The organism is Achromobacter sp. MUI-25009338 (assembly GCF_057359325.1).
The window spans coordinates 5,333,648-5,555,932 of the sequence record NZ_CM170627.1 but is presented as its reverse complement, the minus strand read 5'-3'; the positions used below and the strand labels follow the sequence as shown (position 1 = coordinate 5,555,932).

The window sequence follows — 222,285 nt, the reverse complement described above, 5'->3', positions numbered from 1 at the left end:
CGCCAGGAAGGCCACCATGCATTCGAACATCGGCACCTCGACCGCCTGGCCGCCGGCGCCGCGTTCGCGCGCCAGCAGCGCGCTGGTCACGGCGTTGGCCACGTACAGGGCCACCACCTTGTCGGCGACCACCGAATTGACGTAGCAGGGCGCGCCGGCGCCCGCGCCGCCTTGCAGCCAGGCCATGCCCGAGGCCGCCTGGATGGTGTCGTCGATGGCGGCCCGTCCGGCGTACGGGCCGGCTTCCGAATAGCCGTAGCAGGCGCAATACACCAGCTCGGGAAAGCGCGCCGCCAGCGTCGCGTAGTCCAGGCCCAGGCGGCGCATGGCGGGCGCGCGCATGTTGGAGATGAACACGTCGGCCCCGCCGATCAGCGCGTCCAGCTGCGCGCGGCCCTCGGCGGTCTTGACGTCGATCACCGCGCTGCGCTTGTTGCGGTTGAGGTTGAGGTGGGCGTGGCTCATGGCGGCATGGCGCTGCGGCGTGACGTGGCGGAACACGTCGCCTTCGGCGGACTCGATCTTGATCACGTCCGCGCCCATGTCGCCGAGCATCTGGGTGGCCATGGGCCCCATGCCCACGCTGGTCATGTCGATGACGCGTATGCCGTGCAGCGGTCCGGGCATGCTCAGTCCTCCCCCAGCAGGCGGCGCGCCAGGCGCAGGTGCGGCCGGTCGATCATCTTGCCGTCCAGCCGCAGCGTGCCCGCGCCGGGATGCTGCGCGAACGCATCGATCACGGCCCGCGCCCATTGCAGCTGCTGCGCGTCGGGCGTCAGCGCGGCGTTGACGGCGTCGACGTGGCGCGGATGGATCGCCATCTTGCCGACGAAGCCGTCGCGGAAAGCCTCGCGGGACTCGTCGGCCAGCACGTCAGGCGCGTCCAGGTCCACGCAGACCGTGTCGATGGCGCGCACGCCGGCGGCGGCCGCGGCCATCAGACACAGCGAGCGCGCCAGCCGGAACGGTTCGGTATAGCGGCCGGCATCGCGGTTGCGCAGCGCGCCCACGTCGGCGGCCAGGTCTTCCCCGCCCCAGGACAGGCCCCACAGGCGGGCGGTGGCGTCGCGGTAATCGTGCAGCCCGAACAGCGACTGCGCGGTTTCGGTGACGATGGCCAGGATGCGGGTGGCGCCGGCGGCGGCGCCCGCGGCCGCCTCGAACGCGTCCAGGTAGTGCGCAAGCTGGCGCATGTCTTCGCGGCTGCGGCACTTGGGCAGCACGATGCCGCAGGGAGCGGCCGGCATCACGGCCGCCAGGTCGGCCAGCGCCGCGCCGCTGTCCAGCGCGTTGATCCGCACCCACAGGGACTTGCCGGCCGCGCCGCGTTCCAGCATGGCGCGCACCTGGGCGCGGGCTTCGGCTTTCTGGTCCGGCGCGACGGAATCCTCCAGGTCCAGGATCAGCGCGTCGGCCGCGCTGGCGGCGGCATGCTCGAATTTGCGCGCGGAATCGCCGGGCACGAAGAGCAGGGATCGGGTCATGGCGAGCCTCCTAGGGCTGCTTGCGCATCAGGGCCGAGCGCTTGCAGGTGGCGACCACTTCGTCGCGGTGGTTCAGGGCGGTGTGCTCGAACTCGACGATGCCCGCGTCCGGGCGCGAGCGGCTCTCGCGCATGGAGAGCACGCGGGTGCGCACGTGCAGCGTGTCGCCGGCGAAGACCGGCTTGGGGAAATTCACGTCGGTCATGCCGAGGTTGGCCACCGTGGTGCCCAGCGTGGTGTCGTTGACCGTCATGCCGATCAGCAGGCCCAGCGTGAACAGGCTGTTGACCAGCGGCTTGCCGAATTCGGTCTTCGCGGCGAAATGCGCGTCCAGGTGCAGCGGCTGCACATTCATCGTCAGCGAGCTGAACAGCACGTTGTCCATCTCGGTCAGGGTGCGGGTCCAGGCATGATCGAAAGCCTGTCCGACGGAAAACTGTTCGTAATAGAGGCCAGCCATGTTTCTTCCTTCTGGGGGAGAGCGCCGGGCGCCAGCCCGGTTCCGGAGTCGCCGCAACAGAGGGATTCCGTCGGCGTTCTTACTCTTGAACAAAAGTTTATAGTCATGAACGCGTGCCGGCAACGCCCGGGCCTAGGCGTAAACCCGCATGGCGTCGCCGCGGGCCTGGCGGGCGGCCGCGGGAATCCGGGGAAGGAAAGGGGGGAAACCGCGCCCGGGAACCGGGCGCGGGCAGCGGCAGGGGAAAAGCCCTACCGGGCGAGCGGGGCGGGGGTGTCGATGCGCTGGGCCAGCTGGCGGCTGGCGGCCAGCAGGGTCTGGCCGATGGCGTCGGCCTTGGCCGCCGACCGGTCCAGCGGCGCGCCCACGACCAGCGCCAGCACCGTGCCGTACAGCATCAGGGGGGCGGCGACCGACAGCGTGTCGGCCTGGTGTTCCGCCAGGTTCACGTGCCAGCCGCGCTCGGCCTCGGACGCGATCAGGCGCAGCAGCTGCTTGTGGGTCTTGACGGTCTGGCTGGTGTAGCGGTCCAGGCTCAGGCGCGCAGCCAGCGCCTCGCGCTCGGCGGGCGCCATGGCGCCCAGCAGGGCGCGTCCGGAGGCCGAGGCGTGCAGCGGCTTGCGCTGGCCGGCCTTGGCCGTGAACCGCACGATGCGTTCGGGTTCGACGACGTCCAGGTAGACCACGTGATCGCCGGCGCGCTGCGCCAGGATCAGCGTCTCGCCCAGCTCGTCGCGCAGCGCTTCCAGCGTGGGCCGGATGCGCGTGGTCAGCTGGTCATGTTCGGCCACCGTGCTGGCTTCGTTCAGCCAGCGCCGGGTCAGGTAATAGCGCCCCGCGGTCTGGTGCGCATAGCCATCGCCTTCCAGCGTGTCGAGCAGGGCCAGGCAGCTGGATTTGGGTATGCCCAGCCCCGCCGAAATCTGCGACAGGGTGGCGGGCGCCTGGGTGGCGGCGAAGAACTGCAGGATGTCCAGCACCCGCCGGGCGCTTTTTACGTCGTTCGTACTCATGCACGGCAATATATATTCATGAACGGGCACCGGCAACCGCCGCTGCCCGCCGTGCTTCAGTCGGCGTATACCCCCGCCTTGCGGATCACGCCGCCCCACTTGTCGACCTCGCTCTTGAGCCAGGTCTGCAGGCCTTCGGGCGTCTGCTTGGATTCCGGCACGATCTCGGCGCCCAGCTCGGCCATCTTTTGCGTGAAGGCCGGGTCCTTGAGCGCGGCGCGCAGGGCCGCGTTGAACTTGGCGATGGCCTCGGGCGGCGTGCCCTTGGGCGCGTAGACGCCGTGCCACACCTTGACCTCGAAGCCCTTCAGGCCGCTTTCCTGCAAGGTCGGCGCATCGGGCAGCGTCTTGATGCGTTCCAGCGTGGTGACGCCGTACAGCTTCACGCGGTCGGCCTTGATCTGCGGAATGGTCTGCGTGGTCTGGTCGCACAGCACGTCGACCTGGCCGCCCAGCAGCGCGGTCATCGCCGGCGCGGTGCCGGCGTAGGGCACGGTGGTGAACTGCACGCCCAGCGATTCCTGCAGCAGCATGCCGCAAAGCTGCGACACGGCGCCCAGGCCGGCATTGGCCAGGTTGATCTTGTTGCCGTTCTCGCGCGCGTACTTGATGAAGGCCGGCATGCCGTCGGCCGGCAGGTCTTTGCGGCCCAGCAGCGTCATGGGCACGTCGGCCACCTGGCCGACATAGGCGAAGTCGGTCAGCGGATTGAACGACAGCTTGCGGTACAGCGCCGGCGCGGTGGCCATGCCGTTGTGATGGATCAGGAAGGTGTAGCCGTCGGGCGCGGCGCGCGCCACGTGCTGCGAGGCCAGCGTGCCGCCGGCGCCCGTGCGGTTCTCGATGACGATGCTCTGGCCCAGCGTCTTGGCCATGGATGCGCCCAGGCTGCGCGCGACTACGTCGGTGGGTCCGCCCGCGGCGAAGGGCACGACCAGCGAAATCGGATGGTTGGGATAGGCGCCTTGCGCGGCCGCATTGCCGGCCGCCAGGCACGAAAGGGCCAGGACCGGCCAGGCGGCGCGTCGGGCCGCGCGCATGAAAATAGGGGGCATGTCTCGCTCCTCGTGGTTTTATCGGGGGCCCCCAGGGCAAAGCATGACGGGCCATGGCCAGTGTGGCGCACCCGCGCCCGGATGAGAATTCGCGGTTCTGCAAGCCGGGTTTCGGTAGCTGGAAAGGAGGGTTTATACGGAAGGCTGGCTACCTGCGGGCATCGCCGGCCGTTCGCATCGTTCCAGGCCGCTGCAGGGCAGCGCGACCGCCTGCAGCCGATCGTAAAAGTAGCGGTGGAATATCTCCCAGTCCCGGTACTGGCTGGACGCCACCTCATACGCGCACAGGCGGCCCACCAGACCGCAGATCCAGTCCGCGCACTGCAGCGTCTGGAAAAGATGGCTCTCGCCTTGGATCAGCGGCTCGATCAGGGTTCTGCATCGGTGGGCGGCATCTTCGAACATTGCCAGCGTGCAGAGCTCCACGTTCATTTCGCGCCAACTGCCGCCGGCTTGTTGCTCGTCGACCAGGAGCATGAAGGTGGCCTGCCGCGCCGAGAAGAAGCGGTCCGCACGTCGGACAATGCGTAGCAGCTGGTGTTTGAAGCGTTCTGCGGACTGGTGCCGCGAGGTGCTGGCCGTCTTGCGTTCGCCGCTGTAGACCACGTGCCCGCCGATCTGCCGGATATGGTTGAGCAATCGGCCCGTGGCGGTCCGCAGTTGGCTGTATCGCTGCACATTCCTGACGGTATAGCGCAGTGTATTGCGCGGGAGCCGGTTGCTTACCCTTCAGTGCATGGAAATGTCACGCATGGAGCGGCCCGGACCAAAACACGAAAGCCCGCCGCAATTCATTGCGGCGGGCCTCGGAAGGTGGGCACATGACGGGCATATGCGTTGACGGAAATGTAGTCCCCTGCGCGCTCCGGTGCAAGAAGCCGGGCGCCTCGACACCCCTGTATCGGACTGAATCCCGGCAACGAGGGCGAGCGGCCAGATTCGATGGCCCGACGCTAGCCCGCCTGCTTCTTGCCCGGGTCTTCGGCGAGCGACTGCGGCGCGGGGTGGCTTGCGCCCGTTTCGCCGGCCGGTTCGGCGCGCAGCGGCTGGTGCACGCGGCTGGGCGGCACCAGCGAGGTCGGGGCCTCGGGGCTGGTCCACAGCGGAGCGGGGATTTCGGCGAAGACCTGGCGCAGGCGCTCGCCCCAGCTGCCGCGGATCATGCGGAAGTATTCATTGTTCTCGTCGATGCAGGCGAAATGCGTGACCCGCAGCGTATCGGCGCCGTAGACCAGCAGATCCAGCGGCAGGCCGACCGAGATGTTGGAGCGCAGCGTGGAGTCCATGGAGATCAGCGCGCACTTGGCGGCTTCGTCCAGCGAGGTGTCGGGGCGCAGCACCCGGTCCAGGATGGGCTTGCCATACTTGGCCTCGCCGATCTGGAAGTACGGACATTCCTGGCCGGCCTCGATGAAGTTGCCGGCCGAGTACACCTGGAACAGCCGGCAGCGCTCGGCGCCGATTTGGCCGCCGAAGATCAGGCTGACGTTGAAGTCGACATGCTGCTCGTGCAGGGCGGCGGCTTCGTGGCGGTAGACCTCGCGCACCGCCGCGCCGACCACGCAGGCGGCCTCGAACATGTCGGGCGCGCTCCAGAGCGTTTCGCAGCCTTCGGGGCGAGGGCGCGTGAGCGCGTTCAGCACGGCCTGGCTGACCGCCAGGTTGCCGGAAGTCATCAGCGTCATGACGCGATCGCCGGCGCGCTCGAAAACCGTCATCTTGCGAAAGACGCTGATCTGGTCGACGCCCGCATTGGTGCGGGAGTCGGAAAGGAACACCAGGCCGGAATCGAGACGGGCCGCGACGCAATAGGTCATGATCGGAACCGGGAAAAGCCATGCCGCATTCATTGTATTGCGGGGCGTTCCGGCGCGCGTTACGGTTTGCACCGTTTTGGTGCAAACCGCAGGCTGTCGCGGCGGCGTCAGCTCAGGCGGTAGCTGTGCAGCGTGGTGCCGCCGGCGCCGCCTTGCTCCAGCGGCGCGGCGGGCACCCAGCCGTCCTCGGTCAGGACCGCGTCCAGCGGGAAGTCATGCGCGGCCGGCGCGTAGCCGGCGTCCAGCGCGCCGCAGCTCCAGGCGATGCCGATGGCGATGAACGGGTGGCCGCGGTCGCGCAGCGCGGCCAGGCTGCGGTCGTAGTAGCCGCCGCCGTAGCCCAGGCGGTCGCCTTGGGCGGTGTAGCCCAGGGTGGGCACCAGCACCACGTCGGGCAGCAATTCGGCGCCGTGCACCGGTTCCTGGATGCCGTAGGGGCCCGCGCGCAGTTCGGCCTCGGGCGTCCAGGGCAGGAAGGCGAGCGGCGCATTGCGTTCGCGCACCACCGGCAGCGCCACGGCCACGCCGCCGTCGGCCCATTGCTGCAGCAGGGGGCGCAGGTCGGGCTCGTCGGCCATGGGCCAGAACGCGGCCACGGTGGCCGGCGCGGCGCGGCCGGCGCGGACCGCTTCGTCGCGCGCCGCGTTCAGCCAGGTGAACAGCCGCGCGCGCATCAGCAGGGCGCCGCGGCCGCGCTGGTTTTCAGGCAGTTCGGCGCGCATTTTCCGCAATCGCGCGCGTAGCTGGACTGCGGTATTCTCTGGAATATTTTGCGTACTCATGCGGTGGTAGTGACAGGAATGGACAAAGATGGCGGAAGTGGCGGCGGCTTTGGCGGTCGAATGAGGGACGGCGCATGACACAAACTCTCCAAACCGGACGGTATCAGAAATCCGCGCACAAGGCCGCGGGCCCCGTCGCCGGAGCCGGGCTGCGCCGCTGGCTGCCGCTCCTGGCGCTGTTCACCGCGGCCTGTGCGCCGGTGGACGCGCAGCAGCGCAACGCGTCCATCAATGCCCAGCCGCAGGCCGCCGCCCAGGCCGCGCAGCCTGTCATTTCCGTGCCGCCCGCCGTGCTGGCGGGCCTGCCGCCCACCAACGATACGCCCGCGCTGGCCGCCGTGGTGGCCGCGCGCGAGGCCATGCAGCGCAAGCAGTGGTCCATCCTGGGCGCGCTGGTGCCGCAGGCCAAGTCCGACCCGCTGGGCATGTATCCCGAATACTGGCTGCTGCGCTATCAGCTGTGGACGCCGCCGGCCAGCGGCAGGCCCACCGCCGCGCTGCAGCAGTTCGTCAGCAGCAATCCGGATTCCTATCTGGCCGACCGGCTGCGCGGCGACTGGCTGCTTGCGGCCGCGCGCAGCGGCGACTTCGAAACCGTGCGCAAGCTGGCGCCGGTGAAAAACAGCAACGCCCAGATCGAATGCGCCATCCTGGACGCCCAGCACATGACCGGCAAGCGCGTCACCGCCGCGCAGGCCACCAGCGCCTTCGCGCCGGGCTCGGCCTGCTGGGCGCTGTATGACCAACTGGTGGCCGACGGCGTGCTCGGCTGGCAGGAGATCGAGCCGCAGCTGCGCGACGCCATCGAGGCCAACAAGACGACCGATGCGCGCAAGTTCGTGCAATACATCTTCGAGCCCGGCGACCTGAAAGCCTACGATCAGCTCATGAAGGATCCGATGCGGTGGCTGACGCGCCAGGACCGCCTGCCCGTGGGCCGCAACGAAAAAGAGCTGGTGACCATCGCGCTGGCCCGCCTGGCGCGCTCTGATGTCAGCGTGGCCGATTCCTACCTGCGCCGCGAATGGTCCAAGTCCGGGGAGTGGTCCAAGGCGATGGCCAAGTCGAACCTGGCCTGGGTCCGCAGCCAGTACGCGCTGACCGCCGCGCTCAAGCTCGACAGCCGCGCCGACGACTGGTATCGCGAGGCCGGCCATATCCGCATGACGGAATACAACGCCGCCTGGAAGGTGCGCGCGGCCCTGCGCCAGCCCAAGATCGACTGGAAGTGGGTCATCGAATCCATCGACCAGATGCCGCCGGCGCAGCAGGCGGACCCTTCGTGGGTGTACTGGAAGGCGCGCGGCCAGGCCGCGCTGGGCAACAAGGAACAGGCCGCGGCCGCCTACGCCAGCATCGCGGACCGCTTCGACTTCTACGGCCAGCTGGCGGCCGAGGAGCTGGGCCGGCGCATCAACGTGCCGCCGCGTCCGGCGCCCGTGACCGACCAGGAAATCGCCGAGGCCCGCGCCAACCCGGGCCTGCGCCGCGCGGTCCAGCTGTTCCGCCTGGGCTGGCGCGCCGAGGCGGTGCCGGAATGGAATTACAGCCTGCGTGGCATGAGCGACCGCCAGCTGCTGGCCGCCGCCGAACTGGCCCGGGCCGAGAACATCTACGACCGGGTGGTCAACACGTCCGACCGCACCGAGAAGGAATTCGATTTCAGCCAGCGCTTCATCGCGCCCTTCGAGGGCCGCGTCACCGCCAAGGCCAACGCCATCGCGCTGGACCCGGCCTGGGTCTACGGCCTGATCCGCCAGGAATCGCGCTTCATCATGGACGCGCGTTCGCACGTGGGCGCCTCCGGCCTGATGCAGCTGATGCCGGCCACCGCCAAGTGGGTGGCGGGCAAGATCGGCATGAGCGACTTCACGCCCGACAGCGTCAACGATTTCGACACCAACACCGTGCTGGGCACCAACTACCTGAACATGGTGCTGCGCGACCTGGACGGCTCGCAGATGCTGGCCAGCGCCGGCTACAACGCCGGTCCGCGCCGCCCGCACAACTGGCGCTCGACCTTCACCCATCCGGTCGAGGGCGCGATCTTCGCCGAGACCATCCCCTTCACGGAAACGCGCACCTACGTCAAGAACGTGATGTCCAACGCGGTCTATTACGCCGCCATGTTCAGCGGCCAGCCCCAGTCCCTGAAAGAGCGCCTGGGCAGCGTCGTGCCGCTGGGCGCCGAAACCACCGCGCTGCCATGAGCCGCGATCCCGCCATCGCGGGCCTGCGGGTCTATATCGTGGGCGGCGCGGTGCGCGACGCGCTGCTCGGCCTGCCGCCCGGCGACCACGACTGGGTCGTGGTGGGCGCCACGCCGGAAGACATGGCGCGGCGCGGCTTCATACCGGTGGGCGGCGATTTTCCCGTGTTCCTGCATCCGCGCAGCAAAGAGGAATACGCGCTGGCGCGCACCGAGCGCAAATCGGGTCGCGGCTACAAGGGCTTCACCTTCTATACCGGCTCCGACGTCACGCTGGAGGAAGACCTGCGCCGGCGCGACCTGACGGTCAATGCCATTGCCCAGACGCCCGAGGGCGAGCTGGTCGACCCGCTGGGCGGCGTGGCCGACGTGCGCGCCCGCGTGCTGCGCCACGTGGGCGAGGCCTTCGAGGAAGATCCGGTGCGCATCCTGCGCCTGGGCCGCTTTGCCGCGCGCTTCGGCGATTTCACCATCGCGCCCGAGACCCTGGAGCTGTGCCGGCGCATGGTCCAGGCCGGCGAGGCCGACGCGCTGGTGCCCGAACGCGTCTGGAAGGAACTGTCGCGCGGGCTCATGGCGTCCACGCCGTCGCGCATGCTGGGCGTGCTGCGCGATTGCGGCGCGCTGGCCCGGGTGATGCCGGAGCTGCAGGAGGTGGACGTCACGGCCGCCGACGTGGACCGCGCGGCCGGACTGGGCCTGCCGCTGCCCGGCCGCTATGCGCTGCTGTGCCGCCTGACGCCGGAACGCGAGGCGCTGGGCCGCCGGCTGCGCGTGCCCACCGAGTGCAACGACTACGCGCGCCTGCTGCCCGAGGTGCTGGCCGGGCTGGACGCGGCGCAGCAGGCGGCCGACGCCGCCGACGCGCAGCTGGCCTTGATGGAACGCGCCGACGCGCTGCGCAAGCCGCAGCGTTTCGCCGATCTGCTGGAGACGGCGGCGGTGTTGCGTCCGGTGGACCGGCAGGCGTGGCGCGCGCGCGTGGAAGCGGTGCGTGGCGTGGATGCGGGCGCGATCGCGCGGGCCAGCGCCGGCGATCCGGCGCGCATCAAGGAAGGGGTGCGCGCCGCGCGCCTGCAGCAGCTGCGCGCGGGCGCCGCGCCGCTATAGCTTGCCCAGCCGGTCGCCGCGCGCGAAGCCGGCCAGCGGCTGCGCGATGCCGCGCCCCACCGCCAGCACCTTGAACAGTTCGCCCATCTCCGCTTCGGACAGCAGCTTCTGCACGGGCGCGACGGTCTTGGCGTAGTTCTGCACGTCGGCCGGATCGAGCTGCGCGAGCAGCTCCATCAGCCCGGCGTTCATGAGGAAGCGGGCCTGCGAGGTATAGCCCAGGACCTGCAGGCCGGCGGCCTGCGCCGCGTCGGCCATCGCGGTGAAATCGACGTGCGCGGTGATGTCCTGCAGGCCGGGGGCGGTAAAGGGATCGCCGTGCGCGTGATGGCGCAGATGGCACATGAGCGTGCCGCCGGCGCGTTGCGGGTGGTAGTACTCGCCTTGCGGAAAACCGTAGTCCACCAGCAGCGCCGCGCCGCGTTCGAGCCAGCGGCCCATCGCGGCGATCCAGGCTTCGGCCTGCAGATTGATCTCGGAAACGTAGCCCGGCAGCGGCGGCATGCGGTCGGCCACGGCGGCGGCCAGCGCCGGCGGCGCCGGCCGGTCTTCCCAGACGAAGCCCTGCGCATCGTCGACCGCCACGCCGCGTTCCAGCACGGCGGCGCCGTCGTCGCTCCAGCGAAAGAGCGAGACCGGCATCGCGTCCAGCACTTCGTTGGCCAGCACGCAGCCGGCAAAGGCCTCGGGCAGCGCGTCCAGCCACTGCACGCGGTCGCCGAACGGCGCCAGTCTTTCGGCCTGGCGCGCGCGCAGGTCGGCCGACACTTCCAGGATCAGGTAGCGGGTCTGCGCCAGCCCCAGCGCATCCAGCTCGCGCAGCACGCCTTCGGCCAGCGCGCCGGTGCCGGCGCCGAACTCCAGCACGGCGTCGGCGCCGGTCTGGCGCAGCACCTCGGCGGCCTGACGCGCCAGCGTGCGGGCGAACAGCGGCGTCAGCTGTGGGGCCGTGACGAAGTCGCCCGCCGGCGTGGCGGCAGAGGCATCCGCTTCGGCCAGCTTGACGTTGCCTGCCGCGTAATAGCCCAGTCCCGGCGCGTACAGCGCCTGCGCCATCCAGCGGTCGAACGGCAGCCAGCCGCCATGGGCCGCGATGGCATCGCGCAGATGGGCGGCCGCGGCCTCGGAATGTTCGAGGGCGGTGGGCGACAGGGTGGGGAGATTGGCGGGGGCGGAGCGTTGCATGATCGGATGAGGCGGGGGGCAGGCCGCCATTTTAAGAAAACCCCGCGTCCGTTACCGGAGCGCGGGGTTTGCGTGGCTCAGGCCGTCGGATCAGCCGCGGCGGTCGAAGCGCTTGGGGCCGCCGGGGCGCTTGTCGAACGAGGGCTTGCCGCGGAAACCGCCTTCCGGACGGTCGCCGCCGCGGAAGCCGCCTTCGCGTTGCGGGCGGTCGCCGAAGCTGGCGCGGTCGTTGTAGCTGTGGCGTGAATCGCGGTCGCCGCCGCGGAAACCGCCTTCGCGCGGGCCGCGCTCGCTGAACGGACGCGGATCGCGCTGCGGACGGTCGCCGTAGCTGGGACGATCGTTGTAGCCGCGCGCCTCGCGCTCGCCGCCGCGGAAACCGCCCTCGCGCTGGGGACGGTCGCCCCAGGAGCGGTTGCCCTGGTAGCCGCCGTCGCGCTGCGGACGATCGCCGAAGCTGGGGCGGTCGCCGAAGGAACGCGCCGGACGGTCGCCGAACGGACGATTGCCCTGGTAGCCGCCCTCGCGCGGGGCGCTGTCGCGGTGGCCTTGGTAGCCGCCTTCACGCGGCTTGAACTCGCCGCGCGGGCCGCCGAAGGAACGGCCTTCGCGATGGCCCTGGTAGCCGCCGCCGGGACGCTTGCCGAACGGTTTGTCGCCGCGCGGGCCGCCGGTGGACGGACGCGGGGTGCGCTTGGGCTCCAGGCCGGCGATCACTTCGGGCGTGATCGACTGGCCGATGTAGTGCTCGATGCGGCGGACCTTGTGGCGCTCGGAATGCGTGGCCAGCGTGAACGCCAGGCCGTTGCGGCCGGCGCGGCCGGTGCGGCCGATGCGGTGCACGTAGTCCTCGGCCTGCATCGGCAGGTCGAAGTTGACGGCGTGGCTGATGCCCTGCACGTCGATGCCGCGGGCGGCCACGTCGGTGGCCACCAGGATGCGCAGCTGGCCGCGCTGCAGCTGCGACAGGGTGCGGGTGCGCTGGCGCTGGTTCATGTCGCCGTGCAGGGCGGCGGCGGCGAAGCCCTGGTCGGCCAGGTGGTCGGCCAGATCGTCGGCGCCGCGCTTGGTGGAGGTGAAGACGATGGCCTGGTCCAGCGAGGCGTCGCGCAGCACGTGGTCCAGCAACTGCATCTTGTGGCTGGCGTCGTCGGCGTACAGCAGGCTTTGCGTGATGTTGGTGTGCTTTTCCTTGTGGCCGGCGATCTCGATGCGTTGCGGCTCGCGCATCATGCGCGCGGCCAGCTTGGCGACGGTGCCGTCCAGCGTGGCCGAGAACAGCAGCGTCTGGCGGCCTTCGGGCAGGCGGCCGACGATGGTCTCGATGTCTTCGATGAAGCCCATGTCCAGCATGCGGTCGGCTTCGTCCAGCACCAGCGTGTGCACGGTGTTCAGCTTGACGCGGCCCGAGTTCAGGTGGTCGATCAGGCGGCCCGGGGTGGCGACCAGCACGTCCACGCGGCGCGACAGCGCCTTCAGCTGCGCGCCGTAGGGCATGCCGCCGACGACGGTGGCGGTGCGCAGGTCGGCCAGCTTGCGGCCGTAGGTGGCGGTGGCGTCGGTGACCTGCAGGGCCAGCTCGCGGGTCGGGGTCAGCACCAGCACCTGCACGCCTACGCCCTTGTTGGCGGGGTGCTGGGCGATGCGGTGCAGGGCCGGCAGCATGAAGGCGGCGGTCTTGCCGCTGCCCGTCTGCGAGGACACCATCAGGTCATGGCCGGCCAGCGCCTGCGGGATGGCGGCGGCCTGGACGGCGGTGGGGGTGGTGAAGCCAGCTTCTTGGACGGCCGACAACAGGGCGGGAGCGAGACCCAGGTTTTCGAAAGACATTACTTTCCCTTGCCGCAATCAATGCGACGCAATGCTTGGTCGGGCCAGGGGATTAGGCGGCCGGATCCAGGCGACGGTTGATGGAGCATCGTGCCGACCGGATCAACCATGCGCGTGGCGCGTTCTCGTGTACTGACTGGAACGCAGGGCGAAAGGAAAGGGGTCAGGAATCGATGATAGTTCGGCATGGGGCCGGGGCGGTTGCCCGGCGAACTGCGAAAACTTCCGCTAAATCAAGGCGGTAAATGCCGAACTCGTTTTGTGCAGTGCGGCGATCATAACCCGAATTCGCCTTGCAAGGGAATTATTTTTTTGTCCAGCTCCCAATCAATAGGGTTTTTCCCTTGGTTGGCCAGCCATTCGTTGGTTTTCAGAAAATGGCCGCAGCCCAGGAAGGGCACGGGCGGCCTTCTGGCCGACAGCGGCGAGGGGTGGTTGGCCATCAGGACCAGGTGGCCGCTGTCGGCCGGCAGCAGGGCCTGCTTGGCCTGGGCGTGGGCGCCCCACAACATGAAAACCTTGGGGGAGGGATCGCGCGCCACCAGGGCGATCAGCGCGTCGGTCACGGTTTCCCAGCCGCGCCGGGCGTGGGAGGCGGGCTGGCCGTCTTCCACGGTCAGCGCCGTGTTCAGCAGCAGCACGCCCTGTTCGGCCCAGCAGCTCAGGTCGTTGCCGGCCGGCACGCGAGATCCCGGGTACTCCAGCGCGATTTCGTTGAAGATGTTGCGCAGGCTGGGCGGGCGCTTGCAGTCGTCCGGCACCGAGAAGGCCAGGCCCTGGGCCTGGCCGGGGCCGTGGTAGGGGTCCTGGCCCAGGATCACCACGCGCACGTCCGAGGGCGCCAGGCCGTGCAGGGCGCGAAACGGCGTGGCGGGATAGACGGTGGCGCCTTCGGCCAGGCGTTTTTCCACGTGGGCGGTCACCGCGGCCAGCGCGTCGGCCACCGGCCGGTCGGAAAAGGCCGCCAGCCAGGCGGCGGGAAGTTGCGCCGTCTGGGCGGCGAGGGCGGCGGGAATCAGGCGGTTGTCGGTCGGCATGGGCGCGATTTTGGCACAGGGCGCGGCCGCGCCTCAGGCCGGCCAGCCGGCCTGGCGATAGGCCGAGTCCCAGAACATCCATTCCAGCTGGGCCGCGTGCGTGTAGGCCTGGTGCATCGCCGCCAGCGTCTGCGCCGAGGCCGATTCCGCGGCGCGATCCACCGAGGCGATCACGGCCCGCACCAGCGCATGGAATTCGTCGCTCGCGTAGGTGTCGATCCAGGCGGCGTAGGGATTGGGCCGGGCGGCGCGCGCGTGGATCTCGCGGCCGATCTCGGCGTAGATCCAGAAGCACGGCAGCAGGGCGGCCAGCGCCACCGGGTACGGCGCGCTCCAGGCGGTGGCGATCAGGAAGCTGGTGTAGTGGTGGCTGGCCGGCGTCAGCGGCGTGGCTTCGAAGGTGGCGGCGTCGATGCCGTACTGCTTCATGAAACCTTCGTGCAGCGAGCGTTCGGCGACCACCGCGCCGCGGGCGGCTTCGGCGAACTGCACCACGCCGTCGGCGTCGTCGGCCTTGGCGGCGGCGATGGCCAGCGCGCGTCCGAACGCCACCAGATAGTGCGCGTCCTGGATCATGTAGTGCTTGAACGCGCTCTCGTCGAGCTGGCCGCTGGCCAGTTCGCGGTTGAACGGCATGTCGCGCGTTTTTTCGTAAAGCGCGGCGTTGCGCGCCCAGGCGTCGGAGCTGAAAGACATGGGGATTCCTCGAGGCGGGTGGGCAGGCTGCCCGGCCAAAGGAGGCTAGGGTACCAAAGACCGGCGCGCCCCGAGGCGGGCCTCAGGCGTGGCGCTTGCCGTGCCGTCGGGCGTAATCCAGCAGCGCGTCGCGCAGCACCACGGCCTGGTTGTGCTCGGCGTCGTGGGCGCCATAGAGCAAGGTCAGCGGCCGCTTGCCGGCGGCCTGCAGCAGGGCTTCCAGGCGGGCCTGCTGCTCGGGCGCGGCCAGCTCGGCCAGGTATTTGCGGCGGAACTCGTCCCAGCGTTCCTCGACGTGGTTGAACCACTTGCGCAGTTCGGTGGTGGGCGCGAGGTCGCGGGCCCATTCGTCCAGCCCCAGGTCGTCGCGGCGCAGCCCGCGCGGCCACACGCGGTCCACCAGCGCGCGGTAGCTGCCTTGCGGTCCGGTGCCTTCGTAGACGCGTTGCAGGGTGATGGCGGGCGGTTTCATGGCGGCTCCTCGGGGTCGTGGCGGCTGATCCCGTCTACCGTCTACTTTAGCGCCGCCCGCCCGTCGTCATGGCGTTTCGGCGCGGCCGCCGGCGCGCAGCAGCACGAACCCCACGATGGCCGAGGCCAGCGAGCCCGTCAGCACGCCGATCTTGGTGGCGTCCACGGCGGCCGGGTCGGTGAAGGCCAGGGCGCCGATGAACAGGCTCATGGTGAAGCCGATGCCGCACAGCAGCGCGACGCCGTAGAGCTGGGTGTAGGTGGCGTGGCGCGGCAGGGTGGCGAGGCCGCTCTTGATGGCCAGCCAGGCAAAGCCGAACACGCCCAGCTGCTTGCCCAGGAACAGGCCCAGCGCCACGCCCAGCGGCACCGGCTGCGCCAGCGTGGCCAGCCCCAGGCCGGCGAAGGAGACGCCCGCGTTGGCGAAGCCGAACACCGGCACGATGAGCAGGGCCACCGGCTTGTGCAGCGCGTGTTCCAGCGCATGCAGCGGGGAATACTCGCCGGTATCGCCCTGGTTCTGCGGGCGCAGCGGGATGGCCAGGGCCAGCGCCACGCCGGCCAGCGTGGCGTGCACGCCGGATTTCAGGACGAAGTACCACAGCACCGCGCCGATCAGCAGATAAGGCGCCAGGCGCAGCACGCCCATGCGGTTCATGCAGAACAGCACGACCAGCAGGGCGCCCGCCATGCCCAGCGCGAAGGTATTGAGCGTGGACGTATAGAAGAGCGCGATGATGACGATGGCGCCCAGGTCGTCAAGAATGGCCAGCGCGGTCAGGAAGACCTTCAGCGAGGTCGGCACCCGGCTGCCCAGCAGCGCCAGGATGCCCAGCGCGAAGGCGATGTCGGTGGCTGCCGGGATGGCCCAGCCGCGCAGCGTCTCGGGGCTGCCGGCGTTGATCAGCACGTAAATCAGCGCCGGCAGCACCATGCCGCCCACCGCCGCGATGCCCGGCAGCACGATGCGGGCCGCGCCGCGCAACTGGCCGTCCAGCACCTCGCGCTTGATTTCAAGGCCGACCAGCAGGAAGAACACCGCCATCAGGCCGTCGTTGATCCAGTGCAGCACGCTTTCCTTGAGCACGACCGGGCCGGCCTGGAAGCCGAACTTGGTTTCGAGCGCGCCGAAGTAGTACGGCGCGGCCGGACTGTTGGCGACGATCAGCGCGACCAGCGCGGCCAGCATCAGGACATAGCCGCCGAGCGCTTCGGACTGCAGGAAGGCCTGGAAGAGGGAGGGGGATTTGGGGGTGGACGAAGCCGGTCGATTCACTTTTTACGGCCTTGATTACATTTTGATAATATACGCAGCGAGAACCTGAATTTTACCTGAATACATGAACGATGGCGCTCTATTTCGGATATCTTCGCTGATTTTCAGCAAAAAACGGGCGATTCGCATTCAATCTTTATCCCGCGGTCTCGGACCGATTCCCCTGCCGTATCCGAAAATCCTCTACTAGAGTCTGGCCCAGGCGCATGACCGCGCGATAACCATCCGCCGATTCCCGCAATCGGCCTTTCCCGAAATTCCGATCCGCCCCTCGGTCGAGCCGTCCCGGCAACGCCGGCCAGTACATGCCTTTATCTCCTCTTACGGTATTGACCTACACCCCCGCCCGGCCCGGCGCCGCCAGCCGCCTGGTAGATGTCGGCGACGCCCTCGCCGCGCCGGCCGGCCCCATCGCCCACGGCGTTTACCGAACCCACAGGCTCGCGCCCAGCGCGCGCCTGCTGGCCTGGGCCCGTGCCGGGGCGCGTTTCGACCTCTCCCGCACGGGCGCGGCGCGCGTCTGGGCGGACGGCAGCCTGCAGGCCTCCGAGTGCCCGCATGAATGTTGCGCCACGGGTGCGGCCGCGCTGGACCCCGAAGACATCGCCTACCTGGGCGCGTACCTGATGCACCAGGGCCGCCGCTGGAGCGATACGGACGACGCCTCCCCATCATGCTGAACGCCGCCGAAACGCCGCGCCGGCCCGCCGCGGGCCTGCGCATCCTGCATACCGAAGCCGCCACTTCGTTCGGCGGGCAGGAGTTCTGCATCTACAAAGAAATGATCGCCATGCGCGAGCGCGGCCACCATCTCGAGGCGCTGTGCCAGCCCGAGGCGGAACTGGGCCGCCGCCTGCGCATGGCGGGGTTCACGGTGCACCTGATGCCCATGGACGGCCCGCACAATTTCCTGCGGGGCGTGGCGTCGGTGCGGCGCCTGCTGCGGCGCGGGGGCTTCGACGTGGTCAATACGCACAGCCGGCGCGACACCGTGCTGGCCGCGATCGCGGCGCGCCTGGCCGGCACGCCGCTGATCGTGCGCACGCGGCATCTGGCCAAGCCCATCAATTCGCTCTATGCCTACACCTGGCTGGCGCATCGCGTCATCGCGGTCAGCGCCTATGTGCGCAAGCAGCTGCTCGACGGCGGCGCGCGGCCCGCGTCCATCGCCACCATCCATTCGCCGGTGGTGCTGCCGCAGGCGCGCCAGGGCGTCTGCGTCCGGCGCGAACTGGGCTTGGCCGCGGACGACCTGGTCATCGGCTGCGTGGCCGTGATGCGGGCGGACAAGGGCCACGCCGACCTGATCGAGGCCTTCCACCGCATTTCCGGCGCGTTCCCGCAGGCCCGGCTGGTGCTGGCGGGCGACGGCATGCCGCTGTTCGAGCGCCTGCAGGCGCAGGCGGCTTCGCTGGGGCTGGCGCCGCGCGTGCATTTCCTGGGCCGGCGCGACGACATCGGCGACGTGATGGCGGCCTTCGACGTGTTCGCGCTGCCCACACAGCGCGAGGCGCTGGGCACCGTCTTTATCGAGGCCGCGGCCATGGGCGTGCCGGTCATCGGCGGCAACGTGGGCGGGGTGCCGGAAACCATGCAGGCGGACGTGACCGGCCTGCTGGTGCCGCCGCGCGATCCGGCCGCGCTGGCGGCGGCGCTGGAGCGCCTGCTGGCCGACCCCGGGCTGCGCCGGAGCATGGGCCGGGCAGGCAGAGACTGGATACGCGGGCAGGGGTTGTTCTCGGCGGAAACCGCCGCCAGCCAGGTCGAGCAGGCCTACTCGCGCTGGCTGGCCGAACTGGGCGCGCGCTAGTGCGCTAGTGCCAGAGCAGGGCGTTCATCGCCTCGACCAGCCGGTTGCGGTAGCGCGGCAGCAGGGCCTGCAGTTCCGCGCGCCGCGCCTTCCATTCCTCGGATTCCGCGCCCTGCGCCACGCGCGGCGGCGCCCAGATCGCGTCGGGGAAGTGGCGGTCGCCGCGCCAGCGCGGGATCACATGCCAATGCAGGTGCGGCACCATATTGCCCAGCGAGGCCAGGTTGACCTTGTCGGGCGACAGTATCGATTGCTGCGTTTCCTCCACCACGTACACGGCCCGCATCAGCAGGTCGCGTCCATGCGTGGACAGGCTGGTCATTTCGGCCAGGTGGCCGTTCCAGACCACCCGCGTGAAGCCGGGATAATCCGGGTCGGCGACTTCGATGATGCGCAGGTGCGGGCCGCGCCACAGCAGCGCGCCGCCGTCTTCCTGGCACAGCGGACAGTTGGGATCACGTGCGCTCATGTCAGCGTTTTCCGGTATTGAATGAAGCCGGAGCGGTCGGCGATGCGGTCGTACAACTGGATGGCGGTGGCGTTGGTTTCATGGGTCAGCCAGTATACGCGCGCGCAATTGGCCGCGGCCGCCTGCGCGTAGACGTGTTCGATCAGCTTGCGGCCCGCGCCGGCGCCGCGCACGTCCGGGGCCACGTACAGGTCCTGCAGATAACAGTAGTCGCCGGCGGTCCAGGTCGAGCGGTGGAAGATCCAGTGCACCAGTCCGATGGCGCGGCCGCTGTCGTAGGCCAGCGCGGCGTGCATGGGCTGCGCGCCGTCCAGCAGGCGCGCCCAGGTGTTGCGCGTGACGGCGTCGTCGATGTCGACGCGGTAGAAGTCCTGGTAGCCCTTCCACAGCGGCAGCCAGGCGTCGAAGTCGGCGGCGACGATGGGTCGGATCTCTACGGTACTCATGGCGGGCCCCTCCGGCGGGATTTCAGAGCTGGGTTTCCAGGGCTTCGACGATGTGCCGCAGCACCTGCACGCGAGCGTAGCGCTTGTCGTTGGCCGAGACCACATGCCAGGGCGCGCGGGCCACGTCGGTGCGGGCCAGCATTTCGTTGGCCGCGGCCGCGTAGTCCTGCCATTTGTCGCGGTTGCGCCAGTCCTCGGCGGTGATCTTGAAATTCTTGAACGGCGATTTCTCGCGTTCCTTGAATCGTTCCAGCTGCACGTCCGGCGTGATCGCCAGCCAGAACTTCAGCACCAGCGCGCCGCTGGCGGCCAGCTGCCCTTCGAAGTCGTTGATCTCGGCGTAGGCCCGGCGCCATTGGGCCGGCGGGGTCAGTTTCTCGACGCGTTCGACCAGCACGCGGCCGTACCAGGACCGGTCGAAGATGGCGATGCGCCCATGGCGCGGCACCTGGCGCCAGAACCGCCACAGATAGGGGCGGGCCAGCGCTTCGCTGCCTGGCGCGGCGATGGGCGTGATGTCGAACTGGCGGGCGTCCAGCGCATGCGTCACGCGCCGGATGGCGCCGCCCTTGCCGGCGGCGTCCTGCCCCTCGAACACCAGCACCAGCGAACGCTCCTGGAACTTGCGCGAGCGCGCCGCGCGCGCCAGCCGGCCCTGCAGCAATCCGAGTTCGGACTCGTAGTCGCTCTTGTCGAGGCGCGCGTCATAGTCCAGCTGGCCCAGCCGGTCCGCCACGCGCGTCGGCCGCGAGTGGGGCACGAAGCTGGCCGGAATGCGCGGCACGCCGCGCTGGCGCATGGCGGCCAGCACCGCCTCGGCCGTGCGCGCCGTGCGCATCTGCTCGTCGGCGCTGGGGATCACGACCCAGGGCGCATGGCCGCTGTCGGTATGGTTCAGCACCGTCTGCCCGGCGTTGCGGATGCGGTCGTACTTCTTGTAGACCTTGAGGTCGACCGGGCTGACCTGCCACGAGGTCTCGGGGCTGGCCAGCAGGCGCTTGGCGCGCGCCTTCTGGGCCTGGGCCGACAGGTGGAACCAGAGTTTCACGATCTGCACGCCTTCGGCGGCCAGCATCGCCTCGAAGCGCCGGATCGCGACGGCCTGCGCCTCGATGCTGTCCTGGTCGGGCCGCTTGCGCATGGCCTCCAGGATCATCGGCGCGTACCAGGAGCCGAACACGATGCCGGTGCTGCCCTTGGGCGGCAGATCGTTCCAGTAGCGCCACAGCGGCGGACGTTCCAGTTCCTCGCCGACGCGCGGGCCGTAGGCCAGCGTCTTGATGTGGCGCGGGTCCATCCATTCGTTGAGCAGGTTGATGGTGGCGCCCTTGCCGGCGCCGTCGATGCCGGCCACCACCACCAGCAGCGTCTTGTCGGCCTTGGCCAGACGCTGGTATTGCGCATTCAGCAGGGCGACGCGCAGCCGCGCCTCCATCGGCTTGAATGCCTCTTTCGAGAGGCTGGGGTCGGCTTCGGCTTCGGCAAACATGGACGGTCCGTCGGTCGGCATTTCTGCGATCGGCCGATCTTGCGGGATAAGTCCGGGGCACGCAAGCCCGGCGCGCAAGCCCGCGCCGTTCAGAGCGCGTCGACGGGTATCTTCAGGTAGCGCACGCCGTTGTCTTCGGCCGGCGGGAAGTGGCCGGCGCGGATGTTGACCTGGATGGCCGGCAGGATCAGGGTGGGCATGGAAAGCGTGGCGTCGCGCCGCGTGCGCATGGCCACGAACTCGTCCTCGCCGATGCCGTCGCGCACATGGATGTTGGCGCGGCGCTGTTCGGCCACTGTGGTCTGCCAGGCGGCTTCGCGGCCGGCGGGCGGGTAGTCGTGGCACATGTACAGCTTGGTCTCGGCGGGCAGGCTCAGCAGGCGCTGGATGGAGCGGTACAGCTGATGGGCGTCGCCGCCGGGGAAGTCGCAGCGCGCGGTGCCCACGTCGGGCATGAACAGCGTGTCGCCCACGAAGGCGGCGTCGCCGATCAGGTAGGCCATGTCGGCCGGCGTATGCCCCGGTACGTGGATGGCCTGCGCCGTCAGCGCGCCGATGCGGAAGGTCTCGCCGTCGGCGAACAGGTGGCCGAACTGCGAGCCGTCGAGCTGGAACGCCGGCTCCAGGTTGAAGATCTTCTTGAACACGCCCTGTACGGTCCGGATGCTTTGCCCGATGGCGATGACGCCGCCGAGCTGCCGCTGCAGATAGGGCGCGGCCGAAAGATGGTCGGCGTGGGCGTGGGTTTCCAGCAGCCATTCGGTCTTCAGGCCGTGCTGGCGCACGTAGTCGGCCACGCGGTCGGCGCTGCCGGTGCTGGTGCGGCCCGACTTGGGATCGTAGTCGAGCACGGAGTCGATGATGGCGCAGGCGCCGCCCGGGGCCGTTTCATGGACCACGTAGGTGATGGTGGCGGTGACGGGGTCGAAAAAGCCTTGGATATGAGAGGGCATGGACGCTCGCCTGGCAGCGCATTGCTGCGTGCATAAAACAATATATGTTTTTCAATAATATTGTTGAATATTCTATCGGTCAATATAATGATCAACATCCTCCAGGCAGATTGATGCTCATCAAATGAACGAAGTGCTGACCGAATGCGAGGTCGCCGTCCTGCGCGAATCCGCATCCCAGGCCTGCGCGCTGCTCAAGGCGCTGGCCAACGAAGACCGTCTGCTGCTGCTGTGCCAGCTGGTGCAGAACGAACGCAACGTCGGCGAACTCGAGGCGCTGACCGGCATCCGCCAGCCCACGCTGTCGCAGCAGCTGGGCGTGCTGCGCGACGAAGGGCTGGTGGCGACGCGGCGCGTCGGCAAGTATGTGTACTACCAGATGGCCAGCTTCGAGGTCAGCCAGGTCATGAAGACCCTGTCCAGCCTGTATTGCGGGCGCGCCATGGAGTCGCTCAAGTGACGCTGGACTGGCCGGCCTTCACTCCTGTTGCCTCCGCCCTGGGCGGCCTGCTGATCGGCGCGGCCGCGGTGCTGATGATGGGCGGCGCGGGCCGCATCGCCGGCATCAGCGGCATCCTGGGCGGACTGCTGGGGCCCGCGGGCGCGGGCCGGAGCTGGCGGCTGGCCTTTCTGGCGGGCCTGTTCGCCGCGCCCTGGCTGTACCGGCTGGGCGCGGCGCTGCCCGCCATCGCCGTCGAAGCCGGCACGGCCAGGCTGATCGCCGCCGGCCTGCTGGTGGGCCTGGGCACGCGCTATGCGTCGGGCTGCACCAGCGGCCACGGCGTCTGCGGCATATCTCGCGGCTCGCCGCGTTCGCTGGCGGCGACCGCGCTGTTCATGGCGGCGGGCTTCGTCACCGTCTACGCCCTGCGCCACCTGGGAGGCAGCTGACATGGCCGCCTTGTTCGCATTCGCATCGGGCCTGGTGTTCGGCCTGGGACTGATCGTCTCGGGCATGGCCAACCCCGCCAAGGTGCTGGGTTTTCTGGACCTCGCCGGCGCCTGGGACCCGTCGCTGGCCTTCGTGATGGGCGGCGCGGTGCTGGTGACGGCGGCCGGCTTCGCCGTGCTGCGGCGCCGTCGCGCCAGCCTTTCGGGCGAACCGCAGCACTGGCCGACCGCCGCTCGCATCGACAAGCGCCTGGCGCTGGGCAGCCTGGCGTTCGGCGCGGGCTGGGGCCTGGCCGGCTTCTGTCCGGGCCCCGCGCTGGTGGCGGCGTCGGCCGGCGTGCGCGAGGCGCTGGTGTTCGTGGCCGCCATGCTTGCCGGCATGGCGGTATTTGCAATCCTTGAAAGAATCAAAAGCCGGTAGACCGGCATGGAGACAAGCATGCCCATGACGCAAAGCCAACGAGATTTCGACGTGCTTGTGGTGGGCGGGGGCGCGGCAGGCATAGGCGTGACCGCCAGCCTGCTGCGCCGGCGTCCGGACCTGCGCATCGGGGTCATCGAGCCCAGCGACAAGCACTATTACCAGCCCGCCTGGACCCTGGTGGGCGGCGGCGCTTTCGACGTGGCCAAGACCGTGCGCGCGACCCGCGACGTGATGCCGGCGCGCGCCACCTGGCTGCAGGCCGCCGCGGCCGGCTTCGAACCCGAGGCCGACCGCGTGCTGCTGGCCGACGGCCGCGCCGTGACCTACCAGCAGCTCATCGTCTGCCCCGGCCTGCGCCTGGCCTGGGAACAGGTGGACGGCCTGACCGAGACGCTGGGGCGGCAGGGCGTCACGTCCAACTACCGCTACGACCTGGCGCCCTACACCTGGGAACTGGTGCGCGGCCTGAAGGGCGGGCAGGCGCTTTTCACGCAGCCGGCCATGCCCATCAAATGCGCCGGCGCGCCGCAAAAAGCGATGTACCTGGCGTGCGACCACTGGCGGCGCAGCGGCGTGCTGGACCGCATCGAGGTCGAGTTCGACCTGGCCGGCGCCGCGCTTTTCGGCGTGCCGACCTTCGTGCCGCCGCTGATGCGTTACGTAGAAAGCTACGGCATCGCGCTGGCCTTCAATTCGGCGCTGGTGGCCGTGGACGGCGCCGCCCGCAAGGCCTGGTTCGACGTAAAGGGCGAAGACGGCGCGGTGGCGCGCGTGGAGAAGTCTTTCGACATGCTGCACGCCGTGCCGCCGCAGACGCCGCATGCCTTCATGAAGAACAGCCCGCTGGCCGACGCCGCCGGCTGGTGCGAGGTCGACCCGGCCACGCTGCGCCACGTCCGCCACGCCAACGTGTTCGGGCTGGGCGACGGCATCTGCACGACCAACGCCAAGACCGCGGCGGCCGCGCGCAAGCAGATCGTCACGGTCGCCGAAAACCTGCTGGCGCTGCGCGAAGGCCACGCCATGCCGGTGGCCTACGACGGCTACGGCTCCTGCCCGCTGACGGTGGAGCGCGGCCGCGTCGTGCTGGCGGAATTCGGCTACGGCGGCAAGCTGCTGCCGACCTTCCCGCTGGACCCGACCGTGCCGCGCAAGAGCGCCTGGTTCCTCAAGGCCAGGATGCTGCCGTGGATCTACTGGAACGGCATGTTGAAGGGCCGTGAATGGCTCGCCCGGCCGTTCGGCAACTGAGCGCGCGTCCATGATCGCGACAGTCTGGGCGGCCAGCGCGGCGCTGGGCGGCTGCGTGGGCCTGATACTCGGGCTGACCGGCGCGGGCGGGGCCATCATGGCCGTGCCCCTGCTGGTCTTCGGCCTGCATCTGCAACTGGCGCAGGCCGCGCCCATCGCCCTGCTGGCCGTGGGCCTGTCGGCCGCGCTCGGCGCGGTGCTGGGCCTGCGCAAGGGCCAGGTGCGCTACCGGGCGGCGGGCTTCATGGCGCTGACCGGCATCATCGTGTCGCCGCTGGGGCTTTGGGCCGCGAGGCGCCTGCCGAACGCGCCGCTGTCCATTGTTTTCGCAGGCGTGCTGGGCCTGGTGGCGTGGCGCATGTGGCGCCAGGGCGCCGGCGCCGCGGCGGCGGCCGTGCAGGCGACGCGCGTGCCGCCGTGCCAGCTCAACGCCGGCACCGGCCGGCTGCGCTGGACCGCGCCCTGCGCGCGCGCCTTGACCGGCACGGGCGTGATCGCCGGTTTCCTGTCGGGGCTGCTGGGCGTGGGCGGGGGCTTCGTGATCGTGCCGGCGCTGCGCCGCGCGACCGACCTGCCGATGCAGGCCATCGTGGCCACCTCGCTGGGCGTGATCGCGCTGGTGTCGGCCAGCGGCGTAGTGGCCGCGACGGCGGGCGGTCACCTGGACTGGGCGATCGCGGCGCCGTTCACGGCGGCCGCGGTGCTGGGCATGCTGGCCGGGCGCGCGGTCGCCGACCGCTTCGCACCGCGCCGCCTGCAGCAGGGTTTCGCGCTGTTCGCCGCCGTGGTGGCCGCGGCGATGCTGGCCAAGGGCGTGATGGCGCTGGCCGCCTATTCGTAGGTGCGCACGTCGTCGATGACCTTGCCGTCGTTCGGCAGGCTGCCGACGTCCACCCATTGCACGTCGCTGCGCAGCTTGGTGACGTCGCGCACCGATTCCGCGATGCGCTGGCCGAGTTCCTCGCTGCGGTCCTGCGATTCCACCTTGAGCACCATGCGGTCGGACCCGGTGTTGCCGCTGATCACCAGCCGCGCGCGCAGGATTTCCGGATGGCGGCGCGCCACGTCGGCCACCTGCGACGGATGCACGAACATGCCGCGCACCTTGGTGGTCTGGTCGGCGCGGCCCATCCAGCCCTTGATGCGGGTATTGGTGCGCCCGCAGGGCGACAGGCCCGGCATGACGGCCGACAGGTCGCCGGTGCCGAAGCGCACCAGCGGGTAGTCGGGATTGAGCGTGGTGACCACGACCTCGCCGACTTCGCCGTCGGGCACCGGCTCGCCGGTGCCGGGGCGCACGATCTCGACGATGATGTCCTCGCCCAGCACCAGGCCTTCGCGCGCCGGCGTCTCGAAGGCCACCATGCCCAGGTCGGCGCTGCCGTAGGCCTGGTAGCCCTCGATGCCGCGCGCCGCCAGCCAGTCGCGCAGCGACGGCGGGAAGGCCTCGCCCGAGACCAGCGCGCGGCGCAGCGAATCCAGCTTCACGCCGAGTTCGTCGGCCTTCTCCAGGATGATCTTGAGAAAGCTGGGCGTGCCGGTGTAGCCGGTGGGCGCGAGATCCTGGATCGCGCGCACCTGCTGTTCGGTCTGCCCGGTGCCGCCGGGAAACACGCTGCAGCCGACGGCGTGCGCCGCGGTTTCCATCATGGAGCCGGCGGGGGTGAAGTGATAGGAGAAACAGTTGTAGGCCAGCTCGCCGGCGCGGAATCCCGCCGCGTGCAGGGCGCGCGCGAAGCGCCAGTAGTCGGCGCGCGCGCTTTCCGGTTCGTAGATGGGGCCGGGCGAAGCGAACACGCGCAGCGCCTCGCCCCAGCCGATCGCGGAGAAGCCGCCGAAGGCCTTGCGCGGCCCGGCGGGCGCGGCCGCGTCGCCGCGGCTGTGCTGCTGGCGTTCCAGCAGCTCGTGCTTGCGCAGCACCGGCAGGCGCGCCAGCGCGGCGCGCGAGGTGATGGTGGCGGGGTCGACGCCGCGCAATTGCTCGGCGATGGCCGGCGCCCGGGCCATGGCCCGGGCGATCGCGCCGGGCAGGGCGGCCATCAGATCGCGCTCGCGCTGCTCGGGCTGGCGGGTTTCCAGAACATCGAAAAACTCGGACATGGGATCGCACCCTCTCGTGTGCCGTACTGCGGTGTCGTTGCCGGCGGCGGGCCGGGCCGCGCCGGCTTCGCCGCGTCAGGAATCAGGCCAGCCAGCGTTTGCGGCGGCGGTAGAACTTGTTGTCCCGGAAACTCTTGCGCTCGCCGCTGGAGATGCCCAGGTAGAACTCTTTGACGTCCTCGTTCTCGGCCAGGTCGGAGGCGGCGCCGTCCATCATCACGCGGCCGTTTTCGAGGATGTAGCCGTAGTCGGCGTAGCGCAGCGCGATGTTGGTGTTCTGCTCGGCCAGCAGGAAGCTGACGCGCTCGCGCTGGTTCAGGTCGCGCACGATCTCGAAGATCTCCTCCACGATCTGCGGCGCCAGCCCCATGGACGGCTCGTCCAGCAGGATCATGTTGGGATTGGCCATCAGCGCGCGGCCGATGGCGGTCATCTGCTGCTCGCCGCCCGAGGTGTAGCCGGCCTGGCTGGCGCGGCGCTGCTTCAGGCGCGGAAAATACTGGTAGACCCGGTCCAGCGCCGCCGCGGTGTCGCCGCGCCCCATGTTGCGCGTATAGGCGCCGGTCAGCAGGTTCTCTTCGATGGTCAGGTGCGCGAAGCAGTGGCGGCCTTCCATCACCTGGACCACGCCGCGCTTGACCAGCTCGGCCGGAGACAGCTTTTCGATGCGCTGGTCGCGGTACTGGATATAGCCCTTGGTCACGTCGCCGCGCTCGCCCTTGAGCAGGTTCGAGATCGCCCGCAGCGTGGTGGTCTTGCCCGCGCCGTTGGCGCCCAGCAGCGCCACGATCCGGCCTTCCGGCACCTGCAGGGACACGCCCTTGAGCACCAGGATGACGTGGTTGTAGATCACCTCGATGCCGTTGACGTCGAGCAGCACCTTTGGGGCGTCAGCGGCGGCGATATTGGTGGCGTTCATGATCGTTCCTGCTGCGTGGTGAAAGTCGGCCCGCCAGGACCGGCCATCGATTCATACGAAAGTCGAAAGAAAGAGAAAGAACTTCCCCGAAGCACGCCAGACACCGCATGTAGCCGGCGCCCCCAAGCGGGGCCGCGGCAGATCCGGCTTTGCCGGTCTCCAGCGGCGCCCCCCTGGGGGGGAAGCGCCGCCGGCGCTTCGGGGGGGGTCTACTTGCACTCGCGGGGCGTGATGTTCTTTTCCTTGGCGTACTTCGCGGCGCCTTCCTTCACCATCGGGTCCAGGATGGACTTGTCGGACTGGTACCAGTCGGAGACGACCTTGAACTTCGCGCCGTCCCACTGCACGATGCGGGCCCAGTCGTCGCCCATGTGGTTGCCGCAAGAGGTCTTGACCGGGCGCATGATCTTGCCGAAGCCGAGCTTGTCGAGCTTCTCCTGCGTCAGGTCGAGGTTCTCGAAGCCCCAGCGCACCTGTTCCGGCGTGAGCGCCTTGCCCTTGCCGTACTTTTCCTGCGCGGCGCGGATCGCCTCGACCTGCAGCATCGAGATCATCATGCCGCGCGTGTGCGCGATGGTGCCCAGCGTGGTGTTGCCCGACTTGTCCGAGCCCTGGCCCTTGTCGTAGACGTACTTCTTCAGGTCGTCGTAGACCTTGTCGTGGTCGGCGCCGCTGTTGTGGATGGTGATGGCGTTGTAGCCCTTGGCGACGTCGCCGAGGTCCTTCACGTCGCCTTCGGAGCCGGCCCACCAGATCGCGTACATCTTGTCCCGCGGATAGCCGCTGGCCTGGGCTTCGCGGATGGCGGTGGGCGTCATGATGCCGGCGCTCCACAGCAGCACGTAGGCCGGACGCGCCTGGCGGATCTGCAGCCAGGTGGACTTCTGTTCCACGCCGGGGGCGGTCACGGGATAGAGCAGCAGCTCGAAGCCTTCCTTGGCCGCGCGCTTCTGCAGCAGCGGGATCGGCTCCTTGCCGTAGGGCGAATCGTGATAGACCAGGGCGATCTTCTTGCCCTTGAGCTTGGCCATGCCGCCTTCTTTCTTGGCGATGTCCTGGATCATCACGTCGGCCGCGGTCCAGTACGTGCCCAGCAGCGGGAAGTTCCATTCGAACACGCTGCCGTCGACCGACTGCGACAGGCCGTAGCCCATGGTCTCGACCGGCACCTTGTCGACCATGGCCTTGTCGCTGACGGCGAAGGTGATGCCGGTGGACTGGGTATCGAAGCCCGAGGCGCCGGTGCCCTTGCCCTTGAGGCGTTCATAGCACTCCACGCCGCGGTCGGTGGCGTAGGCGGTTTCGCACTCTTCGTACGTGATCTTGACGCCGTTGACGCCGCCGTCGCGTTCGTTGACCAGCTTCAGGTAGTCCAGCTTGCCGTCCGCCCAGGGAATCCCCAGCGGGGCGAAGGATCCGGTGCGATACACCAGCAGCGGAACGAACTGCTCTTCTGCCGCCATCGCCGGCGTGGCCACGGCGCCAACGGCGCCGGCTGCGGCCACCAGGGCTGCCGCCAACTTCAGGTTAAGACGCTTCATCTCCATTTACCTCCTGCGTGGTGTTGGGTCCATGAACCCTGGGACACCGGGGTTGGCCCGGTCTTGAGCCGGGTATTCAGTACAGCAATGTGCTAGTGGGGGAAGGGCCAGATGCGGAGTTTTTCCTTGCCGATGCTCCACAGGCGGGCCAGTCCATGCGGTTCCGCGATCAGGAAGAACACGATCAGCGCGCCGAACACCATGTGCTCGACGTGCGCCGCGGTGTCCACCGACAGCGACAGGCCCAGCATGTGCGGCACGTTGGTCAGCGCCACCGGCACCAGCACGATGAACGCGGCGCCGAAGAAGCTGCCGATGATCGAGCCCAGCCCGCCGATGATGACCATGAACAGCAGCTGGAACGAACGCCCCAGGTCGAAGGCCAGCGGTTCCCACGAACCCAGATGGATGTAGCCCCACAGCGCGCCGGCCACGCCGACGATGAAGGAGCTGACCGCGAACGCCGTGAGCTTGGCGTACATGGGGCGGATGCCGATGACCGAGGCCGCCACGTCCATGTCGCGGATCGCCATCCACTGGCGGCCGATGGCGCCGCGCACCAGGTTCTTGGCCAGCAGGCTGAACACCACCACCAGCGCCAGCACGAAGAGATACCTCTCCAGCGCGCTCTGCACCGGCAGGCCGAAGAAGTGCAGCGGCGGCACCGACACGTTGCCCGACGAGGAGTAGTTGGTGAAGAACGGGATGCGCAGGAACGCCCAGTCCACGAAGAACTGCGCCGCCAGCGTCGCCACCGCCAGGTACAGGCCGCGGATGCGCAGGCTGGGTATGCCGAAGACCACGCCGACGATGGTGGCGAAGAAGCCCCCCAGCAGGATCTGCACGATCAGCGGGATCTCGGGAAAGCGCACGCCGAAGTTCCACGCCGCATAGGCGCCGACGGCCATGAAGGCGCCGGTGCCCAGCGAGATCTGGCCGCAATAGCCCACCAGGATGTTCAGGCCCACGGCGGCCAGCGCCAGGATCAGGAACGGGATCAGGATGGCGCGCAGCAGGTAGTCGCTGGCCAGCGCCGGCACGGCGATGAAGGCCGCCGCCAGCAGCAGCCAGATGAAGATGCGGTCCTGGCGGATCGGGAAGATCTGCTGGTCGCTGCGATAGCTGGTCTTGAATTGGCCGTTTTCGCGATAGAACATGTTTTATTCCTCAGACCCGGTCGATGATCTTCTCGCCGAACAGCCCTTGCGGACGGAACAGCAGGAACACCAGCGCAAGCACATAGGCGAACCAGATTTCGATACCGCCGCCCACGAGCGACCCCAGGTAGACCTCCGACAGTTTTTCTCCGACGCCGATGATCAGGCCGCCCAGGATGGCGCCCGGCACCGAGGTCAGCCCGCCCAGGATCACCACCGGCAGCGCGCGCAGCGCCGCGGTCGAAAGGGTGAACTGCACGCCGAACTTCGAGCCCCAGATCACGCCGGCCACCAGCGCCACCAGGCCCGCCACGCTCCAGACGATGACCCAGATGCGGTTCAGCGGAATGCCGATGGATTGCGCCGCCTGGTGATCGTCGGCCACCGCGCGCAGTGCGCGGCCGGTCGAGGTGTACTGGAAGAACAGCGCCAGCGTCGCCACCAGCAGGGCGGCGATCACGGCCGCGGTCAGGTCTTCCAGGTTGATCAGCAGGCCGCCCTCGAACACGGAGTCCAGGATCAGCAGCGGGTCCTTGGGCATGCCGACGTTGATGGAATACACCGAGCTGCCGAAGGTGATCTGGCCCAGGCCGTCCAGGAAGTAGCTGATGCCCAGCGTGGCCATGAGCAGGGTGGTGGCCTCCTGGTTGACCAGGTGGCGCAGCACGTAGCGTTCGATGGCCACGGCCAGCAGGAACATCACGCCGGCGCTGACGATGAAGGCCAGCACGTTGGCCAGGATCATGTTGTCGAAGCCCAGCCATTGCGGCAGCCACTCCGAGAAACGCGCCATGGACAGCGCGGCCACCAGCACCATCGCGCCCTGCGCGAAGTTGAAGACGCCGGAAGCCTTGAAGATCAGCACGAAGCCCAGGCCGATCAGCGCGTACAGCATGCCGCTCATCAGGCCGCCGAATAAGGTCTCTAGAAAAAATCCCATGTCTGTCCGCCTCAGTGCGACACGCCTAGATAGGCCTTGACCACTTCTTCGTTTGCCCGGACCTCGTCCGGCTTGCCGTCGCCGATCTTCTTGCCGTAGTCCAGCACCACCACGCGGTCGGAGATGTCCATGACCACGCCCATGTCGTGCTCGATCAGCACAATGGTGGTGCCGAATTCGTCGTTCACGTCGAGGATGAAGCGGCTCATGTCCTGCTTTTCTTCGATGTTCATGCCGGCCATGGGCTCGTCCAGCAGCAGCAGGCGCGGCTCCATCGCCAGCGCGCGGCCCAGGTCCACGCGCTTTTGCAGGCCGTAGGGCAGCCGGCCCACCGGGGTCTTGCGGTAAGCCTGGATCTCCAGGAAGTCGATGATGTTCTCGACGAACTCGCGGTGCTGGATTTCCTCGCGCTCGGCGCGGCCCAGGCGGAAGGCCTGCGCCAGCAGCCCGCACTTCATGCGCAGGTTGCGGCCGGTCATGATGTTGTCCAGCACGCTCATGCCCTTGAACAGCGCCAGGTTCTGAAAGGTGCGCGCGATGCCCATTTCGGCGGCGCGGCGCGGATTCATGCGCGAGAAGTGCTCGCCGCGGAAGGCGATGGCGCCTTCCTGCGGCGTATAGACGCCGTTGATGACGTTGAGCATCGAGCTCTTGCCGGCGCCGTTGGGGCCGATGATGGCGCGGATCTCGTGTTCGCGCACGTTGAAGGAAATGTCGGTCAGCGCCTTGACGCCGCCGAACGACAGGGAAATGTTCTGCATGTCCAGCATGACGTCGCCGATACGCTGGTCGCGGTCGTTGTGGCTCATGGTCTACGCGGCTCGGGCGGTGATGGCGGGAAACGTCTTTACCGGGCGGATCTTCAGGTCCGCCGAAATCTTGCCGGTGCGTCCGTCTTCGAATTTCACTTCGGTCTCGATGAACTGCGACTGCTTGCCGCCGTACAGCGCGTCGATCAGCACGCCGTACTTCTGCGCGATGAAGGCGCGGCGCACCTTGCGCGTGCGGGTCAGTTCGTCGTCGTCGGGATCGAGCTCCTTGTGCAGGATCAGGAAGCGGCTGATCTGCGAGGCCGACAGCTTGGGATCGGTGGCGAGATCCGCGTTGACCTGCTCCACGCAGTCGGCGATGAGCTGGTAGACCTCGTCCTTGGAGGCCAGGTCGGTATAGCCCGCGTAGGGCATGCCGCGGCGCTCGGCCCAGTTGCCCACGGCCTCCAGGTCGATGTTGATGAAGGCGCAGACGTCGTCGCGGTTGGCGCCGAAGGCCACGGCCTCCTTGATGTGCTGGAAGAACTTGAGCTTGTTCTCGATGTACTTGGGCGCGAACAGGCTGCCGTCGGCCAGCTTGCCCACGTCCTTGGCGCGGTCGATGATCTTGAGCTGGCCGTCGGTGTCCAGATAGCCGGCGTCGCCGGTATGGAACCAGCCGTCGGCGCTGCGGGCCTCGGCCGTCGCTTCCGGGTTGCGGTAGTACTCCTTGAAGAGGCCGGGGCTCTTGACCAGGATCTCGCCGTTCTCGGCCACGCGGATCTCCACGCCGTCGACCGGCGGGCCGACGGTGTCGTCGCGCACGTGGCCGTCGGGCTGCACGCAGACGAACACCGAGGTCTCGGTGGAACCATACAGCTGCTTCAGGTTGATGCCGATCGAGCGGTAGAACACGAACAGGTCGGGGCCGATGGCCTCGCCCGCCGTGTACGCCACGCGCACTCGGCTCATGCCCAGCGCGTTGCGCAGCGGGCCGTAGATCAGCACATTGCCCAGCGCGTAGCGCAGGCGGTCCCACGCGCCGACGGATTCGCCGTCCAGGATGCGGGTGCCGACGCGGCGCGCCAGCTTCATGCAGCTGGCGAACAGCTTGCGCTTGATGAGGCCGGCGTCTTCCATGCGGATCATCACATGGGTCAGCAGGCCTTCGAGCACGCGCGGCGGCGCGAAGTAATAGGTGGGGCCGATGTCGCGCATGTCGATGGACACGGTGTCGGGCGACTCGGGATGGTTGACGGTGAAGCCGGTGACCAGCAGCTGCGTGTACGAGAACATGTTCTGGCCGATCCAGGCCGGCGGCAGATAGGCCAGCACGTCTTCCTGGTCGGTCAGTTTTTCCAGTTCGGAGACGGCGCGCGCACGGTCGATCAGCGCATGGTGGGTCAACACCACGCCCTTGGGCTTGCCGGTCGTGCCCGAGGTGTAGAACATGGCGGCGGGGTCCTGCGGCTGCACCGCGGCGATGGCGGCGTCCAGAAAGCCGGGGTGCCTGGCCGCGTATTCGTCGCCCAGCGCTTCCAGCTTTTCATACGACATCAGCATGTCGTCGGCGTAGTGGCGCAGGCCGCGCGGATCGTCGAACACCACGCGCCCGAGCGCGGGGCACTGTTCGCGGATCTCCAGCATCTTGTCGACCTGTTCCTGGTCCTCGACCACGGCGACGCTGATCTCGGCGTCCTGCAGCACGTAGACCATTTCCTGGGCCACGGCGTCCTGGTAGAGCGGCACCGGGATCGCGCCCAGCGACTGCGTGGCCATCATGGCCATGTACAGGCGCGGCCGGTTCTCGCCGACCACGGCCACGTGCATGCCGGGCTGGATGCCCAGGGCGGCCAGGCCATTGGCGACGCGCCGTACGTGCTCGGCCACTTCCGACCACGTAACGGTTTGCCAGATCCCCAGATCTTTTTCGCGTATCGCGGGCCGCGACCCGCGCACCTTGGCATGCGTGAACAGCAGCGCCGGAAAAGTATCCGACGCCGCCGGCATCCGGGCGGATGCGGGCGGTGTATGTGCCACGTTGTCTCCTCCGGTTTGGGCGCTACGGGCCGGGGCCGCGCGGGGCGGCGCTGGCGATGGGCGCTTGACCAGTTGGTTTTAGATTTACGGCAGGACTTAAGGTATAAGGTTGGGTTGCTACCAACTGTCACCATCGCGACATTCAAGGACCTTTTAGGGTATTCCCGATGCAGCTAGCCGACTCCCTGCAACTCGCCGCGGCCTGGTTTCGCGTGCTCGACCGCGACCAGCAATCGCGGGTCGAGCGGGACCTGACCGTGCAGCAGGCCGCCGCCGGCTCGATCATAGAGCGCAAAGGGGAACTCGCACAGGCTTGGATCGGCGTGCTGGCGGGGCTGGTCAAGGTGTCGGTGGGCAATGCCGAAGGCAAGGTCGCATCGCTGACCGGCGTGCCGGCCGGCGGCTGGATCGGCGAAGGTTCGCTGCTCAAGCGCGAGATCCGCAAATACGACATCGTCGCGCTGCGCGACTCGGTGGTCGCGCGCCTGCCGGCGGCCACCTTCGACTGGCTGCTCGACACCAGCATTCCCTTCAACCGTTATCTGCTGCATCAGTTGAACGAGCGCGTCGCGCAGTTCATCGGCAAGGCCGAATACGACCGCCTGCTGGACCCGGACGCGCGCGTGGCGCGTTGCCTGGCCGAGCTGTTCAACCCCTTGCTGTATCCCGGCATGGGGATGCGATTGACGATTACGCAGGAAGAGGTCGGCTATCTGGCCCGGGTATCGCGCCAGCGCGCCAACCAGGCTCTGCGCAAGCTGGAAGAAGCCGGCCTGCTGAATGTGGAGTACGGGGCGGTGCGGGTGCTGGACCTGGACGGGCTGAAAGGATATGGGTCGGATCGTGGGGCGGAGGATGGGACGGGCGGCGCCTGATGGGTTGCGCGCGTTCGGCCGCGGGTTTCTTATGTTGAGTGTCTCGCGCTACACCCATCCTACGGACATCGAACGCGCGCAACCCATCTGCCGCCCTCCCTAATGCGATCCCCCCAGATACGCCGCCACCACCGCCGGATCGTGCTTGAGCTTGTCGGCGCTGCCGTGCACCGAAATCCGCCCGTTCTCCAGCACGTAACCATAGTCGGCGACGTTCAGCGCGGCGGCGGCGAATTGCTCCACCAGCAGCATCGTCACGCCCTCGCTCTTGAGCCGCTCGATGATCCTGAATACTTCTTCCACCAGGATCGGCGCCAGCCCCATCGACGGTTCGTCCAGCAGCACCACTTCGGGGTTGAGCATCACGGCGCGGGCCATGGCCAGCATCTGCTGCTCGCCGCCGGACAGCGTGCCGGCGAGCTGGGTGCGGCGTTCCTTCAGGCGCGGGAACAGGTCCATGGCGCGGCCCAGGTCGGCCTGGACGTCGCCTTTGGGGCGGCTGCCGCTCAGGCGCGGAAAGGCGCCCAGCAGCAGGTTGTCGGTCACCGACAGGGTGGGGAACACGCGCCGGCCCTCGGGCGAGTGCGCCAGCCCCAGCCGCGCGATGCGGTGGGACTCCAGCCCGTCGATGCGCCTGCCGCCCAGCGTGACCTCGCCCGCGGCGGGGCGGATCATGCCCGAGAGCGCGCGCATGGTGGTCGTCTTGCCGGCGCCGTTCGAGCCGATCAGCGTCACCACCTTGGCCTTGGGCACCTCCATGCTGATGCCGTGCAGCACCTTCACCTTGCCGTAGCCCGCTTCCAGATTCTTGATCGATAGCATGTTGTCGTCTCCCTGGCGTCAGGCGGGCGCGCCGCCCAGATACGCCTCGATGACCTTGGCGTCGCTTTGCACTTCGTTGGGCAGCCCCTCGGCGATCTTCTGTCCGAAGTCCAGGACCGACACGGTGTCGCAGACCCCCATCACCACGTCCATGTGATGTTCGATGAGGATCAACGTGAGGCCGTGGTCGCGCACCTTGCGGATGATGGCGAGCAGTTCGACGATGTCGGGCGCGGTCAGGCCGGCCGCGGGCTCGTCGAGCAGCAGCAGCTGCGGGTCCAGCGCCAGCGCGCGCGCGATCTCCAGCAGGCGCTGCTTGCCGTAGGGCAGGTTGCGGGCTTCTTCGCCGGCCAGGGACTGCAGGCCGACGAATTCCAGCAGCGCCATGGCGCGCGCGCGGGCGCGCCGTTCCTCGTCCTTCCATCGGGACGTGCGCAGCGCGATGCCGGCCAGTCCGGTGGTAAAGGTGTGGTGCAGGCCGACCAGCACGTTCTCCAGCGCGGTCATTTCGCCGAACAGCTGCACGTTCTGGAAGGTCCGCGCGATGCCCGCCTCGGCGATGTCCGCCGGAGCCAGGCCCACCAGCGACTTGCCGGCGAATTCCACCGCGCCGGCCGTCGGCACGTAGATGCCCGTCAGCACGTTCATCATGGTGCTCTTGCCCGAGCCGTTCGGTCCGATCAGGCCGTGGATGGTGCCGCGCCTGACGGTCAGGTCGACCTGGTTCAGCGCCTTCAGGCCGCCGAACTGCATCAGCACGCCCTTGGCCGCCAGCAGGGTTTCGTTCTTGCCGCGGGCGGCGTCGGGCACGGCGTCCTGGGTCCTGACCAGCTCCGATTCGACCGCCAGCGCGCTGCGGCGTCCCGAGAAGAACAGATTGCGCACGAAACCCACGATGCCGTCCGGCAGGTAATACACGACGAACAGGATCATGGCGCCGAAGATCGTCAGGCGCCAGTCGGTCACGGCATCGAGCCAGTACGCAAAAATCGCCAGCACGATGGTGCCGGCCACCGGCACGGCCACCCGGCGCGGTTCGGCGCGGCCCTTGGAGACGGCCACCGCGCTGCCGATGGCGACCACGATCGCCACGCCCAGCGCGATCAGGCGGAAGGTGGCGATGTCGTCCAGCATCTTGGGCAGCAGCACGATGATGGCGGCGCCCAGCAGCGCGCCCGTGCGGCTCTTGCGCCCGCCCATGATGATGGCCAGCAGGAACAGGATGGTGAGCTCGAAGTTGTAGGTGTTGGGCGAAATGTACTGTTCCGAGTACGAGTACAGCGCGCCCGCCAGCCCGGCGAAGCCGGCGCTGATGACGAAGGCGAACACCTTGTGCCGGTACACCGACACGCCCATGCAGTCCGAGGCGATCGGGCTGTCGCGCAGGGCCTCGAACGAGCGGCCCAGGTGCGATTTCAGGATGCGGTGCACCACGATCAGCGACAGCACCAGCAACGCGGCCACCAGCCAGAAGTACTCGCTCTTGGTCAGGATGTGCCCGGCGATCGACGGTTTCGGGATCTTGATGCCCAGCGGGCCTTCGGTCAGGAAGGTCATCTCGTTGATCAGGATCTGGATGATGGTGCCGAACGCCAGCGTGACCATGGCCAGGTACGGTCCCGTGACCCGCAGCGCGGGCAGCGCCAGCACCGCGCCGAAGGCCGCCGCGATCAGGATGGCCGCCGGAAGCGTGGCCCAGATCGGCAGCTGCAGATGGAAAAACAGCGCGCCGGCCACGTACGAGCCGATGCCGAACAGGCCGGCATGGCCGAGCGAGACCTGGCCGGTATAGCCCACCACGATGTCGAGCCCGAACAGCAGGATCGCGTAGATCATGATGGTTTCGATCAGGTGCAGGTAGTACGTGTTGGTGACGCCCAGAGGCACGGCGGCCAGGCAGGCCACGGCCACGATGGAAAGCAGGAGGTGCAGGGGTTTCATCGTCACACCTTCTTGATCGCGGTCTTGCCGAACAGGCCGGCGGGTTTGAACGTCAGCACGAGCAGAAGCAGCACCAGTCCGGGTACGTCCTTGTACCCCGTCGACAGATAGAAGCCGGTGGTCGTCTCGGCGATGCCCAGGATGAGTCCGCCCACCACCACGCCCATGCCGCTGGACAGGCCGCCGATGATGGCGACCGCGAAGGCCTTCAGGCCCAGCACCGCGCCCATGGTGGCGCCGGTCAGCGTCAGCGGCGCCACCAGCACGCCGGCGAATGCGGCGGTCAGCGAAGACAGCGCGTACGAGAACGTGATGACCATGCCGGTGTTGATGCCCATCAGGCCGGCGGCGTCGCGGTCGTTCGAGGTGGCGACGAAGGCCTTGCCGTAGATGGACTTGCGGTTGAACAGCTCCACCAGCAGCATCATGGCCAGCGCGCCGAACACCACCAGCAGCTCCATCGGCAGGACGTTGGCGCCCAGCACCTGTATCGGCGCTTCCGGCAGGGGCGAAGGGAAACGCAGGTCGTCGCGGCCCCAGATGTTCTCGGCCACGTTCTTGAAGATGATGCCCAGCGCGATGGTGGCCATGATCCAGCCGAACTCGGAGCGGGTCTTGATGGCGGGCCGCACGCCCACGCGTTCGACCAGCGCGCCCTGCGCGAAGCCGAAGATGCAGACGATGGGAATCATCACCCAGTAGTTCACGCCCAGTCCGACCAGCGTGAGGCCGACGAGCGCGCCCAGCATGAGGGCTTCGCCCTGGCCGAAGTTCAGGGTGCCCGAGGTGGCGAAGGTGAGCTGGTATCCGAACGCGATGACGGCATAGATCATGCCCAGCGCGATACCGCTGTAGACAAGCTGTAGAAGAATCATGGTGTCAGTGTGGTGTAGCGGGACGGAACGCGGCTTGCGGGCGGCACGAGGCCCGCGCCCCGGCGGCCGGGGCGCGGATGGCGGCGCGGCCGCCGCGATGCGTTGCTAGTTGGCTTTGACGACGCGGCCGCTCTTGACCTCGCCGATGACCACTTCCTTGGCGGTGATCGCGTCGTGGTTGTCGTGGCTGAACGGCTTGTTGTAGGTCATCACCACGCCTTCGACCGGCGTCTGCAGGTTCTCCAGCGCTTCGCGGACCTTGGGGCCGTCGGTGGAATTGGCCTGCTTGATCGCGGCCGCCAGCAGGAAGATCGAGTCATAGCCCTGGGCCGCCGACACCGGGGAATCGATGCGGTCGTTCTTGGGCTTGAACTTGGCCAGATAGGCGTCGATGAAGGCCTTGCGCTTGGGCGTGTCCGGGTCCTGGATGAAGGTCTGCGGCATGCGCGCGCCTTCCCCGTTGGCGCCCGAGTTATCGATATAGTTGGCCATCGACAGGGTCCAGCTGCCGATCATCGGCACCTTCCAGCCCAGCTTGGTCATGCCGTTGGCGATCTGGGCCAGCTCGGGTCCGATGCCATAGGTCAGCACGGCTTCGGCGCCGGCGGACTTGGCCTTCAGCAGCTGGGCCGTCATGTCGACGTCCTTGATGTTGAACTTCTCCACGGCCACCGGCTTGATGCCCTTGCTGGCCAGCGCCTTCTCCAGGTCTTCGCGGCCGAGCTGGCCGTAGTTGGTGGAATCGGCCAGGATCGCGACCTTCTTGTAGCCGCGGCGGGTGATCGCCTCTTCGACGATCATGGGCGCCTGGATGCTGTCGTGCGCCGCGTTGCGGAACACGTAGTTGTCCGGGTATTCGGGCGCCTGGAACTGATGCGTGATGACGCTGCCGGTGGCCACGTTGTTGAACACCGGGATCTTGGCGTCCTGGTAGAAGCGCTGCGAGGCCAGCGCCACGCCGGTATTGATGTAGCCGACGGTGGCGGTCACCTGTTCCTTGTTGATCAGCTCCTGCGCGATCTGCACGCCGCGTTCGTTCTTGGCTTCGTCGTCGCGTTCCACCGCGACCAGCTGCCGACCCAGCACTCCGCCGTTCTTGTTGATTTCTTCGATGGCCAGGCGCACACCGTCGCGCATGCTCACGCCCATGGATGACGACCCGCCGGTGTAGGGACCGGCGACGCCGATCTTGATGGGGTCGGCGGCGTGGCTGACGGCCGTTGCGGCAAATGCGAGGGTTCCTGCAAGCAGCTTCAAACGAAAATCCATGGATGTCTCCGTTGTAATTGGTAGGACTGCGTGGAAAACCGAATGCCGGCGCGTAGGTGCTGCGGCGCGCTCTATGTTGCAAGGGTGTGACTGTCTGCCCTATCACTTACGCGAATCTGACGCGATGGGGCTTGTGCGCGTAAATACCTACGCGTGGACGAGGACGCCGGAAACGGCGCCGCGCGCGCCTGGCCAGGGCGGCGGCGCCTTAGGCGGAATATCGTTCCGCCTCTTGCTGGAAATTTATTCCTGACTGGTCCGCGCGCCGCGCGGCCATTGCGATACCCGCCGGCATACGTCGTGCAGCCAGTCGGAGAACGCCTGCCGCGCGCGGGTCAGCGGACGCGAGGCTTCGGTGCAGAGGTAGTACTGGGATTCGCCGGGGATCTCGATGTCGAAGACGCGCACCAGCCTGCCTTCGTCCAGCCACTGCGCGGCCAGGGTGCGGCGCGTAAGCGCGATGCCCTGGCCGGCGCGCGCGGCTTCCAGCGTCATGCCCAGATCCACCAGCCACACGCCGCGCGACGGCTCGGGCCAGTCCAGCCCGGCCGCGTCCAGCCAGGGGCGCCAGGGCTCCATCGGACAGCGCAGCAGCTGCGCCCGCGCCAGGTCCGCGGGCTGTCTGAAGGGACCGTGGGCGTCGAGATAGCCGGGCGTGCAGACCGCGAACACCGGGTCGGCGGTGAGTTGGCGCGTGTGCAGCCCCGGATACTTGCTGCTGCCGAAGCGGACCCAGACATCCGCGTTCGGCGGCATGATTTCCAGGTAGGGGATGGAGAGCATGATCTCCAGCTCCACGTCGGGATGCGCGGCGGTGAACTCGGCCAGGCTGGGGATCAGGACCTGGCGCGCGAAGGTCGGCGTGGACACCACGCGCAGCGTTTCGGGCTTGGGCTCGCCGCGCTTGTGCAGCGAGGCGTCCGACAACAGGTCCAGCGCGGTGCGGACCTGTTCCAGGTATTCCTGCCCGGCCGAACTCAGGGTCGCCCCGCGGCGGCTGCGTATGAAGAGCGAGACGTCCAGCAGCGCTTCGAGCATGGCGATGCGCTTGCCGATGGCGCTGGCCGTGACGAAGAGTTCTTCGCTGGCGCGCTCGAAGGAGCCGAGCCGCGCGGCCGCTTCGAACGCCTGGATGGCGGCCAGCGGCGGCAGGCGCACGTCTTTGGAGGAGGGTCCGCGCATGATCGTCTGGCGGGCCGGCGCTGCGCCCGACGCAAGATTGGCAAGGGGCCGATTATAAGGACGGCGCCCTTGCCGGGCTGCGCGTCATACGCCCTTGAGGGCCAGACTCACCGCCAGCGCCGCCATCACCACCGCGATGATGCCGTCCAGCACGCGCCAGGCCGAGGCGCTGGCGAAGAACGGGGCGAACAGGCGCGAGCCGATGCTGAGCACGGCCAGCCACAGCAGGCTGGCGGTGAGCGCGCCGGCGGCGAACGCCATGCGGGCGTCCTCGAAGCCGTGCGCCAGCGAGCCGACCACCACCATGTCCATCCAGAAGTGCGGATTGAGCAGCGAAAAGCCCAGCGCGCCCAGCATGGCGGCGCGGCGCGACGGCACCACGTCGCGGGCGGCGGCCAGCCCGCCGTTGGCGGTCCAGGCGCGGCGCGCCGATTGCAGGGCGTACCAGGACAGGAAGGCGACGCCGAACCACAGCACGGCGGTCGTCAGCCACGGAAACCAGGTGGTCAGGGCCTGCAGCCCGGAGACGCTGGCGAAGATGAAGACGGCGTCGATCAGCGCGCAGATCGCGACCACGCTCAGCAGGTGCGCCCGCATCAGCCCCTGGCGCAGGATGAACGCGCTTTGCGCGCCCACGACGGCGAACAGGCCCAGCCCGGTGGCCGTTCCGCTGGCCCAGGCAGTGAAGAAGAGGGGGGAAGACAACGTGGCGAACATGACGCAAACACCTTATGACTGCTACGCCTGTGGCGGCGCTTGATTTGGCGCCGGCAGCGGCGGGGCGTGCCGGCAATGCGTCATTTTCCCTTGTCGGATAGATGAAATAAAGCTAATTTTCCTTCACTATCTTAAGCAAAGCTAATGCTATGAAACTCGATCACGGCAACCTCAGGGCCCTGGCGGCGGTGGTGCGCGAAGGCAGCTTCGAGCGCGCCGCGCTGTCGCTGAACGTCACCCCGTCGGCGGTGTCGCAGCGGATCAAGGCGCTGGAGGACCGCATGGGCCGCCTGCTGGTGCAGCGCACGGTGCCGGCGGCGGCCACCGCCGACGGCCAGGTGCTGGTGCGGCTGGCCGAGCAGACTGCGCTCCTGGAGCACGACGCGCTCAGCCGGCTGGGCGTGGCCGACGACGACGTGCCCTATGCCAGCATCCCCGTGGCGGTGAACCACGACAGCCTGGAAACCTGGTTCGTCGACGCGGCGGTGCAGTTCTCGGCGCGTACCCGCGCCACGCTGGACATGCAGTCCGAAGACCAGGACCACACCGCCGCCTTGCTGCGCAACGGCTCGGTGCTGGGCGCGGTGACCGCGCTGGCCGAGCCGGTGCAGGGCTGCCGCATCCATGCGCTGGGCAGCATGCGCTACGTCGCGACCTGCACGCCGGCATTCCACAAGCGCTATTTCTCGCAAGGGGTCAACGCGCAGACGCTGGCGCAGGCGCCGGTGCTGGTGTTCAACCGCAAGGACGCCCTGCAGGCCCGCTTCGCCCACAAGATCGCCGATCCGGCGCCGTGGCAGCCGCCGGTCTGGTGGGTGCCGTCGACGCGCGCCTTCGTGCAGGCCACGCTGGGCGGGCTGGGCTGGACCATGAATCCGCTGCCGCTGGTGCAGGAGCACCTTGACGCAGGTCAGCTGATGCTGCTGCGCGGGCGCGCCTGGGAGGATGTGCCGCTGTATTGGCAGCATTGGCGGGTAAACTCCGAAGCCATGGAAGCCCTGACCGATTCGGTTCTGTCAGCCGCCCGCAGCCTGGTCAGGAGGCGTTGACCCGCGGCGTTAACCCTTAGGAGTACTAGTCATGAACATCCGCAAGTTCGCTGTGATCGCCGCCCTGGGCCTGTGCACGGCCGGCACGGCCTGGGCGAAGGACTACAAGGTCGGCCAGATCGAGATCGACGACCTGTGGGTGCGCGCCTCGGCGCCGGGCCAGTCCAACGGCGCGGGCTATATGGACATCGACAACGACGCCAAGACCGAGGACCGCCTGCTGTCGATCACGTCCGACGCCGCCGAACGCGTCGAGCTGCACACGGTGCAAACCGAAAACGGCGTGTCCAAGATGCGCCAGGTCGAAGGCGGCATCGCCCTGCCCGCCGACACCGAGGTCAAACTCAGCCCGGGCGGCTACCACGTCATGTTCATCAAGCTGAAAGCGCCGTTCGCCGAAGGCGCAACCGTGCCCGCCACCCTCAAGTTCGAAAAGGCCGGCGAAGTCGCGGTCCAATTCAAAGTCAAACCCGCCACCCACAACCCCGGCATGAACATGAACCACGGCACGATGAAGCATTAAGGAGCACTAAGGCGCGCGCCGCGCGCCCTCGCCCCACGGGGCAAACCCTCCCCAAGAGCGCGGGGCCGCACGGATCCGGCTCCGCCGGTCCGTAGCGGCGCCCCCCTGGGGGGGAAGCGCCAAAGGCGCTTCGGGGGGGGTCTAGTACAAGCCTTGCTGCCGCATAGCGTCAGCCACCTTCACGAAACCGGCGATGTTCGCGCCGTCCAGGTAGTTGACGTATTCGCGCTCGGTGTGGCCGTGGCGCACGCAGTTTTCATGGATGTCGCGCATGATGGCGTGCAGGCGGGTGTCGACTTCCTCGCGCGTCCAGGACAGGCGGGCCGAGTTCTGGGCCATTTCCAGGCCCGATACCGCCACGCCGCCGGCGTTGCTGGCCTTGCCCGGGGCGTACAGCACGCGGGCCGCGACGAAGGCCTTGGCGGCCTCCAGGGTGGCCGGCATGTTGGCGCCTTCGGCCACGCACAGCACGCCGTTCTTGATCAGCGTCTTGGCGTCGTCCAGCTCCAGCTCGTTCTGGGTGGCGCAGGGCAGGGCCACGTCGACCGGCACGTGCCACGGACGCTTGCCGGCTTCGTATTGCAGGCCGAATTCGCGCGCGTAGGTGTCCAGGCGGCCGCGCAGGTCGTTCTTGATGTGCATCAGCGCGACCAGCTTTTCATGGGTGAAGCCGGCTTCGTCGACCACGGTGCCGTTGGAGTCGGAGACGGTGACCACCTTGGCGCCCAGCGCCATGGCCTTCTCGATGGCGTACTGGGCGACGTTGCCCGAGCCCGACACCGAGACGCGCAGGCCGTCGAACGAACGGCCGACGCGCTTGAGCATTTCTTCGGCGAAATAGACGGTGCCGTAGCCGGTGGCTTCGGGGCGGATCAGGCTGCCGCCGAAGGTCAGGCCCTTGCCGGTGAACACGCTGGCGGTCGAGTTCGACAGCTTTTTCATCATGCCGGCCATGAAGCCGACTTCGCGCGCGCCCACGCCGATATCGCCGGCCGGCACGTCGGTGTCCGGACCCAGGTGGCGGTACAGCTCGATCATCAGGGCCTGGCAGAAACGCATGACTTCGGCGTCGGACTTGCCCTTGGGGTCGAAGTCCGAACCGCCCTTGCCGCCGCCCATGGGCAGCGTGGTCAGCGAGTTCTTCAGGGTCTGTTCGAAAGCCAGGAACTTCAGGATCGACAGGTTCACCGAGGGGTGGAAGCGCATGCCGCCCTTGAACGGGCCGATGGCCGAGTTGTGCTGAATGCGGAAAGCGCGGTTGACCCGGGCCTGGCCGCGGTCATCGGTCCAGCACACGCGGAACTGGATCACGCGTTCCGGCTCCACCAGGCGCTCGAGCAGGGCGTGCTCGGCGTAGTGCGGGTGCTTCTCGATGAAAGGCCACAGACTCAGCATCACCTCCTGGACGGCTTGCATGAATTCAGGTTGTTGCGGGTCGCGCGCGGCAACGCCACGCAGGAAGTCGTCCAGACTCTGCACTTTCAACATGTTCTCCTCGGGGGTGCTTCGAATAGGTGCGGGGTGGCCCCGGATTGGGGCGCGATAGACACGGGTTTGGTGCAAGTTCGCACCCGTATGGTGCGGAATTGTAGGGCTAAATTATTGCCCTGCGCAAAGCCGTGAAATGCTGCATCACATTGATATCAAAGCGATTTTTTGCGACCCAGTAATTGGGGTCGCATAATGTCGAAATGGGCGGCTCACGTCTGGAAAATTCCCTGGTCCGGTGGAATTCCGTTGAATTTCCTGGGGAAAACAATATGTCCCCAAATAATTGCACAGGGAGAAATCGGCGCCGGGCAGGCCGGGCCGCACGCAAATCGGACCATTAGCCATGCCTGGAAGCCTCATCAGGCGGACAGTCCGATTTAATGCGTCCCCATTATTAATTTGAGAAAAGTCACACGCAGGCAACAGTTCAGACCTGCGCGACCGCCAGCGCGCCGCCCAGGGCCATCAGCACGGCCCCCACCACCCGGTCCGCGGTGCGCTGATGGTCCAGCAGCGCGCGGCGCAGTACGGGCGAGGAAACCGACCATGCCACGACGCTGAACCACGCCCAGTGCGCGAACGACATGAACAGTCCGTAGCCGAATTGCCGGGTCAGCGGCGTGCCCGGCGAAACCAGCTGGGTGTAGGTGCTGACCACGAACAGCGTGGTCTTGGGATTGAGGGCGTTGGTCAGAAAGCCGTCGTAAAGCGCCCGCCAGGCCGAGATGGCCGGGCGCGCCGACAGGTCGCGGTCGACCGGCGTGCGGTTGAAAAACGTCTTCCAGCCCATGTAGATCAGATAACAGGCGCCGGCCAGCTTGATGCCCTGCAGCACGGGCCGGGCGTAATGGGCCAGCAGGCTGACGCCGAACATGGTGTAGAACACGTGCACCTGCACGGCCAACGCAATGCCGGCGGCGCAGGTCAGGCCGGTGCGCCGGCCATACAGATAGCTGTAGCGGGTCACCATCGCGAAGTCCGGCCCGGGGCTGATGACGGCAAGAACGGTGATCAGGGCGACGGCTATCAGTTCGGTCATGGAAGGGAAGCGCAAGCAAGAGGGAGCCGGTATTGTCCGGCGCTGGCGCACGCCCGAAAAACGATTTTTAATGCCGGATATACGTCAGAAAAACTCACCGATAGCCATGAAACTCCCGCCGCTCAACGCGCTGCGCGTCTTCGACGCCGCCGCCCGCCACCAGGCCTTCGGCAAGGCCGCAGAAGAGCTGAACGTGACCCACGGCGCGGTCAGCCGGCAGATCCGGCTGCTGGAGGACAGCCTGGGAATGCGCTTGTTCGAGCGGCGCAACCGGGGTGTTTTCCTGACTGATCGAGGCGGGCAGCTGCACGAGCTGACCCGCGCGCTTTTCGAGCAGCTCGCCACGGGCCTGGCCAGGCTGCGCCAGCCGGCGGCGGACGCGCCCCTGGTGCTGTCCTGCGAGCCCACGATCGCCATGATGTGGCTGATTCCGCGCCTGCCGGATTTCCAGCGCCTGCATCCGGCCGTGCAGGTGCACCTGTATGCGGCCGGCGGTCCGCTGGATTTCGCGGCCCAGGGCGTGGACGTGGCGCTGCGGCGCAATGATTTCGAATGGGACGCCGCGCTGCATGCCGAGCGGGTGTGCGAGGAATGGACCGGGCCGGTATGCCGGCCGGGCCTGCTGGGTGCCGCCGGCGAGGGCTGGGACGGCGCGCCGGCGCTGGGCAGCGCGACGCGGCCGCAAGCCTGGCGGCAGTGGTCCCAGGCCGCGGGCGGCAGGCCGCCCAGGCGCGCCGGGCCGGCCTATGAGCATTTCTACCTGAGCCTGCAGGCCGCCGCCGCGGGGCTGGGCGTGGCCATCGGGTCAGCCCTGATGGCCTGCGACGCCGTGCGCGACCGCCGCCTGGAGGCGCCGCGCGGCTTCGTGCGCGACGGCTCCGCCTATTTCCTGCTGTCGCCCCGGCCGTATGCCGAGGATCCGCGGGCGCGGGTCTTCCTGCAATGGCTGCGCCGGGAGGCCGCCGAGTCGCTGCGGCAATCCGGCGCCGGGGCCGGCCATCAGAGCGTGGCGTCGTAGTCGATCGTCAGCGGCGCGTGGTCCGAGAAGCGTTCGTCCTTGTAGATGGCGACGCTGCGGGCGCGGGCCGCGATGCCCGGCGTGGCGATCTGGTAGTCGATGCGCCACCCGACGTTCTTGGCCCAGGCCTGGCCGCGGTTGCTCCACCAGGTGTACTGGTCGGGCCGGTCGTCGATGGTGCGGAACACGTCCACGAAGCCGCGCTTGTCGAACACGTCGGTCAGCCAGGCCCGCTCTTCGGGCAGGAAGCCCGAATTCTTCATGTTGCCCTTCCAGTTCTTCAGGTCGATTTCCTTGTGGGCGATGTTCCAGTCGCCGCAGATGATGAACTCGCGGCCGGTGGTCCGGTGCTCGTGCATCAGGGCGTCGATCCAGGGGCCGAACCGGTCCAGGAACCGGTACTTGGCCTGTTGCCGCTCGTCGCCGCTGGAGCCGGACGGCAGGTAGGCGCTGATGACGGACAGGTTCTTCCAGTCGGCGCGGATGATGCGGCCCTCGGGGTCGAATTCCTCGCATCCCAGGCCGGTGTGCACGCGTTCGGCGGCATTGCGCAGATAGATGCCGACGCCGCTATAGCCTTTCTTCACGGCATGGTGGAAGTGGCCGGTATAGCCGGGCGGGTGGCGCAGGTCTTCGGTCAGGTCGTCGTGGGAAATCTTGATCTCCTGCAGGCACAGCACGTCCGCGGCGTGCTTTTCCATCCAGGGTTGCAGGCCCTTGCGAAAGGCGGACCGGATTCCGTTGAGGTTGATCGAGGTAATGCGCAACAAAGCGAAACTCCTATAGGCGGGGCGCGAGGCCCGGGCAATGCCAGGAATTTAACCGACTCGGCGCTCAGGCCAGGGAAAAGCCCCGACAACGGATAAAATGCCGGGGTTTGCCATCTACCGGATCCCTCGCATGACCGCCGCCCAATCCTCCGCCACCGCTCTCGACTTCGTCCGCTTCGCCTTGAACGAGGGCGTGCTGCGCTTTGGCAGCTTCAAGGTCAAGTCGGGTCGTATCAGTCCGTATTTCTTTAACGCGGGGTTGTTCAACAACGGCGGTTCGGTCGGCAAGCTGGCGCAGTTCTACGCGCAGGCGCTGCTGGATTCGGGCGTGGCCTTCGACATGCTGTTCGGCCCGGCCTACAAGGGCATTCCGCTGGCCACCGCCACCGCCGTCGCGCTGGCCGGCCACCCCGACATGCAGGGCAAGAGCGGCGTGCCCTTCGCCTACAACCGCAAGGAAGCCAAGGACCACGGCGAAGGCGGCACCCTGGTGGGCGCGCCGCTTGCGGGCAAGGTCGTCATCATCGACGACGTGATCACCGCGGGCACTTCGGTGCGCGAGTCGGTGGAAATCATCCGCGCCGCGGGCGCCCAACCGGCGGCCGTGCTGATCGCCATGGACCGCATGGAACGCGCCGGCCCGGACGACGCCCTGTCGGCGCACTCGGCCGTGCAGGACGTGTCCAAGACCTACGGCATCCCGGTGGTGGCCATCGCCTCGCTGGCCGACATCCTGGCGTTGCTGCAGGACGACGCATCGTTTTCCGAACACCGCGACGCGGTGCTGGCCTACCGGACGAAGTACGGGGTGTAGCCGGTGCGCAGGGCGCTGCAACCGATTTCGACGTAATCGGTTGCCGGCGGGATGCCATAGTGAGCAGTGGGCTCCTCGAGCTTGTCGGCTAGCGTCGTCTCGAGGGATACGCCGCAGGTGCCGGCAGCCTGCGCCAGCCGCTTGTCAAAGGTGGCAAGTGGCGCGCCGTGGAACATGGCGAGTTCCAGATAAGTGGCGTCATAAACCGTGATCCGGTGTTCTCTTGCGATCGACACGCTGCTGGCGAGCCAGGCTTGCGTGGGGCGCGACTCGATGATGACCGGCGCGCTTTGCACCAAGTCCGAGAACCTGGCCAGTGCGCTTTCCGTCACCGCCTTGGATCGTTCCACGCGCAACGCCCCGTGAGCGACTTCCAGCGGCCATATCATCGGCACGTACGCGGGATTTTTGTGCAGGAGGCTCAGGATGGTCATGGCTTCCGAACTGAAAGGCTGGGTTGGCAGTTGCAGCCAGCTCAGGGCCACTGAGGCGTCGAGCACGAGTTTCATTCGGGCGCCCCTTTGATGATATGCCACCAGGTCGCTTCGTCCATCTCGATCTTGGGGAAACGCTTGAGTTCTTCAATCGCGTTGTGCGCCTCTTCGGTCAGCAGCGGATTGACTTGGCAGATCTGCGCATGAGCCTGGCCGTTGCGGGTGATGACGACGCGCGCGCCGTCTCGCGCAGCCTGAATCATGTCGTCCAGGCAACTGGCTAGCTCTTCCTGCGGGATGGCGACGTAAGGAATGGCCATGAAGGCGTCTCCGGTCTGGGGCGATCCGGAAATTCTTCGCCAAACAAAAGGCCGCAGCAAGATGCTGCGGCCCTTCGTTTCGTCTGGTACGGGCGCTTGCGCGGCCCGTGATCCATCAGCTGTCCAGCTTCTGCTTGAGCAGTTCGTTGACCTGCTGCGGGTTGGCCTTGCCGCGCGCGGCTTTCATGATCTGGCCGACCAGCGAGTTGAAGGCCTTCTGCTTGCCGGCCCGGTACTCTTCCACGATGGCGGGGTTGGCCGCCAGCACCTCGTCGATCATGGCGCCGATGGCGCCGGTGTCGCTGATCTGCTTCAGGCCGCGGGCCTCGATGATGGCGTCGGGCTGGCCGCCGTGTTCGCCGGCCCACATGGCGCCGAACACCTCGCGGGCCATCTTGTTGGAGATGGTGCCGTCGATGATGCGGCCGATCAGGGCGGCCAGGGCCGGGGCCTGCACGGGCGAGTCGGCGATGTCCTTTTCTTCCTTGTTCAGCGTCGCGGCCACTTCGCCCATGATCCAGTTGGCCGCCAGCTTGGCCTGGCCGGCCGGCAGGGCCTGCGCCACCGCCTCGAAGTAGGCGGCCAGGCCGCGGCTGGCGGTGAGCTGGGCCGCGTCGTAGGCGCTCAGGCCGTAGTCGGACTCGAAGCGGGCGCGCAGCGCGGCCGGCAGTTCGGGCATGGCGGCGCGCACTTCGTCGACCCAGGCGCTGGAGATCACCAGCGGGGGCAGGTCGGGGTCGGGGAAGTAGCGGTAGTCGTGCGCGTCTTCCTTGCTGCGCATGCTGCGCGTCTCGTCGCGGTCGGCGTCGTACAGGCGGGTTTCCTGCACCACCGTGCCGCCGTCCTCGATCAGCTCGATCTGGCGGCGCGCTTCATACGCGATGGCGCGTTCCAGGAAGCGGAACGAGTTGACGTTCTTGATCTCGGTGCGGGTGCCGAATTCCTTCTGGCCCACCGGCCGCACCGACACGTTGGCGTCGCAGCGGAACGAGCCTTCCTGCATGTTGCCGTCGCAGATGCCCAGCCACACGACCAGGCTGTGCAGGGCGCGGGCATAGGCCACGGCCTCGGCGGCCGAGCGCATTTCGGGTTCCGTCACGATTTCCAGCAGCGGCGTGCCGGCGCGGTTCAGGTCGATGCCGCTGCCGGGCGAGCCGTCGGCCAGGCGGAAGTCGTCATGCAGCGATTTGCCGGCGTCTTCTTCCAGGTGCGCGCGGGTCAGGTTGACGGTTTTTTCTTCCTCGCCGACGAAGAAGGACAGCGAACCGCCCACGACCACGGGCAGTTCGTACTGGCTGATCTGGTAGCCCTTGGGCAGGTCGGGGTAGAAGTAGTTCTTGCGCGCGAACACCGAGCGCGGCGCGATGGTGGCGCCCACCGCCAGGCCGAAGCGGATGGCGCGTTCGGCCGCGCCGCGGTTCATGACCGGCAGGCTGCCCGGCAGCGCCAGGTCGACTTCGTTGGCGTGGGTATTGGGCGCGGCGCCGAATTGGGTGCTGCTGCCCGAAAAAATCTTGGAGTCGGTGGAAAGCTGGGTGTGCGTTTCCAGGCCGATGACGATTTCCCAGTTCATATTAGGCGTCCTGCTGAGCGGGCGTTTCTTTGTGCCAGCCGGTGACTTGTTGGTAGCGGTCGGCGATGGCCAGGAGGCGGCCTTCGTCGAAGTAGTTGCCGATGATCTGCAGGCCGACCGGACGGCGCTGGTCCTGCCCCCCGAAGCCGCAGGGCACGGACATGGCGGGCAGGCCGGCCAGGCTGACGCCCAGCGTGTAGACGTCGGCCAGCCAGTCGGCGGTGGGATCGTCGCGGTTGTCGCCGATGTTCTTGGCCACGGTGGGCGTGACCGGGCCCATGATGACGTCGCACTGGCCGGCGAAGGCGCGCTGGAAGTCCTGCGCGATCATGCGGCGCAGGCGCTGGGCCTGCAGGTAGTAGGCGTCGTAGTAGCCGTGGGACAGCACGTAGGTGCCGATCAGGATGCGGCGCTTGACCTCGTCGCCGAAGCCTTCGGCGCGCGAGCGGCTGATCATTTCGTTCAGGTCGCCGTACTGGGCGGCGCGATGGCCGTAGCGCACGCCGTCGTAGCGGGCCAGGTTGCTGGAGGCTTCGGCCGGCGCGATCACGTAGTAGGCGGGGATGGCCAGCTCGGTACGCGGCAGCGACACCGGCACGCGCACGGCGCCGAGTTCTTCGTAGCGGGCCAGCGCGGCCTCGACCGCGGCGGCCACGTCCGGCGCCAGGCCGGCGCCGAAGTATTCCTCGGGCACGCCGATGCGCAGGCCCTTGAGCGGCTGGCTGCCGGCGGCGTCGAAGCGGGCCTGGGCGGCGTCGAAATCGCGCCGCACCCGGCCGGGCTCGTTGGCCGCGCCGTCGCACTGCTGCAGGCTGGTGGCGTCGCGCGGGTCGAAGCCGCTGATGACGTCCAGCAGTTCGAGCAGGTCGCGGGCGCTTTCGGCCAGGGGGCCGGCCTGGTCCAGGCTGGAGCCGAAGGCCACCATGCCGTAGCGCGAGACCGTGCCGTAGGTGGGCTTGATGCCGCTGACGCCGCACAGGGCGGCGGGCTGGCGCACCGAGCCGCCGGTGTCGGTGCCGGTGGCCGCGGCCACCAGGCGGGCCGCCACGGCGGCGGCCGAGCCGCCCGAGGAGCCGCCGGGCACGGCGGCGTGGTCCCAGGGGTTCCTGACCGCGCCGTAGGCGGAGTTCTCGTTGCCCGAGCCCATGGCGAATTCGTCGCAGTTCAGCTTGCCCAGCGACACGGCGCCGGCCTGGGCCAGGCGTTCCACGACGGTGGCGTCGAAGGGGCTGACATAGCCTTCGAGCATCTTGCTGCCGGCGGTGGTGCGCCAGCCGCGGGTGACGAACGCGTCCTTGTGGGCGATGGGGATGCCGGCCAGCGGGCCGGCCGAGCCGGCGGCCAGCGCGGCGTCGGCGGCGCGGGCCTGTGCCAGCGTCAATTCGGCGTCAATATGTAAAAAGCTATTCAGGCCGCTGGCCGCTTCGGCCGCCGCCAGGGCGCTTTGGGCCAGCTCGACGGCGCTGACCTGGCGTTGCGCGAGGGCCTCGCGCAGGCCGGCGATGCCCTTGAATTGGGTGTGCAGTGCGGGTTTCGTCATGTCTCAGTCCAGGACCTTGGGGACCAGGAACAGGCCGTCCTGGGCGTCGGGCGCGTTGGCCAGCAGTTCCTGGCGGCGGGCTTCCGAGCTGGTTTCGGTCACGGCGTCTTCACGCAGGCGCAGCACGATGTCCTCATGGGCGGACAGGGGGTGGGCCAGCGGCTCGACGCCCTGGGTGTCGACCGACTGGAGCCGTTCGATCAGGTGGAGGATGCCGTTGAGCTCGGCTTGCGCGAGGGTGCGCTGGTCGGGAGTCAGTTCGATTCTGGCCAGCCGGGCAATGCGGGCCACATCTGTGTCATTGAGCGCCATGGGGAGTGCAAAATCGATAAGCGAAGGCCGAAGGGCGGGACGGGCCAGTATGCATATGCCGAACCCGTTACAAAGCTTGAATAGCCTGCATTTATGCGCTATTTCCGCGGAAATTATAAGTTATGATTCACGGTTTAATCGTCGCGAAGACAGGCGGACCCGTCCCCATCCGGGCCCTACGCCCCGCGGCATGTACCCAATTCCCCCCCAGAGTTAGCTGAGCTCCCATGTTCGGATTCCTGCGCAGTTATTTTTCCAGCGATATGGCGATCGACCTCGGTACCGCCAATACGCTGATCTACGTCCGCGGCAAGGGCATCGTGCTCGACGAGCCGTCCGTGGTCGCGATCCGTCATGAAGGCGGCCCGCACGGCAAGAAGATCATCCAGGCCGTCGGCCACGAAGCCAAGCAGATGCTCGGCCGCGTTCCCGGCAACATCGAAGCCATCCGGCCCATGAAAGACGGCGTGATCGCCGACTTCACGGTCACCGAGCAGATGCTCAAGCAGTTCATCCGCATGGTGCATCCCCGCAACATGCTGGCTCCCAGCCCCCGGATCATCGTCTGCGTGCCCTGCGGTTCGACCCAGGTCGAGCGCCGCGCCATCCGCGAATCGGCGCTGGGCGCGGGCGCCTCGCACGTGTTCCTGATCGAGGAACCCATGGCCGCGGCCATCGGCGCCGGCCTGGCCGTCTCCGACGCCAGCGGCTCGATGGTGGTCGACATCGGCGGCGGCACCACCGAAGTGGCGGTCATCTCGCTGGGCGGCATGGTCTACAAGGGTTCGGTGCGCGTCGGCGGCGACAAGTTCGACGAGGCCATCGTCAACTACATCCGCCGCAACTACGGCATGCTGATCGGCGAGCCCACCGCCGAACTCATCAAGAAGGAAATCGGCTCGGCCTTCCCCGGCTCCGAAGTCCGCGAAATCGAGGTCAAGGGCCGCAACCTGGCCGAAGGCGTGCCGCGCAGCTTCACGGTCTCGTCCAACGAGATCCTGGAATCGCTGACCGACCCGCTCAACCAGATCGTTTCGGCCGTGAAGATCGCGCTGGAACAGACGCCTCCCGAGCTGGGCGCCGACATCACCGACAAGGGCATCGCCCTGACCGGCGGCGGCGCGCTGCTGCGCGACCTGGACCGCCTGCTGCAGGAAGAAACCGGCCTGCCCGTGGTGGTGGCCGACGATCCGCTCACCTGCGTCGTGCGCGGTTGCGGCGAGGCGCTGGAACATCTTGAAAAGCTGGGCGCCATTTTCATCAACGACTAATTCCGCGCGCCAGCCCGGAGCCCCGCAGGTTCGCGGCTCCGGCCGCTGCCGCAGCGATGGGCGCGGGCGTCCGGGCTGAAATTCATGCAACGACAAGGGACTCCCCCCCTATTCAGGCGCGGCCCTCCTGCGGAGGTGCGGCTGGTCGTCCTGGTCTTGCTTGCCCTGGCCCTGATCGTCATGGATTCGCAGTGGCGCATGCTGGAACCGGCGCGCCGGGCGGTGTCCGTGGCGCTGTATCCCTTCCAGCGCGCCGTCATGGCGCCGCGCGACCTGGTCGAACAGGTCAACGAATGGGTCAACGCGGCCAATCTCATCCGCAGTGAAAACGAAGCCCTGCAGCGCCAGCGCATCGAACTGGCCCAGGTGGCCACGCACGCGGCCCAGCTGGCCGCCGAGAACGCGCAGCTGCGCCGCCTGCTGGGCGTGACCGATACCGTGGCGCAGGCCGCCGTGGTGGTCGAGGTCATGTACGAACCCACCAACGCCTTCACCCAGCGCCTGGTCTTCAACAAGGGCAGCAAGGCCGGCCTGGCGCCGGGCATGCCGGTGATCGACGAAGGCGGCGTGGTCGGCCAGATCGTGCGCGTCACGCCGATGACGGCCGAGGCCGCGCTGGTCACCGACGAGCAGGTCTCCATTCCCGTGCAGCTGCTGCGCAACGGCCTGCGGCTGATCGCCTTCGGCGGCAACTCGCCGGGCAAGATCGAGGTCCGCTACCTGGCGGCCAATGCCGACATCAAGGAAGGCGATACCATAGTCACCAGCGGCGTGGGCGGCCTGTTTCCGGCCGGCCTGCCGGTGGCCAAGGTGACCTCGGTCGAGCGCGATACGGCCTCGGGCTTCGCGCGCGCCGTGGGCGAACCGCTGGCCCATCCCGAACGCTATCGCCACTTCCTGGTGCTGCAGGTGGACGTGGCCCGCGCCGAATCCAACCGTCAGGAGGTCGATTCCGGTGGATCGGACTAATCAATCCGCGGCCCGGCCCCGCCGCCTGGGCACGCCCAGCAACGTCGAGCCCGACCGCCTGTCCGGTCCGGCGCACGGCCTGTTCGTCTGGGGCACGGTGCTGCTGGTGTGGCTGGTGTCGCTGCTGCCGTGGCGGCTGTGGCAGGGCGCGCCCGACGTGCTGCTGCTGATCATCGCCTTCTGGTGCGTGCACGAGCCGCGCCGGGTGGGCCTGTTCACCGCCTTCTTCTTCGGCCTGCTGATGGACGTGCACGACGCCGGCCTGCTGGGCGAGCACGCGCTGTCCTACACGCTGGTGGCCTACGGCGCGGTGGTGCTGCACCGCCGGCTGCAGCGCTTCGACCTGTGGAGCCAGGCGATGCACATGCTGCCGGTGTTCTTCCTGGCGCGCCTGCTGACGCAGATCATCCACGCCTGGCTGGCCGGCAAATGGCCGGGCTGGGACTGGGGCGTCAGCGTGCTGCTGACCGCGGCCCTGTGGCCCCTGGCGGGCTGGGTTCTGCACCTGCCGCAGCGCGGCGCCGACGACGCCGAATCGTCCTCCGCCTGAGGGCGGCGCCGCGTCATGTTCGAATTCAAGAAAACCGGCCAGCAGCAGAAGCAGCGGTTCCGCCTGCGCGCCTGGGTCGGCGGGCTGTTCGCGCTGGCGTGTTTCGGGGTGCTGGTCGGGCGCTTCTGGTATCTGCAGGTGGACCGCTACGAGGGCCTGTCCGAGCGCGCCGACCGCAACCGCATCGCGGTCGTGCCGATTCCGCCGCGCCGCGGTGAAATCCTGGACCGCAACGGCGAAGTGCTGGCGCGCAATTACCGCACCTATACGCTGGAAGTGGTGCCGGCGCAGGCCGGCAACCTGAACGAGCTGTTCGAGCGGCTGACCGAGGTCGTGTACATCAGCCCGGCCGACCAGCGGCGCTTCAAGCGCCGCGCCGCCGAGTCCAGCCGCTACGCCAGCCTGCAGCTGCGCAACAATCTCAACGACACCGAGGCCGCCTGGTTCGCCGCGCATTCCTTCCAGTTCCCGGGCGTGGAACTGCGCGCGCGCTGGGTGCGCGAGTATCCGCAAGGCGTGTCGGCGGCCCATGTGGTGGGCTATATCGGCCGCATCGCCGAGGGCGACATCGAAGAGCTGGACCGCACCGGCCAGATGGGCAATTACCGCGGCACCGACGTCATCGGCAAAAAGGGCATCGAGAAGACCTGGGAAGAACAGCTGCACGGCAAGACCGGGCTGGAAGAGGTCGAGGTGACCGCCGGCGGGCGTCCCATGCGCACGCTGCGCCGCATCGACCCGGTGCCCGGCTCCGACATCATGCTGTCGATCGACCTGGGCCTGCAGAAAGTGGCCGAACAGGCGTTCGAAGGGCAGCGCGGCGCGCTGGTCGCGCTCGATCCCGACACCGGCGAGGTGCTGGCCTTCGTGTCGCAGCCGTCCTTCGATCCCAATCTGTTCGTCGACGGCATCGACGTGGACAACTGGCGCATGCTGAACGAATCGCCGGACCACCCGCTGATCAACCGGCCGCTGTACGGCACCTATCCCATCGGCTCGACCTACAAGCCCTTCGTCGGCCTGGCGGCGCTGGAGCTGGGCAAGCGCCGGGCCACCGACCGCATCTCCGATCCGGGCTACTTCGAGTTCGGCGGCCAGAAGTTCCGCAACGCCGGCGGCGCGGCCTACGGCATGACCGACATGCACCGCGCCATCGTGGTGTCGTCCGACACCTACTTCTATTCGCTGGGCCCCGAGATCGGGGTGAACGCGCTGCACGATTTCACCAAGCAGTTCGGTTTCGGCCAGATCACCGGCATCGACCTGGAAGGCGAGAAGCGCGGCGTGCTGCCCTCGACCGACTGGAAGCGCTCGGCCTACAAGGACAAGGAGCGCCAGCGCTGGTACGCGGGCGAGACGATTTCGGTGGCGGTCGGCCAGGGCTACAACGCCTTCACGCTGCTGCAGCTGGCGCAGGGCACCTCCACGCTGGCCAACAACGGCCTGTACCGCCGTCCGCACCTGGTGCACGCGGTGCGCGATCCGCGCAGCGGCGTGGCCAAGCCGACCGAATCGACGCCCGACTACCGGATTCCCCTGAAGCAGGCCAACGTCGACGTCATCAAGAACGCGATGGCCGACGTGGTGCGCGTGGGCACGGCGCGGCGCGCCTTCGCCAACACGCCTTACCAGGCGGCAGGCAAGACCGGCACCGCGCAGGTGTTCAGCCTGCGCGGCGGCCATTACCGCGCCAGCGCGATCGACGAGCGCCTGCGCGACCACGCCCTGTTCATGGGCTTCGCGCCGCTGGAGCACCCCCGCATCGCGGTGGCGCTGATCGTGGAGAACGCCGGCTGGGGCGCCAGCGTGGCCGCGCCGGTCGCGCGCAAAGTGTTCGATTACTGGCTGGCCAAGGAGCGCCAGGACCAGGTCGCGCAGCCGCGGCCGCAGCCGCAGCCCGCCGATCCCCTGGCTTCGGTCGAAGCCATAGCCTCCGACGTGGTGCGCCAACGATGAAACGCCTGGGTCTCATTCTGCTTCGGGTGTTCACCGCCTTCGACTGGCCGCTGCTGGCGATCCTGCTGATGTTCGCGGCGCTGGGCCTGACCGTCATGCATTCGGCGGTGGGCGGCACCGACTGGCGCTTCGCCGAGCAGTCGCGCAATTTCGTCATCGCGTTTTTCGCGATGTGGACCATGGCCCTGATTCCGCCGAAGTGGCTGATGAAGCTGGCCCTGCCGTTTTATGTGGTGGGGGTGGTGCTGCTATTGGGGGTGGAGTTTTTCGGCGAGACCAGCAAGGGGGCGACCCGCTGGCTGAACCTGGGCGTGACCCGCATCCAGCCGTCGGAAATGATGAAGATCGCGGTGCCGATGATGCTGGCCTGGTATTTCCAGCGCCATGAGGGCGCGGTGCGTATCCGCGACTTCCTGGCCGCGGCGGCGATGCTGGCCGCGCCGTTCGGCCTGATCGTGCTGCAGCCCGACCTGGGCACGGCGCTGCTGGTGTTCGGCGCGGGCTTTTTCGTGATCTATTTCGCGGGCCTGTCGTTCAAGCTGCTGGTGCCGGTGATGCTGGCCGGCATCCTGGCCATCGGCACGCTGGTCTATTACGAGGACCAGCTGTGCGAGCCGGACGTGGACTGGGTGGTGCTGCACGACTACCAGAAGCACCGAGTCTGCACGCTGCTCAATCCCAGTTCCGATCCGCTGGGCAAGGGGTTCCACACGATCCAGTCGATGATCGCGGTGGGCTCGGGCGGGGTGTACGGCAAGGGCTACATGAAGGGCACGCAGACGCATCTGGATTTCATCCCGGAACGGACGACGGACTTCATTTTCGCGGTGTACGCGGAGGAGTTCGGGCTGTACGGGGGGATTGCGCTGCTGGTGCTGTACGGCTTGATGATGGCGCGCGGGTTGACGATCGCGGCGCGGGCGTCGTCTCAGTTCGGGCGGCTGCTGGCGGGGGCGTTGACGATGATGCTGTTCATCTACGTATTCGTGAACGTGGGGATGGTGACGGGGATTCTGCCTGTGGTGGGAGTGCCGTTGCCGTTCATGAGCTATGGGGGGACGGCTTTGTTCACCATGGGGATTGCGTTCGGCATCATGATGAGTATCAGTCGGCATCGGTCGGCTAAGACTTAAGGTTTTTTTGACCTTTGGGGCCTCTTCGTAGGTCGCCCGTTGGCGTGGGCGGCGTGGCTGCTCGCGCCCGCGATTGCGGTCCGAAGCGTTCGCTTCGGACTTCCCCTTCGTCATCTTCGTCACCGCCTTCGGCGGTTCCTTCAGATTCCCTCGGGCGCATCGAGGTTGCTCGCAGTCACGCCGCCCACGCCAACGGGCTGCCGTCGTCTTGGCTTGTCGCGCTGCTAGAGCAGGGTTCAGTGTCGAGTCTTGGTGTGCCCGCCACTTTAGGCCGCCCGGGCGGCCTAAAGTGGCATACGCATTTTGGGCGTTTGCGGCGGGTGCGCTTGCGCGAATGCGCTGGGGAGGGTGCTTGGGGTCCCCCCAAAAGGGCTTGGGGGGGAGTGGTGATGGGTGGCGCAAGCGCCACCCATCCGGCGGTGGGGTTGAATTGACGGTCTGATCTGGGACTGGGGCGTTGCTCAGCCTTCTTGCGGCAGTGCCTCGGGGACGCCCAGGTCCACGGCCAGTTTGGTCAGGCCTTCCCAGATGCGGGTGTCGAATTCCACGGTGTCCGCGTTGATGGCGCGGTTGCGGGCTTCGTATTCGCCGGGATATTGCACCGATTCGACGCCGGGTTGGGGCTTGCAGGCGTGCAGGTAGTCGATGAAGGCGCCGACTTCCAGGGAGCGCCAGTCGGTGTTGAAGTCCACCTGCGGGTCCAGCAGGAGCGCGAACATGTTGTTCGTGGCCACGCCGTTGCGGGGGTGTTCCGGCTGGATCGTGCCGCCGCCGGACAGGACGCCGGCCAGCAGTTCGGCCACCAGGCCCAGGGCGTAGCCCTTGTGGCCGCCGAAGGGCAGCAGGGCGCCGGGCGGGTCGGTGAAGAGTGCGCCGGGGTCGGTGGTGGGGTTGCCCTGGGCGTCGATCAGCGCGCCTTCGGGGGCGGGTTCGCCCTTGGCGGCCAGCACGCGGGCCTTGTTGACGGCGATGGAGCTGGTGGCCATGTCCACGATGAAGGGCGGGCGGCCTCCGGGCAGGGGGCCGGCGAAGCACAGCGGATTGGTGGTCAGGCAGGCCTGCGCGCCGCCGAAGGGGGCCACGGTGGGGGCGCGGTTGATCACGTTGGTGAAGGCCAGCAGGATCAGGCCCTTGGCCGCCACCATTTCACCGAAGTGGCCCATGCGGCCCAGGTGGTGGCTGTGGCGCAGGGTCAGGATGCACTGGCCGTGCTCCTGGGTGCGCTCGATGGCTTTTTCGATGACCACTTTGCCGACGTACTGGCCCAGGCCGTTGTGGCCGTCGTAGGCCAGCATGGCGCCGCGGTCGTTGACCAGTTCGGGGCGGCCGTCGGGGCGGGCCAGGCCCTCGGACAGCACGCGGCGGTAGTTCGTCAGGATGGACAGGCCGTGGCTGGCGTAGCCCACGCGGTCGGATTCGACCAGGTGTTCGGCCACGTCGCGGGCGATGTCCTCGGGCACGCCTTGCGCCATCAGCACGCGGCGGCCGTATTCATAGGCTTGGGCGATGGAGAGCTTTTTCATGATGCGCGCTCCTTACAGCCAGCCCAGCCAGCGCCAGTAGGTCGCGCCCATCAGCATCATCAGCGCGTAGCCGATGATGGTGACCAGGATGCCGACCTTGGCGAACTGCTTGGCGTTGAAGGTTTCCGTGCCCAGGCACACCATGTTCTGCGGCGCGTTGATGGGCAGGATGAAGCCGTAGCTCACCATGAAGCCCAGCAGCATGGTCATGCCCAGGCGGCTGAAGTCGCCCGGCAGCGTGGCCAGCACCGAAATCAGGATGGGCAGCATCGCCGAGGTCAGCGCGGTGGCGCTGGCGAAGCCCAGGTGGATGATGATCAGGAAGGCCGACAGGATGGCGAAGATGGCCAGCGGTCCCAGGTGGTCCAGGCCGGTGTGGGCCACGACCTGGTTGCCCAGCCATTGGCCGGCCTGGGTGGTCAGCAGGGCGGTGCCCAGGCTGATGCCGACGCCGAACACGATCACGGTGCCCCATGGGATGCGCGATTGCACGTCTTTCCAGGTCATCACGCCGAAGCGCGGCAGCAGCAGCAGCACCAGGCCGAAGTAGGTGGTGGAGGTGGTGTCGAAGCGGTGCAGCTTGCCTTCGGTCGACCAGAACAGCAGCAGCAGGATGGACACGGCCATCAGGCGTTTTTGCGCGCCGGTCATGGGGCCGAGTTCGAGCAGCGATTTCTCGACGGCTTCCTTGCCTCCCGCGATGCTGTCGCTTTCCGGCGGCAGCAGCTTGAGCACGATGATGATGAGCACGGCCGACATGATCAGCGACCAGGGGGCGCCGGCGATCAGCCAGTCCGACCAGGCCACGCGCTGGCCCAGCATTTTTTCCATGAAGCCGACGGTCAGCAGGTTCTGCGCGGCGGCGGTCTGGATGCCGACGTTCCAGATGCTGGTGGCCTGGGCCACGATGATCATGATGCCGGCGGCGATGTTGGAGCGCTTGTCCACGCCGAAGGCCGCGATCACGCCCATCATGATGGGCACCACGGCCGCGCTGCGCGCGGTGGCGCTGGGCACGACCAGGCTGAGCACGATGGTCACGGCGATGCAGCCGATCAGGATGCGGCGCGTGCTGGTGCCGACCCGGGACAGGGTCACCAGCGCGATGCGGCGGTCCAGCCCGGTGAAGGTCATCGCCGCGGCGATGAACAGCGCGCCCGTGACCAGCGCGAGCGCCGAGTTGGAAAAGCCGTTGAGCGCCATGCTGATCGCGGCCGAGGTGCCGTACATCACCTGGGGGTCCTTGATCGTCGGAGCCGTTCCCAGCAGGAAAGCCATCAGCGTGGTGATCATGATCGCGCTGGCTTCGTAGGAAACGGCTTCGGTGATCCAGACCACGACGGCGAACGCGAGGATGGCGAGCATCCGGTGGCCCGCGACCGGCAGGTCGGCCGGCAGAGGCAGCATCAGCACGCCTATCAGCGCGATGATGCCGGCGATCAATCCGATGGGGATTTTGGTTTTCTTTGGCGCCTGTGTGGCAGGCGCGGCGGCTTGCGCGGTCATATCCATCTCCGGTTGAGGTCAAACTGACGACATGCCGCCCCGCGAGCTCGGGCCCTGTTCAATTCGGCATGTCGATGCTACAGAATGATCGTGACGGCATTAAGGAAAACCCGTATTGATGGAGATCAATCGAACTACGAATCACGCTTGTGGAAAACTTGCCTCGCGCATTATGCTCATCGGCCCCCGCCGGCGGCAAGGCGTCTACCCCAGCGCCAGGCGCAACTGTTCGTCCAGGTGCAGCGTGGGCGCAACACGCCAGCCGCTCTGCGCATAGCGCAGCCAGCGGCCCAGCACCAGGTGCGTCAGCAGGCTGGCGTGCGCCGACACATTGGCCTGCGGCGGCAGGCCGCCGTCGCTGACCGCGATGCGCAGCGACTGCTTGAGCGAAGCCTCGATGCGGTCGTTGATGTGGTTGATGCGTTCCTGCAGGCGGTTGTCTTCGGTCACCAGGGCGTCGCCCGTAAGCACCCGCGTCATGCCCTTGTTGCGCTCGGAGAAGGTCAGCAGCATGGCGACCGTCTGGTGCGCCTGGGCCAGGCCCTGCGGCTCGGCCGCGGCGATCTGGTTGACCAGCGTGAAGATGCTGGTCTCGATGAATTCGATCAGCCCTTCGAACATCTGGGCCTTGCTGGCGAAGTGCCGGTACAGCGCGGCCTCCGAGACTTCCAGGCGCGCGGCCAGGGCGGCCGTGGTGATGCGGGAGGCGTGCGGCTGCTCCAGCATCTCGGCCAGGGTCTGCAGAATCTGGGTCTTGCGCTCGCCGGGTTTGCTCGCCATGGAAGTGTCTGCTCTCGCGCAGGCTGACGGTGGAGGGGAGGGAGGAGCGCGCCGCTACCGCAGGGGGCGTCGGCGTAACAGCAAATCACTGACGCAGTTTACCCGCAAGTCCACGTAGGCCGGACGCTGCGAGCGGCCGCGGGAGAACGGCGTGCCCGGGTGATACACATGGACGGTGCGCAGGCCGGCGCTGCGTGCGCCGCGCAGGTTGGCCAGGGTGTCCTCCACCAGCACCGCGCGGCGCGCCGGCACGCCTTCGCGCGCCAGCACGTAGCGCAGCAGGGCGGGCGAGGGCTTGGGCCGGAACTCGCCGTGCAGCCGCATGTGCTCGATGGCCCACAGGCTGTCGAACTGGCGCAGGATGCCCAGCCGCGCCAGCACCGCGCGGGCGTAGCGCAGCGGCGCGTTGGTCAGCAGCACCTTGCGCCCCGGCAGCCGGCGCAGCTTGTACGCCAGCGCCTTTTCCGCCCGCACCAGCGGATTGACGTCGAAGTCATGGCTGCGGTGCAGGAACTCGTGCGCGTTCACGCCGTGGTGCCGCACCATGCCGATCATGGTGGCGCCATAGCGTTTCCAGTACAGCGACCGCACCCGGTTGGCGGTATCGACGTCCACGCTCAGCGCCTCGGCCACCGCCATGGTCATGCCATGGTCGATCTTCGGAAAAATCGCGTGCGAAGTATCGTGCAGCGTATTGTCCAGATCGAACAGCCACAGCCGCTCGGACGCATCCGCGCCCGTGCGCCGCGACCGGCGCACCCGCACCCCCGGCCGCAGCAACTGACGATGAACCCGCATCAAACCCTCCGAAAAACGACAGCGCCCCGAATCCGGCGTCAAAAACGCAAGTGCCCCGAATCAGGCAACTCCTCCACGATCCAGGCCGCGCGGATCCGGCTCCGCCGGTCCGCAGCGGCGCCCCCCTGGGGGGGAAGCGCCCCCCGGCGCTTCGGGGGGGGGGAAACTCAATGCGAGCTGATCATCGTGCCCACGCCCTGATCCGTCAGGATCTCCAGCAGCAGGCAGTGCGGCACGCGGCCGTCGACGATGTGCACGGAATTCACGCCGTTCTTGGCGGCGTCCAGCGCCGACGAGATCTTGGGCAGCATGCCACCGGAAATCGTGCCGTCGGCGAACAGTTCGTCGATGGTCTGGGCCGACAGGCTGCGCAGCAGCTTGCCGCCCTTGTCCAGCACGCCCGGGGTGTTGGTCAGCATCAGCAGCTTTTCGGCGCCCAGCACCTCGGCCATCTTGCCGGCGACGACGTCGGCATTGATGTTGTAGGCCGTGCCGTCCTCGCCATAGCCGATGGGCGAGATGACGGGGATGAACTGGTCGTCCTGCAGGGCCTTGACCACGGCCGGCTCGACCGTGGTGATGTCGCCGACGAAGCCGATGTCGATGGGTTCGGACGGGTTGTCCTTGTTGTCCATCAGCTTCTTGCGGGCCTGGATCAGGCCGCCGTCCTTGCCGGTCAGGCCCACGGCCTTGCCGCCGACCTCGTTGATCATCATGACGATGTCCTGCTGGACCTGGCCGCCCAGCACCCATTCCACGACTTCCATGGTCTCGGCGTCGGTGACGCGCATGCCCTGGATGAAGGTGCCCTGCTTGCCGATGCGGCGCAGCGCGTCGTCGATCTGCGGACCGCCGCCGTGGACCACCACCGGGTTCAGGCCCACCAGCTTCAGCAGCACGACGTCGTGCGCGAAGCTGCGCTGCAATCGCTCTTCCGTCATGGCGTTGCCGCCGTACTTGACCACGATGGTCTTGCCGTGGAATCGTCGGATGTACGGCAGCGCTTCGGACAGTACGGCAGCTTTGACGGCAGGAGACGAAACGGCAGCAGGGTCGGGGGTGTCGGTCATGGCAGCTAAGTCGGCAAAATAAATATATGAAAGATTAGAAAAAATGCCTGCACAAAAACGCGTTCGGAACGCGGTAGCGCAAGCATACGACGGATTGTAGTACCCACAGGTTTCTTATGCTTTAAACCCATGTTCATATGCCCGACAAATAACCGCCATTCAGGTAAATTGTGGCGCTCAGGCCCACGGGCTATGTTGGCCGGACAAATTGTCCCCAATTTTTAATTCCTACATAAGAGGCAACACATGCGTTTGAATCTTGTCCGCTCGGCCCTGCTGGCCTCGGCCTTCCTGGTGGCGGCCAACGCGGCCCACGCCGAAAAAGTGGTGGTGGGCGCAACCCAGGTGCCGCACGCCGAGATCCTCGAAGTCGTGAAACCCAGGCTCGCCAAGGAAGGCGTGGAGCTCGACATCAAGGTCTTCAGCGACTACGTGCAGCCCAATCTGCAGCTGGCCGACAAGCAGCTCGACGCCAACTTCTTCCAGCACAAGCCCTACCTGGACTCGTTCAACAAGGACCGCAAGGCCAATCTGGTGCCGGTGGCCCTGGTGCACGTCGAGCCTTTCGGCGGCTACTCCAAGAAGGTCAAGAGCCTGGCCGAACTGAAGGACGGCGCCAGCGTCGCCATCCCGAACGACCCGTCCAACGGCGGGCGCGCGCTGGTGCTGCTGCAAAAGCAGGGCCTGATCAAGCTGAAGGACCCCGCCAACATCCTCGCGACCGCGGCCGACGTGGTCGAAAATCCCAAGAAGCTGAAGTTCCGCGAACTGGAAGCGGCGATGCTGCCGCGCTCGCTGGATGACGTGGACCTGGCGCTGATCAACACCAATTACGCGCTGGAAGCCGGCCTGGTGCCGACCAAGGACGCGCTGTTCATCGAGGGTTCCGATTCGCCCTACGCCAATATCCTGGTGACCCGCGAGGACAACAAGAACGCGCCGGGCATCAAGAAGCTGGTCGACGCCCTGCACACGCCTGAAGTCAAGACGTTCATCCAGGACAAGTACAAGGGCGCGGTGGTGCCGGCCTTCTGAGGCCGCCACCGCGGCGGGCGGGCTCAGCCCGCCAGCGCCTTTTCCACCGTGGCGTGGAATTCGGCGACGTCGTATTCGCCCAGGTAGCGCTTGATGATGTTGCCCTTCTTGTCGATCAGGAAGGCGGTGGGCGTGAGGCGGATGTCGCCGAAGGCGCGGGCGATGTCGCCCTTGGTGTCCAGCGCCACCGGGAACGGCAGCTTGCGCGTCTCGGCGAAATTCAGCACGAAGTTGGGCGGATCGTAGTCCATGGCGACGGCGACCGCCTCATAGCCCTGGTCTGCGTACTGCTTGTAGGCCGCGATGGTCTCGGGCATCTGCTTCACGCAGGTCACGCAGCTGGTGGCCCAGAACTTGACCAGCACGACCTTGCCGCGCAGGTCCTGCATGGAGAAGGTCTTGCCTTCCAGGGTCGTGAAGGTGACGTCGGGCGCGGTCTGGGTGGGCCGCAGCACGAACCAGGCGCCGATGCCGACCGCCACCAGGACGGCGAGCGCTACGATGGCTTTTTTCATTTGATGGGCATGACCTCAACGCCGCCGCCCGTGCCGCCCGCGTTGCCGCTGGGCGCGCCGGAGCCGCTTTCGATGGGCGCTTTGGATTCCGTGGTGGGGTTGGACGAGGAACCGCTGTTCGACAGCCGGATCGCTTCCTCGCGGCTGATCGTTTCAAACAGTTTAACCACCTTGGCCACGCCGCCGACGTCGGCGGCGGCATTGGCTGCGTACTCACCTTCGGTCTGGGTCAGCTTGCCCATCAGGTAGACGACGCTGTGGTCGGTGGTGACGGCGATGGTGCCCGACGGCACGTACTTGGTGTTGAGCAGGGCGGTCTTGACCTTGGAGGTCAGCCAGGTGTCGTTGGAGCGCACGCTGAACGAGGCGATGGGGCCGACCGTCAGCTGGTTGACGACCTGTTTGACGTTTTCCACGCCCTGGGCGATGGCGGTGGCCTGGCTCTTGGCCTCTTCGGAGGGCACGTCACCGGTCAGCAGCAGGTGGCCGCCGTAGGCCATGGCGTTGACGCGGGCGGTTTCGCCCAGCTTCTGCGAGATCTGGCTTTGCGCCTTGAAGGCGATGTTCTGGTCCTCGAGCTGGACGCCGGAGGTCCGGCGGTCGGTCACGACGACCGCCGTGGTGGCGGCGGCGCCGCCCACGATCAGCGGCGCGCAGGCCGTCAGCGACAGGGCGGCGGTGGACAGCGCCGCGGCGAGCATCAGCGGACGGGCAGCGGTACGGACGTCAGAAATCATTCGGTGTCTCCAAGCAGAAGAGCGTCTATGCCGTCGCACAGCGCGTGCAGCAGCAGAATATGGACTTCCTGGATGCGCATCGTGCGATCGCTGGGAACACATAGATGGACGTCCATGGGCGTGATGAGTTCCCCCATGACGCCGCCGCCCTTGCCGGTCAGGGCGAGCACGTGCATTTCACGGGCGCTGGCGGCCTCCATGGCGCGCACCACATTGGGAGAGTTGCCGCTGGTGGAGATCGCCACCAGCACGTCGCCGGCCTGGCCGAAGGCGTTGACCTGGCGCTCGAACACCTCGTCGAAGCCGTAGTCGTTGCCCACCGCGGTCAGGATGGAGGTGTCGGTATTGAGCGCGATGCCGGCCAGGGGCAGGCGCTCGCGCTCGAAGCGGCCCACCAGTTCGGCGATGAAGTGCTGCGCGTCGGCGGCCGAGCCGCCATTGCCGCAAGCCAGAATCTTGCCGTTGTTCGCCAGGGCGCCGAACAGCACGTCCACCGCTATCGCCAGCGGTTCGGCCAGCACGTTCATGCTTTGTTCGTAGGCAGCCATGGCGTCGCGAAAGTGCGACGTCATTCGAGAGGTCATGTCCATGGCCGCGATTATCTCACGGTGCCGTACCGCCGTTCTGTCCAGGCGTAACCGTGGCGGGCGCGGCGTTACGGCCCGGACTCAGTCCAGCGCGAAGGCCGCGCGCAGCCATTCGGCGCGGCCGGCCTCGAAGACCACGGCGTCGAAGCGGGCCGGCGGCAGCCGGCCGTGCCAGTGGCGGCGCGCCAGTTCGGGCAGCCACTGGGCGGCGGCGCGTGCCAGCCGGGCCTGTTTTTCGGCCCCGATGCTGGCCGCGGCGCCGCCGTAGCGGCCGGCCCTGCGCGCGCGGACTTCGACGAACACCAGCGTGTCGCCATCGCGCATGGCCAGGTCGATCTCGCCGGCAGGGGTGCGCAGGTTGCGCGCCAGCAGCGTCAGGCCGCGGGCCAGCAGCAGGCGCAGGGCGGCGGCCTCGTGGCGGTCGCCGCTGCGCTGGGTGGGCGAGCGTTGCGGACAAGGGCGCGGGGCCGGCGTGCTTGGCGCGCGCCGGCGGCGTTTGGCGGCGCGGCGGCGCGCGGCCAGGGCCAGTTCGCAGGCCAGGCGCAAGGTCTCGTCGTTCATGGGAGGCTCCGGGGGCATGGGCGGCTGCGGCTACACTGACATGGTTTTCCGTGTCAGTAGGCAGCAATGAATTCAAATGTCTCACCCGCGTCCGCCGGCGATGCCTGGTCGCGCGTCGCCGAGCGCGTGACCGAGCAGCATTGGCCGGCCGCGACGCTGTACGTCGTGGCCACGCCGATCGGCAATCTGGGCGACCTGGGCCTGCGCGCCTGGCATGCCTTGCAGCGCGCCGACGTGATCGCCGCCGAGGACACGCGCGCCAGCCGCACGCTGCTGGACGCCTGGGGCGTGGCCACGCCGCTCATGGCGGCCCACCGCCACAACGAGGCCGCGGCGGCCCAGGCCATATGCGAGCGGCTGCAGCAGGGCCAGCGCGTGGCCCTGGTGTCCGACGCCGGCGCGCCGGCGGTCAGCGATCCGGGCGCGCGCATCGTGCGCGCCGTGCGCGAGGCCGGCTTCAAGGTGGTGCCGGTGCCGGGGCCCAGCGCCGTGATCGCCGCGCTCATGGGCAGCGGCGTCACCACGGACGAAAACCCGGCCTACGCCTTCGCGGGATTCGCGCCGTCCAAGGCGGCGGCGCGCCAGCGCTGGCTGCGCACCTGGTGCGCCCTGCCGGCGCCGGTGGTGATGTTCGAGTCGCCGCACCGCCTCGCGGCGACGCTGGCCGACCTGCTGGAAGTCTGCGGGCCGCAGCGCCGCCTGACCGTGGCGCGCGAACTGACCAAGCGCTTCGAGGAAATCGCCACCTTCGCGCTGGAAGCGGGCGCGGCCTGGCTGGCCGCCGACGCCCATCGCGAGCAGGGCGAATTCGTGCTGATCGTGCACGCCGACGAAACACAGCCCGAGCAGGACGAGGCCGACCCGCGCACCGACGCGCTGCTCGACGCCCTGCTGGAATCGCTGTCGCTGCGCGACGCCGCCCGCGTCGCGGCCAAGGTCTCGGGCCTGCCGCGCGACGTGCTGTACAACCGGGCGCTGGCCCGCAAGAAATCATCGGAATAAGCCATGACGTACCCGACCGTGGTGTCCAGGCCCGCCGATTCCGGCGAACGGCTCACCTACCGCGACATCCCCACGCCGCTGGGCGACATGCGCCTGGTCGCCAGCGCCAAGGGCCTGCGCGGCGCCTGGTTCACCGACCAGGACCTGCTGCCTTCGGCCGAGGGCTGGCTGTTGACGCATTCCGATCCCATCCTGGAGCAGGCCCGCCGCGAACTGGACGAGTGGTTCGCCAGCCGCCGCCGCGGATTCGAGGTGCCGCTGGACCCCGTGGGCACGGCTTTCCAGCACCAGGTCTGGCAGGCCCTGTGCGATCTGGAGTTCGGCGTGCTGGCCAGCTACGGCGAACTGGCGCGCCGGGTCGGCCGGCCCAAGGGGGCGCAGGCGGTGGGCGGGGCGGTCGGGCGCAACCCGGTCAGCATCATCATTCCGTGCCACCGCGTGATCGGGGCGGATACCTCGCTGACCGGCTTCGGCGGCGGCTTGCCGCGCAAGCAGGCGCTGCTGGCGCACGAGGGCAACCTGTACCGCAGCCGCAATGCGCGCGCGCGCCGCGTCTGCGACGGGCAGGCGGAACTGCCCTGGTAGCGCTGCGGCCGGGTTATTGCGCGGCGATGCTGGGCAGGATGCCGATGCGCTCGGACACCAGCTGCACGGCGTCCAGCGCGCTCTGGCGGTCGGGGTAGGGCCCGATCTTGACCCGATAGAGATTGTTCGACTGTTCCATCAGGGCCGGCGGCGCGCCGGCCGTGCCCAGCTGCGTGTTGATGCGGCTGACCAGCGATTGGGCGTTGGCCGGCTGGCTGAACGCGCCCACCTGCAGATAGACATTGCCCAGGCCCGCGGCCGGCGCCTGGCGCACCGGCGCGGAGCCGGGCGAGGGCGCCGTCAGCGGCTGGGCCGTGAGCGGCGCGGGGGCGGCGGCGATGGGCGAGGGCACCGGCATCGAGCCGGTGGCGGATTCGGGTTCCGGGGCGGCGGCCGGCGCGCCCTGCGAAGCCAGGCGCCGGATCTCGTCGGGCGGGATGGCCTCGACGACCACCTGCCCGCTGCCGGGGCCGACGATGCCCAGCTTGTGCGCGGCGGCGTAGGACAGGTCCATGATGCGGTCGCTATGGAACGGGCCGCGGTCATTGACGCGGACCACGACGGTCTTGCCGTTGACCATGCTGGTCACGCGCGCGTAGCTGGGCAGCGGCAGCGTGGTGTGGGCGGCGGTCATGGCGTACATGTCGTAGGTTTCGCCGATGGACGTGGAATTGCCGTGGAACTTCTTGCCGTACCACGAGGCGATGCCGCGCTTTTTATAGGGCTGGCCGCTGGTGTCCGGCACGTAGCGCTGGCCGAACACCACGTAGGGCCGGTTCGCGCCGCTGGCGTAGGGTTCGATTTTGGGCACCGCGTCGGGGATCTGGTCCAGGTTCGAGGGCGGATTCGCGTCCGGCCCGTCGTCCTTGTAGTAGCCGCCCTTCTTGCGTCCGCCGGTGGAGGAACAGGCGGCCACGGCGAAGGCCAGCAACAGCGTCAGGATCAGGCGCAGCGGTCGGGACAGGGTCATGCGGATTCGTCGGGCAGTTGGGTGCGGTGGCGCACCAGCAGCGGGTCGTGGTCGGCGAAGCGCAGCGCCAGCTGCTCGACCACATAGACCGAACGGTGCTGGCCGCCGGTGCAGCCGATGGCGACGGTGAGGTAGTTGCGGGTGTCCTGCGTGTATTGCGGCAGCCAGCGGTTCAGGAAACCGGCGATGTCGTCGATCATCTGCCCGACCTGGTCGAAGCCTGCCAGCCACGCGGCCACGGGTTCGTCGCGGCCGGTCAGGGGGCGCAGGTTGCGGTCGTAATAGGGATTGGGCAGGCAGCGCACGTCGAACACCAGGTCGGCGTCGCGCGGCACGCCGCGCTTGTAGGCGAAGGATTCGAACGTCAGCACCAGCGGCGCGCGGTCGGCGTGGATCAGGTCGCGGATCCAGACCCGCAGTTGCCCCGGCGTCAGGTCCGAGGTGTCGATGACGTGTTCCTGTTCGCGCAGCGGGGCCAGCAGTTCGCGCTCCAGCGCGATGCAGTCGGTCAGCGAGGGCGCGGTGCCGCCGCGCTGCAGGCGGTCGGTGAGCGGATGGCGGCGGCGGGATTCGGAATAGCGCTGCACCAGCGTGGCGGTGCTGGCGTCCAGGAAGACCACGCGCAGGCTGGTGCCCATGGCGCGCAGCGCGGTGACCACGTCCGGCAGCTCGGCCAGTTCGCCGGGCGAGCGCACGTCGATGGCGACGGCCACGCGCTCCAGGCCCTCGTCGCGGGCGTTGGCGATGAACTCGGTCAGGAACCGCACCGGCAGGTTGTCGACGCAGGTATAGCTGGCATCCTCGAGCATGCGCAGGGCGACGGACTTGCCGGAGCCTGAGATGCCGGTGACTAGGACGACTTTCAACATGGACATGATTGTGGCACGCTTTTCCAGGGCGATGCGGCAAGGCGGCATCTGATATGGCCGTAAACTCGAAATCTGATCTGTACCTTTTTTGCGCCGGTGGCGTAAAGTTGGCCGGCATCAGACAGACTTCATCGACAGATTTCACATACGCGCCCCGCCGTCATGCGCTTCGGGGGGATTGGAATTCGACATAGATGTTAGCCTTCATTTCCTTTCGTAGTGTTTCACTGCCGCGGTTTTGGGCAATTCCGATCCTCGCCGCCGCTTTTGCGGCCACGCCAGCCCAGGCCCAGGAGACCCTGCGCCCGGACACCATGGCGGCGCGCGTGGCGGCCTGTACGGCCTGCCACGGCGAGCAGGGCCGCGCCGGCGCCGACGGCTACTATCCGCGCCTGGCCGGCAAGCCCCAGGACTATCTGTACCACCAGCTGCTGAATTTCCGCGACGACCGGCGCCAGTATCGGCCCATGACGCACCTGCTCACCGGGTTGCCGGACGAATACCTGCGTGAAATGGCGGCGTATTTCGCCGGGCAGCACGTGCCGTATCCGCCGCCGGCCCGCCCCGAAGTGTCCGCCGCCACGCTGGAGGCCGGCCGCAAGCTGGCGCTCGACGGCGACGCGGCGCGCGGGCTGCCCGCCTGCGCGGCCTGTCACGGCGCCGCGCTGGGCGGCGTGCTGCCGGCCATCCCGGGCCTGCTCGGCCTGCCGCGCGACTACATCGGCTCGCAGATCGGCGGCTGGAAGAACGGCCTGCGCCGCGCCGCCGAGCCGGACTGCATGGCCGACGTCGCCGCCAAGCTCACCCCCGCCGACATCGGCGCGCTGGCCGCGTGGCTGTCGTCGCGGCCCGTGGTCGAACCTTATGCTCCCGAGCCCGCGGGCTCGCTGCGCCTGCCGGCCGAATGCGGCAGCCAGGCGCAACGCTAGGGAGCCGCGATGAAACTCATGAAGAAAGTCCTGTGGGTCCTGTTGCTGGCGCTGGTCGTGGCGGCCGGCGGCCTTTACTGGGCGGGCACGCGCGACGACGCCAGCACCGGCCCGGCGGCCGCCGCGCAGGACGCGGCCACGCTGGTCGAGCGCGGCCGCTACCTGGCGCAGGCCGGCAACTGCATGGCCTGCCACACCAGCCGCGGCGGCCAGCCGCTGGCCGGCGGCACGCCCATCCCGACGCCGTTCGGCACGGTGTACGGCCCCAACATCACGCCCGACGAACAGACCGGCATCGGCGCCTGGACGGCCGACGATTTCTGGCAGGCGCTGCACAACGGCAAATCGCGCGACGGCACGCTGCTCTATCCCGCGTTCCCGTACACCGAGTACACGCGCATCACGCGCGCGGACGCCGACGCCTTGTACGCCTACCTGCGCAGCGTGCCGCCGGTCAGCCGCGCGAACCGGCCGCCCGAGCTCGAATTCCCGTACGACCAGCGCGCCCTGCTGGCCGCCTGGCGCGCGCTGTACTTCAAGCCCGGGGTGATGGAGCCCGACGCCGGCCAGTCGCTGCAATGGAACCGCGGCCGCTATCTGGTCGAAGGGCTGGGGCATTGCGCCGCCTGCCATACGCCGCGCAACAGCATGGGCGCGCTGCGTTCGGAGCAGCCGCTGGGCGGCGGCGTGATTCCGGTGCTGGACTGGTACGCGCCGCCGCTCACGAATGACATGCAGACCGGCATGGGGCGCTGGTCGGCCGAGGACATCGCCATGCTGCTCAAGACCGGCGTGTCGCGGCATTCCAGCGTCAGCGGGCCGATGGCCGAAGTGGTGCTGGGCAGCACGCAGCACCTGAGCGACGACGACGCGCTGGCCATCGGCGTCTACCTCAAGTCGCTGCCGGCCGCGCCGGCCGCGGCGCAGCCGCCCAAGGCGCCGGTGTCGCCGGCGGCGATGGAACTGGGCGGCAAGCTCTACCAGCAGCAATGCGTGCAATGCCACCAGGCCGAAGGCCAAGGCAGCGGCACGGCCTGGCCGGCGCTGGCCGGCAATCCCACGGTGACCGCGCCGTCGCCCGTCAACGCGATCCGCATGGTGCTGGACGGCGGCTACGCGCCCGCCACGGCGGCCAACCCGCGGCCCCACGGCATGCCGCCGTTCGGGCAATTGCTGAACGACAGCGATGTCGCCATGCTGGTGTCGTACATCCGCAATAGCTGGGGCAACGAGGCCGGGGGCGTGACGCCGCTGGAGGTCAAGCGGGCGCGCGCGGCGTCTACGCGGAATTAGGGGGTGGCGTTGCCTGATGGGTTTCGCGCGTCCGGCGCTTGATTTCTTATGTCGAATATCTCGCGCTGCACCTGTCCTACGAGTTGCATCGCAGGATGGGTGCAGCGCGAGAATCTTTGGACAAGAACGCCAACATCGAGCGCGCGAAACCCATCACGCTATTTACTGCTCTGCAGAATCGCCATCGCCTGGCGTTCCATGAATTCGCCCAGCGTGTCGATGCCGCGCAGCTTGAGGATGGTGTTGCGCACGGCGGCCTCGACCAGCACGGCCAGATTGCGGCCCGCGGCGACCTGCAGCATCACCTTGCGCACCGGCAGGCCCAGCATGTCCTGGGTGATGTCCTGCAGCGGCAGGCGTTCGAACTTGTCCTGCGCGGTGGCGCGCACCAGGTGCACGATGAGCTTGAGGCGCATCTTGCGGCGCACGGAGGTCTCGCCGAAGATGGTGCGGATGTCCAGCAGGCCCAGGCCGCGTACTTCCAGCAGGTTCTGCAGCAGCTGCGGGCAGTGGCCTTCGATCATGTTGGGCGCGGTGCGCGAGAACTCCACCGCGTCGTCGGCCACCAGGCCGTGGCCGCGCGAGATCAGTTCCAGCGCCAGTTCGCTCTTGCCCAGGCCGGATTCGCCGGTGATCAGCACGCCCAGGCCGAGCACGTCCAGGAACACGCCGTGGACCGTGGTGGTGGGCGCCAGCTTCTTGCCGAGGTAGATGCGCAGCAGGTCGATGAGCTGCGCGGCCGCGACCGGCGTGGACAGCAGCGGCACCTGGTGCTGGTCGCACTGGTCGATCAGGTCCTGCGGCGGGCTCAGGCCGTCGGCCAGCAGGATGGCCGGAACGCCGCCGATCAGCAGCTCGTCCATGTGGTGCATGCGCCGGCGCAGGTCGAAGCGGGTGTAGTACGCCAGCTCTTCCTGGCCGAAGACCTGAATGCGCGACGGGTGGATCAGGTTCAGGTGGCCGACCAGGTCGGCGGCCGACATGCCGTCGTCGGGAATCGCGCGGTCCGCCGCGCCCTGGCCCGAAATCCAGTTAAAGGGGATTTTGTCGGCGTTGTCGTCGACGAGTTCCTGCACCGTGAGCATGGCAGCGTGTCCGCGAGTGGATCAGAGTTGCCCGGTCGTCAGCATCTTGTGGACGACGGCCGGATCGGCTTCGGTGGCCAGGGCCTCGCGCAATGCCTTGTTGGACATGAGCTGGGCCAGTTCGGCCAGGATGTCCAGGTGCTGCTGCGTGGCCGCTTCGGGCACCAGCAGGCAGAGCAGCATCGAGACCGGCTGGCCGTCGGGCGCATCGAAGGCGATGGGCTGGGCCAGCCTGATGAAGGCCGCCAGCGCCTGCTCCAGGCCCTTCACGCGGCCGTGCGGCACCGCCACGCCCTGGCCCAGCGCGGTGGACCCCAGGCGTTCGCGGGCGAACAGGCTGTCGAAGACGAGCGCGCGCGCCAGGCCGTGGTTGTTTTCGAAGAGTAGGCCGGCTTGTTCGAACGCACGTTTCTTGCTCGTGGCGAGCATATCGAGCACGACGTTGCCGGCGGGAAGGATGCGCGACAAATGATTCATCGGATCATTATATGGTTATATGACGCAGTGCAATAATCGGCCTCTGGACGCGTCCCCTGCGAAGGCGCGCCGTGGGACGGCAAGAGCGACAGCATAGACCGTAAGCGCCGGATTGTGGGCATTCTTGCGCCGTGCGCCACGGCGTGGACGGGGAATTCGGGGGGCGGGCGGGAAAACGGGTGCGCCGGGCGGGCCGGTACGGGGAAAAACGCTGGGGGGGGTGAAGCGGGGAGGGGGAAGTTTGCCGATGCCCCGGCTGGACGCGTGGTCTAGCGGGACACCGGGACTCAGGCAGGATTCGAGAATCGCTGTTTCGTTAGCCGCACATGGCGAGCTGTCGTGAGGCGCGTTACTGCTGGGTTGGCGAGAGGTTCGCCGCTTGCCGCTTCACTGACTCGGCCGTGTGGCTTCGTACCTTGTCCTTGTGCTTGATGACCTGACGGTCGACCTTGTCTGCCAGAAGATCTATGGCCGCATAGAGATTTTCATCGGTAGCTTCACAATGAATGTCCTTACCGCTCAGACGCATGGTGATTTCGGCTCTATGCCGCAGGGGCTCTACCGAGAGCATGACCTGGGTATCGATGACGTGATCGAAATGCCGCAGCACTCGCGCCAGTTTGTTCATGACATATTCCCGGATGGCCGGGGTGACGTCGAGGTGACGACCGCAGATGCTCAGGTTCATAGTGTGCTCTCCTTCTAAAAGAGGGAAAAAAATTGCGCAGAAATGCGCGGCTTGTGCGTTAGGCGTTCTCCTTGAATTCAGCGGTTTCGGTTAGTACTAGTGTATAGACTCGGGCCGATAAAACAAGCTGAGCTAGCGCAATAACATGTCATTTTTATGGCTGAGTCCCTAGGATGTACCGGCGGCCCGCCTAGGGTCTTCCCGGACCCGCCGGTTACATGCGGAAGTGTTCGCCCAGATAGACGCGGCGCACCGCGGGATCGCCCACGATTTCCTCGGGATGGCCGTCGGTCAGCACCTTGCCCTCGCTGATGATGTAGGCGCGGTCGCAGATGCCCAGCGTCTCGCGCACGTTGTGGTCGGTGATCAGCACGCCGATGCCGCGCCCCTTCAGGAAGCGCACGATGCGCTGGATCTCGATCACGGCGATGGGGTCGACGCCGGCGAAGGGCTCGTCCAGCAGGATGAAGCGCGGGCTGGTGGCCAGCGCGCGCGCGATCTCGACGCGGCGGCGTTCGCCGCCCGACAGCGAAATGGCCGCATTGCTGCGGATATGGCCGATCTGCAGTTCTTCGAGCAGGGATTCCATCTGCTCGTTGATCTTGGCCGTGGACAGCGCGCGCCCATCCGGCCCCGTTTGAAGCTCGAGCACCGCGCGGATGTTCTGCTCCACCGTCAGGCGGCGGAACACCGAAGCGTCCTGCGGCAGGTACGACAGCCCCATGCGCGCGCGCTTGTGGATGGGCATGGCCGTGATGGCGGCGCCGTCGATCTCGATGCGGCCGGCGTCGGCGGGCACCAGGCCCACGATCATGTAGAAGCTGGTGGTCTTGCCGGCGCCGTTGGGGCCGAGCAGGCCGACGACTTCGCCGCTGACGACGGACAGGGAGACGTCCTGCACCACCGTGCGGCCGTTATAGGTTTTGCGCAAGCCGGTTGCGCGCAGGCTGCCCTGCTTGACGCCCGTCGGGGCGGAGGTCACGGGAGTCTGCACTGTGGGTTGGTTCATCGTGGCTGCGTATGGTGTGGCTGGGAGGCGCTTCAACGCCCTTTCTTGGCGGCCTGCTGCTTGCGGCATTCCGCGATGGCGGCGTCGGACTTGGCGCGCGGCTCGGCGACCGAACGCACCCGCCCGCCGGGGGCCGACGAGTTGGGGCCGCCCTGGGCTTCGTAGGTGCCGGTCTTTTCGTTGTAGCGCACCCGTTCGCCGCGGATGGTGTCGAAGGGTTTGCCACAGACGTAGCGGATCACGACCGCCTGGCCGATCAGGTCGAACGTGCTCTTGGAGCCGTCGTACTCGGCGCGCAGGCCCTTGCCTTCGATGAGCTCGAAGGTCTCGGGGCGCTCCTGGCGGATGGTCACGACCTTGCCCTTGTTGGCGGTGGCCGTGCCGAACTGGTTGCCCTTCGCGTCCTCGTTGACCTCCAGCACGTCCGAGGTCAGCGTCATGAGCCCGCGCGTCAGGCTGACGTTGCCCGTGAAGACGCTTTTCTTCTTCACGTCGTCGTAGTGCAGGGTCTCCGACAGGATCAGCGTGCTGGGCTCTTCGGCCGCAGGCGCCGATTTGGAACCCTGTTCCGCGGCGTGGACCGGCGCCAGCGCCGCGGCCGCCAGCAGGGCGGCGCCGATCAGGCGGGTCGTCGGGGCAAGGAGAATCCGGAGGTCGGTCATGGTTTTTTCTGGTCAGTGTTGTTGGCGGGAACGCCGTTCCGGGGCTGCTGCTTGCCTTCGGAACCGGCGATTTCCACATCGGTCGATGCCGAAACCTGCAGCTGGCGCGTTTTGTTGTTGTAGCGCATGCCCTTGCCGTTCATGCGCGAACGGCCCTTGAGGACCTCCGCCGGCAGGTCGGTATAGACCACGTCCTCGTCGGGCAGGATGATCAGTTGCTGGCTGCGCACGTCCAGCATGTCGTTGTTGGCGTCGGGCTGGCGATGCACGTGCGCGTCGCCGTTCATGACGATGCGCTTGCCGCCTTGCTCCATCACGGCCGTCTTGGAGACGGCCACCGTGATGGGGTTGGTCTCGCGCTGGCCCACCGCGCGCGGCGCGGTGATGTGATAGGAGTCGTCGTCGGGGAAGTGTTCCGCGTACTGGCCTTCGAGCCGGTTGATGGGCCGGCCGCTGGGATCGGTGCGCAGCATGACGAAATCGCGCGACCAGGCGTCCATCTCGTGGGTGACGCGGCGCGGCGGGTCCACCGGGATGGCCCGCTGCGCGTAATCGGCCGCCCACCAGGAGCTGGTGACCAGCACCACCAGCAGGAACAGGGCGATCAGAGAGGGAAAACGTTCTTTCATCGGGTTCGCCGCAAGGGCGTGTCGGTTGTCGCGGCGGTCATTGGATGGCGCCCGGACCCAGCAGGCCCGGCGCCGCCAGGAATGCGCCCAGGCGTCCCTGGGACGCCAGCAGCAGGTCGCAGCATTCGCGCACCGCGCCGTTGCCGCCGGCCTGCGTGGACACCCAGTGGGCGGCCTGGCTGACGTAGCCCGGGGCGTTCGGCACGCTGGCGGCGAAGCCCGCGCGCTGCATGGCCGGCAGGTCGATGATGTCATCGCCCATATAGCCGGTCTGGTTCAGTTGGACACCGCAGCGCTGCGCAAGTTCAGCCAGCGCGCCGCCCTTGTCGCGCACGCCCTGGACCACCTCGGCTATGCCCAGTTCGGCGGCGCGGCGCGCCACGATCGGGCCCGAGCGGCCGGTCATCAGCGCCACCGTCAGCCCGCCTTCCATCAGCAGGCGCAGCCCGTGGCCGTCCAGCGCGTTGAAGCGCTTCTGCAGTTCGCCGCTTTCGCCGTAATAGAGGCTGCCGTCGGTCAGCACGCCGTCCACGTCGAACACCATCAGGCGCACGGTGGCGGCGCGTTCGCGCACGGCGGCGGGGATGCGGGCGAGGACCAGCGCGTCGGCCGGGTGAGTCACGGAAGCAGGAAGAGTCATAGTCATACCACTTTAGCGGCCATCAGATCATGCATGTGCAGGGCGCCGAGCAGGGCGCCGTCGGCATCCAGCACCAGCATGTGGTTGAGCCGTTGTTCGTCCATTTGCTGCGCGGCCTCGACGGCCAGCGCGTCGGGATTGATGCTGCGCGGCGAGCGCGTCATGCCGGATTCCACGGTCAGGCTGCGGATGTCGCCGTGCCGCGCGATCAGGCGGCGCAGGTCGCCGTCGGTGAAGATACCCAGGGGGCGGTGCTGCGCGTCGGTCACGACCGTCATGCCCATGCCTTTGGCGGACATGACCTCGAGCGCCTGCGACACCGGCGTGCCGGCCAGCACGATGGGCAGGGCGTTGCCCTGGCGCATCACGTCGCGCACGTGCGTCAGCAGGCGGCGGCCCAGCGCGCCGCCGGGGTGCGAGCGCGCGAAATCCTGCGGGCCGAAGCCGCGCGCCTCCAGGCAGGCCACGGCCAGCGCGTCGCCCAGGGCCAGCGCGGCGGTGGTGCTGGCCGTGGGCGCGAGGTTCAGCGGACACGCCTCCTGGGCCACGCTGGCGTCCAGGTGCACGTCGGCCAGCTCGGCCAGTTCCGAACGCGGATTGCCCGTGATCGCGACCAGGCGCGCGCCCATGCGGCGGGCCACCGGCAGGATGGTCAGCAATTCCTGGCCGCTGCCCGAATACGAAATCGCGATGATCACGTCGTCGCGGGTGATCATGCCGAGATCGCCGTGCACGGCCTCGGCCGCGTGCAGGAAAAAGGCCGGCGTGCCGGTCGAGGCCAGCGTCGCCGCGATCTTGCGGGCGATATGGCCGGTCTTGCCGATGCCGCTCACCACCACGCGGCCGCGACAGGCCAGCAGCATGGCGACCGCCTGCGCAAAGCTGTCGTCCAGCCGGGCCGACAGGTCCAGCAGCCCCTGGCTTTCGATTTGCAGCGTTCTGCGCGCAGATGCCAGCGCGGTCTCGGACGTAGTGGTGGGATGGTCAGTCATGGGCGGATTTTAATATCAGTATGCGGGTTTGCCCCGAGCAGGGGGGTATGGCATCCTGGCGGCTCTTTTCAACGGCTTCCAAACTCTCCTGCAGGTTCGTCCATGTCCAGCCTTCCCAGCCCCGTTCTAGGCACGCCTTTGTCTCCCCTGGCCACCCGCGTCATGCTGCTCGGGGCGGGCGAGCTGGGCAAAGAGGTCATCATCGCCCTGCAGCGGCTGGGCGTGGAGGTCATCGCGGTGGATCGGTATGCCGACGCCCCGGGCCACCAGGTGGCGCACCGGGCGCATGTGGTCTCGATGACCGACCCGCAGGCCTTGCGCAAAGTCATCGAACAGGAGCGGCCGCACGTTATTGTCCCCGAAATCGAGGCCATTGCCACCAATTTGCTGGTCGACCTGGAAGCGGCCGGCGTGGCCCGGGTGACGCCGACCGCCCGCGCCGCCCAGCTCACCATGAACCGCGAGGGCATCCGCCGCCTGGCGGCCGAAACCCTGGGCCTGCCGACCTCGCCCTACCGCTTCGTCGACACCGAGGCCGAGCTGCGCCAGGCCATCGACGGCGGCATCGGCTATCCCTGCGTCATCAAGCCGGTCATGTCGTCCTCGGGCAAGGGCCAGTCCCTGATCAAGAGCGCCGACGACATCGCCGACGCCTGGCGCTACGCCCAGGAGGGCGGCCGGGTAGGGGGCGGGCGCGCCATCGTCGAAGGCTTCATCCGCTTCGACTACGAAATCACCCTGCTCACCGTGCGCGCCCGCGGCGCCGACGGCCAGATCGAGACCCGCTACTGCGAGCCCATCGGCCACAAGCAGGTCGACGGCGACTACGTGGAAAGCTGGCAGCCGCACCCGATGTCGCCCGCGGCGCTGGAGCGCGCGCGCGAGATCGCGCTGGCCGTCACGTCCAACCTGGGCGGTTTGGGCATCTTCGGGGTGGAACTGTTCGTCGCCGGCGACCAGATCTGGTTCTCGGAAGTCAGCCCGCGCCCGCATGACACCGGTCTGGTCACCCTGATCACCCAGGTCCAGAGCGAGTTCGAACTGCACGCCCGCGCGCTGCTGGGGCTGCCGGTGGACACCAGCCTGCGCCAGCCGGGCGCCAGCAGCGTCATCTACGGCGGCGTCGACGCCGCGGCCGTGTCGTTCCACGGCGTGGCCGAGGCGCTGGCCGAGCCCGGCACCGATATCCGCCTCTTCGGCAAGCCCGAATCCTTCGTCAAGCGCCGCATGGGCGTGGGCCTGGCCGTGGCCGACGACGTCGCGGCCGCGCGCGCCAAGGCCAAGCGGGTGGCCGCCGCCGTGTCGGTCCAGGCCGGCTAGCCGCTTTTTCTTCGGTTTTCACGAGCAGCCCCCGCCCAGGCGGGGGCTGCTTGCGTTCGTCCGCCGTCGATGCCCGTCCCGCTTGCGTGCATCCCCATGCCGCCGGTGTGGTTTGCGCTTTCGCATGGTTTGTTCGATAATTTCAGAAATTTCTGAAAGTGACGTAACTGGATTTTTCCGGTTCGCCGCTTCCGTACCGCTGGCGCAGGATCGATCATGGCTCTCACCCCGCAAAACGAACGCTTCATCCTGCATTTCGGGGAAATGGGCAGCCGCTGGGGCGTGAACCGCACGGTCGGCCAGATCTACGCCCTGCTGTTCCTCTCCCCCAAGCCCCTGAACGCCGACGACATCGCCGACGCGCTGGGCTTTTCGCGCTCCAACGTCAGCCTCGGCCTGAAAGAGCTGCAGTCCTGGCGCCTGGTCAAGCTCATCCACCAGGTGGGCGACCGCCGCGACTACTTCGAAACCCCCAAGGACGTCTGGGAGATCTTCCGCACCCTGATGGAAGAAAAGCGCAAGCGCGAGATCGATCCCACGCTCTCGCTGCTGCGGGACACCCTGCTGGAGCCGCCATCCGGGCCGGATGAGGCTTACGCGCAACAGCGCATGACCGAGATGCTGGAGCTCATCGAGCTCTCCACCGGATGGTTCGACGAGGTCCAGCGCCTGCCTCCCGAAACCCTGCAGAACCTGATGAAACTGGGTTCCAAGGTGCAGAAGGTGCTGGGCTTCGCCGGCAAATTGCGCGGCAAGGAATGAAAGTGATCTGTCCTGAATTTATGGATAACCCCTATGAAGTTGTATCCAACGCCCTTACCATTGGGCGCAGACGGCCTGGGAACCATGCCGGTTGCCGTGGCATCTCTTTGGGAGCGCCCCGATGATTGATCTCGACGTCGTGAACCTGTCGCGATTCCAGTTTGCCGCGACCGTCCTCTACCACTTCCTGTTCGTTCCCCTCACGCTCGGCCTGTCTTTCATCCTGGCCATCATGGAGAGCGTGTACGTCATGACCGGCCGCCCCATCTGGCGAAAGATGACCATGTTCTGGGGCACGCTGTTCGGCATCAACTTCGCGCTGGGCGTGGCCACCGGCGTCGTGATGGAATTCCAGTTCGGCATGAACTGGTCCTACTACAGCCACTACGTGGGCGACATCTTCGGCGCGCCGCTGGCCCTCGAGGGGCTGATGGCCTTCTTCCTCGAAGCCACCTTCGTCGGCCTGTTCTTCTTCGGCTGGAACCGCATGTCCAAGGTCAGCCACCTGGTGGTGACCTGGCTGGTGGCGTTCGGCACCAACTTCTCGGCGCTGTGGATCCTGATCGCCAACGGCTGGATGCAGAACCCGGTGGGCGCGGTCTTCAATCCCGACACCATGCGCATGGAGATGACCGACTTCGCCGCGGTGATCCTCAACCCGGTGGCCCAGGCCAAGTTCGTGCACACGGTCAGCGCGGGCTACGTGGCCGGCGCCATGTTCGTCATGTCGATCAGCGCGTGGTACCTGCTGAAGGGCCGCCACATCGACCTGGCCAAGCGCTCGATGGCGGTCGCGGCCAGCTTCGGCCTGGCCTCGGCGCTGTCGGTCGTGGTGCTGGGCGACGAAAGCGGCTACCTCACCACCGAACACCAGAAGATGAAGATCGCGGCCATCGAGTCCATGTGGCACACCGAGCCGGCGCCCGCGTCCTTCAACCTGGTGGCCTGGCCCAACCAGGAAGAGCGCAAGAACGACTTCGCCATCGAGATCCCGTACGTCATGGGCATCATCGGCACGCGCTCGCTGACCACGCCGCTGCTGGGCATCGACGACCTGATCCTGCGCGCCGAGAACCGCATCCGCGACGGCATCGTGGCGTACGACGCGCTGCAGAAAATCCGCGCCAATCCCAAGGACGTGGACGCGCGCATGGTGTTCGACCGGACCTGGCCCGACCTGGGCTACGCGCTGCTGGTCAAGCGCTACCAGCCCGACATGAGCAAGGTCACCGAGGCCGACATCAAGCAGGCCGCGGTGGACACGGTGCCCACGGTGGCGCCGCTGTTCTGGACCTTCCGCATCATGGTGGCGGTGGGCATGTACCTGATCGTGTTCTTCGCCGTGGCCTTCTGGCTGGCCTCGCGCGGCCGCCTGGACAGCCGCCGCGGCCTGCTCAAGGTGGCGCTGTGGAGCCTGCCGCTGCCCTGGATCGCCATCGAAAGCGGCTGGTTCGTGGCCGAGTACGGACGCCAGCCCTGGGTGATCGAAGGCGTGCTGCCGACCTACTACGCGGCCTCGGGCCTGACCGTCATGGACCTGGTCATCTCCCTGGCGATCTACCTGGTGCTGTACACGGTGCTGGCCATCATCGGCGTCAAGGTGATGCTGCACGCCATCAAGGCCGGACCGAAGTCCGATCAGCCGGCGCCCGACAGCGCCGCCGATCCCGTCCACGCCGCCGTGCGCGCCTGAGGAGAGCATCATGGAAAATCTGATCCCCTTCGACTACGGCACCCTGCGCGTGGTGTGGTGGGTGCTGATGGGCGCGCTGCTCATCGGCTTCGCCGTGATGGACGGCTTCGACCTCGGCGTGGCCGCGCTGCTGCCGGTGGTCGCCAAGACCGACGTGGAGCGCCGGGTGGTGATCAACGTGGTCGGCCCCGTCTGGGAAGGCAACCAGGTGTGGCTCATCACCGCGGGCGGCGCCATCTTCGCCGCGTGGCCGCTGCTGTACGCGGCCTCGTTCTCCGGGTTCTACCTGGCGATGATGCTGGTGCTGATCGCGCTGATCCTGCGGCCCGTGGGCTTCAAGTACCGCAGCAAGATGGAAGACACCCGCTGGCGCAGCCGCTGGGACGCCGTGCTGTGCTTTTCGGGCGTGCTGGCCTCGCTGGTGTTCGGCGTGGCCATGGGCAACATCATCCTGGGCGTGCCGTTCACGTTCGACCCCGTCACGCTGCGGCCCATCTACGAAGGCCACTTCTATCAGCTGTTCATGCCGTTCGCCTTGCTGGCCGGCGTGCTGAGCGTGGTGATGCTGGCCATGCACGGCGCCGTGCTGCTGGCCTGGCGCACCGAGGGCGCGGTGGCCGAGCGCGCCCGCAACTGGGGCCGGCTGTGCGCGTTGCTGACCGCCGCGCTTTTCATCGTCGGCGGCTTCTGGGTGGCCGGCGGCATCGGCGGCCACGTGATCACCAGCGCCATCGACGTGGCGGCCCCTTCCAATCCCATGCAGAAGACCGTGTCGGTGCAGGACGGGGCATGGATGGCCAATTACGCCAAGTGGCCGCTGATGTGGATCGCGCCCGCGCTGGGCGTGGCGGGAGCGGTGCTGGCGGCGCTGCTGCTGAGCGTGCGCGCCAACATGCTGGCGTTCCTGGCCTCGGCTACCTCGATCACCGGCGTGATCCTGACGGCGGGCTTTTCGCTGTTCCCGTTCATCATGCCCTCGTCGACCAGACCGCAGGCCGGGCTTACGGTCTGGGACGGCTCGTCCAGCCACTTGACGCTGTGGATCATGGTCATCGCGGTCGCCGTCTTCCTGCCGATCGTCACCGTCTACACCGCCTGGGTCTACCGCGTCATGCGCGGCAAGGTCACCGAGGAATCGGTCGGCGGCACGCCCAACTCATACTGACTTAGGAGCCTCCACCATGTGGTATTTCTCGTGGATACTCGGCCTGGGCCTGGCGTGCGCGTTCGCCATCCTCAACGCGATGTGGTTCGAACTGCGCGAAGGCCATGCGCATGACCCGCGCGCCGGCCGCGACGACGAGTGAGGGGCGACACCAGCGCCCTCGAGCACGATCCCTCCGCAACGCTGGGCAAACCGCCGCGTGAACAGTCGCGGTGGCTGGCGGCGCTTGCCAGGGCCGCCCGGCTGCCGCTGATACTGGCGGGCGCCGCGCCGCTCGTCGGCGGCATCCTGATGGTGGCGCAGGCCTGGCTGCTGGCCAGCGTGCTGGACGCGGCCATCGTCGGGCAGGCGCCCCGGCACGAACTGATCGGCGGCATTCTCGGCATCGCCGCGCTCATGCTGGTCCGCGCGGCCATCGCCTGGGCGGGCGAGCGCGCCGGCGCCGAGGCCGCGGAACGCATCAAGCTGCACGTGCGGCTGTCGCTGTTCCGGCGCCTGCTGCGCCTCGGGCCGCACTGGAGCCGGGGCCGCGCCGCCGGCGAACTGGCCAGCGCGGTGGTGGACCAGGTCGAGGCGCTCGACGGCTATTTCGCCAAGTACCTGCCGGCCATGGCGGCGGCGGCCATGCTGCCGGTGGCGTTCTCCGTGGTGCTGCTGCCGGTGGACGTGATCGCCGGGCTGCTGCTGCTGGTCACCGCGCCGCTGATTCCGCTTTTCATGGCCCTGGTGGGCTGGGGCGCCCAGGGCGCCAGCCGCCGCCACCTGCGCGCGTTCGCGCGGTTGTCGGGTTTTTTCGCCGACCGCCTGCGCGGCCTGTCGACCCTGAAGCTGTATGGCCGGGCCGAGGCCGAAGCCGCCTCGGTGGCCGCGGCCAGCGACGCCCTGCGCCAACGCACCATGTCGGTATTGCGCATCGCCTTCCTGTCGTCGGCGGTGCTGGAGTTCTTCGCCGCGCTGGGCGTGGCCGGCGTGGCGGTCTATATCGGCCTGACCTATCTGGGCTTTCTGGACGTGCGCTGGACGCCGCTGACCCTGCAGGCGGGCCTGTTCTGTCTGCTGATGGCGCCGGAGGTCTATGCGCCGCTGCGCCAGTTCGCGGCGCACTACCACGACCGCGCCACGGCGCTGGCGGCGGTCACGCAGATCGCCGCCTTGTTCGACGGCCTGCCGCAGGACGACGGAAGCGGCGATCGCGTCGAAACCGGCGTCCACGCCGCGCCCGCATCGCGCGGCGCGGGCGCGGCGGTGGCCGTGGCGGGCCTGGGCGTGCAGGCGCCGGGACGCAGCCGCCCGGTGCTGTCCGGCGCCGCGCTGGCGCTGGCCCCGGGCGAGCACGTGGCGCTGATGGGGCCCAGCGGCATCGGCAAGTCCACGCTGCTGGAGGCGCTTGCGCGCCTGCGCCCGGCCGAAGGGGACATCCGCATCGACGGCCTGCCGCTGGCCGAATGGAGCGAGGCGGCCCTGCGCGAACGCGTGGTGCTGATCGGGCAGAAGCCGCAGCTGCTGGCGGGCTCCATCGCCGACAACATCCGCCTGGGCCGGCCCGACGCCAGCGACGCCGAGCTGCGCGAAGCCGCCAGGCGCGCCTGCGTGCTGGAATTCGCCGAGGCGCTGCCGCAAGGGCTGCAGACGCGGCTGGGCGGGCGCGGCCACGGGCTGTCCGGCGGGCAGGCGCAGCGCGTGGCGCTGGCGCGCCTGTTCCTGCGCGATCCGGGCCTGATCCTGCTCGACGAGCCCACGGCGCACCTGGACGAGGACACGCAGGCGCGCGTGCTGGACGAGATTCTGGCCTTTTCGGCCGGCCGCAGCCTGTTGCTGGCGACGCATGCGCCGGCCGTGGCGGCGCGGCTGGGCCGGACCTTGCGCGTGGCCGACGCGAAAGTGGAAGACGCATGAAGAACCTGTTGCTGCTGCTGCCGCTGTATGCCCGCCGAAAAAGCGGGCTTTTGCTCGCATTATTCTGCGCGCTGGCCACGGTGGCGGCGGGCGTGGGCCTGCTGGGCGTGTCGGGATGGTTCCTGACCGGGGCCGCGCTGGCCGGCGCGGGCGCCGCGTTCAATCTGTTCGCGCCGTCGGCGCTGGTGCGCGCGCTGTCGTTCCTGCGCATCGTGGCGCGCTACGCCGACCGCGTCGTCGGCCATGCCGCCACGCTGCGCCTGCTGGCGGACCTGCGCGCCGTGGTGTTCGCGGCGCTCACGCGGCTGACGCCGCGGCAACTGGCGCGCTACCGCGACGGCGACCTGGTGGCGCGCATGACGGGCGACGTGGACGCGCTGGACACGGTATTCCTGTTCGTGCTGGCGCCGCTGGCCACCGCGCTGCTGGGCGGCGCCATCCTGACCGCGGTGCTGGGGCGCTGGGTGCCCGCCGCCGCGCTGGCGTTCGCGCTGGCGCTGTTGACGGCCTGCGTGCTGGTGCCCCTGTGGCTGTTGCGGGCCGCGCGCCGGCCGGGCGCGGCGGCGCAGGAAAGCGCGGCCGGACTGCGCGCGGCCACGCTGGACGCGGTGGATGGGCATGCCGACATGGTGGCGCTGCACGCGCAGGCGCAGACCACGGATCACTTCGAGCGGCTGTGCCAGGCCAGCGCGGCCGCGCGCGGCGGCCAGGCGCGGGTCGCGGCCCGGGGCCAGTTCTTCCTGCAGTTCGCCGCCGGCGCGGCGGTGCTGGCCTGGCTCTGGTTCGGCCTGGACACGCTGGCCACCGGACGGATCAGCGGTCCGGTGCTGGCCGGCCTGCTGCTGGCGGTCATCGGCATCTTCGAAGTGGCCGGTCCCATCATGCGCGGCGTCTCGCGCATGGGCTCGGCGATGTCGGCGGCGGCGCGCATCCGCGAGGTGACGCAAAGCCAGCCCGACATGCTCGATCCCGATGCGCCGCAGGCCCTGCCCGAGACCGGCGCGCTGGAGCTGGACGGCGTGCGCTTCGCCTATCCCGCCGCGCCCGGGGAGCCGGCGCCGGCGGTGCTGGAAGACGTGAGCCTGCGCGTGGCGCCGGGCGAAAGCGTGGCCATCCTGGGGGCGAGCGGCGCCGGCAAATCGACCCTGCTGCATCTGCTGCTGCGCCTGGAAGATCCGCAGGCCGGGCAGGTGCGTTTCGGCGGCGTGGACGCGCGCGCCTGCGCGCAGGCCGACTGGCACCGCCGCGTCGCCTTGCTGTCGCAGGAGGCGCCGGTGTTCCTGGGCACGCTGCGCACCAATCTGCTCATCGGCGATCCGCAGGCCGACGACGCCGCGCTGTGGCGCGCGCTGGACGCGGCGCGCCTGGGCGATTTCGTGCGCGGCCTGCCCGAGGGGCTGGACACCTGGGCGGGCGAAACCGGTTCGCGGCTGTCGGCAGGCCAGGCGCGCCGCCTGTGCCTGGCGCGCGCGCTGCTGTCGCCGGCCGCGGTCATCGTGCTGGACGAGCCCACCGCCGGCCTGGACGCCGCCGCCGAAACCGCGTTCTTCCAGGACCTGCGAGCCGCGGTGCGCGGGCGCGCCGTGGTGCTCGCCACCCACGCGGCCTTGCCGCCGGGGGCGGTCGACCGAAGCTACCGATTACGCGCCGGCCGCCTGCATGAACATGGTCGGAACGCCATCCTGGCTTAAGCGCGGCCGCGAGGTTATAGTTCGCCTTGCTTCAATTCTTCAGGGCCGTCTTCCATGCAGACCGACTACGCCGAGTACATCCGGCGCACCATCCGCAGCGTTCCAGACTGGCCCCAACCCGGTGTCGTTTTTCGCGATATCACGCCGGTGCTGCAGGATCCGCGCGCATTCCGGGTGCTGATCGATCTCTTCGTCTACCGTTACATGCGCCAGCGCCTGGACCTGGTGGCCGGGATCGACGCGCGCGGGTTCATCGTGGGCAGCGTGCTGGCCTATGAACTGAACCTGGGCTTCGTGCCCGTGCGCAAGAAGGGCAAGCTGCCGTTTCGCACGGTGGCCGAGGAATACTCGCTGGAGTACGGCAACGCGTCCGTCGAAATGCACACGGACGCGGTGCGCACCGGCCAGCGCGTCCTGCTGGTGGACGACCTGATCGCCACCGGCGGCACCATGCTGGCCGCCATCAACCTGCTGCAGCGCCTGGGCGCCAACGTGGTCGAGGCCGCGGCCATCATCGACCTGCCCGGCCTGGGCGGCTCGGCCAAGGTCGCCGCCACCGGCACGCCGCTTTTCACGGTCTGTCAGTACGGGGACGATTGATCACGCATCCAGCAACCGCGGCTGGATGAAGTCCAGGAACGCCTTGGTCTTGGCCGGCAGCATGCGCGAGGGCAGCAGCGCGAACAGCGGCAGCGGCGTCAGGCTCCAGTCGGGCAGCACGCGCACCAGGCTGGATTGCTGGATGGCGCGCTCCATGGCGTCGAACACCAGCAGCGGCGTGATGCCCAGGCCCTGGCTGGCCAGGCGGGCGAGCATGCCGACGTTGTTGGCCGACAGCCGCCCCGACACCTGCACGCGTTCCACCTTGTCGCCCGAATGCAGCATCCAGAAGGATGAGTCCTCGCGCATGGTGGGCCGCAGGCATTCGTGGTGGGCGAGATCGGCGGGCGTGCGCGGTTCGCCGTGGCGGGCCAGGTAGTCGGGCGAGGCGTACAGCTGGTGCGCCATCAGCACGATCTTGCGCGATATCAGGCTGGAGTCCGGCTGCTGGCCGAAGCGCAGCACCAGGTCGAACGGATTGCTGATGGGATCGATCGGCCGCATGCTCAGATCGAAATCGCATTCGATGTCCGGATGCTGTTCGCGGAATTCGCGGATCACGGCGGGCAGGAATAGCTGCGCCAGGCTGGTGGGCAGGGAAATGCGCAGCCGGCCCTTGGGCTGCACCGCCATGTCCAGCAGCTGGTCGTGCGCGATGCGCGCCTCTTCCACGATGTGGCGGCAGCGCTCGAAATAGACGGCGCCGGCTTCGGTCAGGTCGATCTTGCGGGTGCTGCGGTTGAGCAGCCGCATTCCGATGCTGCGTTCCAGTTCGCTGACCCGGCGCGAGAGGGTGGAGGTTGGAATATTCAAGGCTTCGGCCGCGTGGCTGAAGTTCTTGCGCTTGGCGACTTCGACGAACAGGGCGATGTCGTTAAGCTGTATATCCATAGGTCCTCGTCATTCAAAATTCCATTTCTGGCAGATTCATATCATAAATGTAATTATTGTCCCGCCAGCAGGAATGTCTATTCAGCGCGGGATAAAAGTCCGGGGCGCGCATGGCTTAATCCGCCGCCGTTACGTAGCTTGCGCGTGGCTGAATGCCGGACAGGCTTGCGGCACAACGGTTTTTCCAAGTCTTGTGCAAAAATTGATCGGGTTTGGCCGGCGATAGCCAGGAATTATCCCGTTCATGAAAATATGTTCGCCAAATTAAGGGTTTTTACTAGGTCGCAATCGCCAGATACTTCCTCCCAGCAATCAAATTGTCATATCGCGGCGCCAGCCTGGCGCCTGCGGTGTGCAAGGTTTAGGATGGAGTCGTCTCAATGAAAGCCCTAGCTACCGCCCTTATGGTTACCGCCACGCTGGTAGGCATGTCCGCCGCTCACGCCGATGGCAAGACGCGTGAACAAGTCCAACAGGAACTGCAGGCCGCCAAGGCCGCCGGCCAGGTCACGTTCGGTGAACTGGATTACCCGCCTGCCGCCGCCGAGCGCAGCGGCCTGTCGCGCGAGCAGGTCCAACAGGAACTGCAAGCCGCCCAGGCCGCCGGCCAGGTGACCTCGGCCGAGCTGGACTACCCGCCCAAGGCCGCCGTGTCGCAATCGGCCGGCAAGACCCGCGAGCAGGTCCGCCAGGAACTGGCCGAGGCCAAGGCGCGCGGCGAATACACCTTCGGCGAACTGGATTACCCGCCCCAAGGCAAGTAAGCCGCTCGCGCCGCAAGGCCGTCGAGAACCCCTCGCGCATGCAGGCCGAGGGGTTTTTCTTTGGCGTGCGCGTATCGATAGTGTTGCGCGCGCGCATCGGAATTGGACGGCGGCCGCGACAACTGTTGTGGGCCGGCCTGGGCGCGCCAACAATGTCCAGGACGGTCGTTTTCCGAATGCGTGCAATGATTCACATTTGATATCAGTGCGTTAGCGGCGGTTTCCAGAAATCGCCTGACCGGCGGCGCCGGCCATTATTCCAACCATGGAAAGTTGTTCTTCGAAATCCGGGTTACTTCGAATTGGCGCAGGCAGGACACTAGCTTCAGTGCATGCGCCGCGGCCTGCCGCGGCACGCAAATTCCGGCCCGCTTGCGTGGTGGGTTTGCGATTTGCCTTTATCTCGCCATATTGGGGACTTATATGAAGAAGACGTTATTGGCCGCAACGCTGCTGGCCGGCTTTGCCGGCGCAGCGCAGGCCGCCGACTCCGTGACGCTGTACGGCTTGATCGACGCCGGCGTCGGCTACGAAAGAGTGAAGTTCGACGGCCATGCGCAAAGCCGCTTCGGCGGCGTGCAGGGCGTGAGCAGCGGCTCGCGTTTCGGCCTGCGCGGCACGGAAGACCTGGGCGACGGCCTGCGCGCCGTCTTCACGCTGGAAGGCGGCTTCGGCCCGATGAACGGCAACTCGCTGCAGAACGGCCGCCTCTGGGGCCGCCAGGCCACCGTCGGCCTGGACAGCGATAGCTGGGGCCGTCTGGAATTCGGCCGCCAGACCAACCTGGCGTCCAAGTACTTCGGTTCGATCGACCCGTTCTCGATCAGCTACAACACCGCCAACATGGGCACCACGTTCGGCAGCGCCAACACGATGCGCCTGGACAACATGGTGCTGTACCAGACCCCCAGCATGGGCGGCTTCAAGGTTGGCGTGGGCTACTCGTTCAGCGCCGATGACACGGTCACGGACAGCAAGCAGACCGGCTTCGAAAGCGGCAACAACAACCGCGTGCTGACCGCCGGCATCCAGTACGTCAACGGCCCGCTGAACCTGGCCGCCGCGTACGACCGCTTCAACCCGTCCAACGACAGCGCCGGCGGCAAGTCGTCCGCGCGCATCCAGGAATACATCGTCGGCGGTTCGTACGACTTCGAAGTCGTGAAGCTGGCCGCCGCGTTCGGCCAGACCCGCGACGGCTGGTTCGTGGGCCAGAACATGGGCACCACGCCGGACGGCATGGAGAAGCTGGGCACGTTCAAGCTGGCCGATGGCTTTCGCGCCAACTCGTACATGATCGGCGCGACCGTGCCGCTGGGCCGCCACGCCGTGTTCGGCTCGTGGCAGCGCGCGACCCCCAGCAACGACAGGCTGACCGGCGACGACGCGACCTTCAACGTCTACAGCCTGGGCTACACCTACGACCTCTCCAAGCGCACCAACCTGTACGCGTACGCCTCCTACGGCGACAACTACGCGTTCCAGCGCGATGCGACCGACACCGCTGTTGCGGTGGGCGTGCGCCACCGTTTCTGAGCGACAGTACGTCCGGCCGATACCTTGCTGAATGCGCGGCCCGTCTCCGCGGGCCGCCGAGTGACAGCGAACCCCCCTCCCAGGTTGGGGCTGGACGTATCTGGAGCAGGAAAGGGAAGGGCCTCCGCAAGGAGGCCCTCTCGTTTTTTCGCCGCCGCGCCGAGGCGCGCGCCGCCCGCTACAGGAACAGCTTGTAGGCCGGGTTGTCGGTCTCGTTCCAGTGTGGATAGCCGAGTTCGGCCACGAAGCTGCGGAACTGCTTCTTGTCGGCCGGCGGCACCTGGATGCCGATCAGGATGCGGCCGTAGTCGGCGCCCTGGTTGCGGTAATGGAACAGGCTGATGTTCCAGTCCGGATTCATCGCGTTCAGAAAGCGCATCAGCGCGCCCGGGCGTTCCGGGAACTCGAAGCGGTACAGCAGTTCGTTGCGCGCCAGCGCCGAACGTCCGCCCACCATGTGGCGCAGGTGGGTCTTGGCCATTTCGTCATGCGTCAGGTCCAGCGTATCGAATCCGTGGCGGCGGAAGTTGGCCGCGATCTTGTCCGGCTCGGCCGCCGACGACACCTGGATGCCGACGAAGACGTGCGCGCGGTCCGAATCCGAGATGCGGTAGTTGAACTCGGTGACGCTGCGCTCGCCCACCAGTTCGCAGAAGCGGCGGAAGCTGCCGCGTTGCTCGGGCATGGTGACGGCGAAGATGGCTTCGCGCATTTCGCCCACTTCGGCGCGTTCGGACACGAAGCGCAGGCGGTCGAAATTCATGTTGGCCCCGCAGGCGATGGCCACCAGGGTCTTGCCCTTCAGGTTCTGCTCGGCCGCGTATTGCTTGGCGCCGGCCACCGCCATCGCGCCGGCCGGCTCGAGCACGCTGCGCGTGTCCTGGAACACGTCCTTGATGGCCGCGCAGATCGCGTCGGTATTGACCACCACGAAGTCGTCGACGTACTGGCGCGTGAGCTTGAAGGTTTCCGCGCCCACCATCTTCACCGCCGTGCCGTCGGAAAACAGCCCCACGTCGTTCAACTGCACCCGCCGGCCCGCGCGCACGCTGCGCAGCATGGCGTCGGAGTCTTCGGTCTGCACGCCGATGATCTTGATTTCCGGGCGCAGCTGCTTGATATAGGCCGCCACGCCCGCGATCAGGCCGCCGCCGCCGATGGCCACGAAGATGGCGTCGATCGGGCCGGGATGCTGGCGCAGGATCTCCATGCCCACCGTGCCCTGGCCGGCGATGACATCGGGATCGTCGAAGGGATGGACGAAGGTCAGCTTTTCCTTTTTTTCCAGCACCTGCGCGTGCGCGTAGGCGTCGGAGAAGCTCTCGCCGGCCAGCACCACCTCGCCGCCCAGCCGGCGCACCGCGTCGATCTTCACCTGCGGGCTGGTGGTGGGCATGACGATGACGGCCCGGCAGCCCAGCCGGCTGGCCGCCAGCGCCACGCCTTGCGCGTGGTTGCCGGCGGAAGCGGCGATCACGCCGCGGCTGCGCGCCGCCGGGCTCAGGTTGGCCATCTTGTTGTACGCCCCGCGCAGCTTGAAGCTGAACACCGCCTGGGTATCTTCGCGTTTGAGCAGGACCGTGTTCGAAATCCGCTGCGACAGCAGCGGGGCCGCCTCCAGCGGGGATTCGACCGCGACGTCGTAAACCTTGGAAGTCAGGATGCGTTTCAGGTAATCGGTGGACATGGAGCGTGCAGAGTAGGGAAGTGGGGGAGATTATTGCAGACGGCCGGGCGCGGCTACACTCGCCCCACTATGGAAGAAAGTCTGTTGTCCGCCGTTCACTGGATGCTGGGGGTGCTGGCGCTGCCCTCGGTCGGCCTGTCCGCGATCTTCACGGTTTCGCTGGTGTCGGCGACCCTGCTGCCGATGGGCTCCGAGCCGGCCGTGTTCGGCTATATCAAGCTCGCGCCCGACATGTTCTGGCCGGCCGTGCTGGTGGCCACGCTGGGCAACACCATAGGCGGGGCCATCAGCTACGCGATGGGGCTGGGCGCCGAGCGCGCCGTGCAGCGCTGGAAGGAAAAACACCCCCATCCGCACCCCGACGCCACCGAAAGCGGACGCATGCGCGGGCGCTGGAACGAGCGGGCCCACGACTGGATCCACCGCATGGGCCCGCCGGCCCTGCTGCTGTCCTGGCTGCCCGCGGTGGGCGATCCGCTGTGCGCGGTGGCGGGATGGCTGCGGCTGCCCTTCTGGCCCTGCGTGCTCTACATGGCCATCGGCAAGTTCCTGCGCTACCTGGTCATGACGGCCAGCCTGCTGTGGTTTTTCCCGGGGCAGATCTAGCGCCGGCGTCCCGATAAATAGGGGACGCATTATTTCGGATTTTCCGCGGTTCCATGCCCGTTCCTGGGGGTATTCAGGGACAGACATGAACGATGGCATAAAATGTTTTTTTACGGGCCCCTCTTGCAGCCATGAACGCCCCACTCGCTAGCCACATCTTGAACGGGGCGATGCCGCCCGCAGCACCCGCGCGCTTGCGCGAAATCCCCTACAACTACACCTCGTTCTCCGACCGCGAGATCGTCGGCCGGTTGCTGGGCGACGATGCCTGGAGCCTGTTGACCGACCTGCGCGGCGAACGCCGCACCGGACGCTCGGCCCGCATGCTGTACGAGGTGCTGGGCGACATCTGGGTGGTGCGCCGCAATCCCTATCTGCAGGACGACCTGCTCGACAACCCCAAGCGCCGCAAGCAGCTCATCGAAGCCTTGCATCACCGCCTGGCCGAGATCGACCGCCGCCGCGAGCCCGACGTGCCCGCCGAGGCCGGCCACGACCCGCACCGCGACGAGAAGGTCGTCGGCCTGCTGGCGCGGGCCCGTTCGGCCATCGCCGCCTTCGAGGGCGAGTTCGACCAGACCGCCATGATGCGCAAGCAGGCGCAGAAGGCGCTGGGCCGCATCACCGCGCGCGACAACATCAAGTTCGACGGCCTGTCGCGGGTCTCGCACGTCACCGACGCCACCGACTGGCGCGTGGAGTATCCCTTCGTGGTGCTGACGCCGGACTCGGAAGACGAAGTCGCGGCGCTGGTCACGGCCTGTATCGAGCTGGGCCTGACCATCATCCCGCGCGGCGGCGGCACCGGCTATACCGGCGGCGCGATTCCGCTGACCTGGAAGTCGGCCGTCATCAACACCGAGAAATTCGACAAGCTGGGCCAGGTCGAGTCCTGTATCCTGCCCGGGCTCACCGAGCCCGTGGCGGTCATCCATGCCGGGGCCGGCGTGGTGACCAAGCGGGTCTCCGAGGCCGCCGAGGCGGCGGGCTTCGTCTTCGCCGTCGACCCGACCTCGGCCGAGGCCTCGTGCGTGGGCGGCAACATCGCCATGAACGCCGGCGGCAAGAAAGCCGTGTTGTGGGGCACCGCGCTGGACAACCTGGCCTGGTGGCGCATGGTCGATCCCAACGGCAACTGGCTCGAAGTCAGCCGCCTCGACCACAACATGGGCAAGATCCACGACGTGGACGTGGCCCGCTTCGAACTCAAGTGGTTCGACGGCCGCGGCAAGCCGGGCGAGCGCCTGCTCAAGACCGAGACGCTGGAGATCCAGGGCCGCGTGTTCCGCAAGGAAGGCCTGGGCAAGGACGTCACCGACAAGTTCCTGGCCGGCCTGCCGGGCATCCAGAAAGAAGGCTGCGACGGCCTGATCACGTCGGCGCGCTGGGTGCTGCACCGCATGCCGCGCCACACGCGCACGGTCTGCATGGAATTCTTCGGCCAGGCGCGCGACGCGATCCCGTCGATCGTCGAGGTCAAGGGCTACCTGGACGGCGAGGGCCGCGCGCGCGGCGCCATCCTGGCCGGCCTGGAGCACCTGGACGAACGCTACCTGCGCGCCGTGGGCTACGCCACCAAGAGCAAGCGCGGCGTGCTGCCCAAGATGGTCCTGATCGGCGACATCGTCGGCGATGACGAGGACGCGGTGGCCGCGGCGGCCAGCGAGGTCGTGCGCCTGGCCAACACCCGCCACGGCGAGGGCTTCGTGGCCGTCAGCCCCGAAGCGCGCAAGAAGTTCTGGCTGGACCGCTCGCGCACCGCCGCCATCGCGCGCCACACCAACGCCTTCAAGATCAACGAAGACGTGGTGATCCCGCTGCCGCGCATGGGCGAATACACCGATCACATCGAGCGCATCAACATCGAGCTCTCGACCCGCAACAAGCTCAAGCTGCTGGGCGCGCTGGAGGCCTATCTGCGCACGCCGCTGCCGGTGGGCAAGGCCGACGACAGCGAGACCGACATCGCGGACACCCGCGCCGAGGCGCTGGCCGAACGCACCCGCCAGGCGCTGGAGCTGCTGGCCGGCGCGCGCCGCCGCTGGCAGTGGCTGCTGGACAACCTGGACATGCCGCTGGCGCAGGCCTTGCCCGAGCTGCACGGCCTGGGCATGGGCGAACTGCAGGCCACGCTGTCGGACCGCGTGGCGGCCCAGCCCGGCGCGCGCCTGTTCGACGTGGTGCAGGACCGCAGCATCCGCGTGTCCTGGAAGGCCGAAGTGCTGGCCGGGCTGCAGCGCACCTACTCGGGCGCGGCCTACAAGAAGATCGTCGACGAGCTGATCGCCATCCACGGCCGCGTGCTCAAGAGCCGCGTGTTCGTCGCGCTGCACATGCACGCCGGCGACGGCAACGTGCACACCAACATCCCCGTCAACTCGGACGACTACGAGATGCTGCAGGAGGCCCATCAGGCCGTCGAGCGCATCATGCAGATCGCCCGCGACCTGGACGGCGTGATCTCCGGCGAGCACGGCATCGGCCTGACCAAGTACGAATTCCTGACCGACGCCGAACTGGCGCCGTTCCAGGAATACAAGCGCCGCGTGGACCCCAACGGCCACTTCAACGCCGGCAAGCTCATGCCCGGCGCCGACCTGCGCCACGCCTGGACGCCCAGCTTCAACCTGATGGGCCACGAGTCGCTCATCATGCAGCAAAGCGACATCGGCGCGATCTCGGAATCCATCAAGGACTGCCTGCGCTGCGGCAAGTGCAAGCCGGTGTGCGCCACGCACGTGCCGCGCGCCAACCTGCTTTATTCGCCGCGCAACAAGATCCTGGCGACCTCGCTGCTGGTGGAGGCCTTCCTGTACGAAGAGCAGACCCGCCGCGGCGTGAGCCTGAAGCACTGGGAAGAATTCGAGGACGTGGCCGACCACTGCACGGTCTGCCACAAGTGCTACAACCCCTGTCCGGTGGACATCGACTTCGGCGACGTGTCCATGAACATGCGCGCCGTGCTGCGGCGCATGGGCCGCAAGTCCTTCAATCCCGGCACGGCCAGCGCCATGTTCTTCCTGAATGCCAAGGACCCGGCCACCATCAACGCCACCCGCAAGGCGATGGTGGGCGTGGGCTACAAGGTGCAGCGCGCCGCGCACGACCTGCTCTCGGGCCTGGTCAAGAAGCAGACGTCGGCGCCGCCGGCCACGGTCGGCAAGCCGCCGCTGCGCGAGCAGGTGGTGCACTTCGTCAACAAGAAGATGCCGGGCGGGCTGCCCAAGCAGGCCGCGCGCAAGCTGCTGGACATCGAAGACGCCAACTACGTGCCCATCATCCGCGACCCCAAGGCCACCACGGCCGACACGGAAGCGGTGTTCTACTTCCCGGGCTGCGGCTCGGAGCGCCTGTTCTCGCAGGTCGGCCTGGCCACCCAGGCCATGCTGTGGCATGCGGGCGTGCAGACCGTGCTGCCGCCGGGCTACCTGTGCTGCGGCTATCCTCAGCGCGGCAACGGCATGACCGACAAGGCCGAGCAGATCATCACCGATAACCGGGTGCTGTTCCACCGCGTCGCCAACACGCTGAACTACCTGGACATCAAGACCGTGGTGGTCAGCTGCGGCACCTGCTACGACCAGCTGGCCGGCTACGAGTTCGACAAGATCTTCCCCGGCTGCCGCCTGATCGACATCCACGAATACCTGCTGGAAAAAGGCATCAAGCTCGAAGGCGCCAAGGGCGTGCGCTACATGTACCACGACCCCTGCCACACGCCCATGAAGCTGCAGGAGCCGATGAAGACCGTGCGCGCGCTGGTGGGCGAGGGCGCGGTCAAGAGCGACCGCTGCTGCGGCGAATCCGGCACGCTGGCCGTCACCCGGCCGGACATCTCCACGCAGGTGCGCTTCCGCAAGCAGGAGGAACTGCTCAAGGGCGACGCCGCGCTGCGCAGCGACGGTTTCACGGGCGACGTGAAGGTGCTGACCTCGTGCCCGTCGTGCCTGCAGGGCCTGTCGCGCTATCAGGGCGACACCGGCATGGACGCCGACTACATCGTGGTCGAGATGGCGCGCCACATCCTGGGCGAAAGCTGGATGGAGGACTACGTCCGCCGCGCCAACGCGGGCGGCATCGAGCGCGTGCTGGTGTAAGTCGGACACACGCGCCCGGCGGCATTGCGCCGGGCGCGTTCATTGACGTGGCGCAATGCGGCGCGGCCCGGCTTCATATTGAGATTCGTTTTTAAATAAAATCGATTCTCATTATTGAGTCCGGACACCCGTATTGCGCCATGCCCGCTTCTTCCAGAACCACCATCCTCGCCGCCGCCCTGGCGGCCGCGGCCAGCCTGCCTGCCGGCGCCGCCCTGCAGCCCATGTCCGAAGCGCCGCTGGCCGGCGAGGCCGAACTCCAGTGCCGCTTCGGCGAGGACAACAGCACCGAGTGCGTCAGCACCTACCGGTACACCATTCTGACGCCGGCCGGGCGCGACGTGGTCTCGCGCATCGACCGCAGCTATCCGGAGACCGACAGCCTGGAAGTCTTGCGCGCGGAACTGATCCAGCCGGGCGAGCCGCCGGCGCCGCTGGCCGACGAACAGATCGACACCCGCATGGCGCCCAATCCGGACCAGGGCTTTCTGCGGTTCAAGCAGACCTCGCTGGCCTTTCGCAATCTGCGGGTGGGCAGCACCATCGTCTTCACGCTGCGGGAACGTTCCGCCGGCATCGCGCAGGCCACGCAATTCCATTACCGGCTCAATCTGACGCCGGCGCAGGTGCGCCAGGACCGCTTCCGGGCCGAGTTCAGCGCCGGCCGTCCGATGGTCTGGCGCGCCGAGGCCATGGACGACTATCGCATCGAGGCCTCGCCCGACGCCAGGCGCATCACCGTGGCGCTGAAAACCACGCCGTACTACCACGCCTACGTCAATGAATCCGACAACGGCTATCTGCGCCGGCCCCCGCGCCTGGAGATCGGCAGCGCCGCCGGGCTGCAGGATTTTTTCGGCCCGTTCGCCGCGCGCTACAACGAGATCCTGTCGGCGCCGCTGCCGCCGGCCGCCGCCCAGGCCGTCCAGGCGCAGCGCGGCAAGACGCCGCAGCAGGCCGTGGCCGGCCTGATGCGCCACATCCACGAACGCTACCGCTACCTGGCCGACTGGCGCGGCAGCGAACGCGGGTTCATTCCGTTCACGCTGGACGAGATCGAGCGCCGCGGCTACGGCGACTGCAAAGACCTGACCGTGCTGCTGACCGCCATGCTGCGCGCGGCCGGCATCGCGGCCGAGCCCGCCCTGGTGGTGCGCGGCGCGGTGGCCCCGAGCGTGCTGCTGCCGGGCATGGCGGCGCCCAACCACTCGGTCGTGCGGGCCCGCGTGCAGGGCAAGACCTGGTGGCTGGACCCGACCAATCCGGTCTTCGTGCCCGACTTCATCATGCCCGACATCCAGCAGCGTTGGGCCTTCGTCATGGACGCCCAGGGCCGCATGCGGCGCGAGGACATTCCGCTGGAGCGGCCGATGCCCAGCTTCGCCGCCACCCGCCGCGAGCGCTTCCTCCAGGACGGGCAGGCCGAGGTCCGCGCCTCGGTGGATCTGGCCGGCATGGCGGCGGTGCAATTGAGCCTGGGCGACCGGCAAGCGGGCACGACGGCGATGGACCAGGTCCTGTGCCGCAGCTTTGCCCCCGAAAACCGCGATTGCAGCCTGCACCGTCCGGCCAGCGGCTTCGTGATGCCGCCCGTCTATCGCATCGACGCCACGCTGGTGGACCTGCAGGCGCTGGAACGGGCCGGCGCCGGGTACGTGCGCACGCAGTCCGCGCTGGCCGAGGACTGGGAATTCTTCGCGCGCTATCGCCGCACGGGCCAGCTGGCGGACATCTATCTCGGCGCGCCGGAGGTCCTGTCCCATGACGTGACGCTGACCGGCGCCACAATCGATGCGCCGGCGCTGCGCTGCCGCGTGCGTTCGCCCTGGATCGACGTGGACCTGGAAGGCGCGCCGGCCGGGTCGGACTATCGCTACCGCTACCGCAGCCTCAGGAAGGTGGGCTGGTTCAGCCACGCCGACATCACGTCGGAGGCCTTCGGCCAGGCCATCGAACAGGGCAGGAAGTGCGTGGCGTCGCTGCGCATGACGGTCGCGCCGCCGGACCGGTGAGCGCGCCCGCGCCCAAGTAAAAAACGCGGCCGCAAGGGCCGCGTTTTCATTGCCTGCGAAAAGCCGGCTTATTCGAGCTTGATGCCCGCCTTCTTGATCACGTCCGCCCAGGCGCTGCGCTCCTGCTCGGCGTAGGTCTTGAATTCCTGGGCCGACAGCGGCATGGGGATGACGCCCATGTCCAGCATCTTCTGGGACACGGCCGGGCTCTTGAGCGTGGCGTCCAGGTCGGCCGAGAGCTTCTTGACCACGTCGGCCGGCAGGCCGTCCGGGCCCACCAGGCCTTGCCAGGCGTACGCGACGAAATTGGCCACGCCCTGCTCGGCCATGGTCGGCGTGTCGGGCAGCACCGGCAGGCGCTCCGGCGTGGCGGCCGCCAGCACGCGCAGCTTGCCGGCCTTGACGTTGGGCAGGCCGGCGGCCAGGTCGATGAACATCAGGTCCACCTGGCCGCCCAGCAGGTCCTGGATGGCCGGGGCCGCGCCCTTGTAGGGCACGTGCAGCACGTCGGCGCCGGTGCGCTGCTTGAACAGCTCCAGCGCCAGGTGGTGGGGCGAGCCCGCGCCGGCCGACGCCGCCGTCAGCTTGCCCGGTTCCTTCTTGGCGGCCGCCAGCACCTCGTCCACCGTCTTGTACGGGGAATTGACGTTCACCGCCAGCAGCAGCGGGAACTTGGCGATGCCGCCGATATAGGTGAACTTGGCCGGATCGTAGGACAGCTTGGCGTACAGCGACGAGTTGAAGGCCAGGGTGCCGGAGTCGGCGGTGCCGACCACGTAGCCCGACGGTTCGGCCTGGGCGATGGCGGTGGCGCCGATGATGGTGGCGGCGCCCGGGCGGTTCTCGACCACGATGGTCTGGCCCAGCGTCTTTTCCAGGCTGCTGGCGACGGTGCGGGCCACGACGTCGGTGCCGCCGCCGGCCGGGTAGGGCACGATCCAGCGCACGGGCTGGGTGGGCCAGGATTGGGCGCTGGCCGCGCCGGCGGCCAGGGTCAGGGCGGCGAGCGCCAGCAGGCGCTTCATGGGCTTGTGCATGGGGTGTCTCCTTGTGCGGAAGGGCTAAAGCGCGGCGGTCGCAGCCTTGGTCGCCGTCGAATTCACGCCGCTTTTTCTTGCGCCGCCATTATGCCTTGCGCTTGCGCAAACAAACCGGAAAAAAACCCCATGCCCGGCGCGGATCACTGCGGATCGGGGTAGGTCCGGGCGCCGAACACGGCCGTGCCGATGCGCACCTCGGTCGAGCCTTCCTCGATCGCCAGCTCGAAATCCCCGCTCATCCCCATCGACAGCCGGTCCAGGCCGACGCCGGGGATAGGGTCCTGGCGCAAGCGGTCGCGCAGCTCGCGCAGGGCGCGGAAACAGGCCCGCACCTCGGCCGGGTCCGGCGAGTTCACGGCCAGCGTCATCAGCCCCTGCACGCGCAGGGTGGGGAAGTCGGCCGCGATCCGCCGCAGAAAGGCCGGCACGTCGGCCGGCGCCATGCCGTACTTGCTGGGCTCGGAGGACGTCTTGACCTGCACCAGCACGTCCAGGACCCGGCCCTCGTTCTGCAGGCGGCGGTGCAGGGCCTCGGCCAGTTCCACGCGGTCCAGCGACTGGACCTCGGCCGCGTCGCGCGCGGCGTCGCGCGCCTTGTTGGTCTGCAGATGGCCGATCAGCACCCATTGCAGGCCCTCGCCGGCCAGCGCGGCGGCTTTTTGCCGGATCTCCTGCGTCTTGTTTTCGCCGAAGCGCGTCAGCCCCAGCGCCATGGCCTCGCGAATGGCTTCCACGCCGAAAGTCTTGCTGACGGGCAGCAGCGTCACGCTTTCCGGCGGGCGGCCGGCGCGCGCGCAGGCCTCGGCGATGCGTTGCTGGATACGGGCCAGGCGCCCGGCCATGGTGTCTACGGCGGTCATGCAGCTCTCTTGCGGAAACGGAAACGCCTCATAGTGTAGGACCGCGCGCGAGGCTTGCGCCACGGGGCCGGCCGCGCCGTTGACCCTGCGTAATCGGCAGGCTTAGAATTTGCAGATATTTGTTTATATTTCAATCTTTTATGCCCTCCGGCGCCGCTTGCGGCACGGCCCCTCAGCCCTTTCCCCGTCCCTCCGCCATGTCCAGCGCAGCGCCCGAATACGCTTTTGCCCAGCCATTTTGCAACCCGCCGGCCTCGCCGATCCGTTCGCTGATGCCATACGCCATGCGGCCCGGCACCATTTCACTGGCGGGCGGCTATCCGGCCCAGGAACTGTTCGACATCGAGGGTCTTACCATCGCCTCGACCCAGGTCATGGCGCGCCTGGGCGCCTGCCTGCAGTATTCCAACATCGACGGGCAGGCCAGCCTGCGCCATGAACTGGCGCGCCTGTCGGCCGAACGCGGCCTGGTCTGCGACGCCGACACCGAGCTGGCCGTGACCGGCGGCTCGCAGCAGGCGCTGGCGCTGCTGAGCCGCGTCATGCTGCAGCCGGGCGACCACGCCATCATCGAATCGCCCGCCTTCCCCAATTCCGTCCAGGCGCTGCGCTACACCGGCGCCACCGTGCACACCGTGCCGTCCGGGCCCGAAGGCATCGACGTGGACGCGCTGGACGCGCTGGCCGCGCAGGTCAAGCCCAAGATCGTCTGCGTCGTCGCGTCGTTCTCCAATCCCTGCGGCGCCACGCTGACGCGCCAGCGCCGCCTGCGGCTGCTGGAGCTGGCGGTCAAGCACCGCTTCCTGATCGTCGAGGACGATCCCTACAGCGAACTGCGTTTCGCCGGCGAGGCGGTGCCGCCCATCGCGGCCCTGGCCGAAGGCGAGGCGCGCCACTGGGCGGTGTACCTGGCCAGCATGTCCAAGACCATGGCGCCGGCGCTGCGCATCGGCTGGCTGGTCGCGCCGGCCGAGGTCCGCCGCCGCTGCGTCGGCGCCAAGGCCGCCGACGACATGGCTTCCTCGGCCTGGATACAGGAAGTCGTGGCCCAGTACCTGGCCAACGGCCGCTATGCCGAGCACGTGCCGCGCATCCGCGCCGCCTACGGCCAGCGCTGCGACGCCATGGCCGAATCCCTGGCCCGCGAACTGGACGGCCGGATCACGTTCAGCAAGCCCGAGGGCGGCATGTTCTTCTGGGCGCGCCTGACCGGCGAGGTCGACGCCACCCGGCTGCTGCCCTACGCCATCGAACACGAAGTGGTGTACGTGCCGGGCAAGGCGTTCTATGCCGATCCCGCCCAGGCCGACCTGCACGCCATGCGCATGTCGTTCGCCACCATGAACGAAACCCAGATCGCGCAGGGCATGCAGCGGCTGGGCCGCGCGCTTCAGGCCTGCGAGGCCAACGAGCCGGTTTCGATCTCGCTGGCGGCCTGAGGCATACCGAAATAAGCGCCGGTTGTTTGGCGCGCGGGCTTCATGCCTATAAGCTTGTTGATTGCCGGCGGGCGCCGGCCGATGGGTTACGCGCGCTTGATATTCGTGTTCCTGGTCAAGGACGCTCGCGCTGCACCCATCCTACGATGACCGGACCGTAGGATGGGTGCAGCGCGAGCGTGCCCGGGCAAGAACCCCGTCATCGAACGCGCGTAACCCATCTGCCAACGCCAGCCGGCATCGGCGTGCGACAAGGTCAGAACAACAGGAAACAACTCATGAAGATAGCAAAAGGTTTGATGGGCGCGGCGCTCCTGATGGCGGCCGCGCAAGGCGCGCAGGCGGCCACGCTGGACGTGGTGCGCCAGCGCGGCGTGGTGGCTTGCGGCACGACGACCGGCTTCGCCGGGTTTTCCGCGCCCGACGCGCAGGGCAAGTGGCAGGGGCTGGACGTGGACCTGTGCCGCGCCATCGCCGCGGCCGTATTCGGCGACGCCAACAAGATCAAGGTCGTGCCGCTGAACTCGCAGCAGCGCTTCACCGCGCTGCAGTCCGGCGAGGTCGACGTGCTGACCCGCAACACCACCGTGACGCAGCAGCGCGACACCGCGCTGGGCATCATCCACGCCGGCATCAACTTCTACGACGGCCAGGGTTTTCTGGTGCCCAAGTCGCTGGGCGTGAAAAGCGCCAAGGAAATCAACGGCGCCACGGTCTGTCTGCAGACCGGCACCTCGAACGAGAACACGCTGGCCGACTGGGCGCGCGCCAATAACGTGAGCTACAAGCCGGTCGTGATCGAAACCTTCAACGAGGTGGTCAACGCCTTCGCGGCGGGCCGCTGCGACGTCTTCAGCACCGACGCCTCGGGCCTGGCCTCGATCCGCATCTCCAAGCTGCAGAATCCCGACGACTACGTCGTGCTGCCCGAGATCATCTCGAAAGAGCCGCTGGGCCCGTTCGTGCGCCAGGGCGACGATGCCTGGCTGAACGTGGTGCGCTGGTCGCTGTCGGCCATGATCGAGGCCGAGGAATACGGCGTGACGTCCGCGAACGTGGACGAGCAGGCCAAGAGCGCCAACCCCAACATCAAGCGCATCCTCGGCGTGACCCCCGGCAGCGGCGCGAACCTGGGCCTGGACGAGAGGTGGGCATACAACATCATCAAGCAGGTGGGCAACTACGGCGAGAGCTTCGAGCGCAACGTCGGCCAGGGCAGCCCCCTGAAGATCCAGCGCGGCCTGAACGCGCAATGGACGCAGGGCGGGCTGATGTACGCCCTGCCGATACGCTGACGCGGCGCCTTCAGGCGCCGGGATGGCGGTAGAGTTCGGCGATCTTCATGAAGGCGGCGCGCAGTTCGCGCGTGCCGCCCTGGAAGATCATCGGCCGCCCGCGATGCGTGAACACCACCAGGCGCTTGGAGAACACCATGGGCACGAAGCGCGCGTAGCGCACGTCCTCCCAGGCCACTTCGCGGCGTGTGAACCAGGTCTGGCGCAGGCCGCGTTCGTCTATGGTGGTGATCGAGGTCTGCATGTGCCAGGACACGAACAGCAGCCCCAGGAAGCACAGCGCCACCGCCACCATCAGCAGCGTGTCGTAGGGCTGCGAAGGCGCGCGGATGGCGGTGGTCACCACCTGCACGCCCAGCACGGCCAGGATCACCCAGGTCAGGATGCGCACCCAGTCCGGCCATGCCTGCCCCGACAGCGGCAGCGGGCCGATCGCGCGCAGCAGCGCCGCGCGGTCTTCGGGGGCGGGTGCGCCGGTCGAAGCGCTCATGCCGCCCGTTTCGCGGCAATGGCGTTGCCGGCCCGGCTGGAGCCCTTGCGGTTCAGGTGGGCCGACATCCATTGCCCGATATCGACCACGGCGTCGAAGTCCACGCCGGTGTCGATGTCCAGGCCGCGCAGCATGTACAGCACGTCCTCGGTGGCCACGTTGCCGGTGGCGCCCTTGGCGTAGGGGCAGCCTCCCAGGCCGGCCACCGACGTGTGGAAGATGGAAATGCCGGTCTCCAGCGCCGCCAGGATGTTGGCCAGCGCCTGGCCGTAGGTGTCGTGGAAATGGCCGGAGACGCGCGCCGGATCGGCCACCCGCGTCACGGCGGCCATCACCTCGCGCACGCGCTTGGGCGTGCCCACGCCGATGGTGTCGGCCACGTCGATCTCGTCGACCTGCATGGCCAGGTAGCGCTGCACCACGTCCACCACGGCCTCGACCGGGACCTCGCCCTGGTACGGGCAGCCCAGCGCGCAGCTGATGCTGCCGCGCACGCGGATGCCGGCTTCGCGCGCGGCCTGCACCACGGGTTCGAAACGGGCGATGGATTCGGCGATGGAACAGTTGATGTTCTTTTGCGAAAAGGCCTCGCTGGCCGCGCCGAAGATCACGATTTCATCCGCGCCGGCGGCGCGCGCGCCCTCGAAACCCTTCATGTTGGGCGTGAGCACCGAATAGATGGTGCCGGGGCGGCGCTGGATGCGGGCCATCACGTCGGCGCCGTCGGCCATCTGCGGCACCCACTTGGGCGACACGAAGGACGCGGCTTCCACATTCGGAAAGCCGGCGGCGCTGAGCCGGTCGACCAGTTCCACCTTGATGTCGGTCGGCACGAATTCCTTTTCGTTCTGCAGGCCGTCGCGGGGCGACACCTCGACGATCTTTACGCGGGAGGGCAAAGCCATGTGTGTTCCTGTTCCGGGGTGCAATGGGCGCCGTGTGGCGGCGCGACCGTTCAATATTAGCGCCTACTTCAGGCGCTGGTATCGGCCGTCGTCCAGCCTGGCGATCCGTCCCTGGAGTTCCAGTTCCAGCAGTTGCGCCTGCAGCTCGCCGGTGGACAGCGCGCAGCGGGCCTGTATGGCGTCCAGGTGCAGCGGATCGAAGCCCAGCGCGTCCAGCACGGGATGGTCCGGCAGCGCGGCGGGCGCGGCCTGCGTGCCGCGCGCCGCGGGCATGGGGCCGCCGCCGAGTTCGTCGGTAATGTCGCTGGCGGTCTCCACCAGCTTGGCGCCCTGGCGGATCAGCGCATGGCAGCCGCGCGACAGCGGCGAATGGATCGAACCGGGGATGGCGAACACCTCGCGCCCGCTTTCGCCGGCCAGCCGCGCGGTGATCAGCGAGCCGCTCTGCCTGGCCGCCTCGACCACCAGCACGCCGCGCGCCAGCCCCGCCACGATGCGGTTGCGCTTGGGAAAGTGCTGCGGCTGCGCGCCGGTGCCCAGCGGCAGCTCGGACACCAGCGCGCCGTGCGCCGCGATGCGGTGCGCCAGCTCGCGGTGGCGCGCGGGATAAATGCGGTCGATGCCGGTGCCCATCACGGCCACCGTGCCGGCGCCGTCCGGGCCGGCCTCCAGCGCGCCCTCATGGGCCGCGCCGTCGATGCCCAGCGCCAGCCCGCTGACCACGCGCCAGCCGTGGGCGGCCAGGTGGCGCGCGAAGGCGCGCGCATTGTCGCAGCCGCCCGGCGTGGCGTTGCGCGCGCCCACCACGGCCAGCGAAGGCCCTTGCAGAAACGCCGGGTCGCCGGCCACGTACAGCAGGATGGGCGGGTCGGCGATGGTGAGCAGGCTTTGCGGATAGGTCGGGTCCGCCAGCGTCACCAGGTAGCGGCCGGGGGCGGCGGCCCATTCCAGCGCCTGCTCGACCTGCGCGGCCATCGCGGCCGGCATCGGCGCGGCCAGCTGGCGCGCCAGCGCCTCGGGCAGATGACGCGCCAGCGCCGTGGCGCGCTGCGCGTAGATCTGCTCGGGCAGGCCCAGCGCGCCGAGCAGCGTGCAGGCGGTGGCGGAACCGACGCCGGGCTCCAGGGACAGCCGCAGCCAGGCGGCGAGTTCGGAAGAAGATTGCGTGAGCGGCATGTCGCGGGCGCGTGCAGGATGATTCGGTGCGTGAGTGTCGCATGCGGTGTCGCATGGGCGCGCGCGCCGGCCGCGCCGGGTGGACGGAATTGCGCGCCGGCGGGGCGCCGGCAACCGGGGACGCGGCAATCCCGCCAATCCTGAAATTAGACGAAAACTATTAGAAATCAAGACTCTAATGAATTAAACTCTTACTCAGCATCATTACCAGGCTCCCCCTTTTCAATGGCTTTACTTCCTATTCTTCGCTACCCGGACCCGCGCCTGCACAAAAAGGCCAAGCCGGTCGCCGAGGTCGATGACCGCATCCGCCAGCTCGTGCGCGACATGGCCGAAACCATGTACGACGCGCCGGGGGTGGGCCTGGCCGCAACCCAGGTCGACGTGCACGAGCGCGTCGTGGTGATCGACGTATCCGAGGAAAGCAACCAGCTGCTGGTCCTGATCAACCCCGAGATCACCTGGCGCAGCGACGACTACAAAGTCTACGAAGAGGGCTGCCTGTCGGTGCCCGGCATCTACGACGAAGTCGAGCGCGCCTCGCGCATCCGCTGCAAGGCTCTGGACATCGACGGCAAGCCCTTCGAGTTCGAAGCCGACGGCCTGCTGGCCGTCTGCGTGCAGCACGAACTCGACCACCTGGAAGGCAAGGTGTTCGTCGAATACCTGTCCAACCTCAAGCAGAACCGCATCAAGACGAAGCTCAAGAAAGCCGAGCGCGAAGCGCTGAGAGCTTAGGCTTTTTCCCTCTCCTCGATCTCCCATCCCATGCGCCTAGTCTTTGCCGGCACGCCGGAATTCGCCCGCATCGCCTTCGACGCCTTGCGGGCCGCCGGCCACGAAATTCCCCTGGTCATGACCCAGCCCGACCGTCCGGCCGGACGCGGGCTGAAGCTCACGCCCAGCCCCGTCAAGCAGGCGGCGCTGGACGCCGGCATCGAGGTGGCGCAGCCGCGCAGCCTGCGCCTGGACGGCCGCTATCCCGACGAGGCCGCGCAGGCGCGCGCGCTGTTGCAGGAAGCGGCGCCCGACGTGATGGTGGTGGCGGCCTATGGCCTGATCCTGCCGCAGTGGGTGCTGGACCTGCCGCGCCTGGGCTGCCTGAACATCCACGCCAGCCTGCTGCCGCGCTGGCGCGGGGCCGCGCCCATCCAGCGCGCCATCGAGGCCGGCGACGCGCAGACCGGCGTGACCATCATGCAGATGGACCAGGGCCTGGACACCGGCGACATGCTGCTCGAGCGCGTGGTGCCGATCACGGCCGACACCAATGCGGCGCAGCTGCACGACGCGCTGGCCCAGGCCGGCGGCGAGGCCATCGTCGACGCGCTCGCGGCGCTGGCGCGGGGCGCACTGACCCCGCGCAGGCAGCCCGATGAAGGCGTCACCTACGCGGCCAAGCTCGACAAGGCCGAGGCCGCGCTGGACTGCGCCCAGCCGGCGGAACTGCTGGCGCGCCGGGTGCGCGCCTTCAACCCGGTGCCGGGCGCCAGCATCCGCCTGCCCGGCCTGGCCGATCCGGTGAAAGTGTGGCGCGCCCAGGCGCTGGACGAGACGTGCCCGGCCGAACCCGGCAGCGTGCTGCGCGCGGACGCCGCCGGCGTCGACATCGCCACCGGGCGCGGCGTGCTGCGTCTGCTCGAATTGCAGAAGGCGGGCGGCAAGCGCCAGCCCGTGGACGTGTTCGTGCGCGGCTGGCAGCCCGCCTGAATCCGCGGCCGGCCGTCAGGACTGGCCGGCCAGCAGATCCAGATAGGCGCCGGACACCAGATGCTCGGGCGCCACGCCCAGCGCCTGCATCAGGCTGCGGGCCTCCTGCATGCCGGCCTCCACCGTTTCGCCGTCGCGCAGCACCACTTCCAATTCCAGGAATTCGCCCAGGCCTTCGACCCGGTCCAGGTGGATGCGGGTGCGTCCGGTGATGTACAGCAGGCGCTGCTTGCGCACGCGGCCGATCGCGCCGTAGGCCAGCGCCAGCGTTTCGCGCAGCGCGTCGGGCGCGGCGGTCGGCGTGATGATATAGAAGCTTTCCTTGGGCCCGGTTTCGTCGTTGCGGCGGTAGAAAATCAGTTCGCCCGAGCCGTCGGCAAAGGCGCGCAGCTTCAGCCGGCCCCGGGCGCAGGCAAAGAAGGTGTCGTCCTGCGCGATATGCGTGGGCTCCTGGCCCGACAGCGCCGCCGCCAGCGGTTCGATGGCCGCGAGGCTGGGCACCCGGGCCTTGATCTCGACATTGCGCGCCATGCGGAGCCTGCCGGGTTTCAGTACAGGGTGCTGGCCGCCCGCGCGGGCAGCTCGCGGTCGTAGGCCACGCCGTCGATGGTGCCGGACGACAGGTCGGCCAGGATGCGGCCGGTGCTGGGCAGCGCGCTGCGCGGCACCTGCGTCTGCGGGTCCCACAGCTTCGAGCGCAGCAGTGCGCGCGAGCACTGGAAGAACACGGTCTGCACGTCGATGACCAGCACCGAGCGCGGCAGCTTGCCGTCCATCTCGAAGCGCGCGAGCAGGGCCGGTTCCACGCTGATGCGCGCGGTGCCGTTGACCCTCAGCGTCTCGCCCACGCCCGGCACCAGGAACAGCAGGGCGATGCGCGGATCGGCCAGCACGTTGCGCAACGTGTCGATGCGGTTGTTGCCGCGGCGGTCCGGCAGCAACAGCGTCTTTTCGTCCTCCACCACCACGAAGCCGGCCGGGTCGCCGCGCGGCGAGGCGTCCAGCCCGCCGGGGCCGGCCGTCGCCACCATGGCGAAGGGCGCGGCTTCGATGAAGGCGCGGTAGTGCGGATGCACGTGATCCACTTCCTTCTTGATCGAGGCCTCGCCGGGCTCGCCGTACAGGTCCTTCAGGGCGGCGGCGTCGGAAATCAGGTGGGCGGGATCGAGATGCATGGCGATGGGCTCCGGTTCAGGCCAGGGTGGCGGGCAGGTCGGCGACAGTCAGGAACAGCTCGTCGGGGCTGCGCTCGCGCAGCGCCTCGACGTGGTTATAACCCCAGGCGACGGATCCGACGCGCACGCCCGCCTTGCGGGCGGCGTCGATGTCGCGCATTTCGTCGCCCACCAGCAGGAAGCGTTCCGGCGCGGTGCCGTGCTGCCTGAGCAGGCGGTCGATCTTGGCGGACTTGCCGAACAGGTCAGTGCCGCATTCGAAATCGTCGAACAGCGCAGCGGTCTGCTCGCCCAGCACGCGCCGCACGTTCTCGATGGAATTCGAGCTGACCACGGCCAGGCGCAGCCCGGCCGCCTTCAGCCGCGCCAGCGCGTCCGGGATGCCGTCGAACAGCTGCACGCTGGGGTCGATCTCCTGCATCAGCGTGCGCACGTGGGCCATGATGGCCGGCAGCTTCCACAGCGGAATGCCGAGGTACTTCAGGATCTCGGCGGCCTCGCGGTGGCGCAGCTGGTCGCGCTCGGCGGCGTCGATCTTGCGAAAGCCGTATTTGTCGGCCACCGTGTTGAGGATGGAATTGAACCAGGGCATGGTGTCGGCCAGGGTTCCGTCGAAGTCGAAAGCGGCGAGGTCGTATTTCAAGTGCAGGGTCCAGTGCGCGTCCGGCGCCGGCGTCAGACGCCGTCGGGGTGGAGGAGGTAGTGCACGACCGGCGCCAGGGCTTCCAGCGGCGGGGCGCCGGCCACGACGCGGGCCGCGTCGGTCCACGGATAGTCCAGCGCCAGCAGCCAGCCGAAGACCGCGTCGGCGTCGGCGGCGGGCAGCGTCACCATGGTCTCGATGGTGATGACCAGGCTGGAGGCGCGGTAGGGCTGCGGCTGGAATTCCCAGTCATAGCGGCCACAGCCCACGCGCACGTTGCCGCTGGCCTTTTCGGTCATGCCGACGATCCAGTCGCAGCGGTAGCCCGGCAGCTGCGCGCCGGCCTTGGGCCGCGACAGATAGAAGGTGTAGACGTTGTCGTAGGTCTGGCCGAACTTGCGCACCAGCGTGTCGGCGATGGCCGCCAGGCCGTGCGATTCCGGCGGAAAGGCGATGGCCTGCGTGCGCAGCGCCATCTTCAGCACCGCGTCCGGCGCGAACGCGCGCGCCATGTAGTGCGGGCGGTTCTCGTCCTTGGCGTGGAAATAGTCGCGCAAGACGGATTCGGTGCTGGCGGGGGGCAATGTAGCGGGGGACATCGCAAGAGCTTCCATGAATGGGGGCGTCAGGCCTTGACCGGGTCGAACCACTTCGAGACGTTGGGCGGCTCGTAGATGGCGTAGCGGTCCAGCAGCAGGGCGGGGTCGGATTCCACCACCAGCATGTCGCGATGCTGGGGGCGGATGAATTCCTCATCGACGGCGTGGTCCACGAACCGGACCAGCGCGTCGTAATAGCCCGCCGTGTTCAGCAGGCCGCAGGGTTTCTGGTGCATGTTCAGCTGCGCCCAGGTCCAGACCTCGAAGAATTCTTCCAGCGTGCCGGCGCCGCCGGGCAGCGCGATGAATCCATCGGCCTTCTCCATCATCATGGCCTTGCGCTCGTGCATGCTCTGCACCAGGTGCAGCTCGGTCAGGCCGCGGTGCGCCTGTTCCTTTTTCTGCAGCAGTTCCGGGATCACGCCGATCACGCGGCCGCCGCCGGCCAGCACTTCATTGGCCACCACGCCCATGATGCCGACCACCGATCCGCCGTACACCAGCCCTAGATCGCGCTTGACCAGCTCCCGGGCCAGCACGCGGGCCTGCTCGATGTAGTCCGGCCGCGATCCGGGGTTGGAGCCGCAATACACGCAAATGTTCTTCAGAGTCATAGGGTTCGGGCGACGCTGTCCCGTTACAGATTGCGTCACGGGTTTTCGGGAAGCCCATAGTTTACGCAAGGTTCCCGAAGCATCCCGGCCGCCGCCGTATTCGGGGCCAGGGGCAATGTTTCGACACAGCATGTTCCGCCACGATCGGTAGACTGGGAGCTACGGATCGACTGGAAGCCCCAGGTCGCAGCGCTTTCACTTAACCCAAGAGGAGCCACGATATGGAACAAGCAACCCGTACCCGCCCGTTCGACATGGACGTCAAGGCCATACGCGCCAAGGCCCGCCAGGACATCGAATCCGGCGCCGTCACCGACACCTACCGCGCCGACCGGCAGACCGTGCTCAAGCTGCTCAACGAGGCGCTGGCCACCGAAATCGTCTGTGTGCTGCGCTACAAGCGCCACTATTTCATGGCGCGCGGCCTGAACGCCGAACCCGTCGCCGCCGAATTCGCCGAACACGCCACGCAGGAACAGGAACACGCCGACCGGCTGTGCGAACGCATCGTGCAGCTGGGCGGCGAGCCCAACCTGTCGCCCAAGGGCCTGCTCGACCGCAGCCATTCCGAGTACGTCGAAGGCTCTACGCTGGTGGACATGATCAAGGAGAACCTGATCGCCGAACGCATCGCCATCGACAGCTATCGCCAGATGATCGAGTACATCGGCGAGCAGGACTCCACCACGCGCCGCCTTCTTGAAGAGATCCTGGCCGTGGAAGAGGAGCATGCCGACGACATGTCGGACTTCCTGGCCAAGCGTTGAGCGGCGGCGCGCGCCGTCAGAGGGCGTCGGCCCAGAGGTCGTATTCGTCGGAATCGGTGACGCGCGCGCGCACCATGTCGCCCGCCTTCAGCGGGCGCTCGGCGCTCACGTAGACGCAGCCGTCGATCTCCGGCGCGTCGCCGGCGCTGCGGCCCACGGCGCCGTCCTCGTCCACTTCGTCGATCAGCACGTCGATCTCGCGGCCCACCTTGCGTTTCAGGCGGGCGGCCGAGATGGACTGCTGCAGCTCCATGAAGCGCTCCCAGCGCTCCTGCTTGACCTCGTCGGGCACCGGGTCGGCCAACTGGTTGGCGGGCGCGCCTTCCACCGGTGAATACTGGAAGCAGCCCACGCGGTCCAGCTGCGCTTCCTGCATCCAGTCCAGCAGGTACTGGAAGTCCTCTTCGGTTTCCCCGGGGAAACCGACGATGAAGGTCGAACGGATCGTCAGGTCCGGGCAGATCTCGCGCCAGCGCTTGATGCGCGCCAGCGTCTTGTCTTCGAAGGCCGGGCGCTTCATGGCCTTGAGGATGCGCGGGCTGGCGTGCTGGAACGGGATGTCCAGGTACGGCAGGATCTTGCCTTCGGCCATCAGCGGAATCACCTCGTCCACGTGCGGATACGGATAGACGTAGTGCAGGCGCGTCCACACGCCCATCTCGGACAAGGCCGTACAGAGTTCGGTCATGCGCGTCTTCACCGGGCGGCCGTTCCAGAAGCCGCTGCGGTACTTCACGTCCACGCCGTAGGCGCTGGTGTCCTGCGAAATCACCAGCAGTTCCTTCACGCCGGCCTTGACCAGGCGTTCGGCCTCGTTGAGTACGTCGCCCACTGGCCGGCTGACCAGGTCGCCGCGCATCGATGGGATGATGCAGAAACTGCAGCGGTGGTTGCAGCCTTCCGAAATCTTCAGATAGGCGTAGTGGCGCGGCGTGAGCTTCACGCCCTGCGGCGGCACCAGGTCCAGGTAGGGGTTGTGGTCCTTCCTGGGCGGCGCGGCCTCGTGCACGGCGCGCACGACCTCTTCGTACTGTTGCGGCCCGGTCACCGCCAGCACGCTGGGGTGCACGTCGCGGATCACCGATTCCTCCACGCCCAGGCAGCCGGTCACGATGACCTTGCCGTTCTCGGCCAGCGCCTCGCCGATCGCTTCCAGCGACTCCGCCTTGGCGCTGTCGATGAACCCGCAGGTATTGACCACCACCACGTCGGCGTCATCGTAGTCGGGCGTGACCTGGTAGCCTTCGGTGCGCAGCTGGGTCAGGATGCGTTCGGAATCGACCAGCGCTTTCGGGCAGCCGAGCGACACGAACCCCACGCGCGGCACGCGGCCGTCTGCGGCGGCCGCGGCGATCGCGTCGCCCAGTTGCTTGCCGGTTTCGTTCGCGGGCGCCTTGACGTCAGCGTTGACGGAGCCTTTGCCGGCCCGGGATTTTTCCTGAATTTCCAATCTAGTTCACCGTAGTGTTCGTGTCGTCCGCATGCCAGGGCGGCAGGTCGCGCAGTGTTTCCGGGTGCAGGATGGCGACGCGCAACAGGGTCTTGGCCGCGCCCGAAGGGTTGCGGCGGCCCTGTTCCCAGTCCTGCAGGGTACGCACGCTGACGCCCAGCAGTTCCGCGAAATCCGCCTGGGGCAGGCCGACGCGGCTGCGTGCTTCGCTGATGCGCGACGGCTGCCACCGGGCGGCATGTGCCGGTGGGGCTGCTTTTTTCATGACTCGTTCGAAGGTCGGGCGGCGCCTGGCTGCGGCCGCCCAGGGATACAGACCGTCGTGCCGGGGAAGGCGACGAGGGGTAGGGCGTGATTATACGGCATTGCCGTAGGCGCGCATTTGAGGGGCGCGCAACGGCGCCGCCGATCGGCCCGTGCGCGCGAGCGGGCGTCTGCCCTGGGCAGAAGCGGCCGCTGGCAAGCCTAAAGATACCTATCGGTACCTTTATGATAGCGTCCATTTATTCTTATAAATACCTATTTATTAAGGGTAATTTCCTAGGGTATGCCCTCGCATTGACTTATATAGATACTGCATAGTATGTTCTACCCAGAAAGTGACCACGCAGGAGACAGGCGCGCGTAGGGTTCACTCACCGGCTCACCAACCCATGGCAAGGATGTCTGGAAATATGGATACCCCACGTTGGAAGCAGCGTCCGGAGGGGTCGAATTGGGGCGATTTCGGCCCCGACGACCAAATCGGCCGCATGAATCTGCTGACCCCGCAAACCCGCTTGCGCGCATTTCGCGAGGTTCAGGAAGGCTTGGCCTTCTGCCTCAGTCTGCCGCTCGACTATCCCGGCGGGAACACCTTGTTCCAGCATCGCCGCGAACCGCAGTTCTCTTACGACAGGCGCGGCGATGGCTATAACTACAACTACCGCCTGTCGCAGGTCTGTCCCTGCTTCAACGACGTCGTCTCCGACGATGCGGTGCTGATGTTCCTGCAGTACTCGACCCAATGGGACGGACTGGGCCATGTCGGGCAGATGTTCGACGCCAATGGCGACGGCCTTCCCGAAAAGGTCTATTACAACGGCTACCGGGGCGGCCTGGAGGTGGTCGGTCCGGACGACGCCAAGAGCGGCCTGGGGGCCAAGGCCATCGGCATCGAGCGCATGGCGACCGCAGGCGTGCAGGGGCGGGGGGTGATGGTCGATCTGGAACGCCGCTACGGGCGCGAGCGCGCCCTGGTCGGCTATGACGAGCTCATGGCGGCCCTGGAGGGCGTCACGGTGTTGCCGGGCGACTTTCTTTGTCTTTATACGGGTTTCGCCGACCTGGTCCTCGAAATGAACAAGCAGCCCGACGGGGAAGTCCTGGCGCGCTCCTGCGCCGTGCTCGACGGCCGGGATGAGCGGTTGCTGCAATGGATTACCGATTCCGGCATCGTGGCGATCTGCGCCGACAACTTTGCGGTAGAGGCGTATCCGGCCACGCCGGGCAAGGGCGAGCACTACCCGGGCCTGCCCTTGCATGCGCACTGCCTGTTCAAGCTGGGGCTGCATCTGGGTGAGCTCTGGTACTTCGCCGAGCTGGCGCAATGGCTGCGCGAGCATGGGCGCAGCACTTTCCTGTTGACCGCGCCGCCCCTGCGCCTGCCCGGCGCGGTGGGTTCGCCCGTCACGCCAGTCGCCACCGTCTGACTCCGCCGGGCGGGATGCCCGGCTTTCAATTGCTTTTATTCGGAGACCGCAATGCTCGCTCGCATTCCGGCCTGGACCCTCGCGGTCCTGGCCAGCCTCGCGCCGCTGGCGCACGCCGCCCCGGGTTATCCCGACAAACCGGTAACGCTCGTCATCCCTTTCCCGCCCGGGGGCACCAGCGATGTGGTGGGCCGGCAGCTCGCCATGCAGCTGGGCGAGGAACTGGGCGGAACGTTCGTCGTGAACAACAAGGCCGGCGCGTCCAGCATGATCGGCGCCACCTTCGTGGCCCGCGCGCCCAAGGACGGCTACACCTTGCTGCTGTCGTCCGGCAGCACCTTCACCGTCACGCCGCACCTGATGACGCAGATGTCGTACACGCTGGACGACTTCGCGCCGGTCTCGGCCGTTGCAACGGTGCCGTTCGCCTTCGTGGTGAAGAAGGACTTTCCGGCCCGGACCGTGGCCGATTACGCCGCCTACGCCAAGGCCCATCCCGGCAAGATCAACAATGCCACCAATGGGCTGGGCAGCATGGTGCACCTGCTGGGCGAGCTGGCCGCAACCGGCATGGGCGTGGAGGTGACCCAGGTGCACTACAAGGGCGCCGCTCCGGCGACCGTGGACATGATCGGCGGCGTGGTCGATTCCAACGTGGAGGCGCTCACCAGCGCGGTGCCGAATGTGCGGGCGGGGCAGTATCGGGCGCTCGCCGTGTTGAGTCCGCAGCGCCAGCCGTTGTTGCCCGACGTGCCCACGTTCGCCGAACTGGGCTATCCGGAGATCGTCGGGGAAACCTGGTACGCGGTGTTTGCGCCGGCCGGCACGCCGCCCGCGGTGGTGGAAAAGCTGAACGGCGCATTGCGCAAGATCACGGCATCGCCACAATTCGTCAAGACCATGCAGCAGATCGGCAATCAGCCGCGCAGCAGCAGTCCGGAAGAGCTGCGGGAGATCACCCTGCGCGAAAGCCGGCGTTGGGGCGATCTCATCGAGAAACTGAATATCCCGCCCGTGCAGTAGGCGCAGGGACGGGGCGCCCCGGCTGCGCCCCGTTCAGCGCGGCAGATAACCCAGCGCCTGCATTGCGCGCAGATGATCGAGCACCGCCTCCTCGCTATCGATGCAGTCGCCGAAACCCGCCTGGCGCAGCTTGATGGTCGATACGAGCGGGGGCAGCGGCAGCGGATGTTGCGCCGACCATGTCGCATCGGCGTACTGCCACGACAGCCCGATAAGGTCCGAAAGTTCCTCCACCCGCAGCCGTTCGCGCCGCGCGATCCCGCGCCACGCCCGGGCTTCGCCCGGCATGGCTTCGCGCATGCGGGTGCGCACCGGCTCTCCCAGCGGCATGTCGAAGAACTCCGCCAGGCGTTCGAACAGCTGGCGCCAGACGATCACGTCGCCATTGGCGATATTGAACGCTTCGCCCGAGGCCTGCGGCGCGTCCCAGGCCCATTCGACCGCCCGGGCGATCAGGCGCGCGTCAGTACACTCCGTCAGCAGCTCCGGATGTCCCGGGTAGGCCAGCGGCTGCCCGGCCTCGCGCAACAGCGCGGCGTACGCTCCCAGCGTGGCGACCGGATTCATGGCGCTGCCCAGGGCAACCCCAAGCACGATCTGGGGGCGGAAGATCGTCCAGCCGAATCCCCGCCGCCGCGCCAGTTCGGCCACCAGGTCCTGCTGGTCGAAATAGAAGTTCGCGTGGTCGCGCACGGCGTCCTGCTCGCGCGCCGGAACGTGCCTCATCTGGCCGTTGTGCACGCCGTATGCCTTGGTCCCCTGCAACAGGGTTACGTGCGCGAGGGGCGCGCCGTCCAGCGCCGACAGCGTGTTGGCCAGCATCCGCGTGTTGAGGGCGACATTGTCCGGGTCCCGCCAGCCTTTGAGCAGGTCGGCCTGCTCATTCAGGGCGGCGTAGACCAGGTGGGTCGTGTCGCGGTGGCCGGCCAGGGCCCGCCGCGTCGCGTCGGCGTCCCGGAGGTCCGCCGAAATCCAGGTCGCTTCCGGCGCGAAGTCGGCCGTGCGGCGCGACAGCCCCGCGCACTGTATGCCCGGCCTGCCCCCCATATGCTCCATGACGGCCCGGCCCACCACCCCGAGGGCGCCCACCACCAGCACTTTTCTCGCTGTCATTGGCCTGCTCCGAATTCCAATGCGCCGTTATCGATGGCTATCGCGTCGCGTTCGGCCACCACGGCGCAAAAGCGCGCCCGCCCGGGTTCGTCCTGCCACACGTCCAGCCGCAGCGTCTCGCCGGGATAGACCGGCGCGCGAAACCGGCCGCTCATGGCGCGTAACCGTTCCGGCGCGCCGCCGCAGCACAGGCGCACCAGGCCATGCCCGGCCACGCCGAAACTTGCCATGCCGTGCAGGATGGGACGGTCGAATCCAGCCGCGCGCGCGGCCGCGGGATCGATGTGCAGCGGGTTCAGGTCGGCCGAAAGGCGGTAGATGAGCGCTGCCTGCGGCGAGGTCGGGCATTCGGTGCGCTGATCGGGCTTGCGCTCGGGCAAGGGCGCAGGCGCCGGGCGCACCGATGGCGCGCCGCCGAAGCCGCCATCGCCGCGGCAGAATACGGTCTGCTGCATGGTGGCCACCAACGCGCCATCCTCCATGTCGAATAGATCGCGCTCGGCGTACAGCAAGGCGCCTTTGCCTGGCCCCTTGTCGGCCAGGTCGACGATGCGCGTCGCGCTCCGGACCCGCCCCTGGGCGGCGAGCGGCCGGTGCAGCCGGATGGACTGCTCGCCATGCACCGTGCGCCGCCAATCCAGGCCCAGCGGCAGGTCGCGCAGCCAGAAGCCGGGATCGGCCAGCACATTGACCAGGGTGGGCTGGACCTTCAGGCGGGTTTCGTCGACGAAGGCGAGATCCGCCTCGTCGGCCGGATGCATGCCGGCGCCGAGCGCGAGCGCATAGAGCACGCAGTCGCGCCAGCCGTACTGCTGAACGGAGTCGGGAATGCGCGCGGCCAGCAGCGCTTCTGGATCGATGGGCATACGGGCCTCACAAGGTGTCGGCGGTGCCGAGGATGGCCGTGGCCTGGCTGGACAGCACGCCGCCGTTGGCATGCGCCAGCGAGACGCGGGCATCCGGCACTTGCCGTTCGCCCGCCTCGCCGCGCAGTTGCTGCACCGACTCCAGCAGGGTGAACAGGCCATACATGCCGGGATGATTGCAGGAGAGGCCGCCGCCATTGGTATTCACCGCCAGCCTGCCCCCGGGCGCGATCGCGCCGCCGGCGACGAAGCTTCCGCCTTCGCCCTTGGCGCAGAAGCCCAGGTCCTCCAGGAACAGGATGGTATTGATGGTGAAGGCGTCATAGAGCATCACGTGGTCGATATCGCGCGCCGACAGCCCGGCCATGGCGTACGCACGCTGTCCGGACTCGACCGCGCAGGTGGTGGACAGATCCGGCATCGCCGAGATCTGGCGGTGGCTGACCGCCACGCCCGTTCCCAGTATGTAAACGGGCGGCCGGCGCAGATCGCGCGCCCGTTCCGCGCTGACCAGCACCACGGCCGCGCCGCCGTCGGTTACCAGGCAACAGTCCGCCTTGCTGAGCGGGTCGCTGATCATGCGCGAGGCCAGCACGTCGTCGCGTGTGAGCGCGCCGCGCGCGTAGGCGTCGGGATTGCGCTGCGCCCACAGGCGGGCCGCCACCGCCACGTCGGCCAGCTGTTCGCGGGTAGTTCCGTATTGGTGCATGTGCCGGGCGGCCGCGAGCGCATAGCTGGAAATCGGATAGCGCGGCGCGAACGGCGTTTCGTAGGGCTGCGGATCGGGCATGGAGGCCAGCTTGCCGCCGGCCGTCAGCTGATTCGAGCCGTAGCAGATCAATGCCACGTCGCAAAGGCCTGTTTCCAGCGCGGCCATGGCCGATTGCAGGTGGAACAGGAACGATGCGCCGCCCACCATGGTGCCGTCGGCCTGGCGCGGGCGGATGCCCAGGCGCTCGGCCACGTTGAGCACGGGCAGCCCGGACGTGGACATGGCGCAGTAAAGGCCGTCGACGTCGCGCGGTCCCAGTCCGCAATCCTCCAGCGCCAGGACCGCCGCTTCCTGCAGTTGGTCGAAGGGCGAACGATCGGGGGAATTCCAGCGTCGGGTGTTGCCGATCCCCGCGATCGCGCAGCGGCCACGCAGGCGGGCGCTCATGGGCGTTCTCCTGCGGCGTCGAACACGACGTAGGCGCCGTCATCGCCGGAAACGATGCGGGCGCGGACAGGCAGGCCGATCGCGGGCGAGGAAGCGCCTTCGATGCGCGTCATCATGCGGGCACCGCCTTCCACTTCGACCAGCGCCACGTTGTAATCGCCGGCGCGGTCGCGTACGGTCGTCGTCGAATACACCACGCCCAGTCCGGGCGATTCCCGCCACGTCAATCGCGGACTGCCGCAAGCCCGGCACACCAGGGCAGGCGGAAACCGCACGCTGGCGCAGTCGTCGCAGTGCTGCAACAGAATCCGGCCTTCCAGCAGGCCCGCCTGATGATGGGCGTCAGGCCCCGGCCCATCGAAACGCGCGTCGCTTGCCATGTCCTACCTCCCTTGCCAGATGGGGGCGCGCTTCTCGGCGAACGCTGCCGAACCTTCGCGCGCGTCGGCCGAGGTGAAGACGTGCTCGGTCAGTTCGGTCTGGCGTTGCCAGATTTCATCCGCCGGCCAGCCCTGCGACTCCACGATGACGCGCTTGCTTGCCGCCACCGCCAAGGGCCCGTTGGCCACGATGCGGCGCGCCAGCTCGCGGGCGCGCTGGAGCGCTTCGCCAGGGGCGCTGACCTGATTGATCAGGCCATAGCCCAACGCCCGCGTTGCGGGGAACATGTCGCCGGTGAGCGCCAGTTCCAGGGCCACCCGATAAGGCAGTTGCCGTGGCAGGCGCACGAGGCCGCCCGCGGTGGCGGCCAGGCCGCGTTTGACCTCGGGCACGCCGAACTGGGCATTTTCGGCGGCAACCACCAGATCGCAGGCCAGCACCAGCTCGAAACCGCCCGCCAGCGCGTAGCCTTCTACGGCGGCGATGAGCGGCTTTTTCGGCGGACGCATGGTCAGGCCGCCGAATCCGCGACCCTCGATGCTGGGACGCTCGCCGCGCAGGAAACCTTTCAGGTCCATCCCGGCGCAGAACGATCCGCCGGCGCCCGTCAGGATACCGATGCGCAGATCGTCGCGGGCATCCAGTTCGTCCACGGCCGCCGCGATCGCGCGCGCCACGGCCAGCGTCACGGCGTTGCGGGCCTGGGGCCGGTTGATGGTGATCGTCAATATGCCTTCGCTGCTTTCCAGCAATACTTCGTCCTGCTCCATGGCGGTCTCCTGTTCGTGTCAACGCGGGGCCATGCGCAGGGCTCCGTCCAGACGGATGGTTTCGCCGTTGAGCATGGGATTGGCAATGATGTGTTCGGCCAGCAGCGCATATTCCGCCGGCGTCCCCAGGCGCGCCGGATGAGGCACCGATGCGGAAAGGGTCTTGCGGGCGTCTTCGGATACGCGGGCCAGCATGGGGGTGTCGAAGATGCCGGGCGCGATCGTGCACACGCGAATGGCCTTGCTGGCCAGGTCGCGGGCCGCCACGATGGTCATCCCCACGACCCCGGCCTTGGACGAGGCGTAGCCGATCTGGCCGATCTGGCCTTCATAGGCCGCCACCGACGCCGTCAGGATGCAGACGCCGCGCTCGCCTTCGGCGTCCGGCGCATTGCGGGCCATGTGCGCGGCCGCGATCCGCAGCGTGTTGAATGTTCCGATCAGGTTGATGCGGACGATGTCCGTATAGGTCTCCAGCGATCCTGGATTTCCCTCTTTGTCGACCAGCCGCACCGGTCCGCCCCGGCCCGCGCAGTGCACCAGCACACGCAAGGGGCCGAGCGTGGCCGCCAGTTCGCAGGCCGCCTGCACGTCCGCTTCGGCGGTGACGTCGGCGGGCGCGAACCGCGCTCCGATCTCGCCGGCCACGCGCTCGCCGTCGGACCCCGGCAGGTCCGCGATCACCACCTTTACACCCTGGGCGGCAAGGCGCCGCGCCGTTGCCAGGCCTAGCCCGGACGCGCCGCCCGTCACGAGCGCGCTACTGCCTTCTGTCTTCATGCCATCGACTCCTTGCCAAAAAGGGAGAACCCATAATACATACCATGCGGTATCTTTTCAACGAAGAAGTTAAGTCGATATTTTTACTAGGGAAAATGCCTATGAATAAATTAAAAGGCGGAGATTGACCTTTAAAGATACCGAATGGTATGTTTGCGTCGAGACGCGATTCCAACCAGGCGCAGCCCCGGAAAACAGTCGCCGTCGACCGTTGCACCACGCAGTCCCCCTTCACGCAGCACGGGCGGCCTCGGCCGCCGCAGCGCCGGCGCAGACCGGCGATACAAGACGAGGAGACAGGCATGAAGCGGTTACAACAGTTGTTGCAGATGGCGCTCCCGCTGGCGCTGGCAGCCACGATGGCGGTTCCTGCCGGAGCCGCTCCGGCGCCCATCAAGGTGGGAGTCATCTTCCCGTTATCGGGCGGCGCGGGTCCGCAGGGCCAGCACGTCACGCAGGCCATCCAGGCCATGGCGGCGGTGATCAACGAAGACGGCGGCGTGCTCGGCCGTCCGATCGAGATCGTGTCGCGCGACGACGAATCCACGCCGGCCGTCGGCGTGTCGCGGGCCACGGAACTGGTCAGCGCGGGGGTGTCGGTCATCATCGAGGGCTGGAACAGCCCCGTGACGCTGGCGATGCAGCCGGTGATCGCCCGCGCCGGCGTTCTGGACATCACCGCGATATCCAAGGCGGACCCGATACTCTCCGGCGAAGGCAATCCCCTGGCCATCCGGCTGAACAGCTCCAACGCCCAGGACGGAGCGATCATTGCCGATTACATCGCCAGGACGGCGGGCGCCAAGCGCGTCGCTTTTCTGACCGAGAACGATGCCTATGGCAATGGCGCGCAGGAATCCATCGAAAAAGCCCTGAAGGCGCTCGGCCACCCCTACGAGAAAGTGGCCGAGGAGAAATTTCCTTTCACGCAGGCCGATTTCCGGGTGGCCATGACCAACGTGCGCGCGGCCAAGCCGGACGTTACCGTCGCCATCAACGCGAACGAAGGGCTGGGCATGCCCGCCATCATCCGCCAGGCCCGTCAATCGCGGCTGCCGGGCCAGCTTGTGAGCGCGGTGGGCACCGTGGCGCCCAGCGTCATCAACGTGGCCGGCGATGCGTCGGACGGCCTGATCGGCGCCGACATCTATTTTCCCGACGTGGAGCCCTTCGCGTCGAATCCCGCCAACAAGCGGTTCGTAACGAAGACCCAGCAAATGTTCAAGCTCACGCCCGACAAGTTCATGGCGCTGGGCGCGACCTCGCTGCAGGTATGGGCCCTGGCGGCCAACGAGCTCAAGACGCTGGACCGCGAGCCTGTGGCCAAACGCATCCGCGGCGGCAGCTTCAAGGGCACGCTCATGGGCGACATCACCTTCGACCCCAATGGCCAGCTGCAGTCGCACTACTACCTGTTCACGGTCAAGAACCGCAAGATCGTGGTCAAGCCATGACATCGCCGGCCATGACCGCCGCCTTGCGCGTGCAGGGCCTGGGCGTGTGCTACGGCGCCCTGGTCGCCCTGGAGGACGTCAGCTGGGAAGTCAGCCGAGGCGAGCTGCTGGGCATCATCGGCCCCAACGGCGCCGGCAAGAGCTCCTGCTACGACGCGGTGTCGGCGCTGATTCCCCGGCGTGGCAGCGTTTATCTGCATGGACGCGATATCAGCCGCGTGCCGGCGCACGGCCTGGCGCGTCTGGGCATCAAGCGGGCGTTTCAGCAGAACGCCTTCTTCGACCAGCTGACGGTGCGCGACAACATGGTGGCGGCGCTTGGCGGCACGGCCAGCCTCGGAAACAGCATCTTGCGTCCGCTGGCGGCGGGCCGCCACGCGCAGGCGCTGCGCGAGCAGGCCGGCGATTGCCTGGAGCGGTTCGGCCTGCCGCGGGAAAGCCATGGCCTGCGGCCCCACGAGATCTCGTACGGCATGCAGCGCATGCTGTCGATCGCGCTCGCCTACGGCGCGGGCGCCGAGGTGCTGCTGCTGGACGAACCGGCGGCCGGGCTGGGCGGCACCGACATGACCGCGCTGACCGCCTTGCTGCATTCGCTCAAGGCCGAGGGCGTGGCCCTGGTGGTCATCGAACATCACATGGATCTGATCATGTCGGTCGCCGACCGGATCTGCGTGCTCAACCTGGGCCGGCCGCTGGCCTGCGGGACGCCGGCAGAGATCCAGCGCGATCCGCGCGTGCTGCAGGCCTACCTCGGAGGCGAGCAATGACTTCCTCAACCCCTGTATTGAGCGCGCGCCGGCTGGAAGTCTCGTACGCCGGCAACCGGGTGCTCCAGCTCGACCAGCTGGATATCCGTGCCGGCGAGATCGTCGGCGTTATCGGCGCCAATGGCGCGGGCAAATCGACGCTCATCAACGCGATGCTGGGCTGGTCGCGCGGCCGTCCCGCCGTGAGCGGCGAGGTCTCGCTGTCGGGCAGGCCGGTAGGCCGGCTGCCGACGCACGAGCGCGTGCGCGCCGGCCTGCTGCTGGTGCCGGAATCGCGGCTGGTGTTTTCGCAGATGACCGTCCAGGAGAATCTCACTCCCGCCGTCGCGCCGGTGGAGGAGCCGGGGCGCCGCTACTACCGCCGCGACGACGTCTATGCGCTTTTTCCGCGCTTGCAAGAGCGCCGCCACCATCTCGGCGGACAGCTGTCGGGAGGCGAACGGCAGATGCTGGGCATCGGCCGATCGCTCATGATGGGGCCGCGCGCGTTGTTGCTGGATGAACCTTCCATCGGACTGGCGCCCATGCTGGTGACGCAGGTGCTGCAAAGCCTGCGCGCCCTGGCCAGCGCCGGCCTGGCCGTCCTGCTGGTCGAACAGAACGTGCGCGCCGCCTTGCAGGTGGTCGACCGCCTGCTGCTGCTCGAGCGCGGCAGGCTCGTGCTGCAGGGGCCCGCCGCCGAAGTCGGCGCGGACCCGCGCATCGCGCAGGCCTATCTGGGAGCACATACGGCATGAGCCTGCTACAACAACTGATCAATGGCCTGGTCCTCGGCCATGCCTATGCCCTCATAGCCATCGGCTGGACCCTGTTGCTGGGCGTGGCCCGGCTGGTCAACTTCGGCCACGGCCAGATGTACATGCTGGGCGCCTTCGTCACCTGGTGGGCCACCACCACCGCCGGCCTGCCGTATCTGCTGGCCTTGCCGCTGGCCATGGCCGCCGGCGCGCTGATCGGACTTTTCATGCAGCGCATCATGCTGCGCGCCACCTTCGAACAGAACCTGGTGTCGATCATGATCATGACGCTGGGCTTCGGCTACGTGATGCACGGGGCCGCGTCGCTGGCCTTCGGATCGACCGGCCAGATCCTGGACACCGCATGGTCCCGGCACGATATCGAATTCGGCGAGCTGTGGCTGACGTGGCAGGACGCGGCCATCGTGGCGGCCGCCATCCTGCTGTTCCTGCTGCTCAAGCGCGCGCTCGATGGCAGCCGCGCAGGCCGCCTGGTCCGCATGGTGGCCGAGGATCCCAAGCTCGCACAGCTGGCGGGCATCAACGTGCGCCGGGTCTATTACGGCGTGTTCGCGTTCGAAGGCGCGGCGGTCGCGCTGGCGGCCGGCCTGGTGGCGCCGCGCACTCCCATCCTGACCTCCATGGGTTTCGAGGAGGTGATCATCACCTTCGTGGTGGTGGTGCTGGGAGGCATCGGGAGCGTGACCGGCAGCTATGCCGCCGGGGTCGCGCTCGGCGTTTTCACCGCGCTGTTCAGCGCGTTGATCTCGCCCGCCTATGCGACGGCCGCCGCGTTCGCCGTGCTGATCGCGGTCCTGGTGCTACGCCCCGGTGGCCTGAGCGCCGGCGCCATGAAAGGAGTCCATTGATGGCCACGTTATCCGTCTCCCGCCTCGCGCTGCTGCCGGGCGCCGCCGTCGTGTTCTTCCTGCCCGCCTGGCTGGGCGGCAGCCAGGCCCTTTATAGCGCCGCCGTGCTGATCGCGATCATGGCCGTCATGGCCTATGGCCTGGACGTCATCGTCTCCGACCTGGGCGAGGTCAGCCTCGGCCACACCGTCTTCTTCGCCGCGGGCGCGTATGTGACGGCCTTGCTCGCCACCCGCACCGGAGCGGGCGCCTGGCTGACGCTGGCCGCGTCCATCGCAGTGGCGCTCGGCCTGGCCGCCCTTGTCGGCCTGGTCACGCTGCGCCTGCGCGAATTCGTCTTTTCGCTGGTGACGTACGCCGTCTCGGTGGTGGCGGTGACCTTGGCCGCGAACTGGGCATTCCTGGGAGGCTCGGACGGCATCCGCGGCCTGCCGACGCTGGATCTGTCGATCGGCCCCTGGCCACTGACCGCGGGCAATGACGAGGCGCTCTGGCCCTATGCGTTCGCGCTGCTGGCGGTCACGCTCTATCTGGTGGACCGCTTCCGCCATTCCCGCCTGGGACAGGCCGCGCTCATGGTGCACCTGAATCCGCGCCTGGCCACCATGAACGGCATCGATCCTCTCAAGGTACGCCTGCAGGTATTCCTGTTCTCCGCGCCGATCACGGCCTGCGCGGGCTGGCTCTATGCCTACCAGCGCGCCTACGTGAGCGCCGACATCCTGGAGACCTATTTCCTCATCCTGATGCTGACCGCGGTCGTGCTTGTCGGCCGCCGCCAGCTGCTCGGACCGCTGCTCGCCACGGCGCTGGTGCTGATCCAGGAGAAGTTTTTTTCATTCGGCGGCTATGTCGACAAGATCGTGCTCGGCAGCCTGCTGATCCTTGTTCTGGCCTTTTTCCCGCAAGGGCTCATGGGCCTGCTGACGACGCGTCGCAAGCAGCCCCGAGCCATGGCGACCACACTGGAGAACTCGAAGTGACCGTGATCTGGAATCCGACGCTGGACGATACCGCCACCCGCTGGCAAACCCTGGCCCATCGATTGGGCGCCGAACGCTTCGCGCCGCTGGCGCCCGAGCTGGACCGCGAGCAGCGCTACCCCTGGGAGACCATCTCGGCGCTGGTCGAGCACAAGTTCGCGGGCCTGTTCCTGCCCACCCAATGGGGCGGGCAGGGCGCCGACCTCGTCACCACGGTGGCGGCGGTGGAGGCGCTGGGCACGCACTGCGCGTCGACGGCGGCCATCATGTGCGCCTACCAGCTGGGCGCCTTCCCGCTGCTGCTGGCCGGCACGGACGAGCAAAAGTCCTTCTACCTGCGCGAAATGGCCGAGGGCCGCGCCACCAGCTTCGCCCTTTCCGAGCGGATCGCGGGCTCAGACGCCGCGGCCATCGAAGCCACGGCCGTGCGCGAAGGCGACGGCTGGCGGCTGCGCGGCGAGAAATACTGGATCGGCAATGGCGGCGCCTCGCGCTACTACGTCGTGTTCGCCAAGACCGATCCCGCGGCCGGCGGGCGCGGGATCAGCGCCTTCATGGTCGACAAGGAGCAGGAGGGCGCCGTCATCGACGAACTGTCGGACAAGATGGGCATCCGCGGCACCCAGACTTCGAACCTCAAGCTCGATCTCGTGGTGCCGGAAAGCGCCCGGGTGGGCGAACTCAACCGCGCGCTGCGCCTGGCGCTCCAGACGCTGAACGTCGGCCGCATCATGGTTGCCGCCCAGTCGCTGGGCGTGGCGCTCGCCGGCTACCGCGAGGCGGCCGCCCGCGCGGTCGAGCGGCGGACCTTTGGCCAGCCCATCGGCGAAAACCAGGCCATCGGCTTTCGCCTGGCCGACATGGCGACCGAGATCTCCGCCGCCCGCATGATGCTCTACCAGGCTGCGCAAGCCTATGACCGGGGGGACGACGTGTCCAACCTGGGCGCGATGACCAAACTGTTCGCTTCGGAGGTTTCGCACCGGGTGGTGGACAATACCGTCCAGATCTGGGGCGGGCTGGGCTACTGCAAGCCAACGGTGGCAGAGCGGCTGTACCGCGACCAGCGCATACTTGAAATCTACGAGGGTTCTTCCGAAATCCAGCGGCTGGTGCTGTCGCGAGCGGTTCGCAAGGAGGCGGAAGAGCTGACTAATTGACCCGAATCCGACACGAGGTAGTAATGGTGAGTGCACAACAGAACCCGGCAGAGATGAGCGGCGGCGAGTCGCGAGAGGAAATTCTGCAGGCGGCCGCCGAACTCTTCATGGAGTTCGGCTACGCCGCCACCTCCATCGATGCGGTCGCCCAGCGCCTGGGCGCCACCAAGGGCCGCATCTATCACCATTACCGGAGCAAGGCCGACCTGTTTTTTGACGTGCAGGTGGCGGCGATGACGCGCCTGACCGACCAGATCGAGCCCATCGCCCGCAGCGGCGGCGATGCGGTCGAACGGCTGTCGGCCATGGCGCTGCGCCATACCCAGATCCTGCTCAAGGAACTTCCGATGCAGAAGGTCGCGGTCCAGGGGCTGGAGCGCCATCTGCTCGAAGCGTCCGCGGCGGCCAAGCGGCTGCGGTCCGTGGTGAAGATGCGCGATGACTACGAGCAGATGTTCGTCGAGGTGATCGACGACGGCATCCGCGCCGGTTCGTTCGTGGATCTTCCCGCCAGGCTGTTGAGTAAACCTTTCTTCGGCGCGCTGAACTGGGCCACGGTGTGGTACAGCCAGCGGCGCCTGCAGAGCGAAGAGGCGATCGACGATATCGCGCACACCCTCGCGGCCTATGCGCTGCGGGGTCTACTCAAGGACTCCAACGATGAAGCAGCAAGAGCAACCCCCTTATTCCAATACCATTTGGGATGAGGTCGAAACCTGGTCGCGGGACCGCATCGAAAGTTTCCAGCTCGATGCCCTGCGCAGGCAATTGCGGCGCGTGGCCGACAGCAGCGCGCATTACAGAAAGGTCTTCGCGGACATGGGCTTCGTGCCCGAAGACCTCAAGACCCTGGCGGACCTGAGGCGCCTGCCTTTCACCCACAAACGCGACTATCTCGACGGCCTGCGCGCCGATCCGCCATTCGGCACGCTGGCCGCCGTCCGGCCCGGCGAGGCCGTCCGGGTGCACTTTTCCTCGGGAACCACGGCCCAGCCCGCGCCCGTGCTCTGGACCCAGCATGACGTGGACCGCTGGGCCGAACTCTACGCAAGATATCTCTATGGCCAGGGCCTGCGGCGCGGCGATGTCTTCCAATGCATGTTCAATTACGCCTGGTTCGTGGGCGGCCTGGGGGCGACGCTGGCCGCGCAACGGGTCGGCGCGCTCGTGATCCCGGCTTCATCGGGAGACACGCAGCGCCAGGTGGAAACCATCTTCGAATATGGCACGGACTGCGTCATCGGCACGCCGTCTTTCATGGCCCATATGGCCGAAACGGCCCAATCCATGGGCCGCGACCTGCGCGAAGCGCGGGTGCGCATGGTCTGCGTCGGCGGCGAGCCCGGCGCTAGCGTCGCCGGCACGCGGGAACGCATCGAACGCCTCTGGGGCGCAAAGATGTTCGATTGCTACGGCGCGCTGGAATGCCAGCCCATCGGCTGGGATACCGCGGCGCAGCTCGGTCCCACGCTGGCCGAAGATTTCATCTACGTCGAGGTCCTGCACCCGGACACGCACGAGCCGGTGGCCGACGGCGAACGCGGCGTGCTGGTGCTCACCCACCTCGACAAACAGGCATGTCCGCTGGTGCGCTGGTGGACCGGCGACATCGTGGTGCGCGACAGCCGCCCCGCGCCGGACGGGCGCACCCACGCCCGCCTGCCGGGAGGCGTGCTGGGCCGCGCCGACGACATGCTGATCGTGCGCGGCGTGAACCTCTTTCCGTCCGCCATCGAAGACGTGGTGCGCAGCTTCGCCGGCGTCAGCAACGAGTACGTCATCATCATCGATGACAGCGTGAAAGACCCAAAAACCGGGTTCCTCACCGGCGTGAAGCTGCGGGTCGAACGCGAACCCGGCGCGGGCGCCGATTTGAGCGAGCAGCTGGCGCGGCTGTTGCGCGACCGCCTGAAGGTGCGCTTCCACGTCGAAGTGGTCGAGAACGGCACGCTGCCGCGCACGATCCACAAGGCGAAGCGGGTGCTCCATGTCTGAGCCCGCGACCCCCAGGCCGCTGGCTGGCAAGCGCATCGTCGAGCTCTCGCAATTCATCGCCGGCCCCACTGCGGCTCAGTATCTCGCCGACTTCGGCGCCGACGTGCTGAAGATCGAGTCGCCGCGTGGCGATGGCGTGCGGACTTTGCCGGGCAACGATTTCGGCAGCTTCTATGCGCGCAGCTTCAACACCGGAAAGCGCAGCGAGGTGCTGGACCTGGCCTCGCCCGAAGGGCGCCAGGCCCTGGAAGCGCTGCTGGCGCATGCCGATGCGTTCATCTGCAATCTCGCTCCGGGCTCGCTGGCCCGTCTCGGTCTCCAGGGCGAGGCGCTGCGCGCCCGGCATCCGGGCCTGACCGTCGTGCTCATCTCCGGCTACGGCCAGCACGACGACCGCATCTGCATGGACACCATTGCGCAGTGCGAGTCGGGGTTCGCGCTGCTCAACGGCGACGAGGACGGTTCGCCGCGCCTGTCCACCGGCTGGCCGGTGGATATGTTCAGCGGCATGTACGCGGGACTGGCTTGCGCGATGGCGGTGCTGGAAGGCCGCGGACGGCTGATAGACCTTTCCATGATGGAGGTGGCCTCGGCGATGCTGCTGGGGCCGGCGGCGCTGGCGCTGAGCGAAGGCGAGACGCTGGACCCGCCCATGGGCAACCGCGACCGCGCCTCCGCGCCGTCCAGCATTTACCGCTGCGCCGACGGCCACGTCTACATCCTGGGCGGACTCGACAGTTATTGGGCGCGTCTGCGCCCGCTGGTCGGCGCCGACGATGCCCCCATCAAGGAACGCATACGCCGGGCGGCGCATTTCGATGCTCAGGTGGAGGCCTGGACCCTGCCGCAGACCCGCGAAGCGGTGCTCAGGCAGATGCGCGAGCTGCAGATTCCGGCCGGCAACGTCCGGCCGCCCGCCGAAGCGCTGGCGCTCATCCGCGCAATGCGGCCGGGTGCGGTATCGCACGTGCTCGCCAGCGGCGAGCACGTGCCGGCTTTCCCCGCCCTGTTCGACGGCCAACGCATCCCCCGCAGCCCCACGCCTGCCATCGGCGGCGCGCTGCGGCCCCTCTCTTGAATTGAACCCCTGCTTTCAGGTGAGCACGATGAATACTTCCACTTGTACGGATTCGACCCAGGTCATGCGGCCGGGGGTGTTGACAGGCCGCAGCGCGCTGGTGACCGGCGCGGGCTCCGGCATCGGCCGCGGCATCGCCCTGCGTTTGCTGGAACTGGGCATGGACGTGTTTGGCGTCGGGCGGCGCGAAGAGCCGCTGGCCGAAACGGCGGCGATGGCTGAGCGCCTGCCCGGCAGCTTCGGCTACGCCACCGCCAACATCCGCGACACCGCGGCCATCGAGGCGCTGATCGCCGAGGTGGGGGAGCGGCAGGGCATCGATCTGCTGGTCAACAACGCCGGCGGCCAGTTTTTCGCTCCGGCCACGCAGATCAGCCGCAAGGGCTGGGATGCGGTGATCGACACCAACCTGAACTCGGTCTTCGTCGTCACCAAGGCGGCCTACCCGTATCTCAGAAAGCGCAAGGGAGCGGTCGTCAATATTTCATTGTCGGGCGTGGAGCGCGGCTCCATGGGTATCGCCCATTCGATCGCCGCGCGCGCCGGCGTGCTGGGCCTGACGCGCACCCTGGCCCTGGAATGGGCCGCCGACGATATCGCGCTGAACTGCATCGGCCCGGGAGCGGTGATCACGGAAGGGCTGGCGGGCGAGGCCGCGCAGGTCATGCTGGACCGCCTGATCGCCGCCACGCCGATGGGCCGTGCCACTCCCGTCGAAGATGTCGCCGAACTGGTTGCCTTTCTCGCCACGCCGGCCGGCCACCTGATGACCGGCCAGCTATTGCAGATCGACGGAGCCGCCCATCTGGGCAGCGGCTTGCACATGCTGGCCGCATAGCCGGGGGAAGCGATTTATCTGTCCCCTAATTTTGATCCGGAGGGGCCTCAGGGACCGCTGCGCCGATACAGCGCCAGCGTCCCCGCCAGCCCGATCAGCAGCCCGCCGCAGATGCGATTCAGCCAGCGCAGGCCGGTGCCGCGCAGGGCGCGCACCATCTGCGCGCCGAGGACGGCGTAGGCCAGCATCACTGCGATGTTCATGAGCGCCATGACGCCGGCCAGGATGGCGTATTGGGCGAACAGGGGCGCGGCGGGGTTGATGAATTGCGGCAGGAAGGCGGACATGAAGAGCAGCGCCTTGGGGTTGGTCAGGGCCACCGCGAAGCTGCGCAAGCCCAGGGCCAGGCCGCCGGGGTGGGCGGCGTCGGGCTGGGCGGACGGCATGATGGGGGCGGCGTCGGTGCGCAGCATTTTCCAGCCCAGCCAGGCCAGGTAGGCCGCGCCCGCCCATTTGATGAACTGGAACGCGACCTCGGAGGCGGCCAGCACCACGCCCAGGCCCGAGGCCACGGTCCCGATCAGGACCAGATCGGCCAGCACCGCGCCGCCCATGCCCCAGCAGGCCGCGCGCACGCCGTGGCGCGAGCCGTTGCTCATGGCGAGCAGCACGGTGGGGCCGGGGGTGACGATGATGGCGGCCGAGGCCACGATGAAGAGCAGCAGGGTGGCTAGGGTCATGGCGGGGCTCCGGAACTGGAAACAGTTTGCCGCCGCGGCGGCGATCCGTCCAGGTCCGGCTACCATAGCGGTCTTGTCTTCTGAATCTGCATTATGTCCACGCGTCCCGACTCCCCCAATCTGGCCCCCCCGCTTTCCGCCGTCCTGCTTTCCAGCGCGGAGGTGGTCGAGAGCGTGCTGGACGGCCGCTCGCTGACGGACGCGCTGGCCGATGTGGAATCGTCGCTGCGCCCGGCCGTGCAGGCGGTGTCGTTCCATGCGATGCGTTATCTGGGCTGGGCCGACGCCGTGGGGCGCGAACTGGTGCAGCGCTATCCCAGCGTGCTGTTCGAATCGCTGCTGCTGGTGTCCCTGACCCTGCTAAAGGAAGAGGGCGAGGCGGCCGCGGCCTTGCCGGGCATGCCGGTCTACGCGCCCCATACGGTGGTGGACCAGGCGGTGACCGCCGCCGCGCGCAAGCGCGCGCTGGCCTCGTACAAGGGCATGCTCAACGCCTGCCTGCGCCGCTTCCTGCGCGAACGCGCCGCGCTCCAGGCCGCGGTGGCCGACAGCCCCGAGGCCGAATGGAACCATCCGGGCTGGTGGGTGAAGCAGCTGCGCGTGGCCTATCCGCAGCAATGGCAGGAGATCCTGGCCAGCGCCAACGTGCCGGCGCCTCTCACCCTGCGCGTGAACCGCCGCCGGGCCAGCCGCGAGCAGGTGCTGGCCGCCTTCGAGGCGGCGGGCCTGCAGGCCGAGCCGGTGGGCCAGTCCGGCCTGGCGCTGTCCACGCCGCGGCCCGTGGCCCAGCTGCCCGGATTCGCCGAGGGCTGGTGGTCGGTGCAGGACGCCGGCGCGCAGCTGGCGGCCGAACTGCTGGCGCCGGCCGACGGCATGCGGGTGCTGGACGCCTGCTCGGCGCCGGGCGGCAAGACCGCGCACCTGCTGGAGCTGGCCGACATCGACCTTCTGGCGCTGGACGCCGACGCCGGGCGACTGGCCCGCGTGCAGCAGAACCTGGACCGTCTCGGCCTGACCGGCGGCCACGTGCGGCTGAAGGCGGCCGACGCCGCCGACCTGGACAGCTGGTGGGACGGCGAGCCGTTCGAGGCGGTGCTGGCGGACGTGCCGTGCACGGCCTCTGGCATCGCGCGCCGCCATCCCGACATCCGCTGGCTGCGGCGCGAGAACGACGTGCGCCGCACGGCCGCGCTGCAGGCCAGGATCCTGGACGCCCTGTGGCGCACCGTGGCGCCCGGCGGCCGGTTGCTCTATGTAACGTGTTCGGTGTTCCCGCTGGAGGGCGTGCGCCAGGCGCTGGAGTTCGCGCAGCGCCATCCCGAGGCGATCCGGCTCGATGCGCCCGGCCAGCTGCTGCCAGTTGCGCTCGATGCAACACCCGCGGCGCAGCGCGACGGTTTTTTCTATGCCTTGTTTGCCAAGCAGTCCTGAATCGCCAAGAATAGGGGCATGACGTAGTCTCGGTGTCGTATGTCCATTATCTCGCGCGTATTTCTTGGGTTGTTGCTGGCATCTGCCTTGCTTTCGCTCGTGCCGGGCGGAGCGGCCCATGGGGCCGAACCCAAGGTCACACAGGTGCGCCCGATGGTGCGCGACGGCAAGCTCGAGATCGACGCGGACATCGAATTCGGACTGAACGACCAGTTGCGCGACGCCGCCCAGCGCGGCGTGCCGCTGTATTTCACGGCCGATCTCACCATCACGCGCGAGCGCTGGTGGTGGTTCGACAAGTCCCTGGTGGACACCTCCCGGACCTGGCGCATCGTGTATAACGCGCTGACCCGGCAGTGGCGCGCCGGCGTGGGCGAACTGTCGTTCCCGGTGGCCTCGCTGGACGAGGCCATGAGCGTGGTCCGGCACGTGCGCAACTGGCCTGTGGCCGACGCCGCCGAGTTCGACGCCGACGTGCTCTACGGCGGCCAGCTGCGGCTGCGCCTGGACACCTCCATGCTGCCGCGGCCGTTCCAGGTCAATGCACTAAATAGCAGCTCCTGGGTGCAGACCACGCCCTGGACCGACTTCTCGTTCGTGCTGAGCGACAAGGAGAAAAACCCCTCATGAGGCTGTTGCTTCGGCTGGCCCTGATGATCGGCGCGGTGAGCGGCCTGGCCCTGCTGGGGTTGCTGGCCTGGTCTACCGGCAATGCCTCGCGCTTCGCGCGCTATTACGACACGCTGCTGGTGCTGAACGGGATTTTCGCGCTGGCGCTCTTCGTCTGGGTGGTGGCGCTGACCGTGCGGCTGGCCCGGCAGATCCGCCGGCGCCAGTTCGGCGCGCGGCTGACGGCGCGCTTCGCCCTGGCGTTCGCCCTGATCGGCGTGGTGCCCGGCGCCCTGATCTACACCGTGTCGGTGCAGTTCATGTCGCGCTCCATCGAATCCTGGTTCAACGTGCGCGTGGACACCGCGCTGGAAGCCGGCCTGAACCTGGGCCGGGCGGCGCTGGATTCGCTGCTGGCCGACCTGGATGCGCGCGCCCGCTCCATGGCGATGGAGCTCAACCGCAGCAGCGACAGCGCGGTGGCGCTGACCCTGACCCGGCTGCGCGAGGCCAACGGCGTGCAGGAAGCGATGGTGTTCACCGGCAGCGGGCGCATGGTGGCGTTTTCCACCAGCCAGTACGGCCAGCTGCTGCCGGCCATGCCGCCGTCCACCGTCATGAACCAGCTGCGGCTGGCGCGCGGCTACTCCGCGGCCGAGGCCGACGATCCCATGACGCCCGGCGCCGAAGGCGGGCTGCACCTGCGCGTGGTGATCCCGCTGACCGGCCCGGACCGCTACGACAACCTGCTGGGCACGGCTTCCGAACCGCGCTGGCTGCAGCTGCTGCAGCCCGTGCCGGAGCAGATCGCGCACAACGCCAACCAGGTGCAGCAGGGCTTTCGCGACTACCAGGAACTGGCGCTGTCGCGGCTGGGCCTGCGCAAGCTGTACGGCATCACGCTGACCCTGGCGCTGCTGCTGGCGGCGTTTGGCGCCATCGCGGTGGCGCTGTCGCTGTCCAAGCGGTTGGTGCGCCCGCTGCTCAGCCTGGCCGGCGGCACGCAGGCGGTGGGGGTGGGCGACTACCGTCCGCTGCCCGAGCCGCCGGAGCGCGACGAAGTGGGCCAGCTGACCCGTTCCTTCAACGCCATGACGCGCCAGCTCGACGAGGCGCGCCGCATGGTCGAGAGCAACCGCCAGCAGCTCGAACGCTCCAACGTCTACCTGGAAAGCGTGCTGTCGAACCTGTCCTCCGGGGTGCTGGTGTTCGACGAATCGTTCCGGGTCACCACCGTCAACCAGGGCGCCCAGACCATCCTGGGCGCCGACCTGCGCTCGGTCATCGGCCGCCCGCTGGAGACGGCCGACGGCATGCTGGAATTCGCCAATATCGTGCGCCAGGCGTTTTCCGCGCATGCGGCGGTGGGCTCCGAGCGCCAGCACTGGCAGCAGCAGTTCGAGATCAGCCCGGTGCAGGGCGGCGCGTCGGCCGCGCCGCAGCCCCTGACCCTGCTGGCGCGCGGCACCCACCTGAAGGTGGACGGGCGCGGCAACGGCTACCTGGTGGTGTTCGACGACATCACCGAAGTGATATCGGCCAACCGCACGGTGGCCTGGGGCGAGGTGGCGCGGCGGCTGGCGCACGAGATCAAGAACCCGCTGACCCCGATCCAGCTGTCGGCCGAGCGCCTGGCCATGAAACTCGAAGGCAAGCTGCCCCCGGCCGAGGCCCAGATCGTCGAGCGCTCCACCAACACCATCGTCAACCAGGTGGCCTCGCTCAAGCAGATGGTGGACGACTTCCGCGAATACGCCCGCACGCCGCCGGCCGTGATGCAGCGGATCGATTTCAACGCGCTGGTGGCCGATGTGCTGTCGCTGTACGGCTGGGAGCCCGACGGCGGCTCGCCGCGGCATGGCGAAAAGGCGCTGAACCTGGACGTGACGCTGGGGGCCGACCTGCCGGCCATCGAGGGCGATCCGACCCAGCTGCGCCAGGTGATCCACAACCTGCTGTCCAACGCCCGCGACGCCATCGCCGAGCAGGGCGGGCAGGGGCGGGTCAGCGTCACCACGCAACTCATGCGCAGCGAACAGCCCGATCGGGCCGACCAGAAGGCGCTCCGGTTCACCGTGGCCGACACCGGGCCGGGCTTCCCGCCCCAGGTGATGCAGCGCGCGTTCGAGCCGTACGTCACCACCAAGTCCCACGGGACTGGGTTAGGATTGGCCATCGTGCGCAAGATCGTGGAAGAACACGGCGGGCGCATCGACCTTGCCAACCGCAAGGACGGGGGCGCGCGGATCTCCATATTGTTGACCCGGCTGGCTTCCGAGGCCGATACTATGGACGCGACCGCGCAAGAAAAGGATAATGCGGCTACGCAATAGGTGGATGCTTTATGGCCAGAATTCTGGTGGTTGACGACGAAGTCGGTATTCGCGAGCTTTTGTCGGAGATCCTTTACGACGAAGGACACACGGTCGAGCTGGCTGAGAACGCCGCGCAGGCGCGCGCGGCAAGGCTGCGCATGCGTCCCGACCTGGTGCTGCTGGACATCTGGATGCCCGACACCGACGGCGTCAGCCTGCTCAAGGAATGGGGCTCGCAAGGCCTGCTGGACATGCCCGTCATCATGATGAGCGGCCATGCCACCATCGACACGGCGGTCGAGGCCACGCGCATCGGCGCCATGGATTTCCTCGAAAAACCCATCACGCTGCAGCGCCTGCTGAAAACCGTGGCCGCCGGCCTGGCGCGCGGACGCGCGCCGCATCCGGCGCCCGTGGCCGCGCATCCGGCGGCCGCCAGCCCCGCCGTGGCGCTCGAAGACGAACTCGATCCCCCCGCCCTGGCCGCCGCCGCGCCGGCCAACGAGATCCCGGCCACCTCCAACGGCCAGCTGGGCAGCATCTCGCTGGACCAGCCGCTGCGCGAGGCGCGCGACGAATTCGAGCGCATCTACTTCGAATACCACCTGGTCCGCGAAAGCCACAGCATGACCCGGGTGTCGGAGCGCACCGGCCTGGAGCGCACCCACCTCTACCGCAAGCTCAAGCAATTGGGCATCGAGTCCGCCCGCAAGCGGAGCACATGAAGATCCTGATCATGGGCGCTGGCCGCGTGGGAACCAGCGTGGCCGAGAACCTGGTGTCCGAAGAGAACGACATCACGGTCGTCGATTCCGATCCCGCCCAGCTTCAGTACCTGCAAGAACACTTCGACCTGCGCGTGGTCCATGGCGACGGCTCGCAGGTGTCGGTGCTGGAAGCCGCCGGCGCCGCCGACACCGACCTGCTGATCGCCTGTGCGGCCTCCGACACGGCCAATATGGTGGCCTGCAAGATCGCGCGCCAGCTGTTCAACATCCCCCGCCGCATCGCCCGGATCCGCTCGGTGGAGTTCGCCGAGCATCCCGAGCTCATGAGCGAAGAGGGCTTCTGTATCGACGCGCTCATCAGTCCCGAGCGCAGCGTCACCACCTACCTGCACAGCCTGATCGAGTTCCCCGAAGCCCTGCAGGTGGTGGAATTCGCCGAAGGCCGCGTCAGCGTCGTGACGGTGCGGGTCGGGCACGGCAGCCCGATGGCGCATTCGCCGGTGGATCGGCTGCGCGACGTCTGGCCCGACGTGAAGGCCCGCGTCATCGATGTGCTGCGCGGCGGACGGCCGCTGCGCGCCGGCAGCGGCACCGTCATCGCCCCGGGCGACGAAGTGGTGCTGGTGGTGGACTCGCGCGACGCGCGCCGGGCGGTGCGCCAGCTGCGCGAAGCCGAGCGCGACGTGCGCCGGGTGATGATCGCCGGCGGCGGCAATATCGGCCTGCGCCTGGCGCGCGAGCTGGCCGAGGAGCAATACAGCGTGCGCATCATCGAGCGCGACCTCAAGCGCTGCGAGTACCTGGCCACGCAGCTGCCCGACAGCGTGCTGGTCCTGCACGGCAGCGGCACCGACGAGGCCCTGCTGGAACGCGAAAGCATCGAGGACATGGACACCTGGCTGGCGCTCACCAGCGACGACGAGGACAACATCATGTCCTCGCTGCTGGCCAAGCGCCTGGGCGCGCGCAAGGTGATCGCGCTGATCAACCGCCAGGCCTATGGCGAGCTGATGCAGGGCAGCCATATCGACATCGCGGTATCGCCGTCCCAGGCCACCATGAGCGAGCTGCTGCGCCACGTGCGCCGCGGCGACGTGGCCGCGGTGCACCGCCTGCGCCAGGGCGTGGCCGAGGCGCTGGAAGCCATCGCCCACGGCGACCGCTCCAATTCCAAGGTGGTCGGGCGCAAGGTGGGTCAGATCAGCCTGCCCAAGGGCGCCAGCATCGGCGCGCTGGTGCGCGGCGACGAGATCATCCTGCCCGATGCGGATACCGAAATCGAATCGGACGACCACGTCATCGTCTTCGTGCCCTCGCGCCGGCAGATGCCGCGCGTCGAAAAGCTGTTCCAAGTCTCGGCGTCGTTCTTCTGATCCATGAAGCGCGTCCTGGCGACCCTCTACATCCTGGGCCTGACGATGGTGATGTTCGCGCTCACCATGCTGATCCCGCTGGGCGTGGCCTATGTGGGCGGCGACGCGGCGCGCGACGCTTTCCTGGACGGATTCCTGATCTCGGTGGGCATCGGCGGCGGCCTGGCGGTGCTGACCCGCCGCGCCCGCTGCGAGCTGCGCGCGCGCGACGGCTTCGTGCTGGTGTCGGCGGTCTGGGCCGGCCTGCCGCTGCTGGCGGCCATTCCGCTGCTGCTCTACTTTCATGGCGCGGGGCTGCCGCTGTCGTTCACCGGCGCCTATTTCGAGGCCATGTCGGGCCTGACCACCACCGGCGCCACGGTCCTGTCCAACCTGGATGCACTGCCGGCCTCCATCAACCTGTGGCGCGCCACCCTGATCTGGGTGGGCGGCATGGGCATCCTGGTGCTGGCCGTGGCCATCCTGCCGCTGCTCGGCGTGGGCGGCCACCAGGTGGTGCGGGCCGAAACGCCGGGGCCGATGAAGGACGAACGGCTGACGCCGCGTATCGCCAGCACGGCCAAGGCGCTGTACGCCGTGTATTTCGCCTTCTCCATCCTGTGCTTCCTGGCCTACCGCGCGGTTGGCCTGTCGTGGTTCGAGGCCTGGTGCCACATGGCCACGACCATGGGGCTGGGCGGCTTCTCCACCTGGGACGACGGCTTCGCCCATTTCGATTCGGTGGCCGTGGAAATGGTGGCGATGGTGTTCATGCTGATCGCCGGCATCAACTTCGCCACCCATTTCAACGCCTTGCGCCAGCGCAGCCTGCGGGCCTATGTGATCTGCCCCCAGGCGATTCCGTACCTGGTCCTGGTGCTGGGGACGGGGCTGGTCATCTCCGTCTTCATTTTCTGGAAAGGCGTCTATGCCGATCCGCTGCAGGCGCTGCGCTACGGGATGTTCAACACCATCTCCATGGCCACCACGACCGGCTACGCCAACACCGATTTCGCGCAGTGGCCGCTGTTCGCGCCGCTGACGATGCTGCTGCTGTCGGGCGTGGCCACCTCGGCCGGGTCCACCGGGGGCGGCATCAAGATCATCCGCGCCATCCTGCTGGTCAAGCAGGCCCGCAACGAACTGGTGACCATGCTGCACCCGCACGCGGTCAGCCCGGTGCGGATCAACGGCAGGGCGGTCGAAGCCCGCACCATGTCCTCGGTGCTGGCCTTCATGCTGTTCTACGGCCTGTCCATCGCCGTGTTCACCAGCCTCCTGCTGCTGTCGGGCCTGGACCCGATCACGGCGTTCTCGGCCGTGTTCGCCAGCATCAACAACACCGGTCCCGGCCTGGGCCCGGTCGGCCCCATGGGCAATTTCGCGGTGCTGTCCGACTTCCAGATCTGGGTCTGCACCTTCGCCATGCTGATCGGCCGCCTCGAGCTGCTGACCGTGCTGGTGCTGTTCACGCCGATCTTCTGGCGCAAGTAGCCCGGCAGGCCTCAAATTTATTGGGGATAACCCTATATAGGGTTATCCCTCTCATCCTCCGAAGCCCCGTCCAGACTGGCCTGGCGAGCACCGCAGGCCGGAAACCCGCGCCATTTCTATGCGGTAAGCGCTCGCTCACTTTCTCTCGCAGGGAAAAACCGAAGGTTTCCTGATGTTGCACATAAATGTCACGATTTTCCTTCGTTTTGCCACAAAGTAGCGGCTATCATGCAAGCACAAGCTGCCGTCTAGTGCCCCCCGGGAAGTTGCCGGGCTTCAAGGTCGAACGGCGCACTCCCTCATCAAACATTCAAAGGAGTCCGAGATGGAACAGATTCCGTTCATTTCGTCGGCCCCCAACACCCTGGGCATCGAGCTCGAGCTGCAACTGATCGACCCCCGCAGTTTTGACCTTACCGCAGCCTCTGACGAGCTGCTGGCCCAGATGGCCAACCACCCCATCGCCGACCGCGTCAAACCGGAAATCACGCGCTCGATGATCGAATTGAATTCGTCGGTGCACGAGCACCCGATGGGCCTGCTGGCCGAGATGCGCGAGATGCGCGATGCGCTTGTCGAGGCGGCCGACGCCGTCGGTGTGTCCGTTGCGGGCGGCGGCGCCCATCCCTTCATGCGCTGGCAGGAGCGCTCCATTTCCGACACGCCGCGCTTCCAGTACCTGGCCGAAATGTATGGTTACCTGGCGCGTCAATTTACTGTCTTCGGCCAGCACATCCACCTGGGCGTCCGAAACGGCGACGACTCCATCAAGCTGCTGCGCCGCCTGTCGCCCTACGTGCCTCACTTCATCGCGCTGTCGGCCTCGTCGCCGTACTGCGAGGGCGTGGACACGCTGTTCGCCTGCTCGCGCCTGAACGCGGTCAACAGCTTCCCGCTGGCCGGCCACATGCCGCCCGAGGTCAAGGACTGGTATCAGTTCGAGGCCCATCTGGCGCAGCTGCGCGCCTACGGCCTGGCCGAGAGCATCAAGGACCTGTACTGGGACATCCGCCCCAAGCCGGAGTTCGGCACGGTCGAGATCCGCGTCTGCGATACCCCGCTGACGGTCGAGCGCGCCTGCCAGATCGCGGCCTTCGCCCAGGCCCTGGCGGTGCTGCTGATGCGCGAGGACGATCCCAGCGACAACGCCTGGCTGTCCTACCGCAGCAACCACTTTCAGGCCTGCCGTTTCGGCCTGCAGGGCAGCTACGTCACGCCGGACGGCCAGCGCCTGCGCCTGATGGACCATCTGCGGGTGCTGTTCCAGCGCCTGATGCCGGTGGCCGAAGAGCTGGGCACGGGCGACATGATCGCCACGTTGCGCGACGAGTCCATGCGCAGCGGCAACGATTCGCGCTGGCTGCGCAGCCAGTTCCACCGCCTGCGCGACCTGCCGCTGCTGGTCGAGGCCATGTCCAACGCCTGGCGCGGCGTGGCCGCCGGCGCCCAGGCGCCGGCCGAGCCCACCGCGGTGCTGCGCCGCCGTATCCGGGCCACGTCCGAGCCCATGCAGGCCCTGCCGGCCTCCGAGCCCGGGGTCAGCGTGCCCATGCCGGACCGTCTGCACTAGCCTGCCGCGCAACCCCGCTTCAGGGGTTGCCGCGCTGGCGCCCGCCGATCGCGCTGACCGACAGGCGGGTCTCGCCCGCCGTCGTGCGGTGCGCGGCGGCGCGCCAGGCGTGGCCATAGGCCACTTCGATGCTTAGCGCGATCACGCCGTCCGGGCGCCGTTGCGCCTCCAGCGCGGCGCACAGCCGGTCGCGCCAGTCCCGGCCCACCAGCCCGCCGCGCCGGCCTTCGGCGGGGTTGCCGCCCAGCGCGCGCACGTCCTGCAGCAGTTTTTCGGGACTGCGGTAGGTCAGGGTCAGGATCTCCTGGTCCATCACCGGGTCGGCAAAGCCGTTTTCCACCAGCAGATCGCCGAAATCGTGCATGTCCACGAAGGACGGCGTGGCCGTGCGCAGCCCGGCGTCGTCCAGCGCCTGGCGCAGCTCCCGCAGCGTGGCCGGTCCCAGACAGGAAAACATGGCCAGCCCGCCCACCTTCAGGATGCGCCGCCATTCCGCCAGCACGGCGTGCGGCGCGCGGTGCCAGTGCATGGCCAGGTTGGACCACACCAGCTCCAGCGATTCGGGCGCCAGCCCCGTGGCCGCCAGGTCGGCCTGCACGAAGGCCGGGGCGGGCGGGCCGCGGCGCGCCAGCTTGCCGATCCAGGCCGTCAGGCCGGCCGGCGCGTGGCGCCTGCGGGCCTCGTCCAGCAGCGGGCCGCAATTGTCCAGCCCGGTGTAGGCGGCCTCGGGATAGCGTTCGCGCAGCAGGGGCAGGTTGTCGCCGGCGCCGCAGCCCGCGTCCAGCATGGCCTGCGGCTGCAGGCGGATGTATTGCAGGCGGCCGAGCATGCGGCGGGCGATTTCGCCGTACAGGAACTGGGCCTCGGCAAGATCGCCGCGGCGGGCGAACTGCCTGGGCACGTCGGCGCTGACGATGGGCAGGGTGGGTAGCGTTGCGGGTTCGGGCAGGGACATTTCGGTCGCGCCTGCGCCCTGCGGGCGCGGCGGATCATGGTTTCATGAGGAATGGCATCCATTATTACGCATCCTGGCCGCGGGCCCCGATTGTCCCTACGCGGCATGGGGCGGCGCCTGCTGTCCCGGATCGGCTGCGACTGCCCGCTGTGCGGCGCGCGGGTGGCCGGGGCCAGACTTTGCGCCGGCTGCGAGGCCGACATCCTCTACGTGGCGCCGGACGCGCCGCCGCGCTGCCCGCGTTGCGCGCTGCGGCTACGGCCTGGCGCGCCCTGCTGCGCCGCCTGCCTGGGCACGCCCCGGGCCTTCGCGCGCACCGTGGCGGCCTTCGACTACGAGCCGCCCGCCGACGCCCTGGTCCGGATGCTCAAGGTCCAGCTCCGGCTCAGCATGGCGCCGGTGCTGGCGCGGCTGATCGCCGCCGCCGTCGCGCGCGACGGCCGCCTGCCTGCCGGCGCCCTGCTATTGCCGGTGCCGGCGGGACGGGCCTCGCTCCTGCGGCGCGGCATGAATCCCGCCGCCGAGATCGCCCGCGGGCTGGCCGCGGAACTGGACCTGTCCCTGGCGCACGGCGTATTGCTGCGGCGGCGCGAAACGCCGCGCCAGACCGGCAGGAGCCGCCAGGCCCGGCGTCGCGGCGCGGTGGGCGTGTTCGCCTGCGCAGGCGGCGTGCAAGGCCGGCACGTGGCCGTGGTGGACGACGTCATGACCACGGGCAGCACGGCCGACGCCGCGGCCGCCGCGCTGCTGGCCGCCGGCGCGGCCGAGGTGATGCTGCTGGTGGCGGCGCGCACGCCGTAGCGTCGGGGGGCCGGCAAATCGGCGACAATGCCGGCATCCCGGCCATCCGCTTCATCCGCCATGTTTCACGTCATCCTGGTCTGCCCCGAGATCCCGCCCAATACCGGCAACGCCATCCGCCTGTGCGCCAATACCGGCGCGCAGCTGCACCTGGTGCGCCCGCTGGGCTTCGAACTGGATGACGCCCGCATGCGCCGCGCGGGGCTGGATTACCACGAATGGCAGCCGGTCCGGGTGCACGACAGCCTGGAAGAGGCCCTGGCCGACACCGGCGCCGCCCCGTCCAGCATCTACGCGCTGACCACGCATGCGCAGCGCAGCGTGGCCGACGTCGGCTTCAAGCCGGGCGATGTGTTCGTGTTCGGCCGCGAAACCGCCGGCCTTTCGGAAGCGCACCAGGCGCTGTTCCCGCCCCAGCAGCGCCTGCGCCTGCCCATGCGCGCCGGCCAGCGCAGCCTCAACCTGTCCAACGCGGTGGCCGTCACGGTGTTCGAGGCCTGGCGCCAGCAGGGGTATGAAGGGGGGGTGTAGGCTGGGTGCAGCGCGAGAGCCCTCAAGCAAGAACTCAAATATCGAACGCGCGTAACCCATCAGGCGGCGCCAGCCGCCGTTTTTCGTGGCAAGAGACAAAGCCGGCTCTCGCCGGCCGATGGGTTACGCGCGCTGGACAACCAGATCCTTGCCCAGAAAGCCGCGCGCTGCACCCATCCTACGATCCGCGCGTCCCCGCCATCCGCTCAATCCAGCGACAGCTTCAGCTTTTCGATGACCTGGTCCCACCGCGCCTTTTCATTCTTGATCCGCGCGGTCAGGGCTTCGGGGGTGGACGGCGCCGGCGTGAAGTACTGCAGCGCCAGCTGCTTGCGCACGGCTTCGCTGTCGATGATGCGGGCCAGTTCGCTGTTGAGCCGTTCGATGATCGGGGTGGGCGTGCCGGCCGGGACCAGCACGGCGTTCCACGAAATCGCCTCGAAATCCGGATAGCCCTGGGACGCCATGGTCGGCACGCCCGGCAGCGCGTCGCTGGGCTGCAGGCTGGTCACGGCCAGCAGCTTGACCTTGCCGTCGCGCGCCTGGGGCACGGCGATGGCGGGCACCATGAAGCCGGCCTGCACGTCGCCGCCGATGATGGCGGTGATGACCTGCGGGAAGCCCGAATAGGGGATGTGCGCCAGGTCGACGCCGGCGCTTTCCTTGAACATCTCCATCGCCAGGTGGGCCGAGCTGCCCGGACCCACGGAGCCGTAGTTCAGCGAATTGCCGCGCTGCTTGACCAGCGCGACGAAGTCCTTGACGTTGTCGACCTGCAGGCCGGCGGGCACGACCAGCACGTTGGGGCTGGTGCCCACCAGGGACACCGGCGCCAGGTCGCGCAGCGGGTCGTAGCCCAGGGTTTTCTTGTAGAGCGTGGGCGCGGTGACCAGCGGGCCGTTGATCGTGTAGAGCAGCGTGTAGCCGTCGGGCTTGGACTGGGCCACCACGCGGGTGCCGATGTTGCCGCCGGCGCCCGGCTTGTTGTCGATCACGATGGGCTGGCCCAGGGCCTGGGACAGCGGCTCCGAAATCGTGCGCGCCAGCAGGTCGGGCGAGGACCCGGGCGGGAACGGCACGACCATATGGATGGGGCGGTCGGGCCAGTCGGCGTGGGCGGCGGCCGGCAGGATGGCGGCCAGGCTCAGGCACAGGCCGCGTAGCAGCTGGCCGACCCGGAACTTGCGGGTTTGCGTCATGTAGCGTGTCTCCTCGGTGTATGGGATGTCGGGTCGTGGGTCAGCTGGGCGATTCGTCCGGCAGGCCCGCGCCGCTTTCGTAGCGGGCGTCGCGGGCGAGCAGGGCGGAGACCGCCGTCATGGGGGCCACGCCGTCGAACAGCACGGCGCAGACGGCCTCGGTGATCGGAAGTTCGACCTGGATGGCGCGCGCCCGCTCCAGGGCCGCGCGCGCGCAGCGCACGCCTTCGGCGGTGATGCCGCTGGCCAGGATGTCGGCCAGCTTGCGGCCGGCGCCGATTTCCAGGCCGACGCGGCGGTTGCGCGAGAGTTCGCCGGTGGCGGTCAGCACCAGGTCGCCCAGGCCGGTCAGGCCGGCGAAGGTCTCGGCCTGCGCGCCCAGCGCGACGCCGAAGCGGGTCATCTCGGCCAGGCCGCGGGTGATCAGCGCGGCGCGCGCATTGGTGCCCAGGGCCAGGCCGTCGCAGATGCCGCAGGCCACGGCGATGACGTTCTTCAGCGCGCCGCCCACTTCCACGCCGACCAGGTCGGTGCTGGCGTAGACGCGCAGCGCCGCGCCGTGGAAGGCGGCGATGGTGGCCGCGCGCAGCGCCGGGCTGTCGCTGGCGACGGTGAGCGCCACGGGCAGGCCCTGCGCGACTTCGCGCGCGAACGAGGGGCCGGACAGGGCGCCGCCGACGGCGCCGGGCAGGGCCTCGCGCATGATTTCGTGGGGCAGCCTGACCGTGTCGGCTTCGAAGCCCTTGCACGTCCAGACGATGGGGGTGTCCTGCAATCCCAGCGCGGGCAGTCGGCGCGACAGCTCGCCGCACAGCGCGGTCAGCCCGGCCACGGGCACGCCCAGCACGATGAGGGCTTGCGCGCCGTCGTCCTGCAGGCTGCGCAGGGTGGCGTCGAGATCGGAGGAAATGGTCAGGGCCTGGGGCAGGGGAACGCCAGGCAGGTAGCGCGCATTTTCATGCGTGGCGGCCATGTCGGCCGCCTGGGCGGCGTCGCGCGCCCAGAGCACGGTGGCGTGGCGGCGGCTGGCGGCCGCCGCCAGCGCGGTGCCCCAGCTTCCCGCACCCAGGACGGCGACGCGCAGGCGCGGGGTGGGCTTCATGGGGCGGCTTGCTTACTGGCGGGTCGCGCCGGGGGGCAGGATGATGCCCGAGTCGCCGCCGTTGCCATTGCCGTTGGCCGCGTTCTGCTGTTGCTGCAGTTCGGCCAGGCGCTGCTCGTACAGGGCCTGGAAGTTGACTTCGGTCAGGTGCAGCGGCGGCATCGAGGTGCGGGTGATCGCGTCGGCGATGTTGGCGCGCAGGTACGGGTACAGCATGGTCGGGCAGACGATGCCCAGCAGCGGGTCGAGCTGCTCTTCGGGGATGTTGGCGGCCTCGAAGATGCCGGCCTGCGTGCCTTCGACCAGGTACACGACCTTTTCGTTGACGCGGGTGGTGACGGTCACGGTGACCGTGGTCTCGAACACGGTCTCGGCCAGGCGCTGCCCGCCCACGGTGATGCTCACTTCGACCTGGGGCGCTTCTTGCTCCAGGAAGACGTGAGGCGCGTTCGGCATTTCCAGCGAAAGGTCTTTCAGGTAGACGCGCTGCAGATTGAACGAGGGCGCGTCGTTGCTGCCTTCTTGCTGGGTGTTTTGGTCTTGATCAGCCATGAGTGTTTCCGTTGGTGGGAGGGGCAAAAAGGGAGCGGGTTCAGCCGGCCAGCAGGGGAGCCAAGCCGCCTGCGCGGTCCAGCGCCATCAGGTCGTCGCAACCGCCGACATAGGTATCGCCGATGAAAATCTGCGGCACGGTGCGCCGGCCGGTGCGCTGGATCATGACGTCGCGCTGGGCCGGGTCACGGTCGATCTGGATCAGTTCCAGGTCGGTCACGCCACGTTGTTCCAGCAGCGACTTGGCGCGCGCGCAAAACGGGCAATAGTCCTTGCTGTACATGACGACTTTTTTCATGGGCGCTCCTGTGCTGTGGATACAAGTATGGGCAGATGGGGGCGCAGCCCTGGGATTCAACCCTTGCGGGTGACGGGCAGGCTGGCGGCGGCCCAGGCGCGCATGCCGCCTTCCAGCGGCACCACGTCGGTGTAGCCCTGCGCGCGCAGCTTGGCGGCGGCGCGGGCCGAATCCCGGCCGTTGTCGCAAACTACCACCAGAGGCTTGTTCTTGGGTAGAGAGGCTGCCTTCTGCTCCAGCTCGGCGGCCGGCACGTTTCGTGCCTGGGCGATGTGGCCGGCCTGGAACTGCTCGGCGGGGCGCACGTCGACCCACACGGCCTGGCGCTGGTTGACCATCTGGATGGCTTCGCCCGTGCTGACGGCCGAGCCGGCGCGGCCGCGGCGCAGGGCCGGAATGACCAGCATCACGCCGGAAACCACGGCGACGGCGACAATGAAGATGTTGTTTTTATCGAGCAAGAATTGCAGAAGGTCCACGGGGCATCCTGAAGAGCGGCGGCTAGCCTGGTATTGGCGAACCCTGGGCGAGCCGGACCGAAATCGGGGTGCGCCAGGGCCAAATCAAGGGCAAAATCACTCAATTATAAAATGAGCGCATTCCCAGACCATTTCCTAACTTTAACCCGCGATAAACGCGCGCCTAACCATGCATAAACTTGTCCTGATGCGCCACGGCGAAAGCCAGTGGAACCTGGAAAACCGCTTCACCGGCTGGACCGACGTGGACCTGACCGATACCGGCCGCGAGCAGGCCCGCAAGGCCGGCGAGCTCCTCAAGAAAGAGGGCTACACCTTCGACCTGGCCTACACCTCGGTGCTCAAGCGCGCCATCCGCACCCTGTGGATCGCCCTGGACGCCATGGACGCCATGTACACCCCCGTGGGCGTGAACTGGCGCCTGAACGAACGCCACTACGGCGCGCTGCAGGGCCTGAACAAGTCCGAAACCGCGGCCAAGTACGGCGACGAGCAAGTGCTGATCTGGCGCCGCGCCTACGCCATCGCCCCGGAACCGCTGTCGCTGGACGACGAACGCCACCCGCGCTTCGACAGCCGCTACGCGCGCATCCCGGCCGACCAGCTGCCGGCCACCGAGTGCCTGAAGGACACCGTGGCCCGCGTGCTGCCGTTCTGGAACGAATCCATCGCCCCGGCCATCCGCGCCGGCCGCAAGGTGCTCATCGCCGCCCACGGCAACAGCCTGCGCGCCCTGATCAAGCATCTGGACAATGTGTCGGACGACGACATCGTCAACCTCAACATCCCCACCGGGCAGCCGCTGGTGTATGAATTGGATGATGACCTGAAGCCCATCCGCCACTATTATCTGGGCGATGCGGCCGAGATCGAGGCTGCCATGGCGGCCGTGGCCGCCCAGGGCAAGGCCAAGAAGGGCTGATATCCACAGAAGGACTGATATTTCCATGTGTCGCGCGGCGGGGTTGTTGTTGGCGGTCATGCTGGCCGGAGGGGCGTTGCCGGCCGGCGCCGCAACCGACGACCTTGCCGGCCGTCAGTCCGATGCCGAAAGGCAGCAGGCCGCCCTGCGCGACCGCATCGAAAACCTGCAGAAGGAAATCGACGACCGCGAGGCCGCCCGCAAGGAAGCGGCCGACGCGCTCAAGCAGTCCGAGTCGGCCATTTCCCGGATCAACCTGCGCCTGCGCGAACTGGCCGAGGCCAACCGCCAGGCCCAGTCCGACCTGGCCGGCCTGGAACAGCAGATCGACGCCCAGCAGGCCGTGCTGGCCAAGCGCCGCACCGAACTGGCCGAGCAGCTGCGCACGCAGTACACCAGCGGCCTGTCGCCCTGGACCGCGCTGCTGTCCGGCGACGATCCCCAGGTGCTGGGACGCAACCTGGGCTACCTGGATTACGTCTCGCGCGCCCGCGCCGCCGCGGTGCAGGCCCTGAGGGCCGACATCGACCGCCTGGCCGCGCTGCAGGGGCGCGCCGACGCCCGGCGCGCCGAGATCGAAAAGGTCGTGGCCGAGACCTCCGAACAGAAAACCGCGCTGGTCGCGCAGCAGAAAGAGCGCGCCACGCTGCTGGCTCAGCTGGAAGGCCAGATCGCCGCCCAGCGCGCCGAGGCCAACAAACTGGGCCGCGACGACCAGCGCCTGTCGCGCCTGATCATCGACCTGGACGCGGCCATCGCCCGCCAGATCGAAGAGGCGCGCAAGGCCGAAGAAGCCCGCAGAAAGGCCGAAGAGGCCCGCCGGGCCGAGGAAGCGCGCCGCGCGGCCGCCGAAGCCGCCCGCAAGCAGGCCGAGGCCGAACAGGCCCGCAAGAAAGCCGAGGCGGACCGCCTGGCCGCCGCCGACAAGGCGCGGCGCGAACGCGACGCCCGCGACGCCCGTGAAGCGGCCCAGGCCCGCGAGCAGGTCGAGGCGGCCTCGCGCCAGAACCGCGGCCCGGTGGCCCTGGCCGATCCGGACGCCGCCGGCCTGCGTCCGGCCGAACAGCGCGAATCCCGCGTGATCGTGCCGCCGGCGCCGCCCGTGGAAAAACCCGAGCCGGCGCCGCAGAAAGCGGAACCCGCGCCCGAGAAACCCGCTCCAACCCGCAGCGAGTCCGCGCAGCAGACGGCGCGCGCCGCGCCGCTGGGCGGCGGCAACGGCCTGCGCCGCGGCCTGGCCATGCCGGTGCGCGGCCAGGTGCAGGGCCGCTTCGGGGTCGACCGCCCCGACGGCGGCGTCTGGCGCGGCGTGGTGCTGCGCGCGCCCGAGGGCACGCCGGTCAAGGTGGTGGCGCCCGGCACCGTGGTCTACGCCGATTGGCTGCGCGGTTTCGGCAACCTCATCATTGTGGATCATGGGCAGCAGTACCTGACCGTCTATGCTTACAACCAAAGCCTGCTCAAGCGGGTGGGAGATTCGGTGACGGGTGGCGACACGATCGCCACGGTCGGCGCAACCGGCGGCCAAGTGGAATCCGGCCTATACTTTGAAATTCGCCATCGCGGCGCGCCTGTCGATCCAGCCCAGTGGCTGGCGCAGTAAGCGCCGTCGGCAAATGCGTGTCGTTGGCAATTATGTGTCGTTGGTAGAAAACCGTTGGTAAATTTCAAACCCTACCAAACCCCAACCCATCGGCGAAAACACAATTCGGGAAGTGTGCATGGGCACTCGTAAGTTTCGCGGTTTCGGTCTGATTGCCATCGGTGCGGTGGCTGGTGTGTTGCTCAGCGTGGGCGTGACGGCAGTCGCGCAGCGCGGCAGTCCCCTGCCTCTGGACGAGCTCAGGCAACTGAGCAACGTATTTGCCGCCATCAAGAACAACTACGTCGAGGCCGTCGACGACAAGACCCTGATCGACAATGCCATCTCCGGCATGGTGTCGAACCTGGACCCCCACTCCGCCTACCTGGATGCCGACGCGTTCCGCGAAATGCAGACGGCCACGCAGGGCGAGTTCGGCGGGCTGGGCATCGAGGTCGGCGCCGAGGACGGCTTCGTCAAGGTGATCTCGCCCATCGAGGACACGCCCGCCGCGCGCGCCGGCGTGATGGCCGGCGACCTCATCATCAAGATCGACGACACGCCCACCAAGGGCATGACGCTCAACGACGCGGTCAAGCTGATGCGCGGCGCGCCCAAGTCGCCGATCACGCTGACCATCATGCGCGCCGACCGTCCGCAGCCCATCGTGCTGAAGATCGTGCGCGACATCATCAAGGTGCGCAGCGTGCGCAGCAAGATGCTGGACAACGGCGTGGGCTACGTGCGCATCGCCCAGTTCCAGGAAAAGACCGGCGCGGACCTGGCCAAGCAGCTCAAGGACCTGGGCGCCAAGGAAGCTCCCAAGGGCCTGGTGCTGGACCTGCGCAACGACCCGGGCGGCCTGCTGACCAGCGCCATCGGCGTGGCCGGCGCCTTCCTGCCGCCCGATGCGCTGGTGGTGTCCACCGACGGCCGCACGCCCGACGCGCGCCACAAGTACCTGGCCACCCCGTCCGAGTACGCCCGCGGCGAAAGCAACTACCTGGCCGGCCTGCCGGCCTGGACCAAGAAGGTGCCGATGGTGGTGCTGGTCAACGTCGGTTCGGCCTCGGCTTCCGAGATCGTGGCCGGCGCGCTGCAGGACCACAAGCGCGCCAAGGTCCTGGGCAACCGCAGCTTCGGCAAGGGCTCGGTGCAGGTGATCCTGCCGCTGTCGGAAACCACCGCGGTCAAGCTCACCACCTCGCGCTACTTCACGCCCAGCGGCCGCTCGATCCAGGCCACCGGCATCGAGCCCGACTACGTCGTGGCCGACACCGCCGACGGCGACCTGTTCCGCCTGCCGCGCGAAGCCGACCTGCAGCGCCACCTGTCGAACCAGCAGACGGCCAACGAAGTGAAATCCAACGCCGACCAGGACAACGTCGACGTGCCGGCCAAGGTGTTCGAATTCGGCGGCAAGGACGACTTCCAGCTGCAGCAGGCGCTGAACCTGCTGGCCGGCAAGCCGGTGCAGAAGGGCTCGGCCCGCGCCCAGGCCAAGGCCGATTCCAAGCCCGGCGTGGGCGCCGCCCAGCGCATGACGATCACGCCGACCGGAGTCGAGCCCGTCAAGACCAAATGAACGACGAGCAACTGCTGCGCTACGCCCGCCACATCCTGCTCGACGAGCTGGGCATAGAAGGGCAGGAAAAACTGCTGGCGGCGCGTGTGCTCATCGTGGGGGCGGGCGGACTGGGTTCGCCTGCCGCGCTCTACCTGGCCACCGCCGGCGTGGGCGACATCACCCTGGCCGACGACGACGTCGTCGAGCTCAGCAACCTGCAGCGCCAGATCCTGCACACCAACGCCAGCGTCGGCCGCCGCAAGGCCGAGTCCGGGCGCGACATGCTGGCGGCCTTCAATCCGCAGACGCGGGTCCACGCCCGCGTCGAGCGGCTCGCGGGCCAGGCCCTGTCGGACGCGGTCGCGCAGGCCGACCTGGTGCTGGACTGCACCGACAACTTCACCACCCGCCACGCCATCAACCGCGCCTGCGTCCAGCACCGCAAGCCGCTGGTGTCCGGGGCCGCGATCCGCTTCGACGGCCAGGTCAGCGTCTACGACCTGCGCGACGACGACGCGCCCTGCTACCACTGCCTGTTTCCCGAAGCCGACGACGTCGAAGAGGCCAATTGCGCCACCATGGGCGTGTTCGCGCCGGTGGTGGGCATCATCGGCAGCATGCAGGCCGCGGAGGCCCTCAAGCTGCTGTCCGGCGTGGGCGAGAGCCTGTCGGGGCGGCTGCTGTGGCTGGACGTGCGCACCATGCAATGGCGTAGCGTCAACGTGCAGCGCGATCCGGAGTGCGCCGTCTGCGGCCATCGCGGGCGCTGAACCGGCCCGGGTATTGAACCCGCGGACAATATTAAAGGCGTCACAGACCTGCTATAACGCCAGCCTGCCCATCTGAACCCGGATGGACGTGGCCAGGGACGTGACAGCGTGGATACTGCACTGAAGTTCAGCTTGCCCAGATGGCGCCTGACGCGCTGGCTCACGCATTCCGGGCACGATACGCCGGCGGACATCCGCGCGGCGCTGATCGCCAGCCTGTTCGGCACGCTGCCGATCTTCGCCGGCGGCGTCATCAACACCCTGATGATCTCGGGCGTGGTCGCCTGGCGGCGTCCCGAGCCGCTGTACCTGTCCTGGCTGGCGATGGAAGTCCTGCTGGCCGTGGTCCGGGTGACCGTGCTGCGCTCCGCGCTGAAGGCCGCGCCCCGCGGCGGCAACACCCATACCGACATCTACATCCTGCTGGCCCTGCTGTGGGCCTTCAGCGTGGGCTACGGCGTCTTCGTCACCTTCCTCAACGGCGACTGGCTGGCCGCCACGCTGGCCGGGGTGTCCTGCGGCGCCATGGCCGGCGGCATCTGCTTTCGCAACTACGGCGCGCCGCGGCTGGTCGGCGCCATGATCTTCCTCAGCCTGGGGCCGATGTGCCTGGGCGCGCTGTTCACGGGCGAATACGTCACCGCCATCGTGTTCATCCAGATCCCGTTCTACCTGGTCAGCATGAGCATCGCGTCGCACCGGCTCAACCGCATCCTGGTGTCGACCATGCTGGCCGAGCGCGACAGCGAACGCCGCGCCAGCCAGGACGCGCTGACCGGCCTGGCCAACCGCGCCGGCCTGCAGGCCGCGCTCGAACGCGTCTGCGCCAGCGCGCGCAGCCAGGACAGCTCGGCGGCGCTGCTGTACATGGACATGGACGACTTCAAGCTCATCAACGACACCTACGGCCATGCCGCGGGCGACCAGGTGCTCATGACCATCGGCCAGCGCATGCGCGCCATGCTGCGGGTCGACGACATGGCCGCGCGCATCGGCGGCGACGAATTCATCGTGCTGGTGACCGGCATCGACGCCACCGCCGCGCTGCGGCTGGGCGAGCACCTGCTGCACGACGTCTCGCAGCCGATCACGCTGGCCGACGGCACCCGCGTCAGCGTGGGCCTGTCCATCGGCATCTCCATCGTGTCGGGGGCCAACCGCAGCCCGCAGGCGGCGCTGGATTCCGCCGACGCCGCGCTGTATCGCGCCAAGGCGCGCGGCGGACGCTGCTGCGCGGTGGCCGGCGGCGGCGAGCTGGGCGCGGCCGATGGCGGCGTGCTGCCGGACGGCGCGCGCGCGGTGGCCTGAAACGCCGCACCGGCATGCGGGCATCGTTTTCAATAAAGTTATCAGATAACCTGAAAAGTCTGTCTATAATCGCCCCATGCTGAGCAAGAGCCTGACCCTGACCGAACAGGTCGCCCGCCGGATCGCGGGCGACATCGCCGAGGGCGCCCATCCCGTGGGCGCCAAGCTGCCGCCCGGGCGCGTCCTGGCGCAGCAGTACGGCGTCAGCGCCGCCGTCATCCGCGAGGCCACCGAGCGCCTGCGCGCCCAGGGCCTGATCCAGAGCCGCCAGGGCTCGGGCAGCGTGGTGGTGTCGCGCACCGGCGCGCAGGGCTTTCAGGTGTCGGCTGGCATCGCCGACCGCGAACAATTGGCCAGCGTGTACGAACTGCGCATGGAACTGGAAGGCGGCGCGGCCGCGCTGGCGGCGCTGCGCCGCAACGCCGCGGACCTGGCGGCCATGGGGCAGGCACTGGCCGCGCTGCAGCAGCATCTGGACGACCCGGAGCAGGGCGTCGAGCACGACATCGCGTTCCACGTCGCGATCGCCGCGGCCACCCACAACCGCTACTACCAGGATCTGCTGCAGTACCTCAACCTGCAGCTGCGCCTTGCCGTCAGCACCGCGCGCAGCAACAGCCGCCGCCAGGCCGGCCTGACCGCGGCCGTGCACCAGGAGCACGTGGCCGTGTTCGAGGCCATCAGCGCCGGCGACGCCGAGCGCGCCCGGCTGGCGGCCACCCGGCATTTGCAGCAGGCGGCCAGCCGCCTGAACCTCGAACTCTTCTTTCCGGCCGCAAGGCAGACATCATGAGCGCAACCGACTTCACGCAACGCCTGGTCCAGGCCCTGGGCCCCGACACCGTTCTCACCGCCGAGGCCGACATCGCGCCCTGGCTTTCCGACTGGCGCGGCCTCTACAAGGGCCAGGCCCAGGCCGTGGTGCGCCCGCGCAGCACCGAAGAAGTCGCGACCTGCCTGGCGCTGTGCCAGCAGGCCGGCGTGCCGGTGGTGCCGCGCGGCGGCAACACCGGGCTGTGCGGCGGCGCCACGCCGGACGCGGGCGCGGCCAACGTGGTGCTCAGCCTGGACCGCATGAACGCCGTGCGCGCCATCGACACCGTGGCCAACACGATGGTGGCGGAAGCCGGCGCCATCCTCGGCAACCTGCGCCGCGCGGCCCAGGAAGCCGGCCGCCTGCTGCCGCTCAGCCTGGCGGCGGAGGATTCCAGCCAGATCGGCGGCAACGTGGCCACCAACGCCGGCGGCGTGAACGTGGTGCGCTACGGCATGGCGCGCGAACTGGTGCTGGGCCTGGAAGCGGTGCTGCCCACCGGCGAAATCTTCCACGGCTTGCGCACGCTGCGCAAGGACAATACCGGCTACGACCTCAAGCAGCTGCTGATCGGCTCGGAAGGCACGCTGGGCGTGATCACGGCGGTGGCGCTGCGCCTGTTCCCGCGCACCGACGTGCGCTCGGTGGTGCTGGCAGCGGTGGAGTCGCCGGCGCAGGCCCTGCAGCTGTTCGAGATCCTGTTCGAGCAGTGCGGCGCGCGCCTGCAGGCCTTCGAGTACTTTTCGGGTGATTGCCTGGACCTGGTGCTGGCGCACGCCGAAGGCGTGCAGGAGCCTTTCGCGCAGCGCTACCCGGGCTACGTGCTGGTGGAACTGGCCGATACCGCCGACGAGGCGGCCCTGACGAATCTGCTGGAGCACGTGATCGGCGCCGCGCTGGAGCGCGGGCTGTGCCTGGACGCGGCGGTGTCGGCGTCGCTGGCGCAGCTGCAGGCGCTGTGGAAGCTGCGCGAAGAGATATCAGAAGCGCAGCGCGCCGACGGTCCGCACCTCAAGCACGATGTGTCGCTGCCCATCGAACGCATCCCGGAATTCATGGAGTCGGCCGAGGCGCGGGTGCGGGCGCTGTTCCCGGACATCCGTCCGTTCATCTTCGGCCATTTCGGCGACGGCAACCTGCACTACAACCTGTCGCGGCCGGCCGGCGCCGACCGCGACTGGGTGGCGGTGCATGGAGAGGCGATCACGGACGCCGTGCTGGACGAGGTGAATCGCTACGGCGGGAGTATTTCGGCCGAGCACGGAATCGGGCAGCTCAAGCGAGCGCATTTCCTGCATAGCAAGGACCCGCTGGAGTTGCGCTTGATGCGCCAGATCAAGGCGGTGCTGGATCCGGCCGGGATCATGAATCCCGGGAAGTTGCTGTAGGAGGGGTGCAGCGCGAGAGTCCTTGAGCAAGAACTCATATCTCAAACGCGCGTAACCCATCAGGCGGCGCCAGCCGCCGTTTTTCGTAGCAAGAGACAAACAGCCGGCTCTCGCCGGCCGATGGGTTACGCGCCGCCTGTCACTGCCGGTGATAAACCTCGGCTCCCTTCTTCACGAACTCCACCGACTTCTCCTGCATCCCCTTCTGCAGCGCGTCCTTCTCGCTCACGCCCTGCGCCGCGGCGTAATCGCGCACGTCCTGCGTGATCTTCATGCTGCAGAAGTGCGGGCCGCACATGGAGCAGAAGTGCGCGACTTTCATCGAGTCCTTGGGCAGGGTCTCGTCGTGGAACTCCTTGGCGGTGTCGGGGTCCAGGCCCAGGTTGAACTGGTCGTCCCAGCGGAACTCGAAGCGCGCCTTGGACAGGGCGTTGTCGCGGATCGCGGCGCCGGGGTGGCCCTTGGCCAGGTCGGCGGCATGGGCGGCGATTTTGTAGGTGATGATGCCGTCCTTCACGTCCTTCTTGTTCGGCAGGCCCAGGTGCTCCTTCGGCGTGACGTAACAGAGCATCGCCGTGCCGTACCAGCCGATCAGCGCCGCGCCGATGCCGGAGGTGATGTGGTCGTAGCCGGGGGCGATGTCGGTGGTCAGGGGGCCCAGCGTGTAGAACGGCGCCTCGTGGCAGTGCTCCAGCTGCAGCTCCATGTTTTCCTTGATCATCTGCATCGGCACGTGGCCGGGGCCTTCGATCATGACCTGCACGTCGTGCTTCCAGGCCACCTGGGTCAGCTCGCCCAGGGTCTTGAGTTCGGCGAATTGCGCTTCGTCGTTGGCGTCGTAGCCCGAGCCGGGACGCAGGCCGTCGCCCAGCGAGAAGCTGACGTCGTAGGCCTTCATGATTTCGCAGATTTCCTCGAAGCGCTCGTAGAGGAAGCTTTCCTTGTGATGGGCCAGGCACCACTTCGCCATGATGGAGCCGCCGCGCGAGACGATGCCGGTCATGCGGTCGGCGGTCATGGGGATGAACGGCAGGCGCACGCCGGCGTGGATGGTGAAGTAGTCCACGCCTTGCTCGGCCTGTTCGATCAGGGTGTCGCGGAAGATATCCCAGGTCAGTTCCTCCGCCTTGCCGTCGACCTTCTCCAGCGCCTGGTAGATCGGCACGGTGCCGATGGGCACGGGCGAGTTGCGGATGATCCATTCGCGCGTTTCGTGGATGTGCTTGCCGGTGGACAGGTCCATGACCGTGTCGCCGCCCCAGCGGATCGCCCAGGTCATTTTCTCGACTTCCTCGCCAATGCCGGAGCTGACCGCGGAGTTGCCGATGTTGGCGTTGATCTTCACCAGGAAATTGCGGCCGATGGCCATCGGCTCGATTTCGGGGTGGTTGATGTTGGCCGGAATGATGGCGCGGCCGCGCGCGATCTCGTCGCGCACGAACTCGGGCGTGATGGCCGCGGGAATCGAGGCGCCGAACGATTGGCCGGGATGCTGGCGCAGCAGGCGCTTGACCATCTTCTCGCCGTCGGGGCCGCTGTCGCGCAGCGACTGCAGGTATTGCTCGCGGCGCAGGCTTTCGCGGATCGCCACATATTCCATTTCCGGCGTGACGATGCCGCGGCGCGCATAGTGCATCTGGGTCACGTTGGCGCCGGCCTTGGCGCGGCGCGGCGGGCGCTGCAGGTCGAAGCGCATGGCCGTCAGCTTGGGATCGGCCAGGCGCGCCTTGCCGTAGTCGCTGGTGGGGCCGGCCAGCACCTCGGTGTCGCCGCGTTCCTCGATCCAGGCGCGGCGCACTTCGGGCAGGCCGCGGCGGATGTCGATGCGCACGTTCGGGTCGGTATAGGGGCCGCTGCAGTCATAGACCGTGAGCGGCGGGTTCTTCTCGCCGCCGAACATGGTCGGCGTGTCGGCCTGTTCGATCTCGCGAAACGGCACGCGGATGTCGGGCCGCGAACCGGTTTCGTACACCTTGCGCGATTTGGGCAGCGGCGCGACGGCGGCCGCGTCCACTTCTGCGGTGGCGGCCAGGAATTTGGGATTTGCGTTCATGGAAAGCTCCAAGCGAGTGGTTGGAGCCGATCGGGAAGGAATTTCCGCCGCGCGCGGGCGGACGGAAATACGGCTCCCAGCATCGGCATTATCCGTACTGGTACGAAGGGACTCTCTCAACACGTCGCGGCGTTTAAGCCGCGGCGAGTACCCCTGCACGAAAGCGGAGTATAGATGCTGGCGGGCGATTCCGACGAATCGCGGCGTGCGCGGCCGGCGAGCAGGCTGGTATTACCGCTTTACAATTGGAATCAGACTGCGGCGACACGCCGATTCAGGTTCGGTACACTTTTCAGACGTGCCGGGCGCGCGCCGCGACCTGGTCTTAGTCCACTTGAGAAGGAATCGAGCATGCAACTTACCTTACGCAAATTGGCGCCCGCCCTGGTTGTCGTGACGTTGGCGCTAGCGGGTTGCAAGACCGCCCCGACCAAGACCTCCGACACCGGCGCCACCGCGCCCGCGGCCGGCCAGCAATCGACCACGCCCGCCACCGCCGCCAGCGTGGACTTCTACCTGGCCCACAAGCAGCCCGGCGCGGGCCTGCGTGAAATCAGCCTGCCCGACGGCAAGCTCTACATGCAGGAAGTGCCCGTGCTCACGCGCGCCGACCTGACCGACGCCGCCGCGCTGGTCGACCGCCAGGGCCAGAACTTCGTGGGCCTGCGCTTCTCCGAAGCCGGCGCGCGCAAGCTCAACGACGTCAGCTCCAAGAACGTCGGCAACATGCTGGCGCTGGTGATCGACCGCGAACTGGTCGCCGCTCCGCTGATCGGCGAACCGCTGAACCGCGGCGTGCTGGCCTTCGGCGTGCCCTCGGCCAAGGCCGCTTCGGAAATCGCCGCCAAGATCCGCGGCGACGCCGCGGTGCCCGCCACCAGCACGACGCCGGCCGCCAAGCCCTGATCGGCTCGCGCACGAAAGCCCGCTACGGCGGGCTTTTTTTCGTTTGAAATAGGACCACGATACGGCCCCGATCGTCAGCCGCTCTTGCGGCCGCGCGGCTTGGCGTTGCGGCGGATGCGCAGGACCTGTTCGATATAGGTCTGCGCAATGGCTTCCAGTCCGATGCGTTCGTCGGATGTGAGCGATTCCACCTGGGCTGGCGATATATTGAAGAACGGCCAGGGCGCATGCGGACGATGCCGGCCGCTGGCGCGCGGCGGACCTTCCGCCACGCCGGTGACCGGTAGCGTGTCGCTCAGGTCGTACCCGTCCATGGGCAGTTCCATCGGGCCCTTGCCGGTCTCCAGCCATTCGGCTTCGACCTTCAGCACCTGCGCCAGCTTGCGCGAAGAACGGCTGGAATGCCGCAGTCCGCTCTCATAGCTGCCGATGGCGCTTTGCGAAAGGCGCGCCATACGGGCGAGCGTTTTCTGCGTGTGGCCACGCAAAAGACGCGCATGCTTCAGCCGGTCCGAGAATGTCTTCACAAAGCGATTGAAGCGTGGCGTTAGTTTACGTTGGTAGTTATAAATATTACCTAAGTGATAAACGTATTGATGGGCAGGAGGACGGCATGCAGCAACGAGGCAGCGTTTTCGTACTCGCAAGCGATGGTGCGGCTCGCGATCTGGTCGCAATGTTGCGCACGTTCCATTGGACGGTTTGCGCGTTTGATTCCCTGGCGGCGCTACTGGACGGCCTGCAGGCCCAGATGGTCGATGTGCTGGTGTTGCAGGGCAGTTGGCCGGACGTGGCCGAGCGCGTGGTTTCGCTGGGCCGCGCGGTGCCGGCGGCGGCGCTGGTCTGGCGGGTGCGCGGCGGCGTCACGGTCGAGCGGCGCATCGCGGCGCTGGATGCCGGCGTGGACGTCTGCGTCGAAGCCGGCATGCCCGGGCCGGAATGGGATGCCTTGCTGCGCAGCCTGTGCCGGCGCGGGCGCCGGGGCGGCTCGCCGTGGCGCGTCGACCTGCAGGCCGGCGCGCTGGCCGGGCCTGCCGGCCAGCGCGTGCCCCTGACTGCGGCTGAATGTGCGTTTCTCGTCCGCCTGCTGAACGCGCCCGGCCACAGGTTGCCTCGCGAAGCGCTGCTGCCCGAGGAAGTGCGCGGCTCGCAGGTCGGCATGCGGCGGGTGGACGTGCTGGTGTCGCGGCTGCGCGCCAAGGCGCGCCGCCTCAATGTGGAATTTCCGGTGCTCGCGGTGCGCGGCTGGGGCTATATGCTGCTGCCCGACGGCAGTTAGCGCCTTGCCGCTACAGCACCACCAGGTTGTCCCGGTGCATGAGTTCCGGTTCGGTCATGCTGCCCAGAATGCGTGCAATCTGAGACGAAGGCTGGCGCAGGATGCGCCGCGTATCGGCCGACGAATAATTGATCAGCCCGCGTGCGCATTCATGTCCCTGGCTGTCCACGCAGGCCACCACGTCGCCGCGGCCGAACTCGCCTTCCACGTCGGTCACGCCGATGGGCAGCAGGCTCTTGCCTTCGCGCAGCAGCGCCCGCACGGCGCCGTCGTCCAGCACCACGCGGCCGCGCAGGCGCAGGTGGTCGGCCAGCCATTGCTTGCGCGCCGACCACACCGGCAGCACGGCGCGCAGTTCGCTGCCTATGCATTCGCCTTCGGCCAGCCGCGTGAGCACGTTACGCTCGCGGCCGGACGCAATCACCGTGTGCGCGCCGCTGTGGGCGGCGCGCTTGGCCGCCAGCACCTTGGTCAGCATGCCGCCGGTGCCGATGCCGCTGCCGGCGCCGCCGGCCATGGCTTCCAGCGCCGGATCGCCGGCCTGGGCGTGCGCCATGAACTTGGCGTCGGGATTCTTGCGGGGGTCGGAATCGTACAGGCCGCGCTGGTCCGTCAGGATGATCAGCGTGTCGGCTTCGATCAGGTTCGTGACCAGCGCGCCCAGCGTGTCGTTGTCGCCCAGCCGGATTTCATCGGTGACCACCGTGTCGTTTTCGTTCACGATGGGCACCACGCCCAGGCGCAGCAGCGCGAACAGCGTGCTGCGCGCGTTCAGGTAGCGGTGGCGGTCGGCCAGGTCTTCGTGGGTCAGCAGGATCTGCGCGGTGCGCAGGCCGAATTCGGCGAACGCGGCCTCGTAGGCCTGGCACAGCCCCATCTGGCCCACGGCGGCGGCGGCCTGCAGCTCATGCATCACCGACGGGCGCTTGCGCCAGCCCAGGCGCGCCATGCCTTCCGCGATGGCGCCGCTGGAGACCAGCACGACCTGCTTGCCCTGCTTGTGCAGGGCGGCGATCTGCGCGGCCCAGTGGGCCACGGCGGCGCGGTCCAGGCCGCGGCCTTCGTTGGTGACCAGCGACGAGCCGACTTTGGCGACGAGGCGCTGGGCTTGTGAGACGACGGAAACTGCGGGTGATTCGGCAGACATGATGGCGGCGGGCTGCGGCGCGGAAAAAAGGCGTAATCGTAAGGACTGCGATTATGGCTTATTCGTCGCCGCTGCGCGGCGTGGAACGCGGGTCGGCGTCCGAGCGCTTGTCGTCGAAGCGGGGGTCCGGCGCCACATAGCTGCCATCGGCCTGGTCCTGCGCCAACTGTTCCTTTTCACGCTCGGCGTCCAGGTAATCCTGCAGCGCGTAGATCAGGTCCTGCGTGCCCTCGCCGGACAGGCCGGAGATGCCGAACACCGGGCCCTTCCAGCCGTACAGCTCCAGGAAGCGGCGCTTGGTGTCCTCGGGGTCGGCCACCATGTCCAGCTTGTTCAGCACCAGCCAGCGCGGCTTGGCGGCCAGCTCGGGATCGTAGCGGCGCAGCTCCTCGACGATGGCGCGGGCATCGGTGACGGCCTGTTCGACCGGGTCCGCATCGGGATCGGGCGTGGACACGTCCACCAGGTGCAGCAGCACACGGGTGCGCGCCAGGTGGCGCAGGAACAGGTGGCCCAGGCCGGCGCCCTCGGAGGCGCCTTCGATCAGGCCGGGAATGTCGGCCACGACGAAACTGCGCGACGGCGAGGTGCGCACCACGCCCAGGTTGGGGTGCAGCGTGGTGAACGGGTAGTCCGCGATCTTCGGCTTGGCGTTGGAGATGCGGGTGATCAGGGTGGACTTGCCGGCGTTGGGCAGGCCGAGCAGGCCCACGTCGGCCAGCACCTTCAGCTCCATGCGCAGGTAGCGGTGCTCGCCTTCCTTGCCCGGCGTCCACTGGCGCGGCGCGCGGTTCACGCTGGACTTGAAATGGATGTTGCCCATGCCGCCCTGGCCGCCGGCGGCCAGCACCACCTTCTGGTCGTGCTGGTTCAGGTCGAACAGGACTTCGCCGGTTTCCGCGTCATGGATGACGGTGCCGACCGGCACGCGCAGCGTGATGTCGGGCGCGGCCGCGCCGTACTGGTCCGAGCCGCGGCCGTTTTCGCCGTTCTTGGCGCGGTGCAGGCGGGCGTAGCGGAAATCGATCAGCGTATTGATGTTGCGGTCGGCCACCGCGTAGATGGAGCCGCCGCGACCGCCGTCGCCGCCGTCCGGGCCGCCCTTGGGGATGAACTTTTCGCGGCGAAAGCTCGCCACGCCATTGCCGCCTTTGCCGGCGACGACCTCGATGGTGGCTTCGTCTACGAATTTCATGGTGTCCGTGCGTATGAAAAGTGAGGGCAGGGCGGGACGTCCCGGCTGCTGCCTTGAAACAAAAAAGCCCTGCCGCATGCGACAGGGCTTTGCCGAACGCGGCGGACCGCGTTGCTGACCGTGCTCTTGCCGATTACTCGGCGGCGACGATCGAAACGGTCTGCTTGTTCAACGCGCCCTTGAAGCCGAATTGAACCTTGCCGTCGACCAGCGCGAACAGGGTGTGGTCCTTGCCCATGCCGACGTTCACGCCAGCGTGGAAGCGGGTGCCGCGCTGACGCACGATGATCGAACCGGCGGGGATCAATTCACCGCCGAATGCCTTGACGCCCAGACGCTTCGATTCTGAGTCGCGTCCGTTTCGCGTAGAGCCGCCGCCCTTTTTCTGTGCCATGTTTAGCTCCTGCTAAGTGGTACCGAGTCGCTACTTAAGCCGTGATGGCTTCGATGCGGATTTCGGTGTAGTTCTGACGGTGGCCCTGACGCTTCTGGTAGTGCTTGCGACGGCGCATCTTGAAGATCTTGACCTTGTCGTGGCGGCCTTGCGCAAGAACCGTTGCCTTGACCACGGCGCCGGAGACGAGGGGCGTGCCAACTTTCAGCTGGTCGCCTTCGCCCACGGACAGCACTTGGTCCAGGGTGATTTCTTGCCCAATGTCAGCCGGTATCTGTTCTATCTTGAGTTTTTCGCCAGCGGCAACGCGATACTGCTTGCCACCGGTTTTTACGACCGCGTACATGGGGTGTTCCTTAAATAGGTAAAAAGGTCCATTTGCCTGGCCGGCCCTGCTGGGCGGGCTGCGCGCTGTGCCTGCCTGCCGTGCTCCGGATTGCAGGAGCACCACGTGCATCTGGCACAAATCACTCGGCATAAATGAAACCGACGTAATTCGGCCATTGCTGACCGAATCGAGGATATTAGCCCGAGATGCGCGGAAAGTCAAAAAGCGCTTGCAGGGTAAGGGCTTAGGTGTGGCGTACAGGCTTCATGCGGCATCGCCAGGCCTTGCGCCTTCGGTCCCAGAGTTCCGCCCGGCCGGCCGGCGGCGGCCCGGCGCGCGCCCGCGCACGTTACTCCCCGTATAATCGCTGGTCGAATCCCCCGGCCTGGTCCGGCGGTCCAGCGGTAAGAGCCGTCACGCGTACACCCTACGGCTCGTTTCACACTCCGGATACGTCTTGAATCTCCCCGCGCTCATTGCCCCCATTGCTGACGATATGAAAGCCGTCGATGCGGTTATCCGCGAGCGGCTGAACTCCGACGTGGTCCTGATCCGCACCATCGGCGACTACATCATCGGCGCCGGCGGCAAGCGCATGCGGCCGGCCATGGTGCTGATGGTGGCCCGCGCGCTGGGCTATGAAGGGACGCATCACCAGCTGCTGGCCGCGGTGGTGGAATTCATCCATACCGCCACCCTGCTGCACGACGACGTGGTCGACGAATCCGACCTGCGCCGCGGCCGCGAAACCGCCAACGCGGTGTTCGGCAACGCCGCCAGCGTGCTGGTGGGCGACTATCTGTATTCCCGTTCCTTCGAAATGATGGTCGAGGCCGACTCGATGCGCGTCATGAGCATCCTGTCCGAGGCCACCACCGTCATCGCCGAAGGCGAGGTGCTGCAGCTGCTCAACGTGCACGACCCCGACGTCTCGCAGGAGCGCTATCTGCAGGTCGTGCGCTACAAGACCGCCAAGCTGTTCGAGGCCGCCGCCCAGGTCGGCGCCGTGCTGGCCGGCGCCACGCCCGAGCAGGAAGCCGCCGCGGCGGCCTACGGCCGCCATGTCGGCACCGCCTTCCAGCTGGTCGACGACGTGCTGGACTACAGCGGTGACGCCGCCGCGCTGGGCAAGAACGTGGGCGACGACCTGCGCGAGGGCAAGCCCACGCTGCCGCTGATCCGCGTAATGGAAGTCGGCACGCCCGAACAGCAGCAACTGATCCGCGACGCCATCAAGACCGGTGACGCCGACTTCGCCGCCGTGGCCGCCGCCATCCAGGCGACCGACGCCCTGGAACACGCCCGCCAGGCCGCAATCGCCGAGGCCGAACTGGCCAAAAAAGCACTTTCCGACTATCCCATTTCCCCTTTTCAAAAATCTCTGTTAGAATTCTGCGCTTTCGCGGTAAACAGAGATCGCTGAACAAATTCAGCGGTATCGGGACCGAGAGAAAGGCAGGACAGCCCAGCCGTACTGAGCACGGCGAAGCTGAAAGTAGTAGGTAGTAAATCGGGGCGTAGCTCAGCCTGGTAGAGTACTGCGTTCGGGACGCAGGAGTCGGAGGTTCGAATCCTCTCGCCCCGACCATCTTTTGATGGTCATTCCCGAAGGAAGACCCCTTAGCCGCCTGGCTATCGGGTCTTTTTTGTTTTGGGGTGGCGGCAAGACGGTGTGTCAATTTCAAAAATGACAAAGCACATCGTGTCCAAGCCGGGCAATCTCCGCAGGATTGTGGAGATCGGGTTTCCCAATGACGATCCAGGCGTCGCTCGGATGCAAGCCTGCGAACGTATCGCTGGCGCGCCGCGTTTCATATCAGATAGGTCAATAATCCTTGAGAAAACATCGTTTCCTCATCGCTTTGGTCCTGCCTAAGATGGCCGCACATGCACGAACAACAAACAAGGAGACAATCGTGGACCAAGCGAATGGAGTGAAGAAATCCAACGTCACGGACTTCGCCTCGGCGGGACCCGGAACGCCTGGAGGCGTGATGCTTCGAAAGTACTGGCAGCCGGTGCATCTTTCGAGAGATCTGAAGAACGGCGAAGTCAAGCCGATCCACATCCTCGGTGAACGGTTTACGCTGTATCGCGGTGAAGGAGGCGCCGCGCACGTGGTTGGCTACCGTTGTGCGCATCGTCAAACCCAGTTGTCGACCGGATGGGTGCGCGGAGATTCGATTCAGTGTTACTACCATGGCTGGGCCTATAACGGCGCAGGCGAGTGCGTAGAGCGTCCCGGCGAACAACCTAGTGGTCCATGCGCCGCGGCGAATATTGACGCCTGGCCGACGCGCGAGCACATGGGCGTCATCTATGCGTACTTCGGTGAAGGGGCGGAGCCCGAGTTTCCGCCATTTCCCCACTTCGGCGATGGCGGCGTCATCGAAAACTCAGTACACCACTTCCCCTGTAATTGGTTTCAAACCTATGAAAACCAGATAGATGAAGTGCACATCGCGTTCGTCCATAGCCACAGTGGATCGCACCGCAACCTGGGGCGAGAGATCGAGCTTCCTCAGACCAAAGCTTATGAGACGGATTTCGGCATGGTGCGCGAAACGCAATCGCCAGGAAGCGATCTGCGCACAACGCTCTATCTGATGCCCAACACGATGCGCATCATCATTCCGACATTCGACGATCTGAAGGCCATCGGCGGATGGCGAGATTCCTATTTGACGCTCGTTCCGACGGACGACGAAAACCACATTCTCTTCATGACACAGCACGCCAGCGTGGCTCCGGACGAAATGGCTGCCTATCACGAGATGTGGAACAAGTTCCAGCAGCGTGTCGCCGCCGAACGCGAGCCTCGCGAGGTGGGGCAAGACATTCTCGATGGCAAGCTGACGTTCAATGATGTGCTCGACCATCCCTTGCTGCTCGTTATCGAAGACATCGTGGCCCAAACCGGCCAGATGGCGATTGCGGACCGCAGCAAGGAAATACTCGGACGCACCGACGTCGGCGTGGTGCGAATGCGCCGAGTTTTCGAACGGGAACTTCATGCCATCGCTGAGGGCCAAGCCTCGAAGACTTGGCGCTACGATGGGCTGCCCCCCCGGCAAGGGTTCTGAATCCCGCTCAGCTGGCGTTGATCTGCAACTGTTCCTGAACGCCGGCTTCCTGCAGACACTCGAGAAAAAGCACGGTCGCGATTGTCGGTTCGCGCGACGCCAGCGTGGCTGAGCATATTGGCCACGAAGGCAAGTCGTCGGCCAACGGCAGCGAACGTATCAGTTTCAAGTCATGCTGGAGCCAGTGCACGAAGTGAACGGGCAATGCCGTAAGCATGCCGTTGGTTCTTACCAGTTCCAGCAGGAGATGGATTTCGAGCGTTTCGACGACGACCAGGGTGCGCGGCGCGCCGTGAGTCAACAACTGATGTTCGATCACGCGCCGCGTCGAGGTTTGCGCCGGCACCAGTACCCAGCGCTGGCTGACGAGGTCGCGCCATGTGACACGGTCTTTCCCGACCAGGGGATGGGTGAACGAACTGGCGATCGTCACTCGCTCCGAGTACAGCACATTCACGGAGATTTCGTCATGCTTGTCGAATCGTTCGATGTCGAAGTGCGAAACAATCAAATCGCAGCGGTTGTGAAGCAGATCCGCCACGAGGTCTTGGGCGAAGTTGCTATGAAAGCAGATCGTGACGTTCGGCGCTTTACGTTCCATCAGCCCGATGGCGGTAGATAACAGTCGTGGAGAGACCGCGCCCATCAGACCGACGTCCAGCCGTTCTCCCTTGCCGCTGACCAATGCGTAGAAATCGGCTTCCGCCCGATCCAGCTGGTTAAGAATCAGATCGGCATGCCGGATCATCTGTCGTCCCACAATCGTAGGACTGAGGTTCCTGGTGTTGCGATCAAACAGCCTGGCTCCGAGCAGTTCTTCGAGTTCCCGTAAACCCCTGGATACCGCGGATTGCGAGGTGTTCAGTTCCTCGGCGCAGCGAACGATGCTCAATGTTCTGTTAAGCGTTTCCAGAAGCCGCATATGCCTGATGGTGAGGTTTCTCTTGAAGGTTGTCACGGAGCCTGCCTTGGAAACGGGTATTGAAGGAAGCAACTAGATTCGATGAAAAACCAAACCAAGCCAAACACAACGAGGGGAGACAGCTTATGAACGTCAGCGCTTTGATAGACCGCCGATTCAGCACGTTCCAGATAGAAGTGCTGATCTTATGCTTTTTCATGTCGTTGATCGACGGGTTTGACTCGCAAATCATGAGCGTCGCGGTGCCCGCCGTCGTGGAGGATATGAACTTGCCGCCCAGCGCATTGGGGGCGCTTTTGTCGGCTTCGCAGTGGGGCGCGCTGGTGGGTGCCCTCACGCTCGGGAACTATGCCGACCGGGTAGGCCGTCGTCTCGTATTGATTTTTTGCGGCCTATTGCTGAGCGCCACGATGATAGGCACCGCGATGGCCGGCTCTCATCTGGAGCTTGTCGTCCTGCGCATACTGACGGGCCTCGGCGTCGGAGGCGCGATGCCGTGTTTCATCGCGCTCTCGATAGAGTATTCGCCGCGCCGCTACCGTTCCACAGTCGCATCGATCGTCTGTTCGGGAGTGCCAGTCGGAGGCATCGTGGTCGGCATGATGGGGGCGGCCATGATGCCGGAGCTGGGTTGGCGATCGGTCTTCTGGGCTGGCGGCGCGCTATCGCTGGCGGTAACGCTGCTGACGGCGTGGCGTATTCCGGAGTCGGTCGCGTTCGCCATCGCGCAGCGATATCCCGCGGCGGCGATTCGTCGAATACTCGAGCGGCTGGCTCCCGGCGAAATCGATGCCGGGGAAACCCGGTTTTTCACCGACGACAGCGCGGCCGGCCAGGTCAAGGCATCGGTACGCGAGTTGTTTCGTGGAAATCTTGCCTGGGTCACGATGCTTTGCTGGATTGCGTTTTTCCTGAGCTACATCGTTCTCATCGGCACGCTCGTATGGACCCCGGGTCTGATGCGCCAGTCCGGAATGGACATGTCGTCCGCGTCGCTCGTGCTCTCGCTGAACAATGTCGGGGGGCTTGTCGGATTCATCGTTGGAGGATATCTCGCCGATCGGTTTCGCGGGCGGTTCTGGCTGACGCTGATGCTGATCTACGGCGGTGGAACCTGCAGCGTCTTTTTCATGGGAGTCTTGGCGCCGGCGTTCTGGCCGGTCGCGGTATCTGCAATCCTGGTCGGGTTCTTCATTGCGGCCGGCGTCGGCGTTCTCTATGCATTCACGGCGCTGCTTTATCCCGTTTCGGTTCGTTCGACCGGAGTGGGCTGGGCTTCTGGCGCGGCGCGCATCGGCGCATCGATGGGTCCGCTCATCCTGGGCTGGCTGTATGCGGGCGGATGGGGCGTGACCGAGATGCTGTCGGTGCTTGCCGCGCTCGCTCTGGCCAATATCGTCATCATCAGGATGATGGGCGTCGCCAGCACAATTCGGCGAAACGCCGCATCGGAGCACACGACAGGCGCAACGCCTCCCGCAGCCTGAGCAGGAATCCCGGCTCCTCGAGAGCCCAGGCATTCCTGCGCCCAAGAAAAATCAGCGTAGCACTCTCAAACTTGACATGACTGGAGTAGATCATGGAAAGGTCTGTAAAAAGAACTAATTTGCTTCTGATTTGCGCGATAGTGTGTTTGAGTTCTTTTTCCGCTCTTGCCAAAAACTCTCTGACGCTATACGGACTCATAGATTCCGGCGTGGAGTATCTGTCCGGTGTTTCCGGAGGCAGCCGTCTGCGGATGCCGGCAATCACCGGTTCCTTTCCGTCGCGCTGGGGTTTGCGCGGCGCCGAAGATCTGGGGGGCGGCTACCAGGCCGTTTTCACGGCGGAAAGCGGCTTCAATGCGAATAATGGAACGTCCGGACAAGGCAGCCGTCTGTTCGGGCGCCAGGTGTGGGTAGGCATCAAATCGCCTTATGGGACGCTCAGTTTAGGCCGCCAGTATTCGATGACCTATATCTCCCTGTTAGACGGCGATGTCATGGGCCCTTCGATTTACAGCCTGGGCTCTCTCAGTCCCAATATTCCGAACGACCGGGTCGACAACACCATTTCCTATTTTGGAAAGTTCGACACATGGACCGTCGGCGCGACATACTCGCTGGGAGGGCGTGACTCGGCCGGAACCGGAAACACCCCCGGACAAGGCACCTGTGCGGGAGCGGAAACCGGCGATTTTCACCGCTGTCAGGAGTGGTCCGCGCTGCTCCGATACGACACGGAGTGGTTTGGTGGGGGCGCTTCTTATGAACAACAGCGTGGCGGCCCGGGCGCTGCCGCGAACTTTTTCGATGGCGTCGCGCCGACTCCGTTTACCAGCAGTTCGGACAAAGACAGATTGATCCAATTGAACGGCTGGATCAACGTATACGGCTTTAAGATCACGACCGGCTGGCTGGGGCGCCGCATGACATCGGATTCGGCAGGCGGTGTCGAAGTGCGTTCGAATATCTATTACTTGACCGCCCGCTACCAGTTCACCCCGGCATTCGCCGTCGACGGCGGGGCATACCGGATAATCAATAGCGATCACGATACGCGAGCCACGCTCAGTACGCTGCGCGCGACATATGAGTTTTCGACACGCAGCGCGGTCTATGCGCAATTGGGCCACATCGCCAATAGTTCCGCCGCCAATTATTCCCTGAGTAGCGGCGGGCCGGCGCCTCCCGGCAAGGGTGCATCTCAGACCGGTGTCGTCATCGGCATGCGGCACGTGTTCTAGCGAGAGGGGGAGGATAATCAAATGAAAGTCAGAGTCGTCTCGAAGTCTCTGGTGGCCGCCGACATCGTCGCATTCGAATTGGCGGCGATGGGCGATGAAAAACTGCCGGAATTTTCTGCGGGATCGCATATCGACGTGCATCTTCCGGATCGGGTCATCCGGCAGTATTCCCTGTGCAATTCGCCGCAGGAAGCGCAGCGTTATCGCATCGCCGTGCTGCGGGATCGGCATTCGCGAGGCGGCTCGATCGCGATGCACGCGCTTGACGAGGGGGATACTGTCGAAATCAGCAGGCCCAGGAATCGCTTTGCGCTGGCGGACGAGGCAGGGCACTCCGTGCTGCTTGCCGGCGGCATAGGCATAACGCCGCTGCTTTCGATGGCGGAACAGTTGGCCGCGAATGGTCTTTCATTCGAAATACATTATTGCGCGCGCAGTCCCGCATGCGCCGCATTCCTGCCGCGGCTGGCGAAACCCGACATGAAAGACAAGGTCAAGCTCTACTTCAGCCAATCCGGCGGCGCGCGCATCGATTTTGCGGAGGCGCTCTCGAATCCTGATCCTGGAAGTCATGTTTATGTTTGCGGGCCGGGGCGTTTCTGCGACGCCGCGCTGGCGCAGGCCGAGCAGTCCGGATGGCTACCGGCAAATGTGCACAGCGAGCGTTTTAGCGCCTCTCTCGAAAACGCCGGAGGGCAAAGCCGTGCGTTCAAAGTAAAACTGGCCAGCAGCGGCCGGATTATCGAGGTGAATGCCGGTGAGACCGTTGTGGCGGCACTCGCGCGCCACGGCATCGAGATCGCCATGTCATGTTCCCAGGGCGTGTGCGGCACCTGCCTGACCCGGGTGCTCGATGGCGAACCGGACCATCGAGATGTCTATCTGACCGACGAAGAAAAGGCGGCCAACGACCAGTTTCTTCCGTGCTGCTCGGGCGCCAAATCGGCCCTGTTGGTGCTGGATCTGTAGCCGGCTGTTCCGTGGGGTTCAAGGCTGTGGCGCGGGGTCCTGCTCCGGGGCGGTCGCCGCCACCGCTTGCAGGCATTCGATCAGCCCCCGCATGTGCGGCGACAGGTCCAGGCTGCAATGGCGGACCAGGCCGATGGGGCCGAAGACGGGCGGCAGGTCGATGTCCAGGATGGCCAGGCCCTGGCCGCGGGCCAGGTGGCGGGCCACGCAGCGCGGCATGAGCGACAGGGTGTCGCTGCTGTTCATCAGGATGGTGTTGTTCAGCGCGGACGCCGATTCGATCCGGGCGTAGGGATAGACGCCATGGCGTTGCAGCAGCATGTCCAGGCCGATGCGCACCGGGCTGCCGCGCGGCGGCATGATCCATGGGTAGGCGGCCAGCCGCTGCCACGGCACGCCCGGTTCGCCGGCCAGCGGATGGCCGGCGCGCGCGCAGACGCACATCGGCTCTTCATACAGCACCTGGCTGGCGAGGTCGGATTTGCGCACGGCCTCGCCCAGCCTGGCGACCAGCAGGTCGAGCTTGCGGGTGTACAGCTCCGGGGCCAGCGCTTCGAGCGAGCCTTCGCGCACCAGCACGTTGACGTTGGCGGCCTGCTGCTTGAACCGCAGCAGCGCGCGCGGCACGAGGAAGGCGGCGGCGGTGGAGTTGACGCCGATGCTGATGGTCTCGACGTCCAGGTCCGGCGCGCCGGACCATTCGCCGCTCATGCGTTCCAGGTCGCCCAGCACCCAGCGCGCATGGCGGATCAGCGATTCGCCGTGGCGCGTGGGGAAGGTGCCTTTGGGCGTGCGGTCGAACAGGCGCGCGCCGAGCATGTCTTCGAGTTCGGCGATCATGCGCGATACGGCCGGCTGGGTGGTGGCCAGGCGCCGGGCCGCCAGGCCGACGTTGTGCACTTCGTCCAGCACCCGCATCAGGTGCAGGTGGCGCAGCCGCAGCCGCCCGCGCAGATACCAGACGGGCGGCAGGGCGGGGGAGTCGTCGGCGGGCTGCATCTACATATCAACATTGATATGGAAAGGCCAAAATATATCATTGGACCGGAATGTGCCGCTGTTCCATGATCGTCATGACCAGCGCGCCCGCCGACGAGGCGCGCGGCGGGAAGGAGACGATCATGCTGAAGTTCATACGCGCGCCGCTGGCCATGCTGTGCCTGGCGATTCCGCTGGCCGCCGCCGCGGCCTACCCCGACCGGCCGATCACGCTCATCGTGCCCTCCGTGCCCGGCGGCGGCGCGGACGTGGCGGGCCGGCTGGTGGCCGCGGAGCTGGCCAGGCGGCTGGAGGTGCCGGTGATCGTCGAGAACCGGGCCGGGGTCGCGGGCATCATCGGCTCGCAGGCCGTGGCGCGGGCCAGGCCCGACGGTTATACGCTGCTGCTGGGCCTGGACGCTTCGTTTACCGCGGCGCCTTATCTGATGGAGGAGGCGCCGTACCGGACGGAGGATTTCGCGCCCATCGCCACGCTGGCCACCTTGCAGTACGTGCTGGTGGCCTCGCCCTCGGCGCCGTTCGGCTCGCTGCGCGAGCTGCTGGACCAGGCGCGGGCGCGCCCGGACACGATCACCTACGCCAGCGGCGGGCTGGGCTCGACGCATCATCTGGCCATGGCGCTGTTCGAGCACGATGCCGGCATATCGCTCAAGCACGTGCCGTACAAGGCCGCGCCGCAGGGCTTCGTGGGGGTGATGGGCAGCCAGGTCGATCTGATGTTCATCGTGGCCAGCACGGCGTTGCCGCAGGTCCGGGCGGGCAAGGTGCGCGGGCTGGCCAACGCCGGCACGGCGCCCATCGCGGGCGCGCCCGATTTGCCGATGATCGAGGAGGCCGTGCCGGGCTACACCTTCTATAGCTGGTTCGGCCTGTTCGCGCCGGCCAGGACGCCGGCGCCGGTGGTCGAGGCGCTGGGCAAGGCGGTGGCCGCCGCGCTCAAGAGCCCCGAGCTGCGCGACAAGATGCAGGCCCAGGGCATGATCGTGAGCGACGAAGGCGCCGAGGGCCTGCGCCAGCGCATCGCCCGCGACACCCGTGTTTTCGCTCCCATGCTCGCCGACATCAAGACCGCAGCCGCCAGACAGCCATGAAACCAGCCATGAAACGTCCCAATATCCTGCTCATCACCACCGACCAGCATCGCGGCGACTGCCTGGGCTACGCCGGACGGCGGGTCAAGACGCCGCACATCGACCTGCTGGCGCGCAACGGCACGCACTTCTCGGCCTGCATCACGCCCAACGTGGTCTGCCAGCCGTCGCGCGCGTCCATGCTGACGGGCCTGCTGCCGCTGACGCACGGGGTGTGCGACAACGGCATCGACCTGGACCTGCGCACCGGCGAGGCCGGCTTTGCCGGCAGCCTGGCCGCCGCGGGCTACGACACGGGCTTCATCGGCAAGGCGCATTTCTCCACTCACCACACCTTCGAGGCCACGGGGCGTCCGGAGTGCCAGTACAGCGAGGCGGCCCTGGGGCCGGGCTGGAACGGGCCGTACATGGGTTTCGAGCACGTGGAGCTGGTGGTCGAGGGCCACAACTACTGGCTGCCCACGCCGCTGCCCGGCGGCCTGCACCATTCGCGCTGGCACTACGGCGACGGGCTGGGGGAACTGCGCAACCAGCTCTACCAGAAGGACCTGGGGCCGCCCAGCGGTGCGCCGCAGACCTTCAATTCGGCGCTGCCGGCGGCCTGGCACAACTCGGCCTGGATCGGCGACCGGACCATCGAATACCTGCGCCGGCATGGCCAGGAGCGGCCGTTCTGCCTGTGGGCCTCGTTTCCCGATCCGCACCATCCTTTCGATTGCCCCGAGCCCTGGTCGCGCCTGCATCATCCCGACGAGGTCGATCTGCCGCGCCATCGCAGCACCGACTACGACCGCCGGCCGTGGTGGCACCGGGCCAGCATGGAAAGCAAGCCCATGGGCAATGCCGAGGTGCAGGCGCTGCGCCAGAACTTCTCGCGCATGCCGACGCCGTCCGAAGCGGCGCTGCGGCGCATCACCGCCAACTACTACGGCATGATTTCGCTGGTGGACCACCAGGTCGGGCGCGTCATGAAAGCGCTGGCCGAGTACGGGCTGGACCGGGACACCATCGTGATCTTCACGTCCGACCACGGCGAGTGGCTGGGCGACCACGGGCTGATGCTGAAAGGGCCGATGCCGTACGAGGGCCTGCTGCGCGTGGCCATGGTGGCCAGCGGTCCGGGCATCGAGGCCGGCCGGCAGGTGGCCGATCCGGTGTCGACGCTGGACCTGGCCGCCACCCTGTACGACTACGGCGGCGCCTCGGCCCTGGGGCCGGTGCACGGGCGCAGCCTGCGTCCGCTGCTCGAAGGCCGGGATGCCGGCCGCGCGTTCGCGCTCAGCGAATGGGACGTGGCGGCCTCGCGCTGCGGGGTCGAACTGAAGCTGCGCACGGCCCGCACCCGCGACTGGAAGCTGACGCTGGAACTGGATAGCGGCGCGGGCGAGATGTACTGCCTGGCCGAAGATCCGGACGAGATGGACAACCTGTTCGACGATCCCGGCTACGCGGCCCGGCGGCGCGAACTGACCGACATGATCAGGAGCCGTCCCGCCGACCAGCTGCCGGCGCGCCTGCCGGCTTCGGGCATCGCCTGAAGGCGCGCGCCGGCATTTGCTTTATATTCCCTGCGAATACCAATTTCCAGGGATACCCGGCCGGCTGCGACTGCGTCATAGTTCGGCGTGGGCAATGCCGCCCGCGCCTTTCTCATGACCGTCGCCATGCTTGCTTCCGAGTCGACCCTGCCTGCCCCGGTGCTGCTGGTGGAGGACGAACCCCTGATCTGCCGCCGGCTCGAAGGCCTGCTGCTGCAGCTCGGGTATGCGCCCGAGGCGCTGGTGTTCGCCGCCACGCTGGCCGAGGCGCGCGCCTGCCTGGCCACGCAGCCCGTGGCCCTGGCGCTGGTGGACCTGGGCCTGCCCGACGGCAACGGCACCGAACTGATCGCGGAAATGCACGCGGCCGATCCGGGGCTGGCGATACTGGTCATTTCGGCCTGGAGCACCGAGGACGCGATCCTGGCGGCGCTGCGGGCCGGGGCCACCGGCTATGTGCTCAAGGAGCGCGACGACCTGGAAGTGTCGCTGTCGATCCGCAGCGTGCTGCGCGGCGGCGCGCCCATCGACCCCTTCGTCGCGCGCCGCATCATCGAGGAATTGCGCCCCAGGCCGGCGGAGCCGGCAGGCGCGGCCGCCGGCGAGACGCTCAGTCCTCGCGAAAACCAGATTCTTCGCCTAGTATCCGAGGGGCTGGGAAACCGCGAAATCGCCGAGGAACTGCACCTGTCGCGCTACACCGTCGAATGCCACGTCAAGCACATCTACCGCAAGCTCGCCGTTTCCTCGCGCACCCGGGCGATCCACGCCGCGCGGTCGCGGGGGCTGCTCGATTGAGGCTGGCGATCCGGCTGGCGGTCTTGTGGCTGGCGCTGGCTTTTTCCCCGGTATGGGCGCAGGCGGAATGCACGGCCCAGGTGCTGTCGATCCAATCGGCGCAGGGCGATGCCGAGGGCGGCCGTCCCGGGCCGGACGCATGGCGGCCGGTGACGCTGCCCGATGACTGGACCGCGCGCTGGCCCGGCTACAGCGGTACGGCCTGGTATCGCATCGACTGGCGGGCGCAGTGCCCGGACGGGCGCGCCGGGCCGGTGGCGCTGGTGCTCGAATCGGTGGTCATGGCTGGCGAAGTCTACGTCAACGATGCGCGCATCTGGAGCGATCCGCAGCTGAGCGAGCCCCTGTCGCGCAGCTGGAACATGCCGCGCTACTGGCTCATCCCCGAGGCGCTGATGCGCGATGGCGTGAACACGCTGTGGCTGCGGGTGGTGGGCGTGGCCGAGCAGACGCCCGGCCTGGGGCCGGTCTACCTCGGAGAGCCCGGCCCGCTGCTGCGGCGCTACGAGGACCTGCGGTGGCGCAACCGCACGCTGTTCATGCTCAACCTGATCGTGTCGGCCGTCCTGGGCGGGCTGTGCTTCTGCATCTGGCTGATGCGCCGCGAGCAGCGCGCCTTTGGCTGGTATGCGCTGATGGCGCTGTTCTGGGTGCTGTTCATCGCCAACGTGCTGGTCACCAGCCCCTGGCCATTTGCCGACAGCATCGGGGCGGCGCGCGCCAACGCCATGGTGCTGGTGCTGTACGTGGCGTGCTTCTGCATTTTCACGTGGCGCTTCGGCGAGCAATCGCTGCCGCGCACCGAAAAGGCCTTGTGGATACTGTCCGCGGCGCTGCTGGCGGCGGTGGCCCTGGCGCCGCGGGCGCAGCTGCCCGAGATCCGGCTGGCCGCGGTGCTGACCGCGTCCGCCATTTTTTTCGCGAACTGCCTGCAGTTCCCGTTCCACGCCTGGCGCACCCGGCGGCCCGAAAACCTCATGCTGGCGGCCTGCCTGCTGGTGTTCCTGGCCGTCAGCGTCCATGACCTGCTGCGCATCCTCAAGCTCATCGCCAGCGACACCGCGTATACGCCGTTCACCAGCGTGGTGGTCACGCTGTGCATATCGGCCGTGCTGGGGCTGCGCCACGCGCGCAACGTGCGCCGCATCGAACGCTTCAGCCAGGATCTGGCCGTGGGCATCGCGCAGGCGCGCACCGAGCTGGCCACGACGCTGGAGCGCGAGCACGCGCTGGCGCTGGCCAATGCGCGCCTGCAGGACCGCCTGCAGATCGCCCACGACCTGCACGACGGCCTGGGCGGTTCGCTGGTGCGCATGATGGCCGCGGTGGAGCAGGCCAGCCAGCCGGTGCAGAGCCAGCAGTTCCTGTCCATGCTCAAGCTGCTGCGCGACGACCTGCGCCAGACCATAGACAGCGGATCGAGCGCGGGCGTGAAGGTGCCGGCCACCCCGCGCGAGTGGATCGCGCCGCTGCGCCACCGTTTCATGCAGCTTTTCGACGAACTGGAGATCCGCGCGAGCTGGGCGGTCCCGGCGCAGTGGCGCACGCCGCCCAGCGCCTTGCAGTGCATGGCGCTGACCCGGCTGGTCGAGGAATCGCTGGTGAACGTGCTCAAGCACAGCCGCGCGCGCCGCGTCGAGCTGGCGCTGCGCCAGCCCGAATCCGACAGCCTGGAGCTGCTGATCGAGGACGACGGCGCCGGTTTCGACGTGGCGGCGGTGCTGCGGGCCGGTATCAGCGTGGGCATGCGCAGCATGCACACCCGTATCGAGCGCGTGGGCGGCAGGCTGGAGGTGGCGTCCCGCCCGGGACGGACCGCGCTGACCGCCACGCTGGCGCTGCGCGCGTCCCAGCCCTGAGGCGCGCCGCTACCGGTTTTCGTCGCCTATCGTCAGCCCGCCGGCCTTCATGATGCGTTGGGCGATATCTTCGGCGGACTTGCCTTCGAAGCCATGTTCGCCCGCGACGATGCGCAGGTTGTCGCTTTCCAGCGGGGCCATGAGGGTGGCCGACGACAGCACCACGCCGTCGGCGCGCAGCTGGATGCGCTGGCCGACGCGCGCGCGGGTGAAGTCGGCCAGCGCCTTGGCGCTTTCCGGCTTCAGCGTGATTTCCACCGTGCGGGCCGAGGTGGCCGGATCGGCGCTCGCCGTCGCCTGCTGCGCCTGCAGCATGACCGTCTCGGCCTGCGCCGCGCAGGGCAAAAGCGCGGCCAGCAGGGCGGCGCGCAGCAAATGGCGGATGGGCGGCATGGAACTCTCCTTCCGGGCAACGGCCCGCGTTTTCGCATCCTAGCCTATCCCTTGGTGTTGTTAATCGGCCAGAAAATTCGACAAAAATGACGAATTTCTGAATAAAGCCTGACAAATAGTTGAATGCAATAATGGTAATGAATATCATTGGCCTTCTTATAAAACCAAGAGCGCATCCATAGCGCACCCGCCGCGGGGCGGTTTCCGAAAGAGTCCAATGAGCAAAGCAGAGAGTTTGACGGCCGGCGCCAAGGCCGGCGGCAGCATTTCGTCTACGAATTCCACGATCTACGCCGCGGTCTGCGGCGCCCTGATGTCGCCGGGCCTGGTCCTGGCGCAGGGCAGCCTGGCGCCGGGAGCGGTGCCGGAACTGTCGCCCGTGCAGGTGCAGGGCCAGGCGGTCAGCGACGGCTACGAGGCGAACGTCGCCTCGTCTCCCAAGATGACGGCGCCCCTGCTGGACACGCCGCGCTCGGTGACCGTGATCACCGAGCAGCTGATGCGGGACCGCGCCGCCTCGTCGCTGATGGACGTGCTGCGCACCGCGCCCGGCATCACTTTCGGCGCGGGCGAGGGCGGCACGCCCGCCGGCGACCGGCCCTTCGTGCGCGGCTACGAGGCCAGCACCGACATGATGGTCGACGGCATGCGCGACCTGGGCCGCTTCTCGCACGAGACCTTCAACCTGGAATCGGTCGAGATCCTGAAGGGCCCCAGCTCGGCCTACAGCGGGCGCGGTTCGACCGGCGGCAGCATCAACCTGGTCAGCAAGACGCCCAAGCTGGAAGACTTCGTCGAAGGCACGGTCGGCGTCGGCACCGACAAGAACTGGCGCCTGACCGGCGACGCCAACTGGGGGCTGGGCGAGAGTTCGGCGTTCCGCCTGAACTTCATGAAGCAGGGCGGCGACATCCCGGGCCGCGACCACGTCGAGACCGACCGCTGGGGCGTGGCGCCGTCGTTCACCTGGGGCCTGGGCACGCCGACCCAGGTCACGCTCAGCTACTACCACCTGCAGAACGACGACACGCCCGACCTGGGCATCCCGTTCAAGAACGAATCGCGCCCCGGGCGCGTGACGCCGCCCGACGTGGACCGCGACAACTACTACGGGCTGGTCGGGCGCGACTACCGCAAGAACCAGGCCGACATGGGCACCCTGATGGTGGAGCACAAGTTCAGCGACAGCCTGAAGCTGCGCAACGGCACGCGCTACACCCAGTCCAGCAACGAATACGCCATGACGCGCCCCTCGTTCGACAACTGCGCGGCGCGTACGGGCGGGCGGCCCAATCCGGCCTATGGCGTGGCGCCGTGCTCCACCGAGGCGCCGGGCGTGCAGATGACCAAGGCGCTGCGCACGCTGAACCAGACCAACCGGTCCTTCATCAACCAGACCGACCTGTTCGGCGAATTCCTCGCCGGCGGCGTGCGCCACAGCTATGCGGCCGGCCTGGAATACAGCAACGAGAAGATCATCAAGCGCGACGGCGTGCCCCGCGGCGGCTTCGACAAGGCCCTGATCGACGATCTCTACCACCCGAACCCGCACCAGGCCTATACCGGCAGCCTGAGCTGGGGCCCCAGGTACGACGCCGCCGAAACCATCACCCGCGCGGCCTACCTGTTCGACACGATGAAGTTCAGCGAGCAATGGGAGGCCAACGTCGGCCTGCGCTATGACAACTACCGCGTCACCAGCGGCGACGCGCAGCGCACCGACAATATGTGGAACTACCAGTTGGGCCTGGTTTACAAGCCCGCGCCCAATGGCAGCATCTACGTGTCCTACGGCACTTCGTCCAACCCGTCCGGCGAAACCGCGGCCCAGTCGGGCGGCGCCGACGGCGCGGCCGGCGGCCGCCTGACCGCGGACACGGCGCAACTGGCGCCGGAAAAGAGCCGCAGCATCGAAGTGGGCACCAAGTGGGACGTGTTCGACGAGCGCCTGTCGCTGACGGCGGCGGTGTTCGAGACCCGCAAGACCGACGCGCGCAGCGCCGACCCGATCACCGGCGACGTGACGCTGTCGGGCAGCAACCGCGTGCGCGGCATCGAACTGGGCGCGGCCGGCGCCATCACGCCGAAATGGCAGGTGTGGGCGGGTTACAGCTACATGGACCCCAAGGTCACCAGCTACCAGAGCGGCGGCACGGACTACAGCGGCAACCAGATGAAGTTCATTGCGCGCCAGAGCGCCAGCCTGTGGAGCACCTACCGCCTCATGCCCGAGCTGACGGTGGGCGCCGGCGCCACCTATACCGGCAAGCGCTACGTGGACGACGCCAACGTCTACCAGCTGCCCTCGTACTGGCGCTACGACGCGATGGCGTCCTACCAGTTCAACCGCAACTTCAGCCTGCAGCTCAACCTGAACAACCTGACCGACGAGACCATATACGAAGCCTCGCACGTGGGCCTGTTCAGCTACGTGGCGCCGGGCCGCTCGGCCATGCTGACCGCCACCTTCCGCTACGACTGAGGCGCGAAGCCGGCCCAGCCGCGGGGCCGGCCATGATTGCGCGCCGGTCCGCCATGGTCAAGAATGTTGCTCACCGAGTGTCGGCAACATCAAAGGAGCAACCATGGCAGACATCAAATCCGAAACCCAGGCCCTGTTCGACCAGGGCCTGGAACTGCGCCGCGAGGTGCTGGGCAGCGAATACGTGGACGGCTCGATGGCCCGGGCCAACGAGTTCATGATGGCGTTCCAGCACATCACCACCGAGTGGTGCTGGGGCTACACCTGGGGCCGGCCCGGCCTGGAGAAAAAGACCCGCAGCATGCTGAACCTGGCCATGCTGACGGCGCTGAACCGTCCGGCCGAAATCAAGCTGCACGTCAAGGGCGCGCTCAACAACGGCGTGACGGTCGAGGAGATCAAGGAGATCCTGCTGCAGGCCACCGTGTACTGCGGCATTCCGGCGGGCCTGGACGCCTTCAAGGCCGCCAATCAGGTGCTGGAGGAAGAGGGCGCCTTCAAGGCTGACGCGTCGTAAGCCGGCGCCGCCCGCCGCGGCGGGCATGAGTCTGATAAAGCGCGGCGGCGTCCCGGACGCCGTGCTTTCGCTGGCATAGTCTGCGGCACTTCAACGGACGGATTCCGTCGCGCCAGCCGCATGACCCTACCACCGCAGTCCTTCCCGCGGGCGCTTCCATGAGCGCCGTCATCACGCTGCTGCGTCCGCAGCAATGGCTGAAGAACGGCTTCGTGCTGATCGGGCTGATCTTCAGCAACGGCTGGGCCGATCCCCGCCTGGTGTTTGCCGTGTGCGTGGGCTTCGTGGCGTTCTGCCTGGCGTCCAGCGCGGCCTACGTGCTGAACGACTACCACGACCGCGGCGCCGACGCCGCGCATCCCGTAAAGCGCCATCGTCCCATCCCGGCCGGCCGGGTCGGGCTGCGCGAGGCGCGCGCGCTGATGCTGCTGCTGGCCTGGGGCGCCCTGGCCATTCCGCTGGGCACGGGACAGTGGGCGGTGGCGCTGGCCGTGGCGGTCTATTTGCTGCTCAACGTCGCCTACAGCCTGAGCCTGAAGCATCACGTGCTGGTGGACGTTTTCTGTATTTCAGCCGGCTTCATGCTGCGGCTGGCCTGCGGCACGTATGCGGTGGGCGTCGCGCCCTCGCGCTGGATGCTGCTGTGCAGTTTCATGCTGACCCTGTTCCTGGGGTTCGCCAAACGCCGCGCCGAAATCGCCGTGCGCGCCGAAGGCGCGCGCAGCGTGCTGCAAGACTACAGCGCCCAGCTGCTGGATGCGCTGGTCGCCATTACCGCCTGCGCCAGCCTGCTGGCCTACGGGCTGTACACCGTGGACCCGGAGGTCGCGGCGCTGCACGGCACCGACCATCTCATCGCCACCCTGCCCATCGTCACCTTCGGGGTGTTCCGTTACCTGTACCTGCTGTACCGGGAAGGCGCGGGCCAGGAGCCGGGCCGCGATCTGCTGGCCGACGGCCAGATCCGCCTGGCGGTGCTGGCCTGGGCGGCGGCGGCCATCCTGTTGCTGGGAGCATGAACATGACTGCGCTGGCGCGAATGTTCGCCTTCGAGCGTCCGGGCTTGCGCCGGTTCCTCCTGTGCTGCGCCTATGTGGTGGTCGCGGCCGCGGCGTTCAACGGCTTCTACACCAAGTGGCGGCTCAATGACGGCAATCCGGCCCTGAGCCTGGCGCACATGGTGGAGGGCACGGCCCACCGTCCCTATGTGTACCGGCAATTCGTGCCCGCGCTGGCCAACGGCATCCAGGCGCTGCTGCCGCCGGCGATGGTGGCGCGCATCTCCGCGCGCCTGGCGCGGCCGGAGCGGGTCGACAGCCGCTGGGGCCTGGCGATGCGCTATCCGGCCTCGGAATCGCTGATCCCCGCGGTCGCGCTGCGCTATCACCTCGTCTATTACCTGGCCTTTCTCGCGCTGGTGGCCGCGCTTTTCGTCATGCGGCGCGTATGTCTGCGGGCCGGCGCCGACCGGATGGGCGCGACCCTGGCGCCGGCCGCCGTCGCGCTGCTGCTGCCGTTCTTCCTGACCGGGGGCGGCTATTTCTACGACTTCTTCGAACTGCTGTTCATGATGGGCGCGGTGCTGCTGGCGCTGGGCGCGGATCGCCGCCGGCCGCTGCGCATGCTCGGGCTGCTGGTATTGACCGGCGTGGCGGCCTGGAACAAGGAAGCCTTTTTCTTTTTCGCGCTCTCGCTCTATCCGCTGTTGCGCCGCGGGCTGCCGCGCTGGCAGGCCGGCGCGCTGGTGATGGGCATGCTGGCGATAAGCGGCTGCGTATACCTGGCGCTGCGCTTGCGTTATGCCGGCAATCCGGGGGGAACCGTCAGTTATCAGCTGTTGCATACCCTGCGCTTTTACGTCAATCCGGGCAACTGGCTGCTGACGGAAAGCACCTACGGCGTGCTGCTGCCGCGCGGCTTCGGCATCGTGAGCGCGCTGGCGCTGGCCGGCGTGGCGGCCGCCGGCTGGGAGCGTCTGCCGCCGGCGCTGCGCCGGCACGCGCGCCTGGCCCTGTGGATCAATCTGCCGCTCTTCCTGCTGTTCTGCTCGCCGGCGGAAATGCGCAACCTGAGCATGCTGTACCCCACGCTGACATGCCTGATGGCCCTGGCGCTGGATCGGTGGGCGCGGGAACGGCCGCCGCCAACGGGTTAGCCCTAGGTGTGGGGAATCGTCAAAGTTGTATGATGACCCGATTACTTCCAGCGCTGTTTCCCATGTCCGAAGAAGCCCGCATCCGCGAAGAAATCTGCACGGTAGGCGCCAGCCTGTACGACCGCGGCTACACGGTCGGGGCGGCCGGCAACATCAGCGCGCGGCTCGACGACGGCTGGCTGATCACGCCCACCGACGCCTGCCTGGGCCGGCTGGACCCGGCGCAGCTGGCCAAGGTGGACGCGGCCGGCAACTGGGTGTCGGGCGCCAAGCCTTCCAAGACCCTGGCGCTGCACCAGGGCATTTACCGCGCCAGCCCGCAGTCGCGCGGCGTGGTCCATACGCATTCCACCCACCTGGTGGCCCTGACCCTGGCCGGCGTGTGGCGGACCGACGAAGTGCTGCCGCCCATCACGCCTTACCAGGTCATGAAGGTGGGGCGGATTCCGCTGATCGGCTATCGCCGTCCGGGCGATGCGCAGGCCGCGGCCGAGGTCGCGGCCGTGGCGGCGCAGGTGCGCGGGGCCTTGTTCGAGCGGCTGGGGCCGGTGGTGTGGGAGCGCTCCGTGTCGCACGCCTCTCATGCGCTGGAAGAACTGGAAGAAACGGCCAGGCTGTGGCTGATGAGCGATCCGCGCCCGCAGCCGCTGAGCGCCGAGGCCATCGAAGAACTGCGCGCCGTCTTCGGCGCGCGCTACTAGGAGCCGCCATGCCGCGCCTGGCCGCCAACCTGAGCATGATGTATGCCGAGCACCCGTTCCTGGACCGTTTCAAGGCGGCGGCGGACGATGGATTTGCCGGCGTGGAGTTCCTGTTTCCCTACGAATTCGCGGCGGCCGACCTCAAGGCGCGGCTGGCCGATCACGGCCTGACGCAGGCCTTGTTCAATGCGCCGCCCGGCGATTGGGAAGCCGGCGAGCGGGGCATCGCCTCGCTGCCCGGCCGCGAGGACGAATTCCGCCGCGGCCTGGACCGGGCGCTGGAATATGCGGCCGCGCTGGGCTGCCGCCGGCTGCACGTGATGGCCGGCCTGATCCGCCCGGACCAGGACCGCGAGGCGCATCGCCAGGCCTATCTGGAGAACCTGGCGCGGGCTGCGCTGGCGGCGGCGCCGGCCGGCATCACCGTGGTGATAGAACCCATCAACCCGCGCGACATGCCGGGCTTTTTCCTCAACCGCCAGGACGAGGCCCAGGCCATCTGCGCCGAAGTCGGTGCCGACAACCTCAAGGTGCAGTTCGATATCTACCACTGCCAGATCGTGGAAGGCGACATCGCCATGAAGCTGCAGCGCGACATGGCGGGCATCGGCCACATCCAGATCGCGGGCGTGCCGGACCGCCACGAGCCAGACCTGGGCGAGCTGAACTACCCTTATCTGTTCGAGCGCATCGACGCGCTGGGCTACGCCGGCTGGATCGGCTGCGAATACCGCCCCAAGGCCGGCACCTCCGCCGGCCTGCGCTGGGCGCGACCCTATCTTTGCGGCACTGGGCACTCATCATGAAAATACTGATTACTGGCGGCGCGGGCTTTCTGGGCCAGCGGCTGGCTCGCAAACTGCTGGAACGGGGCGCGCTGGCGCTGGATGGCGGCGCGCCCCAGCCCATCGGCCGGATCGATCTGCTGGACGTGGCCGAGGCGGGCGCCTGCGCCGATCCGCGCATGCGGTCGCTGGTCGGCGACATCGCCGATCCGGCCGTGCTGCGCCAGGCCATCGACGCCGATACCCGCGTCATCTTCCACCTGGCCGCCATCGTCAGCGGCCAGGCCGAGACCGACTTCGACCTGGGGATGCGGATCAACCTGGACGCCTCGCGCGCGCTGCTCGAAACCTGCCGCCAGCTCGGCCATCGCCCGCGCGTGATCTTCACCAGTTCGGTGGCGGTGTACGGTGGCGACTTGCCCGAGACGGTGCGCGACGACACCGCGCTCAATCCCCAGTCGTCCTACGGCACGCAAAAGGCGATTGCCGAGCTGCTGCTGGCCGACTACACGCGGCGCGGCTACGTCGATGGCCGCGTGTTGCGCCTGCCGACCATCAGCGTGCGCCCGGGCCGTCCGAACGCGGCGGCCTCGTCGTTCGCCAGCGGCATGATCCGCGAACCGCTCAACGGCGAGGCGGCGGTCTGTCCGGTCGGCCCCGATACCCGGCTGTGGCTGCTGTCGCCGCGCGGCGCGATCCAGGCGCTGATCGCCGGCTGCGAGCTGCCGGCCGCGGCAGTGGCCGACCGCCGGCCGATCAACCTGCCGGGCGTGTCCGTCACCGCCGGCGACATGCAGCAGGCGCTGCGCGAGGTGGCCGGCGACGAGGTCGCCGACCGCATCGCCTGGCAGGCGGACGAACGGGTCGAGCGCATCGTCGGCAGCTGGCCCGGACGCTGGGACACGACGCGCGCGGCCGCGCTGGGGCTGCAGGGCGAGCGCGATTTCGCCGAAATCATCCGCGCCTACCTGGCCGACGACCTGCCGCGCTGAACGCCGGGCTTTCTGGATCTCCATACCATGAACCATCCGCAGACTACTCCGCGCCGCGTCGGCGTGATCGGCCTGGGCGCCATGGGCGCGGGCATCGCGCAAAGCCTGCGCCGCGCCGGCCACGAGGTGCATGCCTACGACATCCGGCCCGGCGTGGCCGAGGCCTACGCGGCCGAGGGCGGCGTGGCCTGCGCCTCGCTGGCCGAGATGGCGCAGGCCTGCGACATCGTGATCAGCGTGGTCGTCAACGCACAGCAGACCGAGGCGGTGCTGTACGGCGACGGCGGCATCGCCGCCGCGCTGCGCCCGGGCGCCGTGTTCGTGATGTGCTCCACCGTGGACCCGAACTGGTCGGTCGCGCAGGAGGCGCGCCTGGCCGGGCTGGGCGTGCTGTACGTGGACGCGCCCATCTCCGGCGGCGCGGCCCGTGCCGCCGCGGGCGAAATGACCATGATGACCGCCGCCCGGCCGGCCGCCTACGAGGCCTGCGGCGGCGTGCTGGAATCGATGGCCGGCAAGGTGTATCGCCTGGGCGACCGGGCGGGGGCGGGCAGCAAGGTCAAGATCATCAACCAGCTGCTGGCCGGCGTGCATATCGCGGTCGCCGCGGAGGCCATGGCGCTGGGCCTGCGCGAAGGGGTGGACGCCGACGCGCTGTACGAAGTCATCACCCACAGCGCCGGCAACAGCTGGATGTTCGAGAACCGCATGGCCCACGTCCTGGCCGGCGACTACACGCCGCTGTCGGCGGTGGACATCTTCGTGAAGGACCTGGGCCTGGTGCTGGACACTGCGCGCCACAGCAAGTTTCCGCTGCCGCTGGCGGCGACCGCGCACCAGATGTTCATGCAGGCCTCGTCGGCCGGGCATGGCCGCGAGGACGACAGCGCCGTGATCAAGATTTTTCCGGGAATCCTCCTGCCGGAGCCGAAATGAGCCTCAAACTGGGTTGCATCGCCGACGATTTCACGGGGGCCACGGACCTGGCCAACAATCTGGTGCGCGCCGGCATGCGCGCGGTGCAGACCATCGGCGTGCCGGGCGCGCCGCTGCGCGGCGACGCCGACGCGGTGGTGGTGGCGCTGAAAACCCGCACCCTGCCCGCCGACGAGGCCGTGGCGCAGTCGCTGGCGGCGCTGGACTGGCTGCAGGCGCAGGGCGCCGAGCAGATCTATTTCAAGTACTGCTCCACCTTCGACAGCACGCCGCGGGGCAATATCGGTCCGGTCATCGACGCCCTCATGGCGCGCCTGGGCACGGATTTCACCATCGCCACGCCGGCCTTTCCGGACAACGGGCGCACGGTGTTCAAGGGCTATCTGTTCGCCGGCGACGTGCTGCTGAACGAATCGGGCATGCAGCATCATCCGCTCACGCCCATGACCGATCCCAACCTGGTGCGCGTGCTGTCGGCGCAGACCTCGCGCAAGGTCGGGCTGATCGACTATGCCGTGGTGGCGCGCGGCAGCGACGCGATCGGCGCGCGCATGCGCGAGCTGGCATCCGAGGGCGTCGGGATCGCCATCGTCGATGCGGTCGGCAACGCCGACCTGCTGGCCCTGGGCCCGGCGCTGCGCGGCATGCCGCTGGTGACCGCCGGCTCGGGCGTGGCGATCGGCCTGCCGGCCAACTGGGGTTTGGCGCCCGGCGGGCGCGCCGCACTGGCGCGCGTGCCGGGGCCGCAGGCGGTGCTGGCCGGCAGCTGCTCGGCCGCCACCAACGGGCAGGTCGCGGCCTTCATCGAAAGCGGGCGGCCGGCGCTGGCGCTGGACCCGCTGCGGCTGGCGGCCGGCGACGACGTGGCCGGCGAGGCGCTGGCGTGGGCCGCGCCGCGGCTGGCCGACGGACCGGTGCTGATCTATTCCACCGCGCAGCCCGAGCAGGTGCGCCAGGCCCAGGGCGCGCTGGGCGCCGAACGCGCCGGCGCGCTGGTCGAGGCGGCGCTGGCGCGCATCGCGGCCGGACTGGTCGAACGCGGCGTGCGACAGCTGATCGTGGCCGGCGGCGAGACCTCGGGCGCGGTGGTGCAGGCGCTGGGCCTGGAGCAGATCGCCATCGGCGAACAGATCGACCCGGGCGTGCCGTGGTGCGCGGGCTATGCGCCCGCCGCGCAAGGGGACATCAGCATTGCGCTGAAGTCGGGGAACTTCGGTACACGGGATTTTTTCATCAAGGCATTCGCCAAGGCGTTTGCCTAACGATGCGCCTGCCGCAGCCGCCTGGCTGCGTTCACCATATGGATGCGGGCCGCTTCGCGCGCGCCGTCGACGTCCTTGTTGCGTATGGCTTCGACGATGGCGGCGTGTTCCTGCAGCACGTCGCGCATGAGGTTGGCGTGGCGCGCCTCGTTGCCGCGCGTGACGCGGGTGGCGGCTTCGAGGAACTGGCTGACGAAGGCCAGCGTGGTCAGGAAGTACGGGTTGCCGGTGGCGCGCGCGATGCTGCGGTGAAACGCCACGTCTTCCTTCACGCCGTCGCCGCCGTCCGCGACCGCCTGCGAGATCGCGGCCAGCGCCGCGTCGATGTCGGCCATGTCCTGCTTCTTGCGCATGGCGGCGGCCTGCGCGGCGATTTCGGTTTCCAGCGCGCGGCGCAGGTCCACGATATGCAGCACCGCCTCGATCGAGGACAGCTCGGCCGCGTCGATGCGCAGGGGGCGGTTGCCGGTGGCGGCGGTGACGTACACGCCGCTGCCCTGGCGCGCCTCGACCACGCCGTCCTGGCGCAGCCGGGACACGGCTTCGCGGATGACGGTGCGGCTGACGCCGAACTGCTGCGCCAGCGTGGTCTCGGGCGGCAGTTTGGCGCCGGGCGGCAGGCGGCCCGTGTCGATCTCGGCGCGCAGCTGCTTGGCGACCGTATCGGTCAGCGTGGGCGGGGAGGGAAGTCGGGGAAACGACATGGATGCGCAGCGCCTGGGAATGAGCCGCACACGAGTCGGCGGGGCAGCGTCGATGATAACCGCTAGGCGCGCGCCGCGCGGCTCAGGGTTGCGCGGGCAGGCAGCCCTGGCTTTCCAGGTACTGTAGGAAACGCTGGTCGGCGGGGCTGAGGCCGGCCTGTTCGTGGCGGGCCAGGTAGACCGGCAGGACGATGGGCGGCAGCGGCAGTTCGGCCATGCCGGGGTCCTGCGCGGCATAGCGCCTGGGCAGCGCGCCGATGCCGGCGCCGGCGCGCACCAGCGCGGCCAGCGATTCGCAGTCCGGCGCCTCGGCCACGGTGGGGCCTTCCAGGCCGGCGCGTATGCGGTGCACGGACAGCGCGGCCAGCGGCGAGCCGGTCTGCTCGTCCTCGAAGCCGATCACCGGCGCGGCGTGCGGATCATCGGCGCCGTGGACCGCGCCGTGGCCCATATAGTGGCCCATTTCCTGGTCGAACAGCTTGCGCTGCACCAGCACCGGGCGCGCGTCGCGCGCCGACACCACGCCCAGCGTGGCGTGCTTCTGGGCGAGCTGGCCGAGGATGTCGGCGCAGGTTCCGCGCTTGACGCGAAAGCGCACCAGCGGATATTGCTGGCGGTAGCCGGCGATCAGGGCCGGCAGTTCCGGCCAATGGATATGTCCGCTCAGGTGCAGCGTGACGATGCCCTGCACCACGCCGTGGGCGGCGTCCAGCGCCTTGGGCAGCGCCGTGACGATGCCGTAGATATCGGCGCAGTGCCGGTACAGCACCTCGCCGGCGGCGGTGGGCTGGAAGGCGGCAGCGCCGCCGCGTTCGATCAGGCGACGTTCCAGGCGCTCCTCCAGCCGGCGCAGCGCGGCGCTGACCGAGGGCTGGGTCACCGACAGGCGGTGCGCGGCCAGCGTGATGCTGCGCTCCTGCACGATCACCATGAAGGTGCGCAGCAGGTTCCAGTCCAGCTGATTGGCGAATTTGTCCAGGAGAGCGGTCATGCCGGGCGACTCGTATCAGCGTGCAGTTTTACCATTCCCGGTCCGGCTTCGGTGTCAGGGCGCCGGCGCATACAGGTGGCAGCGCGCCTCGTGCGCCGCCCCGGTGGCGTACAGGCCGGGCTGCGCGGCGTCGCAGCGGCCCGCGATGGCCTTGCCGCAGCGCGAAGCGAAGGCGCAGCCGCGCGGCAGGTCGATGGGCGAGGGAATGTCGCCCTGCAGCGTGATGCGCCGCTCGGGCTGGCGGCCCTCCGGCACGGGGATGGCGTCGATCAGCGCCTCGGCATAGGGATGGCGGGGCTGGACGAACACTTCTTCGGTGGGGCCTTGTTCGACGATGCGGCCCAGGTACATGACCGCCACGCGCGGGCACAGGGCGCGGATCACGGCCAGATTGTGCGAGATGAACAGATAGGAAAGGTTGAAGCGCGCCTGCAGCTCTTTCAGGAAGCTCAGGATCTGCGCCTGCACCGATACGTCGAGCGCCGAAGTGGGTTCGTCCAGCACCAGCAGCCTGGGCTTGAGCGCGATGGCGCGCGCGATGCAGACGCGCTGCTTCTGGCCGCCGGACAGCTCGTGCGGATAGCGGCTCAGGAACTGGGCCGGCAGGCCGACCATCTCCATCAGTTCGGCCGCCTGCGCGCGCAGGCGCGCGCCGCGCAGGTCGGTGTGCAGGATCAGCGGCTCGGACACGCTGCGCAGAATCGTCATGCGCGGATTCAGCGCGGAATGCGGGTCCTGGAAAATGAACTGCACCGAGCGGCGCAACGCGCGCAGGTCGCGCGGGCTCAGCCGGGTCACGTCGCGGCCGTCGAAGTGCACGCTGCCGCTGGTGGGGTCCAGCGCCCGCGCGCACAGGCGGCCCAGCGTGGACTTGCCGCAGCCGGACTCGCCCACCAGCCCCAGCGCCTGGCCGGGTTCGATGCCGAAGCTCACGTCGCTGACGGCGTGCAGGCTGCGGCCGTCGTTCATGCGGAATTCTCGGGAGACGGAGCGCAGTTCAAGCAGCATGGGCATCGGGCTCGTGGGCCGGGCGCCGGGCCAGCAGCAGGCAGGCGGCGCTGTGTTGAGGGGCTAGGGAAACCGTGGCCGGCCGCTGTTGGCTACAGGCGGGCACGGCCGCGCTGCAGCGCGCCTGGAAACGGCAGCCGGCCGGCGGATGCAGCAGGTTGGGCACGGTGCCGGGGATGCCAGCCAGCATCTGCGCCGGCTTGCGCGGATGCGGCACGGACGCCAGCAGGCCGCGGGTGTAGGGATGGCGCGGATCGTCGAACAGGCTGGCGACCGGCGCGGTTTCGACCACGGTGCCGGCATACATCACCGCGACGCGGTCGCACACGCGCGAGATCACGCCCAGGTCGTGGGAGATCAGCAGGATGGCCAGGCCCAGGTCGCGCCGCAGTTCGTCCAGCAGGTCCAGGATCTGCGCCTGGATGGTGACGTCCAGCGCCGTGGTGGGCTCGTCGGCGATCAGCAGCGACGGCGAGCCGGACAGCGCCATGGCGATCAGCACCCGCTGGCGCTGGCCGCCGGACAGCTGGTGCGGATAGCGGGCCAGCTGCGTGTCCGGATTGGGCAGGTGCACGCGCGCCAGCATGTCCGCGGCCAGTTGCCGGCGCTGGCGCGCGCTGCGGCGTTGCGCGCGCGGCTTGGCGGCGTCGTGCGCGGCGATCACGGCCGACATCTGGTCGCCGATGGTGAACAGCGGATTCAGGTACGTCATGGGGTCCTGGAAGATCATCGCGATCTCCACGCCGCGTATCCTGCGCATGGCGGCTTCGTCCAGGCCCAGCAGGCTCTGCCCGCGGTAGCGCAGGTCGCCGCCGGCCACGCGCGCCGGCGGACTGGGCACCAGCCCCAGCACGCTCTTGGCGGTGACCGACTTGCCGCAGCCGGTTTCGCCCACGATGCCCAGGCTTTCGCCCGGGGCGATGCTGAGCGTGACGCCGTCGAGCGCCTGGTAGCAGCCGTCGAAGGTGTCGAAATGCAGGCGGAAGTCGTCGAATTCCAGCAGGGGAGCCGTCATGGTGTCAGCTCCGCTGCTTGGGATCGAGCACGTCGCGCAGGCCGTCGCCGATCAGGTTGAAGCCCAGCACCGTGAGGTAGATGGCCAGGCCAGGAAAGGCCGAATACCACCACCATTGCGGCAAATAGTTGCGTCCCACGGAAATCATCGCGCCCCACTCCGGCGAGGGCGGCTGCGCGCCCAGGCCCAGAAAGCCCAGGCTGGCCGCGCTGAGAATCGCCATGCCCATGTCCATGGACGCCTTGATGACGATGGGCGAGACGCAGTTGGGCAGGATGTGCACGAACACGATGCGCAGCGGCCCGGCGCCCATCATGCGGGCGGCGTCGATGTAGACCTCGCCCTTGAGCGACAGCGTCTTGGCCTGGACCAGCCGCACATAGCCCGGCCACCACACCAGCGACAGCGCGATCATGGCGTTCAGGATGCCCGGCCCCAGCGCGCCCACGATGGCGATGGCCAGCACCAGCCCCGGCACCGACAGGAAGATGTCGGTGACGCGCATGATCAGCTCCTGCACGCGGCCGCCGAAGTAGCCGGCGATCACGCCCAGCGGCACGCCGATCAGCACGGCGATGCCGGTGATGGTCAGCCCGATCTGCAGCGAAGTGCGCGCGCCCAGCAGCACACGCGACAGGATGTCGTTGCCCATTTCGTCGGTGCCGAACCAGTGCGCCGGGCTGGGCGGCAGCAGCTTCTGCGCCAGCTTGACGGAGCCGGCCGCGTCTTCCGGATAGGGCGCCAGCCAGGGCGCGAACAGCGCCACCAGCAGGAAGCCGACGACGATGGCCAGCCCCAGCATCGCGGACTTGTTGCGCGCGAAGGTGGCGGCGTACAGCCGCAGCTGGCGCGACAGCCCGTGGCGGGCCGGTTGCGGCTGCGGCGGGGAAATGGCGGTGGTGGTGGACATGAGGCTCAGCCCTGATGGCGGACGCGCGGGTCCAGCGCGCCGTAGACGATGTCGATGACGAAGTTGATCAGCATGAAGCTCGCGCCCAGCACCAGCGTGACGCCCATGATGGGCTGGAAGTCCGAGTTCATCGTGGCCTGCACCGCGTACAGCCCGATGCCGGGCCAGTCGAACACCGATTCGATCAGCACGGTGCCGCCCAGCATCCAGCCGAAGCGCAGGCCTATCATGGCCAGGGTCGGCAGCATGGCGTTGCGCAGGGCGTACTTGGCGATCACGCGCCACGGCGCCACGCCGTGCGCGCGCGCCGCCACGATGTAGTCCTGGCGCAGCACTTCCAGCATCTCGGCGCGGTTGACGCGGATGATGGACGCCAGCGCCGGAAACGCCAGCGCCAGCGCCGGCAGGATCATGTAGCCCAGGGCCGAGGCGAAGGTCTCGACGTCGCCATGCAGCAGGCTGTCCACGGTGTAGAAGCCGGTGATGGTGTCGGGCGGAAAGGCCAGCATGTCCAGCCTGCCGCCCAGCGGCAGCCATTCCAGGTGCTGCGCGAACACGTATTTCAGCAGCAGCCCCAGCGAGAACATCGGAAAGGCCACGCCCGAGGTCGACAGCAGGCGGATGAGGTGGTCGGGCCAGCGGTTCTGCGTGGCCGCGGCCACGGTGCCCAGCAGCACGCCGCCCACGATGGCCAGCAGGATGGAGAAGCACACCAGTTCCAGCGTGGCCGGGAAAAAGCGCAGCAGGTCCTGGAACACCGGCCGGGTGGTGGTGATGGAGCGCCCCAGGTCGCCCTGCACCACGCCGCCGAGGTAGGTGGCGAACTGCGCCAGCACCGGGCGGTCCATGCCGTATTCCTCACGGATGGTCTGCACCATGGCATCGGTGGCGTTGGGGCCAGCCGCCAGGCGGGCCGGGTCGCCCGGCGCGACATGCGAGATGGTGAAGGTGATGGCCAGCAGGCCGGCCAGCATCAACAGCATGAACGCCGAGCGTTTGACGATGAAGCGCAGCATGCTAGCGGCCGATGTACAGCGGATACAGGTCGAATTCGCTGGCCATGCGGATCGGCGAGTCCACCAGGCCCTGCACGTAATCGCGCGAGGCCGTGGTGCGGTCGCGGATCATGCCGAAGATCTCGGGCTGGGCGGCCACGATGCGGCGCTGGATGTCTTCGTACAGCGGCTTGCGCTCGGACCAGGCGGACAGCGTGCGGGCGCGTTCGATCAGCGCGAACAGTTCCGGATCGTTCAGGAAGTGCGTGCCGTAGTACTGGCCCCAGGAACCCTTGTGGTACATGTAGGCGACCGAATCGGGATCGATCGACATGACCGAGGTGAACGAGGCGAAGATGTCGGGCGAGGTATCGGCCTTGGCGCCGCGCGCCACCATGTTGGGCCAGGTCAGCGGCACCATGCGCACGCCGATGCCCAGCGGCTTGAGGTTGTCGATCAGCAGCAGGCCCATCTGGCGTTCTTCCTCCAGGCCCTGCACGTACACGTATTCCAGTTCGATGCCGCCCTGCGGCCATTTCGATTTGGCCAGGTACTGGCGCGCGCGCTCCATGTCGCGGCGCGGCATCTCCGGCATCGCCATGTATCCCTGCACCGACGGCGAGAACGGGCTTTCCATCAGGCGCGCCTTGCCGTTGTAGATCTTCAGCAGCGATTCGTAGTCGAACGCGTAGGCCAGCGCGCGGCGCAGGTTCAGGTCCGACATGTACTTGCCCTGGGTGTTGAACTTCAGGCCGAATCCGCCCATGCCGGGCTTGCGTCCGATCTTCACGCCCTTGACCGAAGAGAGCTGGTCGATGTCCTCGGGCGAGAGGCTGGCGGCGATGTCGATCTCGCCGCGCGCCAGCGCCGCGCGGCGGCTGGAGTTCTCGGTGATGACGCGGTAGATGATGCCGCCCAGGCGCGCCTTCTCGGGCTGCGACCAGCCCTTCCAGTAGTCGTTCCAGGTTTCCAGCTCGTACAGGGAGTTCGGCTCCACGCGCTTGACGCGGAACGGGCCGGAGCCGGCCGTGTGTTCGGTCAGCCATTGCTGGCCGTAGTCGCCGTTCTGTTCGTGTTCCATCGCCTGCTTGACGTTGACGATGTACCACCACGGCATCAGACCCAGGAACGCGGCGTAGGGGCGCGTGAGCTTGAAGCGGATGGTCTGCGGGTCGTCCACCACGATGTTCTCGGGCTTGAGGAAGTCCGCGTACATCCAGGCCGGTCCCTTGTTCAGCTTGAGCGTGCGCTCGAACGAGGCCTTCACGGCGGCGGCGTCGACGGGGTCGCCGTTCTGGAAGCGGGCGCGCGGGTCGAGCTTGAAGGTCCATTCCGAGGCGTCGGCGTTGGACGACCACGAGGTCGCGAGCCAGGGCTTGAGTTCGGGCGGATCGCCTTCGTACTTGAGCAGCGCGTCGTAGGTGGCCTGCTGGATGGTGCGGATGGACAGGTCGTATTTCTGCGCCGGGTCCATCACGGAGACGGCCTGCTGGCCTCCGATGACGAGGATGCGCTTGCCGTTGGAGGTTTCGAACGCATGCGAGGCCATCGGCGCGCAGGCGATGGTCGCTGCCAGAAGAAAGGTGCTGAGGCGTTGCCGCATTGGTGTTTCCCCTTGTATATCGCTTGCCGGTCGGTGCCGGAGGCCGTGGCCCGATATTTGCAGATGCATCAGGCCACGGCAAATAAATACGAAGAATGCGGCACATAGGTTCAACACATGCAGGCGCATGATTTGGGTCTATGCGAGACATGCGCATATTCAATTTGCCCGCCGTATTCGCAGCGAAGTAAGGTTTGTTTCCCATTCCGGCTCACTTCTGACTTCATCGAACCATGCTATCTGTAGCCGCAAGCACGAACACCGGAACGCGCGTCGTTTCCGCCGAAGAGATGGAAGCCCTGGCCGTGGGCGCCTGGATTCTGGGCACCGGCGGCGGCGGCGATCCCTACCAGAAACTGTTGAACATGCGCCAGCTGTACAAGAAGGGCTACAGCGTTTCGCTGCTGGACCCCATGTACCTGGAAGACGAAGACCGCGTGGCGGTGGTGTCGGGCATGGGCGCGCCGCTGGTCGGTCAGGAACGCCTGGCCGATCCGCATTTCGCGGTCAAGCCGGTGCGCATGATGGAGGAGTATTGCGGCGCGCGCTTTCGCGCCGTGATGGCCTTGGAGATCGGCGGCGGCAACGGCCTGCAGCCCTTCATGGTGGCGGCCCTGACCGGCCTGCCGGTGGTCGACGCCGACAGCATGGGCCGGGCCTATCCCGAAGCCCAGATGACGAGCTTCGCCGCCAACGACTTGCCCATGTATCCGCTGGCGGTGGCCGACATCCGCGACAACGAAGTCATCGTCACCCGCGCGGCCTCGGCCACCTGGGTCGAGCGCCTGAGCCGCAAGGTGGTGGTCGAAATGGGCTCCACGGCGGCGACCTGCAAGACGCCGCGCCGCGGCAGCGAGGTCAAGGACCACGGCATTCTCTACACCGTCAGCAAGGCCATCCGCCTGGGCGAAGTGGTGCTGCGCGCGCGCCGCCAGCATGCCGACGTGATCGGCGCCGTGCTGCAGGAGACGGCCGGCAAGCGCATGTTCAGCGGCAAGGTCATCGACGTGGAACGCCGCACCACGGCCGGCTTTCTGCGCGGCCGCGCGGTGCTGGAAGGGCTGGGCGAGGACCGCGGCTCGCGCTACACGCTGCACTTCCAGAACGAATTCTCGGTGGGCGAGCGAGACGGCGTGCCCGAGGTCATGACGCCCGACCTGATCTGCGTGCTGGACTCGGTCAGCGGCGACGGCATCGGCACCGACGTGCTGCGCTTCGGCCAGCGCGTGAGCGTGCTGGCGCTGCCCGCGCCTGCCGTTTTCACCACGCCGCGCGGCCTGGAGCTGGTCGGTCCGCGCGCCTTCGGTTTCGACTTCGACTATCGCTCGGTCTTCGCATAGAGCCCTCACATGAAACACATAGGCATAGACGTAGGCGGCACCAACACGGACGCCGTATTCGTGCAGGACAACAAGGTGCTGGGCGCGGTCAAGTCGCCCACCACCGCTGACGTCACCAGCGGCGTGCGGCGCGCGCTGGCCGCGCTGATCCAGGCCTGCCCGCAGGCCGGCGAGCCCGACGCGGTGATGATAGGCACCACCCATTTCACCAACGCCGTGGTGCAGCGGCGCGACCTGGAGCCGGCCGCCGCGCTGCGCGTGTGCCTGCCGGCCGCTGCCTCGCTGCTGCCGTTCTGCGACTGGCCGGAGGACCTCGCGCAGAAGGTCAACGGCGGCACCTACCTGGTGCAGGGCGGCCATGAATTCGACGGCCGCGAACTGATGCCGCTGGACGAACGCGCGGTGCGCGACGCCGCGCGCGCCATCCGCGCCTCGGGCATTTCCACGGTGGCGGTCAGCGGCGTGTTCTCGCCGCTGATCGGCGCGGCCGAACTGCGCGCCGGCGAGATCCTGCTGCAGGAGCATCCCGATTGCCGCATCACCTATTCGCACCAGCTGGGCCGCATCGGCCTGCTGGGCCGCGAGAACGTGGCGCTGTTGAACGCCACGCTGATCGACCTGGCGCACAAGACCACCGACGCCTTCGTGCAGGCGCTTGCCGACAGCGGCATCCGCGCGCCGCTCTTTCTGACGCAGAACGACGGCACGGTCACGCTGGCCGAGAACGCGCGCGATTTTCCCGTGCATTCCTTCGCGTCCGGCCCCACCAACTCCATGCGCGGGGCCGTGTTCCTGGCCTCCATCAACGACGCCGTGGTCTGCGACGTGGGCGGCACCACGGCCGACGTGGGTTATGTGCACAACGGCTTTCCGCGCCAGGCCAACAACATGGTGGAAGTGGGCGGGGTGCGCACCGCGTTCCGCATGCCCGACCTGCTGTCCATCGGCGTGGGCGGCGGCACGCTGGTGGACCCGCAGACGCTGCGGGTCGGCCCGGTCAGCGTCGGCCACCGCCTGCTCGAAGAGGCGCTGGTGTTCGGCGGCACGCAGCTCACCTGCACCGACATCGCGGTTGCCGCGGGCCTGGCGGACATCGGCGACCGTTCCCGCGTGGCGCATCTGGACCCGGCGATGGTGCGCGGCGCGCTGGCGCGCATGCACGACGCCATTTCCGAAGCCTGCGACCGCATGAAAAGCGACGCGCGCGAGGTGCCGCTGATCGCGGTGGGCGGCGGCTCGGTGCTGATCCCGGATCGGGTCGCGGGCTTTTCCGAAGTGGTGCGCGTCGAGAACCACGCCGTGGCCAACGCAGTGGGCGCGGCCATCGCGCAGGTCTCGGGCGAGGTCGACCAGATCTTCACCAACCTGGGCCGCGAGGAACTGCTGGAGCGCGCGCGCGGCATCGCGGTCGAGCGCGCCGTGGCCGCCGGCGCGGACCCCGCCACGATCAGCGTGATCGAACAGGAAGACATTCCGCTGGCCTACCTGCCGGGCAACGCCGTCCGGGCGCGGGTCCGCGTGGTGGGCGAGATCGCCGGCCGCGCGCACTAGGCACGGGAACCTGGGTTGCACCTGCTGCCGCCATTTCCGGCGTCGGGTTGCACCCGCGCGCGGCGGGCGCGCCGCCGCGCGCATGCAAGAGGCTCGCAATAATGGGTTATCCCTAGTTGAGCCGCGCAGCAACCCGTCGATATGCTCTGGTTAACCGTAGATACCGCAGGTTTCTACCCAGGATACTAGCCGGCTGCTGCTGACAAGGAACCAGGGATTTGCATAACGCGCCTCCTTTGAACTCGGCCGCCACGGCCGTCCGGGACCGGACCCTGCGGGTGATTCCGTGGGCGACGTGGTTGCATCGCGTCTTCGTCGTGCTCATGTACGCGTTCATGCTCAGCCCCATCGTGCTGGTGGTCTGGCTGAGCTTCTTCAAGGACGCCATTCTCTACTTCCCGCCGTCGGGCTATACGCTGTCCTGGTACGTGAAGGCCTGGGAAAACCCGGCTTTCGCCAACGGCTTCATCTTCAGCCTGCAGGTCTCGCTGGTGGCGGCCGCCATCGGCGTGGCCCTGGGCGTGCTGGCCGCGGTCGGCATCGCGCGCTACCGCTTCAGCGGCAGCAAGAGCATCAACACCCTGCTGCTGTCGCCGCTGCTGATTCCCGGCATCGTGGCCGGCGTGGGCATCTACCTGTTCTATCTGCGCGCCGAAGAAGCGCTGGACCAGGACATCATCGGCACCTTCGGCGGGCTGGTGATCGCGCACATCTGCCTCACCATTCCGTGGACGGTCCGGCTGGTCACGGCCGGCATGGCTGGCCTGGACGGCTCCATCGAAGAGGCCGCGCGCAACCTGGGCGCCAGCGCGCCGGTCGCGTTCATGCGGGTCACGCTGCCCATGCTGCGCCCGTCCATCGTGGCCGCGGCGCTGTTCAGCTTCGTGGTGTCGTTCGAGAACCTGGAGCTGTCGCTGTCGTTGGTCGGCCCCGGCCGCACCACCTTGCCGATCGCGATCATGCAGTACCTCGAATTCAACCTGGACCCGACCATCGCCGCGGTGGCCTCGGTGCAGATTCTGCTGTTGGGCATCATCATGCTAGTGACCGACCGCTACGTGAAACTCAGTCAGGTGGTATAGAAGATGGCGAAGGTCTCTATCGAAAACATCCGCAAGCAGTTCGGGCAGGCGGTGGCGGTATCCGATTTCTCGCTGGAGATCGGCGACGGCGAACTGGTGGCGTTCCTGGGCCCCAGCGGCTGCGGCAAGACCACCACGCTGCGCATGATCGCCGGCTTCATCGCGCCCACGGCCGGACGCATCCGCATCGGCGACACCGACGTGACGCGCCTGCCGGTGCACAAGCGCGACACGGGCATGGTGTTCCAGCGCTATGCGCTGTTTCCGCACATGACGGTGGCCGAGAACGTGGCCTTCGGGCTGGAGATGCACAAGGTTCCCAAGGCCGACCGCGACGCCAGGATCAGGCGCGTGCTGGACATGGTGCGCATGAGCGAGCTGCGCGAGCGTTATCCGCGCCAGCTCTCCGGCGGGCAGCAGCAGCGCGTCGCGATCGCGCGCGCGCTGGCCATCGAGCCCAAGGTGTTCCTGCTCGACGAGCCCTTGTCCAACCTGGACGCCAAGCTGCGCGTGGAAGTGCGCGAGGAGATCCGCGCGCTGCAGCAGCGCCTGGGCCTGACCACGGTATTCGTCACGCACGACCAGGAAGAGGCGCTGGCGATCGCCGACCGCATGGCCATCATGCACGACGGCATCGTGCAGCAGGTCGGCTCGCCGGACACGCTGTACGAGCGGCCGGCCAATCTGTTCGTGGCCGATTTCCTGGGCAAGATGAATGTGTTCAAGGGGCGCGGCGAAGCCGGCAACGTCTTCCAGACCGACGCCGGCCAGCGCATCGCGGCTCCCGGCGGCGCCGGCGCCACGCACCTGGGCGTGCGCCCCGAGCGCGTGAGCCTGCGCGCGCAGCCGGCCGGCGGCAACGCACTGGCGGGCGTGGTCGAGTCCTCGCTGTACCTGGGTTCGGTGCTGGAGGTGCGGGTGCAGCTGGAAGGCGGCGAGCGCATGCTCAGCCAGGTCGTCAACGCCGGCGCGCGCCAGGCGCAGCCGGCGGCCGGCGAGCGCGTCTACGCGTGCTTCGAGCCGGACGACTGCGTGGCGTTCACGCAATAGGAGCCGCCATGACGACCGCGACGCAGAACGGGCCCCGCCGGGGCTGGCTGGGGCCGGGGCTGGCGTTTCCGGCCTCGCTGGTGGTGCTGGCCATCATCATGGTGCCCATCCTGCAGCTGGCGCGCTACAGCTTCAACCGTTTCGATCCCGCGGAGCTGATGCAGTCCGCCTTCACCTTCGACAACTACGCCAAGTTCTTCGGCGACCCCTACTACCGCGACGTATTCCTGACGACGCTGGGCATCGCCGGGCTGTGCACCGTGCTGGCGCTGGTGCTGGGCTTTCCGGTGGCGTATTTCCTGGCGCGCACGCAAAGCCGCTACAAGAGCCTGTTCGTGATCCTGCTGGTGTTTCCGCTGATGGTGGGCAACGTGGTGCGCGCCGCCGGCTGGATGGTGGCGCTGGGCAACGCCGGGGTGGTGAACGCCGTGCTGCAGGCAATGGGCCTGATCGACGGGCCGCTGACCATGATGTACACGCCCACGGCCGTGGTGATCGGCACCACCGCCGTGGTCATGCCGTACCTGATCCTGACGCTGCAAAGCGTGCTCGAAGGCATGGACCTGTCGGTGGAAGAGGCCGCGCGCAACGTGGGCGCCAGCTTTTTCACCACGCTGCGCCGCATCGTGCTGCCGATCGCCGCGCCCGGCGTGGCGGCCGGCACCATGCTGGTGTTCATCCTGTGCATGAACGCCTATGCCACGCCGGTGCTGCTGGGCGGCTCCGGCCTGACCATGATGGCGCCGGCGCTGTACGACCAGATCACCAAGGCCTCGAACTGGCCGTTCGGCGCCGCGCTGGCCGTGGTGCTGGTCTGCGGCACCCTCGTCATCGCCCTGATTTCCAACTGGCTGATCCATCGCCGCTACCTCAAGACCATGGCGTCCTGAGTCCGGCGCCACACAAGGAATTCCTCATGGCTTCTGTACTGTTCAAGAACGCGAACCTGCTCGATCCCTTGCAGGCGGAATTGCTGGAAGGCCAGCACGTGCTGGTCGAGGACGGCGTCATCAAGGAAGTCTCCGACCGGCCGATCGCGGCGGCGTCGGCGCGCGTGATCGACGCCGCCGGCCGCACGCTCATGCCGGGGCTGATCGACCTGCACGCGCACGTGATGGCCACGCAGCTCAACCTCAGCGCCCAGGGCGTGCTGCCCGACGCGCTGGTGATGATGCGCGCCGTGCCCATCATGGCCGCGATGCTGCGCCGCGGCTTCACCACCGTGCGCGACGCGGGCGGCGCGGGCTGGGGCCTGAAGTGCGCCGTCAACGAAGGCACGGTCCAGGGGCCGCGCCTGTTCATCTCGGGCCGCGCCATCAGCCAGACCGGCGGCCACGGCGACCCGCGGCCGCGCTCCGACCATCTGCGCCCCATGAGCTTCTGCGGCTGCTGCTTCCGCGCCGGCGACATCGGCCGCGTGGCCGACGGCATCGACGATGTGCGCAAGGCGGTGCGCCAGGAACTGCAGATGGGCGCCGACCAGATCAAGATGATGGCCTCCGGCGGCGTGGCCTCGCCGACCGACCCGATCGCGTCCTACGGCTATTCGGAAGATGAAATCCGCGTGATCGTCGAGGAGGCGGCCGGCCGCCAGACCTATGTGATGGCGCACTCCTACACGGCCGACGCCATCGAGCGCGCCGTGCGCAACGGCGTGCGCACCATCGAGCACGGCAACCTGGTCGACGAACGGGTGGCGCGCTACATGGCCGAGCGCGGCGCCTTCGTCGTGCCCACGCTGGTCACCTACGAAGCGCTGGCCAACGAGGGCGCCGACTACGGCCTGCCGCCGGACTCGGTGGCCAAGATCGCCACCGTGCGCACCGCGGGCCTGCATTCGCTGGAAATCTACAAGAAGGCCGGCGTGAAAATCGGCTTCGGCTCGGACCTGCTGGGGCCGTCGCAGCGCCTGCAGAGCGACGAGTTCCGCATCCGCGCCGAGGTGCTGACGCCGCAGGAAGTGATCCAGTCCGCCACCACCACCGCCGCCGAGGTGCTCAACCAAGTGGGGCAGCTGGGGCGCATCCAGGCCGGCGCGCTGGCCGACGTGCTGCTGGTCGACGGCAATCCGTACCGCGACCTTTCCTGCCTGCTGGGCCAGGGCGAACACCTCGCGCTCATCATGAAGGGCGGCGTCATCGAACACGACGGACTGGGGGCATAGGCGCCATGAGCGATCCCACGCAACTGCAATCCGAAGTCGGCGAAGAGTCGCGCGACGTCAACGCCGCCAAGGGCTGGCATCCGCCTTCGGCGCCGGCGCCGCGCGACCGCGGGCTGGGCCCGTTTCCGCGCCTGATCCTGCGCGGCGCCACCGTGATCGACGGCACCGGCGCGCCGCCCTGGGGCCCGGTGGACATCGTGATCGAGAACGAGCGGATCACGGCGCTGGTCAACGTGGGCACGCCGCACAAACCCATCGACCCCAAGCGGCGTCCCGGCCCGGGCGACCACGAGATCGACTGCCACGGCAAGTTCGTCACGCCGGGTTTCGTGGATGCGCACGCGCACATCGGCACGCCGTACCACGCCATGAGCGGCATCGTGCCGCCGGCCGACTACATCTACCGGCTGTGGCTGGCGCACGGCGTGACCACGGTGCGGGAAATGGGCGCCATGGGCGGGCTGGGCTGGACGCTGGAGCAGCGCGAGCTGTCGGCGGCCAACAAGATCGCCGCGCCGCGCATGATCGTGCATTCGGTGTTCCCCGCGGTCAACGACCGGGTCAAGACCATCCACACGCCTGAGCAGGGGCGCGAGTGGGTGCGCAAGCTGGCCGCGCGCGGCGCCGACGGCATCAAGTTCTTCGGCGCGCCGCCGGCCATCATGCAGGCCGCGCTGGACGAGGCGGCGCAGCTGGGCCTGCGCTCGGGCTGCCACCATGCGCAGATGGCCGTCACCCGCGTCAACGCGCTGAAGTCGGCGCGCTGGGGCCTGACCAGTTCCGAGCACTACTACGGCCTGCCCGAGGCCTTGTTCGAGGACCGCGTGGTGCAGTCGTTTCCCACCGACTACAACTACAGCGACGAGTACTACCGCTTCGCCGCCGCCGGGCAGACCTTCATGCAGGCCGCCCAGCCGGGTTCGGCAAAATGGCGCGAGGTCATGGACAGTTTCCTGGAACTGGGCCACACCTTCGTGCCCACCTTCAACATCTACGACGCCAACCGCGACCTGATGCGCGCGCGCCGCGCCGACTGGCACGACCAGTACACCTGGAAGGCGGTGTGGAAATACTTCCAGCCGCAGCGCGGCGGGCACGGCGCCTACTGGTACCGCTGGAGCACCACCAACGAGATCGAGTGGAAGCAGAACTACCGCCTGTGGATGCAGTTCATCAACGAGTACAAGAACCAGGGCGGGCGCGTGTGCGCCGGCAGCGACTCGGGCTTCATCTACCAGATCTACGGCTTCGGCTTCATCCGCGAACTGGAACTGCTGCAGGAAGCGGGCTTTCATCCCATCGAAGTGCTGCGCGCCGCCACCTCGCAGAGCGCGGCGCTGCTGGGCATCGACGACGACACCGGCTCCATCGACGTGCAGAAGCGCGCCGACCTGCTGATCCACAACCAGAATCCGCTGACCGACTTCAAGCTGCTGTTCGGCACCGGCGCCATGCGCCTGAACGACGAGACCGCGCAGGTCGAATGGCAGCGCTGCCTGGAGACCACGATCAAGTCCGGCGTGGTGTACGACACGGCCGAACTGCTGGCCGACGTGCGCGACATGGTGCGCGACAGCTGGGCGGGCGATCCGGACGGCGAACGTCCGCCCTTGGGCGGCTCGCCCGCCGGTTCGCCGTGCGACGACGGACAGGCGGCGCCCTGACATGGCGGTCGATCTGTTCCTGCTTTGCGGGTTCCTGGGCAGCGGCAAGACCACGCTGCTGGTGGACTACCTGCGCACCGGCGCGGCCGATACCGGCGTGATCGTCAACGAGGCGGGCGAGGTCGGCGTGGACGGGGCCATCGTCGCCAACGACAGCGACAGCGTGCCGATGACCCTGCTGGCCAACGGCTGCGTCTGCTGCTCGCTGCGCAGCGACCTGGTCCATACGCTGAGCGCGCTGCTGGACGCGCCGCGCCCGTCCGGCGCCGGGCCGCTCAAGCGCGTCATCCTGGAGTGCAGCGGCCTGTCGCGCCCCGGGCCGGTGATCGCGTCGCTGGCCGATCCGGAGCTGGCCAGGCGCGGCCTGCGGCTGACAGTGGTCTGCACCGACGACTGCGGACGCGATCCCGATGCGCTGGCCGAAATGGACGAGGCCATGGCGCAGTTCGGCGCGGCCCATCGCATCGTGCTGACCAAGACCGATCTGCTGCCCGCGGCGGCCCTTGCCCAACGCGCGGCGCGCGCCGCCGCGCTCAATCCGCTGGCCGCGGTCATCGCCGAGCCGGACCGCGAGCGCGCCGTGGCGGCGGCGTTCGCGCCTGCGCAGGGCACGGCCGATCTGGCCGCGCTGGCCGCGCACATGCTGGCCGCCGGCGGCGCGGCGGCGGCGCATCCGCGCATCCGCGTCATGGCGGCGCGCGCCCGCGCCGGCATCAGCTGGACGGACTTTTCGGAATGGCTGGACGACCTGGCCGGCTTTTGCGGCGAGCGCCTGCTGCGCGTCAAGGCCGTGGTGCGGGTCAGCGACTGCGCCGAGCCCATCCTGATCCAGTCGGTCGGCGCCACCTTCAGCGCGCCGCAGCGCCTGACGCGCCAACCCGACGCGCGCGACGCCATCATCGTCATCGCCCGCGACATCGACGCCGAGGCGATCCGGGCCTGGGCGCCCGCCGCGCCGGTGGAGATGCTTGCCTGATTTTTCGCAGTAAACCGTCAGTTCTCTTCGATACGAGGTCGTTATGCAAGACAAAAACCTGACTCGCCGTGGCTTCATCAAGACGGCCTCCGGCCTGGCGCTGGCTCCCGCCCTGGGCTGGGTGCCGGGCATGGCGCAAGCCGCAGGCAAGGAAATCGTCGTGGGGACCTGGGGCGGCGACTACCAGAACCTGCTGCAGCAAATCATCAATCCCATCGTCGGCAAGGACGGCGTGAACGTGGTGTACGACACCGGCAACGCCGTGGGCCGCGTGACCAAGCTGCGCGCCGAAAAGAATTCGCGCCGCGGCAGCATGGACGTGGCGCTGCTGGGCGAAGTGGACATGTACGACGCCGAGCGTTCGGGCGCGCTGGCGCCGCTGGACACCGCCAAGCTGCCCAACCTGGCGCACGCCATCGGCGCGTTGAAAACGCCGTATTCTATCCCGCACATCTTCAGCGCGATGACGCTGGTCTACAACACCGAAAAATTCCCTACTCCGCCGGATTCGCTGGAGGTGCTGCTGGACCCGAAATGGAAGGGGCAGGTGGGCTTCTCGGACATCCTGTACCTGTACAACGCCGTGTTCGTCGGCCTGGGCGCGGGCGGCGACACCAAGAGCTTCGAAGGCGGCAAGCGCTTCCTGGCCAAGCTCAAGCCCAACGCGCCGCGGATCTATCCGTCCAACGAGGCGGTGGCGGCGGCCTTCAAGTCGGGCGAGATTGCGATTGCCTGCATGTGGAAGGCGCGCGCGCTGCAATGGCGCGACAGTGGCCTGCCGCTGGGTTTCGTGATCCCGAAGGAAGGTTCGGTGCCGGTGGCGTTCGAGGCCGCCGTGGCCAAGAACAGCCGCAACAAGGACGCGGCCTGGGCATACCTGAACGCCATGCTCGATCCGCAGGGCCAGATCGCGTTCGCCGAGAAGATGGGCTATGCGCCCACCGTCACCAACGCCACGCTGCCCGAGCCGCTCAAGCGCGTGGGCTTCTCGGACGCCGAGGTCAAGCTGCTGCACGCCTACGACCTGAAGGGCCTGACCGAAAAGAAGGCCGACATCCTGGAATTCTGGAACAAGGAATTCAAGGCGGGCTGAGCGCGCCGGCTTGCCGCAAAAGGGCGTCCCGCAAGGCCGGGGGGCGCCTTTTTTTTGTCCGCAGTGATTGAGATGTTATATCATTCGATTCTCATTTGTAATGATATAACATTTAGAGGATCATCATGCGTGGCAAAAAGCAAGGGCGGGAACATGGACGGGAGTTTCGCGGCAGGCTGGCGCCGCTGGCCTGCGCGCTGATGCTGGCCGCGCCGGCGGCCCAGGCGCAGGAAGAGGGCGCGGCGACGCTGGCGCCCATTACGGTGTCGGCCAATCCGCTGGGCCTGGACCTGAACAGCACCACGCTGCCGGCCTCGGTGCTGGAAGGCGGCGAGCTGACCGAGCAGCGCACCGGGACGCTGGGCGAGACCCTGAAAAACCTGCCCGGGGTCAATAGCGACACGTTCGGGGCCGGCGCCAGCCGTCCGGTGATCCGCGGCCAGACCGCGCCGCGCGTGAAGGTCCTGTCCGACGGTTCCGAAGTGATGGACGCGTCCAGTATCTCTCCCGACCACGCCGTGACGGTCGAGCCGCTGCTGGCCGAGCGCATCGAAGTGCTGCGCGGCCCGGCCACGCTGCTGTATGGCGGCGGCGCCATCGGCGGGGTGGTCAACGTGGTGGACAAGAAAGTCCCCACCGCGGTGCCCGAGCGCGGCGTCGAAGCCGAGGCCGAGCTGCGCGGCGCCACCGGCACGCGCGAACGGTCGGGCGCGGTCGGCATCACGGCCGGAGCCGACAATTTCGCCGTGCGGGTCGAGGGCCTGAAGCGGCGCAGCAGTGACTACGACGTGCCGGACTGGCCCGGCGGCAAGCTGGAAGGCTCGTACAGCGAATCCTCGCAGGGCTCGGTCGGCATGTCGTGGATCACGCCGCGCGGCTATGTCGGCCTGGCTTTCACGCACCTGGAAAGCAAGTATGGGCTGCCCGGGCACAACCACGAATACGAAGGCTGCCACCCGCATGGCACGCACCTGCATTGCGGCGGCCATGATCACGGCGAGGAGGAGGACGGCCACGATCACGATCACGAGCATGAGCACGGCGACGTGCCCTACGTGAAGCTGCGCAGCAACCGCCTGGACCTGCGCGCCGAATACCAGGATCCGTTCGCGGGCTTTGAAAAAATCCGCCTGCGCGGCGGCCTGACCGACTACCAGCACGACGAGATCGAAGGCGGCGAGGTTGGCACCCGCTTCAAGAACAAGGGCTACGACCTGCGCCTGGAACTGCAGCACAAGCCGGTGGCGGGCTGGCGCGGCGTGGTCGGGTTGCAGAACGCCTACAGCGATTTCAGCGCCGACGGCGAAGAGGCGTTCCTGCCGCGCAGCACGACCCGTTCCTACGGCCTGTTCGTGCTGGAGGAATACCAGTTGAACGACTGGCGTTTCGAGCTGGGCGCGCGCCAGGACTGGCAGCGCATTTCGCCGGCGGACGGCAACCCCCGCAGCAGCCTGTCGGGCACCTCGTTCTCGGCCGCGGCCATCTGGGACTTCGCGCCGCAGTACTCGCTGGCGCTGTCGCTGTCGCGCTCGCAGCGCCTGCCCAGCGCGCAGGAGCTTTATGCCGACGGCGTGCACCTGGCCACCAACACCTATGAACTGGGCAACCCGGACCTGGGCCGCGAGACCTCGCACAACATCGACCTGACCCTGCGCAAGCACACCGGCGACACCACGTTCTCGGCCAGCGTGTTCCACAACCGGGTGAAGAACTACATCTATGCCGACACGCTGGACCGCTACGAGGACTTCCGCCTGATCGAGTACGCCCAGCGCGACGCCGAATTCACCGGCGTGGAAGGCGAGCTGCGCCACCAGTTCACCCCGGTGTTCTCGGCCGCCGTGTTCGGCGACTACGTGCGCGGCAAGCTGACCGGCGGCGAGGGCAACCTGCCGCGGATTCCGGCGGCCCGCGCCGGCGTGCGCGGCAACGTCAAATGGGGGCCGTGGTCGGGCGGCGTGGAGTACGCGCGCGTGTTCGCGCAGAAGGACATCGCGGCCTATGAAGACAGCACGCCCGGCTACAACATGGTCAATGCGGTGGTGGCCTACCGCGGCCAGTACGGCGGCGCGGGTTACGAGGTCTACCTGCGCGGCACCAATCTGCTGAACCGCCTGGCCTATAACCATGCGTCCTTCATTTCCTCGGTGGCGCCGCTGCCCGGACGCAGCGTGCTGCTGGGCGTGCGGATGACATACTGAGGCAGCCGTTGTGCTATTTTCCAGCCATGCCGCCCGGTCCGGAGTCCGCCATGCTGAAGTTCGCCGCCAATCTCTCGATGCTGTATCCGGAACTCGCGTTCCTGGACCGCTATGAGGCCGCCGCGGCCGACGGCTTCGCGGGGGTGGAATGCATGTTCCCGTACGAGGCGCCGGCCGCGCTGGTGCGCGAACGCATCGACGCGGCCGGCGTCGCCCAGGTGCTGTTCAACGCGCCGCCGGGCGTGGCCGGGCGCGGCGAGCGCGGCCTGGCCGCCTTGCCCGGACGCCGGGACGAGTTCCAGGCCGGGATCGAGCTGGCCCTGTCCTACGCCACGACGCTGGCCTGCCCCAACGTGCACGTGATGGCGGGCCTGGCGCCGCAGGGCGCATCGCGCGAGGCCATGCTGGACTGCTATCGGGAGAACCTGGACTGGGCCGCGCGCCAGGCGCGTTCGGCCGGCGTCAACGTGCTGATCGAACCCATCAACACGCGCGACATCCCCGGTTATTTCCTGAACCGCCAGGAAGACGCGCACGCCGTGGTCCAGGCCGTCAACGCGACCAACCTGAAAGTGCAGATGGACCTCTACCACTGCCAGATCGTCGAAGGCGACGTCACCGCCCGGCTGCGCCAGTACCTGCCCACCGGGCGGGTCGGCCATCTGCAGATCGCCGGCGTGCCGCTGCGCCAGGAGCCGGACCGCGGCGAACTGGACTACGGCTGGGTGTTCGGGGTGCTGCGCGAGCTGGGCTACGACGGCTGGATCGGCTGCGAATACCGCCCGGCCGGCGCCACGTCCTCCGGCCTGCGCTGGCTGGCGGCCGCGCGCGCCTGACGCGCGCGGCGCGGCATGCGTAACAGGCGGCGCAAGGTGTAACGGCGGCGTGCGCGCCGGCGGCGCAAGCGTACGATGAAGCCATGTCGATCCTGCCCGGCGCGCCCGGGCGAGGAGCCTATCATGTCTCTGATCGTAGCTGCCCGCTTCGAGGGCTTCGAAGCGGCCCAGGCCGCGGCCGCGCGCCTGTCCGCCAACGGTTTCCCAGACTGGGACGTCAACATCTTCTATGTCAATCCGGCCGGCGAGCATGGCCGCTATCCGCTGGGCGGCGACCGCCGTTCGGACCCGGACGCGGGCCGCGCCGACATGGGCGCCTTTCTGGGCGCCGGCGGCATGGGGGCGGGGTTCGCGGTGTTCGGCGGCTTCGTGATGTCGGAGCTGAGCGACTCCACGCCGCTGATCCTGGCGGCCGCGGGCGTGGGCGCCTATCTCGGCTCGCTTTTCGGCGCGCTGTGGGTGACCGGCCACGGCAGCACCCAGCACGGCTATTTCAATCCCGATGCGCACGCCGAGATCCGCCAGGCCGGCGTCATGGTGGCGGTGCGCGCGCGCCCGCAACGTGAGCTGCTGGCCTGCCGCGTGCTGCGCGACGCCGGCGGCGCCGACGTCGAACACGCCAACGGCCGCTGGCGCAATAACCATTGGGAAGACTTCGACCCGCTGCGGCCGCCCCAGCGGGAAGTGGGTTTCGGCTAAGACCCGGTTTGGCGCCGGCGCGCGTTCTGGCGGCGGGCCGTGGCCGCGCAGCCGGCCGAGGCCACGATGATGCCGCCGATGGCCAGCCATTGCGTCTTGTCCGGGTGCTCGTTGAGCACCACCACGCCGGCCAGCGCGCCCATGGCCGGCTCCATGCTGAGCAGCACGCCGAAGGTCTTTTGCGGCAGGCGCTTGAGCGCCACCATTTCCAGCGAATAGGGCAGGGCGCTGGACAGGATGCCGACGGCGATGCCGGCCAGGATCAGCTTGGGGTCGAGCAGGGCCGCGCCGGCATGCACGGCGCCGATGGGCAGCGCCACCAGCGCGGCCGCCGTCAGGCCCAGCGAGGTCGCCTGCCCGCCGTGCACGTTGCCGGCCATCTTGCCGAAGATGATGTACAGCGCCCAGCACACCGCCGCGCCCAGCGCGTAGGCGATGCCGACGGGGTCCAGGTCGTGCACCGACTGGCCCGTGGGAATCAGCAGCACCAGGCCGGCGGCCGCGCAGGCGATCCAGACGAAGTCGATGGCGCGCCGCGACAGCGCCACGGCCAGGGTCAGCGGCCCGGTGAATTCGATGGCGATCGCCACGCCCAGCGGCAGCGTGCGCAGCGCCATGTAGAACAGCAGGTTCAGGCAGGCCAGCGTCACGCCGTACAGCGCGATCTTGCCGGCGTCGCGGCGCGTGAGCGGAAAGCGCCACGGCCGCCAGAACGCCAGCAGGATCAGCGCGCCGATGGCGATCCGGTAGGCGGTGGTGCCCTGCGCGCCCACCAGGGGGAAAAGCGACTTGGCGAAGGACGTGCCGATGCACAGCGACGCCATCGCGCCGATCAGCGAGAGGGTGGGCAGCAGGGTGGACGGGGAGGCGTTGCGGCCGGTGTTCAAGGTTGCGGTGGTCATGGAAAAAGGCGGCGCGGGCGGATCAGGGCAGGGTTGCGGTGGTGGAATACAGCACGTACAGCGCCAGGGCCAGCATGATGGCTCCCAGCAGGCCTTGCTGCGTGCGCAGGAACCACGGATTGCGGCCGACCCAGCCGCGGATGCGCGAGGCGCCGTAGGCGAAGCCGCTGCCATAGGGCAGGCTGAGCGCCTTCATGGTGATGCCCAGCACCAGCATCTGTATCCAGACCGGCCCGTTTTCCGGACTGGTGAACTGCGGCAGGAACGCGATCATGAAAAGCAGCACCTTGGGGTTCAGCAGATTGGTCATGAAGCCCTGCCAGAACGCGTCGCGCGCATCGCCCGGGCGCGCCGCCAGCGACACCTCGGCCGAGCGGGCGCAGCGCACGATGGCCTTGACGCCCAGATAGCCCAGGTACAGGCCGCCGGCGGCCTTGATCCCGACGAACAGGGAAGGAAAGGCCCGCAGCACCGAAGCCAGCCCCAGCACCACCGCCGGCACCTGGATGAGCCCGGCGGCGACGTTGCCCAGCACGCTGTGGAAGGCGGGCCGGAACCCCTGCGTCATCCCCCGCGTGAGGGTCAGCGCCATGTCGGGGCCGGGCGTGAGCTTGAGCGCCGCGTCGGCGGCGAGAAATAGCAGGAAAAGCTGGAGTGACGGCATGATACGAGGGAGCGGCCCGCCCGCGGCGCGGACGGAGGGCTCCAAGTGTAAGCAAGCCGGCTGATTAATTCCTGCATCCGGAGGCGTCGCAATGAGGTTTCCCGTCGAAATGGGGGCGGATTGCGGCGCGGCTCGGCTTAGAATCGACGGCGGGCCCGTCCCGCCCGCTTTCAACACGTTCCGAGACCTTTATGGAACTAGACGATTTCGATCTCCAGATCCTGCAAAGCCTGCAGGAAGACAACCAGCGCACCAGCCAGGAGGTCGCGCAGCGCGTGAACCTGTCGCCGGCGTCCTGCCTGCGCCGGATGAAGCGGCTGCGCGAGACCGGCGTGGTCATGGGCGACGTGTCCGTGGTCGACCCGGCCGCCGTCGGACGCGGAATCATGATGGTGGTGCTGGTCACGCTGGAGAGCGAGCGCGCCGACAAGCTGGACCATTTCAAGCGCGCCATGCTGGGGGCGTCGGAAATCATGCAATGCCTGTCGGTCACCGGGGACGTCGATTTCGTGCTCACCCTCACCATGCGCGACATGGACGAATACGAGGCCTTCGCCCAGCGCCATTTCTGGGGCAACCCCAACGTCAAGCGCTTCTCCACCCTGGTGGTGATGAACCGGGCCAAATACGGGATGACGGTCCCGATCGGCTGAGGCCGGAACGCGGCGCTCGCTCGCGACATCCAACCCCATATGCAAGCGCGTTTCGCGCCATTCCGGCGCGCCGCCACGCCTGCATCCATCGTCTTGGGGGGTGAAATGAAAGCGATTCAGACTACATGGTTCTGTGCCCTGGTCCTGGCCGGCGCCAGCGCGTTCGCGCACGGCAACGGCCCGACCGACCCGCAGATCGCGGCCATCGTCGTGGTGGCCAACCAGGTGGACGTGGACGCCGGCAAGCTGGCGCAGCAGAAATCCGACGCCAAGGAAGTCCGCGAGTTCGCCGCGCTGATGGTCACCGACCATACGGCGGTGAACAAATCGGCCGGCGAACTGGTGCAGAAGCTCAAGGTCACGCCCGAGGCCAACCCTACCAGCGCCAGCCTGCAGAAAGGCGGCGACGAGAACCTGGCCAAGCTCAAGGGCCTGAAGGGCGCGGCGTTCGATAAGGCCTACGTCGACCACGAAGTGGCCTATCACGAGGCGGTCATCCAGGCCCTGGACGGCACCCTGATCCCGGGCGCACACAACGCCGAGCTCAAGGCCCTGCTGGTCCAGGTGCGGCCCGCGTTCATCGCGCACCTGGAGCATGCCCGCCAGTTGCAGAAGAGGCTCGCCGGTGGCTAGGGCGAACCTGCCCGCAGTGTGGCGGCGCGCCGGCGCCGCCGCGCTCTGCGCGGGCCTGCTGCTGGCCGGCGCGCCGGCGCGCGCCGCGGACGGATCGGCGGCCGAACACGTCGTGACCATGGAAGGCATGCGGTTCGTCCCGGCCACGCTGGCGGTGCGGCGCGGAGACCGGGTGACCTGGGTCAACAAGGACCTGGTGCCGCACACCGCCACCGCGCAGTCGAAGGCCTTCGATTCGGGGGCCATCGCCGCCGGCGCGTCCTGGACCTACACTGTCGACGAGACGGGCAGCATCGCCTATGTCTGCCTGTTCCATCCGACCATGCAGGCGACCCTGGTCGCGCAATGACGAGGCGGAGGTTGAACGCATGAACACCGTGGCGGCGCCGGCCGCAGTGCTGGCCGAAGAGAACGACCTGGCGCTCGCGCGCCGCATCGCGGCGGGCGAGGCCGCCGCGTTCGAACTGATGATGCGCCGCCACAACCGGCGGCTGTACCGCCTGGCGCGCGCCACCCTGCGCAACGACGCCGACGCCGAAGAGGCCTTGCAGGAAGCGTACCTGGCCGCGTACCGCTCGATCGCGCGGTTCCGCGGCGACGCCTCGCTTTTCACCTGGCTGTCGCGGCTGGTCCTGAACGAGTGCTATGGCCGCCTGCGCAAGCGCGGACGCCGCGAGGCGCTGTGCCCCATGGCCGACGACATCGAAGACGAGGCTGACGCGATGACGATCAACGACTTCGATCCGCCCTACCACGCGGCGGCGCGCGCGCAGCTGCGCGCCTTGCTGGAGGCGCGCCTGGACGCGCTGCCGGTCGCGTACCGGACCGTGTTCGTGCTGCGCGCCGTCGAGGAACTGTCCGTGGAGGAAACGGCGCGCAGCCTGGGCATTCCCGAGGCCACCGTGCGCAGCCGCCACTTCCGCGCCAACGCGCTGCTGCGCGAAGCGCTGTCGCACGATATCGACGCCACCGAAAAAAGCCTGTTCGAGTTCGACGGCGACGACTGCGACCGGCTGGTGGCGGCCACGCTGGCGCGCTTGCGCGCGTAAGCGGCGGCCGTTTTTTACCTGGCGCCGCGCAGCCGCAGCGCGTTGAAGATCACCGAGGCCGAACTCAGGCTCATGGCCAGCGCCGCGAGCATCGGCGACAGCAGCCATCCCGTGAACGGGTACAGCAGGCCCGCCGCTATCGGCACGCCGATGCCGTTGTAGACGAAGGCGAACATCAGGTTCTGCCGCATGTTGCGCACGGTGTCGATGGAAATCTGGCGCGACACCGCGATGCCGCGCAGATCGCCCTTGATCAGCGTGACCTGGCCGCTGTTCATGGCCACGTCGGTGCCCGTGCCCATGGCCACGCCGACGTCGGCGCGCGCCAGCGCCGGGGCGTCGTTGATGCCGTCGCCGGCCATCGCCACCACGTGGCCGTCCTGCTGCAGCTTTTCCACCAGGGCCAGCTTGTCCGACGGCTTGACCTCGCCATGCACCTCGTCGATGCCTAGCGCCGCGCCGACCGCCTGTGCGGTGGTCAGCCCGTCGCCGGTGGCCATCACGATGCGCAGGCCGCTGTCGTGCAGGCTCCGGATGGCCTCATGAGTGCTGGGCTTGATCGGGTCGGTCACGGCCAGGATGCCGGCGAAGCGCCCCTCCACCGCCAGGTGCATGATGCTGGCCCCTTCGCCGCGCAGGCGTTCGCCGTCGGCCTGGAGCGCGGCCACCGGCACGCCTTCCTGTTCCATCAGCGCCGTGTTGCCCAGCGCCAGGCGCCTGCCTTGCACCGTGCCGCGCACGCCGATGCCGCTGGCGGAGTCGAAATCCGCCGCCGGGGCCAGCGCCAGGCCCTGCTCGCGCGCCGCGCTGACGATGGCGTCGGCCAGCGGGTGTTCGCTGCCCTGGTCCAGGCTGGCCGCCAGCCGCAGCACCTCCTCCGGCGTATAGCCCTGCGCCGCGATCGCGACATCGAAAGCCGGCCGGCCTTCGGTCAGCGTGCCGGTCTTGTCCACGATCAGCGTGTCCACCTCGCGCATCTTCTCGATCGCGCCGGCGTCGCGAAACAGCACGCCCTGCGTGGCCGCGCGCCCAGTGGCCACCATCACCGACATGGGCGTGGCCAGCCCCAGCGCGCAAGGGCAGGCGATGATCAGCACCGCCACGGCGTTGATCAGGCCGAACACCCAGCTCGGCTCCGGCCCGAACAGGCCCCAGGCCAGCAGCGTGGCCAGCGCCACCAGCACCACCAGCACCACGAACTTGCCGGCCACCACGTCGGCCATGCGCTGCATCGGCGCCTTGGAGCGCTGGGCGGACGCGACCATCTGCACGATCTGGGCCAGCATGGTGGCCGAACCCACTTTCTCCGAGCGCATCACCAGCGTGCCGCTGGTGTTCAGCGTGGCCCCGATCAGCGCGTCGCCGGCGCGCTTGCTGACCGGAATCGGCTCGCCGGTCAGCATGGACTCGTCCACCGCGCTGCCGCCCTCGGTGACGACGCCGTCCACCGGAATCTTCTCGCCCGGACGCACCCGCAGCAGGTCGCCCACGTGCACGTGCGCAAGCGGCACGTCCTCTTCGCTGCCGTCGGCGTTGATGCGCCGCGCCGTCTTGGGCGCCAGGCCCAGCAGCGACTTGATCGCCGCCGAGGTCTGCGAACGGGCCTTCAGTTCCAGGATCTGCCCCAGCATGGTCAGCGAAATAATCACCACCGCGGCCTCGAAATACACCGCCACCCGGCCCATGGACATGAACGAATCGGGGAAAACGCCGGGCGCCAGCGTGGCGACGACGCTATAGACAAAGGCCGCCGCCGTGCCCAGGCCGATCAGCGTCCACATATTCGGGCTGCGCCGCGCGATCGACTGCCAGGCCCGCACGAAGAACGGCCAGCCCGTCCACAGCACCACCGGCAAGGAGAGCACCAGTTCCAGCCAGGACTGCGTCGCCATGTCGAACCAGCCCAGCCGGTGGCCGAACATCGCCAGCACCGTGACCGCCACCGTCAGCGGCAGCGTCCACCAGAAGCGCCGCTGGAAATCCCGCAGCTCGCCATCGTCCTCCGCCTCCAGCGGAATCAGCGGCTCCAGCGTCATGCCGCACTTGGGACAGTTGCCCGGATGATCCTGGCGGATCTCCGGATGCATGGGACAGGTGTAGATCGTGCCGGGCGGCGTCTCGGCCGGCGCCGGCGCTGGAGGCGTCGCCTGGTGGTGCGCGCTGTGCTGGGGGGAGTGCTGCGAATGATGCCGATGGTCCATGCCTGTCCCTCGAGTCCCGGAGCGGTGCCGCTCCCTGATTACGCAGAATTTCCAGTGTGACGGCGCGATGATGGCGCGGGGGTTACGTGGGGATTACTTTTTTGTAATCTTTTCCTAGGGATAGCGCTTGCATAAAATCGCTTCATCGGCGATATTCGTAATTCGCGAATAGCGAATATTGCTCTGAAATGGAACTAAAACCCCAGGACCTGCTCGTGTTGCTGAAGGTGGCCGCCCATCCGCCGCAGCGCTGGACCTATGCCGCGCTGGGCGCTGCGCTGTCCATGAGCGCCTCGGAAACCCACGCGAGTGTGCAGCGCGCCGTGGCGTCGGGCCTGGCCGTGGCGCCGGCACGCGGCCAATGGTCACCGATCCGGGCCAACCTTCTGGAGTTTGTCCTGCATGGCGTGCGCTACGTATGGCCCGCCATACCTGGGCCGGTCAAGCGTGGAGTACCGACGGCCTTCGGCGCCGAACCTCTGGCCAGCCAGTTGACGGCGGCGCCAGGCGAGGCCCCCGTCTGGGCACACCCCAAGGGCACATCCAAAGGCCCCACGCTTTCGCCGCTCTACCGCACAGCACCGCAGGCTGCGCTTGCGGACCCGGCCCTGCACCGCCTGCTGGCGTTGTTGGATGCCTTGCGCACGGGGCGCGCCCGCGAGCGTGCACTTGCGGCCAAACTGATGCAGGCCGAACTGATGCGTCTTGACGCAGGAGATGTCGATGCGAGCAGATGATCCTAACCTGCCCCACTTGCGCAGCATTGCCGAAGCGCTGGGCGACCTGCGCGAGCAAGTCGTATTCGTCGGAGGCGCCGTAGCAGGCTTGCTGATCACGGACCCATTGGCCGATCCCGTACGCGCCACGCGAGACGTGGACGCGGTGCTACAGGCTGATCGCGCCATGTTTCATCGCTTCGAAGAGTCCGTGGCGGCGCGCGGATTTGCACGCGATGTGAGCAGCGACGTCATTTGCCGATGGGTACACAAGGATTCTGGCGTGCTTTTCGACCTTATGCCCGTTCAGCCCGAGATTCTGGGTTTTTCCAATCGCTGGTACCCCTACGCGGTCGAGACCGCCGTCGCCACGGACCTGGGACGGGGCTTCACGATCCGGCTGATAAGCGCCGTGGCCTTTGTCGCCACCAAGCTGGAAGCTTTCGCTGGCCGAGGAGGCGGCGACCTCATGAATAGCCATGATCTGGAAGATGTGTTGAACATCATCGATGGGCGTGAGGAGCTGGCCGCAGAAATGGCCGCCGCGCCCGCCGAGTTGCGCCAGGCAGTGGGCGCCGCATTCGCGCGGCTGCTCAAGAATCCCGACTTTGCCAATGTTTTGCCAGGCCTTATTGCCGAGCCGGAGCGCGCCGGCCTCATCATGGAGCGGCTGAATACCCTGAGCCAGTAAGTTTGCGTCACGAGCAGCGGCGCATTCCGTGTCCCGGCGCACCGTCAGAAACCCGACAGGCCAAAGCAAAAATCCCCGCGCAAGGCGGGGATTCTGGAATTCTGGTGGCCTGGGGCGGAATCGAACCACCGACACAAGGATTTTCAATCCTCTGCTCTACCGACTGAGCTACCAGGCCAACGAAGTCCGCAACTATACACAAAATCCGCCTCAGGCGGGGCCGGGCGGCTGTTCGGGTCCGGAAGCGGGATGGCGGGCCTGGGCCAGCGTGGCGCCGGCGGCCTCGGAGATGCTGCGCAGGTGCAGGTCGGTCTGGGGGTAGGGGATCTCGATGCCGGCCTGGGTCAGCGCGGCGTACATGCGCGACAGCAGGTCGCTGCGCACCACCAGGGAACGGTCGAAGTCGGGCGTCCAGGCGCGCAGGCTGAAGTCCAGGGTGCTCTGGCCGAAGCCCATGAAGAGCGCCAGCGGCGCCGGCTGCACCGAGACGCCGGGCGTGGCGCGGGCGGCCTCGGTGAGCAGTTCGAGGGCGCGGGCGGGGTCCGTGCCGTAGGCCAGGCCCAGGTTGATGTCGATGCGGCGGTTGCGGTCCAGCATGGTCCAGTTGGTCAGCTTTTCCGAGAGCAGGGTGCCGTTGGGCACCACCACGTCGGCGCCGTCGAAGGTCCGGATGCGGGTGGCGCGCATGCCGATGTCGCGCACTTCGCCCGAGGTGCCGCCGATGTCCACGGCGTCGCCCGGCTGGATGGGGCGCTCGAACATCAGGATCAGGCCCGAGACGAAGTTGTTGACCACGTTCTGCAGGCCGAAGCCGATGCCCACGCCCAGGGCGCCGAGCACGATGGCGAGCTGGCTGGCCTTGACGCCGGCCGCCGACAGCGCCACCGCCAGGCCCAGCAGCAGCACCGAGTAATAGCTCAGCGAGGCCACGCTGTTGCCCACCCCGCGCGGCAGCGGCATGCGGTTGAGCAGTTCGTCGTGCAGCAGCAGGCGCACCGTGCGCGCGGCCCAGAACGCGATCAGCACCGAGACGACGAACACCAGGATATTGCCCAGGCTGATCGTGATGTTGCCGACCACCAGCGTGTACGACAGCGTTTGCGTCACGATGCCGTAGACCGCGCGCAGGATGCGGAAGCGGTCCATGGTGTAGACGGCCCAGCCGATGATCGCGCCGACCGTCACCAGCCGGATCAGGAGCTGCACCAGGGGCGGGGCGTGCTCGCGCGCGATCCGGAAGCGCGACACGCCTGGGCGGGCCAGCAGCAATTGCAGCAGCGTGACGATGATGGTGACGCCGGCATACAGCATGAGGCCGAAATAGCCGCTGCTGACCACCGCGCTGGTCAGCATTTCGGCCAGCGACAGGTTGCCGACGATGTTGGCGATCGCGGAAATGGCCAGCAGCGCCGTGGCGCCCCAGGCGATGGCGTGCAAGGCCTTGCGCAGGCGGCCCGGCGCCTGGGCGTCGGGGGCGCGGCGCGCGCGCGCCAGCAGCCAGAGCGAGGCCGCCAGCGCCAGCAGGGTCAGCACCAGGCTGTGGAGCCGATACCAGGTCTCGCTGACCAGGAACAGCACGCCCAGCCGTTCGATCAGGTACAGGCCGGTAATGGCGTAGGGCCACAGGCCGAGCTGCTGGCGCGTGGCCGGCGGGAGCAGCCGCAGCACCGGCACCACCGCCAGCAGCAGCGCCACCTGCTGGACGATGAGCGGCGCGTCCGCCTCCAGCAGCAGCACGCCCATCATGGCCAGCAGCAGCCATGCGGACAGCGGGCGGCCCAGCACCCGGGCGGCCGTTACGCTCATCTCCTGCGCGCGGATCGCGGCGCGGCTGCGCCACGCCAGCCAGAGCAGCAACGGCAGCAGCACGGCCTGCAGCACATGCAGGGCGAGCTGGTTGCTGGTGTCGGCCGCGGCGTACTCGCGCGCGAAGCGCAGCTCCAGTTCCAGGCCGGTGCGCAGCAGCGCCAGCGCCTGGCCGGGGGCTACGGGCTGGTCGGCGACGCGCCATAGCGGCGCGGCGTCGAGCTGCAGCAGGCGCGCGTCGATATCGTCGATGGCGCTGGCGACTTCGCGCTGTCCCGCCATGATCCGGCTTTCGACGGCGGCGCCGCGCTGGCTCAGCGCGATCTGGCGGGCCAGCGGGCCGGACAGCGCGGCTTCGGCCTGCGCCAGTTGCGCGATGACCGCGTCCACGCTGGTCATCAGCGCCGGCGGCAGGCGCGCCGCGCCGGGCGAATTGCGGATGGCCTGCCAGGCGTCGCTGCGCCGCGCCAGCTCGGCGGCCTCGGCGGCGTATGCCGCGGTCGCGCGCTGCATGTCGGCCTGCCAGCGATCGAAGCGGCGGGCATCGAACATCCAGTGCCGTTCCAGGCTTTCCAGCCGCATCACGGGCAGGGTGCGCAGCTGGGCGGGCTGGAACTGGTGGAGTTTCTCGTCGCTGGAGCGGGCGATCGCCTCGAGCCGGGGCGCGAGCCTGTCGGCGGGATCGCTGGCCGTGACGTTCTCGATCACGCCTTCGGCATAGCGGTGATCGGTATCGGCGCGCAAGGGAATGTCCGCCACTTGGATCGCCGCGGCGGAAGCGGGCGCCGGCTGGGCGGCCGGCGCGGGCTTGTCCTGCCCGTAAGCGCAGCCCAGGGCCACCATCCACAATGCGATCAGGCTGAAAAGCGTCTTGGCATAGGCGCGCATGTCGCGGTTCCGGCGGATGAGAGCGGTCGAGGAGAACGGCGGGGCCGCGCAAGGCGCAGGCGCCTCTTACGATATCCCGGAAGCGTCAATAAGGGGAGGGGGCGCTGCTATTCAGATCTGGTCGCCCAAGTCCAGACCTTGCTGGCCGTCCAGCCGGAAAGCGCCGGGGTCGTAGCCAGCCGACAACAGGATGGTGCGTACCTGGCAAGCTCCGGTATCGCGTAGCCGCTTGCAATACTTATGCAGGGACGAGGCGTCCTCGGTCAGGAGGAACGGGATGCGTTCGTGGCAGGCTTGGGCGATCAGTTTTATGTCGTCGCGCGCTACGGGGCGGGTAGTCTTGTCGTCGCGTGGACCCAGCGCGTTCCATAGTTGGGCGGCACGTTGCCCATGTGGGATGTTGAACGGCAAGTGGCGGAACTTTGGCAGGGGCAAGTCGGTGATCGGCTGCTTGACGCCGAACTCCGCGGCAACGATGGCAGAAAAGTACATCGGCATCGATTCGTCGAGCATCTGCCGGAAGTACTTGGTGGCGGTTTGATGGTTGGGTCGTCTGGCGTCGACCAGGGATATCAGGTAGCTGGTGTCCAGCAGCACTTCCACCGTCATACGCCCTCGCCGCGCAGCGACTCGACCCATTGGGCCGCATCGGGTACGTCGGCCCATGCCGCAGTGCCTTTACGCACCATCTGCTGGAATTCGTCCTCGTCATAGGCCGGGTGGTGCGCCTCGAACGAGCGCAGATTCAGGTTGCGCAGCTCGCCGGTACGCAGGTTTTCTTCCGCTGTCACGTGCAGTAACGCTGGTCGGTAGAGGCGATTTTCGCTTTCCTGGGCCAGGAGTTGCTGGGTGGCGGCCACCACCAGGGATTTGCCGTCTTCCAGCACCAGGTGGACGTTTGCCTTGGTCTTGCCGCCCCAGTCGACGACTTTGCCGTGCAGATATTTTTCGACCGTAACCCAGGTGTCGACCGGCCGTCTGAAGTTTGATCGGGCGTTGACCGTCGCCAGGGGGCGGCTGGCCGCATCTTCAAGTCGGTAAATCCGCTGTGGGTTGGTGCGAGCCTGGATTTGCCAGCGCTCGACGACCGCCGCCCGCTTGGGATCGATCGCCTCCTGCGAGGTGGGGTCGGACAATCGGGCCACGTCGGACCATAGCGTCGAGGCGCCCAGTAGTCCGGTCGCCACCAGGACCAGCGATCCTTCGTCTACGGATACCAGCACCTCGGCAGGGTTGACGTCCCGGGACGAGCCTTGCAAAAAATCGCTGACGTCCTTCTGGAATTCGCCCAGAAGGCTCAGAGGGACGTGCTTCGGCCCCACATCAACGCCATTGATGCGGTCGCGCAGAGCGAAACGAAGCGTATTGGCGGGTCCCATAACTGGGATTGTAGAGCCAGTGCCTGGCTAGAGGGGAGTGCCTGCCCCGGTGCGGTGGTCGTAGATGCCAGTTTGGATACCAATCTGGATGCCACCCGAAAAATGCGAAGGGCCAGAAAACGGCGCAAATCGAAAAGGCATAAAAAATCCCCGCTCAAGGCGGGGATTCTGGAATTCTGGTGGCCTGGGGCGGAATCGAACCACCGACACAAGGATTTTCAATCCTCTGCTCTACCGACTGAGCTACCAGGCCAACGAAGTCCGCAACTATACACAATTTTTTGGACTTGTGCCAGCCGGCAGGAAAATCCCTGGATATTGTCCGCCTGGAGGCGCGAATGGCCGGCGGTCCGGGCCGCCGCTGTTGTTTGGCGGAGACGTTGGCCGTTGCTGCGGCCCGCGGAAGCCGCGGGCTGGCCTGGGGATAACCCGCAGGAGTATAATCGCTAGCGGTCTGCCGCAGCGCACGTGCCTGTATCCCCCGCCCGTTGCGACGCTTGCCGGCGGCAGTTCTTAACTTACCCGCGGATGGCTTGGCCGTCCTTCCCTCATGTCGGTAGCAGTCCTTGCCTTCGGTCTGAATCACACGTCCGCGCCGGTTTCGGTCCGCGAACGCGTGTCCATGCCCGTCGATCTGGTGAAGCCCGCGTTGGAAGGGCTGCGTTCGGCGTTCGGCGGTTCGGTGCGCGAAGCCGCGATCCTGTCGACCTGTAACCGGACCGAGATCTATTGCGCGGCCGACGGCCACGTGGCCGATCAACTGCCGGCCTGGCTGGCCGAGCACAACCGCCTGGACGCCGGCACGCTGCGTCCGCACCTGTACCGCCACCACCAGGACGACGCCGTGCGCCATGCTTTCCGCGTGGCCAGCGGGCTGGATTCGATGGTGCTGGGCGAGACCCAGATCGTGGGCCAGATGAAGGACGCGGTGCGCGCCGCCGGCGAGGCCGGCGCCCTGGGCACGCTGCTGCACCAGATGTTCCAGCGCACCTTCTCCGTGGCCAAGGAAGTGCGGTCGCAGACCGCCATCGGCGCGCAGTCGGTGTCCATGGCCGCCGCCGCGGTGCGCCTGGCCGAGCGCGTGTTCGGCAATCTGGACCAGGCCCGCACGTTGTTCATCGGCGCGGGCGAAATGATCGAACTGTGCGCCACGCACTTCGCCGCGCAGCGTCCGCGCAGCATGGTGGTGGCCAATCGCACCGCCGAGCGCGCCGAAATCCTGGCCAACCGGTTTTCCGCCAGCACGATGAAGCTGTCCGACCTGACGGACCGGCTGTCCGAATTCGACGTCATCGTGTCCTGTACTGCGAGCTCCCTGCCCATCCT

At 67.9% G+C, this 222,285-nt stretch carries 216 protein-coding genes and 3 tRNA genes (2 of these 219 only partly in view); 110 read left to right on the top strand and 109 right to left on the bottom strand.

Translation table 11 applies throughout. The features are described from left to right. From AC1IQ6_RS26280 to AC1IQ6_RS26245, 8 genes are all read right to left on the bottom strand, one after another. Positions 1-627, bottom strand: the 5' portion of a protein-coding gene (locus AC1IQ6_RS26280; RefSeq protein ID WP_485865525.1) for a CaiB/BaiF CoA transferase family protein. The gene continues 531 nt to the left of window position 1, outside the view; only the first 627 of its 1,158 coding nucleotides appear in the window; the start codon lies at positions 625-627; its stop codon lies beyond the left edge, outside the window. 2 nt (positions 628-629) lie between these two features. Further along, the gene (locus AC1IQ6_RS26275) at positions 630-1,484 is read right to left on the bottom strand and encodes an HpcH/HpaI aldolase/citrate lyase family protein (protein ID WP_102775155.1); all 855 of its coding nucleotides are present in this window, start codon (positions 1,482-1,484) and stop codon (positions 630-632) included. Positions 1,485-1,494: 10 nt separating this feature from the next. After that, entirely contained in the window at positions 1,495-1,944 is a 450-nt protein-coding gene (locus AC1IQ6_RS26270; protein ID WP_102775156.1) for a MaoC family dehydratase, read from the bottom strand. 251 nt (positions 1,945-2,195) lie between these two features. Next, entirely contained in the window at positions 2,196-2,957 is a 762-nt protein-coding gene (locus AC1IQ6_RS26265) for an IclR family transcriptional regulator (RefSeq protein ID WP_111826889.1), read from the bottom strand. A 56-nt stretch (positions 2,958-3,013) separates the two neighbouring features. After that, entirely contained in the window at positions 3,014-4,012 is a 999-nt protein-coding gene (locus AC1IQ6_RS26260; protein ID WP_102775158.1) for a tripartite tricarboxylate transporter substrate-binding protein, read from the bottom strand. A gap of 132 nt (positions 4,013-4,144) precedes the next feature. Continuing rightward, complete coding sequence (locus tag AC1IQ6_RS26255) at positions 4,145-4,651, bottom strand: DUF3800 domain-containing protein (RefSeq protein WP_485865524.1); 507 nt, start codon at positions 4,649-4,651, stop codon at positions 4,145-4,147. A gap of 314 nt (positions 4,652-4,965) precedes the next feature. Beyond that, positions 4,966-5,829, bottom strand: a complete 864-nt coding sequence (locus AC1IQ6_RS26250) for a proteasome-type protease (RefSeq protein ID WP_102775160.1) — start codon at positions 5,827-5,829, stop codon at positions 4,966-4,968. Between the two features lie 107 nt (positions 5,830-5,936). Further along, positions 5,937-6,611 (bottom strand): 5-formyltetrahydrofolate cyclo-ligase, encoded by a 675-nt coding sequence (locus AC1IQ6_RS26245; RefSeq protein ID WP_102775161.1) that lies wholly within the window; start codon positions 6,609-6,611, stop codon positions 5,937-5,939. A gap of 74 nt (positions 6,612-6,685) precedes the next feature. Here AC1IQ6_RS26245 and AC1IQ6_RS26240 point away from each other — a divergent pair, with 74 nt between their 5' ends. Both AC1IQ6_RS26240 and AC1IQ6_RS26235 read left to right on the top strand, forming a co-directional pair. Continuing rightward, the gene (locus AC1IQ6_RS26240) at positions 6,686-8,821 is read left to right on the top strand and encodes a lytic transglycosylase domain-containing protein (protein WP_479730643.1); all 2,136 of its coding nucleotides are present in this window, start codon (positions 6,686-6,688) and stop codon (positions 8,819-8,821) included. After that, positions 8,818-9,930, top strand: a complete 1,113-nt coding sequence (locus AC1IQ6_RS26235; protein WP_111826887.1) for a tRNA nucleotidyltransferase/poly(A) polymerase-related protein — start codon at positions 8,818-8,820, stop codon at positions 9,928-9,930. The genes AC1IQ6_RS26240 and AC1IQ6_RS26235 overlap by 4 nt, the downstream gene beginning before the upstream one ends. Here AC1IQ6_RS26235 and AC1IQ6_RS26230 read toward each other — a convergent pair. From AC1IQ6_RS26230 to nhaA, 6 genes are all read right to left on the bottom strand, one after another. Next, complete coding sequence (locus tag AC1IQ6_RS26230; protein ID WP_485865523.1) at positions 9,925-11,115, bottom strand: class I SAM-dependent methyltransferase; 1,191 nt, start codon at positions 11,113-11,115, stop codon at positions 9,925-9,927. The two genes, AC1IQ6_RS26235 and AC1IQ6_RS26230, sit on opposite strands and share 6 nt — an antisense overlap. 90 nt (positions 11,116-11,205) lie before the next feature. Next, positions 11,206-12,945, bottom strand: a complete 1,740-nt coding sequence (locus tag AC1IQ6_RS26225; RefSeq protein WP_485865522.1) for a DEAD/DEAH box helicase — start codon at positions 12,943-12,945, stop codon at positions 11,206-11,208. A gap of 275 nt (positions 12,946-13,220) precedes the next feature. Next, positions 13,221-13,982 (bottom strand): uracil-DNA glycosylase, encoded by a 762-nt coding sequence (locus AC1IQ6_RS26220; protein WP_102775166.1) that lies wholly within the window; start codon positions 13,980-13,982, stop codon positions 13,221-13,223. A gap of 33 nt (positions 13,983-14,015) precedes the next feature. After that, on the bottom strand, positions 14,016-14,678 hold the full coding sequence (gene tenA, locus AC1IQ6_RS26215; protein WP_485865521.1) for a thiaminase II: 663 nt from the start codon (positions 14,676-14,678) through the stop codon (positions 14,016-14,018). Positions 14,679-14,760: 82 nt separating this feature from the next. Beyond that, on the bottom strand, positions 14,761-15,150 hold the full coding sequence (locus AC1IQ6_RS26210; RefSeq protein WP_485865520.1) for a DUF488 domain-containing protein: 390 nt from the start codon (positions 15,148-15,150) through the stop codon (positions 14,761-14,763). A 66-nt stretch (positions 15,151-15,216) separates the two neighbouring features. Next, on the bottom strand, positions 15,217-16,425 hold the full coding sequence (gene nhaA / locus AC1IQ6_RS26205) for a Na+/H+ antiporter NhaA (RefSeq protein WP_111826882.1): 1,209 nt from the start codon (positions 16,423-16,425) through the stop codon (positions 15,217-15,219). 305 nt (positions 16,426-16,730) lie between these two features. Between nhaA and AC1IQ6_RS26200 the strand changes: the two genes are divergently transcribed. Together AC1IQ6_RS26200 and AC1IQ6_RS26195 are read left to right on the top strand one after the other, a co-directional pair. Beyond that, positions 16,731-17,105 carry a hydrogenase gene (locus AC1IQ6_RS26200; RefSeq protein WP_485865519.1) on the top strand — a complete coding sequence of 125 codons (375 nt, stop codon included), beginning with the start codon at positions 16,731-16,733 and terminating at the stop codon, positions 17,103-17,105. Beyond that, the gene (locus AC1IQ6_RS26195; protein ID WP_485865518.1) at positions 17,099-18,235 is read left to right on the top strand and encodes a glycosyltransferase; all 1,137 of its coding nucleotides are present in this window, start codon (positions 17,099-17,101) and stop codon (positions 18,233-18,235) included. Before AC1IQ6_RS26200 ends, AC1IQ6_RS26195 begins: the two co-directional genes overlap by 7 nt. A 4-nt stretch (positions 18,236-18,239) precedes the next feature. Here the strand turns inward: AC1IQ6_RS26195 and AC1IQ6_RS26190 are convergent, their stop codons facing one another. From AC1IQ6_RS26190 to AC1IQ6_RS26175, 4 genes are all read right to left on the bottom strand, one after another. Beyond that, positions 18,240-18,704 (bottom strand): HIT family protein, encoded by a 465-nt coding sequence (locus tag AC1IQ6_RS26190; protein WP_102775172.1) that lies wholly within the window; start codon positions 18,702-18,704, stop codon positions 18,240-18,242. Further along, positions 18,701-19,150, bottom strand: coding sequence for a GNAT family N-acetyltransferase (locus AC1IQ6_RS26185; protein WP_102775173.1), 450 nt, complete (start codon positions 19,148-19,150; stop codon positions 18,701-18,703). The genes AC1IQ6_RS26190 and AC1IQ6_RS26185 overlap by 4 nt, the downstream gene beginning before the upstream one ends. A 22-nt stretch (positions 19,151-19,172) precedes the next feature. Further along, entirely contained in the window at positions 19,173-20,639 is a 1,467-nt protein-coding gene (pap, locus tag AC1IQ6_RS26180; RefSeq protein WP_102775174.1) for a polyphosphate:AMP phosphotransferase, read from the bottom strand. Positions 20,640-20,728: 89 nt separating this feature from the next. Then, positions 20,729-21,592, bottom strand: coding sequence for an MBL fold metallo-hydrolase (locus AC1IQ6_RS26175; protein WP_485865517.1), 864 nt, complete (start codon positions 21,590-21,592; stop codon positions 20,729-20,731). A gap of 124 nt (positions 21,593-21,716) precedes the next feature. On the opposite strand from AC1IQ6_RS26175, the gene AC1IQ6_RS26170 reads away from it, so the two are divergent. From AC1IQ6_RS26170 to AC1IQ6_RS26150, 5 genes are read left to right on the top strand one after another with little or no spacing between them, the layout of a single operon-like run. Beyond that, on the top strand, positions 21,717-22,052 hold the full coding sequence (locus AC1IQ6_RS26170) for an ArsR/SmtB family transcription factor (RefSeq protein WP_102775176.1): 336 nt from the start codon (positions 21,717-21,719) through the stop codon (positions 22,050-22,052). After that, a complete protein-coding gene (locus AC1IQ6_RS26165; RefSeq protein WP_209165852.1) occupies positions 22,049-22,483 on the top strand; it encodes a YeeE/YedE family protein in 435 nt (144 codons plus the stop codon). Before AC1IQ6_RS26170 ends, AC1IQ6_RS26165 begins: the two co-directional genes overlap by 4 nt. Before the next feature lies 1 nt (position 22,484). Continuing rightward, the gene (locus AC1IQ6_RS26160; RefSeq protein WP_485865516.1) at positions 22,485-22,904 is read left to right on the top strand and encodes a DUF6691 family protein; all 420 of its coding nucleotides are present in this window, start codon (positions 22,485-22,487) and stop codon (positions 22,902-22,904) included. An 18-nt stretch (positions 22,905-22,922) separates the two neighbouring features. Further along, the gene (locus AC1IQ6_RS26155; protein ID WP_485865515.1) at positions 22,923-24,158 is read left to right on the top strand and encodes an NAD(P)/FAD-dependent oxidoreductase; all 1,236 of its coding nucleotides are present in this window, start codon (positions 22,923-22,925) and stop codon (positions 24,156-24,158) included. A gap of 10 nt (positions 24,159-24,168) precedes the next feature. Next, positions 24,169-24,999: a sulfite exporter TauE/SafE family protein gene (locus tag AC1IQ6_RS26150; RefSeq protein WP_102775180.1), complete on the top strand. Its 831-nt coding sequence runs from the start codon at positions 24,169-24,171 to the stop codon at positions 24,997-24,999. Here AC1IQ6_RS26150 and AC1IQ6_RS26145 read toward each other — a convergent pair. The 7 genes from AC1IQ6_RS26145 to AC1IQ6_RS26115 form a co-directional block, all read right to left on the bottom strand. Further along, the gene (locus tag AC1IQ6_RS26145; protein ID WP_111826873.1) at positions 24,990-26,258 is read right to left on the bottom strand and encodes a phenylacetate--CoA ligase family protein; all 1,269 of its coding nucleotides are present in this window, start codon (positions 26,256-26,258) and stop codon (positions 24,990-24,992) included. The two genes, AC1IQ6_RS26150 and AC1IQ6_RS26145, sit on opposite strands and share 10 nt — an antisense overlap. An 82-nt stretch (positions 26,259-26,340) precedes the next feature. Then, a complete protein-coding gene (locus tag AC1IQ6_RS26140) occupies positions 26,341-27,177 on the bottom strand; it encodes an ABC transporter ATP-binding protein (RefSeq protein WP_102775182.1) in 837 nt (278 codons plus the stop codon). Positions 27,178-27,386: 209 nt separating this feature from the next. Continuing rightward, positions 27,387-28,724 (bottom strand): ABC transporter substrate-binding protein, encoded by a 1,338-nt coding sequence (locus AC1IQ6_RS26135; RefSeq protein WP_102775183.1) that lies wholly within the window; start codon positions 28,722-28,724, stop codon positions 27,387-27,389. Positions 28,725-28,810: 86 nt separating this feature from the next. Then, entirely contained in the window at positions 28,811-29,875 is a 1,065-nt protein-coding gene (locus tag AC1IQ6_RS26130) for a branched-chain amino acid ABC transporter permease (RefSeq protein ID WP_485865514.1), read from the bottom strand. Between the two features lie 10 nt (positions 29,876-29,885). Beyond that, a complete protein-coding gene (locus AC1IQ6_RS26125; RefSeq protein WP_485865513.1) occupies positions 29,886-30,815 on the bottom strand; it encodes a branched-chain amino acid ABC transporter permease in 930 nt (309 codons plus the stop codon). 11 nt (positions 30,816-30,826) lie between these two features. Continuing rightward, positions 30,827-31,624 carry an ABC transporter ATP-binding protein gene (locus tag AC1IQ6_RS26120; RefSeq protein WP_102775186.1) on the bottom strand — a complete coding sequence of 266 codons (798 nt, stop codon included), beginning with the start codon at positions 31,622-31,624 and terminating at the stop codon, positions 30,827-30,829. 3 nt (positions 31,625-31,627) lie between these two features. Further along, a complete protein-coding gene (locus AC1IQ6_RS26115; RefSeq protein ID WP_485865512.1) occupies positions 31,628-33,604 on the bottom strand; it encodes an AMP-dependent synthetase/ligase in 1,977 nt (658 codons plus the stop codon). Positions 33,605-33,771: 167 nt separating this feature from the next. Here AC1IQ6_RS26115 and AC1IQ6_RS26110 point away from each other — a divergent pair, with 167 nt between their 5' ends. Further along, on the top strand, positions 33,772-34,479 hold the full coding sequence (locus AC1IQ6_RS26110) for a Crp/Fnr family transcriptional regulator (protein WP_102775188.1): 708 nt from the start codon (positions 33,772-33,774) through the stop codon (positions 34,477-34,479). A 99-nt stretch (positions 34,480-34,578) separates the two neighbouring features. Here the strand turns inward: AC1IQ6_RS26110 and AC1IQ6_RS26105 are convergent, their stop codons facing one another. From AC1IQ6_RS26105 to AC1IQ6_RS26080, 6 genes are all read right to left on the bottom strand, one after another. Continuing rightward, positions 34,579-35,301, bottom strand: a complete 723-nt coding sequence (locus tag AC1IQ6_RS26105; RefSeq protein ID WP_102775189.1) for an ABC transporter ATP-binding protein — start codon at positions 35,299-35,301, stop codon at positions 34,579-34,581. 18 nt (positions 35,302-35,319) lie between these two features. Beyond that, positions 35,320-37,242 (bottom strand): branched-chain amino acid ABC transporter ATP-binding protein/permease, encoded by a 1,923-nt coding sequence (locus tag AC1IQ6_RS26100; protein ID WP_102775190.1) that lies wholly within the window; start codon positions 37,240-37,242, stop codon positions 35,320-35,322. Between the two features lie 2 nt (positions 37,243-37,244). Continuing rightward, a complete protein-coding gene (locus tag AC1IQ6_RS26095; RefSeq protein ID WP_102775191.1) occupies positions 37,245-38,117 on the bottom strand; it encodes a branched-chain amino acid ABC transporter permease in 873 nt (290 codons plus the stop codon). Positions 38,118-38,222: 105 nt separating this feature from the next. Further along, positions 38,223-39,386, bottom strand: a complete 1,164-nt coding sequence (locus AC1IQ6_RS26090; RefSeq protein ID WP_102775192.1) for an ABC transporter substrate-binding protein — start codon at positions 39,384-39,386, stop codon at positions 38,223-38,225. Between the two features lie 243 nt (positions 39,387-39,629). Next, positions 39,630-40,568 carry a LysR substrate-binding domain-containing protein gene (locus AC1IQ6_RS26085; RefSeq protein ID WP_485865511.1) on the bottom strand — a complete coding sequence of 313 codons (939 nt, stop codon included), beginning with the start codon at positions 40,566-40,568 and terminating at the stop codon, positions 39,630-39,632. Positions 40,569-40,652: 84 nt separating this feature from the next. Beyond that, positions 40,653-41,285: a LysE/ArgO family amino acid transporter gene (locus tag AC1IQ6_RS26080; protein ID WP_485865510.1), complete on the bottom strand. Its 633-nt coding sequence runs from the start codon at positions 41,283-41,285 to the stop codon at positions 40,653-40,655. 149 nt (positions 41,286-41,434) lie between these two features. Between AC1IQ6_RS26080 and AC1IQ6_RS26075 the strand changes: the two genes are divergently transcribed. Further along, positions 41,435-42,334 (top strand): LysR family transcriptional regulator ArgP, encoded by a 900-nt coding sequence (locus AC1IQ6_RS26075; RefSeq protein WP_102775194.1) that lies wholly within the window; start codon positions 41,435-41,437, stop codon positions 42,332-42,334. 31 nt (positions 42,335-42,365) lie between these two features. Next, the gene (locus AC1IQ6_RS26070) at positions 42,366-42,857 is read left to right on the top strand and encodes a copper chaperone PCu(A)C (protein WP_102775195.1); all 492 of its coding nucleotides are present in this window, start codon (positions 42,366-42,368) and stop codon (positions 42,855-42,857) included. A gap of 141 nt (positions 42,858-42,998) precedes the next feature. Here the strand turns inward: AC1IQ6_RS26070 and gdhA are convergent, their stop codons facing one another. Next, on the bottom strand, positions 42,999-44,345 hold the full coding sequence (gene gdhA, locus AC1IQ6_RS26065; protein ID WP_102775196.1) for an NADP-specific glutamate dehydrogenase: 1,347 nt from the start codon (positions 44,343-44,345) through the stop codon (positions 42,999-43,001). Positions 44,346-44,775: 430 nt separating this feature from the next. Next, entirely contained in the window at positions 44,776-45,387 is a 612-nt protein-coding gene (locus AC1IQ6_RS26060; RefSeq protein WP_209166949.1) for a LysE family translocator, read from the bottom strand. Positions 45,388-45,493: 106 nt separating this feature from the next. Here AC1IQ6_RS26060 and AC1IQ6_RS26055 point away from each other — a divergent pair, with 106 nt between their 5' ends. Beyond that, positions 45,494-46,405: a LysR substrate-binding domain-containing protein gene (locus AC1IQ6_RS26055; RefSeq protein WP_485865509.1), complete on the top strand. Its 912-nt coding sequence runs from the start codon at positions 45,494-45,496 to the stop codon at positions 46,403-46,405. Here the strand turns inward: AC1IQ6_RS26055 and AC1IQ6_RS26050 are convergent. Next, positions 46,387-47,175 (bottom strand): exodeoxyribonuclease III, encoded by a 789-nt coding sequence (locus AC1IQ6_RS26050; RefSeq protein ID WP_102775199.1) that lies wholly within the window; start codon positions 47,173-47,175, stop codon positions 46,387-46,389. The two genes, AC1IQ6_RS26055 and AC1IQ6_RS26050, sit on opposite strands and share 19 nt — an antisense overlap. Before the next feature lie 97 nt (positions 47,176-47,272). On the opposite strand from AC1IQ6_RS26050, the gene pyrE reads away from it, so the two are divergent. Beyond that, a complete protein-coding gene (gene pyrE, locus AC1IQ6_RS26045; RefSeq protein ID WP_479730630.1) occupies positions 47,273-47,989 on the top strand; it encodes an orotate phosphoribosyltransferase in 717 nt (238 codons plus the stop codon). On the opposite strand, the gene AC1IQ6_RS26040 is transcribed toward pyrE, so the two are convergent. From AC1IQ6_RS26040 to gatC, 5 genes are all read right to left on the bottom strand, one after another. Beyond that, on the bottom strand, positions 47,965-48,498 hold the full coding sequence (locus AC1IQ6_RS26040) for a type II toxin-antitoxin system VapC family toxin (RefSeq protein WP_102775201.1): 534 nt from the start codon (positions 48,496-48,498) through the stop codon (positions 47,965-47,967). The two genes, pyrE and AC1IQ6_RS26040, sit on opposite strands and share 25 nt — an antisense overlap. Next, positions 48,495-48,743 carry a hypothetical protein gene (locus tag AC1IQ6_RS26035; RefSeq protein ID WP_102775202.1) on the bottom strand — a complete coding sequence of 83 codons (249 nt, stop codon included), beginning with the start codon at positions 48,741-48,743 and terminating at the stop codon, positions 48,495-48,497. The genes AC1IQ6_RS26040 and AC1IQ6_RS26035 overlap by 4 nt, the downstream gene beginning before the upstream one ends. A gap of 115 nt (positions 48,744-48,858) precedes the next feature. Beyond that, positions 48,859-50,316, bottom strand: coding sequence for an Asp-tRNA(Asn)/Glu-tRNA(Gln) amidotransferase subunit GatB (gatB, locus tag AC1IQ6_RS26030; RefSeq protein WP_111826868.1), 1,458 nt, complete (start codon positions 50,314-50,316; stop codon positions 48,859-48,861). A 1-nt stretch (position 50,317) separates the two neighbouring features. Next, on the bottom strand, positions 50,318-51,856 hold the full coding sequence (gatA, locus tag AC1IQ6_RS26025; RefSeq protein WP_102775204.1) for an Asp-tRNA(Asn)/Glu-tRNA(Gln) amidotransferase subunit GatA: 1,539 nt from the start codon (positions 51,854-51,856) through the stop codon (positions 50,318-50,320). Between the two features lie 3 nt (positions 51,857-51,859). Beyond that, positions 51,860-52,168: an Asp-tRNA(Asn)/Glu-tRNA(Gln) amidotransferase subunit GatC gene (gatC, locus tag AC1IQ6_RS26020; protein WP_102775205.1), complete on the bottom strand. Its 309-nt coding sequence runs from the start codon at positions 52,166-52,168 to the stop codon at positions 51,860-51,862. A 227-nt stretch (positions 52,169-52,395) separates the two neighbouring features. Between gatC and AC1IQ6_RS26015 the strand changes: the two genes are divergently transcribed. The 5 genes from AC1IQ6_RS26015 to rodA all read left to right on the top strand — a co-directional run bounded on the left by AC1IQ6_RS26015 (position 52,396) and on the right by rodA (position 58,047). Further along, positions 52,396-53,439, top strand: coding sequence for a rod shape-determining protein (locus AC1IQ6_RS26015; RefSeq protein WP_006216320.1), 1,044 nt, complete (start codon positions 52,396-52,398; stop codon positions 53,437-53,439). Between the two features lie 84 nt (positions 53,440-53,523). Continuing rightward, positions 53,524-54,408, top strand: coding sequence for a rod shape-determining protein MreC (gene mreC / locus AC1IQ6_RS26010; RefSeq protein WP_102775206.1), 885 nt, complete (start codon positions 53,524-53,526; stop codon positions 54,406-54,408). Continuing rightward, positions 54,395-54,958 (top strand): rod shape-determining protein MreD, encoded by a 564-nt coding sequence (gene mreD / locus AC1IQ6_RS26005; RefSeq protein ID WP_168202279.1) that lies wholly within the window; start codon positions 54,395-54,397, stop codon positions 54,956-54,958. The genes mreC and mreD overlap by 14 nt, the downstream gene beginning before the upstream one ends. A gap of 15 nt (positions 54,959-54,973) precedes the next feature. Then, complete coding sequence (gene mrdA, locus AC1IQ6_RS26000) at positions 54,974-56,914, top strand: penicillin-binding protein 2 (RefSeq protein ID WP_111826866.1); 1,941 nt, start codon at positions 54,974-54,976, stop codon at positions 56,912-56,914. Next, a complete protein-coding gene (gene rodA, locus AC1IQ6_RS25995; RefSeq protein WP_102775209.1) occupies positions 56,911-58,047 on the top strand; it encodes a rod shape-determining protein RodA in 1,137 nt (378 codons plus the stop codon). Before mrdA ends, rodA begins: the two co-directional genes overlap by 4 nt. 461 nt (positions 58,048-58,508) lie before the next feature. Here rodA and AC1IQ6_RS25990 read toward each other — a convergent pair whose 3' ends face one another. The 5 genes from AC1IQ6_RS25990 to argB form a co-directional block, all read right to left on the bottom strand. Next, on the bottom strand, positions 58,509-59,570 hold the full coding sequence (locus AC1IQ6_RS25990) for an Ldh family oxidoreductase (RefSeq protein WP_485865508.1): 1,062 nt from the start codon (positions 59,568-59,570) through the stop codon (positions 58,509-58,511). A gap of 12 nt (positions 59,571-59,582) precedes the next feature. Further along, the gene (locus AC1IQ6_RS25985; RefSeq protein ID WP_485865507.1) at positions 59,583-61,076 is read right to left on the bottom strand and encodes a DASS family sodium-coupled anion symporter; all 1,494 of its coding nucleotides are present in this window, start codon (positions 61,074-61,076) and stop codon (positions 59,583-59,585) included. Between the two features lie 204 nt (positions 61,077-61,280). Then, positions 61,281-61,856: a nucleoid occlusion factor SlmA gene (slmA, locus tag AC1IQ6_RS25980; RefSeq protein WP_102775212.1), complete on the bottom strand. Its 576-nt coding sequence runs from the start codon at positions 61,854-61,856 to the stop codon at positions 61,281-61,283. Between the two features lie 54 nt (positions 61,857-61,910). Further along, complete coding sequence (locus AC1IQ6_RS25975) at positions 61,911-62,654, bottom strand: pyrimidine 5'-nucleotidase (RefSeq protein WP_485865506.1); 744 nt, start codon at positions 62,652-62,654, stop codon at positions 61,911-61,913. A 167-nt stretch (positions 62,655-62,821) separates the two neighbouring features. After that, on the bottom strand, positions 62,822-63,724 hold the full coding sequence (gene argB, locus AC1IQ6_RS25970) for an acetylglutamate kinase (RefSeq protein ID WP_102775214.1): 903 nt from the start codon (positions 63,722-63,724) through the stop codon (positions 62,822-62,824). Between the two features lie 246 nt (positions 63,725-63,970). Here argB and AC1IQ6_RS25965 point away from each other — a divergent pair, with 246 nt between their 5' ends. Beyond that, positions 63,971-64,759 carry a MetQ/NlpA family ABC transporter substrate-binding protein gene (locus tag AC1IQ6_RS25965; protein WP_102775215.1) on the top strand — a complete coding sequence of 263 codons (789 nt, stop codon included), beginning with the start codon at positions 63,971-63,973 and terminating at the stop codon, positions 64,757-64,759. 23 nt (positions 64,760-64,782) lie between these two features. Here the strand turns inward: AC1IQ6_RS25965 and AC1IQ6_RS25960 are convergent, their stop codons facing one another. From AC1IQ6_RS25960 to AC1IQ6_RS25945, 4 genes are all read right to left on the bottom strand, one after another. Then, positions 64,783-65,274, bottom strand: a complete 492-nt coding sequence (locus AC1IQ6_RS25960) for a peroxiredoxin family protein (RefSeq protein ID WP_102775216.1) — start codon at positions 65,272-65,274, stop codon at positions 64,783-64,785. Beyond that, positions 65,271-66,011, bottom strand: a complete 741-nt coding sequence (locus tag AC1IQ6_RS25955; protein WP_102775217.1) for a BON domain-containing protein — start codon at positions 66,009-66,011, stop codon at positions 65,271-65,273. Before AC1IQ6_RS25955 ends, AC1IQ6_RS25960 begins: the two co-directional genes overlap by 4 nt. Next, complete coding sequence (locus AC1IQ6_RS25950) at positions 66,008-66,601, bottom strand: phosphoheptose isomerase (protein WP_165359025.1); 594 nt, start codon at positions 66,599-66,601, stop codon at positions 66,008-66,010. The genes AC1IQ6_RS25955 and AC1IQ6_RS25950 overlap by 4 nt, the downstream gene beginning before the upstream one ends. A 78-nt stretch (positions 66,602-66,679) precedes the next feature. Further along, on the bottom strand, positions 66,680-67,159 hold the full coding sequence (locus AC1IQ6_RS25945) for a YraN family protein (protein WP_111826863.1): 480 nt from the start codon (positions 67,157-67,159) through the stop codon (positions 66,680-66,682). Between the two features lie 66 nt (positions 67,160-67,225). On the opposite strand from AC1IQ6_RS25945, the gene rsmI reads away from it, so the two are divergent. Together rsmI and AC1IQ6_RS25935 are read left to right on the top strand one after the other, a co-directional pair. After that, positions 67,226-68,161: a 16S rRNA (cytidine(1402)-2'-O)-methyltransferase gene (rsmI, locus tag AC1IQ6_RS25940; protein ID WP_209166956.1), complete on the top strand. Its 936-nt coding sequence runs from the start codon at positions 67,226-67,228 to the stop codon at positions 68,159-68,161. A gap of 3 nt (positions 68,162-68,164) precedes the next feature. After that, positions 68,165-68,746: a methylated-DNA--[protein]-cysteine S-methyltransferase gene (locus tag AC1IQ6_RS25935; protein WP_102775221.1), complete on the top strand. Its 582-nt coding sequence runs from the start codon at positions 68,165-68,167 to the stop codon at positions 68,744-68,746. A gap of 13 nt (positions 68,747-68,759) precedes the next feature. Here the strand turns inward: AC1IQ6_RS25935 and AC1IQ6_RS25930 are convergent, their stop codons facing one another. Continuing rightward, positions 68,760-69,716: a septal ring lytic transglycosylase RlpA family protein gene (locus tag AC1IQ6_RS25930; RefSeq protein WP_485865505.1), complete on the bottom strand. Its 957-nt coding sequence runs from the start codon at positions 69,714-69,716 to the stop codon at positions 68,760-68,762. After that, positions 69,713-70,585, bottom strand: a complete 873-nt coding sequence (gene rapZ / locus AC1IQ6_RS25925) for an RNase adapter RapZ (RefSeq protein WP_102775380.1) — start codon at positions 70,583-70,585, stop codon at positions 69,713-69,715. The genes AC1IQ6_RS25930 and rapZ overlap by 4 nt, the downstream gene beginning before the upstream one ends. Before the next feature lie 194 nt (positions 70,586-70,779). On the opposite strand from rapZ, the gene AC1IQ6_RS25920 reads away from it, so the two are divergent. Next, positions 70,780-71,514, top strand: a complete 735-nt coding sequence (locus AC1IQ6_RS25920) for a c-type cytochrome (protein ID WP_102775223.1) — start codon at positions 70,780-70,782, stop codon at positions 71,512-71,514. Positions 71,515-71,523: 9 nt separating this feature from the next. Continuing rightward, entirely contained in the window at positions 71,524-72,807 is a 1,284-nt protein-coding gene (locus AC1IQ6_RS25915; RefSeq protein ID WP_102775224.1) for a c-type cytochrome, read from the top strand. Between the two features lie 158 nt (positions 72,808-72,965). On the opposite strand, the gene hprK is transcribed toward AC1IQ6_RS25915, so the two are convergent. From hprK to AC1IQ6_RS25875, 8 genes are all read right to left on the bottom strand, one after another. Further along, entirely contained in the window at positions 72,966-73,892 is a 927-nt protein-coding gene (gene hprK, locus AC1IQ6_RS25910) for an HPr(Ser) kinase/phosphatase (protein ID WP_102775225.1), read from the bottom strand. A gap of 21 nt (positions 73,893-73,913) precedes the next feature. Continuing rightward, positions 73,914-74,369 (bottom strand): PTS sugar transporter subunit IIA, encoded by a 456-nt coding sequence (locus AC1IQ6_RS25905; protein WP_102775226.1) that lies wholly within the window; start codon positions 74,367-74,369, stop codon positions 73,914-73,916. 349 nt (positions 74,370-74,718) lie between these two features. Continuing rightward, entirely contained in the window at positions 74,719-75,057 is a 339-nt protein-coding gene (gene hpf / locus AC1IQ6_RS25900; protein ID WP_209166691.1) for a ribosome hibernation-promoting factor, HPF/YfiA family, read from the bottom strand. A 214-nt stretch (positions 75,058-75,271) separates the two neighbouring features. After that, positions 75,272-76,066, bottom strand: a complete 795-nt coding sequence (gene lptB / locus AC1IQ6_RS25895) for an LPS export ABC transporter ATP-binding protein (protein WP_102775227.1) — start codon at positions 76,064-76,066, stop codon at positions 75,272-75,274. Positions 76,067-76,098: 32 nt separating this feature from the next. Next, on the bottom strand, positions 76,099-76,728 hold the full coding sequence (lptA, locus tag AC1IQ6_RS25890; RefSeq protein ID WP_102775228.1) for a lipopolysaccharide transport periplasmic protein LptA: 630 nt from the start codon (positions 76,726-76,728) through the stop codon (positions 76,099-76,101). Beyond that, entirely contained in the window at positions 76,725-77,357 is a 633-nt protein-coding gene (gene lptC / locus AC1IQ6_RS25885; RefSeq protein WP_102775229.1) for an LPS export ABC transporter periplasmic protein LptC, read from the bottom strand. Before lptC ends, lptA begins: the two co-directional genes overlap by 4 nt. A gap of 37 nt (positions 77,358-77,394) precedes the next feature. After that, on the bottom strand, positions 77,395-78,003 hold the full coding sequence (locus AC1IQ6_RS25880; RefSeq protein ID WP_181391051.1) for a KdsC family phosphatase: 609 nt from the start codon (positions 78,001-78,003) through the stop codon (positions 77,395-77,397). Then, positions 78,000-78,989 (bottom strand): KpsF/GutQ family sugar-phosphate isomerase, encoded by a 990-nt coding sequence (locus AC1IQ6_RS25875; RefSeq protein WP_102775231.1) that lies wholly within the window; start codon positions 78,987-78,989, stop codon positions 78,000-78,002. Before AC1IQ6_RS25875 ends, AC1IQ6_RS25880 begins: the two co-directional genes overlap by 4 nt. A 102-nt stretch (positions 78,990-79,091) precedes the next feature. Here AC1IQ6_RS25875 and purT point away from each other — a divergent pair, with 102 nt between their 5' ends. The 8 genes from purT to AC1IQ6_RS25835 all read left to right on the top strand — a co-directional run bounded on the left by purT (position 79,092) and on the right by AC1IQ6_RS25835 (position 88,116). Beyond that, the gene (gene purT, locus AC1IQ6_RS25870; protein ID WP_102775232.1) at positions 79,092-80,309 is read left to right on the top strand and encodes a formate-dependent phosphoribosylglycinamide formyltransferase; all 1,218 of its coding nucleotides are present in this window, start codon (positions 79,092-79,094) and stop codon (positions 80,307-80,309) included. A gap of 216 nt (positions 80,310-80,525) precedes the next feature. Beyond that, a complete protein-coding gene (locus AC1IQ6_RS25865) occupies positions 80,526-81,071 on the top strand; it encodes a GbsR/MarR family transcriptional regulator (protein ID WP_102775233.1) in 546 nt (181 codons plus the stop codon). A 121-nt stretch (positions 81,072-81,192) separates the two neighbouring features. Next, on the top strand, positions 81,193-82,764 hold the full coding sequence (locus tag AC1IQ6_RS25860; protein ID WP_102775234.1) for a cytochrome ubiquinol oxidase subunit I: 1,572 nt from the start codon (positions 81,193-81,195) through the stop codon (positions 82,762-82,764). Between the two features lie 10 nt (positions 82,765-82,774). Next, positions 82,775-83,929: a cytochrome d ubiquinol oxidase subunit II gene (gene cydB, locus AC1IQ6_RS25855; protein ID WP_102775235.1), complete on the top strand. Its 1,155-nt coding sequence runs from the start codon at positions 82,775-82,777 to the stop codon at positions 83,927-83,929. A 16-nt stretch (positions 83,930-83,945) separates the two neighbouring features. Beyond that, positions 83,946-84,071, top strand: coding sequence for a cytochrome bd-I oxidase subunit CydX (cydX, locus tag AC1IQ6_RS25850; protein WP_102775236.1), 126 nt, complete (start codon positions 83,946-83,948; stop codon positions 84,069-84,071). After that, the gene (gene cydD, locus AC1IQ6_RS25845; protein WP_485865504.1) at positions 84,068-85,825 is read left to right on the top strand and encodes a thiol reductant ABC exporter subunit CydD; all 1,758 of its coding nucleotides are present in this window, start codon (positions 84,068-84,070) and stop codon (positions 85,823-85,825) included. The genes cydX and cydD overlap by 4 nt, the downstream gene beginning before the upstream one ends. Then, on the top strand, positions 85,822-87,516 hold the full coding sequence (gene cydC, locus AC1IQ6_RS25840; RefSeq protein ID WP_485865503.1) for a thiol reductant ABC exporter subunit CydC: 1,695 nt from the start codon (positions 85,822-85,824) through the stop codon (positions 87,514-87,516). Before cydD ends, cydC begins: the two co-directional genes overlap by 4 nt. 54 nt (positions 87,517-87,570) lie before the next feature. After that, complete coding sequence (locus AC1IQ6_RS25835; protein ID WP_102775239.1) at positions 87,571-88,116, top strand: adenine phosphoribosyltransferase; 546 nt, start codon at positions 87,571-87,573, stop codon at positions 88,114-88,116. Here AC1IQ6_RS25835 and AC1IQ6_RS25830 read toward each other — a convergent pair whose 3' ends face one another. Beyond that, positions 88,117-89,007, bottom strand: a complete 891-nt coding sequence (locus AC1IQ6_RS25830) for a LysR family transcriptional regulator (RefSeq protein ID WP_111826856.1) — start codon at positions 89,005-89,007, stop codon at positions 88,117-88,119. A 380-nt stretch (positions 89,008-89,387) separates the two neighbouring features. Here AC1IQ6_RS25830 and AC1IQ6_RS25825 point away from each other — a divergent pair, with 380 nt between their 5' ends. Beyond that, positions 89,388-89,771: a DUF4148 domain-containing protein gene (locus AC1IQ6_RS25825; RefSeq protein ID WP_485865502.1), complete on the top strand. Its 384-nt coding sequence runs from the start codon at positions 89,388-89,390 to the stop codon at positions 89,769-89,771. A gap of 423 nt (positions 89,772-90,194) precedes the next feature. Continuing rightward, complete coding sequence (locus tag AC1IQ6_RS25820; protein WP_102775242.1) at positions 90,195-91,307, top strand: porin; 1,113 nt, start codon at positions 90,195-90,197, stop codon at positions 91,305-91,307. 178 nt (positions 91,308-91,485) lie between these two features. On the opposite strand, the gene ilvA is transcribed toward AC1IQ6_RS25820, so the two are convergent. Beyond that, on the bottom strand, positions 91,486-92,994 hold the full coding sequence (gene ilvA, locus AC1IQ6_RS25815) for a threonine ammonia-lyase, biosynthetic (RefSeq protein WP_102775243.1): 1,509 nt from the start codon (positions 92,992-92,994) through the stop codon (positions 91,486-91,488). A 69-nt stretch (positions 92,995-93,063) separates the two neighbouring features. Here ilvA and AC1IQ6_RS25810 point away from each other — a divergent pair, with 69 nt between their 5' ends. The 3 genes from AC1IQ6_RS25810 to AC1IQ6_RS25800 all read left to right on the top strand — a co-directional run bounded on the left by AC1IQ6_RS25810 (position 93,064) and on the right by AC1IQ6_RS25800 (position 99,709). Next, entirely contained in the window at positions 93,064-93,600 is a 537-nt protein-coding gene (locus AC1IQ6_RS25810; protein WP_102775244.1) for a YqaA family protein, read from the top strand. A 131-nt stretch (positions 93,601-93,731) separates the two neighbouring features. Continuing rightward, a complete protein-coding gene (locus AC1IQ6_RS25805; RefSeq protein WP_485865501.1) occupies positions 93,732-97,697 on the top strand; it encodes a DUF3683 domain-containing protein in 3,966 nt (1,321 codons plus the stop codon). A 140-nt stretch (positions 97,698-97,837) separates the two neighbouring features. After that, positions 97,838-99,709, top strand: coding sequence for a DUF3857 domain-containing transglutaminase family protein (locus tag AC1IQ6_RS25800; protein WP_485865500.1), 1,872 nt, complete (start codon positions 97,838-97,840; stop codon positions 99,707-99,709). Between the two features lie 68 nt (positions 99,710-99,777). On the opposite strand, the gene AC1IQ6_RS25795 is transcribed toward AC1IQ6_RS25800, so the two are convergent. Then, positions 99,778-100,746, bottom strand: a complete 969-nt coding sequence (locus AC1IQ6_RS25795; protein WP_485865499.1) for a Bug family tripartite tricarboxylate transporter substrate binding protein — start codon at positions 100,744-100,746, stop codon at positions 99,778-99,780. A gap of 143 nt (positions 100,747-100,889) precedes the next feature. Next, on the bottom strand, positions 100,890-101,609 hold the full coding sequence (locus AC1IQ6_RS25790; protein ID WP_102775248.1) for a YggS family pyridoxal phosphate-dependent enzyme: 720 nt from the start codon (positions 101,607-101,609) through the stop codon (positions 100,890-100,892). A 197-nt stretch (positions 101,610-101,806) separates the two neighbouring features. Between AC1IQ6_RS25790 and AC1IQ6_RS25785 the strand changes: the two genes are divergently transcribed. Both AC1IQ6_RS25785 and AC1IQ6_RS25780 read left to right on the top strand, forming a co-directional pair. After that, on the top strand, positions 101,807-103,048 hold the full coding sequence (locus tag AC1IQ6_RS25785; protein ID WP_102775249.1) for an aminotransferase-like domain-containing protein: 1,242 nt from the start codon (positions 101,807-101,809) through the stop codon (positions 103,046-103,048). Positions 103,049-103,326: 278 nt separating this feature from the next. Further along, positions 103,327-104,343: an amino acid ABC transporter substrate-binding protein gene (locus AC1IQ6_RS25780; protein ID WP_485865498.1), complete on the top strand. Its 1,017-nt coding sequence runs from the start codon at positions 103,327-103,329 to the stop codon at positions 104,341-104,343. A 10-nt stretch (positions 104,344-104,353) separates the two neighbouring features. Here the strand turns inward: AC1IQ6_RS25780 and AC1IQ6_RS25775 are convergent, their stop codons facing one another. The 3 genes from AC1IQ6_RS25775 to dprA all read right to left on the bottom strand — a co-directional run bounded on the left by AC1IQ6_RS25775 (position 104,354) and on the right by dprA (position 106,914). Continuing rightward, positions 104,354-104,833 carry a hypothetical protein gene (locus AC1IQ6_RS25775; protein WP_485865497.1) on the bottom strand — a complete coding sequence of 160 codons (480 nt, stop codon included), beginning with the start codon at positions 104,831-104,833 and terminating at the stop codon, positions 104,354-104,356. Continuing rightward, a complete protein-coding gene (locus tag AC1IQ6_RS25770; RefSeq protein ID WP_102775252.1) occupies positions 104,830-105,738 on the bottom strand; it encodes a hydroxymethylglutaryl-CoA lyase in 909 nt (302 codons plus the stop codon). Before AC1IQ6_RS25770 ends, AC1IQ6_RS25775 begins: the two co-directional genes overlap by 4 nt. Positions 105,739-105,801: 63 nt before the next feature. Beyond that, a complete protein-coding gene (gene dprA, locus AC1IQ6_RS25765) occupies positions 105,802-106,914 on the bottom strand; it encodes a DNA-processing protein DprA (RefSeq protein WP_485865496.1) in 1,113 nt (370 codons plus the stop codon). Positions 106,915-107,139: 225 nt separating this feature from the next. Between dprA and def the strand changes: the two genes are divergently transcribed. After that, positions 107,140-107,652, top strand: coding sequence for a peptide deformylase (def, locus tag AC1IQ6_RS25760; protein ID WP_102775254.1), 513 nt, complete (start codon positions 107,140-107,142; stop codon positions 107,650-107,652). 30 nt (positions 107,653-107,682) lie between these two features. Further along, positions 107,683-108,624, top strand: coding sequence for a methionyl-tRNA formyltransferase (gene fmt / locus AC1IQ6_RS25755; protein ID WP_209166685.1), 942 nt, complete (start codon positions 107,683-107,685; stop codon positions 108,622-108,624). 15 nt (positions 108,625-108,639) lie between these two features. Here the strand turns inward: fmt and AC1IQ6_RS25750 are convergent, their stop codons facing one another. Genes AC1IQ6_RS25750 through AC1IQ6_RS25730 form a run of 5 tightly spaced genes read right to left on the bottom strand, consistent with a single transcriptional unit; the run spans position 108,640 to position 111,655 of the window. Next, positions 108,640-109,155 (bottom strand): class IV adenylate cyclase, encoded by a 516-nt coding sequence (locus tag AC1IQ6_RS25750; protein WP_485865495.1) that lies wholly within the window; start codon positions 109,153-109,155, stop codon positions 108,640-108,642. 17 nt (positions 109,156-109,172) lie between these two features. Beyond that, entirely contained in the window at positions 109,173-109,799 is a 627-nt protein-coding gene (locus AC1IQ6_RS25745) for a pyridoxamine 5'-phosphate oxidase family protein (RefSeq protein ID WP_102775257.1), read from the bottom strand. A 16-nt stretch (positions 109,800-109,815) separates the two neighbouring features. After that, the gene (locus tag AC1IQ6_RS25740) at positions 109,816-110,442 is read right to left on the bottom strand and encodes an HAD hydrolase-like protein (protein ID WP_102775258.1); all 627 of its coding nucleotides are present in this window, start codon (positions 110,440-110,442) and stop codon (positions 109,816-109,818) included. A 32-nt stretch (positions 110,443-110,474) separates the two neighbouring features. Continuing rightward, the gene (locus tag AC1IQ6_RS25735; RefSeq protein WP_485865494.1) at positions 110,475-111,041 is read right to left on the bottom strand and encodes a hypothetical protein; all 567 of its coding nucleotides are present in this window, start codon (positions 111,039-111,041) and stop codon (positions 110,475-110,477) included. A gap of 26 nt (positions 111,042-111,067) precedes the next feature. Next, complete coding sequence (locus tag AC1IQ6_RS25730; RefSeq protein WP_102775260.1) at positions 111,068-111,655, bottom strand: LOG family protein; 588 nt, start codon at positions 111,653-111,655, stop codon at positions 111,068-111,070. Positions 111,656-111,876: 221 nt separating this feature from the next. Between AC1IQ6_RS25730 and AC1IQ6_RS25725 the strand changes: the two genes are divergently transcribed. Next, positions 111,877-112,422, top strand: a complete 546-nt coding sequence (locus tag AC1IQ6_RS25725; RefSeq protein ID WP_485865493.1) for a ferritin-like domain-containing protein — start codon at positions 111,877-111,879, stop codon at positions 112,420-112,422. 16 nt (positions 112,423-112,438) lie between these two features. Here the strand turns inward: AC1IQ6_RS25725 and rimO are convergent, their stop codons facing one another. Continuing rightward, positions 112,439-113,749 (bottom strand): 30S ribosomal protein S12 methylthiotransferase RimO, encoded by a 1,311-nt coding sequence (rimO, locus tag AC1IQ6_RS25720; protein WP_485866601.1) that lies wholly within the window; start codon positions 113,747-113,749, stop codon positions 112,439-112,441. A gap of 124 nt (positions 113,750-113,873) precedes the next feature. Next, entirely contained in the window at positions 113,874-114,137 is a 264-nt protein-coding gene (locus AC1IQ6_RS25715; protein WP_102775269.1) for a helix-turn-helix domain-containing protein, read from the bottom strand. A gap of 409 nt (positions 114,138-114,546) precedes the next feature. On the opposite strand from AC1IQ6_RS25715, the gene AC1IQ6_RS25710 reads away from it, so the two are divergent. Next, positions 114,547-115,563 (top strand): cyclase family protein, encoded by a 1,017-nt coding sequence (locus AC1IQ6_RS25710; RefSeq protein ID WP_111826847.1) that lies wholly within the window; start codon positions 114,547-114,549, stop codon positions 115,561-115,563. 51 nt (positions 115,564-115,614) lie between these two features. Continuing rightward, the gene (locus AC1IQ6_RS25705) at positions 115,615-116,586 is read left to right on the top strand and encodes a Bug family tripartite tricarboxylate transporter substrate binding protein (protein ID WP_102775271.1); all 972 of its coding nucleotides are present in this window, start codon (positions 115,615-115,617) and stop codon (positions 116,584-116,586) included. A 33-nt stretch (positions 116,587-116,619) separates the two neighbouring features. On the opposite strand, the gene AC1IQ6_RS25700 is transcribed toward AC1IQ6_RS25705, so the two are convergent. From AC1IQ6_RS25700 to AC1IQ6_RS25675, 6 genes are read right to left on the bottom strand one after another with little or no spacing between them, the layout of a single operon-like run. Continuing rightward, positions 116,620-117,699, bottom strand: a complete 1,080-nt coding sequence (locus AC1IQ6_RS25700) for an NAD-dependent epimerase/dehydratase family protein (RefSeq protein WP_102775272.1) — start codon at positions 117,697-117,699, stop codon at positions 116,620-116,622. Continuing rightward, positions 117,696-118,565 carry a MaoC/PaaZ C-terminal domain-containing protein gene (locus tag AC1IQ6_RS25695; protein WP_485865492.1) on the bottom strand — a complete coding sequence of 290 codons (870 nt, stop codon included), beginning with the start codon at positions 118,563-118,565 and terminating at the stop codon, positions 117,696-117,698. The genes AC1IQ6_RS25700 and AC1IQ6_RS25695 overlap by 4 nt, the downstream gene beginning before the upstream one ends. 7 nt (positions 118,566-118,572) lie before the next feature. Continuing rightward, positions 118,573-119,724: a thiolase gene (locus tag AC1IQ6_RS25690; protein ID WP_485865491.1), complete on the bottom strand. Its 1,152-nt coding sequence runs from the start codon at positions 119,722-119,724 to the stop codon at positions 118,573-118,575. Further along, positions 119,721-120,104 carry a Zn-ribbon domain-containing OB-fold protein gene (locus tag AC1IQ6_RS25685; protein WP_485865490.1) on the bottom strand — a complete coding sequence of 128 codons (384 nt, stop codon included), beginning with the start codon at positions 120,102-120,104 and terminating at the stop codon, positions 119,721-119,723. Before AC1IQ6_RS25685 ends, AC1IQ6_RS25690 begins: the two co-directional genes overlap by 4 nt. A gap of 3 nt (positions 120,105-120,107) precedes the next feature. Continuing rightward, positions 120,108-120,875 (bottom strand): crotonase/enoyl-CoA hydratase family protein, encoded by a 768-nt coding sequence (locus AC1IQ6_RS25680; RefSeq protein WP_102775276.1) that lies wholly within the window; start codon positions 120,873-120,875, stop codon positions 120,108-120,110. Positions 120,876-120,893: 18 nt separating this feature from the next. After that, positions 120,894-121,655 (bottom strand): SDR family NAD(P)-dependent oxidoreductase, encoded by a 762-nt coding sequence (locus AC1IQ6_RS25675; RefSeq protein WP_485865489.1) that lies wholly within the window; start codon positions 121,653-121,655, stop codon positions 120,894-120,896. A 302-nt stretch (positions 121,656-121,957) separates the two neighbouring features. Between AC1IQ6_RS25675 and AC1IQ6_RS25670 the strand changes: the two genes are divergently transcribed. Genes AC1IQ6_RS25670 through AC1IQ6_RS25625 form a run of 10 tightly spaced genes read left to right on the top strand, consistent with a single transcriptional unit; the run spans position 121,958 to position 131,539 of the window. Further along, positions 121,958-123,109, top strand: a complete 1,152-nt coding sequence (locus AC1IQ6_RS25670) for an ABC transporter substrate-binding protein (RefSeq protein ID WP_102775278.1) — start codon at positions 121,958-121,960, stop codon at positions 123,107-123,109. Between the two features lie 11 nt (positions 123,110-123,120). Further along, complete coding sequence (locus AC1IQ6_RS25665; protein ID WP_485865488.1) at positions 123,121-123,879, top strand: ABC transporter ATP-binding protein; 759 nt, start codon at positions 123,121-123,123, stop codon at positions 123,877-123,879. Then, entirely contained in the window at positions 123,876-124,616 is a 741-nt protein-coding gene (locus tag AC1IQ6_RS25660; RefSeq protein ID WP_102775280.1) for an ABC transporter ATP-binding protein, read from the top strand. Before AC1IQ6_RS25665 ends, AC1IQ6_RS25660 begins: the two co-directional genes overlap by 4 nt. Beyond that, positions 124,613-125,485, top strand: coding sequence for a branched-chain amino acid ABC transporter permease (locus AC1IQ6_RS25655; protein WP_485865487.1), 873 nt, complete (start codon positions 124,613-124,615; stop codon positions 125,483-125,485). Before AC1IQ6_RS25660 ends, AC1IQ6_RS25655 begins: the two co-directional genes overlap by 4 nt. Next, positions 125,485-126,468, top strand: a complete 984-nt coding sequence (locus AC1IQ6_RS25650) for a branched-chain amino acid ABC transporter permease (RefSeq protein ID WP_102775282.1) — start codon at positions 125,485-125,487, stop codon at positions 126,466-126,468. The genes AC1IQ6_RS25655 and AC1IQ6_RS25650 overlap by 1 nt, the downstream gene beginning before the upstream one ends. Further along, entirely contained in the window at positions 126,465-127,628 is a 1,164-nt protein-coding gene (locus tag AC1IQ6_RS25645; RefSeq protein ID WP_102775283.1) for an acyl-CoA dehydrogenase family protein, read from the top strand. The genes AC1IQ6_RS25650 and AC1IQ6_RS25645 overlap by 4 nt, the downstream gene beginning before the upstream one ends. A 23-nt stretch (positions 127,629-127,651) precedes the next feature. After that, positions 127,652-128,335: a TetR/AcrR family transcriptional regulator gene (locus tag AC1IQ6_RS25640; RefSeq protein ID WP_102775284.1), complete on the top strand. Its 684-nt coding sequence runs from the start codon at positions 127,652-127,654 to the stop codon at positions 128,333-128,335. Continuing rightward, positions 128,289-129,623 (top strand): phenylacetate--CoA ligase family protein, encoded by a 1,335-nt coding sequence (locus AC1IQ6_RS25635; RefSeq protein WP_102775285.1) that lies wholly within the window; start codon positions 128,289-128,291, stop codon positions 129,621-129,623. Before AC1IQ6_RS25640 ends, AC1IQ6_RS25635 begins: the two co-directional genes overlap by 47 nt. Further along, positions 129,616-130,701, top strand: a complete 1,086-nt coding sequence (locus tag AC1IQ6_RS25630; protein ID WP_102775286.1) for a CoA transferase — start codon at positions 129,616-129,618, stop codon at positions 130,699-130,701. Before AC1IQ6_RS25635 ends, AC1IQ6_RS25630 begins: the two co-directional genes overlap by 8 nt. 28 nt (positions 130,702-130,729) lie before the next feature. Further along, a complete protein-coding gene (locus AC1IQ6_RS25625; protein WP_102775287.1) occupies positions 130,730-131,539 on the top strand; it encodes an SDR family NAD(P)-dependent oxidoreductase in 810 nt (269 codons plus the stop codon). Between the two features lie 47 nt (positions 131,540-131,586). Here AC1IQ6_RS25625 and AC1IQ6_RS25620 read toward each other — a convergent pair whose 3' ends face one another. Continuing rightward, entirely contained in the window at positions 131,587-132,219 is a 633-nt protein-coding gene (locus AC1IQ6_RS25620) for a LysE family translocator (RefSeq protein ID WP_479730609.1), read from the bottom strand. Between the two features lie 93 nt (positions 132,220-132,312). On the opposite strand from AC1IQ6_RS25620, the gene rsmB reads away from it, so the two are divergent. The 7 genes from rsmB (at position 132,313) to AC1IQ6_RS25585 (ending at position 141,718) form a co-directional block, all read left to right on the top strand. After that, positions 132,313-133,650 (top strand): 16S rRNA (cytosine(967)-C(5))-methyltransferase RsmB, encoded by a 1,338-nt coding sequence (rsmB, locus tag AC1IQ6_RS25615; RefSeq protein WP_485865486.1) that lies wholly within the window; start codon positions 132,313-132,315, stop codon positions 133,648-133,650. Positions 133,651-133,689: 39 nt separating this feature from the next. Next, positions 133,690-134,280, top strand: a complete 591-nt coding sequence (locus tag AC1IQ6_RS25610) for a DUF4390 domain-containing protein (RefSeq protein ID WP_102775290.1) — start codon at positions 133,690-133,692, stop codon at positions 134,278-134,280. Beyond that, entirely contained in the window at positions 134,277-136,592 is a 2,316-nt protein-coding gene (locus AC1IQ6_RS25605; protein ID WP_102775291.1) for a sensor histidine kinase, read from the top strand. The genes AC1IQ6_RS25610 and AC1IQ6_RS25605 overlap by 4 nt, the downstream gene beginning before the upstream one ends. An 11-nt stretch (positions 136,593-136,603) precedes the next feature. Further along, a complete protein-coding gene (locus tag AC1IQ6_RS25600) occupies positions 136,604-137,299 on the top strand; it encodes a response regulator (RefSeq protein ID WP_102775292.1) in 696 nt (231 codons plus the stop codon). Beyond that, entirely contained in the window at positions 137,296-138,675 is a 1,380-nt protein-coding gene (gene trkA / locus AC1IQ6_RS25595; protein ID WP_102775293.1) for a Trk system potassium transporter TrkA, read from the top strand. Before AC1IQ6_RS25600 ends, trkA begins: the two co-directional genes overlap by 4 nt. Positions 138,676-138,678: 3 nt before the next feature. Further along, positions 138,679-140,148: a TrkH family potassium uptake protein gene (locus AC1IQ6_RS25590; protein ID WP_102775294.1), complete on the top strand. Its 1,470-nt coding sequence runs from the start codon at positions 138,679-138,681 to the stop codon at positions 140,146-140,148. 325 nt (positions 140,149-140,473) lie between these two features. After that, positions 140,474-141,718 (top strand): YbdK family carboxylate-amine ligase, encoded by a 1,245-nt coding sequence (locus tag AC1IQ6_RS25585; RefSeq protein ID WP_102775295.1) that lies wholly within the window; start codon positions 140,474-140,476, stop codon positions 141,716-141,718. Positions 141,719-141,737: 19 nt separating this feature from the next. On the opposite strand, the gene AC1IQ6_RS25580 is transcribed toward AC1IQ6_RS25585, so the two are convergent. Continuing rightward, entirely contained in the window at positions 141,738-142,673 is a 936-nt protein-coding gene (locus AC1IQ6_RS25580; RefSeq protein WP_485865485.1) for a methyltransferase domain-containing protein, read from the bottom strand. A 90-nt stretch (positions 142,674-142,763) separates the two neighbouring features. Between AC1IQ6_RS25580 and AC1IQ6_RS25575 the strand changes: the two genes are divergently transcribed. Together AC1IQ6_RS25575 and AC1IQ6_RS25570 are read left to right on the top strand one after the other, a co-directional pair. Continuing rightward, positions 142,764-143,474 (top strand): ComFC family protein, encoded by a 711-nt coding sequence (locus AC1IQ6_RS25575; RefSeq protein ID WP_485865484.1) that lies wholly within the window; start codon positions 142,764-142,766, stop codon positions 143,472-143,474. Between the two features lie 60 nt (positions 143,475-143,534). Continuing rightward, on the top strand, positions 143,535-144,005 hold the full coding sequence (locus AC1IQ6_RS25570) for a tRNA (cytidine(34)-2'-O)-methyltransferase (RefSeq protein ID WP_209166678.1): 471 nt from the start codon (positions 143,535-143,537) through the stop codon (positions 144,003-144,005). A gap of 206 nt (positions 144,006-144,211) precedes the next feature. On the opposite strand, the gene AC1IQ6_RS25565 is transcribed toward AC1IQ6_RS25570, so the two are convergent. Genes AC1IQ6_RS25565 through AC1IQ6_RS25545 form a run of 5 tightly spaced genes read right to left on the bottom strand, consistent with a single transcriptional unit; the run spans position 144,212 to position 147,635 of the window. Next, positions 144,212-145,204, bottom strand: a complete 993-nt coding sequence (locus AC1IQ6_RS25565; RefSeq protein ID WP_111826834.1) for a Bug family tripartite tricarboxylate transporter substrate binding protein — start codon at positions 145,202-145,204, stop codon at positions 144,212-144,214. A gap of 40 nt (positions 145,205-145,244) precedes the next feature. Beyond that, positions 145,245-146,306, bottom strand: a complete 1,062-nt coding sequence (locus AC1IQ6_RS25560; RefSeq protein WP_485865483.1) for an NAD(P)H-dependent glycerol-3-phosphate dehydrogenase — start codon at positions 146,304-146,306, stop codon at positions 145,245-145,247. Between the two features lie 12 nt (positions 146,307-146,318). After that, positions 146,319-146,858: a protein-export chaperone SecB gene (gene secB, locus AC1IQ6_RS25555; RefSeq protein ID WP_102775301.1), complete on the bottom strand. Its 540-nt coding sequence runs from the start codon at positions 146,856-146,858 to the stop codon at positions 146,319-146,321. 40 nt (positions 146,859-146,898) lie between these two features. Beyond that, on the bottom strand, positions 146,899-147,156 hold the full coding sequence (grxC, locus tag AC1IQ6_RS25550) for a glutaredoxin 3 (RefSeq protein WP_485865482.1): 258 nt from the start codon (positions 147,154-147,156) through the stop codon (positions 146,899-146,901). A 56-nt stretch (positions 147,157-147,212) separates the two neighbouring features. Continuing rightward, positions 147,213-147,635 (bottom strand): rhodanese-like domain-containing protein, encoded by a 423-nt coding sequence (locus AC1IQ6_RS25545; RefSeq protein WP_168202277.1) that lies wholly within the window; start codon positions 147,633-147,635, stop codon positions 147,213-147,215. Between the two features lie 169 nt (positions 147,636-147,804). Here AC1IQ6_RS25545 and gpmA point away from each other — a divergent pair, with 169 nt between their 5' ends. The 7 genes from gpmA (at position 147,805) to AC1IQ6_RS25510 (ending at position 155,986) form a co-directional block, all read left to right on the top strand. Beyond that, positions 147,805-148,557 (top strand): 2,3-diphosphoglycerate-dependent phosphoglycerate mutase, encoded by a 753-nt coding sequence (gpmA, locus tag AC1IQ6_RS25540; RefSeq protein ID WP_102775303.1) that lies wholly within the window; start codon positions 147,805-147,807, stop codon positions 148,555-148,557. Positions 148,558-148,582: 25 nt separating this feature from the next. Continuing rightward, a complete protein-coding gene (locus tag AC1IQ6_RS25535) occupies positions 148,583-150,160 on the top strand; it encodes a murein hydrolase activator EnvC family protein (protein WP_485865481.1) in 1,578 nt (525 codons plus the stop codon). 118 nt (positions 150,161-150,278) lie between these two features. After that, the gene (locus AC1IQ6_RS25530; RefSeq protein ID WP_102775305.1) at positions 150,279-151,724 is read left to right on the top strand and encodes a S41 family peptidase; all 1,446 of its coding nucleotides are present in this window, start codon (positions 150,279-150,281) and stop codon (positions 151,722-151,724) included. Continuing rightward, positions 151,721-152,476 carry a HesA/MoeB/ThiF family protein gene (locus AC1IQ6_RS25525; protein WP_102775306.1) on the top strand — a complete coding sequence of 252 codons (756 nt, stop codon included), beginning with the start codon at positions 151,721-151,723 and terminating at the stop codon, positions 152,474-152,476. Before AC1IQ6_RS25530 ends, AC1IQ6_RS25525 begins: the two co-directional genes overlap by 4 nt. A 108-nt stretch (positions 152,477-152,584) precedes the next feature. Then, positions 152,585-153,784, top strand: coding sequence for a diguanylate cyclase domain-containing protein (locus tag AC1IQ6_RS25520; protein ID WP_485865480.1), 1,200 nt, complete (start codon positions 152,585-152,587; stop codon positions 153,782-153,784). Positions 153,785-153,860: 76 nt separating this feature from the next. Then, positions 153,861-154,577, top strand: coding sequence for a FadR/GntR family transcriptional regulator (locus tag AC1IQ6_RS25515; RefSeq protein ID WP_102775308.1), 717 nt, complete (start codon positions 153,861-153,863; stop codon positions 154,575-154,577). Continuing rightward, the gene (locus AC1IQ6_RS25510; protein ID WP_111826830.1) at positions 154,574-155,986 is read left to right on the top strand and encodes an FAD-binding oxidoreductase; all 1,413 of its coding nucleotides are present in this window, start codon (positions 154,574-154,576) and stop codon (positions 155,984-155,986) included. The genes AC1IQ6_RS25515 and AC1IQ6_RS25510 overlap by 4 nt, the downstream gene beginning before the upstream one ends. Before the next feature lie 139 nt (positions 155,987-156,125). Here the strand turns inward: AC1IQ6_RS25510 and thiC are convergent, their stop codons facing one another. Next, a complete protein-coding gene (gene thiC, locus AC1IQ6_RS25505) occupies positions 156,126-158,039 on the bottom strand; it encodes a phosphomethylpyrimidine synthase ThiC (protein ID WP_485865479.1) in 1,914 nt (637 codons plus the stop codon). Between the two features lie 351 nt (positions 158,040-158,390). Here thiC and AC1IQ6_RS25500 point away from each other — a divergent pair, with 351 nt between their 5' ends. Then, positions 158,391-158,945 carry a SecDF P1 head subdomain-containing protein gene (locus AC1IQ6_RS25500; RefSeq protein ID WP_102775311.1) on the top strand — a complete coding sequence of 185 codons (555 nt, stop codon included), beginning with the start codon at positions 158,391-158,393 and terminating at the stop codon, positions 158,943-158,945. 74 nt (positions 158,946-159,019) lie between these two features. Here the strand turns inward: AC1IQ6_RS25500 and AC1IQ6_RS25495 are convergent, their stop codons facing one another. Beyond that, positions 159,020-159,472, bottom strand: a complete 453-nt coding sequence (locus tag AC1IQ6_RS25495; protein ID WP_102775312.1) for a helix-turn-helix domain-containing protein — start codon at positions 159,470-159,472, stop codon at positions 159,020-159,022. Between the two features lie 149 nt (positions 159,473-159,621). On the opposite strand from AC1IQ6_RS25495, the gene AC1IQ6_RS25490 reads away from it, so the two are divergent. Next, positions 159,622-160,224, top strand: a complete 603-nt coding sequence (locus AC1IQ6_RS25490) for a winged helix-turn-helix domain-containing protein (RefSeq protein ID WP_246842536.1) — start codon at positions 159,622-159,624, stop codon at positions 160,222-160,224. 10 nt (positions 160,225-160,234) lie between these two features. Here the strand turns inward: AC1IQ6_RS25490 and proB are convergent, their stop codons facing one another. The 4 genes from proB to rplU all read right to left on the bottom strand — a co-directional run bounded on the left by proB (position 160,235) and on the right by rplU (position 163,306). Beyond that, a complete protein-coding gene (gene proB, locus AC1IQ6_RS25485; protein ID WP_102775314.1) occupies positions 160,235-161,371 on the bottom strand; it encodes a glutamate 5-kinase in 1,137 nt (378 codons plus the stop codon). 58 nt (positions 161,372-161,429) lie between these two features. Beyond that, entirely contained in the window at positions 161,430-162,566 is a 1,137-nt protein-coding gene (gene obgE, locus AC1IQ6_RS25480; RefSeq protein ID WP_102775315.1) for a GTPase ObgE, read from the bottom strand. Positions 162,567-162,699: 133 nt separating this feature from the next. Beyond that, positions 162,700-162,960 (bottom strand): 50S ribosomal protein L27, encoded by a 261-nt coding sequence (gene rpmA / locus AC1IQ6_RS25475; RefSeq protein ID WP_006389959.1) that lies wholly within the window; start codon positions 162,958-162,960, stop codon positions 162,700-162,702. A 34-nt stretch (positions 162,961-162,994) separates the two neighbouring features. Beyond that, the gene (gene rplU, locus AC1IQ6_RS25470) at positions 162,995-163,306 is read right to left on the bottom strand and encodes a 50S ribosomal protein L21 (RefSeq protein WP_006216228.1); all 312 of its coding nucleotides are present in this window, start codon (positions 163,304-163,306) and stop codon (positions 162,995-162,997) included. 439 nt (positions 163,307-163,745) lie between these two features. Between rplU and ispB the strand changes: the two genes are divergently transcribed. From ispB to AC1IQ6_RS25455, 3 genes are all read left to right on the top strand, one after another. Further along, positions 163,746-164,711, top strand: a complete 966-nt coding sequence (ispB, locus tag AC1IQ6_RS25465; RefSeq protein ID WP_102775316.1) for an octaprenyl diphosphate synthase — start codon at positions 163,746-163,748, stop codon at positions 164,709-164,711. 88 nt (positions 164,712-164,799) lie between these two features. Then, positions 164,800-164,876, top strand: a tRNA-Pro gene (locus tag AC1IQ6_RS25460). 328 nt (positions 164,877-165,204) lie between these two features. Continuing rightward, complete coding sequence (locus AC1IQ6_RS25455; RefSeq protein ID WP_485865478.1) at positions 165,205-166,371, top strand: Rieske 2Fe-2S domain-containing protein; 1,167 nt, start codon at positions 165,205-165,207, stop codon at positions 166,369-166,371. A 7-nt stretch (positions 166,372-166,378) separates the two neighbouring features. Here AC1IQ6_RS25455 and AC1IQ6_RS25450 read toward each other — a convergent pair whose 3' ends face one another. Next, positions 166,379-167,329, bottom strand: coding sequence for a LysR family transcriptional regulator (locus AC1IQ6_RS25450; RefSeq protein ID WP_485865477.1), 951 nt, complete (start codon positions 167,327-167,329; stop codon positions 166,379-166,381). Positions 167,330-167,352: 23 nt separating this feature from the next. Between AC1IQ6_RS25450 and AC1IQ6_RS25445 the strand changes: the two genes are divergently transcribed. From AC1IQ6_RS25445 to AC1IQ6_RS25435, 3 genes are all read left to right on the top strand, one after another. Further along, positions 167,353-168,780, top strand: a complete 1,428-nt coding sequence (locus AC1IQ6_RS25445) for an MFS transporter (protein WP_485865476.1) — start codon at positions 167,353-167,355, stop codon at positions 168,778-168,780. A gap of 92 nt (positions 168,781-168,872) precedes the next feature. Further along, positions 168,873-170,018, top strand: a complete 1,146-nt coding sequence (locus AC1IQ6_RS25440) for a porin (protein ID WP_485865475.1) — start codon at positions 168,873-168,875, stop codon at positions 170,016-170,018. Positions 170,019-170,039: 21 nt separating this feature from the next. Further along, positions 170,040-170,987 (top strand): PDR/VanB family oxidoreductase, encoded by a 948-nt coding sequence (locus AC1IQ6_RS25435; RefSeq protein ID WP_485865474.1) that lies wholly within the window; start codon positions 170,040-170,042, stop codon positions 170,985-170,987. Between the two features lie 18 nt (positions 170,988-171,005). Here AC1IQ6_RS25435 and AC1IQ6_RS25430 read toward each other — a convergent pair whose 3' ends face one another. Continuing rightward, positions 171,006-171,986 carry a LysR family transcriptional regulator gene (locus AC1IQ6_RS25430; protein WP_485865473.1) on the bottom strand — a complete coding sequence of 327 codons (981 nt, stop codon included), beginning with the start codon at positions 171,984-171,986 and terminating at the stop codon, positions 171,006-171,008. A 122-nt stretch (positions 171,987-172,108) separates the two neighbouring features. On the opposite strand from AC1IQ6_RS25430, the gene AC1IQ6_RS25425 reads away from it, so the two are divergent. The 4 genes from AC1IQ6_RS25425 (at position 172,109) to AC1IQ6_RS25410 (ending at position 177,272) form a co-directional block, all read left to right on the top strand. Then, positions 172,109-173,077, top strand: coding sequence for a tripartite tricarboxylate transporter substrate binding protein (locus tag AC1IQ6_RS25425; RefSeq protein ID WP_485865472.1), 969 nt, complete (start codon positions 172,109-172,111; stop codon positions 173,075-173,077). Between the two features lie 8 nt (positions 173,078-173,085). After that, positions 173,086-174,615, top strand: a complete 1,530-nt coding sequence (locus tag AC1IQ6_RS25420) for a sulfatase-like hydrolase/transferase (protein ID WP_485865471.1) — start codon at positions 173,086-173,088, stop codon at positions 174,613-174,615. A gap of 114 nt (positions 174,616-174,729) precedes the next feature. Further along, complete coding sequence (locus AC1IQ6_RS25415) at positions 174,730-175,413, top strand: LuxR C-terminal-related transcriptional regulator (RefSeq protein ID WP_209166538.1); 684 nt, start codon at positions 174,730-174,732, stop codon at positions 175,411-175,413. After that, a complete protein-coding gene (locus tag AC1IQ6_RS25410; RefSeq protein WP_485865470.1) occupies positions 175,323-177,272 on the top strand; it encodes a sensor histidine kinase in 1,950 nt (649 codons plus the stop codon). Before AC1IQ6_RS25415 ends, AC1IQ6_RS25410 begins: the two co-directional genes overlap by 91 nt. 9 nt (positions 177,273-177,281) lie before the next feature. On the opposite strand, the gene AC1IQ6_RS25405 is transcribed toward AC1IQ6_RS25410, so the two are convergent. Next, positions 177,282-177,665: a SecDF P1 head subdomain-containing protein gene (locus tag AC1IQ6_RS25405; protein WP_485865469.1), complete on the bottom strand. Its 384-nt coding sequence runs from the start codon at positions 177,663-177,665 to the stop codon at positions 177,282-177,284. 217 nt (positions 177,666-177,882) lie between these two features. Here AC1IQ6_RS25405 and AC1IQ6_RS25400 point away from each other — a divergent pair, with 217 nt between their 5' ends. The 9 genes from AC1IQ6_RS25400 (at position 177,883) to otnK (ending at position 187,495) form a co-directional block, all read left to right on the top strand. Beyond that, complete coding sequence (locus AC1IQ6_RS25400) at positions 177,883-180,147, top strand: TonB-dependent receptor (protein ID WP_111826811.1); 2,265 nt, start codon at positions 177,883-177,885, stop codon at positions 180,145-180,147. A gap of 103 nt (positions 180,148-180,250) precedes the next feature. Continuing rightward, positions 180,251-180,664, top strand: a complete 414-nt coding sequence (locus AC1IQ6_RS25395) for a carboxymuconolactone decarboxylase family protein (protein WP_102775324.1) — start codon at positions 180,251-180,253, stop codon at positions 180,662-180,664. A 158-nt stretch (positions 180,665-180,822) separates the two neighbouring features. Next, positions 180,823-181,683, top strand: a complete 861-nt coding sequence (locus AC1IQ6_RS25390) for a decaprenyl-phosphate phosphoribosyltransferase (RefSeq protein ID WP_485865468.1) — start codon at positions 180,823-180,825, stop codon at positions 181,681-181,683. A gap of 2 nt (positions 181,684-181,685) precedes the next feature. After that, a complete protein-coding gene (locus AC1IQ6_RS25385) occupies positions 181,686-182,819 on the top strand; it encodes a hypothetical protein (RefSeq protein ID WP_258231529.1) in 1,134 nt (377 codons plus the stop codon). 62 nt (positions 182,820-182,881) lie between these two features. Then, entirely contained in the window at positions 182,882-183,520 is a 639-nt protein-coding gene (gene otnC, locus AC1IQ6_RS25380) for a 3-oxo-tetronate 4-phosphate decarboxylase (protein WP_111826808.1), read from the top strand. An 8-nt stretch (positions 183,521-183,528) separates the two neighbouring features. Continuing rightward, positions 183,529-184,326 (top strand): 2-oxo-tetronate isomerase, encoded by a 798-nt coding sequence (otnI, locus tag AC1IQ6_RS25375; protein ID WP_102775328.1) that lies wholly within the window; start codon positions 183,529-183,531, stop codon positions 184,324-184,326. Next, positions 184,323-185,297 (top strand): D-erythronate dehydrogenase, encoded by a 975-nt coding sequence (gene denD / locus AC1IQ6_RS25370; RefSeq protein WP_102775329.1) that lies wholly within the window; start codon positions 184,323-184,325, stop codon positions 185,295-185,297. The genes otnI (AC1IQ6_RS25375) and denD overlap by 4 nt, the downstream gene beginning before the upstream one ends. A gap of 27 nt (positions 185,298-185,324) precedes the next feature. Further along, positions 185,325-186,233 carry an L-threonate dehydrogenase gene (ltnD, locus tag AC1IQ6_RS25365; RefSeq protein WP_111826806.1) on the top strand — a complete coding sequence of 303 codons (909 nt, stop codon included), beginning with the start codon at positions 185,325-185,327 and terminating at the stop codon, positions 186,231-186,233. Continuing rightward, positions 186,230-187,495: a 3-oxo-tetronate kinase gene (gene otnK / locus AC1IQ6_RS25360; RefSeq protein WP_102775331.1), complete on the top strand. Its 1,266-nt coding sequence runs from the start codon at positions 186,230-186,232 to the stop codon at positions 187,493-187,495. Before ltnD ends, otnK begins: the two co-directional genes overlap by 4 nt. Here otnK and AC1IQ6_RS25355 read toward each other — a convergent pair. The 7 genes from AC1IQ6_RS25355 to AC1IQ6_RS25325 form a co-directional block, all read right to left on the bottom strand. Beyond that, on the bottom strand, positions 187,492-188,199 hold the full coding sequence (locus AC1IQ6_RS25355) for a FadR/GntR family transcriptional regulator (RefSeq protein ID WP_102775332.1): 708 nt from the start codon (positions 188,197-188,199) through the stop codon (positions 187,492-187,494). The genes otnK and AC1IQ6_RS25355 overlap by 4 nt on opposite strands. A gap of 82 nt (positions 188,200-188,281) precedes the next feature. After that, complete coding sequence (locus tag AC1IQ6_RS25350) at positions 188,282-189,190, bottom strand: LysR family transcriptional regulator (RefSeq protein WP_102775333.1); 909 nt, start codon at positions 189,188-189,190, stop codon at positions 188,282-188,284. A 54-nt stretch (positions 189,191-189,244) separates the two neighbouring features. Then, entirely contained in the window at positions 189,245-190,198 is a 954-nt protein-coding gene (locus AC1IQ6_RS25345; protein ID WP_246842534.1) for an ABC transporter ATP-binding protein, read from the bottom strand. Further along, positions 190,188-191,213, bottom strand: coding sequence for an ABC transporter ATP-binding protein (locus tag AC1IQ6_RS25340; protein ID WP_102775335.1), 1,026 nt, complete (start codon positions 191,211-191,213; stop codon positions 190,188-190,190). The genes AC1IQ6_RS25345 and AC1IQ6_RS25340 overlap by 11 nt, the downstream gene beginning before the upstream one ends. Before the next feature lie 4 nt (positions 191,214-191,217). Continuing rightward, positions 191,218-192,123, bottom strand: a complete 906-nt coding sequence (nikC, locus tag AC1IQ6_RS25335; RefSeq protein WP_102775336.1) for a nickel transporter permease — start codon at positions 192,121-192,123, stop codon at positions 191,218-191,220. A gap of 5 nt (positions 192,124-192,128) precedes the next feature. After that, on the bottom strand, positions 192,129-193,139 hold the full coding sequence (locus tag AC1IQ6_RS25330; RefSeq protein WP_485865467.1) for an ABC transporter permease: 1,011 nt from the start codon (positions 193,137-193,139) through the stop codon (positions 192,129-192,131). 1 nt (position 193,140) lies between these two features. Next, positions 193,141-194,721, bottom strand: coding sequence for an ABC transporter substrate-binding protein (locus tag AC1IQ6_RS25325; RefSeq protein ID WP_485865466.1), 1,581 nt, complete (start codon positions 194,719-194,721; stop codon positions 193,141-193,143). Between the two features lie 290 nt (positions 194,722-195,011). On the opposite strand from AC1IQ6_RS25325, the gene AC1IQ6_RS25320 reads away from it, so the two are divergent. From AC1IQ6_RS25320 to AC1IQ6_RS25265, 12 genes are all read left to right on the top strand, one after another. Beyond that, on the top strand, positions 195,012-196,061 hold the full coding sequence (locus tag AC1IQ6_RS25320) for an S-methyl thiohydantoin desulfurase family protein (RefSeq protein ID WP_246842533.1): 1,050 nt from the start codon (positions 195,012-195,014) through the stop codon (positions 196,059-196,061). A gap of 9 nt (positions 196,062-196,070) precedes the next feature. Continuing rightward, positions 196,071-197,612 carry a hydantoinase/oxoprolinase N-terminal domain-containing protein gene (locus tag AC1IQ6_RS25315; RefSeq protein WP_485865465.1) on the top strand — a complete coding sequence of 514 codons (1,542 nt, stop codon included), beginning with the start codon at positions 196,071-196,073 and terminating at the stop codon, positions 197,610-197,612. A 323-nt stretch (positions 197,613-197,935) separates the two neighbouring features. After that, positions 197,936-198,694 carry an ABC transporter permease gene (locus tag AC1IQ6_RS25310; protein ID WP_246842540.1) on the top strand — a complete coding sequence of 253 codons (759 nt, stop codon included), beginning with the start codon at positions 197,936-197,938 and terminating at the stop codon, positions 198,692-198,694. Positions 198,695-198,697: 3 nt separating this feature from the next. Continuing rightward, a complete protein-coding gene (locus AC1IQ6_RS25305) occupies positions 198,698-199,744 on the top strand; it encodes an ABC transporter ATP-binding protein (RefSeq protein ID WP_111826803.1) in 1,047 nt (348 codons plus the stop codon). Positions 199,745-199,752: 8 nt separating this feature from the next. Then, the gene (locus AC1IQ6_RS25300) at positions 199,753-200,634 is read left to right on the top strand and encodes an ABC transporter permease (RefSeq protein WP_102775342.1); all 882 of its coding nucleotides are present in this window, start codon (positions 199,753-199,755) and stop codon (positions 200,632-200,634) included. A 26-nt stretch (positions 200,635-200,660) separates the two neighbouring features. Beyond that, positions 200,661-201,908, top strand: a complete 1,248-nt coding sequence (locus tag AC1IQ6_RS25295) for a metal-dependent hydrolase family protein (protein WP_111826801.1) — start codon at positions 200,661-200,663, stop codon at positions 201,906-201,908. Positions 201,909-201,913: 5 nt separating this feature from the next. Next, positions 201,914-203,572 carry an amidohydrolase family protein gene (locus AC1IQ6_RS25290; RefSeq protein WP_209166529.1) on the top strand — a complete coding sequence of 553 codons (1,659 nt, stop codon included), beginning with the start codon at positions 201,914-201,916 and terminating at the stop codon, positions 203,570-203,572. Position 203,573: 1 nt separating this feature from the next. Further along, a complete protein-coding gene (locus tag AC1IQ6_RS25285; RefSeq protein WP_479730590.1) occupies positions 203,574-204,548 on the top strand; it encodes a CobW family GTP-binding protein in 975 nt (324 codons plus the stop codon). Positions 204,549-204,591: 43 nt separating this feature from the next. Next, entirely contained in the window at positions 204,592-205,641 is a 1,050-nt protein-coding gene (locus AC1IQ6_RS25280) for an ABC transporter substrate-binding protein (RefSeq protein ID WP_102775346.1), read from the top strand. A gap of 125 nt (positions 205,642-205,766) precedes the next feature. Then, positions 205,767-207,842: a TonB-dependent receptor domain-containing protein gene (locus AC1IQ6_RS25275; RefSeq protein ID WP_485865464.1), complete on the top strand. Its 2,076-nt coding sequence runs from the start codon at positions 205,767-205,769 to the stop codon at positions 207,840-207,842. Between the two features lie 50 nt (positions 207,843-207,892). Next, positions 207,893-208,678 carry a 2-oxo-tetronate isomerase gene (gene otnI, locus AC1IQ6_RS25270; RefSeq protein ID WP_111826798.1) on the top strand — a complete coding sequence of 262 codons (786 nt, stop codon included), beginning with the start codon at positions 207,893-207,895 and terminating at the stop codon, positions 208,676-208,678. 123 nt (positions 208,679-208,801) lie between these two features. Next, the gene (locus tag AC1IQ6_RS25265) at positions 208,802-209,377 is read left to right on the top strand and encodes a hypothetical protein (RefSeq protein WP_102775348.1); all 576 of its coding nucleotides are present in this window, start codon (positions 208,802-208,804) and stop codon (positions 209,375-209,377) included. Here the strand turns inward: AC1IQ6_RS25265 and AC1IQ6_RS25260 are convergent. Next, positions 209,374-210,279 (bottom strand): EamA family transporter, encoded by a 906-nt coding sequence (locus AC1IQ6_RS25260; protein ID WP_485865463.1) that lies wholly within the window; start codon positions 210,277-210,279, stop codon positions 209,374-209,376. The two genes, AC1IQ6_RS25265 and AC1IQ6_RS25260, sit on opposite strands and share 4 nt — an antisense overlap. A 22-nt stretch (positions 210,280-210,301) precedes the next feature. Further along, complete coding sequence (locus AC1IQ6_RS25255) at positions 210,302-210,943, bottom strand: LysE family translocator (RefSeq protein WP_485865462.1); 642 nt, start codon at positions 210,941-210,943, stop codon at positions 210,302-210,304. Positions 210,944-211,134: 191 nt separating this feature from the next. Here AC1IQ6_RS25255 and AC1IQ6_RS25250 point away from each other — a divergent pair, with 191 nt between their 5' ends. The 4 genes from AC1IQ6_RS25250 to AC1IQ6_RS25235 all read left to right on the top strand — a co-directional run bounded on the left by AC1IQ6_RS25250 (position 211,135) and on the right by AC1IQ6_RS25235 (position 213,278). Continuing rightward, positions 211,135-211,596 (top strand): Lrp/AsnC family transcriptional regulator, encoded by a 462-nt coding sequence (locus AC1IQ6_RS25250; protein ID WP_111826796.1) that lies wholly within the window; start codon positions 211,135-211,137, stop codon positions 211,594-211,596. Positions 211,597-211,701: 105 nt separating this feature from the next. After that, a complete protein-coding gene (locus AC1IQ6_RS25245) occupies positions 211,702-212,229 on the top strand; it encodes a DUF4142 domain-containing protein (RefSeq protein ID WP_102775351.1) in 528 nt (175 codons plus the stop codon). Beyond that, positions 212,222-212,578, top strand: coding sequence for a cupredoxin domain-containing protein (locus tag AC1IQ6_RS25240; RefSeq protein WP_485865461.1), 357 nt, complete (start codon positions 212,222-212,224; stop codon positions 212,576-212,578). Before AC1IQ6_RS25245 ends, AC1IQ6_RS25240 begins: the two co-directional genes overlap by 8 nt. 19 nt (positions 212,579-212,597) lie before the next feature. Continuing rightward, positions 212,598-213,278 (top strand): RNA polymerase sigma factor, encoded by a 681-nt coding sequence (locus tag AC1IQ6_RS25235; RefSeq protein WP_111826795.1) that lies wholly within the window; start codon positions 212,598-212,600, stop codon positions 213,276-213,278. Positions 213,279-213,292: 14 nt separating this feature from the next. Here the strand turns inward: AC1IQ6_RS25235 and AC1IQ6_RS25230 are convergent, their stop codons facing one another. Then, a complete protein-coding gene (locus AC1IQ6_RS25230) occupies positions 213,293-215,479 on the bottom strand; it encodes a copper-transporting P-type ATPase (protein WP_485865460.1) in 2,187 nt (728 codons plus the stop codon). A 188-nt stretch (positions 215,480-215,667) separates the two neighbouring features. Between AC1IQ6_RS25230 and AC1IQ6_RS25225 the strand changes: the two genes are divergently transcribed. Together AC1IQ6_RS25225 and AC1IQ6_RS25220 are read left to right on the top strand one after the other, a co-directional pair. Continuing rightward, positions 215,668-216,216: a hypothetical protein gene (locus AC1IQ6_RS25225; protein ID WP_479730585.1), complete on the top strand. Its 549-nt coding sequence runs from the start codon at positions 215,668-215,670 to the stop codon at positions 216,214-216,216. Continuing rightward, positions 216,203-216,886 (top strand): hypothetical protein, encoded by a 684-nt coding sequence (locus tag AC1IQ6_RS25220; RefSeq protein WP_485865459.1) that lies wholly within the window; start codon positions 216,203-216,205, stop codon positions 216,884-216,886. Before AC1IQ6_RS25225 ends, AC1IQ6_RS25220 begins: the two co-directional genes overlap by 14 nt. Positions 216,887-216,988: 102 nt before the next feature. Here AC1IQ6_RS25220 and AC1IQ6_RS25215 read toward each other — a convergent pair. The 5 genes from AC1IQ6_RS25215 to AC1IQ6_RS25195 form a co-directional block, all read right to left on the bottom strand. After that, positions 216,989-217,064, bottom strand: a tRNA-Phe gene (locus tag AC1IQ6_RS25215). Positions 217,065-217,096: 32 nt separating this feature from the next. Beyond that, the gene (locus tag AC1IQ6_RS25210) at positions 217,097-219,580 is read right to left on the bottom strand and encodes a mechanosensitive ion channel family protein (protein ID WP_485865458.1); all 2,484 of its coding nucleotides are present in this window, start codon (positions 219,578-219,580) and stop codon (positions 217,097-217,099) included. A 111-nt stretch (positions 219,581-219,691) separates the two neighbouring features. Continuing rightward, positions 219,692-220,189 (bottom strand): type II toxin-antitoxin system VapC family toxin, encoded by a 498-nt coding sequence (locus AC1IQ6_RS25205; RefSeq protein WP_102775356.1) that lies wholly within the window; start codon positions 220,187-220,189, stop codon positions 219,692-219,694. Further along, positions 220,186-220,959, bottom strand: coding sequence for a hypothetical protein (locus AC1IQ6_RS25200; protein ID WP_485865457.1), 774 nt, complete (start codon positions 220,957-220,959; stop codon positions 220,186-220,188). The genes AC1IQ6_RS25205 and AC1IQ6_RS25200 overlap by 4 nt, the downstream gene beginning before the upstream one ends. Before the next feature lie 177 nt (positions 220,960-221,136). Then, positions 221,137-221,212: transfer RNA gene (locus tag AC1IQ6_RS25195), tRNA-Phe, on the bottom strand. Positions 221,213-221,509: 297 nt separating this feature from the next. Between AC1IQ6_RS25195 and hemA the strand changes: the two genes are divergently transcribed. Beyond that, positions 221,510-222,285: the 5' portion of a glutamyl-tRNA reductase gene (gene hemA, locus AC1IQ6_RS25190; protein WP_102775665.1), read on the top strand. The gene runs 499 nt beyond the window's last position; the window shows 776 of its 1,275 coding nt (coding positions 1-776); its start codon is at positions 221,510-221,512; its stop codon lies beyond the right edge, outside the window.

Coding starts and splice junctions, on each gene's coding strand:
- AC1IQ6_RS26275 (WP_102775155.1), bottom strand. CDS start 1,484: ATGACCCGATCCCTGCTCTTCGTGCCCGGCGATTCCGCGCGCAAATTC.
- AC1IQ6_RS26270 (WP_102775156.1), bottom strand. CDS start 1,944: ATGGCTGGCCTCTATTACGAACAGTTTTCCGTCGGACAGGCTTTCGAT.
- AC1IQ6_RS26265 (WP_111826889.1), bottom strand. CDS start 2,957: ATGAGTACGAACGACGTAAAAAGCGCCCGGCGGGTGCTGGACATCCTG.
- AC1IQ6_RS26260 (WP_102775158.1), bottom strand. CDS start 4,012: ATGCCCCCTATTTTCATGCGCGCGGCCCGACGCGCCGCCTGGCCGGTC.
- AC1IQ6_RS26250 (WP_102775160.1), bottom strand. CDS start 5,829: ATGACCTATTGCGTCGCGGCCCGTCTCGATTCCGGCCTGGTGTTCCTT.
- AC1IQ6_RS26245 (WP_102775161.1), bottom strand. CDS start 6,611: ATGAGTACGCAAAATATTCCAGAGAATACCGCAGTCCAGCTACGCGCG.
- AC1IQ6_RS26240 (WP_479730643.1), top strand. CDS start 6,686: ATGACACAAACTCTCCAAACCGGACGGTATCAGAAATCCGCGCACAAG.
- AC1IQ6_RS26235 (WP_111826887.1), top strand. CDS start 8,818: ATGAGCCGCGATCCCGCCATCGCGGGCCTGCGGGTCTATATCGTGGGC.
- AC1IQ6_RS26230 (WP_485865523.1), bottom strand. CDS start 11,115: ATGCAACGCTCCGCCCCCGCCAATCTCCCCACCCTGTCGCCCACCGCC.
- AC1IQ6_RS26225 (WP_485865522.1), bottom strand. CDS start 12,945: ATGTCTTTCGAAAACCTGGGTCTCGCTCCCGCCCTGTTGTCGGCCGTC.
- AC1IQ6_RS26220 (WP_102775166.1), bottom strand. CDS start 13,982: ATGCCGACCGACAACCGCCTGATTCCCGCCGCCCTCGCCGCCCAGACG.
- tenA (WP_485865521.1), bottom strand. CDS start 14,678: ATGTCTTTCAGCTCCGACGCCTGGGCGCGCAACGCCGCGCTTTACGAA.
- AC1IQ6_RS26210 (WP_485865520.1), bottom strand. CDS start 15,150: ATGAAACCGCCCGCCATCACCCTGCAACGCGTCTACGAAGGCACCGGA.
- AC1IQ6_RS26200 (WP_485865519.1), top strand. CDS start 16,731: ATGCCTTTATCTCCTCTTACGGTATTGACCTACACCCCCGCCCGGCCC.
- AC1IQ6_RS26195 (WP_485865518.1), top strand. CDS start 17,099: ATGCTGAACGCCGCCGAAACGCCGCGCCGGCCCGCCGCGGGCCTGCGC.
- AC1IQ6_RS26190 (WP_102775172.1), bottom strand. CDS start 18,704: ATGAGCGCACGTGATCCCAACTGTCCGCTGTGCCAGGAAGACGGCGGC.
- AC1IQ6_RS26185 (WP_102775173.1), bottom strand. CDS start 19,150: ATGAGTACCGTAGAGATCCGACCCATCGTCGCCGCCGACTTCGACGCC.
- pap (WP_102775174.1), bottom strand. CDS start 20,639: ATGTTTGCCGAAGCCGAAGCCGACCCCAGCCTCTCGAAAGAGGCATTC.
- AC1IQ6_RS26175 (WP_485865517.1), bottom strand. CDS start 21,592: ATGCCCTCTCATATCCAAGGCTTTTTCGACCCCGTCACCGCCACCATC.
- AC1IQ6_RS26170 (WP_102775176.1), top strand. CDS start 21,717: ATGAACGAAGTGCTGACCGAATGCGAGGTCGCCGTCCTGCGCGAATCC.
- AC1IQ6_RS26160 (WP_485865516.1), top strand. CDS start 22,485: ATGGCCGCCTTGTTCGCATTCGCATCGGGCCTGGTGTTCGGCCTGGGA.
- AC1IQ6_RS26155 (WP_485865515.1), top strand. CDS start 22,923: ATGCCCATGACGCAAAGCCAACGAGATTTCGACGTGCTTGTGGTGGGC.
- AC1IQ6_RS26150 (WP_102775180.1), top strand. CDS start 24,169: ATGATCGCGACAGTCTGGGCGGCCAGCGCGGCGCTGGGCGGCTGCGTG.
- AC1IQ6_RS26145 (WP_111826873.1), bottom strand. CDS start 26,258: ATGTCCGAGTTTTTCGATGTTCTGGAAACCCGCCAGCCCGAGCAGCGC.
- AC1IQ6_RS26140 (WP_102775182.1), bottom strand. CDS start 27,177: ATGAACGCCACCAATATCGCCGCCGCTGACGCCCCAAAGGTGCTGCTC.
- AC1IQ6_RS26135 (WP_102775183.1), bottom strand. CDS start 28,724: ATGGAGATGAAGCGTCTTAACCTGAAGTTGGCGGCAGCCCTGGTGGCC.
- AC1IQ6_RS26130 (WP_485865514.1), bottom strand. CDS start 29,875: ATGTTCTATCGCGAAAACGGCCAATTCAAGACCAGCTATCGCAGCGAC.
- AC1IQ6_RS26125 (WP_485865513.1), bottom strand. CDS start 30,815: ATGGGATTTTTTCTAGAGACCTTATTCGGCGGCCTGATGAGCGGCATG.
- AC1IQ6_RS26120 (WP_102775186.1), bottom strand. CDS start 31,624: ATGAGCCACAACGACCGCGACCAGCGTATCGGCGACGTCATGCTGGAC.
- AC1IQ6_RS26110 (WP_102775188.1), top strand. CDS start 33,772: ATGCAGCTAGCCGACTCCCTGCAACTCGCCGCGGCCTGGTTTCGCGTG.
- AC1IQ6_RS26105 (WP_102775189.1), bottom strand. CDS start 35,301: ATGCTATCGATCAAGAATCTGGAAGCGGGCTACGGCAAGGTGAAGGTG.
- AC1IQ6_RS26100 (WP_102775190.1), bottom strand. CDS start 37,242: ATGAAACCCCTGCACCTCCTGCTTTCCATCGTGGCCGTGGCCTGCCTG.
- AC1IQ6_RS26095 (WP_102775191.1), bottom strand. CDS start 38,117: ATGATTCTTCTACAGCTTGTCTACAGCGGTATCGCGCTGGGCATGATC.
- AC1IQ6_RS26090 (WP_102775192.1), bottom strand. CDS start 39,386: ATGGATTTTCGTTTGAAGCTGCTTGCAGGAACCCTCGCATTTGCCGCA.
- AC1IQ6_RS26085 (WP_485865511.1), bottom strand. CDS start 40,568: ATGCGCGGACCCTCCTCCAAAGACGTGCGCCTGCCGCCGCTGGCCGCC.
- AC1IQ6_RS26080 (WP_485865510.1), bottom strand. CDS start 41,285: ATGTTCGCCACGTTGTCTTCCCCCCTCTTCTTCACTGCCTGGGCCAGC.
- AC1IQ6_RS26075 (WP_102775194.1), top strand. CDS start 41,435: ATGAAACTCGATCACGGCAACCTCAGGGCCCTGGCGGCGGTGGTGCGC.
- AC1IQ6_RS26070 (WP_102775195.1), top strand. CDS start 42,366: ATGAACATCCGCAAGTTCGCTGTGATCGCCGCCCTGGGCCTGTGCACG.
- gdhA (WP_102775196.1), bottom strand. CDS start 44,345: ATGTTGAAAGTGCAGAGTCTGGACGACTTCCTGCGTGGCGTTGCCGCG.
- AC1IQ6_RS26060 (WP_209166949.1), bottom strand. CDS start 45,387: ATGACCGAACTGATAGCCGTCGCCCTGATCACCGTTCTTGCCGTCATC.
- AC1IQ6_RS26055 (WP_485865509.1), top strand. CDS start 45,494: ATGAAACTCCCGCCGCTCAACGCGCTGCGCGTCTTCGACGCCGCCGCC.
- pyrE (WP_479730630.1), top strand. CDS start 47,273: ATGCCGGGGTTTGCCATCTACCGGATCCCTCGCATGACCGCCGCCCAA.
- AC1IQ6_RS26040 (WP_102775201.1), bottom strand. CDS start 48,498: ATGAAACTCGTGCTCGACGCCTCAGTGGCCCTGAGCTGGCTGCAACTG.
- AC1IQ6_RS26035 (WP_102775202.1), bottom strand. CDS start 48,743: ATGGCCATTCCTTACGTCGCCATCCCGCAGGAAGAGCTAGCCAGTTGC.
- gatB (WP_111826868.1), bottom strand. CDS start 50,316: ATGAACTGGGAAATCGTCATCGGCCTGGAAACGCACACCCAGCTTTCC.
- gatA (WP_102775204.1), bottom strand. CDS start 51,856: ATGACGAAACCCGCACTGCACACCCAATTCAAGGGCATCGCCGGCCTG.
- gatC (WP_102775205.1), bottom strand. CDS start 52,168: ATGGCGCTCAATGACACAGATGTGGCCCGCATTGCCCGGCTGGCCAGA.
- AC1IQ6_RS26015 (WP_006216320.1), top strand. CDS start 52,396: ATGTTCGGATTCCTGCGCAGTTATTTTTCCAGCGATATGGCGATCGAC.
- mreC (WP_102775206.1), top strand. CDS start 53,524: ATGCAACGACAAGGGACTCCCCCCCTATTCAGGCGCGGCCCTCCTGCG.
- mrdA (WP_111826866.1), top strand. CDS start 54,974: ATGTTCGAATTCAAGAAAACCGGCCAGCAGCAGAAGCAGCGGTTCCGC.
- rodA (WP_102775209.1), top strand. CDS start 56,911: ATGAAACGCCTGGGTCTCATTCTGCTTCGGGTGTTCACCGCCTTCGAC.
- AC1IQ6_RS25990 (WP_485865508.1), bottom strand. CDS start 59,570: ATGAAAAAGCTCTCCATCGCCCAAGCCTATGAATACGGCCGCCGCGTG.
- AC1IQ6_RS25985 (WP_485865507.1), bottom strand. CDS start 61,076: ATGACCGCGCAAGCCGCCGCGCCTGCCACACAGGCGCCAAAGAAAACC.
- slmA (WP_102775212.1), bottom strand. CDS start 61,856: ATGGCGAGCAAACCCGGCGAGCGCAAGACCCAGATTCTGCAGACCCTG.
- AC1IQ6_RS25975 (WP_485865506.1), bottom strand. CDS start 62,654: ATGCGGGTTCATCGTCAGTTGCTGCGGCCGGGGGTGCGGGTGCGCCGG.
- argB (WP_102775214.1), bottom strand. CDS start 63,724: ATGACCGACACCCCCGACCCTGCTGCCGTTTCGTCTCCTGCCGTCAAA.
- AC1IQ6_RS25965 (WP_102775215.1), top strand. CDS start 63,971: ATGCGTTTGAATCTTGTCCGCTCGGCCCTGCTGGCCTCGGCCTTCCTG.
- AC1IQ6_RS25960 (WP_102775216.1), bottom strand. CDS start 65,274: ATGAAAAAAGCCATCGTAGCGCTCGCCGTCCTGGTGGCGGTCGGCATC.
- AC1IQ6_RS25955 (WP_102775217.1), bottom strand. CDS start 66,011: ATGATTTCTGACGTCCGTACCGCTGCCCGTCCGCTGATGCTCGCCGCG.
- AC1IQ6_RS25950 (WP_165359025.1), bottom strand. CDS start 66,601: ATGGACATGACCTCTCGAATGACGTCGCACTTTCGCGACGCCATGGCT.
- AC1IQ6_RS25945 (WP_111826863.1), bottom strand. CDS start 67,159: ATGAACGACGAGACCTTGCGCCTGGCCTGCGAACTGGCCCTGGCCGCG.
- rsmI (WP_209166956.1), top strand. CDS start 67,226: ATGAATTCAAATGTCTCACCCGCGTCCGCCGGCGATGCCTGGTCGCGC.
- AC1IQ6_RS25935 (WP_102775221.1), top strand. CDS start 68,165: ATGACGTACCCGACCGTGGTGTCCAGGCCCGCCGATTCCGGCGAACGG.
- AC1IQ6_RS25930 (WP_485865505.1), bottom strand. CDS start 69,716: ATGACCCTGTCCCGACCGCTGCGCCTGATCCTGACGCTGTTGCTGGCC.
- rapZ (WP_102775380.1), bottom strand. CDS start 70,585: ATGTTGAAAGTCGTCCTAGTCACCGGCATCTCAGGCTCCGGCAAGTCC.
- AC1IQ6_RS25920 (WP_102775223.1), top strand. CDS start 70,780: ATGTTAGCCTTCATTTCCTTTCGTAGTGTTTCACTGCCGCGGTTTTGG.
- AC1IQ6_RS25915 (WP_102775224.1), top strand. CDS start 71,524: ATGAAACTCATGAAGAAAGTCCTGTGGGTCCTGTTGCTGGCGCTGGTC.
- hprK (WP_102775225.1), bottom strand. CDS start 73,892: ATGCTCACGGTGCAGGAACTCGTCGACGACAACGCCGACAAAATCCCC.
- AC1IQ6_RS25905 (WP_102775226.1), bottom strand. CDS start 74,369: ATGAATCATTTGTCGCGCATCCTTCCCGCCGGCAACGTCGTGCTCGAT.
- hpf (WP_209166691.1), bottom strand. CDS start 75,057: ATGAACCTGAGCATCTGCGGTCGTCACCTCGACGTCACCCCGGCCATC.
- lptB (WP_102775227.1), bottom strand. CDS start 76,066: ATGAACCAACCCACAGTGCAGACTCCCGTGACCTCCGCCCCGACGGGC.
- lptA (WP_102775228.1), bottom strand. CDS start 76,728: ATGACCGACCTCCGGATTCTCCTTGCCCCGACGACCCGCCTGATCGGC.
- lptC (WP_102775229.1), bottom strand. CDS start 77,357: ATGAAAGAACGTTTTCCCTCTCTGATCGCCCTGTTCCTGCTGGTGGTG.
- AC1IQ6_RS25880 (WP_181391051.1), bottom strand. CDS start 78,003: ATGACTATGACTCTTCCTGCTTCCGTGACTCACCCGGCCGACGCGCTG.
- AC1IQ6_RS25875 (WP_102775231.1), bottom strand. CDS start 78,989: ATGACTGACCATCCCACCACTACGTCCGAGACCGCGCTGGCATCTGCG.
- purT (WP_102775232.1), top strand. CDS start 79,092: ATGTCCAGCCTTCCCAGCCCCGTTCTAGGCACGCCTTTGTCTCCCCTG.
- AC1IQ6_RS25865 (WP_102775233.1), top strand. CDS start 80,526: ATGGCTCTCACCCCGCAAAACGAACGCTTCATCCTGCATTTCGGGGAA.
- AC1IQ6_RS25860 (WP_102775234.1), top strand. CDS start 81,193: ATGATTGATCTCGACGTCGTGAACCTGTCGCGATTCCAGTTTGCCGCG.
- cydB (WP_102775235.1), top strand. CDS start 82,775: ATGGAAAATCTGATCCCCTTCGACTACGGCACCCTGCGCGTGGTGTGG.
- cydX (WP_102775236.1), top strand. CDS start 83,946: ATGTGGTATTTCTCGTGGATACTCGGCCTGGGCCTGGCGTGCGCGTTC.
- cydC (WP_485865503.1), top strand. CDS start 85,822: ATGAAGAACCTGTTGCTGCTGCTGCCGCTGTATGCCCGCCGAAAAAGC.
- AC1IQ6_RS25835 (WP_102775239.1), top strand. CDS start 87,571: ATGCAGACCGACTACGCCGAGTACATCCGGCGCACCATCCGCAGCGTT.
- AC1IQ6_RS25830 (WP_111826856.1), bottom strand. CDS start 89,007: ATGGATATACAGCTTAACGACATCGCCCTGTTCGTCGAAGTCGCCAAG.
- AC1IQ6_RS25825 (WP_485865502.1), top strand. CDS start 89,388: ATGAAAGCCCTAGCTACCGCCCTTATGGTTACCGCCACGCTGGTAGGC.
- AC1IQ6_RS25820 (WP_102775242.1), top strand. CDS start 90,195: ATGAAGAAGACGTTATTGGCCGCAACGCTGCTGGCCGGCTTTGCCGGC.
- ilvA (WP_102775243.1), bottom strand. CDS start 92,994: ATGTCCACCGATTACCTGAAACGCATCCTGACTTCCAAGGTTTACGAC.
- AC1IQ6_RS25810 (WP_102775244.1), top strand. CDS start 93,064: ATGGAAGAAAGTCTGTTGTCCGCCGTTCACTGGATGCTGGGGGTGCTG.
- AC1IQ6_RS25805 (WP_485865501.1), top strand. CDS start 93,732: ATGAACGCCCCACTCGCTAGCCACATCTTGAACGGGGCGATGCCGCCC.
- AC1IQ6_RS25800 (WP_485865500.1), top strand. CDS start 97,838: ATGCCCGCTTCTTCCAGAACCACCATCCTCGCCGCCGCCCTGGCGGCC.
- AC1IQ6_RS25795 (WP_485865499.1), bottom strand. CDS start 100,746: ATGCACAAGCCCATGAAGCGCCTGCTGGCGCTCGCCGCCCTGACCCTG.
- AC1IQ6_RS25790 (WP_102775248.1), bottom strand. CDS start 101,609: ATGACCGCCGTAGACACCATGGCCGGGCGCCTGGCCCGTATCCAGCAA.
- AC1IQ6_RS25785 (WP_102775249.1), top strand. CDS start 101,807: ATGTCCAGCGCAGCGCCCGAATACGCTTTTGCCCAGCCATTTTGCAAC.
- AC1IQ6_RS25780 (WP_485865498.1), top strand. CDS start 103,327: ATGAAGATAGCAAAAGGTTTGATGGGCGCGGCGCTCCTGATGGCGGCC.
- AC1IQ6_RS25775 (WP_485865497.1), bottom strand. CDS start 104,833: ATGAGCGCTTCGACCGGCGCACCCGCCCCCGAAGACCGCGCGGCGCTG.
- AC1IQ6_RS25770 (WP_102775252.1), bottom strand. CDS start 105,738: ATGGCTTTGCCCTCCCGCGTAAAGATCGTCGAGGTGTCGCCCCGCGAC.
- dprA (WP_485865496.1), bottom strand. CDS start 106,914: ATGCCGCTCACGCAATCTTCTTCCGAACTCGCCGCCTGGCTGCGGCTG.
- def (WP_102775254.1), top strand. CDS start 107,140: ATGGCTTTACTTCCTATTCTTCGCTACCCGGACCCGCGCCTGCACAAA.
- fmt (WP_209166685.1), top strand. CDS start 107,683: ATGCGCCTAGTCTTTGCCGGCACGCCGGAATTCGCCCGCATCGCCTTC.
- AC1IQ6_RS25750 (WP_485865495.1), bottom strand. CDS start 109,155: ATGGCGCGCAATGTCGAGATCAAGGCCCGGGTGCCCAGCCTCGCGGCC.
- AC1IQ6_RS25745 (WP_102775257.1), bottom strand. CDS start 109,799: ATGCATCTCGATCCCGCCCACCTGATTTCCGACGCCGCCGCCCTGAAG.
- AC1IQ6_RS25735 (WP_485865494.1), bottom strand. CDS start 111,041: ATGTCCCCCGCTACATTGCCCCCCGCCAGCACCGAATCCGTCTTGCGC.
- AC1IQ6_RS25730 (WP_102775260.1), bottom strand. CDS start 111,655: ATGACTCTGAAGAACATTTGCGTGTATTGCGGCTCCAACCCCGGATCG.
- AC1IQ6_RS25725 (WP_485865493.1), top strand. CDS start 111,877: ATGGAACAAGCAACCCGTACCCGCCCGTTCGACATGGACGTCAAGGCC.
- AC1IQ6_RS25715 (WP_102775269.1), bottom strand. CDS start 114,137: ATGAAAAAAGCAGCCCCACCGGCACATGCCGCCCGGTGGCAGCCGTCG.
- AC1IQ6_RS25710 (WP_111826847.1), top strand. CDS start 114,547: ATGGATACCCCACGTTGGAAGCAGCGTCCGGAGGGGTCGAATTGGGGC.
- AC1IQ6_RS25705 (WP_102775271.1), top strand. CDS start 115,615: ATGCTCGCTCGCATTCCGGCCTGGACCCTCGCGGTCCTGGCCAGCCTC.
- AC1IQ6_RS25700 (WP_102775272.1), bottom strand. CDS start 117,699: ATGACAGCGAGAAAAGTGCTGGTGGTGGGCGCCCTCGGGGTGGTGGGC.
- AC1IQ6_RS25695 (WP_485865492.1), bottom strand. CDS start 118,565: ATGCCCATCGATCCAGAAGCGCTGCTGGCCGCGCGCATTCCCGACTCC.
- AC1IQ6_RS25690 (WP_485865491.1), bottom strand. CDS start 119,724: ATGAGCGCCCGCCTGCGTGGCCGCTGCGCGATCGCGGGGATCGGCAAC.
- AC1IQ6_RS25685 (WP_485865490.1), bottom strand. CDS start 120,104: ATGGCAAGCGACGCGCGTTTCGATGGGCCGGGGCCTGACGCCCATCAT.
- AC1IQ6_RS25680 (WP_102775276.1), bottom strand. CDS start 120,875: ATGGAGCAGGACGAAGTATTGCTGGAAAGCAGCGAAGGCATATTGACG.
- AC1IQ6_RS25675 (WP_485865489.1), bottom strand. CDS start 121,655: ATGAAGACAGAAGGCAGTAGCGCGCTCGTGACGGGCGGCGCGTCCGGG.
- AC1IQ6_RS25670 (WP_102775278.1), top strand. CDS start 121,958: ATGAAGCGGTTACAACAGTTGTTGCAGATGGCGCTCCCGCTGGCGCTG.
- AC1IQ6_RS25665 (WP_485865488.1), top strand. CDS start 123,121: ATGACCGCCGCCTTGCGCGTGCAGGGCCTGGGCGTGTGCTACGGCGCC.
- AC1IQ6_RS25660 (WP_102775280.1), top strand. CDS start 123,876: ATGACTTCCTCAACCCCTGTATTGAGCGCGCGCCGGCTGGAAGTCTCG.
- AC1IQ6_RS25655 (WP_485865487.1), top strand. CDS start 124,613: ATGAGCCTGCTACAACAACTGATCAATGGCCTGGTCCTCGGCCATGCC.
- AC1IQ6_RS25650 (WP_102775282.1), top strand. CDS start 125,485: ATGGCCACGTTATCCGTCTCCCGCCTCGCGCTGCTGCCGGGCGCCGCC.
- AC1IQ6_RS25640 (WP_102775284.1), top strand. CDS start 127,652: ATGGTGAGTGCACAACAGAACCCGGCAGAGATGAGCGGCGGCGAGTCG.
- AC1IQ6_RS25635 (WP_102775285.1), top strand. CDS start 128,289: ATGAAGCAGCAAGAGCAACCCCCTTATTCCAATACCATTTGGGATGAG.
- AC1IQ6_RS25630 (WP_102775286.1), top strand. CDS start 129,616: ATGTCTGAGCCCGCGACCCCCAGGCCGCTGGCTGGCAAGCGCATCGTC.
- AC1IQ6_RS25625 (WP_102775287.1), top strand. CDS start 130,730: ATGAATACTTCCACTTGTACGGATTCGACCCAGGTCATGCGGCCGGGG.
- AC1IQ6_RS25620 (WP_479730609.1), bottom strand. CDS start 132,219: ATGACCCTAGCCACCCTGCTGCTCTTCATCGTGGCCTCGGCCGCCATC.
- rsmB (WP_485865486.1), top strand. CDS start 132,313: ATGTCCACGCGTCCCGACTCCCCCAATCTGGCCCCCCCGCTTTCCGCC.
- AC1IQ6_RS25610 (WP_102775290.1), top strand. CDS start 133,690: ATGTCCATTATCTCGCGCGTATTTCTTGGGTTGTTGCTGGCATCTGCC.
- AC1IQ6_RS25605 (WP_102775291.1), top strand. CDS start 134,277: ATGAGGCTGTTGCTTCGGCTGGCCCTGATGATCGGCGCGGTGAGCGGC.
- AC1IQ6_RS25600 (WP_102775292.1), top strand. CDS start 136,604: ATGGCCAGAATTCTGGTGGTTGACGACGAAGTCGGTATTCGCGAGCTT.
- trkA (WP_102775293.1), top strand. CDS start 137,296: ATGAAGATCCTGATCATGGGCGCTGGCCGCGTGGGAACCAGCGTGGCC.
- AC1IQ6_RS25590 (WP_102775294.1), top strand. CDS start 138,679: ATGAAGCGCGTCCTGGCGACCCTCTACATCCTGGGCCTGACGATGGTG.
- AC1IQ6_RS25585 (WP_102775295.1), top strand. CDS start 140,474: ATGGAACAGATTCCGTTCATTTCGTCGGCCCCCAACACCCTGGGCATC.
- AC1IQ6_RS25580 (WP_485865485.1), bottom strand. CDS start 142,673: ATGTCCCTGCCCGAACCCGCAACGCTACCCACCCTGCCCATCGTCAGC.
- AC1IQ6_RS25570 (WP_209166678.1), top strand. CDS start 143,535: ATGTTTCACGTCATCCTGGTCTGCCCCGAGATCCCGCCCAATACCGGC.
- AC1IQ6_RS25565 (WP_111826834.1), bottom strand. CDS start 145,204: ATGACGCAAACCCGCAAGTTCCGGGTCGGCCAGCTGCTACGCGGCCTG.
- AC1IQ6_RS25560 (WP_485865483.1), bottom strand. CDS start 146,306: ATGAAGCCCACCCCGCGCCTGCGCGTCGCCGTCCTGGGTGCGGGAAGC.
- secB (WP_102775301.1), bottom strand. CDS start 146,858: ATGGCTGATCAAGACCAAAACACCCAGCAAGAAGGCAGCAACGACGCG.
- grxC (WP_485865482.1), bottom strand. CDS start 147,156: ATGAAAAAAGTCGTCATGTACAGCAAGGACTATTGCCCGTTTTGCGCG.
- gpmA (WP_102775303.1), top strand. CDS start 147,805: ATGCATAAACTTGTCCTGATGCGCCACGGCGAAAGCCAGTGGAACCTG.
- AC1IQ6_RS25535 (WP_485865481.1), top strand. CDS start 148,583: ATGTGTCGCGCGGCGGGGTTGTTGTTGGCGGTCATGCTGGCCGGAGGG.
- AC1IQ6_RS25530 (WP_102775305.1), top strand. CDS start 150,279: ATGGGCACTCGTAAGTTTCGCGGTTTCGGTCTGATTGCCATCGGTGCG.
- AC1IQ6_RS25525 (WP_102775306.1), top strand. CDS start 151,721: ATGAACGACGAGCAACTGCTGCGCTACGCCCGCCACATCCTGCTCGAC.
- AC1IQ6_RS25515 (WP_102775308.1), top strand. CDS start 153,861: ATGCTGAGCAAGAGCCTGACCCTGACCGAACAGGTCGCCCGCCGGATC.
- AC1IQ6_RS25510 (WP_111826830.1), top strand. CDS start 154,574: ATGAGCGCAACCGACTTCACGCAACGCCTGGTCCAGGCCCTGGGCCCC.
- thiC (WP_485865479.1), bottom strand. CDS start 158,039: ATGAACGCAAATCCCAAATTCCTGGCCGCCACCGCAGAAGTGGACGCG.
- AC1IQ6_RS25500 (WP_102775311.1), top strand. CDS start 158,391: ATGCAACTTACCTTACGCAAATTGGCGCCCGCCCTGGTTGTCGTGACG.
- AC1IQ6_RS25490 (WP_246842536.1), top strand. CDS start 159,622: ATGTTGCGCACGTTCCATTGGACGGTTTGCGCGTTTGATTCCCTGGCG.
- proB (WP_102775314.1), bottom strand. CDS start 161,371: ATGTCTGCCGAATCACCCGCAGTTTCCGTCGTCTCACAAGCCCAGCGC.
- obgE (WP_102775315.1), bottom strand. CDS start 162,566: ATGAAATTCGTAGACGAAGCCACCATCGAGGTCGTCGCCGGCAAAGGC.
- rpmA (WP_006389959.1), bottom strand. CDS start 162,960: ATGGCACAGAAAAAGGGCGGCGGCTCTACGCGAAACGGACGCGACTCA.
- rplU (WP_006216228.1), bottom strand. CDS start 163,306: ATGTACGCGGTCGTAAAAACCGGTGGCAAGCAGTATCGCGTTGCCGCT.
- AC1IQ6_RS25440 (WP_485865475.1), top strand. CDS start 168,873: ATGGAAAGGTCTGTAAAAAGAACTAATTTGCTTCTGATTTGCGCGATA.
- AC1IQ6_RS25435 (WP_485865474.1), top strand. CDS start 170,040: ATGAAAGTCAGAGTCGTCTCGAAGTCTCTGGTGGCCGCCGACATCGTC.
- AC1IQ6_RS25430 (WP_485865473.1), bottom strand. CDS start 171,986: ATGCAGCCCGCCGACGACTCCCCCGCCCTGCCGCCCGTCTGGTATCTG.
- AC1IQ6_RS25425 (WP_485865472.1), top strand. CDS start 172,109: ATGCTGAAGTTCATACGCGCGCCGCTGGCCATGCTGTGCCTGGCGATT.
- AC1IQ6_RS25420 (WP_485865471.1), top strand. CDS start 173,086: ATGAAACGTCCCAATATCCTGCTCATCACCACCGACCAGCATCGCGGC.
- AC1IQ6_RS25415 (WP_209166538.1), top strand. CDS start 174,730: ATGACCGTCGCCATGCTTGCTTCCGAGTCGACCCTGCCTGCCCCGGTG.
- AC1IQ6_RS25410 (WP_485865470.1), top strand. CDS start 175,323: ATGCCACGTCAAGCACATCTACCGCAAGCTCGCCGTTTCCTCGCGCAC.
- AC1IQ6_RS25405 (WP_485865469.1), bottom strand. CDS start 177,665: ATGCCGCCCATCCGCCATTTGCTGCGCGCCGCCCTGCTGGCCGCGCTT.
- AC1IQ6_RS25400 (WP_111826811.1), top strand. CDS start 177,883: ATGAGCAAAGCAGAGAGTTTGACGGCCGGCGCCAAGGCCGGCGGCAGC.
- AC1IQ6_RS25395 (WP_102775324.1), top strand. CDS start 180,251: ATGGCAGACATCAAATCCGAAACCCAGGCCCTGTTCGACCAGGGCCTG.
- AC1IQ6_RS25390 (WP_485865468.1), top strand. CDS start 180,823: ATGAGCGCCGTCATCACGCTGCTGCGTCCGCAGCAATGGCTGAAGAAC.
- AC1IQ6_RS25385 (WP_258231529.1), top strand. CDS start 181,686: ATGACTGCGCTGGCGCGAATGTTCGCCTTCGAGCGTCCGGGCTTGCGC.
- otnC (WP_111826808.1), top strand. CDS start 182,882: ATGTCCGAAGAAGCCCGCATCCGCGAAGAAATCTGCACGGTAGGCGCC.
- otnI (WP_102775328.1), top strand. CDS start 183,529: ATGCCGCGCCTGGCCGCCAACCTGAGCATGATGTATGCCGAGCACCCG.
- denD (WP_102775329.1), top strand. CDS start 184,323: ATGAAAATACTGATTACTGGCGGCGCGGGCTTTCTGGGCCAGCGGCTG.
- ltnD (WP_111826806.1), top strand. CDS start 185,325: ATGAACCATCCGCAGACTACTCCGCGCCGCGTCGGCGTGATCGGCCTG.
- otnK (WP_102775331.1), top strand. CDS start 186,230: ATGAGCCTCAAACTGGGTTGCATCGCCGACGATTTCACGGGGGCCACG.
- AC1IQ6_RS25355 (WP_102775332.1), bottom strand. CDS start 188,199: ATGTCGTTTCCCCGACTTCCCTCCCCGCCCACGCTGACCGATACGGTC.
- AC1IQ6_RS25350 (WP_102775333.1), bottom strand. CDS start 189,190: ATGACCGCTCTCCTGGACAAATTCGCCAATCAGCTGGACTGGAACCTG.
- AC1IQ6_RS25345 (WP_246842534.1), bottom strand. CDS start 190,198: ATGCTGCTTGAACTGCGCTCCGTCTCCCGAGAATTCCGCATGAACGAC.
- AC1IQ6_RS25340 (WP_102775335.1), bottom strand. CDS start 191,213: ATGACGGCTCCCCTGCTGGAATTCGACGACTTCCGCCTGCATTTCGAC.
- nikC (WP_102775336.1), bottom strand. CDS start 192,123: ATGTCCACCACCACCGCCATTTCCCCGCCGCAGCCGCAACCGGCCCGC.
- AC1IQ6_RS25330 (WP_485865467.1), bottom strand. CDS start 193,139: ATGCTGCGCTTCATCGTCAAACGCTCGGCGTTCATGCTGTTGATGCTG.
- AC1IQ6_RS25325 (WP_485865466.1), bottom strand. CDS start 194,721: ATGCGGCAACGCCTCAGCACCTTTCTTCTGGCAGCGACCATCGCCTGC.
- AC1IQ6_RS25320 (WP_246842533.1), top strand. CDS start 195,012: ATGGAAGCCCTGGCCGTGGGCGCCTGGATTCTGGGCACCGGCGGCGGC.
- AC1IQ6_RS25315 (WP_485865465.1), top strand. CDS start 196,071: ATGAAACACATAGGCATAGACGTAGGCGGCACCAACACGGACGCCGTA.
- AC1IQ6_RS25310 (WP_246842540.1), top strand. CDS start 197,936: ATGTACGCGTTCATGCTCAGCCCCATCGTGCTGGTGGTCTGGCTGAGC.
- AC1IQ6_RS25305 (WP_111826803.1), top strand. CDS start 198,698: ATGGCGAAGGTCTCTATCGAAAACATCCGCAAGCAGTTCGGGCAGGCG.
- AC1IQ6_RS25300 (WP_102775342.1), top strand. CDS start 199,753: ATGACGACCGCGACGCAGAACGGGCCCCGCCGGGGCTGGCTGGGGCCG.
- AC1IQ6_RS25295 (WP_111826801.1), top strand. CDS start 200,661: ATGGCTTCTGTACTGTTCAAGAACGCGAACCTGCTCGATCCCTTGCAG.
- AC1IQ6_RS25290 (WP_209166529.1), top strand. CDS start 201,914: ATGAGCGATCCCACGCAACTGCAATCCGAAGTCGGCGAAGAGTCGCGC.
- AC1IQ6_RS25285 (WP_479730590.1), top strand. CDS start 203,574: ATGGCGGTCGATCTGTTCCTGCTTTGCGGGTTCCTGGGCAGCGGCAAG.
- AC1IQ6_RS25280 (WP_102775346.1), top strand. CDS start 204,592: ATGCAAGACAAAAACCTGACTCGCCGTGGCTTCATCAAGACGGCCTCC.
- AC1IQ6_RS25275 (WP_485865464.1), top strand. CDS start 205,767: ATGCGTGGCAAAAAGCAAGGGCGGGAACATGGACGGGAGTTTCGCGGC.
- otnI (WP_111826798.1), top strand. CDS start 207,893: ATGCTGAAGTTCGCCGCCAATCTCTCGATGCTGTATCCGGAACTCGCG.
- AC1IQ6_RS25265 (WP_102775348.1), top strand. CDS start 208,802: ATGTCTCTGATCGTAGCTGCCCGCTTCGAGGGCTTCGAAGCGGCCCAG.
- AC1IQ6_RS25260 (WP_485865463.1), bottom strand. CDS start 210,279: ATGACCACCGCAACCTTGAACACCGGCCGCAACGCCTCCCCGTCCACC.
- AC1IQ6_RS25255 (WP_485865462.1), bottom strand. CDS start 210,943: ATGCCGTCACTCCAGCTTTTCCTGCTATTTCTCGCCGCCGACGCGGCG.
- AC1IQ6_RS25250 (WP_111826796.1), top strand. CDS start 211,135: ATGGAACTAGACGATTTCGATCTCCAGATCCTGCAAAGCCTGCAGGAA.
- AC1IQ6_RS25245 (WP_102775351.1), top strand. CDS start 211,702: ATGAAAGCGATTCAGACTACATGGTTCTGTGCCCTGGTCCTGGCCGGC.
- AC1IQ6_RS25235 (WP_111826795.1), top strand. CDS start 212,598: ATGAACACCGTGGCGGCGCCGGCCGCAGTGCTGGCCGAAGAGAACGAC.
- AC1IQ6_RS25230 (WP_485865460.1), bottom strand. CDS start 215,479: ATGGACCATCGGCATCATTCGCAGCACTCCCCCCAGCACAGCGCGCAC.
- AC1IQ6_RS25225 (WP_479730585.1), top strand. CDS start 215,668: ATGGAACTAAAACCCCAGGACCTGCTCGTGTTGCTGAAGGTGGCCGCC.
- AC1IQ6_RS25220 (WP_485865459.1), top strand. CDS start 216,203: ATGCGAGCAGATGATCCTAACCTGCCCCACTTGCGCAGCATTGCCGAA.
- AC1IQ6_RS25210 (WP_485865458.1), bottom strand. CDS start 219,580: ATGCGCGCCTATGCCAAGACGCTTTTCAGCCTGATCGCATTGTGGATG.
- AC1IQ6_RS25205 (WP_102775356.1), bottom strand. CDS start 220,189: ATGACGGTGGAAGTGCTGCTGGACACCAGCTACCTGATATCCCTGGTC.
- AC1IQ6_RS25200 (WP_485865457.1), bottom strand. CDS start 220,959: ATGGGACCCGCCAATACGCTTCGTTTCGCTCTGCGCGACCGCATCAAT.